At 47.5% G+C, this 230,686-nt stretch carries 201 protein-coding genes and 3 pseudogenes (2 of these 204 cut by a window edge); 48 read left to right on the top strand and 156 right to left on the bottom strand.

Annotated features, from left to right (window positions below):
• Positions 1-808 carry the 3' portion of a LysR family transcriptional regulator gene (locus HI950_RS03315; protein ID WP_169081606.1) on the top strand. Its footprint begins 134 nt before the window's first position, so the window shows 808 of its 942 coding nt (coding positions 135-942); its start codon lies beyond the left edge, outside the window; it ends in the stop codon at positions 806-808.
• A gap of 86 nt (positions 809-894) precedes the next feature.
• Here HI950_RS03315 and glnA read toward each other — a convergent pair whose 3' ends face one another.
• The 15 genes from glnA to HI950_RS03240 form a co-directional block, all read right to left on the bottom strand.
• On the bottom strand, positions 895-2,223 hold the full coding sequence (gene glnA / locus HI950_RS03310) for a type I glutamate--ammonia ligase (RefSeq protein WP_169081607.1): 1,329 nt from the start codon (positions 2,221-2,223) through the stop codon (positions 895-897).
• A gap of 45 nt (positions 2,224-2,268) precedes the next feature.
• Positions 2,269-2,679, bottom strand: coding sequence for a MerR family transcriptional regulator (locus HI950_RS03305; protein WP_053376247.1), 411 nt, complete (start codon positions 2,677-2,679; stop codon positions 2,269-2,271).
• Positions 2,680-2,741: 62 nt separating this feature from the next.
• Positions 2,742-4,034 (bottom strand): methionine gamma-lyase family protein, encoded by a 1,293-nt coding sequence (locus tag HI950_RS03300; RefSeq protein WP_169081608.1) that lies wholly within the window; start codon positions 4,032-4,034, stop codon positions 2,742-2,744.
• A 121-nt stretch (positions 4,035-4,155) separates the two neighbouring features.
• Positions 4,156-5,445 carry a GTPase HflX gene (gene hflX / locus HI950_RS03295; RefSeq protein ID WP_169081609.1) on the bottom strand — a complete coding sequence of 430 codons (1,290 nt, stop codon included), beginning with the start codon at positions 5,443-5,445 and terminating at the stop codon, positions 4,156-4,158.
• A 28-nt stretch (positions 5,446-5,473) separates the two neighbouring features.
• Positions 5,474-6,460 carry an AAA family ATPase gene (locus HI950_RS03290; protein ID WP_169081610.1) on the bottom strand — a complete coding sequence of 329 codons (987 nt, stop codon included), beginning with the start codon at positions 6,458-6,460 and terminating at the stop codon, positions 5,474-5,476.
• Positions 6,461-6,550: 90 nt separating this feature from the next.
• Complete coding sequence (locus tag HI950_RS03285; protein WP_169081611.1) at positions 6,551-7,228, bottom strand: YdcF family protein; 678 nt, start codon at positions 7,226-7,228, stop codon at positions 6,551-6,553.
• Positions 7,225-7,782: a ribonuclease FAU-1 family protein gene (locus tag HI950_RS03280; RefSeq protein ID WP_110770330.1), complete on the bottom strand. Its 558-nt coding sequence runs from the start codon at positions 7,780-7,782 to the stop codon at positions 7,225-7,227. The genes HI950_RS03285 and HI950_RS03280 overlap by 4 nt, the downstream gene beginning before the upstream one ends.
• Before the next feature lie 224 nt (positions 7,783-8,006).
• Positions 8,007-8,654 (bottom strand): peptidylprolyl isomerase, encoded by a 648-nt coding sequence (locus HI950_RS03275; RefSeq protein ID WP_169081612.1) that lies wholly within the window; start codon positions 8,652-8,654, stop codon positions 8,007-8,009.
• A 2-nt stretch (positions 8,655-8,656) separates the two neighbouring features.
• Positions 8,657-11,158 (bottom strand): transglycosylase domain-containing protein, encoded by a 2,502-nt coding sequence (locus HI950_RS03270; protein ID WP_169081613.1) that lies wholly within the window; start codon positions 11,156-11,158, stop codon positions 8,657-8,659.
• A 149-nt stretch (positions 11,159-11,307) separates the two neighbouring features.
• Positions 11,308-11,553, bottom strand: a complete 246-nt coding sequence (hfq, locus tag HI950_RS03265) for an RNA chaperone Hfq (RefSeq protein ID WP_169081614.1) — start codon at positions 11,551-11,553, stop codon at positions 11,308-11,310.
• 17 nt (positions 11,554-11,570) lie between these two features.
• The gene (gene miaA, locus HI950_RS03260) at positions 11,571-12,584 is read right to left on the bottom strand and encodes a tRNA (adenosine(37)-N6)-dimethylallyltransferase MiaA (RefSeq protein ID WP_191296601.1); all 1,014 of its coding nucleotides are present in this window, start codon (positions 12,582-12,584) and stop codon (positions 11,571-11,573) included.
• Positions 12,581-13,357, bottom strand: a complete 777-nt coding sequence (locus HI950_RS03255; protein WP_169081615.1) for a class I SAM-dependent methyltransferase — start codon at positions 13,355-13,357, stop codon at positions 12,581-12,583. Before HI950_RS03255 ends, miaA begins: the two co-directional genes overlap by 4 nt.
• A complete protein-coding gene (mutL, locus tag HI950_RS03250) occupies positions 13,354-15,399 on the bottom strand; it encodes a DNA mismatch repair endonuclease MutL (protein WP_169081616.1) in 2,046 nt (681 codons plus the stop codon). Before mutL ends, HI950_RS03255 begins: the two co-directional genes overlap by 4 nt.
• 27 nt (positions 15,400-15,426) lie before the next feature.
• Entirely contained in the window at positions 15,427-18,126 is a 2,700-nt protein-coding gene (mutS, locus tag HI950_RS03245; protein WP_169081617.1) for a DNA mismatch repair protein MutS, read from the bottom strand.
• A gap of 257 nt (positions 18,127-18,383) precedes the next feature.
• Positions 18,384-19,169 (bottom strand): putative amidoligase domain-containing protein, encoded by a 786-nt coding sequence (locus HI950_RS03240; RefSeq protein WP_317618301.1) that lies wholly within the window; start codon positions 19,167-19,169, stop codon positions 18,384-18,386.
• Between the two features lie 100 nt (positions 19,170-19,269).
• Here HI950_RS03240 and HI950_RS36610 point away from each other — a divergent pair, with 100 nt between their 5' ends.
• Complete coding sequence (locus HI950_RS36610; RefSeq protein WP_317618304.1) at positions 19,270-19,470, top strand: hypothetical protein; 201 nt, start codon at positions 19,270-19,272, stop codon at positions 19,468-19,470.
• Between the two features lie 468 nt (positions 19,471-19,938).
• On the opposite strand, the gene HI950_RS03235 is transcribed toward HI950_RS36610, so the two are convergent.
• The 6 genes from HI950_RS03235 to HI950_RS03210 all read right to left on the bottom strand — a co-directional run bounded on the left by HI950_RS03235 (position 19,939) and on the right by HI950_RS03210 (position 26,316).
• The gene (locus HI950_RS03235; protein ID WP_053376259.1) at positions 19,939-20,502 is read right to left on the bottom strand and encodes an outer spore coat protein CotE; all 564 of its coding nucleotides are present in this window, start codon (positions 20,500-20,502) and stop codon (positions 19,939-19,941) included.
• A gap of 406 nt (positions 20,503-20,908) precedes the next feature.
• The gene (locus HI950_RS03230) at positions 20,909-21,877 is read right to left on the bottom strand and encodes an aromatic acid exporter family protein (protein ID WP_169081619.1); all 969 of its coding nucleotides are present in this window, start codon (positions 21,875-21,877) and stop codon (positions 20,909-20,911) included.
• Positions 21,878-21,915: 38 nt separating this feature from the next.
• Positions 21,916-22,803 (bottom strand): ABC transporter permease, encoded by an 888-nt coding sequence (locus HI950_RS03225; RefSeq protein ID WP_411268056.1) that lies wholly within the window; start codon positions 22,801-22,803, stop codon positions 21,916-21,918.
• The gene (locus tag HI950_RS03220) at positions 22,796-23,593 is read right to left on the bottom strand and encodes an ABC transporter ATP-binding protein (RefSeq protein ID WP_169081620.1); all 798 of its coding nucleotides are present in this window, start codon (positions 23,591-23,593) and stop codon (positions 22,796-22,798) included. Before HI950_RS03220 ends, HI950_RS03225 begins: the two co-directional genes overlap by 8 nt.
• A 29-nt stretch (positions 23,594-23,622) precedes the next feature.
• The gene (locus HI950_RS03215; RefSeq protein ID WP_169081621.1) at positions 23,623-24,633 is read right to left on the bottom strand and encodes an ABC transporter substrate-binding protein; all 1,011 of its coding nucleotides are present in this window, start codon (positions 24,631-24,633) and stop codon (positions 23,623-23,625) included.
• A 168-nt stretch (positions 24,634-24,801) separates the two neighbouring features.
• Positions 24,802-26,316, bottom strand: a complete 1,515-nt coding sequence (locus HI950_RS03210; RefSeq protein WP_169081622.1) for a carboxypeptidase M32 — start codon at positions 26,314-26,316, stop codon at positions 24,802-24,804.
• 138 nt (positions 26,317-26,454) lie between these two features.
• Here HI950_RS03210 and HI950_RS03205 point away from each other — a divergent pair, with 138 nt between their 5' ends.
• Both HI950_RS03205 and HI950_RS03200 read left to right on the top strand, forming a co-directional pair.
• On the top strand, positions 26,455-26,787 hold the full coding sequence (locus tag HI950_RS03205) for an iron-sulfur cluster biosynthesis family protein (protein ID WP_169081623.1): 333 nt from the start codon (positions 26,455-26,457) through the stop codon (positions 26,785-26,787).
• Positions 26,784-27,350: a beta-class carbonic anhydrase gene (locus HI950_RS03200; protein ID WP_169081624.1), complete on the top strand. Its 567-nt coding sequence runs from the start codon at positions 26,784-26,786 to the stop codon at positions 27,348-27,350. Before HI950_RS03205 ends, HI950_RS03200 begins: the two co-directional genes overlap by 4 nt.
• A 23-nt stretch (positions 27,351-27,373) precedes the next feature.
• Here the strand turns inward: HI950_RS03200 and HI950_RS03195 are convergent, their stop codons facing one another.
• A complete protein-coding gene (locus tag HI950_RS03195) occupies positions 27,374-27,913 on the bottom strand; it encodes a DUF309 domain-containing protein (protein WP_169081625.1) in 540 nt (179 codons plus the stop codon).
• Between the two features lie 192 nt (positions 27,914-28,105).
• On the opposite strand from HI950_RS03195, the gene HI950_RS03190 reads away from it, so the two are divergent.
• The 3 genes from HI950_RS03190 (at position 28,106) to HI950_RS03180 (ending at position 30,914) form a co-directional block, all read left to right on the top strand.
• Entirely contained in the window at positions 28,106-28,522 is a 417-nt protein-coding gene (locus HI950_RS03190; protein WP_223285082.1) for a hypothetical protein, read from the top strand.
• Positions 28,522-28,803 carry a YxcD family protein gene (locus HI950_RS03185; protein WP_411268067.1) on the top strand — a complete coding sequence of 94 codons (282 nt, stop codon included), beginning with the start codon at positions 28,522-28,524 and terminating at the stop codon, positions 28,801-28,803. Before HI950_RS03190 ends, HI950_RS03185 begins: the two co-directional genes overlap by 1 nt.
• 191 nt (positions 28,804-28,994) lie before the next feature.
• Positions 28,995-30,914 carry a glycosyl hydrolase family 18 protein gene (locus HI950_RS03180; RefSeq protein ID WP_169081627.1) on the top strand — a complete coding sequence of 640 codons (1,920 nt, stop codon included), beginning with the start codon at positions 28,995-28,997 and terminating at the stop codon, positions 30,912-30,914.
• A 76-nt stretch (positions 30,915-30,990) separates the two neighbouring features.
• Here the strand turns inward: HI950_RS03180 and HI950_RS03175 are convergent, their stop codons facing one another.
• Positions 30,991-32,268: an ATP-binding protein gene (locus tag HI950_RS03175; RefSeq protein ID WP_169081628.1), complete on the bottom strand. Its 1,278-nt coding sequence runs from the start codon at positions 32,266-32,268 to the stop codon at positions 30,991-30,993.
• A gap of 302 nt (positions 32,269-32,570) precedes the next feature.
• Between HI950_RS03175 and HI950_RS03170 the strand changes: the two genes are divergently transcribed.
• The 3 genes from HI950_RS03170 to HI950_RS03160 all read left to right on the top strand — a co-directional run bounded on the left by HI950_RS03170 (position 32,571) and on the right by HI950_RS03160 (position 34,266).
• Positions 32,571-33,245: a Crp/Fnr family transcriptional regulator gene (locus tag HI950_RS03170; protein ID WP_169081629.1), complete on the top strand. Its 675-nt coding sequence runs from the start codon at positions 32,571-32,573 to the stop codon at positions 33,243-33,245.
• A 116-nt stretch (positions 33,246-33,361) separates the two neighbouring features.
• Complete coding sequence (locus HI950_RS03165; RefSeq protein ID WP_169081630.1) at positions 33,362-33,553, top strand: YgaP family membrane protein; 192 nt, start codon at positions 33,362-33,364, stop codon at positions 33,551-33,553.
• Positions 33,554-33,846: 293 nt separating this feature from the next.
• Positions 33,847-34,266, top strand: a complete 420-nt coding sequence (locus HI950_RS03160) for a nuclear transport factor 2 family protein (RefSeq protein ID WP_187768019.1) — start codon at positions 33,847-33,849, stop codon at positions 34,264-34,266.
• 78 nt (positions 34,267-34,344) lie between these two features.
• Here HI950_RS03160 and HI950_RS03155 read toward each other — a convergent pair whose 3' ends face one another.
• Together HI950_RS03155 and HI950_RS03150 are read right to left on the bottom strand one after the other, a co-directional pair.
• Entirely contained in the window at positions 34,345-34,704 is a 360-nt protein-coding gene (locus HI950_RS03155) for an RrF2 family transcriptional regulator (RefSeq protein WP_262985661.1), read from the bottom strand.
• A gap of 181 nt (positions 34,705-34,885) precedes the next feature.
• Positions 34,886-35,758 carry an AraC family transcriptional regulator gene (locus HI950_RS03150; protein WP_169081632.1) on the bottom strand — a complete coding sequence of 291 codons (873 nt, stop codon included), beginning with the start codon at positions 35,756-35,758 and terminating at the stop codon, positions 34,886-34,888.
• 222 nt (positions 35,759-35,980) lie between these two features.
• Here HI950_RS03150 and HI950_RS03145 point away from each other — a divergent pair, with 222 nt between their 5' ends.
• Positions 35,981-36,409 carry a VOC family protein gene (locus HI950_RS03145; protein WP_169081633.1) on the top strand — a complete coding sequence of 143 codons (429 nt, stop codon included), beginning with the start codon at positions 35,981-35,983 and terminating at the stop codon, positions 36,407-36,409.
• Positions 36,410-36,504: 95 nt separating this feature from the next.
• Here HI950_RS03145 and HI950_RS03140 read toward each other — a convergent pair whose 3' ends face one another.
• The gene (locus HI950_RS03140) at positions 36,505-37,203 is read right to left on the bottom strand and encodes a DUF7002 family protein (protein ID WP_169081634.1); all 699 of its coding nucleotides are present in this window, start codon (positions 37,201-37,203) and stop codon (positions 36,505-36,507) included.
• A 168-nt stretch (positions 37,204-37,371) separates the two neighbouring features.
• Positions 37,372-37,869, bottom strand: a complete 498-nt coding sequence (locus HI950_RS03135; protein WP_169082213.1) for a DinB family protein — start codon at positions 37,867-37,869, stop codon at positions 37,372-37,374.
• Between the two features lie 351 nt (positions 37,870-38,220).
• Between HI950_RS03135 and HI950_RS03130 the strand changes: the two genes are divergently transcribed.
• On the top strand, positions 38,221-38,502 hold the full coding sequence (locus HI950_RS03130) for a hypothetical protein (RefSeq protein WP_169081283.1): 282 nt from the start codon (positions 38,221-38,223) through the stop codon (positions 38,500-38,502).
• 48 nt (positions 38,503-38,550) lie between these two features.
• On the opposite strand, the gene HI950_RS03125 is transcribed toward HI950_RS03130, so the two are convergent.
• A complete protein-coding gene (locus HI950_RS03125; protein WP_169081635.1) occupies positions 38,551-39,093 on the bottom strand; it encodes a DUF1697 domain-containing protein in 543 nt (180 codons plus the stop codon).
• 220 nt (positions 39,094-39,313) lie between these two features.
• Here HI950_RS03125 and HI950_RS03120 point away from each other — a divergent pair, with 220 nt between their 5' ends.
• Positions 39,314-39,610 (top strand): hypothetical protein, encoded by a 297-nt coding sequence (locus HI950_RS03120; RefSeq protein ID WP_187768018.1) that lies wholly within the window; start codon positions 39,314-39,316, stop codon positions 39,608-39,610.
• A gap of 76 nt (positions 39,611-39,686) precedes the next feature.
• On the opposite strand, the gene HI950_RS03115 is transcribed toward HI950_RS03120, so the two are convergent.
• From HI950_RS03115 to HI950_RS03105, 3 genes are all read right to left on the bottom strand, one after another.
• Positions 39,687-40,598, bottom strand: coding sequence for a hypothetical protein (locus HI950_RS03115; protein WP_169081637.1), 912 nt, complete (start codon positions 40,596-40,598; stop codon positions 39,687-39,689).
• 76 nt (positions 40,599-40,674) lie between these two features.
• A complete protein-coding gene (locus HI950_RS03110; protein ID WP_169081638.1) occupies positions 40,675-41,124 on the bottom strand; it encodes a hypothetical protein in 450 nt (149 codons plus the stop codon).
• A gap of 169 nt (positions 41,125-41,293) precedes the next feature.
• Positions 41,294-41,902, bottom strand: coding sequence for an acyl-CoA thioesterase (locus HI950_RS03105; protein WP_187768017.1), 609 nt, complete (start codon positions 41,900-41,902; stop codon positions 41,294-41,296).
• A 168-nt stretch (positions 41,903-42,070) separates the two neighbouring features.
• Here HI950_RS03105 and HI950_RS03100 point away from each other — a divergent pair, with 168 nt between their 5' ends.
• Positions 42,071-42,979 (top strand): LysR family transcriptional regulator, encoded by a 909-nt coding sequence (locus HI950_RS03100; protein ID WP_223285081.1) that lies wholly within the window; start codon positions 42,071-42,073, stop codon positions 42,977-42,979.
• Positions 42,980-42,991: 12 nt separating this feature from the next.
• Here HI950_RS03100 and HI950_RS03095 read toward each other — a convergent pair whose 3' ends face one another.
• The 6 genes and pseudogenes from HI950_RS03095 to HI950_RS03075 form a co-directional block, all read right to left on the bottom strand.
• On the bottom strand, positions 42,992-43,810 hold the full coding sequence (locus HI950_RS03095) for an AraC family transcriptional regulator (protein ID WP_169081640.1): 819 nt from the start codon (positions 43,808-43,810) through the stop codon (positions 42,992-42,994).
• Positions 43,811-43,883: 73 nt separating this feature from the next.
• Entirely contained in the window at positions 43,884-44,633 is a 750-nt protein-coding gene (locus tag HI950_RS03090; RefSeq protein WP_187768016.1) for a phytanoyl-CoA dioxygenase family protein, read from the bottom strand.
• 233 nt (positions 44,634-44,866) lie between these two features.
• A complete protein-coding gene (locus HI950_RS35560) occupies positions 44,867-45,589 on the bottom strand; it encodes a vWA domain-containing protein (RefSeq protein ID WP_317618300.1) in 723 nt (240 codons plus the stop codon).
• Positions 45,590-45,610: 21 nt separating this feature from the next.
• Positions 45,611-46,129 (bottom strand): annotated as a pseudogene (locus HI950_RS35555) (TerD family protein); the annotation flags it as partial.
• A 178-nt stretch (positions 46,130-46,307) separates the two neighbouring features.
• Entirely contained in the window at positions 46,308-46,988 is a 681-nt protein-coding gene (locus tag HI950_RS03080) for an LrgB family protein (protein ID WP_169081642.1), read from the bottom strand.
• Positions 46,985-47,356: a CidA/LrgA family protein gene (locus HI950_RS03075; RefSeq protein ID WP_169081643.1), complete on the bottom strand. Its 372-nt coding sequence runs from the start codon at positions 47,354-47,356 to the stop codon at positions 46,985-46,987. Before HI950_RS03075 ends, HI950_RS03080 begins: the two co-directional genes overlap by 4 nt.
• Before the next feature lie 109 nt (positions 47,357-47,465).
• On the opposite strand from HI950_RS03075, the gene HI950_RS03070 reads away from it, so the two are divergent.
• Both HI950_RS03070 and HI950_RS03065 read left to right on the top strand, forming a co-directional pair.
• A complete protein-coding gene (locus HI950_RS03070) occupies positions 47,466-48,353 on the top strand; it encodes a LysR family transcriptional regulator (protein ID WP_169081644.1) in 888 nt (295 codons plus the stop codon).
• Positions 48,354-48,507: 154 nt separating this feature from the next.
• Positions 48,508-48,867: a hypothetical protein gene (locus HI950_RS03065; RefSeq protein ID WP_169081645.1), complete on the top strand. Its 360-nt coding sequence runs from the start codon at positions 48,508-48,510 to the stop codon at positions 48,865-48,867.
• 138 nt (positions 48,868-49,005) lie between these two features.
• Here the strand turns inward: HI950_RS03065 and HI950_RS03060 are convergent, their stop codons facing one another.
• The 5 genes from HI950_RS03060 to HI950_RS03040 form a co-directional block, all read right to left on the bottom strand.
• Entirely contained in the window at positions 49,006-49,344 is a 339-nt protein-coding gene (locus HI950_RS03060) for an antibiotic biosynthesis monooxygenase (RefSeq protein WP_169081646.1), read from the bottom strand.
• 78 nt (positions 49,345-49,422) lie between these two features.
• Positions 49,423-49,914 (bottom strand): hypothetical protein, encoded by a 492-nt coding sequence (locus HI950_RS03055; RefSeq protein ID WP_169081647.1) that lies wholly within the window; start codon positions 49,912-49,914, stop codon positions 49,423-49,425.
• Positions 49,915-50,071: 157 nt separating this feature from the next.
• Positions 50,072-51,064, bottom strand: coding sequence for an ABC transporter permease (locus HI950_RS03050; RefSeq protein ID WP_169081648.1), 993 nt, complete (start codon positions 51,062-51,064; stop codon positions 50,072-50,074).
• Positions 51,061-52,551, bottom strand: coding sequence for a sugar ABC transporter ATP-binding protein (locus HI950_RS03045; RefSeq protein WP_169082216.1), 1,491 nt, complete (start codon positions 52,549-52,551; stop codon positions 51,061-51,063). Before HI950_RS03045 ends, HI950_RS03050 begins: the two co-directional genes overlap by 4 nt.
• A 123-nt stretch (positions 52,552-52,674) precedes the next feature.
• Positions 52,675-53,811 carry a sugar ABC transporter substrate-binding protein gene (locus tag HI950_RS03040; protein ID WP_169081649.1) on the bottom strand — a complete coding sequence of 379 codons (1,137 nt, stop codon included), beginning with the start codon at positions 53,809-53,811 and terminating at the stop codon, positions 52,675-52,677.
• Between the two features lie 144 nt (positions 53,812-53,955).
• Here HI950_RS03040 and HI950_RS03035 point away from each other — a divergent pair, with 144 nt between their 5' ends.
• Positions 53,956-54,747, top strand: coding sequence for a hypothetical protein (locus HI950_RS03035; RefSeq protein WP_169081650.1), 792 nt, complete (start codon positions 53,956-53,958; stop codon positions 54,745-54,747).
• A gap of 85 nt (positions 54,748-54,832) precedes the next feature.
• Here the strand turns inward: HI950_RS03035 and araA are convergent, their stop codons facing one another.
• From araA to HI950_RS03020, 3 genes are all read right to left on the bottom strand, one after another.
• Positions 54,833-56,323, bottom strand: a complete 1,491-nt coding sequence (araA, locus tag HI950_RS03030; protein ID WP_169081651.1) for an L-arabinose isomerase — start codon at positions 56,321-56,323, stop codon at positions 54,833-54,835.
• 184 nt (positions 56,324-56,507) lie between these two features.
• Positions 56,508-56,693: a hypothetical protein gene (locus HI950_RS03025; RefSeq protein ID WP_169081652.1), complete on the bottom strand. Its 186-nt coding sequence runs from the start codon at positions 56,691-56,693 to the stop codon at positions 56,508-56,510.
• Positions 56,690-57,295 (bottom strand): phosphatase PAP2 family protein, encoded by a 606-nt coding sequence (locus tag HI950_RS03020; RefSeq protein WP_169081653.1) that lies wholly within the window; start codon positions 57,293-57,295, stop codon positions 56,690-56,692. Before HI950_RS03020 ends, HI950_RS03025 begins: the two co-directional genes overlap by 4 nt.
• 153 nt (positions 57,296-57,448) lie before the next feature.
• Here HI950_RS03020 and HI950_RS03015 point away from each other — a divergent pair, with 153 nt between their 5' ends.
• From HI950_RS03015 to HI950_RS03005, 3 genes are read left to right on the top strand one after another with little or no spacing between them, the layout of a single operon-like run.
• Positions 57,449-58,315 (top strand): class I SAM-dependent methyltransferase, encoded by an 867-nt coding sequence (locus tag HI950_RS03015; protein ID WP_169081654.1) that lies wholly within the window; start codon positions 57,449-57,451, stop codon positions 58,313-58,315.
• Complete coding sequence (locus HI950_RS03010) at positions 58,315-59,028, top strand: RluA family pseudouridine synthase (protein ID WP_169081655.1); 714 nt, start codon at positions 58,315-58,317, stop codon at positions 59,026-59,028. The genes HI950_RS03015 and HI950_RS03010 overlap by 1 nt, the downstream gene beginning before the upstream one ends.
• A 19-nt stretch (positions 59,029-59,047) precedes the next feature.
• Positions 59,048-60,322 (top strand): CapA family protein, encoded by a 1,275-nt coding sequence (locus HI950_RS03005; RefSeq protein ID WP_223285080.1) that lies wholly within the window; start codon positions 59,048-59,050, stop codon positions 60,320-60,322.
• Positions 60,323-60,334: 12 nt separating this feature from the next.
• Here HI950_RS03005 and HI950_RS03000 read toward each other — a convergent pair whose 3' ends face one another.
• Positions 60,335-60,739 carry a MarR family winged helix-turn-helix transcriptional regulator gene (locus HI950_RS03000; protein WP_053376323.1) on the bottom strand — a complete coding sequence of 135 codons (405 nt, stop codon included), beginning with the start codon at positions 60,737-60,739 and terminating at the stop codon, positions 60,335-60,337.
• 204 nt (positions 60,740-60,943) lie between these two features.
• On the opposite strand from HI950_RS03000, the gene HI950_RS02995 reads away from it, so the two are divergent.
• Positions 60,944-61,111 carry a hypothetical protein gene (locus HI950_RS02995; protein WP_169081656.1) on the top strand — a complete coding sequence of 56 codons (168 nt, stop codon included), beginning with the start codon at positions 60,944-60,946 and terminating at the stop codon, positions 61,109-61,111.
• Here the strand turns inward: HI950_RS02995 and gyrA are convergent.
• The 17 genes from gyrA to leuC all read right to left on the bottom strand — a co-directional run bounded on the left by gyrA (position 61,092) and on the right by leuC (position 86,303).
• Positions 61,092-63,554, bottom strand: coding sequence for a DNA gyrase subunit A (gene gyrA, locus HI950_RS02990; protein WP_169081657.1), 2,463 nt, complete (start codon positions 63,552-63,554; stop codon positions 61,092-61,094). The genes HI950_RS02995 and gyrA overlap by 20 nt on opposite strands.
• Before the next feature lie 12 nt (positions 63,555-63,566).
• Positions 63,567-65,537: a DNA topoisomerase IV subunit B gene (gene parE, locus HI950_RS02985; RefSeq protein ID WP_169081658.1), complete on the bottom strand. Its 1,971-nt coding sequence runs from the start codon at positions 65,535-65,537 to the stop codon at positions 63,567-63,569.
• 46 nt (positions 65,538-65,583) lie between these two features.
• Positions 65,584-66,570, bottom strand: a complete 987-nt coding sequence (locus HI950_RS02980) for an ABC transporter permease (RefSeq protein WP_169082218.1) — start codon at positions 66,568-66,570, stop codon at positions 65,584-65,586.
• Positions 66,563-67,516: an ABC transporter ATP-binding protein gene (locus HI950_RS02975; protein ID WP_169081659.1), complete on the bottom strand. Its 954-nt coding sequence runs from the start codon at positions 67,514-67,516 to the stop codon at positions 66,563-66,565. The genes HI950_RS02980 and HI950_RS02975 overlap by 8 nt, the downstream gene beginning before the upstream one ends.
• Positions 67,517-67,578: 62 nt before the next feature.
• A complete protein-coding gene (locus HI950_RS02970; RefSeq protein ID WP_223285079.1) occupies positions 67,579-68,406 on the bottom strand; it encodes a GDSL-type esterase/lipase family protein in 828 nt (275 codons plus the stop codon).
• 572 nt (positions 68,407-68,978) lie between these two features.
• The gene (locus HI950_RS02965; RefSeq protein ID WP_169081660.1) at positions 68,979-69,254 is read right to left on the bottom strand and encodes a YqkE family protein; all 276 of its coding nucleotides are present in this window, start codon (positions 69,252-69,254) and stop codon (positions 68,979-68,981) included.
• 201 nt (positions 69,255-69,455) lie between these two features.
• On the bottom strand, positions 69,456-70,640 hold the full coding sequence (gene purT, locus HI950_RS02960; RefSeq protein WP_169081661.1) for a formate-dependent phosphoribosylglycinamide formyltransferase: 1,185 nt from the start codon (positions 70,638-70,640) through the stop codon (positions 69,456-69,458).
• 135 nt (positions 70,641-70,775) lie between these two features.
• Positions 70,776-72,599 carry an ABC transporter ATP-binding protein gene (locus HI950_RS02955; protein WP_169081662.1) on the bottom strand — a complete coding sequence of 608 codons (1,824 nt, stop codon included), beginning with the start codon at positions 72,597-72,599 and terminating at the stop codon, positions 70,776-70,778.
• Positions 72,599-74,386, bottom strand: coding sequence for an ABC transporter ATP-binding protein (locus HI950_RS02950; protein WP_169081663.1), 1,788 nt, complete (start codon positions 74,384-74,386; stop codon positions 72,599-72,601). The genes HI950_RS02955 and HI950_RS02950 overlap by 1 nt, the downstream gene beginning before the upstream one ends.
• A 295-nt stretch (positions 74,387-74,681) precedes the next feature.
• Positions 74,682-78,341 carry a dynamin family protein gene (locus tag HI950_RS02945; protein ID WP_169081664.1) on the bottom strand — a complete coding sequence of 1,220 codons (3,660 nt, stop codon included), beginning with the start codon at positions 78,339-78,341 and terminating at the stop codon, positions 74,682-74,684.
• 10 nt (positions 78,342-78,351) lie between these two features.
• Positions 78,352-78,624: a hypothetical protein gene (locus HI950_RS02940; RefSeq protein ID WP_053376335.1), complete on the bottom strand. Its 273-nt coding sequence runs from the start codon at positions 78,622-78,624 to the stop codon at positions 78,352-78,354.
• A 5-nt stretch (positions 78,625-78,629) separates the two neighbouring features.
• Positions 78,630-79,325: an endonuclease III gene (gene nth, locus HI950_RS02935; RefSeq protein ID WP_169081665.1), complete on the bottom strand. Its 696-nt coding sequence runs from the start codon at positions 79,323-79,325 to the stop codon at positions 78,630-78,632.
• A 163-nt stretch (positions 79,326-79,488) separates the two neighbouring features.
• Positions 79,489-81,972: an S-layer homology domain-containing protein gene (locus HI950_RS02930; RefSeq protein ID WP_169081666.1), complete on the bottom strand. Its 2,484-nt coding sequence runs from the start codon at positions 81,970-81,972 to the stop codon at positions 79,489-79,491.
• Between the two features lie 131 nt (positions 81,973-82,103).
• The gene (locus HI950_RS02925) at positions 82,104-82,661 is read right to left on the bottom strand and encodes a GerMN domain-containing protein (RefSeq protein WP_169081667.1); all 558 of its coding nucleotides are present in this window, start codon (positions 82,659-82,661) and stop codon (positions 82,104-82,106) included.
• 19 nt (positions 82,662-82,680) lie between these two features.
• Entirely contained in the window at positions 82,681-84,102 is a 1,422-nt protein-coding gene (locus tag HI950_RS02920; RefSeq protein ID WP_169081668.1) for an N-acetylmuramoyl-L-alanine amidase, read from the bottom strand.
• Positions 84,103-84,259: 157 nt separating this feature from the next.
• Positions 84,260-84,859 (bottom strand): 3-isopropylmalate dehydratase small subunit, encoded by a 600-nt coding sequence (gene leuD, locus HI950_RS02915; protein ID WP_169081669.1) that lies wholly within the window; start codon positions 84,857-84,859, stop codon positions 84,260-84,262.
• A gap of 28 nt (positions 84,860-84,887) precedes the next feature.
• Positions 84,888-86,303, bottom strand: a complete 1,416-nt coding sequence (leuC, locus tag HI950_RS02910; protein WP_169081670.1) for a 3-isopropylmalate dehydratase large subunit — start codon at positions 86,301-86,303, stop codon at positions 84,888-84,890.
• 164 nt (positions 86,304-86,467) lie between these two features.
• Here leuC and HI950_RS02905 point away from each other — a divergent pair, with 164 nt between their 5' ends.
• Positions 86,468-87,364 carry a LysR family transcriptional regulator gene (locus HI950_RS02905; RefSeq protein WP_169081671.1) on the top strand — a complete coding sequence of 299 codons (897 nt, stop codon included), beginning with the start codon at positions 86,468-86,470 and terminating at the stop codon, positions 87,362-87,364.
• Here the strand turns inward: HI950_RS02905 and HI950_RS02900 are convergent.
• Positions 87,361-88,161 carry a carbon-nitrogen family hydrolase gene (locus HI950_RS02900; protein ID WP_169081672.1) on the bottom strand — a complete coding sequence of 267 codons (801 nt, stop codon included), beginning with the start codon at positions 88,159-88,161 and terminating at the stop codon, positions 87,361-87,363. The two genes, HI950_RS02905 and HI950_RS02900, sit on opposite strands and share 4 nt — an antisense overlap.
• A 146-nt stretch (positions 88,162-88,307) precedes the next feature.
• Here HI950_RS02900 and HI950_RS02895 point away from each other — a divergent pair, with 146 nt between their 5' ends.
• From HI950_RS02895 to mtnB, 8 genes are all read left to right on the top strand, one after another.
• Positions 88,308-88,760 carry a hypothetical protein gene (locus tag HI950_RS02895; RefSeq protein ID WP_169081673.1) on the top strand — a complete coding sequence of 151 codons (453 nt, stop codon included), beginning with the start codon at positions 88,308-88,310 and terminating at the stop codon, positions 88,758-88,760.
• Between the two features lie 87 nt (positions 88,761-88,847).
• A complete protein-coding gene (locus HI950_RS02890; RefSeq protein ID WP_169081674.1) occupies positions 88,848-90,038 on the top strand; it encodes a pyridoxal phosphate-dependent aminotransferase in 1,191 nt (396 codons plus the stop codon).
• A gap of 338 nt (positions 90,039-90,376) precedes the next feature.
• Positions 90,377-91,483 (top strand): glutamate 5-kinase, encoded by a 1,107-nt coding sequence (proB, locus tag HI950_RS02885; protein ID WP_223285077.1) that lies wholly within the window; start codon positions 90,377-90,379, stop codon positions 91,481-91,483.
• A gap of 17 nt (positions 91,484-91,500) precedes the next feature.
• Positions 91,501-92,751 (top strand): glutamate-5-semialdehyde dehydrogenase, encoded by a 1,251-nt coding sequence (locus HI950_RS02880; RefSeq protein ID WP_169081676.1) that lies wholly within the window; start codon positions 91,501-91,503, stop codon positions 92,749-92,751.
• Positions 92,752-92,812: 61 nt separating this feature from the next.
• On the top strand, positions 92,813-93,682 hold the full coding sequence (proC, locus tag HI950_RS02875; RefSeq protein WP_169081677.1) for a pyrroline-5-carboxylate reductase: 870 nt from the start codon (positions 92,813-92,815) through the stop codon (positions 93,680-93,682).
• On the top strand, positions 93,679-94,908 hold the full coding sequence (locus HI950_RS02870) for a 2,3-diketo-5-methylthiopentyl-1-phosphate enolase (protein ID WP_169081678.1): 1,230 nt from the start codon (positions 93,679-93,681) through the stop codon (positions 94,906-94,908). The genes proC and HI950_RS02870 overlap by 4 nt, the downstream gene beginning before the upstream one ends.
• Positions 94,908-95,591 carry a 2-hydroxy-3-keto-5-methylthiopentenyl-1-phosphate phosphatase gene (locus tag HI950_RS02865; protein WP_169081679.1) on the top strand — a complete coding sequence of 228 codons (684 nt, stop codon included), beginning with the start codon at positions 94,908-94,910 and terminating at the stop codon, positions 95,589-95,591. The genes HI950_RS02870 and HI950_RS02865 overlap by 1 nt, the downstream gene beginning before the upstream one ends.
• The gene (gene mtnB, locus HI950_RS02860; protein WP_169081680.1) at positions 95,588-96,241 is read left to right on the top strand and encodes a methylthioribulose 1-phosphate dehydratase; all 654 of its coding nucleotides are present in this window, start codon (positions 95,588-95,590) and stop codon (positions 96,239-96,241) included. Before HI950_RS02865 ends, mtnB begins: the two co-directional genes overlap by 4 nt.
• Positions 96,242-96,509: 268 nt before the next feature.
• Here the strand turns inward: mtnB and HI950_RS02855 are convergent, their stop codons facing one another.
• On the bottom strand, positions 96,510-96,896 hold the full coding sequence (locus tag HI950_RS02855; protein ID WP_169081681.1) for a hypothetical protein: 387 nt from the start codon (positions 96,894-96,896) through the stop codon (positions 96,510-96,512).
• A gap of 337 nt (positions 96,897-97,233) precedes the next feature.
• On the opposite strand from HI950_RS02855, the gene HI950_RS02850 reads away from it, so the two are divergent.
• Entirely contained in the window at positions 97,234-98,253 is a 1,020-nt protein-coding gene (locus HI950_RS02850) for a MerR family transcriptional regulator (RefSeq protein ID WP_317618299.1), read from the top strand.
• 48 nt (positions 98,254-98,301) lie between these two features.
• On the opposite strand, the gene HI950_RS02845 is transcribed toward HI950_RS02850, so the two are convergent.
• From HI950_RS02845 to HI950_RS02745, 21 genes are all read right to left on the bottom strand, one after another.
• A complete protein-coding gene (locus tag HI950_RS02845; protein WP_317618282.1) occupies positions 98,302-98,982 on the bottom strand; it encodes a DnaD domain protein in 681 nt (226 codons plus the stop codon).
• Positions 98,983-99,007: 25 nt separating this feature from the next.
• Positions 99,008-100,219, bottom strand: coding sequence for an acetate/propionate family kinase (locus HI950_RS02840; RefSeq protein WP_169081683.1), 1,212 nt, complete (start codon positions 100,217-100,219; stop codon positions 99,008-99,010).
• Entirely contained in the window at positions 100,219-101,091 is an 873-nt protein-coding gene (locus HI950_RS02835) for a 3-hydroxyacyl-CoA dehydrogenase family protein (RefSeq protein ID WP_169081684.1), read from the bottom strand. Before HI950_RS02835 ends, HI950_RS02840 begins: the two co-directional genes overlap by 1 nt.
• Positions 101,092-101,241: 150 nt before the next feature.
• Entirely contained in the window at positions 101,242-102,735 is a 1,494-nt protein-coding gene (locus HI950_RS02830; protein ID WP_169081685.1) for an AAA family ATPase, read from the bottom strand.
• A 1-nt stretch (position 102,736) separates the two neighbouring features.
• Positions 102,737-103,267: a hypothetical protein gene (locus HI950_RS02825; protein WP_169081686.1), complete on the bottom strand. Its 531-nt coding sequence runs from the start codon at positions 103,265-103,267 to the stop codon at positions 102,737-102,739.
• A 114-nt stretch (positions 103,268-103,381) separates the two neighbouring features.
• Positions 103,382-103,912, bottom strand: a complete 531-nt coding sequence (locus HI950_RS02820; RefSeq protein ID WP_169081687.1) for a cell wall elongation regulator TseB-like domain-containing protein — start codon at positions 103,910-103,912, stop codon at positions 103,382-103,384.
• On the bottom strand, positions 103,912-105,213 hold the full coding sequence (locus tag HI950_RS02815) for an amidohydrolase (RefSeq protein WP_169081688.1): 1,302 nt from the start codon (positions 105,211-105,213) through the stop codon (positions 103,912-103,914). The genes HI950_RS02820 and HI950_RS02815 overlap by 1 nt, the downstream gene beginning before the upstream one ends.
• Positions 105,194-105,850, bottom strand: a complete 657-nt coding sequence (locus HI950_RS02810) for a redox-sensing transcriptional repressor Rex (protein WP_169081689.1) — start codon at positions 105,848-105,850, stop codon at positions 105,194-105,196. Before HI950_RS02810 ends, HI950_RS02815 begins: the two co-directional genes overlap by 20 nt.
• Positions 105,847-108,753: an ATP-dependent DNA helicase DinG gene (dinG, locus tag HI950_RS02805; RefSeq protein ID WP_169081690.1), complete on the bottom strand. Its 2,907-nt coding sequence runs from the start codon at positions 108,751-108,753 to the stop codon at positions 105,847-105,849. The genes HI950_RS02810 and dinG overlap by 4 nt, the downstream gene beginning before the upstream one ends.
• A 16-nt stretch (positions 108,754-108,769) precedes the next feature.
• A complete protein-coding gene (locus tag HI950_RS02800) occupies positions 108,770-109,471 on the bottom strand; it encodes a hypothetical protein (protein ID WP_169081691.1) in 702 nt (233 codons plus the stop codon).
• A 122-nt stretch (positions 109,472-109,593) separates the two neighbouring features.
• Positions 109,594-109,977, bottom strand: coding sequence for an aspartate 1-decarboxylase (gene panD / locus HI950_RS02795; protein WP_169081692.1), 384 nt, complete (start codon positions 109,975-109,977; stop codon positions 109,594-109,596).
• Positions 109,904-110,854: a pantoate--beta-alanine ligase gene (panC, locus tag HI950_RS02790; protein ID WP_169081693.1), complete on the bottom strand. Its 951-nt coding sequence runs from the start codon at positions 110,852-110,854 to the stop codon at positions 109,904-109,906. Before panC ends, panD begins: the two co-directional genes overlap by 74 nt.
• Entirely contained in the window at positions 110,851-111,765 is a 915-nt protein-coding gene (gene panB, locus HI950_RS02785) for a 3-methyl-2-oxobutanoate hydroxymethyltransferase (RefSeq protein ID WP_169081694.1), read from the bottom strand. The genes panC and panB overlap by 4 nt, the downstream gene beginning before the upstream one ends.
• 255 nt (positions 111,766-112,020) lie before the next feature.
• The gene (locus HI950_RS02780; protein WP_169081695.1) at positions 112,021-112,995 is read right to left on the bottom strand and encodes a biotin--[acetyl-CoA-carboxylase] ligase; all 975 of its coding nucleotides are present in this window, start codon (positions 112,993-112,995) and stop codon (positions 112,021-112,023) included.
• Between the two features lie 40 nt (positions 112,996-113,035).
• The gene (locus HI950_RS02775; RefSeq protein WP_169081696.1) at positions 113,036-114,325 is read right to left on the bottom strand and encodes a CCA tRNA nucleotidyltransferase; all 1,290 of its coding nucleotides are present in this window, start codon (positions 114,323-114,325) and stop codon (positions 113,036-113,038) included.
• A gap of 32 nt (positions 114,326-114,357) precedes the next feature.
• A complete protein-coding gene (gene bshA / locus HI950_RS02770; protein WP_169081697.1) occupies positions 114,358-115,521 on the bottom strand; it encodes an N-acetyl-alpha-D-glucosaminyl L-malate synthase BshA in 1,164 nt (387 codons plus the stop codon).
• Positions 115,522-115,585: 64 nt separating this feature from the next.
• A complete protein-coding gene (gene bshB1 / locus HI950_RS02765; RefSeq protein WP_169081698.1) occupies positions 115,586-116,284 on the bottom strand; it encodes a bacillithiol biosynthesis deacetylase BshB1 in 699 nt (232 codons plus the stop codon).
• Complete coding sequence (gene mgsA, locus HI950_RS02760; RefSeq protein ID WP_169081699.1) at positions 116,281-116,703, bottom strand: methylglyoxal synthase; 423 nt, start codon at positions 116,701-116,703, stop codon at positions 116,281-116,283. The genes bshB1 and mgsA overlap by 4 nt, the downstream gene beginning before the upstream one ends.
• A 30-nt stretch (positions 116,704-116,733) precedes the next feature.
• Positions 116,734-117,540 carry a 4-hydroxy-tetrahydrodipicolinate reductase gene (gene dapB, locus HI950_RS02755; protein ID WP_169081700.1) on the bottom strand — a complete coding sequence of 269 codons (807 nt, stop codon included), beginning with the start codon at positions 117,538-117,540 and terminating at the stop codon, positions 116,734-116,736.
• 5 nt (positions 117,541-117,545) lie between these two features.
• Entirely contained in the window at positions 117,546-118,091 is a 546-nt protein-coding gene (locus tag HI950_RS02750; protein WP_169082221.1) for a tetratricopeptide repeat protein, read from the bottom strand.
• 54 nt (positions 118,092-118,145) lie between these two features.
• On the bottom strand, positions 118,146-118,481 hold the full coding sequence (locus HI950_RS02745; RefSeq protein ID WP_169081701.1) for a nucleotide pyrophosphohydrolase: 336 nt from the start codon (positions 118,479-118,481) through the stop codon (positions 118,146-118,148).
• A gap of 184 nt (positions 118,482-118,665) precedes the next feature.
• On the opposite strand from HI950_RS02745, the gene HI950_RS02740 reads away from it, so the two are divergent.
• Positions 118,666-119,529, top strand: coding sequence for a YitT family protein (locus HI950_RS02740; protein ID WP_169081702.1), 864 nt, complete (start codon positions 118,666-118,668; stop codon positions 119,527-119,529).
• 5 nt (positions 119,530-119,534) lie between these two features.
• On the opposite strand, the gene HI950_RS02735 is transcribed toward HI950_RS02740, so the two are convergent.
• From HI950_RS02735 to HI950_RS02675, 13 genes are all read right to left on the bottom strand, one after another.
• Positions 119,535-120,407 carry a sporulation protein YpjB gene (locus HI950_RS02735; RefSeq protein ID WP_169081703.1) on the bottom strand — a complete coding sequence of 291 codons (873 nt, stop codon included), beginning with the start codon at positions 120,405-120,407 and terminating at the stop codon, positions 119,535-119,537.
• A gap of 42 nt (positions 120,408-120,449) precedes the next feature.
• Entirely contained in the window at positions 120,450-121,082 is a 633-nt protein-coding gene (locus tag HI950_RS02730) for a DUF1405 domain-containing protein (RefSeq protein WP_169082222.1), read from the bottom strand.
• Positions 121,083-121,170: 88 nt separating this feature from the next.
• Positions 121,171-122,040, bottom strand: a complete 870-nt coding sequence (locus HI950_RS02725; protein WP_169081704.1) for a menaquinol-cytochrome c reductase cytochrome b/c subunit — start codon at positions 122,038-122,040, stop codon at positions 121,171-121,173.
• Between the two features lie 18 nt (positions 122,041-122,058).
• Positions 122,059-122,730 carry a menaquinol-cytochrome c reductase cytochrome b subunit gene (gene qcrB / locus HI950_RS02720; RefSeq protein ID WP_053376377.1) on the bottom strand — a complete coding sequence of 224 codons (672 nt, stop codon included), beginning with the start codon at positions 122,728-122,730 and terminating at the stop codon, positions 122,059-122,061.
• Positions 122,731-122,746: 16 nt separating this feature from the next.
• Complete coding sequence (locus HI950_RS02715) at positions 122,747-123,277, bottom strand: Rieske (2Fe-2S) protein (protein WP_169081705.1); 531 nt, start codon at positions 123,275-123,277, stop codon at positions 122,747-122,749.
• Between the two features lie 241 nt (positions 123,278-123,518).
• Positions 123,519-123,941, bottom strand: a complete 423-nt coding sequence (locus HI950_RS02710; RefSeq protein ID WP_169081706.1) for a DUF2487 family protein — start codon at positions 123,939-123,941, stop codon at positions 123,519-123,521.
• Between the two features lie 197 nt (positions 123,942-124,138).
• The gene (locus HI950_RS02705; RefSeq protein WP_169081707.1) at positions 124,139-124,321 is read right to left on the bottom strand and encodes an IDEAL domain-containing protein; all 183 of its coding nucleotides are present in this window, start codon (positions 124,319-124,321) and stop codon (positions 124,139-124,141) included.
• Positions 124,322-124,343: 22 nt separating this feature from the next.
• A complete protein-coding gene (locus tag HI950_RS02700; RefSeq protein WP_169081708.1) occupies positions 124,344-124,850 on the bottom strand; it encodes a gamma carbonic anhydrase family protein in 507 nt (168 codons plus the stop codon).
• A 102-nt stretch (positions 124,851-124,952) separates the two neighbouring features.
• Positions 124,953-126,128 (bottom strand): hypothetical protein, encoded by a 1,176-nt coding sequence (locus HI950_RS02695; RefSeq protein WP_169081709.1) that lies wholly within the window; start codon positions 126,126-126,128, stop codon positions 124,953-124,955.
• Between the two features lie 198 nt (positions 126,129-126,326).
• Positions 126,327-126,905 (bottom strand): histidine phosphatase family protein, encoded by a 579-nt coding sequence (locus HI950_RS02690; RefSeq protein ID WP_187768015.1) that lies wholly within the window; start codon positions 126,903-126,905, stop codon positions 126,327-126,329.
• A gap of 71 nt (positions 126,906-126,976) precedes the next feature.
• Positions 126,977-127,579 carry an anti-sigma factor family protein gene (locus HI950_RS02685; RefSeq protein ID WP_169081710.1) on the bottom strand — a complete coding sequence of 201 codons (603 nt, stop codon included), beginning with the start codon at positions 127,577-127,579 and terminating at the stop codon, positions 126,977-126,979.
• A complete protein-coding gene (locus HI950_RS02680; protein WP_169081711.1) occupies positions 127,576-128,172 on the bottom strand; it encodes an RNA polymerase sigma factor in 597 nt (198 codons plus the stop codon). Before HI950_RS02680 ends, HI950_RS02685 begins: the two co-directional genes overlap by 4 nt.
• Before the next feature lie 438 nt (positions 128,173-128,610).
• Positions 128,611-130,062 carry a HEAT repeat domain-containing protein gene (locus tag HI950_RS02675; protein ID WP_169081712.1) on the bottom strand — a complete coding sequence of 484 codons (1,452 nt, stop codon included), beginning with the start codon at positions 130,060-130,062 and terminating at the stop codon, positions 128,611-128,613.
• Between the two features lie 136 nt (positions 130,063-130,198).
• On the opposite strand from HI950_RS02675, the gene HI950_RS02670 reads away from it, so the two are divergent.
• From HI950_RS02670 to HI950_RS02650, 5 genes are all read left to right on the top strand, one after another.
• Positions 130,199-131,071 carry an AraC family transcriptional regulator gene (locus HI950_RS02670; RefSeq protein WP_169081713.1) on the top strand — a complete coding sequence of 291 codons (873 nt, stop codon included), beginning with the start codon at positions 130,199-130,201 and terminating at the stop codon, positions 131,069-131,071.
• Between the two features lie 121 nt (positions 131,072-131,192).
• Positions 131,193-132,764, top strand: a complete 1,572-nt coding sequence (locus HI950_RS02665; RefSeq protein WP_411268066.1) for a spore germination protein — start codon at positions 131,193-131,195, stop codon at positions 132,762-132,764.
• Positions 132,765-132,804: 40 nt separating this feature from the next.
• Positions 132,805-133,899 (top strand): GerAB/ArcD/ProY family transporter, encoded by a 1,095-nt coding sequence (locus HI950_RS02660; protein ID WP_223285114.1) that lies wholly within the window; start codon positions 132,805-132,807, stop codon positions 133,897-133,899.
• A 5-nt stretch (positions 133,900-133,904) separates the two neighbouring features.
• A complete protein-coding gene (locus HI950_RS02655) occupies positions 133,905-135,092 on the top strand; it encodes a Ger(x)C family spore germination protein (protein ID WP_169081716.1) in 1,188 nt (395 codons plus the stop codon).
• 435 nt (positions 135,093-135,527) lie between these two features.
• Positions 135,528-136,859, top strand: a complete 1,332-nt coding sequence (locus HI950_RS02650; RefSeq protein ID WP_169081717.1) for an ArsB/NhaD family transporter — start codon at positions 135,528-135,530, stop codon at positions 136,857-136,859.
• Positions 136,860-137,163: 304 nt separating this feature from the next.
• On the opposite strand, the gene HI950_RS02645 is transcribed toward HI950_RS02650, so the two are convergent.
• From HI950_RS02645 to HI950_RS02550, 22 genes and pseudogenes are all read right to left on the bottom strand, one after another.
• The gene (locus HI950_RS02645; RefSeq protein ID WP_169081718.1) at positions 137,164-138,438 is read right to left on the bottom strand and encodes a family 8 glycosyl hydrolase; all 1,275 of its coding nucleotides are present in this window, start codon (positions 138,436-138,438) and stop codon (positions 137,164-137,166) included.
• A 179-nt stretch (positions 138,439-138,617) separates the two neighbouring features.
• Positions 138,618-139,067, bottom strand: a complete 450-nt coding sequence (locus tag HI950_RS02640) for a MarR family winged helix-turn-helix transcriptional regulator (protein WP_169081719.1) — start codon at positions 139,065-139,067, stop codon at positions 138,618-138,620.
• Positions 139,068-139,130: 63 nt separating this feature from the next.
• A complete protein-coding gene (locus HI950_RS02635) occupies positions 139,131-139,487 on the bottom strand; it encodes a DoxX family protein (RefSeq protein WP_223285075.1) in 357 nt (118 codons plus the stop codon).
• Positions 139,488-139,703: 216 nt separating this feature from the next.
• Positions 139,704-140,888, bottom strand: a complete 1,185-nt coding sequence (locus tag HI950_RS02630; RefSeq protein WP_169081720.1) for a M20 metallopeptidase family protein — start codon at positions 140,886-140,888, stop codon at positions 139,704-139,706.
• Positions 140,881-141,798: an L-serine ammonia-lyase, iron-sulfur-dependent, subunit alpha gene (sdaAA, locus tag HI950_RS02625; RefSeq protein WP_169081721.1), complete on the bottom strand. Its 918-nt coding sequence runs from the start codon at positions 141,796-141,798 to the stop codon at positions 140,881-140,883. The genes HI950_RS02630 and sdaAA overlap by 8 nt, the downstream gene beginning before the upstream one ends.
• Positions 141,795-142,475, bottom strand: coding sequence for an L-serine ammonia-lyase, iron-sulfur-dependent subunit beta (gene sdaAB / locus HI950_RS02620; protein WP_169081722.1), 681 nt, complete (start codon positions 142,473-142,475; stop codon positions 141,795-141,797). The genes sdaAA and sdaAB overlap by 4 nt, the downstream gene beginning before the upstream one ends.
• Positions 142,476-142,492: 17 nt before the next feature.
• Positions 142,493-143,560 (bottom strand): dihydrodipicolinate synthase family protein, encoded by a 1,068-nt coding sequence (locus HI950_RS02615; protein WP_169081723.1) that lies wholly within the window; start codon positions 143,558-143,560, stop codon positions 142,493-142,495.
• A gap of 3 nt (positions 143,561-143,563) precedes the next feature.
• Complete coding sequence (locus HI950_RS02610; protein ID WP_169081724.1) at positions 143,564-144,580, bottom strand: NAD-dependent epimerase/dehydratase family protein; 1,017 nt, start codon at positions 144,578-144,580, stop codon at positions 143,564-143,566.
• Between the two features lie 125 nt (positions 144,581-144,705).
• A complete protein-coding gene (locus tag HI950_RS02605) occupies positions 144,706-146,061 on the bottom strand; it encodes a GGDEF domain-containing protein (protein WP_169081725.1) in 1,356 nt (451 codons plus the stop codon).
• A gap of 375 nt (positions 146,062-146,436) precedes the next feature.
• Positions 146,437-146,742, bottom strand: coding sequence for a hypothetical protein (locus tag HI950_RS02600; protein WP_169081726.1), 306 nt, complete (start codon positions 146,740-146,742; stop codon positions 146,437-146,439).
• 214 nt (positions 146,743-146,956) lie between these two features.
• Positions 146,957-147,949, bottom strand: coding sequence for a Gfo/Idh/MocA family protein (locus HI950_RS02595; RefSeq protein WP_169081727.1), 993 nt, complete (start codon positions 147,947-147,949; stop codon positions 146,957-146,959).
• A gap of 41 nt (positions 147,950-147,990) precedes the next feature.
• A complete protein-coding gene (locus tag HI950_RS02590; RefSeq protein ID WP_169081728.1) occupies positions 147,991-148,950 on the bottom strand; it encodes an acetylxylan esterase in 960 nt (319 codons plus the stop codon).
• A gap of 20 nt (positions 148,951-148,970) precedes the next feature.
• Entirely contained in the window at positions 148,971-149,879 is a 909-nt protein-coding gene (locus tag HI950_RS02585; RefSeq protein WP_169081729.1) for a Gfo/Idh/MocA family protein, read from the bottom strand.
• A gap of 51 nt (positions 149,880-149,930) precedes the next feature.
• A pseudogene (locus tag HI950_RS02580) lies at positions 149,931-150,251 on the bottom strand (discoidin domain-containing protein); the annotation flags it as partial.
• Entirely contained in the window at positions 150,181-150,534 is a 354-nt protein-coding gene (locus tag HI950_RS36340; protein WP_262985651.1) for a hypothetical protein, read from the bottom strand. The pseudogene HI950_RS02580 and the gene HI950_RS36340, both read right to left, overlap by 71 nt.
• On the bottom strand, positions 150,531-150,695 hold the full coding sequence (locus HI950_RS02575) for a hypothetical protein (RefSeq protein WP_262985650.1): 165 nt from the start codon (positions 150,693-150,695) through the stop codon (positions 150,531-150,533). The genes HI950_RS36340 and HI950_RS02575 overlap by 4 nt, the downstream gene beginning before the upstream one ends.
• A gap of 37 nt (positions 150,696-150,732) precedes the next feature.
• Positions 150,733-150,867: a hypothetical protein gene (locus tag HI950_RS36335; RefSeq protein ID WP_262985649.1), complete on the bottom strand. Its 135-nt coding sequence runs from the start codon at positions 150,865-150,867 to the stop codon at positions 150,733-150,735.
• Positions 150,868-151,080: 213 nt separating this feature from the next.
• Positions 151,081-152,691 carry a response regulator transcription factor gene (locus HI950_RS02570; RefSeq protein ID WP_169081730.1) on the bottom strand — a complete coding sequence of 537 codons (1,611 nt, stop codon included), beginning with the start codon at positions 152,689-152,691 and terminating at the stop codon, positions 151,081-151,083.
• Between the two features lie 28 nt (positions 152,692-152,719).
• The gene (locus HI950_RS02565) at positions 152,720-154,444 is read right to left on the bottom strand and encodes a cache domain-containing sensor histidine kinase (protein WP_169081731.1); all 1,725 of its coding nucleotides are present in this window, start codon (positions 154,442-154,444) and stop codon (positions 152,720-152,722) included.
• 156 nt (positions 154,445-154,600) lie between these two features.
• A complete protein-coding gene (locus HI950_RS02560; protein ID WP_169081732.1) occupies positions 154,601-155,488 on the bottom strand; it encodes a carbohydrate ABC transporter permease in 888 nt (295 codons plus the stop codon).
• 30 nt (positions 155,489-155,518) lie between these two features.
• A complete protein-coding gene (locus HI950_RS02555) occupies positions 155,519-156,478 on the bottom strand; it encodes an ABC transporter permease (RefSeq protein WP_223285074.1) in 960 nt (319 codons plus the stop codon).
• A gap of 87 nt (positions 156,479-156,565) precedes the next feature.
• Entirely contained in the window at positions 156,566-158,182 is a 1,617-nt protein-coding gene (locus HI950_RS02550) for a type 2 periplasmic-binding domain-containing protein (protein ID WP_169081733.1), read from the bottom strand.
• Between the two features lie 365 nt (positions 158,183-158,547).
• On the opposite strand from HI950_RS02550, the gene HI950_RS02545 reads away from it, so the two are divergent.
• Both HI950_RS02545 and HI950_RS02540 read left to right on the top strand, forming a co-directional pair.
• Entirely contained in the window at positions 158,548-158,661 is a 114-nt protein-coding gene (locus HI950_RS02545; protein ID WP_169083124.1) for a sporulation protein YjcZ, read from the top strand.
• Between the two features lie 131 nt (positions 158,662-158,792).
• On the top strand, positions 158,793-158,960 hold the full coding sequence (locus tag HI950_RS02540) for a hypothetical protein (protein WP_169081734.1): 168 nt from the start codon (positions 158,793-158,795) through the stop codon (positions 158,958-158,960).
• A gap of 162 nt (positions 158,961-159,122) precedes the next feature.
• On the opposite strand, the gene HI950_RS02535 is transcribed toward HI950_RS02540, so the two are convergent.
• A complete protein-coding gene (locus tag HI950_RS02535) occupies positions 159,123-160,286 on the bottom strand; it encodes an MFS transporter (protein ID WP_169081735.1) in 1,164 nt (387 codons plus the stop codon).
• A gap of 172 nt (positions 160,287-160,458) precedes the next feature.
• Between HI950_RS02535 and HI950_RS02530 the strand changes: the two genes are divergently transcribed.
• Both HI950_RS02530 and HI950_RS02525 read left to right on the top strand, forming a co-directional pair.
• Entirely contained in the window at positions 160,459-161,274 is an 816-nt protein-coding gene (locus HI950_RS02530; protein WP_169081736.1) for an SDR family oxidoreductase, read from the top strand.
• A 384-nt stretch (positions 161,275-161,658) separates the two neighbouring features.
• A complete protein-coding gene (locus HI950_RS02525) occupies positions 161,659-163,428 on the top strand; it encodes a glycoside hydrolase family 2 protein (protein WP_169082227.1) in 1,770 nt (589 codons plus the stop codon).
• 90 nt (positions 163,429-163,518) lie between these two features.
• On the opposite strand, the gene HI950_RS02520 is transcribed toward HI950_RS02525, so the two are convergent.
• From HI950_RS02520 to HI950_RS02485, 8 genes are all read right to left on the bottom strand, one after another.
• Positions 163,519-165,054, bottom strand: coding sequence for a M20/M25/M40 family metallo-hydrolase (locus HI950_RS02520; protein ID WP_223285073.1), 1,536 nt, complete (start codon positions 165,052-165,054; stop codon positions 163,519-163,521).
• Between the two features lie 372 nt (positions 165,055-165,426).
• Entirely contained in the window at positions 165,427-166,902 is a 1,476-nt protein-coding gene (locus tag HI950_RS02515) for a protein adenylyltransferase SelO (RefSeq protein ID WP_169081738.1), read from the bottom strand.
• A gap of 201 nt (positions 166,903-167,103) precedes the next feature.
• Positions 167,104-167,271: a hypothetical protein gene (locus tag HI950_RS02510; protein WP_169081739.1), complete on the bottom strand. Its 168-nt coding sequence runs from the start codon at positions 167,269-167,271 to the stop codon at positions 167,104-167,106.
• 171 nt (positions 167,272-167,442) lie between these two features.
• Positions 167,443-167,727: a DUF4183 domain-containing protein gene (locus HI950_RS02505; RefSeq protein WP_169081740.1), complete on the bottom strand. Its 285-nt coding sequence runs from the start codon at positions 167,725-167,727 to the stop codon at positions 167,443-167,445.
• 76 nt (positions 167,728-167,803) lie between these two features.
• Positions 167,804-168,499, bottom strand: coding sequence for a DUF4183 domain-containing protein (locus HI950_RS02500; RefSeq protein WP_169081741.1), 696 nt, complete (start codon positions 168,497-168,499; stop codon positions 167,804-167,806).
• Positions 168,500-168,685: 186 nt separating this feature from the next.
• On the bottom strand, positions 168,686-169,609 hold the full coding sequence (locus tag HI950_RS02495) for a helix-turn-helix transcriptional regulator (RefSeq protein ID WP_169081742.1): 924 nt from the start codon (positions 169,607-169,609) through the stop codon (positions 168,686-168,688).
• Between the two features lie 77 nt (positions 169,610-169,686).
• Positions 169,687-170,859 (bottom strand): epoxide hydrolase family protein, encoded by a 1,173-nt coding sequence (locus HI950_RS02490; protein ID WP_169081743.1) that lies wholly within the window; start codon positions 170,857-170,859, stop codon positions 169,687-169,689.
• 281 nt (positions 170,860-171,140) lie between these two features.
• Positions 171,141-172,949: a PAS domain-containing sensor histidine kinase gene (locus HI950_RS02485; RefSeq protein ID WP_169081744.1), complete on the bottom strand. Its 1,809-nt coding sequence runs from the start codon at positions 172,947-172,949 to the stop codon at positions 171,141-171,143.
• Between the two features lie 275 nt (positions 172,950-173,224).
• Between HI950_RS02485 and ligD the strand changes: the two genes are divergently transcribed.
• Positions 173,225-174,490: a DNA ligase D gene (ligD, locus tag HI950_RS02480; RefSeq protein WP_223285072.1), complete on the top strand. Its 1,266-nt coding sequence runs from the start codon at positions 173,225-173,227 to the stop codon at positions 174,488-174,490.
• Between the two features lie 452 nt (positions 174,491-174,942).
• Here ligD and HI950_RS02475 read toward each other — a convergent pair whose 3' ends face one another.
• The 5 genes from HI950_RS02475 to HI950_RS02455 form a co-directional block, all read right to left on the bottom strand.
• Complete coding sequence (locus HI950_RS02475) at positions 174,943-175,980, bottom strand: ABC transporter substrate-binding protein (protein WP_169081745.1); 1,038 nt, start codon at positions 175,978-175,980, stop codon at positions 174,943-174,945.
• A gap of 84 nt (positions 175,981-176,064) precedes the next feature.
• Positions 176,065-177,030, bottom strand: coding sequence for a galactofuranose ABC transporter, permease protein YjfF (gene yjfF, locus HI950_RS02470; RefSeq protein WP_169081746.1), 966 nt, complete (start codon positions 177,028-177,030; stop codon positions 176,065-176,067).
• The gene (locus tag HI950_RS02465) at positions 177,023-178,051 is read right to left on the bottom strand and encodes an ABC transporter permease (RefSeq protein ID WP_169081747.1); all 1,029 of its coding nucleotides are present in this window, start codon (positions 178,049-178,051) and stop codon (positions 177,023-177,025) included. Before HI950_RS02465 ends, yjfF begins: the two co-directional genes overlap by 8 nt.
• Positions 178,048-179,589, bottom strand: coding sequence for a sugar ABC transporter ATP-binding protein (locus HI950_RS02460; protein ID WP_223285071.1), 1,542 nt, complete (start codon positions 179,587-179,589; stop codon positions 178,048-178,050). The genes HI950_RS02465 and HI950_RS02460 overlap by 4 nt, the downstream gene beginning before the upstream one ends.
• 77 nt (positions 179,590-179,666) lie before the next feature.
• Positions 179,667-180,665 (bottom strand): ABC transporter substrate-binding protein, encoded by a 999-nt coding sequence (locus HI950_RS02455; RefSeq protein WP_169081748.1) that lies wholly within the window; start codon positions 180,663-180,665, stop codon positions 179,667-179,669.
• A gap of 306 nt (positions 180,666-180,971) precedes the next feature.
• On the opposite strand from HI950_RS02455, the gene HI950_RS02450 reads away from it, so the two are divergent.
• From HI950_RS02450 to HI950_RS02440, 3 genes are read left to right on the top strand one after another with little or no spacing between them, the layout of a single operon-like run.
• Positions 180,972-182,744 carry a sensor histidine kinase gene (locus tag HI950_RS02450; protein WP_223285070.1) on the top strand — a complete coding sequence of 591 codons (1,773 nt, stop codon included), beginning with the start codon at positions 180,972-180,974 and terminating at the stop codon, positions 182,742-182,744.
• Between the two features lie 5 nt (positions 182,745-182,749).
• Positions 182,750-184,405 carry a response regulator gene (locus tag HI950_RS02445; RefSeq protein ID WP_169081750.1) on the top strand — a complete coding sequence of 552 codons (1,656 nt, stop codon included), beginning with the start codon at positions 182,750-182,752 and terminating at the stop codon, positions 184,403-184,405.
• Positions 184,377-185,354: a sugar ABC transporter substrate-binding protein gene (locus tag HI950_RS02440; protein WP_169081751.1), complete on the top strand. Its 978-nt coding sequence runs from the start codon at positions 184,377-184,379 to the stop codon at positions 185,352-185,354. The genes HI950_RS02445 and HI950_RS02440 overlap by 29 nt, the downstream gene beginning before the upstream one ends.
• A 101-nt stretch (positions 185,355-185,455) precedes the next feature.
• Here the strand turns inward: HI950_RS02440 and HI950_RS02435 are convergent, their stop codons facing one another.
• The 4 genes from HI950_RS02435 to HI950_RS02420 all read right to left on the bottom strand — a co-directional run bounded on the left by HI950_RS02435 (position 185,456) and on the right by HI950_RS02420 (position 193,862).
• Complete coding sequence (locus HI950_RS02435; protein ID WP_169081752.1) at positions 185,456-187,420, bottom strand: glycoside hydrolase family 127 protein; 1,965 nt, start codon at positions 187,418-187,420, stop codon at positions 185,456-185,458.
• Between the two features lie 27 nt (positions 187,421-187,447).
• The gene (locus HI950_RS02430) at positions 187,448-188,569 is read right to left on the bottom strand and encodes a response regulator transcription factor (RefSeq protein WP_169081753.1); all 1,122 of its coding nucleotides are present in this window, start codon (positions 188,567-188,569) and stop codon (positions 187,448-187,450) included.
• 233 nt (positions 188,570-188,802) lie between these two features.
• A complete protein-coding gene (locus HI950_RS35545; protein WP_223285068.1) occupies positions 188,803-190,008 on the bottom strand; it encodes a cohesin domain-containing protein in 1,206 nt (401 codons plus the stop codon).
• Positions 190,009-190,025: 17 nt separating this feature from the next.
• The gene (locus HI950_RS02420; protein WP_169081754.1) at positions 190,026-193,862 is read right to left on the bottom strand and encodes a beta-L-arabinofuranosidase domain-containing protein; all 3,837 of its coding nucleotides are present in this window, start codon (positions 193,860-193,862) and stop codon (positions 190,026-190,028) included.
• A gap of 291 nt (positions 193,863-194,153) precedes the next feature.
• Here HI950_RS02420 and HI950_RS02415 point away from each other — a divergent pair, with 291 nt between their 5' ends.
• A complete protein-coding gene (locus tag HI950_RS02415; RefSeq protein ID WP_169081755.1) occupies positions 194,154-195,080 on the top strand; it encodes a peptidylprolyl isomerase in 927 nt (308 codons plus the stop codon).
• 39 nt (positions 195,081-195,119) lie between these two features.
• Positions 195,120-195,572 (top strand): OB-fold nucleic acid binding domain-containing protein, encoded by a 453-nt coding sequence (locus HI950_RS02410; RefSeq protein ID WP_169081756.1) that lies wholly within the window; start codon positions 195,120-195,122, stop codon positions 195,570-195,572.
• Here HI950_RS02410 and HI950_RS02405 read toward each other — a convergent pair.
• The 12 genes from HI950_RS02405 to HI950_RS02350 all read right to left on the bottom strand — a co-directional run bounded on the left by HI950_RS02405 (position 195,550) and on the right by HI950_RS02350 (position 218,431).
• Positions 195,550-197,352, bottom strand: a complete 1,803-nt coding sequence (locus HI950_RS02405; RefSeq protein WP_169081757.1) for a sensor histidine kinase — start codon at positions 197,350-197,352, stop codon at positions 195,550-195,552. The genes HI950_RS02410 and HI950_RS02405 overlap by 23 nt on opposite strands.
• 71 nt (positions 197,353-197,423) lie before the next feature.
• Positions 197,424-199,022 carry a response regulator transcription factor gene (locus HI950_RS02400; RefSeq protein ID WP_169081758.1) on the bottom strand — a complete coding sequence of 533 codons (1,599 nt, stop codon included), beginning with the start codon at positions 199,020-199,022 and terminating at the stop codon, positions 197,424-197,426.
• A gap of 165 nt (positions 199,023-199,187) precedes the next feature.
• Entirely contained in the window at positions 199,188-204,425 is a 5,238-nt protein-coding gene (locus HI950_RS02395; protein WP_169081759.1) for a LamG-like jellyroll fold domain-containing protein, read from the bottom strand.
• 88 nt (positions 204,426-204,513) lie between these two features.
• A complete protein-coding gene (locus HI950_RS02390; protein WP_169081760.1) occupies positions 204,514-205,557 on the bottom strand; it encodes an S-layer homology domain-containing protein in 1,044 nt (347 codons plus the stop codon).
• 75 nt (positions 205,558-205,632) lie between these two features.
• Complete coding sequence (locus HI950_RS02385) at positions 205,633-210,828, bottom strand: Ig-like domain-containing protein (protein ID WP_169081761.1); 5,196 nt, start codon at positions 210,826-210,828, stop codon at positions 205,633-205,635.
• Between the two features lie 136 nt (positions 210,829-210,964).
• Positions 210,965-211,798 (bottom strand): carbohydrate ABC transporter permease, encoded by an 834-nt coding sequence (locus tag HI950_RS02380; protein ID WP_169081762.1) that lies wholly within the window; start codon positions 211,796-211,798, stop codon positions 210,965-210,967.
• The gene (locus tag HI950_RS02375) at positions 211,795-212,712 is read right to left on the bottom strand and encodes a carbohydrate ABC transporter permease (protein WP_169082231.1); all 918 of its coding nucleotides are present in this window, start codon (positions 212,710-212,712) and stop codon (positions 211,795-211,797) included. Before HI950_RS02375 ends, HI950_RS02380 begins: the two co-directional genes overlap by 4 nt.
• 122 nt (positions 212,713-212,834) lie before the next feature.
• A complete protein-coding gene (locus HI950_RS02370) occupies positions 212,835-214,286 on the bottom strand; it encodes an ABC transporter substrate-binding protein (RefSeq protein WP_169081763.1) in 1,452 nt (483 codons plus the stop codon).
• Positions 214,287-214,765: 479 nt separating this feature from the next.
• On the bottom strand, positions 214,766-215,224 hold the full coding sequence (locus HI950_RS02365) for an enoyl-CoA hydratase/isomerase family protein (protein WP_169081764.1): 459 nt from the start codon (positions 215,222-215,224) through the stop codon (positions 214,766-214,768).
• Complete coding sequence (locus HI950_RS02360) at positions 215,206-215,970, bottom strand: alpha/beta fold hydrolase (RefSeq protein ID WP_169081765.1); 765 nt, start codon at positions 215,968-215,970, stop codon at positions 215,206-215,208. The genes HI950_RS02365 and HI950_RS02360 overlap by 19 nt, the downstream gene beginning before the upstream one ends.
• 124 nt (positions 215,971-216,094) lie before the next feature.
• A complete protein-coding gene (locus HI950_RS02355; RefSeq protein WP_169081766.1) occupies positions 216,095-217,174 on the bottom strand; it encodes an NAD(P)H-dependent flavin oxidoreductase in 1,080 nt (359 codons plus the stop codon).
• Positions 217,175-217,216: 42 nt separating this feature from the next.
• Positions 217,217-218,431 carry a YbfB/YjiJ family MFS transporter gene (locus tag HI950_RS02350; RefSeq protein WP_223285067.1) on the bottom strand — a complete coding sequence of 405 codons (1,215 nt, stop codon included), beginning with the start codon at positions 218,429-218,431 and terminating at the stop codon, positions 217,217-217,219.
• 112 nt (positions 218,432-218,543) lie between these two features.
• Between HI950_RS02350 and HI950_RS02345 the strand changes: the two genes are divergently transcribed.
• Entirely contained in the window at positions 218,544-219,413 is an 870-nt protein-coding gene (locus tag HI950_RS02345; protein ID WP_169081768.1) for a LysR family transcriptional regulator, read from the top strand.
• A gap of 133 nt (positions 219,414-219,546) precedes the next feature.
• On the opposite strand, the gene HI950_RS02340 is transcribed toward HI950_RS02345, so the two are convergent.
• The 5 genes and pseudogenes from HI950_RS02340 to HI950_RS02320 all read right to left on the bottom strand — a co-directional run.
• On the bottom strand, positions 219,547-219,888 hold the full coding sequence (locus HI950_RS02340; protein ID WP_169081769.1) for a hypothetical protein: 342 nt from the start codon (positions 219,886-219,888) through the stop codon (positions 219,547-219,549).
• A 53-nt stretch (positions 219,889-219,941) separates the two neighbouring features.
• Complete coding sequence (locus HI950_RS02335) at positions 219,942-223,280, bottom strand: NPCBM/NEW2 domain-containing protein (protein ID WP_169081770.1); 3,339 nt, start codon at positions 223,278-223,280, stop codon at positions 219,942-219,944.
• 2 nt (positions 223,281-223,282) lie between these two features.
• Complete coding sequence (locus tag HI950_RS02330; RefSeq protein WP_169081771.1) at positions 223,283-228,559, bottom strand: S-layer homology domain-containing protein; 5,277 nt, start codon at positions 228,557-228,559, stop codon at positions 223,283-223,285.
• Between the two features lie 723 nt (positions 228,560-229,282).
• Positions 229,283-229,918 (bottom strand): annotated as a pseudogene (locus HI950_RS02325) (LLM class flavin-dependent oxidoreductase); the annotation flags it as partial.
• On the bottom strand, positions 229,908-230,686 hold the 3' portion of the coding sequence (locus HI950_RS02320; RefSeq protein WP_169081772.1) for a phytanoyl-CoA dioxygenase family protein. Its footprint extends 220 nt past the window's final position; 779 of the gene's 999 nt are visible here — the last part of the coding sequence; the start codon falls outside the window, past its right edge; the stop codon is at positions 229,908-229,910. The pseudogene HI950_RS02325 and the gene HI950_RS02320, both read right to left, overlap by 11 nt.

Here is a 230,686-nt window from a genome sequence, read left to right as displayed (position 1 = left end):
GCCGCTCTTCGATCGAATCGGCAAAAAAATAGTATTAACGGAAGCTGGCGAGCTGCTGCGCCTTCATGGCGGCAGAATGATTCAAGCGGAGCAGGATGCTAAAAATGCGATCATCGAGCTGTTTGCAGGCGAGCGTGGAAGTATCCGCTTAGGTGTTCTACCTTCGGATTTGGATTTTCAGCTCGTACCGTTGTTTATTTATTTTCACGAAAAATATCCCGCCATCCAGCTCCAAGCTTTTTCTACGATCCGTGTTCAGGAAGAGGTTATTAGCAATAAAGTGGATATTGGTATTGGCCTGAAAAGCACACCCGACCCTAGGCTCGTACAATTGCCGCTCGGATCGGAGCCCTACCAGTTGTTAGTTAGCCGAACGAGCCCTCTTGCTAACAAGCTGGAAATTGAGCTTCAGGAGTTAGAACATATTCCACTTGTCATGTACCCGCTTGGTTATCTAGGCCGAGATCTTGTGGAGGCTGCATGCAGAGAGCTTGGTTTCTCCCTGACTACAGTCATGGAGACAAGCTCTGCTACATCGCTGCTGCAGCTCGTTCGTGCTGGAATTGGAGCAACCGTTCAACCCGAGCATTTGCTTAGAGGAGTACCACAGCAGCCCGACCTCGTGCCAATTCCCATTACCCGTCACACTCCTTTTCGTCATATGGAGCTTGTATACCGTTCTGATCGGTTTATTAGCCAAGCACAAAAGCAGCTCGGTGCGTGGCTTGCAGCTTTTTTTCAAAATAAAGATGACCAGAAATTGAAGGACATCTCCCAGCTTGCGATGATACATCCTAAACAAGAGTAAATCAAAAATGACCCGCAGGAGAGACACTTCTGGTAAAGTGTCCTCTTGCGGGTCATTGTTAGTTCATTAAACGTAAGGATTAAATTTTAGTAAAGAGTCAAATATTGATCTCTTTCCCATTGGTGAACTTGCGTACGGTACATATCCCACTCGATTTCTTTCAGCTCATAGAAATGGGCAAGGGCATGGTCGCCAAGTGCATCGCAGACGATGTCGCTTCTTAGCATTTCGTCAAGCGCTTCCTTCAGATCAAGCGGCAAGCTTGGAATTCCTGCATCCTGACGCTCTTCTTCCGTCATGATGTAGATGTTGCGGTCTGTAGGAGCCGGCAATGGAAGCTTGTTCTGAATGCCATCAAGACCTGCTCTTAGCATAACGGCTAGTGCCAAATAAGGGTTAGCAGCCGGATCTGGATTACGTACCTCAACGCGCGTGCTAAGACCGCGTGATGCTGGAATCCGGATCATTGGCGAGCGATTGCTTGCCGACCAAGCGACATAACAAGGCGCTTCATACCCAGGCACAAGACGCTTATAGGAATTGATAGTTGGATTTGTAATGGCAGCCATAGCACGAGCGTGAAGCAAGATACCAGCCATGTATTGACGTGCTACCGTACTTAGGCCAAGCTTGTCCTTCTCATCGTAGAACACATTTGTGTCGCCTTGGAACAACGATTGGTGGCAGTGCATACCGGAACCATTTACGCCGAACAATGGTTTTGGCATAAACGATGCATGCAAGCCATGCTCGCGGGCAACTGTCTTAACTACCAGTTTAAACGTTTGGATTTGGTCCGCAGCTTTAATGGCATCTGCGTATTTAAAGTCGATTTCATGCTGTCCAGGAGCTACCTCATGGTGAGAAGCTTCAATCTCGAAGCCCATCTCTTCAAGCGTAAGTACGATTTCACGACGACAGTTTTCACCCATATCCATCGGTGCTAAGTCGAAGTAGCCGCCTTGGTCATTTAGCTCAGTAGTCGGCTCACCGCGCTCATCGGTTTTGAACAAGAAAAATTCCGGTTCAGGACCTACGTTCATTGCTGTGTAGCCAAGCTCTTCTGCTTCCTTCAGAGCACGCTTCAAAATACCGCGCGGATCACCAGCAAACGGCGTACCGTCTGGCATATAAATATCACAAATCAAACGGGCAACGCGATCTTGTGTTACCCATGGGAATACGACCCAAGTATCTAAATCAGGGTATAAGTACATGTCTGATTCTTCAATACGCACATAACCTTCGATAGAAGAGCCGTCAAACATCATTTTGTTGTCAAGCGCCTTCTCAAGCTGGCTGACTGGAATTTCAACGTTTTTAATCGTTCCTAGTAGATCCGTAAACTGCAAGCGAATAAACCGAACATTTTGTTCCTGTGCAATACGTCTAATATCCTCTTTAGTGTAACTCACAGAATCATCTCCTTAGTTTGCGAATCAATTGTTATAATAGTCAAACTATCGCTTATTTAAGAAACGAGTCAATTGACCTTGAATAAGCGATGCTTGACCCGGTCTCTTCTCAAGCAGCTGCTGCTTCAGCAATCGGTGCAGCTGCTGATCGGATAGCTCGCGACGCTTCACTTCCGATTGCTCACTGACAATCGTAGCATCATCCGATTCCTTCGATACCGGATTCATCACTTGCTTAATGCCAGCGATGTTAACGCCCTTCTCAATCAATGATTTTATTTCCAAAAGCCGTTCTACGTCATTAAATGAAAATAACCGTTGGTTTCCTGCAGTCCTTGCGGGTACGATCAGTTCATGCTGTTCGTAATACCGGATTTGCCTTGCCGTTAAATCCGTCAGCTTCATTACGATGCCGATAGGGAATAAGGCCATATTTCTGCGAATATCATCAGCCATGCCGCATCAACCTTCCACTCGCTCATTTATACTTACATTCTAAACGTTACAACGCAAATGTGTCAAGTTATGTAAGGTTTAATCACAATTAAACCGCTATCCACGAGGCGATATAACGCGGTTAGAACACCATATTTTGCATGAGCGTATGTAAGGCCGCCTTGCATATAAGCAATGTAAGGTTCACGTATAGGCGCGTCAGCCGAAAGCTCCAAACTGCCTCCTTGAATGAACGTACCTGCCGCCATAATTACAGCATTCTCATAGCCCGGCATGTCCCAAGGCTCGGGCACGACATGTGAATCTACGGCTGCTGCTTGCTGAATGCCCTGGACGAAGGCGATCAGATGCTCAGCTTGTCCAAAGCGAACAGCTTGAATAAGATCGGTTCTCGGCTCATTCCATCTTGGCTTAGTTACAAATCCAAGCTCTTCAAACAAAGCCGCAGCAAGAACGCTGCCTTTAATGGCTTGGCCCACTAAGTGCGGAGCCAAAAACAAGCCTTGGAACATTGGGCGAAGTGTTCCTAACATCGCACCAACCTCGCCTCCAATCCCTGGCGCAGTCAGGCGATAGGCAGCCGCTTCTACTGCTGCCGCTGTACCCGCGATGTAACCCCCGGTTTCGGCTAAGCCACCGCCCGGATTTTTGATGAGCGATCCCGCCATTAAGTCCACACCTACTTGAGTGGGCTCAAGCAGCTCTGTAAACTCCCCATAGCAGTTGTCAACAAAAACAATCACATCAGATTTCAGTGCTTTTACCCGTTTAACGATATCCGCAATCTCGGCTACGTTGAATGAAGCTCTCCAGTCATACCCGCGAGAGCGTTGAATTCCGATTACCTTCGTTGCTGCTGTTATCGACTGCTTAATAAGGTTCCAATCCAAGCCTCCGTCATCTAGCAGCGGAACCTCAGAATATTTAACACCCCAGTCCTGCAACGAGCCGGTTCCATCACCTGGCTTGCCGATCACTTTATGAAGGGTGTCATAGGGTCTTCCCGTTACATATAGAAGCTCGTCCCCTGGCCGAAGCACCCCGAACAACGCACAGCTGATCGTATGCGTGCCTGAAACAAAATGAGGCCTAACGATCGCAGCTTCTGCCCCCATCACGTCTGCATAGACGAGATCGAGAATTTCACGGCCGCGATCATTATAGCCATAGCCCGTAGAGCCGGTAAAATGAAAATCACTTACTTTATGCCGCTGGAACGCTTCTATAACTTTCCACTGATTGCGCTCCGCTATCCGTTCAACGCTGCGAAAGGCATCTGCTGCAAGCAGCTCCGATTGCTCTGCCAGCTGCTCAAGATGCTCCCATAGCTTTTGGTTCTCATGTTGCAAATTCATTCCGGTATCTTCTCCCTTAAAGTTTTGCGAATGCAAAACTTACATCGTAAGCATAAGCTTAGTTTTGCAAAACAAAACTACTTCGTAAGCATAAGCTTAGTTTTGCGAATGCAAAACTTTACTATTCAATAAATTGTTTCAATCGATGTCCATGCTGCTCGTATTCTTGTTTACTGACATGAACGGTAAGCCGCAGCGACTGCTCATCGACCTCTTGGTTGATAACCTCGCCGCTTCGGTAGGCGAGCGCAATGAGGTCGCCGCGCTCAGCTGGAACGATGAAGGTTAATGTATCGCCACTGAGCTTATCTTGAATGATCTGCTTTAGAAGCTCAAGATCTTCCGATTCATAGGCGCTGATGACAAGATTATCTCCGCCTGTAATGGGCAAATCGGCTAATGTGCCGTTGTTGATGCACATATCCTTCTTATTATAGACCATCACAGAAGGTTTATCTGCTGCGCCAAGCTCGCCTAATATTTTATTAACGACCTTAATTTGCTCATCGCGCATCGGTGAGCTGCTGTCAATGACATGAAGCACAAGATCAGCCTCGCACACTTCCTCTAAGGTTGCCCGGAAAGCAGCAACGAGATCATGCGGCAGATTTTGAATAAAGCCTACCGTATCCGTAAGTACAATTTCTCGTCCATTTGGCAGCTCAAGTGTCCTTGATGTCGGATCAAGTGTCGCAAATAATTGGTTCTCTACATATACGTCTGCATGCGTCAGTTCGCGCAGCAAAGTTGATTTCCCGGCGTTAGTATAGCCGACTAAGGCGACTTGGATCGCACCTGATTTTTTGCGGCGCTCGCGATGAAGCTTCCGGTGGCGAACAACCTCCTCAAGCAATGTTTTGAGATCAAAAATCCGATCACGAATATGACGGCGATCGGTCTCAAGCTTCGTTTCACCCGGTCCGCGCGTACCGATACCGCCGCCTAGACGCGATAGGTTTTTGCTCTGGCCAGATAGCCGCGGCAGCAGGTAGCTGAGCTGCGCGAGCTCAACCTGAATAATGCCTTCACGCGTTTTGGCGCGGCCAGCGAAAATATCTAGAATCAGCTGCGTCCGATCCACGATTTTCAAGTCAAGCGACTCTTCAAGGTTGCGAACCTGAGCGCCAGAGAGCTCTTGATCAAAAATGGCCGTTGTTGCGCCAAGCTCATCCGCTAACGCTTTAACCTCCTGTACCTTGCCTTTGCCAATAAACCATTTGGAATCAACCGATTCCTTATTTTGCGTAATCGTCGTAAGTACCTCGACTCCAGCCGTTTCGGTTAGCTGCACCAATTCTTGAAGCGACATTTCAGGGTCTCCGCCATTACGCTTATCCTTCGAAGTAACTAAGCTTATCAGTATTGCTTTTTCGACCATATCCGGATTGGTATCGTATGTTTTCTCGCTCATCTCATACTCCTTCTAAACTACGCTGTCATTATGACTTCGCGTCCCACTTCAAATCCTCAGGCCTAATCGTCATAAGCTCCTGCTTGGCAGGAACGGAGCTGGCATATTGCGTAAGCAGACGAACGGCCTGAAACCTAATCGCCTTCTCAATGGCGTTTCTAACGTATCTGGCATTGCTGAACGAGAATATCGTGCTTAGCTTCTCCTGCATCAAATGCTGCCTTAATTTAAATATGGTCTGCGGCTGCAAAATATAGTCACGATCCTTAGCCATAAGCTCGCTAATTTGAATCAATTGATCGACCGAATAATCCGGGAACTCAATCTGGATCGGAAAACGGGACGGCAAACCAGGATTCGTCAAGAGGAAATCATCAATCTCTGCCGGATAGCCGGCGAGGATAAGCACAAATTGATTTTTATGGTCCTCCATCGCTTTAACCAGCGTATCAATGGCTTCCTTTCCGAAATCCTTCTCTCCGCCGCGGGCCAGGCTATAAGCTTCATCCACGAACAATACGCCGCCAATCGCTTTGCGAACAAGATCACGCGTCTTCTGTGCCGTATGGCCAATGTATTCGCCAACCAAATCAGCTCGTTCGACCTCGATTAAATGCCCCTTTGCAAGGACGCCCATTTTCTGAAAAAGCTTCGCTACAATGCGGGCAATCGTCGTCTTCCCCGTTCCCGGGTTTCCCTTGAAGATCATATGATACACGTGAGAGCCGCCAAATAACCCCGCTTCAGAACGCATACGGCTAATATAGAGCAACGCATATATTTCGTATACAAGTGATTTCACGTTTTCCATGCCGATCATCGGCTCAAGCTCTTTTTGAATATCGGCATAATGATCAACGCTAGGAAGCGGCTTAACCGCTGGGAGCGGGTCTGCTTCTAATGCATGAGCAGATGCACCTGTCTGAAACGTTTCTTGACTTCTTAGGACCACATTAATTTGACGGGAAGGCCTTGCGGTGCCATTTCCGGGTCCCGATATGACGTGTCCACTCATTTGTCGCATCACCTATCCTTTGCATCAAAAGCTGTAGCGGCTAAACCGCACTACAAGTTTATTCTACCTTGCAGCAGCATATTAGCAGATTTACAGCGCCGGATCTGATGAGGATATACCGAAAATGATTAGCAGGGAATCGAGCTTCCATTTCGTAAAAGCAAGTACTTCACGGGACTCATTATATACGGGATTGAGCACCTTAGATTTTGTTGCTGCGACTTGAAACGGCTTGAAATCAAGCTTTTTTGCAATTTCCTTTGATCTGGCTGCATGATAATCATGCGTAATGACCATTAGGTTAGTCAGCTTATGCTGCTCGGCAATCCTTTTGCTGAACGACAGGTTCTCATAGGTGCTGGTCGCCTTATTTTCTAGCAACAGCTTGTCAGCTGAAATACCTTTTTCAATCAGATAGTCGCGCATCCCTTCGGCTTCCGTCTTCAGCGAGCCGTTTCCGTCAAGACCTCCGGACAAAATAAGCTTGTCCACCAATCCCGTTTTGTATAATCGGTACGCGAAGTCCAGCCTTTCCTTAAGCGCTGGACTCGGTACGTCATTCCATAAAGCAGCCCCCAGCACGATGCCGGCATCCGCCTTGACTAGCTGCTTATCCATAGGAAAACCATTAATTAACCATAGCAGGTATCCGCACCAAAAGACGCCTGCACATATGGTCCAGGCAACAACACGAAACAGGAGCAGCCACGGACGATGCTTTTTCGTTCGTTTCCGCGGTCTGCTCCTCCGACCTGTTGCCGTATTCATGATTCGCTTAACTCCCCGGTTCTCTCAAGCAGGCTCTTCCGATGCTTAAGACTAAGCGTAAAATAACGGAATCGGCCATTGCGGATGCTCGAGAGCAATTTGCCGGCTGTTTTGCGCGCTAGTGCCACATCCTTGCCATTTACGTCTCCTTGCCGAAGCGCATCCTCCAGCTCATCTTCATCCATGAGGAATACTTCACCGCTTGGCAGCACGACAACGTCCAAATAAAGATCATCAAACCAAGGCACTTGCTGATCCGTTAAGCCTTGTGTTTTGCATACATCGATATACCATTGCACGACGCGTCCCTTATCATCAAACATCGTCGTTACGACAAAATGCTCGCCTCGCGGAAAATGCTGCATCCATAAGTAGCCCCGATCGGCCAAACAAAGTCTCCGTCCGTTATATTCCTTCCATAACGGCTCACGCAATTCATGAATCCGATAAAACGTCACGAGCCCTTTGAACTCATCGCCGTCAAGCGCAAGGCACGAATAGCTTTTGCGCAAAATACGCCGCCAGTTTGCCCGGTCTGAAAATTTTCTCTTCATACGGAACGTACCTTTCCGTTCATTTGGGAACAGCATGCCAGCACATGCACAGCTCTTCCTGGGTTTGATTGAGCAATGAACCAATCACGACGAACGACAGTTGAAATTTACCTATAAAAAAAGATTACCATATCTTAACGTCCATCTCCAGCCGACAGACAAAATAAACCAAGCTCTTCGTCCTAAAACAAAAAAATACCGCCCCGATAAGGCGGTATTTTCCATTATTGCTCGATAATATCGATTGCTTGGATACTGATTTTTTCGGCAGGCTGATTGTTTTTCAATGGTGTTTTCGAAATGGCTTGGACGATGTCCATGCCGCTCTTTACTTTGCCAAAAATCGTGTAATTAGGCTCTCGGTTTAAATTTGCCGCATCAGGCCCCGTGCAAATAAAAAACTGACTGCCTCCTGAATTAGGCTTGCTCGCGTTAGCCATTGCGACAATGCCTTCCTCATACTTGATTTCCGTGCTTAGCTCATCAGGAATGGAATAGCCTGGCGTACCCGTTCCGTTGCCCTTTGGATCACCGCTTTGGATCATGAAGGATTCAATAATACTGTGAAACGACAACCCTTCATAAAAGCCTTCTCGCGCCAAAAACACAAAATTATTTACGGTTACGGGCGCTACATCCGCGAACAGCTCGACGGTAAAGTCGCCTTTCGTCGTTTGAAACTTCGCTAAGTACGATTTATCAAGATCAATCTGCATTTCCGGCATCTTATCCCAGCTCATCGTCTTAGCAGAAGCTGCTTCGCTCTTCCCGCCTGTTTGGCCTGAACCGCTATTGCCGCAGCCTGCCATAAGCATGACGACTGCGACAATAGCGATCAAAAAAAGGAATCGCGTTCTCTTTCTATTCACCATTACTAACCACCCGTTCCTTGCGAATTGCCGCCGGTTTCAGAGTTTCCTAAAGCATTGGTGCTGTTTCCGTTGCCTTCTCCATTGCCTTGACCGTTGCCTTCTCCATTGCCTGGGGTAGGTGTGGGACTTGGCTCAACCGTTCCAGGATTCTCCGTTACCTCTGGAAGCTCGGTACCGTCACCTGGATCAGGCGTTGCCTCACCCTCTCCCTCGTCGATTGGTGGTGTTATCTCACCGCCATCAGGGTTGTTTGGATCCGGCTCCATCGGAATTTCAGGAATCATTTCCGTCTCCGGAATGACAACCTTGACTTTCTGGGATGGCGGGCTTGATTGGTCATTCTCAGCATCATAAGCAACAACATAATATTCATAGGTCATTCCCGGGAATGCGCTCATATCATCAACCCCGGTTGATTCAAGCGAATCTACGAATTGAATGAATTCACTCTCCGAAGCTTCCTTTCGGAATACTTGATAAGTGACCTTTCCATCCGGATAAGGATCCCAAGTTAGTTGGACTCTCATCTCTTCAGGAATATATGTCGCGTTAAAATTCGTTATAGTTGCCGGCGGCTTATCTTCTTTAATGCCTTGCGGTTTAATAAAGCTAGACTTCGGTACATCTTTCATTGCGGATCTCATAACCTTCGAGAACATGGATGCGGCTTGACTGCTTCCAGTCTTTAGGATGTGGTCCTTATTTGTCTTATCGTATCCCATCCATACCGCTGCTGTCCACTCCGGCGTGTAACCGACAAACCAAGCGTCACGGATACCCGAGCCTGTATAACCCGGAATACCATGCTGAGTTGTGCCTGTTTTGCCCGCCAAAGGACGATCGATTGCCGCACGCGTACCCGTACCGCCCTTCTGAACGACCGTTTGCATCATTTCAGTCAAATAATAGGCGGTATCGGCAGACATCAGCTGCTTCGGTGCTGGGGCTTTATAAATATACGGCGTGATCTGTTTCCCTTCGATCTTAGTGATCGTATGCGTATCTACCGATTTGCCGCCATTAGCGAAGACGCTAAACGCTGTTGCCATTTGGATAGGTGTTGCGCCTTTTGTTAAACCTCCAAGCGCTGCCGTTAGATTACGGTCATCCTTCTCCAAGGCAAAGCCAAGCTTGCTCGCAAAAGCAAATCCGCTTTTGAGCCCTACTTGGTTCAGCATCCAGACAGCCGCCAGATTACGTGAATCCTTGATCGCTTGGGTCATCGAGACCGGCGTCGCTCCCCATCTGTCGGTCGGGCAATAATTGCCGTAGCATTTCTTGTCATTAGCAAGCACAGTCCATGGGTAGTAATCGCCTGATTCAAGCGCTGGACCGTATGAAATGATGGGCTTGAAGGCTGAACCTGGCTGACGGGCAACCTCAACGCGATTAAGCCCCTTCTTCACATAATCCCGACCGCCTGATAAAGCTTGGATTGTGCCGTCGCGGTGATCGATAATAATCATCGCGCCTTCCACCTGCTGATCATCCTTGCTCTCCTCAAAGTTTTCATCGTTGGCAAACTGTGTATCCAGCGCGATTTGCGCTTGCTGGTTAAGAGAGGTGTAAATGCGGTACCCGCCGATCCGAAGCTCTTCCTCGGACTTATTCGTTTTCAGCATTGCCTCTTCAACGACGTAGTCCACAAAAGCCGGATACTTGTCCGTATTTCGCTCTTCAAAGTTTTTTGGAACCTCGTATACGACCGCCTTCGCTTCCTCCATCTCAGCTGCCGTAATATATCCTTGATCATACATAAGCTTCAATACGACTGCTCTCCGGTTCATCGAATCCTCTGGATGATTTATCGGATTATAGCGGTTAGGCGCCTTCGGCATAGCGGCAATCGTAGCGATCTGCCACAGCTCGAGCTTATCCAGGTCGCTGTCAAAATAATATCTCGCAGCTTCCTTAACGCCATGAACCCTTTTCCCGAAAAAGATCCGGTTCAAGTACATGCCTAATATTTCTTCCTTGGACATTTTATTCTCAAGCGCTACAGCGATTGAGGCTTCAGTCGCTTTACGGAAGAACGTTTTGTCTGCCGTCAGAAACACGTTTTTGGCAAGCTGCTGGGTAATTGTGCTTGCACCCTCAACAGCACTGCGGGCTATAACGTCCTTCACCACTGCTCGCCCGATGGCGAAGAAATCAATTCCAGAATGCTCATAGAAGCGCTGATCTTCCGTTGCGACAATCGCATTAAGCAATTGCTTCGGAATTTCCGAGAACTCTGCAAGCTCGCGATTTTCATTCGGATCTGACAATCTCGCAATCTCTTCGCCCTTCGCATCATAAATAATTGACGCTTCGCCTAAATCCAGCTTATTGGCATTCTCGGTCAACACACGCTCACCGTTCAACACAATAAGCAAGTAGCCGATAATGCCGCATACGATAGCGATTACCGCCGTAAAAAACAAACCATAAAACCATTTTTTCCCCGATATTTTCTTTTTCTTCTTCTGTTTCGGTGCAGTCTGTCTGCGTGGTCGTTCAGCCATTGCCGACTCCCCTCCTGTTGATCCAAAGTTCGTCTATCTATTTTTGCCACAAAATGACAAGAGCAACCCAGCTTGGAGCGGGTTGCTCTTGCATGCCGCTATCTAGTTAAACGATACACGTTGTTAGAAAGTTTCACTACTGCTCTTCCCTATGAGTCGGATCCGTTATGATCCTGCTGCATAAGAGAAACGTTGCGCTGCGGGGTAAACGTCGAAATAGCGTGTTTATATACCATTTGTTGACGACCTTCGCTGTCAATGATAATAGTGAAGTTATCGAACGCTTTAATAACGCCCCGAATTTGAAAGCCATTCATTAAAAAAACCGTAACCGGTATGTTGTCTTTGCGAAGCTGATTTAGGAACGTATCTTGAATATTGATCGATTTGTTCATTGGACGTTACCCCCGTCTTAAAAAGATTGATTAGAAGTATATTCAAGATAAACTTGAAACTTTCCTGCTATTATACCATGAACGACTTCCAAATTGTTGTGAAAATTTTCCCCCATGTCGATCCAATGAATGTCATTCATATGGCGGAACCACGAAAGCTGGCGTTTGGCAAATCTGCGCGTATCTCTTTTCAACCTCTCGATAGCTGCTTCCAGCGTGCAATTACCGCGCAAATAATCTGCGATTTCCTTATAGCCTAGACCTTGCATCGCAACTGCGGCAGGCGGCAAATCTCGTTCAAGCAGATGCCTCACTTCATCTACCAGTCCTTGCTCCATCATCAAATCTATCCGCTGCTCTATTCTACGATACAACGCTGCACGGTCCATAGTCAAACCGATGAGGCAAAGCTCGTAGGGAGATTCCTTCGTTTGCCCCGCTTGCTGCTCCGAAAAGGTCTGCCCTGTCAAATGGTACACCTCAAGCGCGCGAATCACACGCCTCAGATCGTTAGGGTGCAGCCGCTCCCCCGCAGGGGGGTCAATCGCAGCCAGCTTCCCATGCAGCGCCTCCGCACCGAATTCAGCTGCATAACGCTCTTGCTCCAAACGAAAAGCTTCATCGGAGCCTATGTCGGCGAACTGGAATTGATAACAAACCGATTCGACATAAAGGCCCGTTCCGCCAACGATAAAAGGCAGCTTTCCCCGAGCAGCAATTTGAGCAATCGCATCCGTTGCGCCCGCTTGAAAATCGGCAGCCGAATACGACTCGTCCGGCTCGCAAATATCGATAAGATGATGCGGAATCCCTTCGCGCTCATCTAGAGCGATTTTGGCCGTTCCGATATCCATGCCCCGGTAGACCTGCATCGAATCACCGGATATAATTTCGGCATTCCAAGCTTTTGCTATGTCCAGGCTCATGCGCGTCTTACCGACCGCTGTTGGGCCGATGAGGACGAGCAGCGGCTGCTTGCGAAGCGGGCTCTCATCTTTATTTGCCTGCGCGATGTTTTGTTGTTCACTCAAAGCTGTATCACTCCATATGCGATTTTCGAAGTATTTACATGCCGGCGCTCGAAGCCGAGCCTTGCAAACTCTTCACTTGCTTGATGCTCCTTGAGCACAACGCTTTTGCGGGCAACCCGCTTCGCCTGCTCAATCGCTTCATTTGATAAGGCATCCATGTTGGCAACGGCGCGAAGCGGCTCCATGGAGCTTGATTCATTTATCGGCTGTCTGAACATCGGATCGAAATATACGATGTCAACGCAGTTGTCAGGCAATCCTGACAAATATTCTAAATGATTCACACATTTCATCGCAATGCGTCTCATTGCCTCATTCACATCGGGAAGGCTTGTCTGATAACCAGCCAATCCTTCTCGAACGAGTGCACAAAGAACAGGCTCGCTTTCGATAGCAGTAACCGAGCCGCTAGGTCCAGCGGCATATGAAAATACAAGCGAATCCGAAGCAAGTCCTGCTGTGCAATCGATGACTTGATCCCCTTTTTCGCAGCCAGAGAGCTGTATAAGGGGATCTGTCTCCCCTCTCCGCAAACGTTTGACCCGCACGAAAGCCATGCTGGGATGAAAATAAAGCGGCGTTTCCGATTGCCCGTCATAATAGCGAACTTCTTCCTCAGTGACGACAATCAACCGCTTGTCATGGCTTAGCGATAGAAGCTTATTGACCGTCAAATTGCCGCGTGCTTTGAGCGGTGAAGCAAGCTCGGCAGACAGCCTTCCAGCTTGTTCAAGCGCGCGGGCAGACGGCTTAGCTGTCGTAGTGACGATCACGACATCACCCGCTTGAACATTTTCTCCAGCTGATAGGTCGAAAGATGCACGATGATAGGACGTCCATGCGGGCAAGTATATGGCTGCTTGCAATTTGCAAGCCTTGCCAATAGGGTCTCGCCTTCCTCCCGGTTCATCCGGTCATTCGCTTTGATCGATGCTTTGCAGGCGCACATAATGGCCGCTTTCTCTCGCAGCTTGCCGATGTCAATGGACTTTCGCTCAGCTATAAGCAGCTCCGCCATTTCCTCAAGCAAGGACTGCTCCTCGCCCTGCGGCATCCATTCCGGATAAGATCGAACGAGAAACGTTTGCGCGCCGAAGGGCTCCAGCTCTACTCCCGCTTGTGCAAACATAGGAATAAGGTCTCTTAGCTGAGAAGCCTCGCCCGTCGTAAATTCAAGCGTAAGCGGAACGAGCAGCTGCTGGCTGGCTGCTTCGGGATGGCCAAATTTTTGGAAATAATATTCATAGTTAATCCGTTCATGAGCCGCGTGCTGATCGATCAAATAGAGCCCGTCCTGTGACTGGGCAACGATGTAAGTGCCGTGATGCTGCCCGATCCAGTACAGCTCAGGGAACGATGGCTCGCCACTCGGAGCATCATCATCGGATGGCAGTTGAGCGACGGGCGCTTCTGCCGGCGGCAAATCATGTGCAGGAATTGCTTCGTTAACGGAAGCGTCAAGATCTGGCGGTTCTGATTTTATCGAATCGCTCATTAAATCCTGTTGGGCTGTCTCTGCAATCGGTTGCTCGGCAACGGATGCTGCCGCTTGTTCCCAAGGCGCTGAAGCCTCCCGAACGGCAAGCGCCTCCGTATTCGTGACAGGCGGCGCATACAGCTTCTCAGCCGCATTCCGCGGCACGTATTCTCGCTCAATGACCGGCGGCTTATACGGGGCAGTATTCGCTTTATTCGTCGATGGAGCAGGCTGAAACGGCTTAAAGGAATCCGCGGCCGGCTCAGGACGGTGAAACGATATCGCGTCCTGCACGAACAACGGCTTGGATCGCTCCTGCTTGCTGCTCGATTCCGGTCCCGGAATATGCCGCTGGCGTCCGAGCACCGCTTTGATGGCATCCTCAATCAGCACGCGAAGCTCAGGCTCCTTGCTAAATCTGACTTCCATCTTGGAGGGATGTACGTTGACATCAAGCAAGCTTGGGTGCATCCCAAGCTCCAGTATCGCCAGCGGAAAACGATTGATAGGCAAAAGTGTATGGTACGCTTGCAGCAGGGATTGGTTAATCGTATGGCTGCGTATATAACGCCCGTTAACGATCGCGGTAATGCCATTGCGATTCGCTCGCGTCAGCTCCGGCTTCGATATGTAGCCGCGAAGCTCGTAATCGGAGGTTTCCGCTTCAATGGGAAGCATCACCTTCGCTGTATTGGAGCCGTACACTGCTGCGATGACTTGCAATCTATCGCCTGTTCCAAGCGTTCGCAGCAGCACGTTTCCGTTATGCTTAAACGTGAAGGCGATGCCAGGGTGAGCAAGCGCGATCCGGTTAATATAATCGGAAATATGGCCAAGCTCGGTTTGTATGGCCTTCATATATTTGAGCCGCGCAGGCGTGTTGTAAAATAAGTCCCGCACAGTCATTTCCGTTCCTTGCGGCGCATTCGCAGGCTCATCGATCGTCACCTTGCCGCCCTCAATGACGATGCGGCGCGCAAGACCCGTTGACGTTTCCGAAGAGATGCATTGCAGCCGCGAAACGGCGGCAATACTCGGCAGCGCCTCGCCTCGAAAGCCCAAGCTCGCAATGCGAAAAAGATCGCTGCTCGTCGAAATTTTACTCGTGGCATGCCGTTGAAAGGCTGTTACGATATCTGAGGCTTCTATGCCATAGCCATTATCGATAACCTTTATGAGCGTCAGGCCGCCTTCTTCAATCATAATATCGACTGTTGTGCTGCCAGCATCAACTGCGTTCTCAACCAGCTCCTTAACGACTGAAGCCGGTCGTTCAACAACTTCACCCGCTGCAATCTGGTTGGCAAGCTGCTCGTCCAGCACTTTGATTTTTCCCATGACGTTATCTCTCCCCCTCTCGCATGGCTAGTCGTTCAATTTACTTTTCATATCATTCAGCCATTGCATCGCTTGCATTGGCGTTAAATTAAATAGATCAAGCTTCCTCAATTGCTCGGCAAGCTGCTCGGCCTTCGGACTGGCTTTCCGCTTTGCGGGCTCTGCTTCCTTAGCAGCCGCCGGCTCGTCAAAGATCGAGAGCTGTACGATCCCGCGGGACTCCATCGCTGCGTCGGTCTGCTTCTTGCCTTCCGTATGCAAGGATGGAAGCTGCTCATACGAATACGAAGATTCAATACGATGTGAAGCTGCTTTCGCGATCGGTGCTGCCTTTTCCGCATCAAAGACTTCCGTCTCATCAAGCAGCTCGTACGCTCTGCCAATGATCGACTGCGGCAGGCCAGCCAATTGCGCGCAATAAATGCCGTAGCTTGTGCTTGCTGCGCCCGGTATTAGCTTACGTAGAAACGTTACATTATCGCCGCTTTCCTCAACAGCCATACGTGCATTCGTAAGCGACGGCAAAGATTCCTCCAGATGCGCCAATTCATGAAAATGCGTGGATACGAGCGCTTTGCAGCCGATATGATGATGCACGTACTCGATGACCGCCTGCGCGATAGCCATTCCTTCTCCGGTTGAGGTACCGCGGCCCAGCTCGTCGATAATGACGAGGCTGTTCGAGGTTGCCTTCTCTGTCATCAGCTGAATATCCTTCATTTCCACCATAAACGTACTCTGGCCGCCAATGAGATCATCGGCTGCGCCAATTCGGGTGAAAATGCGATCGATTAGCGGAATGACCGCCGACTTGGCCGGAACGAAGCAGCCCATTTGCGCCATGATGCAAATGAGCGCCACTTGGCGCATGTAAGTGCTTTTACCAGCCATGTTCGGACCCGTAATAAGCAGCATCCACTGCTTGTCCTTGTGAAGCCCCGTGCCATTCGAAATAAAAGGCGTGCCATCCATCATCGCTTCAACGACTGGATGCTTGCCATCCTCGATATGCAAGTCATAGCTTTCCGTCACCTGCGGACGGGAGAAACGACGCTCCGCGCTGACCGTTGCCAGCGATTGATACACATCAAGCTCGGCGATGATCGCAGCAGCTTTTTGGAGCCGGTGCAAATGCTGCGATAGATGGTCTCTAAGCTCGATGAAGCGCTCATGCTCCAAATCGACCATTTTGTCCTCCGCTTCAAGAATCAGCCTTTCCTTCTCTTTCAGCTCGGGCGTTACGAACCGCTCTGCGTTGGCTAGCGTCTGCTTGCGCTCGTATCTGCCTTCCGGCAGGCTCGACAAGTTCGCTTTGGATACCTCTAAATAATAGCCGAAAATGCGGTTGTAGCCGATTTTGAGCGTCTTGATGCCGGTTGCCTCGCGCTCCTGCCTCTCGAGCTCAGCCAGCCACTTCTTGCCGTTCGTGCTCGCTTCGCGCAGCTGATCCAAGTAAGCATCATAGCCCGGCCGGATAAGACCGCCCTCTCTTATCGTAACAGGCGGCTCGTCAACCAGCACCGTCTCGATGAGATCAGCCAGATCAGAGCAGTTATCTGTGCCGTCAACAAGTGCTTGCAGCACTTTCGAGCCGGATTGCTCGCATAATGCTGTCAGCTGCGGGATACGGCGCAAGGAGCTGCGAAGCGCATTCAGATCGCGTCCGTTTGCGCTGCCGAAGGCTACTCTGCCAACCAGCCTCTCAAGATCGTAAATCGGCTGAAGCTCCGAACGGATATCGTCTCTCAATATCAAATCAAGGTATAAAGTCTCAACCGCATCAAGGCGTGCCTCTACAGCAGCGCTGCTGAGCAGCGGCTTATCGATCCAGCGGCGCAGCAAGCGTGCGCCCATCGACGTCTGCGTACGATCAAGCAGCCATAGCAGCGAGCCCTTCTTGTTGCGGTCGCGAACGGTTTCGGTGAGCTCTAGATTTCTTCTTGTATAATGATCCAAAATCATATATTGGTTCGGCTCATAGCTCGTTATCGTACGCACATGACCGAGCGAGCGTTTTTGTGTTTCCTCCAAGTATCCCGTCAGGACGCTGACCGCCTGCAGGCGGGCTCCCCCTATTTTGCCAAGCTCTTGCTCGCCGAACTGCTCGATCAGCTTGTCCGCAGCCATCGGCTCGCGTGCAGTCAGCAGCAGCTGCTTATTCCAAACGGCTGCCGCTTGGACAACGCTTAGAAGCTCACTATCTCCTACGAGCTCGGAGGGTTGATAGACATTTATTTCATCGATCAACGCTTCGATATGCTCAGGAAACGATGTGACATATAGCTCGCCAGTCGATAAATCGCATGCGGACAGGCCAAGAATGCCGCCAAGCCGAACGATGGCAGCAATGAAATTATTGGTTTTGCCTTCGAGCGCCTTCGATTCCATGACCGTGCCCGGCGTAATGATGCGTACAATTTCCCGGCGAACAACGCCCTTAGCGGCCGCCGGGTCCTCTACCTGCTCGCAAATCGCAACCTTGTAGCCTTTATCAACAAGTCTGCTAATATAGTTTTCGGCGGAATGATAAGGCACGCCGCACATTGGAATTTTTTGCTCGCCGCCGCCCTCTCTTCCAGTAAGCGTAATTTCCAGCTCGCGGGATGCCGCTATCGCATCCTCAAAAAACATTTCATAAAAATCGCCTAATCGAAAGAACAAAAAAGCGTCCTTCGCCTCTTCTTTAATTGCAAGATATTGCAAAATCATTGGAGTATATCCAGCCATTCCGATCCTCCTCAATAACGTATCTATCCTGACGCATCGTTCGTTTTCCTATAGTTAATATCATTAATTACATACGCAAGCTAACTAAAGCTTTGCTTCCCACGCAGTAAACATTAGATATTCATTATAACAAGCGGAACAGATGTGCGCCATAACCGAAACGGTATAGCCAGGAAAGAACAAAAAGCACTCGCATGGAAGGAAGAAAGGTATACGTTTTCAATTGAGCAAAGCCATAAACGAATGAACGGAAAGAATTACAGCGGAAGCCGCCATTTGATGCGAATATCCGAGTTCTCATCCCACGTCGTTCCGCGCCTTGCCGCCTCGAATAGCGGCTCAATGTAGGGGGCAAGCGCGGGATAGCTTGAAGTATTAGCAATGGATTTGGCGAGGCCGTCTAGGCAGCCAGCGAGCTCGGAGCGGTCGCCCGCGTAATAAGCTTCAACATACCGCTCCTCCAGAGCTGGCATGTAAGTGAGGTTTAGCGCTTCGCGGGCGCATAGCAGCACTAACGCGAAGCAGGCTTTGGCCGCTGCCGGCGAGACGAGCCAGCTTGGCAGCGTCCGGTATTCGAACCCGCCATGCGGCTGCTGGCGGAAGTCCCCGAGCGTACCGTAGCGGGGACGGCGGGCCCGCCCGGCGGGGTCCTCTACGAGAGCGAGCGGGAATGCCGCGTAGCTGTCCAGCAAGCGGAGCAAGCGGCTCGTTAGCGGCGCTCCGCTGAGGTGAATGTGCCCTCCGAGCGCGAGCCCCGGCACGGGCATGGCTCCTGCGGCCCAGCGTAGAGCGGGCTCGCTGATGCGATCGGCGGCGCGCAGCAGGAGCCGCCGCACGTTCGCGGCGAGCGCGGCCGGGTCCTCGGCCGGCTCGGGCCGCAGCTCGGCGACGGGATACAGCAGCCGTCGCCCCACAAGCACGGCGTCGGCCCCGGCTGCCCCGCCGACGCCAGCGCCAAAAAAACGCGACGCCGCCGCAACCTTGCCGGCCGGCGTCACAAGCACAAACTCCGGATCGGCGCCTATTAGCAGCTGCCGATCCACTGCCCCAGCTCCCGCCGCCGCATGCCATGCGGCGAATCGCTTCAATGCCGCCGCCTCCAGCCTCGTATCCCTCAGCTTCGGCCAGGCAGCGCGGACGGCTGTGCGCCCGTCCCCGCCAAGGGCAACCTCGGCCTCACCGATATCGAGGCCTAGCGTGTACAGCGCATATATCGCTGTACGCACCACCCGCCGCAGCGCCGGGTCCTCCGGCCAGCCGCCGGTTCCAGCTGCCAGCAGCGGCTTGCTTGGCATCGTTTTGCCTGCGGCGTCGATGCGCTGCATCTCCACCGGCTCCAAATGAACGATGCCAACGCGGAACAAACGCTCGCTCTCTATGGGTGGGCCGCCGCAAAGACCCGCCCTTCTCCAAATATGCTGCTTCTCTGCGTCCGTCATCTTAACAGCGTTGTAGCCATTGACGTTCAGCACCCAAGCGCCCGGAAACCGGCTGCAATCGATCGATCGGGAATCCGACCACGCGATTACCGCATCACCGGCGAGCACGTCTGTCCATGGCCTCGAACGAAGCGGCTTACCGTTCCGCTCGCCTGAGACATCCGGAGCATTTCCGCTAAACGCAACACTCTCCAGCCGATCGTAGCTGCCTCGCCATATCCACGTCGAAGCCATCTGCTTCCCGCCTTTAATCATTTTTTACATGAATGGTAGCCATGCCTCAAAAGATTTCAAAAAAAAAGAGGGCTTTCGCCCTCGAATTTGCTGCAACCGCAGCATATGATACCTTAGACAGCAAAGCTTCCCGGCTTGCTTACAGCTCGTCGTCCAGCAAATCTGGATCCAAATCCTCATAATCGTTATCGCCGAGGCTGAACTCCAAATCCTTGCCGTCCAGGTCGCCGCAACCGCCTGGAAGTACTGCTACGCAAACCTTAGTCTCGGCGACTAGCTCCACCGAAAACTCACGCTCTACACGAATCACTACGCCAGAGCCGTTCGAAGAAATATTCGCTTCGATACAGTTTGGCTCCTGAATCACGTCGGCTGACACTTCCACTGTAGAAGGCCGATGCTTCGGATCTACATAGGAGAGGTTGACATGCTCGACGTAATGCACGGATTCCTTAGCTACGTCTGTCTGCGAGTTTTTGCTGTACGAATACCAAATGTTGATATCGTAAGTACCAATTACCTCAATGCCGTCGCCCGAACGAACCGCTTCATACTGATGGTTGATTATCCATGCGCCCAGAATACTGGTCGGATGATGAGGCGGCGTTACGGTATGGGTTACAGTGGAAAACTTACGACCTTTGCCGCAGACAGCTTTCGTAATTATTTCTCTGTACTGGAGCTGCTTATCTGCAATAGTCATTGATTTAACCTCCTCCATACAATCATTCATTTAAAGTGTATGCAGGACATTCGTCTAGGGTGACTGTTTATTTTCTCGAAATATAAGATTATATAAGTTTCATACTTATAGCGATCCATATAGATCTTTGCGGAACGTATACTAGACCGCCCAAGGCCTTCATATCGCCGTTACGCTTGGAAATATAAGAATACATAAGTCTCACACTTATACCGATGCTTATATTTCTCAGCTATACGTATGCTGCGCCGCCTTAGTAGACGTCAGCCGTATACGCTTGAAATACAAGATATTACAGTTTGAAACTATAATTTCGCTTGTATTTCTACGCGATACGATAGCTGCGTCTCCCTTGCCGCCACAGCCGTATACGCTTGCCTTCGCAACGAATTTTTCCCTTTACATTCTATGGCTGAAGTTCGGACGACATGACTTTTCTTTTTTTTAATCGCTTCGCAATGGCTAAATACCGCTCCAGCTCTCGCAGCAGCATGAGAAGCGAAGCGCGCACCTCGAACTCATCGCGTGTTTTTGGCAGCTCCATCGCTTGGAAATCTTGCGCCAGCTTCGCAAGCCGGTCTTCAACATTTCCTTTGTACACATCGGATTTCACATCGCTCGAGAGCTGCTCCAGCAAATCGGCAATCATGACCGCTTGCGGAAATTTCTGATAGACGAAAGCCAGCTCAACTAGCATCTGCTGCACCGATTCAAGCTGCTGCCTTCGCATCTCAAAATAGGTAGACCAGTACTCCTCTTGACCCCATAGCCGATTTTCCCGATTTCGAACGGATTGGACAGCGCCTTCGTCAATGGCTCTGAAAGCTTCCAATATTTCGCCGCCATTCCACACATGCGCTGGATTACGCAGCGTGTACGCCATTTCTTGAAAAATAATGCCGAAGTTTTGCTCAATCGCTGAACGATAAGAGCTAAGACGATGCTCATCCTTCGGCATATAGATGATATTCAAGATCGTTGCCCATCCAAGTCCGGCGAACAGCAGCATGATTTCATTGCCGATAACCCACGTGGTTACCTCAGCGTGGTTAAATAGATGAAAGACAATAACAGAGCTTGTGACGATACCATCCTTCAATTGAAATCGCGACAAAATAGGAAAGGTGATCAGAATAAATACGGCAACCGCCCAAATGTGAAAACCGAACAGCGTAAAGATAAGCGATGCAAAAAAAAGTCCAAGCACCGAGGCGATAAATCGCACAAATGCGCTCTTCAGTCCTTTCATCCGCGTCACTTCAACGCCGAGTATAGCAAGTATACCGGCGCCAAGCGGCGGCTCCAGCCCAAAATATACAGCAGTATAAATGGCTGCGATGGCGGCTAGCGCCGTTTTGATAATACGAATGCCCATGAATCAACCTCGCGTACAGTAGGATTTATTTCTACATCCTACCGCTCGCGCCAGCCAGCCGTCAACCGCCGCTCTAGCGCAGCAACGAGCTGATACATAACCGTTGCGACTACCGCGATAACAATTAGGCTGGATAATACGAGTGTAAAGTTGAAAACCTGAAAGCCATAAATAATTAAATAGCCAAGTCCGAGCTTCGCAACGAGAAACTCGCCAACGATCACACCAATCCACGCCAAACCGACATTTACCTTCAAGGTGGATATAATAACGGGGAAGGAGCCAGGCAAAATAACAAGCTTAAACAATTGCATGCGGGAGGCTCCGAACAGTCTGACTACCTTGATATAACCTGTGTCAATCTCTCGAAAACGATTGTATATATTTAATGTCGTTATAATAACGGTAACCGACAAGGTGATCGCCACGATCGACATAAAGCCCGGACCAAGCCCTACGATGAAGATCGGGCCAAGCGCCACCTTCGGCATACTGTTAAGCACGACCAAATAAGGATCAAACACTCTCGACAAAAACGGGAACCACCACAGCGCCGCAGCAATTGCGGTCCCAAGCAGCGTTCCAAGCACAAAACCGACAATCGTTTCCGTAACCGTCATGCCGACATGCGGCCAGATCGTACCGTCCATCATCGTTTTCCAAAGCTGTAAAAACATTTTGGACGGATAACTGAACAGCAAAGGATCAATCCAATCATTGCGCCCTGCCGCTTCCCACAGACTTACAAATAAAAGGAGAAGGACAGTCTGGGTTGCCACTACTGCTGCCGTAATGCGCCGCTTCCTCTCCTTGAAGCGGGTATGAAGATCGCTCATCCAGTTGCTCCGATCCTCCTGAATGCCGGATATAGCCGCGGCTTCCGGCTCTTCCGCCTTCATAAGCTCCGGCTTCTTGCGATCATCCATGCTGTCCACCTCCTTCCAATTCGTCCTTATCCAATTCCGCCCATAAGCGCTCGAACAGCTCTTGGAAGCCCGGCAGCTTGCGTGCCGCCATCGGCGCTGCCCGGCGAATATCCTCGGGTATTTCGACCTCGCGTCTAATATGGCCCGGGTTGCGGCCAAGCACGATCACGCGATCGCTCATCGCAGCTGCTTCCGCCAAATCATGCGTCACGAGAACGGCCGTTTTGCCAAGACGCTTCAGCGTCTGATGGACCAAATCCTCAAGCTGTAGCTTTATATGAAGGTCAAGCGCCGAGAACGGCTCATCGAGCAGAAGCACCTCCGGCTCTGTCGCAAGCGTTCTTGCCAGCGCTACCCGCTGCCGCATGCCCCCTGACAGCTCATGCGGATATCTTCGGCCTGAATCAGGCAAGCCAAGCTCGACTAGCAGCTTATCTACGGCTTGCAGCGCCTTCTCTGTCTTGTGGCCGCTAATTTCTAGTCCGACTGCGGCGTTTTCTCTTATCGAACGCCATGGAAACAAATAATCTTGCTGCAGCATATAGCCTACTTTAGGCGAGGGGCCGACGACCCGCTCGCCATTAAGCAGTACTTGACCCTTTGTCGGAGGAAACAAGCCTGCGAGCAAGCTGAGCACGGTCGTCTTTCCGCAGCCGCTTGGTCCGACCAGGCTAATGAACTCCCCGCGATCAACCGTCAGCTCTATTTGCTCAACCGCGAGCGAGGCTCCCTTCTCATTCACATAAACATGTGATAATTGCTGCAGCTCAAGCACCGGTACATGAGTCATGCCTAAGCCTCCATTTCCTGCCCTCGCGGTCATTTCACCGCTTCGATCGCTTTTTCAGCAAAGCTTGTATCTACCAGCTCGCTATGCTCCGTGCGTTTTTCCAGCTCACCCGCTGTCGTAATGACGTCGAGGAGGTTATTCCATTCCGCTTCGTCAATGATCGGATCAGCTGCGAACGAGCCCTGCTGCTTGTAACGATCGATCGAGCTTTTTAAAATATCGCGATCTACATTTTCAAAATAAGGAAGCACGACTTCCGTAATCGCTTCAGCATCGTTGTTCTGAACCCATAGCTGTGCTTTGTGGATCGCATTCGTGAACGATTGAACGGCTTTTTTATTTTTCTTGATGTAGCTTTGCTTCGCCATGAAGACCGTGTAAGGCAGATGCCCGCTTTCAGCGCCAAATGATGCGACAACTTGACCTTTGCCTTCCTTCTCAAAAATCGAAGCCGTCGGCTCGAATAACTGGACATAATCGCCTGTTCCTGACGCAAATGCTGCCGGAATGTTCGCAAAATCAACATTTTGGATCAGCTCCAAATCAGCCTTCGGATCGATGCCCAGCTTCTTCAGCGCAAATTCGCCAGCCATCTGCGGCATGCCGCCTTTTCTCTGTCCTAGAAAAACACTTCCCTTTAACGAATTCCAATCAAAATTGGCGTCCGCCTCTCTGGCTACAAGAAATGTCCCGTCGGTTTGCGTAAGCTGAGCAAAGTTGATGATCGGGTCGTCCGTCCCTTGCTGATAAACGTAAATGGACGTTTCTGAGCCGACTAGCGCAACGTCAATGGCATTCGAGAGCAATGCCGTCATCGTTTTATCGCCGCCCGGCGTCGTCGTCAATTCCACATCCAGCCCTTCCTCTTCAAAGTATCCCTTCGCAACCGCAACATACTCCGGCGCATAAAACAGTGATCGCGTTACTTCTCCGATTCGGATTTTCACTTTACCCGAATCGCCATTGCCGCAACCTGCCAAAATAGCAGTCATGACGAGTGCTAAACAAAGCAGCAGCGACAATACCATACGTCTTTTCATTTTGGGTCCCTCCTGCGCATTTGCGTTTAAATAGATGTACTCCAGCCTATGCGGTAGTGCCATAGGCGGTGAATGCGCGCAAAAAAAGAAGGCTGCCCGCGTGTCGTCTTTTTGACGATCGGGCAGCCTTCTATTCGTACTTCGATCATGGCTCTATTGAATGACAGCTTACAGCTTATAAATATCTGAATATTTGTTCGTTAAATACGTAACCAGATGCTGTGGGTCCAGCGGCTTGCCTGTTACGCTCTGAATAAGCTCAGAAGGCGTTCTCAGCTTGCCGTATTTGTAAATGCGCTCGGTGAGCCATTTTTTGATCGGCAGCAAATCGCCGTTGCCTACGTTCGTCCAGAAGCCCTGCAGCTCACGCTCCATCGTGTCTGCAATCTGTGCCGCGTACATATTGCCAAGCGAATAGGATGGGAAGTAGCCGAATGCTCCGCCTGACCAGTGCACGTCCTGAAGCACGCCTTCCGCATCATTAGGCGGCGTCACGCCCAAATACTCTTTATATTTCTCATTCCAAATCGCGGGCAAATCAGCTGCCTTCACGCCTTCATTGAAGATGAGCTTCTCCATTTCGTAACGAATAATAATATGCAGGTTGTATGTCAGCTCATCGGCTTCAATACGGATAAGCGATGGCTGAACGACGTTGTTTCCGCGATAAAACTGATCGACGCTAACATCTAGCTGACCAGGAAAGCGCTTCTGCAGCTCACCGAAATAGCGATTCCAGAAAGGCCGGCTGCGGCCGATCACATTTTCCCAGAAGCGGGATTGCGACTCATGGATACCCATGGAAGTGCCAGTGCAGAGCGTCGTCCCGATCAGCTCTTCCATAATATTTTGCTCATAGAGAGCGTGGCCGCCTTCATGAATTGTTCCAAATAGAGCGCTCGTGACATCGTCTTCCAGATAACGTGTCGTTATGCGCACATCTCCTGGGCTTAGTCCAGTTGCAAATGGATGCACGCTTTCATCCAGACGTCCCGCTTCGAAGTTATAGCCCATTTGCTCCAGTATGTACAAGCTGAATGCTTTTTGTGCTGATTTATCGTAATTTTGCTTTAAGAAAGAGGCATCCGGCTGGTGCGGTGAACTTGCGATCGCTGCTGCTAGCGGCACTAGCTGTGCACGCAAGCCGCCGAATACGCGGTCGAGTTCAGCTACCGTCATGCCTGGCTCGTATTGATCAAGAAGCGTATCATAGCGAGTCGCTTTTGGGCCCCAAAGATCTATAAATTGGTTCGTATATGAAATGACCTTCTCTAAATACGGCTGGAAGCTTGCATAATCATTATTTTCCTTCGCTTCCTCCCACTTCGATTCGGATTGTGAGGATAGAACGACGTATTCTTGATAAAGCTTAGGAGGGATTTTGACACTGCGGTCATATTCCTTGCGAGTCTCTGCGACAAGTCTCTGATCGATTTCCGTAAGCTCCGAATAGACCGAGCTTTCTTCAAGCGTTGACAGCCATTCTCCGAGCTCAGGTGAAGTAGAAAGCTTAAATTGGTCGGCGGATAAGGCTCCTATAACCTCGGAACGATTATTCATCCCCTTGCGAGGTGCGCCCGTGCGCAAATCCCAGTAGAGAACCCCGAGCGCTTCTCCATAGCTGGATATTTTGCGAATCGTTTCTTTAAAGCTTTGCAGCGCTTCGTTATGATTTGTCGACATCAGTTATTCCGCCTTTCCATATTGGTATCGGATTAGTCCCATTCATCTGAACTTCACTTGATCTTCATTATTCCAATCCTTATAATCATCTTAAACCTGCTAGACATACTGTGCAATAGAGAGAAAGAGAGGGACCATATGCATATCCTATTTTCGAAAGCAGCTGTTGATCGGTTATCTCCCTATTTAGAAGACGGAAAAAATCAACTAAAGCTGCTTCATGATACGGAGGGCTGCGGCTGTGTCGTTAGCGGCGTTCCGGCGCTTCAGCTCATTAGCGAGCCATCGGTCGACGACAAGCTTGCGCAAGGCGAACCATTCCCCTTCTATTACGAACCTCGGCATGAGATTTTTTATGAGCCACAGCTCCGGATCGATTACAACGCGGTAAATGACAGCTTTAGCCTAAAGAGCAACAGCCAAATCTATACGGTTAACCTTCGATTCCTAACTAAAGGAAGTGCAGCATGAACAAAATCGACGAAATTTTATCCTATAACCAACGATTTGTAGAAGACCGCGAATACGAAAAATATGCAACGAGCAAATATCCGAACAAACGTATGGTTATTGTCACCTGCATGGATACGCGTCTAACCGAAATGCTTCCCAAAGCGATGAATCTCAAAAATGGCGACGCCAAAATTATTAAAAACGCCGGCGCGATTGTCACTCAACCCTTCGGCAACATCATGCGGAGTGTCCTCGTTGCATTATATGAGCTGCAAGCTGATGAAGTTTTTGTCGTGGGCCACACGAACTGCGGCATGACCGGACTAAATCCCGAGCTCATTATCCAGCATATGGAAGAACGCGGCGTTTCAACCGATACCATTACTACGCTCAAGCACTCCGGGCTAAATCTAATGCGCTGGCTGACTGGCTTCGACAACGTGCGGGACAGCGTTATAAATAGCGTAAGCATCATACGCAACCATCCATTGCTGCCGGCCAACATCCTCGTTCACGGATTAATCATTGATTCGGAAACAGGCGGACTTGAGCTGGTTGATGCAGCATATCAACAGGCTTAATAGAAACGGGAGCATAACGGCTGTTAAGACAGACCGTTGCGCTCCCGATTTTTTGCTGTATAGGCTTCCTTTCTTGCAGCGATAACATCAGAGCGGTCTCTTCTCGTATGCCGATGAATAATCGAATCATCGTCCAACGGACTTGGCGCACCCCATATTAAGCCTCGGCTTTCGCATGCTTCTTGACATAAAGAAGAGACCTTCAAGTTCACGATTTGTAAATTCAAATCCGTATACATCCTATCTTTCTCCGCCTGAAGCGCGGCAATTCTCGGAATCAATTGCTTTTGCAAGCTGTCCTTATCGATGCCAAGCTCCTCAAGCGGCGAAGCAGATAATTTACGCTGTGCTTGCGTTAGCATTTTTAAAGCTCCCCGCAAATTGCCTCTCCGTTCATGATAAAGTCCTACCGCCAGCTGGATAAGCCCTACCCAAGTATCCGCTAACGGATCTTCAGGGTGCTCCTTCCAATACTCCTCAAGCAGCTCATGACATTCAAAATAATCGCGAGATGCATGGAATTCAACCAAATAAGAGATATAAGCATTGGGAAAATTATTCATTTCATCCTCCATGCAAGCCGAAATTGCAATTACGCAATGTCATTATTTTATAAAAATATTAGCATATGTCGCTTATACTTTCATACATTTAAACCAATCCTATATTAATAAATGAAACCCGCACCCCCTATTAACCGTATTTTAGTTGGTAAACAATTGACTTATCAAGCATATCAGGAGGAGAAAAGACAGATGAAAAAGGGATTCATGGTCATGCTGGCATTCGCGCTATTCTTCACGTTAGGGTTCGGTCAATATGCCGATGCAAAACCACGCGGCGGCATTAAATCTCCAAAGCAAGGCGTTACGCAAAACCCAAAGAAATCAGAAAATGTAAGCCAAACTAATCCCGGCAAAAATGCGGGCACGACTGCAGGAACAACAAAACCAGGATTTTTTAGCGGCGGCAGCCTAATGAAAGGCTTAATGATCGGCGGCTTGGCTGGTCTGATGTTCGGCAGCTTGTTCGCCGGAATGGGCGCATTCGGCAATATTCTTGGTCTAATGATTAACTTGCTCGCTATATTCGCGATCATTATGCTAATCCGCGTAGCGTTCGTATATCTGCGCAGCAAGCGTAACCCGCCAGATCAACGGAGACCTTACTAATCGTGCGTATTTATACGGATGAAATTATAAACGCCATCTGCCTGAACATGGCCGATCGAAGAGGCGTAAGCCCTACGGACGTGGAAGTGCAGCTCTCATGGGAAGAGGAGTACGGATTTACGGCCGAGGTATGGGTAAAGGGCCGCAGCCAGTTCATCTTAGAGGCTAATATACTCGAGGCTATCGAGCAATATATGTATAAGCAATATAATCTCCGCGCCTTCCGCTCTAACATTACGCTGGACGCGGACGAAGAGTTTTGGGCAGACATTGCTGAGTAAGAACAAATAAGCATCCAGAAGCTTGCCTTTATCGTCTTGATAAAGCGGCTCGAGGATGCTTTTTTTGTGCTTTACCGAGTTCCATTCGTATGTTAATTATTACTAGTGAAATAATGATAGATTATAAGCAACCTCCCTACTCTTCTTGCGTCTAACTATAGAATTGCGAGAGGAGTGTGTGGAGACAGCTAATGAGAAAAAAAATGAGCGCAGCCTTGCTGCTGCTGCTGCTTTGCCAAACGGTAATGACAGGCACTGTCGGCATTGTAGAAGCAGCAGCGACGCAAATGACTAAGTTTCGAGTCTTTCAGAATGACCAAGCGCTGCGTGAATTCGCAACACAGGCACAGGCGATCGCTTATGCCAAAAACTTTGGTTACAGCCATGTCGAGAAAATTGCTGACCGCGGCTGGGTATGGGATAACTTTCCGCGTTACGTGATTTATCAAAATGGCCAGACCAATCCCAAATGGGCGTTTAGCACTTATGATCAAGCTTTGTCTGCCGCTAAGATGCTAACCAATGTACATATTCGCGATCTAGAAAACATCGGCTGGGCTTATCAAGCCTATGCGAAATTCAAGCTATACCAAGGCGACAATACTAAGGAGGGCTGGTCCTTCCTTACGCTTGCAGCAGCTAAACAAGAAGCCAAAAAATGGGGCAATGCGCATATTATCGATATGTCGACGAACAAATGGGTTTGGGGCAACCTAACGGACGCTCAAGTAAAAGCGCAGCGAGAGGCAAGGCCTATCTATCAAATGACGGTGGATGGGTTACCTGTCGAAGGGCAGCCTCTCTATTCCTTCCTCTTGGATGCAATCAATGCTTCGCTAACCATAGCAGGCAGTGAGGTGCTTAACACGGCAACAAACAAGGTGGTTCATTCGAACGTTCCGGACTATGTTGTTAAGCAAAATGGTACAATTGTCAGCGCCTCCATCAGCTTAAACGCCGCTGTAGAGTTCGCAAAAAAAATACCGAATGCCGAGGTTTATTTTAAAGACTATGTCTATTGGTCTGGCATTCCCTATCTCGCCGTTTATCAAGGAGAAAAAAAACTAAAAGCGTTTAATGCGCGAAGCAGCGCTATTGCTTTTGCAAAGGCTTACGCTAACAGCAGCGTAAGAACGAGCGAAGGCCGCAAAGTGTGGAGCAACTCCAAAGCCCTCGTCTATCTGGGATGGAATGGCAGCGCGACAAGCCAAACCGTTTTAAGTCAAGTGGCGAATACGCAAGGATTAACGATTGATTCTCCAACCTGGTTCGAGCTTGCCGCAGCCGATGGCTCTATTACGGACACATCCGACCAAGTCACTGCAAGCACACTCAAGAAGCAAGGCATTAAAGTGATGCCTCTTGTTCATAATCAATTTAATAGAAAGCTAACGGCAGCGTTTCTTGCTAACGCCTCAGCTCAGCAGAAATTTATTGGCAATCTTGCAGCTAAACTCTCAAAGCTTGGAGCAGCAGGCGTCAATCTCGACTTTGAGGAAGTGGCGGGCAGCGACCGCAAGGCATACACGACCTTCGTTACCTCACTTGCGAAAGCGGTGCATGCCAAAGGCATGCAGCTATCTATCGACCTGCCAAGAGGAAGCTTAAGCTGGAATCACCAAACTGCTTACGATCATGTTTCACTCTCAGCGGTAGTGGATACCGTTATCATTATGGCATATGACGAGCATTGGAGCGGGAGCAGCACGCCAGGCTCCGTCGCGGGCTTGAAATGGGCGGAGGACGGCGTAAAGCAATTTTTAAGCTATGGCATTCCACGGAGCAAACTCATGCTTGGCATTCCGTTCTATGTCAGAGAGTGGAAGCTCGATAGCAATAACAAGCTGGTCGGGAACCGTGCGATTTTTATGAAGGAAGTTCCTAAGCTAATCGCTGAAACAAACGCGCATGGCGTTTTGGACAAAGAATCAGGACAAATGAAATATAAATATGTCAAGGATGGCTATACCTACCTATTTTGGGCGGAAACCGAAGCCACGGTCAAAGCACGCATCAATATGGCAAAAGCTTACGATCTTGCCGGCGTGGCAGCATGGCGGCTTGGCTACGAGAGCTCTGGCCTATGGACGATGATGCTTCGAATGAAATAGCTAAAAATGCCCCCATTCTCTGCAAAAGGAGAATGGGGGCATCTCTATCATTGAACATGAAAAGATGTAAGCGGGTTTAGATCACAGGCTCTGCAGACGGAAAACGTATGACAACTTTTGTACCTAAGCCCGGCTTGCTCTCAAACGCGATTTTACCGTTTAAAGCCTCGACTATTCGAATCGTAACCATAATGCCAAGCCCTGTTCCCGTCTCCTTGGTCGTAAAAAAGGCCGTGCCTAAATTGTCCAAATCCTCCTTGGACATTCCTTTTCCCGTATCGATAATCTCAATGAAAATTTCCTCATGACGGTAATAGGCGTTGACGATTACTTCACCCGTATCTGGGATCGCCTCTACGCCATTTTTGATCAAATTCAATATCACTTGAGACAGCTTAGGTTTATCGGCCCATACAAAGAGATCGGTTTGGTTGCAGTTCAAATGCATTTGGACGTTTTGAATCAAGCCGTAGGAGTTCATAATCTCAAGCGTGCTGCTTAAAAAGCTGGAAACCTCGATGAGTTCAAGCTGGTCTGCCTGCGGTTTAGCCAGATTCAAATAATCGGTGATGATATATTCAGCCCGCTCCAATTCGGATAATGCGATTTTCAAATAATCTTTTTTCTTGTCATCTACCGACTCTTTGAGCAGTTGCAGAAAACCCTTTACTACCGTTAACGGATTACGCACCTCATGGGCAACCGACGCTGCGATTTGACTTACGATTTTCAGCTTTTCACTCCGCTCCAGCTCCAGCTTCAGCAGGTTGGACTCGATAATATGTTCATTCAAGAAGGAAGAAATACCCATCCCGATAAACGAAGCAGCAACGAGTAGTGAGATGTTTAGAAAGCTTGGTGAAACGAACTCCAGCGATTCTTGATGGGTCAGTATATAAATAAAAAAGGCAATAATGACGACAAAAGCGGAAATAAGCGATAAGAGCAAGGAAATAATGATCCTTTTGACCGCTTCATAATTTTGAAATGATTTTACAAAAAAGAAGTTTGGGCCTACGGTAACAAAAGAAATGAGTATCGAAAGGAATACAGCGTCTCCTGATAAATAAATTCGATACAACATGGCTACGGCTAAAGCTACAATTCCCGGAACATACTTTCCTGAGCTGTATATTATCGAAATAATTATCGGGATATTTCTCAAATCAGCTTGAAAGTCCCCCACCATTTGCACCGGCATAGCCATACAAAGTATGGCAGATAATCCAAACATTAAACCATTGACTACTTGATAGCTAACGCTTTCAACTTTCTTTTTGCGATTAAAAAAGAACTGTTGAATAAAGATCGGAAACAATATGATAATGAGATGAATGAGCAATTGATTTAACATATCTATTTATTCATTCCCTCTCCTTTTACATAATTTTCCTAGTGCTTTTGAACTAACTATTTACAATTTATAATAGCACATATAATTGATACAGATCAGTAATAATCCCTAAATTCTACATATAATTTAATCTTTTTTATAATGTTTGATCCTATCTTATTTTCTTTGTTTATCCGTATGAACGTTAATTAAAATAACTCTATCCTGTGACAGAGACTTTGTAACAAAGTCACAGAGGGCGTCCATCATGTATGATAAAATACATCTGCCAGATAGCCCGATTTTGCAAGGAGATGAAAAAGATGAGTTCAACTGTACTTGCGTACATCCCTCAAATTATTTCATTGTTTCCAAGCTTATCCGATATTAGTGAACAAGATTGGAACACGAAAGGAATTGAAGTTTTGGAAATTATGCCGAACTTCATCATTCAAGAAGGACATTTTTTAGAACATGCGGTAATGCTCCTGGAAGGTACAGTAAGAATGTACAAAATCAGTTCCAGCGGCAGAGAAATAACTCTATATCGGATTAATGGCGGGGAATGTTGTCCTCTAATGATCTCCAGCATTTTAGGAGAAAGTGAGTATGAAGCTTCTGCTTGTATTGAAAAACCTTGCCTTGCACTATTGATTCCGATATTTACTTTCCGGGATTGGATGGACCAGCATCGAAACTTTCGCCTGTTTATGTTCAAGTCATTAGCCAATAGAATAATCATAATGTCCAACCTTCTGGACAGCATTAATTTCAAATCAATCCGTGGGCGGATTTCTGAATATTTAATTCAAATGACCATGGGCAGCAGCGGAACTCTCTCGATAACTCACGATGCGATGTCTATTGAACTTGGAACAGCCCGGGAAGTCATCAGCAGGACGTTGAAATTGCTTGAGAAAGAACAGCTTATTGCACTCTCGAGAGGAAAAATTTCGATTATCAATCGTGACGGGCTGGAAAACTATGTTGAATCATAAGGATCAGTAAGAAAGCCAATTGATCTATTCTATGTGACAAAGTTACGGTTCCTTTTATCCGGCGTTGTTATGATCAAACCTGTAGAGTACAACAAAACGAAACGGAGGAACAAACAATGAAAAACGTGGGTGGATCTGATCGAGTTATACGTATCCTATTAGGCATCGCACTTTTGTCTCTTTTTTACTTCTTAAGCGGGTACTGGAAACTGTTTGGTCTCACAGCTCTTCCATTCCTTGTCACTGGTTTGATGCAAAGATGCGGTATTAATAAATTACTTGGCCGCAACACATGCAGCATTCGCTAAACGATCGGAAAAGTTAATTCTATAGAGTTGCTAAAGTATATAAAATAACCCTCTGGGAACGCTGCTCACTTGTGCATCTGTTTCAAGAGGGATTTTTCGCTTAGTAAAAACAAATAATTGCTCAATAGGAAGACCTAAGACTCTGGACAAAGTAAATACTAATTGTAAACTAGGATCATAGTTGTTATTTCAGTGGAAATAATGGTTTTTCTTGACACCTTGCATTTCAAATCACTATTTACATAAATAACCTCGTTCAAGAAAAATACTACCAAGGCTTAGGAGAGCGAATGATGTCCAATATGCAACTCAAAAACGAAGAGCTAAAAGTGATATGCGCTGAAGATTGCGGAAACGCCCCAAAGAAAAAGCTGATCAAGGAATTCAACATCGCTTTTGCAAATTACGATATCGGGTTTATTAGTGAAAATATTTCAGGTGAAATTTGCTGGAATTTAGTCGGTGAGCAGCTGGTTATCCAAGGGAAAGATGTTCTAGCCGCAACGCTGGAACAAATGAAAAACAAAAAAATCATTGAATTGCAAATTACAAGCATCATCACGCACGGCAATACCGGAGCAGCAAACGGAGTAATAAAATATGAAAATGCCAAAACCTTCGCTTTTTGTAATGTATATATTTTCAGCAGTGCAGCTAAAAATGCCAAAATAAAAGACATCACCTCATACGTCATTGAAGTCCCATCATCTTAAGCTTCCCACATTAAAGAAAGACGTTAGGCAGCTGCCTAACGTCTAATCTACGGTTGTATGAGCTTCTCTTAATCACCATTATAATAAGGGGTCACTCGCAAAAAAATCGACTCTCTTCATCACATCAACAATGGAATACTGCTGCAAATATTCAATCGTTTTCTTCTCAGCTTCATAAAGAATCTTCTCAAGCTCCGTATCCAATTGTTGTCCAGCTTCTCCACAATCCACATCGTCCTCGGGCTCTGCGGAGCATGAATTTACAGCCGAGTATATATCGCCTAATGTAATCCGATCTGCGGGTTTCCTTAATGTATATCCTCCTTCTCTGCCTCCCTTGGACTCCACAATACCTGCTGTCGCTAATGCCTGCATCACTCTGCGCATAAAAGTGGCATGCGAATTGACTTGGTTAGCAATCATCGCGCTAGATAACAGGTTGCCGCTTTGCGCCAGCCAAACGATCGAATGAACGGCTATTTTAAAACGACCCTATGTTAATACCACGGTTTGCAGTACAAATTCACCTTTTCAGGAAAATCATCCGCCCTCACTGTCCCAATCGTCCTATTCTGCAAATAAATGACTTGAAATAAATCACAACAATTGTCCATTTACATTACTTTTTTATAACCGGTATCCATATTTCGCTTTTAAAAGCTGGTGAGCTTACATCTTTATGCTCGTTCCACAATAGCTCTGGTCCATTTGTTAGTTCGTAATTTGAAGATGGGAACCATTCGGAATAAATACGTCCCCACACCTCTTGAAGCGCAGCAGGAAACGGTCCAACTGCTTCGAATACGGCCCATGACAAAGCAGGCACCTCTAGCTGGGACAAGTTAGCAGGACACTCGCTCGTCGTTGCCACGCCGATATAATGATCAAGCTCGCCCTTTTCCTCCATTCTGCCTTCAGAAAAGTTGGTGGATGCGCTAAGTAAACCGAGCGGAACGACATTAGACAAACTTTTAAGCTTATTAATCAACTCTTCATTCAGGCTTTCCCACATCGAAGCTATTTCCTGGTTAACGCCATGGAATACAATCGGAACCCTTTTCTTAAGACCAATGATACGAAATGGTTCTTTTTCTTCAATACGATAGTTCATTTCACTGCCTCCTTTTATCGATAATTGAAAGCTCATTCGCGGAAAAGCTTTTAATGGCTGACCATTGTTTTTAGCCTCCGTGGGATTTACCCCATGCAAGCTTTGAAAAGCTCGCGTAAACGAGTCTGGTGAGCTGTAACCGTATTTAATAGCAAGATCAATAATCCTTATGCTGCTATTTGTCAGCTCAAGTGCTGCTAGAGTAAGGCGTCTCCGGCGAATATACTCCGATAGCGGGACGCCCGCAAGGAATGAGAACATTCTCTTAAAATGGTATTCCGAGCAATAGGCTCGCCTTGCCACTTCTTTAAAGTCAATCTCAGAAGTAAGATTTGCTTCAATATAATTTAATGCTTCATTCATGTTCGCAAGCGAATTCATCTAAAGCCTCCTTTCTCACACCATTAGATTAGCAGATTCTGCATCCCTCAATCCGACATTTCGTGCACGATAACAAAGGGTCATAAAGCGGCAAAACTTAAGCCTCGCTTAACGGCTTTATTTACAAAAAATATGAAATCGCATATTTGAATTGTTTCTTGTAAATGATACAATATGAAAGCGATATACCTATCGATATTAAACGATTGAGGAGTGAAACAAATGGCTGTCGATCCTTATCTTAACTTTAACGGAAATTGTCGTGAAGCAGTTGAATTTTACGCAGAGGTTTTTGGAACAGAAGAACCAAAATTTATGACCTTTGGTGACACTCCCCCTAGCCCAGAATATCCACTGCCAGAGGAAGCGAAAAGTTTGATTATGCATACGCGCCTTAACATCGTAGGAACGAATGTAATGTTTTCTGATGTATTTCCTGGCATGCCTTTTGTAGAAGGAAATAACATTAGCCTAGCAATTGTCCATAAGGACGTAGAAGAACTCAAATCTTTATTTCACAAATTGAAAGAAGGCGGCACGGTTGGCATGGAGCTTCAAGAAACGTTCTGGAGCAAATGCTACGGCAGCTTAAAAGATAAATTCGGAATTGAATGGCAATTTAACTATGACAATGGTGAAATGAACTTCTAATTGCAACCATACGACTATTATCAGCGATAGGGTATGGTGCTTTTCTTTTTTTGAAAAGCGCTGTATCCTTTTTTATTTAAACGAGCTCACGCCCTTCATTCCTCATTATACTTGACTTGCAAATCCGCCAAAGGCTCCACCAGCATTCTCCAGCGCTCAGGTATAACGATACCTTCCATTATGTATATAGCCCGTAAATACTCCGTTACATGGACAACCTGTTCTTCTATAAGAACCTCCTTTATTTCCGAAGCTTTTGTAGGCACTGTGTTGTTTATTCGTCTCTTGAAATCTTGAATCGGCAAAAACATATCCGGACTCTTCCTGTAGGAGCAACGGGCTGGAAACCGAGGCGCGCTCCCCGAGTCGTATTTAGATAACTTCACCGCTTGAAAATGCGCCAATAATAAAGAATAGGCATCAAATGCAAGTATGGCAAACTCTTCATCCGGTTCCCTTCGCGTGTAAGTCTCCAACATTTTCTGGCAATCCTTTAACGTAGGCCAAAAAAATACATGCTTGTCCAAGCATGCCCGAAATTGTTCCTGTGTAGTGGCAGCATCTATCATCTTTTCGGGAATTTTTAGATGCGCATTTATCGTTATCGTAAAATCATCATATTCCACTTGCTTGGCACTTGGCCGGCGCTCGCCTGCATTATGAGAATAGAGATTATAACTTGACAACAGCGCATCAAAATGTGCGATTGCCGGCAAATTCCTTCCTCTTGTAAAATGATAAAGCGTCGTTCTACTTTTCGCTTTCGTAATCGCAGATATTGTTGCTTCTCTCATACTCCCGCTCCATCAGTTCTATTTTGATATACGTAGGATTCCAAAAAAGCTACATTTCAAACCATTTTTAAGGATCGGTGTTTATGTCCCTTAGTTCATAAGTAAAGGAGCTGCTCAGCGGCAGCTCCTTTATGGTTGGATCTTCATGTTTTAAAATTGGAGTACCTTTTATGCAGGGTAACCTCCGCCAGGTGGCGGCCAAGCTCCATTTATTCGGCGAAGCAGTACGATTTCACCCAAATGATAGGAATTATGTGAAGCAATATTGCGTAAAATCCCTGCCTTCGTTTCTGTCGGAAAATGTTCAATCTTTTCGTCCAGCTGCGCCGACCGAGCAATCTGACAGGCTTTATCTATTCCATTCAGAAAATGCTCCACATTTGCCGTCCACTGTTCGTCATTCTCCGGACGTTCTTCGCTTGGCCAACTCTCCATGGCATGCGATGGCAATTCGGGCTTGCCCCCCTCAAGATAGGTTAACAAAAAGTTTTGCCAGTAGCTCATATGCTTTAATAGCTGATAGATGGTATATGGGGCTTCGCCGGTTCGTTTGCCTGCTAGCTCAGCGGTAATATCCGGCAATGCTTTAGCGATTGGAATATGACCGCGCTCTCCTATTAATGATTTCACGAGCGCTTCACCGAATGCTTGATTGGATTCATTCATACTCATCGTTGGTTCCTCACCTTCCGATAGGATTTATTTTTGACTGCGACGATCATGCGAACAAAGTAAAAGATTGCATTGAATTTTATGAAATTTAATTTTACAAAATCATAATACATCGCATTAATTCTAAATGTCAAGCTAATTGCAATCATGGCTCTTTTCCCGCAGGCAAAAAAAGAAGCAGTCCTTCAAGGTTAATAACCTTGCTTGACAGCCCCAGCTTTTCTTCCATAATAAAACAGCAGTATTACCGATAAGCCCATTTCATAGAACCAGTACAAAAGTACAAGCACGAATCTATCATTCTCCGTATGATGTTATTAATTCTAATTAAGGGAGATGATTGACTTGCCTAAGAACAATAGCGGCGGTAACAGAAGTGGTGGCAACCGAACTGGCGGTAACCGTACAGGCGGCAACCGGACTGGCGGTAACAGAAGCGGTGGAAATGTTCAACGAATCTTGTCTCAAATTGGAGTCGGTACTCCTGGTATTCGCATTCATTTTGACGGCACTTCCCACACAGGCACTTTCTTAGGATTTAGCAACGGCTCCGTCGTTGTTCTTGACAACGGTATTCCGCGCTATATCAAGGTTTCAGCTGTAACTGGCGTCGATGTTGGCGTATAAGTCATCTCTAAAGGAGTGCCTGCGTAAGGCGCTCTCTACATATGCTTCTTAGCGTGCGTTTGCTGCATCTGCCATAGCGCCTAACTTTAGGACCGTTTTCCAGTTGCGTGCTGTTGCAGGCAATAGCTTCTGAAATTTTTTAGGAAGATTGGAGTCGAGCATGCTTCTGCTGTAAAAGAAATAAATGTCTCTTCCATCCATGCGATATTCGTCATCATTAAGCTCCACATCGGGAAGCTTATCGATCACTTCTTGGTCAGGAGCTTTCTTTAAAAATGTTAGATGAATGCTCTGTCCTTCTTTCAAGTCTTCAAAATCGAATGGGCATTTGTTGATAATGTTCGAAAGCTCTGAGGACGTGCGAAGAATAACAGCGATATTGAATCCGAAGCATTTGCTGATCTCGCTCTCAATTCTCTCCTCCAACAAGCTCTCACCCTCCTCCGATTCGAACATCACATTTCCGCTATTTATGTAGGTTTGCACACGACCGAACCCCATCGCTTCGAACATTTTTTTAAGCTCAGCCATCTTAATCATATTATGGCCGCTCACATTGATCCCCCGCAATAATGCAAAATAAATCGTCATGGCTTTGCTCCCTCTCGTCCTTCAAGGTGATATATTGGAAATCATCCTTATTATAACCTGTACACAAACGAATGTCCTGCGGCGTTATTCGTCAAATCCTCCTATAAAAAGCCACGATCGTTTGACAGCCTTTTTCTCCGAAATGCTATATTCTTGTTTTGTTCCTATGCAAGGCGTCACGGAAATATTCCAATTATTTTTAGAAAGAAAGAGGAGATGGATGATGCTAATTAAAAAGAAAACAGACATTACTTTTATTTTAGAAAACTTTAACTCCTTGGCACAATGGGATGCTTCTGGCGAAAAGTTTTACTTCGTGTTTGCCGATCGCAAACGTGGAGGCCAATGGACGCTCATGAGCTACCCGGAGGATCGTTTCAGTATACATGGGCTTGGGCAGGACTATATGGACGCAGCTGAATATTTTTTTGAGGAGCAAAATCAAATCCATTCTTTTCTATGGGAAAATCGAGCTGCTTTCAATGCTGCTTTAAAACCATCAACGATGTGCAGCTAATTTCTATATGCTCCATTGAAACAGAAAAACACACATCAACGACGTGTGTTTTTGCTGTTTTTTTGCTGTTCTATTCTCACATAGCAGCTGTCCCTCTATAGCTTAGTCTTTGCTGCAGCATGGAAGCCAATTCCTCCGTCGTATCCCATACAAAAGGACGAATCGGATGAGCTTGGACGAGCTGATCATCGACGCCGCTGCGACTCACTGTCCATATGATAGGGATATTTTTGCCAAGCGCATAGCCGGCTGCAAAATAAACCTCTGCAGATTGGTTTGTTAAATCAGCAATAATAAGCTTGCTATCCGATATGTTCGAAATCGAATGATGTTCACGATTATCCTGATCGGATTGAACAAATAAACGCGGCAAATACCCGCATTGCTCGACTCTGGGGAAGATGTTCTCCAGCCATTCGCTGCGCAGCGCACTATCCTCTGGCAGAAGAACGAAGCAGGACTTTAATCTTCGCCCTCCAGCTCTAGCTGCTGCCTCGCTCCACCCTTTCTCCGTCAGCTTAAAGGTCATCCCTTCCCTTACGACGAGCTGTTCCTCTCTCAGCGTCTCAATGATGTAAACGAGCTCCTGCAAATTCGGCGAATAGGTCAAGTTATAGTTTTGCGACAGCGGATGGATGACAACCGGCTCTAACGGCCCATCCGAGCGCCTATATAAATATTGCAGCAGTCGACCCGCCTTTTCTTCGACGGTCACTGGTATTTTCGGAGAATTAACGATCGATTCGATATCATCGCCCGACAGTCTAACCAGCTCGCCGCAATCGCTCTGTTCACGAATATAAGCAGATAAGACCGGGAATTGTTTGCTTTTCTTCTGATACGAAATCGAATTAATGGCATTATAGTTTTCTCTTAACAGACTGTAACCGCCGTCCGGCGCACAGTAACAGCCTAAGTAATGATCATGCTCACCCTTTGCCTCAATTGGCACGATCTCAGAGCAGAACAAGCATCGTTTCTTTTCCATAATCGTAATTCACCCCTATACATGTATCTTTCGCACATCTTAACGGATATGAGGGGCAATGTGCGATTAATATTCTTTAATAAGGGGTGGTAATATTTTCATTGCATGTGCATCGGCTCTCCAAGCGATCACATTTGCTGCAAAAATAAGGGTAAAGCTCTGCATCATGATTAGGCTTAGCATCCACAATCATTTTGAAAAGCACATCGATTTCCCCATGCTGAAGCTGCATATCACGATAAATGTCGCTAAGCGGAGGTGGATTTTGATTGTGAAAAGCGGATAAAGTTATTGGGCCCATCTCCCAGCTGTCTACTTTTTTAGTTCGGCGAGATGCAGGCTGGCTTTCGCTATTTATACGCACAATAATGATAAGAATTAACGATGATACGAGCATAACGGTTCCTGATTTCCAGGAATCTGTTAGTCCGAGTACAAGAACGGAGAAAATAAGAGCTGGAAAAACAAACAGGAGCGAAAAAAGAGCGACAGCAAGCTTCACTAATATTCTCCCTATTTCGTCCATGGCTTACTCCTTTTTCATAAAAATAATCGCTTCAAATCATAATATGCGTCTACAGGTTATCCCTATTTTTAATTTATGCTCATCTGTTTAACGGTGCTGAAACAAAGCAAAGCAGGCCATAGCGTTAACCCGCTGCAGCCTGCTTAATTCCAGAAAATGATAACGCATTTTACCAATCCACGCCCCAAGCCGATTCATAGCCTTTATTGGCGGAAGTCTGCGGCCTGGTTTGTACGCTTGATTCTTTTACTGCTCGATCCGTACCCATAAAGCTTGCAAAATGTTTGCTTTCCTGTCTGCGGATGCGTCTTGCTTCCTTACGCTCTGGGGCCGTTTCATACAATAAACGCTCCTCATCCGATTCCGCAATTACTCCCGGCACTTCCGTCGGCTTGTCGTCTTCGCCTAAAGCGACGAACGTCAAGAAAGAGGTTGCGCAAACTTTGCGTCCGCCTGTCAACAAATCCTCAGTTACGACGCGGACAAATACTTCCATGGACGTTTTATGCGACCAAGTGACGAATGCGTTCAAGCTTACGGCATCGCCTTTTCTGACAGGATAAAGGAAGTCAACCGAGTCGGTTGAAGCCGTAACGACAGGCCGACGAGCGTGCTTCGTTGCGGCAATCGTAGCTACATCATCTATATAAGCCATTAGCTTGCCTCCAAAAATCGTACCGTGATGGTTCGTATCCGGAGGAAGCACGATAGCTTCTTTTATGGTAAGCGAAGCTGAAGCAGGTCTTGTTTGCAAAGGTAAAGCTAATTTTTCCAACATATTCATGGTAACACCTTTTTTCTTTATTAAATTTTTCGATAACGCTAAGTTTACACCCGAATCACATATAGGTAAAATACATATATCGAATAGTTTTCATTCCTTTTCATTATACTTGGTCATTCATTTGCATATAAACGTTTGCTGCCCACACCGAAGGAGGCCCTGATGGATCTTAAACATTTGAATTACTTTGTCGCCGTTGCTGAGGCCGGCAGCTTCACGCAAGCGGCACGCAAGCTGCATGTCACCCAGCCTTCTTTATCCAAGATGGTACGTCTACTCGAGGAAGATCTCGGCGTTCAGCTGATCGACCGTTCCACCAAACAGATCGAATTGACCGATGCCGGCTTGACCATTCTTCGTTCGGCGAAGCACATTATTCAATCATTCGAGCATATGTCCAGCGAGCTCGATGAGGTCGTCAAACTAAAAAAAGGAATGCTCCGACTCGGCATTCCTCCAATGGTAGGCGGTTATTTTTTACCGTCCATTATAGAAAAATTTTTGACCCACTATCCGCAAATTCGCCTGCAGGTCATTGAACAAGGCGGAAAAAGCCTTGAGCAGGATATTTTGCAAGGTGAGCTCGACTTCAGCATGGTCATCCTCCCCGTCAAAGATGTGGAGAAGTATCATGTTCTCCCCTGCATCAATGAAAATCTGCGGCTTGTCGTACATGCCGGGCATAAGCTGGCTTCTCAACCTTCCATCCGAATGGGTCAGCTGGAGCAAGAGCCTTTTATTATGTTTCGCGAGGACTTTACGATCCATCATTTGATTAAGGAGCAATGCGCTGCTGCAGGCTTTGAACCAAAAGTCGTATTCGAAAGCTCCCAGTGGGACTTTATGACGGAAATGGTCGCTGCAAAATACGGCATAACGCTGCTGCCTGAACGAATTTGCCTACAGCTTGATCCAAAACGCTTCGCATCCGTAGCTGTTGTCCAGCCTGCCATTCCATGGCAATTATCGATGATCTGGCGGAAAGACAAGTACTTGAGCTTTGCGTCAAAGGAATGGATTCGTTTCATGGAAACGGAGCTGCTGGAAACAAATCATGATCAGCCAGAATAAAGCTTCTCCAGACTACTTCAACTGACTGCCTTTCCATGAATACAACCTTGCATCTCTGGGTGTCTTGCCCGTTTGAACCTTAACCATTCGTGCAAAGTGATACGTTGATTTGAACCCGCATCTGAACGTAATTTCAGTGATGGATAAACCCGTATGCGTCAATAGCTCAAGCGCCCTGAGCACCCGGTGCTGCCAAAGATATTTAATCGGAGTCGTATGCTCATAGGTGCGAAACAAGCGCACAAGATGCTCTGGAGACACTCCCGCGTGTTTAGCAAGCAAGGTTAAGCTAAGCTCCTCATGATAGGCGGAATGAATGAGGCTCTTCGCCAATAAAACAGACGGATGAACCTCCTCCTGCGCTCTGGCTCGGGATATTCCCGAGATATATAGGAGAATGGCAGACATGCCCAAGCTGCGCAGCACGTCACTATCTGAAGGAAGCTCGTGCTGCAAGGAAAGCATCATGTCCGTCAATCGATTTAGCTCCTCCGAGATAGGCTGAAATAACGGCATTTCCTCGAAGCATGCCTTCTCCTTCTGGGACAGATCATTTACATGAACGGAAATCCAGCGATGCCAAGTCTCGCCCCGGCTGGAGAAAATGAATTGTTCATGATGTTCCGGCTTCAAGAACACGACGGAGCCCGGTGTTATTTGATGGGCTATGCCGTCAATCTCAACGAGCATCTCGCCCGAGTGCAGCAGCACGAGCTGGAGATCATCCTGCACACGCGGGCCATAACGACCCCCAGGCGGATAAATAATCGTACCTGCCCAAGCCGACATGATGCCGTTGAACGAAACTGCACTAGGCGAGCTGCTCATCATTTCATCCTTCCTTTTCCGCAATCATCAATTGCTTTCAGTATATCAGCATTCCAGCGATTTAGCCGGAGCCCTTCTAGATTAATGCGTATTTTTCGCGCAGGTCCTCACGTAGAGTAACAGCGGAATCCTCTCTTATATAATGACAAACATACGAACGGCGCCAGCGCTTTTGGCTGCGGTTTCGATTAGAGGAGTGAATCAACAGCTCATGGAAAAATAGGATATCCCCCTGCTCCATAATGACTGGAATTTGCGCACGAAGATCAATGCCCTCCGTCTCGTCCGTCCATTCCTCATGCTCGTCTAGATTTTTCACTTTGCCATGCGGCAGAAGACCCAGCTTATGCGTACCTGGGATCACCCACAAACAGCCGTTTTCTACGTCTACCTGCTCCTCCATTGCTATCCATGCCGCAACCATCGTCATGGGATCATTTTTAATATAATAATAATCCTGATGTGCGGCTTGGCCGGGCGAGCCAGGCTCCTTATAGAAATACATGCTTTGCACGCATACTGCCTCCTTTCCCATAAGCTGTGCGAGCGTACCGCGAACGAGTGGCAGCTTCATTACTTGCCTGGAGAAGCTGTCATGGTGATGCGGGTTGAACAGCCGTGTCGAGAAACGTGCCTTTTCTGTCGTTCTAGCCCAGTCAGGCGTCTCCTCGAGCGGAGTTGATCTCAGCTCATAAATGTGTCTGTTAAAGGCATCTATCAAATCGTCGCTGCACCCTTTTTTTATTAATATATAGCCGTCTCTTTTGAATTGCTCGAGTTGTTCAATAGATAATGGCCTTAAAAGCTCGCGTTGAACAGTTATCATTATTACAATCCCCTCTTCTGTAAGTGAGTGTGACAGACGTTTAAATAGGACACTGCCATACTTAAATCTTACGTAGGAGAGCCCCTGACGGCAATGACTCTGATTATCAACCTTGTGTCTAAAATTGATATACGATCAGCTATTTTAATTATTATTTTTTTCTTTCTATACCTATAGAAACAAGTGACGGCCAGCAAGTCTTCCTTGCTGGCCGTACTTTGTTGTTGAAATCATTAGCTTGATCGAATAATCCGCTTCTCTTTCGCAGCCTTCAACCAGCTTGGAAACTCATTTAACAGCTGATCATACAAGATTTCATCGGATACTTCGGCAATATCGTCCAAATGAATGAAATTAGCATTATCTACGATTCGCCCTTCCATTTTATCAAGCTGCCTCAGAACCTCAAAATCAGAATGGCCGATGCCAACGAATTGCCAGAAGATAGGTTGAACCGCAGCGTTGAAAATCACCTTCTTGATTGGCTTCACTACGCCGCCGTCATTAATGAAAATAATAAATACGGGAGTTTCACTATCCTCTTCCACCGTATATTTACGGATGACATCCTCCATAACCGGCGGTTCGTTGTTGCGGCTGAACTTATGTATGGCATCGTTGTTCATAATCTGATTTTGGACGTAGTTCCCAAAATCCTGCTCCGTTACCGATGGCAGCCGGCTAAAATGCGTATCGTACACCCATACGTCGAGCGTTCCATTATCATCAAATTTGCTGGCAACAGCCAAAATCCGCTCGACCACTTCCTGAACGGTACCATTTTTGTATAACGGCAGCATGGAGCCCGTTATATCAAGCACGATCCCGACTCTCGCTGTGACATTCGTTAGCTTCTTCTTCTCCAACGTAATTTGAACGAGCTTCTTCCGCAAATCGATTGGAGTTAGGACAGCCTCTTCCACAGCAGCGGCAGCCTCCGACGGATCTGCCTCTATTTCAAGCCCGAAGCTTGTACATAACGCTTCAAGACCGCCAAAAAAGCCGCCGCCGATCGCATTAAACTTCCAATCATCGTTATAGCGATACAGCTCGCCGACCACAACAGCCGTTTCCTTCGTAAATTCAGCACCATAATCGAATCGGAACAATTCATCTCCCGTGCTGTCATTGATAAGCCGAACATATAAGCCAGACACGTCCTGCATAAAAAATCCGTTGCGCTCGCCTTCATGAATCGTGACGGTAAAAGCGATTTTTGAAGTATGCTGCGGCAAACGGTTCAAAGAGATCGTAACTGCTTCCTTATCCAGAGAATTGGCATTCCCTGCATGCGACACAGATCCATCTCGCGCCATCGGATTGCCATAAAAAATAAAATCCTCATCTCTCTCGCAGCGATTTTGATCCGATAATAGAAAGGCAGCCGCATCAATGCTCATTGAGGACTGACTCGTGGTCCAGCCAAAGCGCAGACTAATTGTAGTCAGCGCTCGTCCTTTTGTAACGTCAATCTTTTGTCCTTTTAACAGCAGCATATAGCCAGCCCCATTCATAAGCTCTATTATTGTTATTTGATAGTCTCAGCCCAGATGATTATGAATCTATGTATCTACGAATAGATACCAAAAAAGACTCGCTTCCTACTCCGATATTAATTCAATCCGCATTAGATATCAATGTTGTGCCCAAGACTTGGCTTGACGATCACCAGAGCTACCCAAACAACCCTATCAGCCAAGGGGTCGCGATCAGCGTAACGAAGGCTGTGACCATCATCGCGATGCCAGCAACGGAGCCGGTAACCGCATCATATTCGAGCGCTTTGCTGATGCCGGCAGAATGAGCGCTTGTTCCAAAAAGGACGCCTCGCGCGACTGCGCTTCTAATTCCAAACCATTTGACAATAAGCGGCCCTGCAATCAAGCCAATTAAACCTGTTATTAGCGTCGCGATAGCTGTGATCGTCGGAACACCGCCTATGGAGCCGGATATGGAGATCGCAATCGGTGTTGTAGCCGAACGTGGCGCCAAGCTTTCCCTAATGCTTGCATCTAATCCAAATAAATAAGCTAGACCAGTCGAAGTCACAATGGCGATAATCGCACCAGCGGTGACGCTGACCGCAATTGCCCAACCATTTTTTCTCATAATGTCCATGTGCCGGTATAACGTCATACCGAGCGCTATCGTTGCCGGCTCAACCAGCTTCGTCAGCCATCCTGCTCCTTCCTCATACCTATCAAACGAAACGCCGCTGAGCTGCGTTGCCAGGATGACGACGATAGGCGCAACAAGGAGCGGCGTCAAATACACCTTCGGATAAGCGCGGTACAATTTTTTGGCAGCCATATAAACGGCAACCGTGCCTATTAACCAACATAACGCCTGGCTCATTGGGCCTCTCCGCCCCATTTCCCGGCTATCCGTTCACCGATTAGCCCCGCAAATACCATAACTGCGATGGTGCTAATAAATATCGATAGAAATATGAATATGCCGCTATGCATGACTAAGCTTTTGTAATTTGTAATGCCCACCGCTGCAGGTATAAAAAATAGCAGCATCTCTGCAAGCAGCCATTTTGATCCCAATTCAATCCACTCCATTCGAATTACTTTTAATTGAAGCAAAGTGAATAGAATAATAATGCCCACGATACTGCCCGAAACCGGCAAATGCAGCCATTTTACAATCGCATCCGATAGTCTGGCAAGTAGAATAAATATAACAACCTGTGCTGCTGTTTTTAGCAACGTCTTCATGATGACTCCACCTCTTCCACTACAAAAAGTATACAGAGCGCGACCTCATAGGTAAAATGAATATATCTTATGATTTGCATTCCATTTATCTATGTAAAGGAGTGTCCGAATGGAAATCCGCCATTTGCAATACATTGCTGAAATTGTACGCTGCAGCAGCTTCACCAAAGCGGCCGAAGCGCTGCATATCACACAGCCTACGATTAGTAAAATGATCAAAAATCTAGAAATCGAGCTCAACTTTGAGGTGTTTGATCGCGACGGGAAAACGATTAAGCTGACGGATGCCGGGAAAGCCATATACGATTATGCGGTCCCGATTTTAGCGCTGTTCGATAATTTGCAGGCTGAAATCAATGACCTGACTTATTTGAAGAAAGGCAGTATCCGAATCGGACTGCCTCCGATGGCCGGCTCAAGCTTTTTTCCAAGCGTAATCAAGAGCTTTCAGGTTCGTTATCCAGGCATAGCGATTAAGCTCGTGGAGGACGGTGCTAAGAAGGTAGAAGAGCATGTCGCAGACGGTTCGCTTGATGTAGGCGTTGTGTTGTCGCCGATTGATGAGGAGGTCTTTGACTCGTTCCAGCTTGTGCAGGATCGGTTAAAAGTCGTTCTGCATCCCTCGCATCCGCTTGCTGCAAACAAGCAAATTAAGCTAAACGAGCTGACGCATGAACGATTTATTTTGTTCAACAGCGATTTTGCCCTGCATGACCGCATTATTCATGAGTGCCAAGCGATTGGCTTTGATCCGCATATCGTCTACGAGAGCTCGCAATGGGATTTTATCGGAGAAATGGTCGGAGAAAATTTAGGCATTGCCATGCTGCCGGATCGCATATGCCAGCAGCTTGATGCTGCAAAGGTGAGAACCGTTTCGCTTGTTGATCCCGAGATACCTTGGCACCTTGCCATGGTTTGGAAACGGACGGGCTATCTCTCGCTGGCCACAAGAGAATGGATTTCGTTTAATAAGGAGCGCTTCGCCAAACACTAGCATCCTATTAATATCTTTAATATGGCTAAAGACCCCCTCCTATATATCTAATTCTTTTAAAGAATTCTTTTACAAAAGGACTATTTTATTATAAAATTCTTAATAACGAACGTCCGGTTCGTAATTGGTTTATTGTCGGGGAGGTATTGATGTCATGCCCAAATTCCAAAAAATCTTATGTCTGACTCTGCTGATAGGCGTATGTATGTTCCCGGCTTCCGCATTTGCTTCATCGAATAATGCAGCTTCAGAAAATAAAAAAAGCTTTCTATCCAATATTTTATCCGTGTTTTCAGTGTCAAAGAGCAATAGCAGCAACAATTATAATAACAATCATGTTAATCAGAACAACAATCATTCCAATCAATCGAACAAGCATAAGGTCGATAAAGATTGGGACTCCAAAGGTTGGTTTGACTGGTGGGATGATGATGACTGGTGGGATGACATCTGTTGGTGGGATAAGAACAAGGACGATTCCTATAAGCTTTGGGAACGCTTCTATTGTTATTAATCTGCCATTGGAGAAGCCGTTGGCTAATGCCAGCGGCTTTTTTTATTCTCTTATTTTCGAAAGTAAGAAACGATGAATGAATCGACAACAAAGAAAGCGGCATGCCCATTTAGGCTATACCGCTTTCTTTGCTCGGTACTAAATGACTCGTTCCTTGCCGAATGTACCTTGTTTAATTTTTTTCACGTCATACATATTGACCGATGAATCAAGAATGTATTCTGGGCGCTTCTCGTCCTTTTTGTTCCGGTGACCTGCGAGGTGGACAGGGTCTTTCTCCCAATTTTTCCATGCTTCTTCGGATTCCCAGCGAATCATAATAACGACTTCCTCGGAATCCTTCGCTTTCCGATTGACCATAATGTTTATATCGATTAGTCCTTCCATGCCGTCGATATGGCCCTCTTGCCCAAAATTTTCGACTACCTGCTGAGAATTACCCTTTTCCACTACGATTGATCGCAATTGAATGAACACAGTAATGCCTCCTATTATTGTTACTTATTTCCTCCTCACTATAACGATAACGATTATCATTGTCAAGAAAGACTAATACTAGTCTAGTCGATAGGCTTTGCATTGCAATCTTACACCTAAGACAGCCACCCAATCGTCAAAGGCACGCATCATTCGTCCCGTGCGTTTCTCATTCTTATAGCCGCGGTAATCCTTTAATAATGGAACAAGCCAGCTGCTGAGCGGCGATGCTGCATTTCCAATGGAATAACGGACCAAGCAGCCTTTAGCATGCGGACTAAGCTCATAATCATTGCGGTACCACCAGCCTCCAAAGACGGTAAAATGCCCGTTTGCAGCATCGATATCCATATATGCGATTCGAATGGCTGCTGACTCATCGCCTGTATAAATCGTAAATAGCTGAGGGCCTCCTTTTACCTGCAAAGCCCCTTCGCTTCCGCTAGCACCAGTCAAGAGAAGCGGCAAATGACTTGCCGTTATCCGACCTGTAGGCATCGTAGATAAATAGCTGACAACCTCGTCATATGGTTTTTCAATTATTCCTGTGTAACCTATTATTTCTTTCAATACGGTAGCCCCCCATGCATATATGTATCTTCATTCTGACAGATATGCTTAAGCTTACACTCGCACCTCAGCTCGATTTTCTCTCCGTCTAGAGACTGAGCTATTCAATAATGAAAGAACCGCCCGAGCAATAGCTCTGACGGTTCATCCTAAACGATTAATGTTTTCTCTTGTAGTAGGTAATGGCGAGCGCAAGCGCAAGTACAGAACCCTTCACGATATCCATCGCGTAATAGGGAACGGACAGCATAATAAGGCCATTTGATAAAATGCCGATCAATACAGCCCCTGCAAAAGTACCGAATGCATTTGGCTTGCCTGCGCCGAGAACAGAATAGCCGATAAATGCAGCCGCTACCGCATCCATTAAATAAGGTCCGCCGGCATTTACTTCAGCGTTCATGACTCGCGCGCCAAGGATGATACCGCCAATTGCGGCAAATAAAGCGGAAATTAAATAGGCGAACAGCCGATATCTGCTAACCGCGATGCCCGACAGCTTAGCTGCTTCCTGATTGCCGCCTATCATGTACATATAACGCCCATGCTTCGTGTAAGTGAGAAAGAGATGAACGGCAGCTACGATGACCAGCATGATGATGATAATCCAAGGAACTTGTCCAAGCTTGCTGAACAGCTTTGGAATCTGGCCAGTGGCGAAATCGCCGCTTGGCAGCACCATATTTTGCGAGATGGTTGCGCCTCTTGTGTAGGTGAGCGCAACTCCTTGAAACACGAACATCGTAGCAAGCGTCATTAGCATATCTTGAATTTTAAAATTAATGACAAGAAAGGCGTTTATAACCCCGACAATGAGGCAAAACACTATAGTGACTGCGATACCTAGACCAAAGCTTTGCCCATGCCATACGTACATAGAAATTACTAGAGCATTCGCTAGCGAAGCAACAGAGCCTACCGAAAGGTCGAAGCCGCCAACCGATAAGGAAACGGTAAGTCCTATGGCAATAATCGTAACGATCGATATCGAACGCAAAATGTTAATGATATTTGCGGTACTTAGAAAATTGTCCGTTGCCGTGCCAAAATACACGACCAACAGCAGTATGGTAATCAATGTGCCATACTTGTACAAAAAATCAACAAATTGAAACGTTTTTTTGTTCCGAATTGAATCGGCAGCATTCATGTTAACAAGCCTCCAGTGCTATAAAGCAAAATCTCTTCTTCATCGGTGCTGCGCGTCTCAAGCTCCTTGATAACGACGCCGTCATACATGACATAAATGCGATCCGTAATGCCGATCATCTCGGTCATCTCGCTGGATGCATACAAAATACATTTCCCGCGACTCGCAAGCTCAGCGACAAGCTCATAGATGTCCCGCTTTGCGCCTACATCGACACCCTTTGTAGGCTCGTCAAATAAATACACATCCGCATCAGCAAGCAGCCATTTACCGATAGCAACCTTTTGCTGGTTCCCGCCGGACAAATTTTTTACTTTCGCTTGCTCGCTAGGTGTTTTGATGCCAAGGCTTTTAATGATTTCGCCTGCAGCTTTCTTTTCCTTCGCCTTGCTCAGCCATGAGCCCCATCTTGTAAAGCGCGATAATACGGCGGCAGTCAAGTTGTCACTTACAGACTCCTCGACAAAGACGCCTTCCCGTCTCCTCTCTTCCGGAACGAGGGCGATACCGTTCTTCACGGCTTGGTAAGGTGAGTTTACCCTCACTAATCTCTTATTGAAGTAAAGTTCCCCTGAGGAGTCAGGAGCTGCTCCAAACAAAGCGCGGCAAAGCTCTGTTTTGCCGGCGCCAACCAAACCGGCGAGTCCGACTATTTCCCCCTTGCGGATATGTATATCTACACCGTTTACTTTATCGCGATCACGAATGCCCTTCGCTTCAAACCACTTCTCGCCAATCGTGATGGATGATTTAGGGAATTGTCCTTCCATCTTCTCCCCGAGCATATATTCGACTACTTTATGCTGACCGACATTAGCCAGCTGCTCCCGTATGACGAGCTGTCCATCCCTCATTATCGTAATATCGTCACAAATCTCGTAAAGCTCCGGCAAACGATGAGAGATAAAGATGATGCCAACGCCCTCCGACTTTAATAGCCGAATCAGATTGAATAGCTGCTCCGTCTCGCTATGACTTAGAGGAGCCGTCGGCTCGTCAAGCACGAGAAAGCGGCATTGCTTCGAAACAGAACGGGCGATCAGCACCATTTGCTTCTCGGCAAGCGTAAGGTCTTGAACGAGCTTCCTCGTAGGTACCTTCACATTCATCCGCTCTAAAATGCGCTGCGCTGATTGATGCAGCTGCTTCCAATGAATAAGCTGCCTGCTTCCCATGTCATGCACCGTATGCTCCAGCATAATATTTTCGCCAACGGACAGGTTCGGGATTAGTGCCGTATCTACCTCTTGATAAACGACCTGAATGCCGTTATCCTTGGCGTCCTTCGGCGTACGGATTCGAACCTCCTTGCCATCGATCGAGATGCTTCCCGTATAATGATCATGCGCGCCGGCAAGCACCTTCATGAGCGTGGACTTCCCAGCGCCGTTTGCCCCGATCAACGCATGCGCCCTGCCGGCTGCAGTATGAAAATCAACATGGGCCAATGCCTTTACGCCTGGAAAGGAGATCGATATCCGTTTCATTTCCAGCAAGCTTGCTTTCGAGTCTATCAACAGACCCACCTTCCTCTCCAAACAGGATAGAGCGCCCTTATCCGGATGGATAAGGGCGCTATTATTAAAATCTATTATACCATTATTTATGAATTATTTGCCGTTTGCGCTTTTTAAAGATTTCATCCAATCCTCTTCAAACGCATCCGTAGTGCCCCAGCCAGGAATAATGTCTGCCAAGCTAACCATGTTGACCGACTCGCTCGATTTTTTCAAATCCTCTTGACCGATGAGTGCAGCTTCCAAGTTGTAGGTGGCAGGCGTTTCTTCGCCAGCGATTTTTTTGGCAAGCAGCCTTACGTTTACCGCGCCAATCATTTTTGGATCAACAGCCGCTGTAGCTGCCCATGGGCTGTTCTCTTCTTGCATAACTTGCAAATCAGCATTCGAAACGTCAATGCCGTAAATTTTAATTTCCGTGCGTCCCGCTTCAATCAGCGCTCTAGCAGCACCGATTGCAAATGCGTCCCAAGTTGCAAAAATCGCATCAATTTCGCCTTTTGGATGCTTGGTCAGCATGGCAGCAACCGCATTTTGCGTTTCAACCGACGTATTCTCATTCGCTACGCCAAAGCGTTCGATTTCCTTGATGCCTGGGTATTTCGAAAGCGTATCTTGGTAAACCTTATTGCGACGAACCATCGGCGGGAAACCGTCTACCCACAGATATACGATTTTTGCTTCTTCGCCCTTCTCTTTCACCAGCTGATCGAGCGAAAATTGCGCAAGCGCCTCATCGTCTTGCGACGTCAACGTCACGCCAGGAATAGTGGATAATTCGGCTACGGAGTCGAAAGCGACAACGGGAATGCCTTTGTCCGCCAGCTTCTGAACGGCCTCAACCGTTGCCGGATCGTCACCGTGAGAGATGACGACGCCGTCATAATCGCTGTCTGTCGCTTGTGCGATCGCATCATGGAATTTCGCGGTATCGCCGCCCGCGGAGAACGTATCGACTTTAAAGCCAAGCGATTCGCCCTCTTGCTTCGCGCCGGCTATAAATTGCGCCGTATGGTCATCTCCGCCAATTTTACGGATAACCATCAATTTAATTTCATCCTTGGCCGCAATAGCAGCTGGAAGATTTTCGATGTTTTTGGAACCTGCATTGCTGCTTACGTTATTTGAGCTTCCGCCCGAGTTTCCATTTTTCGCTTGTCCGCATCCTGTCGCAATCATCGCAATTGCAAGTAACACGCCGAAAACGATGCGTAATTTCTTCTGGTACATTTCCAATTCTCCCCTTATGTAAAATGATGACTGTTATCTTAAGTAATCCTATAGGATATTCGTACTAACGTCAATATAAAGATACCGACTTACATCCAAAAAAATGATAATATATAAAGGGACAAACAGAAAGGCGGGGATTATATGGTACATAGCTTCATTATTGAGCCAATAACGTACATTGCCTTCGAAAACGAAGCAGAGCAAATAGAAAAGTGCAAGGAATGGAGCTTGCTGTCGGACAAGGCATCGAAGACCAAAGCTTTTTTCTACAAGGGGAACGGCATGAACCTGCCCTGCAGCATTATAGGTTATGTCGATAAGATGACTGCCGTTATCGCATTCGACAACGAGCAAAAGCATTGCATCCATCCTTCCTATCTTAAGGAAATGCAGGCATCGAACTATGGTCAGAAGAACGCGGCAACGGCAGCAGAGGAGACTCCGGGTACAGAGCTTGTAGAGCAAGCAGCAATTGAGAGCAGCAATGCAGAGCCCCATTTGCCGGAAACAGAATTAGAGCCTCAGCCGGAAACGGCTTCACCTGGGGAAGAAGCAGAGCACCAAGCCCCTGAACCAGAGCCAGCTGCTCCTCCAAAAGGGAAAGCAAAGAAAGAAAAGACGCCAAAGCTGCAGCTTCCGGAGGAAAAGGTCAAAATGTCTGCTACGGTCAAAGAATTTACGACTGTGCCGAACAATTTCTCTGATACCGAGGATGAAGTGGTCATCTATGAAGCGGTTTCCATCGTCGATCCGGCCATCGAAGTCGGGGAAGCTTGGTCCAGCCATAGCGCCACGCTCAAAAAATTCGAGCTTGAAATTGGGGATACGATCCATTTTGAAGGTAAAATTGTAACGAAGAAGCTCACGAAGCATCCCATTCCTTACAAAATTAACAATCCAGCAAAAATACAAAAAGAAACATCCGAATCGTAAACAGAAAGAGGCTGCTGCATTAAACCTTTCCATTGGTTTAATGCAGCAGCCTCTTATTTTATCGTTGGATCAGACTTGATGCATATTAACGAATTCGGTAGCTAAGATCGTTCCAACGAAGCTCATTGCGTATGCCGCGAACCGTCGATTGCTTATCGATGACAACGGTTTCGATGCCAACTTGATCAGCCCAGTCCACTAGCTGCTCAGTCGTTACAACGTATGAGAATACGGTGTGGTGAGCGCCGCCGGCATAGATCCAGCTTTCAGCAGCATCGCGAAGCGACGGCTCCGGCTTCCATAATACACGAGCAACGGGAAGCTTCGGCATATCGTGAGTTGGTTTAACGGCATCTACTTGGTTAATAATCAAGCGGAAGCGGTTGCCTAGATCAATAAGCGAAGCGTTAAGCGCTGAACCGGAGCGTCCGTCGAAAACGATACGCGCTGGATCGGCCTTGCCGCCAATGCCAAGCGGGTGAACTTCGATTTTTGGACGGCTGTCCGCTATCGTAGGACATACCTCAAGCATGTGCGAGCCAAGAACCAGCTCATTGCCTTCCTCTAGGTGATACGTGTAGTCCTCCATGAAGGAAGTGCCTTTGTTGTTCGCAATCAGCTTCATTAGACGGGTAAGCGCGGATGTTTTCCAATCGCCTTCGCCGCCGAAGCCATAGCCTTGCTCCATCAAGCGTTGGACCGCAAGACCTGGAAGCTGCTTCATGCCGTGCAGATCTTCAAAGGAAGTTGTAAATGCGGAGAATCCGCCCTCTTGCAGAAATCCTTTAAGGCCAAGCTCAATACGAGCTTGTTCGCCGATTGATGCCCAAGACGCTGCATTGCCGCGCGTCTCCGATGAAATGTCGTACTGATCACTGTACTCTTCCAGAAGCTGCTTCACTTCTGCATCCGAAACCTCGTTCATGCGGGCAACGAGATCGCCAATGCCGTAGCCGTTGATCGACCAGCCGAATTTAATTTGCGCTTCAACCTTATCGCCTTCGGTTACGGAAACTTGACGCATGTTATCGCCGAAGCGAGCTACTTTCAAATGGCGCCCTTCGTTTACGGCAATAGCCGTACCCATCCAGCTTGCTATACGCGAGCGGGTAACGCCGTCTTCCCAGTGGCCCGTTACTACTTTGCGTTCAAGGCCAAGGCGGGAGAAAATATGGCCATACTCACGGTCGCCATGCGCCGATTGATTCGTGTTCATGAAGTCCATATCAATCGTATCCCACGGAATATCGCGATTAAATTGCGTATGAAGGTGAAGCAGCGGCTTGCGAAGCTCCGATAAGCCATGAATCCACATTTTTGCCGGCGAAAAGGTATGCATCCATGTAATAAGACCTGCACAGCTCTCGTCCGCTTTTGCTTCTATACAAAGCTTGTAAATTTCTTCAGGAGTTGTTACTACAGGTTTAAATACAATCTCGGAGGTGAAAATAGAATCTTCATTCAACGCCGCCGTAATGATACGTGAATGCTGTGCGACTTCCTCTAGTGTTTCTGGCCCGTACAAGTGTTGACTGCCGGTAACAAACCAAAATTGATAAGGCTTAACTTGTAACATTGGATTGGTTCCTCCTTATGATTCCTCATAAATGCATGAAGCTCACGCATTAACTTGTACGGACATTAGTGCTAGTTATCACTGGTATGACGGAGCACTTGTACATACAACTTGACGTACCCTTATCATACTCCGAAAGGTAAAGGTTTTCAATAACATTCCACAATAAAATTAAAATCGGTCCTTATATTTGTTCCAAGCGATAGGTGTAGCCGCAGAAGGAACAGCGAAATAGAACGCTTTTGTCGCCAATCGTAAAGGTTAGCCGCTCATCGTCCTCAATCTCGATATACTCTCTTCCCTGCTCGTCCCGATCTCCGGTAGCAAACATTTGCGTCTTATTTCCGCATTCGCATTCAAAGCTCATCATGATAAGGCTGCTCCTCTTTTTTTATGGATTGTATTCAAAATAATCATAATCAGGCTGATCACGGCCATTCCTGCCGTATAGCCGCCGAAAATATCGGTTATGTAATGAACATGAAAATAAACGCGGCTCAAACCCATCATCAGAATCAGGATGACAGAAACGACCGAACAAGCTGCTTTCATCATACGCGATGCGCCGCTGAATTGTATAATGGCACATACGAGCAGGCCGAACATTGCCGTCGCCAACATGGCGTTCCCGCTCGGAAAGCTTGCGCCATCCGCCTCGATTCCCCATGCTGCGGCTGGTCTTTGCCGATCCAGCCACAATTTTAGACCTACATTGACAACGTAAGCTAGAGCTGTGCCAGCAAGGATTGCTGCTCCTCGTATCCACCCTCTCGCCCAACCAATAATGAAGCTCGCTACTAGCGTGATTCCGATAATCGCAATTGTCGAACCCAAATAAGAAAAAAGCTTAAAAACAGCAGTTGCACCATCGCTCTTCATGCTTGCCATAAGCGCTTCCGCTGAACGATCCAATGCATTGCCATCCTGCTCTGGGATGCTTGCCGCTAACGCTGCAAGCAGCAGCAAGCTCACAATTAACGTAAACAGCCAACCTTTCCATTGCTTAAGAATAAATACCAGCCTCCATTTGCTGCGGTTTCATTGCTTCATCGAGTTAGCTTCGATATAATTAGCGATGACATTATTATATTACAAAAACAACGTCAAGGAAGGGTTACGAAAAACATGTACATAGCAGATAAATGGGTCGATTACGAAGTAATAGATACTGGAGACGGAGATAAGCTTGAACGCTGGGGCAACTATACCCTTAGACGTCCTGATCCGCAAATTATTTGGCCAATTACAAATGAAACGGGTCTTTGGAAAAAAGCAGACGGTCATTACCACCGCAGCAACTCCGGCGGCGGTCAATGGTCGATGAGTCCCACGCTTCCTGAACGTTGGACGATTTCGTACGGTGAGCTCAACTTTCACATTAAGCCGACAAACTTTAAGCATACCGGCTTATTTCCAGAGCAGGCAGTGAACTGGAGCTGGATGATGGACAAAATCAGATCGGCAGGCCGCCCTATCCGTGTGCTGAATCTTTTTGCATACTCAGGCGGCGCAACCGTTGCTGCTGCCGCAGCAGGCGCTGAAGTTTGCCACGTAGACGCAGCAAAGGGCATGGTCCAATGGGCCAAGGATAACGCTCAGCTGTCAGGGCTGGAATCCGCTCCTATCCGCTACATTACAGATGATGTATTTAAATTCGTTCAACGCGAGCAGCGTCGGGGCAAGCAATATGACGCGATTATTATGGACCCTCCTTCCTATGGTCGCGGTCCGAACGGCGAGACGTGGAAGCTTGAGGAAAACCTTTTTCCGTTTTTGCAGTCGTGTACATCAATTCTATCCGACAATCCGCTGTTTCTATTAATTAACTCCTATACGACTGGCCTTTCCCCTTCTGTGCTGCACAACCTGCTGCATATGACGATGAACGCCAAATACGGCGGAGAAATTAATTGCGGCGAGATCGGGTTGCCGATTACTAAGTCCGGCTTAAACCTGCCTTGCGGCATATTGGGACGTTGGGAGTCTAAGTAATGGCCATCACCGTTTTATATGAAGATAATCATTTGCTAGCTGTCGTGAAGCCTCCTGGCATTCTCTCGCAAGAGGATGACACAGGCGATGCTGACATGCTGACGCTGCTCAAGCAGGATTTAAAGGAAAGGCACAACAAGCCGGGAAACGTATTTCTCGGCCTCGTTCACCGTCTTGACCGCATGGTTGGCGGCGTAATGGTTTTTGCCAAAACCTCGAAAGCAGCCTCCAGATTATCCGAATCCGTTCGCAGCCGCCAATTTGGCAAAACGTATGTCTGTGTGGTGCAGGGTGTGCCAAGCAAGCCTCAAGCCCGTCTGACGCATTATATCCGCAAGGACAATAAGCATAATCAGGTTACGGTCTTCAACAAACCGGCAGATGAGGCGAAGGAAGCTGTTTTAGAATATGAGATCGCTGCCGTTAACGGTCGTTATTCCTTAATCGCAGTCAAGCTGCATACAGGAAGACCGCATCAAATTCGAGCACAGATGGCGCATATCGGCTGTCCGCTCGTCGGCGATCTGAAATATGGCGCGAAGCCTGCCGGCGGAATGAGTGATATTGCGCTGTGGTCGACCTCGGTTTCAGCTCCTCATCCGGTTACAAAGGAATGGATCAGCTTCCGCTCTATCCCTAGCGGATCGGAAACATGGAGCTGGTGGTCTTCTGAGCAGCTGGAGACTGCCTCCAGAATGCTAAGCGATACATAAAAGGAAGGACGAACACCAGATGCGCCGTAAAAGGCACCGAAAAATACAAGCCGGTTTGTTAGTTTTAAGCCTAATCGGCTTGCTTATTATTTTTTTTATGCCCTTCGTTACCGATAGGGCTTCACCACCTGCTGTTCCGGCAGCGACATCTGATACCGCGCAGGATGAGCAAGCCGCTAGTACGCCATCGCCATCGCCTTTGCCTTCTCCATCCCCTTCCCCCATACCGACAGAGCCGCCAAAGCCTGTATTTGCCGATGCGGTCTGGATGGCGGTAGGCGATGTCATGATGCATACGCCGCAGCTGCCGGGCGCTTATGACAAAGCGGCAAATCGCTACAACTTTGATCCTTTTTTTGCAGAGGTTAAGCCTATTTTGGAGCAAGGAGACTGGGTCATCGCCAATCTAGAGACGCCGATTGCCGGAGTAGCGTTCGGCTATACCGGTTATCCGTCCTTCAACGCACCGATTGAGCTGGCCGAAGCGCTTAAGAACGCGGGGTTCAACTTAATTACCAACGCTAACAATCATTCTCTGGACAAAGGCGAATCAGGCGTGCTGCGTACGCTAGATAACCTGAAGGCGCTCGGCATTCCGTCCAAGGGAACGGCATCATCGCAAAAAGAAGCGGACAGACTTTTTTTATCAGAGAAAAACGGCATTGTCATGGGATTGCTAGCTTACACCTATGGAACGAACGGCATTCCTATTCCTGAAGGCAAGCCCTATCTGGTCTCGCTCATTGACGAGCAAAAAATAAAAGCCGACATCACAAAGCTTCGGGAAGCTGGAGCCGATCTCATTACGGTTTCCCTTCACTTTGGCACCGAGTATCAGACTGCACCCAATGACGAGCAAAAACGTTTGGCAAGAGCGCTAGTCGCTGCGGGGGCCGATATTATTGCAGGCTCTCATCCCCATGTCGTTCAGCCGTATGAGGTCTTTGAAGCAACAGAAGCGAATGGCCATGTAAGAAAAGGACTAATTATTTATTCTATGGGTAATTTCATTTCCAATCAGCGGGGCGAAACGAAGGATTACGGGGTTATATTCAAAGTAAATGTTCGTAAAAATATGACGGATGGTACCGTTGACCTTACCGAAATCGAATCGATTCCGACATGGGTGCATCGCTACAAGCCGGATCGTTCATTCCGCTATCGCATTTTGCCAATCGAAGAAACGATAGCCGCTGCAACTGACACCCTGCTATCACAAGCCGACTACGATATGCTTCAAAAAAATTATAAATTGCTGCGCAATCGGCTTGATTCCATGAAAAAAACAGAATAGTTTAAAGCAGGCTTACAAATTCGCAACCTTGCCAAGCAAGTATACGAGCAGCTGCTGATTATGTGAGGAAATGCGGTCCAACGATTGTTCGATCATTTCGGTCCGAATCGTTGTACCGCGCTCCGCTTCCGCTTTGCCCTTCTCCGATACCGAAACCCAAACGATTCTTCGATCATTATCATCTCTTGTGCGTTCAATAAGCCCATTTTTCTCCATCCGGTCAAGCAGTGTCGTTATTGCAGCAGGCGTGGTCGCTAAATACTGAAGCAAATCCGATGGTTTCATAGGCTGATGCTGCAGCAGCAAATCGAGCACATTCAGCTGCCCTTCCGTCAACGGAGCTAGCGACTGCTCCAAGTTGTTTTTCCATTCACGCGAAAGCTTCGTCCATAATCGAGTAAATTCTCCAGATACCATAGCTTCACACCCGCTCCCTGTCAATTTACATCTATTTGTTTTTCATTATATCAGTCTTTAATGTCGAATAAAAGATTAACCCAATTAATAATTTGCGATATTAATCGATACAATAACGAACATTATGACAGCGTTAGACATACAATGTGGCGAAGGCCCAGAGCTATGTCTATTTTTGCTTAAACAGTAAGGAGCGTGAACCCAGTGGACGAAAGAAAAGCGTTAATCATGCAAAAAATTAAAAGCTACGGCATCATAAAAGACCCACAATGGCTGGACCGCCCGGATGAGCTGGTACCATTGTGGGTCATGCTTGAAGCTCTATTGGAAGTGATCGAGCGTTTTGACCCGCCTAATCGCCCTTTTGATTAGAATCTATCAGAGAGCGTGCTAGCGTATTCGTGATCACATCATTTTTCTCTACTGGGAATACGAGCTTACCTATCGCTTTACGCTCTTCGATTGGCGCTTTCTCTGAGGTTGCAACAAGTCTCGCACCAGATGACGTAATGGCCACGATTTCCTTGTCTTCTTTGCAGTAATAAGCTCCGACTAGCGATGCGCCGTTTGGACGCACGCGCTTGCCTTCTTTGAATTCGAACGTTTGAACGCCCTTGCCGCCTCTTCCCTGAATTGGATAATCCAGCAGAAGCGACCGTTTGGCATATCCGATATCGGTGATGACGAGCACTTCGCCCTCATCCTCAGCAACTCGTTCTGCGGCAATAATCTCGTCGCCATCTTTAAGCTGGATGCCTCTGACGCCTGTTGCTACCCTGCCCATCGGATTAACCTCGGTTTCCGCAAAGCGAATACTCATGCCTTGCTTCGTGATCAGCATTATCTGCATCGTACTATCGCTAATCACGACTCGGATGACCTCGTCGCCCTCAGAAACCTTGCATGCTGCAACTGCAGTTGATCTCGTTGTCGCATATTCCTTAAGCTCCGTTCGCTTCACTTGGCCCCGCTTCGTAACGAAGACCAATGACGCGCTTGAAGATGCGATATCTTTGATCGGAATGACACTTACAATCGAATCGTCCTTCGGCATCGGAACGACGTTTACGATTGCCGTCCCCGTGTCCTTCCACTTGAATTCCGGAATTTGATGGACAGGCAATAAATAATATTGGCCCTTCTTCGTAAACAGCAGCAAATTGTCAATCGTATTGACTTCAAGCAGCTCCCGTACGAAGTCGCCTTCCTTCACTCCCGCGTTTTGCCGCTCTCCGCCTGACCTTGTGAAGGATAACATGCTTGTCCGCTTCACATAACCGTCATGGCTTAGCGTAACGAGAACATCCTCAGCCGTAACAAGCACTTCCAGGTTGACCTTCAGCTCCTCGATCTCTCCGCGTAGGTCGGAACGGCGGTCAATGCCATATTTCGTTTGAATTTCAAGCAGCTCGTCCTTAATAACGCCAATCAGCTTCTTATCGCTCGCCAAAATCGATTTCAAGTAAGCGATCTTCTTCATCGCTTCCTTCAGCTCTTTCTCAAGCGTCGTAATTTCCAAATTCGTTAAACGGTACAGCTGCAAGGTAAGAATCGCATCCGCCTGGCGTGCGGTAAAGCCGAACTTCGCTATGAGGTTGTCCTGCGCATCCGCACGATTTTTGGAAGCTTTGATCGCTGCAATGACCTCATCCAAAATATTGAGCGCTTTAACGAGACCTTCGACCACATGGGCCCGGTCCTCAGCCTTTTCAAGATCATATTTTGTCCGGAAGGTTACGACTTCCTTCTGATGCTCGATATAGGCAGACAATATTTGCTTCAGGCCCAGCTGCATTGGCGTTTTGTTCACGATTGCGACCATATTGAAGCTGTAAGCGACCTGCAGATCGGTTTTCTTGAACAAATATGCAAGTATGCCCTGCGCATCGGCATCCTTCTTGAATTCCACTACGATGCGAAGACCGTTGCGCCCGCTCTCGTCGCGTACTTCAGCGATGCCTTCGACCTTTTTCTCCAGACGAATGTTTTCCATCGCGGTAACAAGTCTGGATTTTACGACCTGATACGGGATATCAGTGATGACAAGCTGCTGCTTGCCTCCGCGCATTTCCTCGATCGAGGTTTTGGCACGTATATAAATACGTCCTTTCCCGGTAGCGTAAGCGTCTCGGATGCCCTCTTCGCCCATGATGATGCCGCCGGTAGGAAAATCCGGACCCTTCACGTAGGTCATAAGCTCCTCAAGCGTAAGCTCAGGGCTTCCCATAAGCGCGATACACGCGTCTATAACCTCTCGCAGGTTATGGGGCGGTATTTCCGTGGCAAAGCCGGCAGAGATACCGCTGGTCCCGTTAACGAGCAGGTTAGGGTACCGCGACGGCAGCACAACCGGCTCCTTCGTCGTATTATCGAAATTATCCTTGAATTGAACCGTTCTTTTCTCGATATCACGAAGCAGCTCCATCGCGATTGGCGATAAGCGCGCTTCCGTATAACGCATAGCCGCTGCCGGATCATCATCCTGCGAGCCCCAGTTGCCGTGGCCGTCAACGAGCGGATGCCCCATCTTCCAAGGCTGCGCCATCCGAACCATACCCTCGTAGATGGATGAATCACCGTGCGGGTGATAGTTGCCCATGACATCGCCGACCGTTTTAGCCGATTTCCGGTACTGCTTATCCGGCGTGTTGCCTGAATCATACATCGCATATAGAATACGCCGCTGCACAGGCTTCAGACCATCGCGAACGTCAGGAATGGCACGATCCTGAATAATATACTTTGAATAGCGTCCGAAGCGGTCTCCTACAACCTCCTCCAAAAACGCCGGTAAAAACTGTTCCAGCATACTCATGCAGAATCCCCCCTATTCCTCATACTCCATAAAGTCGACATTCTCTACGATCCAGCGCTTGCGCGGATCAACCTTATCTCCCATAAGCGTAGACACCCTGCGCTCCGCTTTGGCAGCATCCTCGATTTGAACTTGCAAAAGAGTCCGTTTCTCCGGGTCCATCGTCGTCTCCCACAGCTGATCGGGATTCATCTCCCCAAGTCCTTTGTAACGCTGAAGCTCATAATTTTTGCCGTATTCCTTCAAGTAGTTTTGCAGCTGCTCGTCTGTCCAAGCGTAACGAATCGTTTCCAGCTTTCCTGATTTACGAGTAATTTTGTACAATGGCGGCTGAGCGATGTATACGCGTCCCAAATCGATTAACGGCTTCATATAACGATAGAAAAAAGTGAGGAGCAGCACTTGAATATGGGCACCGTCTGTATCCGCATCCGTCATAATAATAATTTTATTATAGTTGCATTCCTCGGCCGCAAACTCCGAGCCTACGCCCGCACCGATAGCCGAAATAATCGCTTTATACTCGTCGTTTTTCAAAATATCGATTAGCTTGGCTTTTTCCGGATTCATCGGCTTGCCTTTAAGCGGCAGCAGCGCCTGATATTTAGAATCGCGCCCCTGCTTGGCTGAACCGCCGGCCGAATCTCCTTCCACAATAAACAGCTCCGTGCGCGTGTAGTCTTTAGACTGCGCAGGAGTCAGCTTGCCATTGAGATTCGAGCTCTCGCTTTTTTTCTTGCCGCTGCGAATTTCCTCGCGCGCTTTGCGTGCCGCTTCACGAGCTTTCGACGCTTGAAGCGATTTCTTCAGCAGCATTTGCGCAATTTGCGGGTTCTCCTCGAGAAAAACCTGCATCTTCTCGGAAACAATCGCATCTACTGCGCTCCGCGCCGATGAGCTTCCAAGCTGATCCTTCGTCTGCCCGACAAATTCCACCTCGGACATTTTGATATTGATAACGACCATCATGCCTTCACGCAAATCATTGCCCTCAAGGTTTTTATCCTTTTCCTTGAGCATTGCCGCTTTGCGGGCATAATCGTTCATAACGCGCGTATATGCTGTTTTAAAACCGGTTTCATGCGTACCGCCGCCGCGTGTCGGAATCGAGTTAACGAATGAAGCGATCGTCTCGGTATAACCATCGTTATACTGAAGAGCAACCTCCACTTCGATCTCATCCCGCTCGCTCGCAAAATGAATCACGTCATGCAGCACCGTTTTGTCCTCGTTCAAAAACTGAACGAATTGACGTGCTCCGCCTTCGTAATGAAAAACATCCTGCTTGCCGTTGCGGTCGTCTTTGATCGATACCTTTAAGCCTGAATTCAAAAACGCGATTTCCTGCAAGCGTTCGGCAAGCGTATCGTAGCTTAGCGAAGTGCCGTTCTGGAAGACGCGTCCGTCGGGCTTGAAGGTAACCTTCGTGCCCGTCCGATTCGTCGTCCCAATTACCTCTAGACCGCGAACCGGCTCCCCGACATGCTCCCGGCCAACCTCATCTACCCAATATTCAAAACGCTGCCTATGGATCTTGCCGTCGCGATAAATATCAACCTCGAGCCATTCCGATAAGGCATTCGTAACCGACGCGCCTACACCGTGCAAGCCGCCGGATTTTTTGTATCCCCCGCCGCCAAACTTTCCGCCCGCATGCAAAATCGTAAATACGACCTGGGGCGTCGGTATACCGGTCTTATGCATGCCGGTCGGTATTCCCCGTCCATTATCATGAACGGTTACTGCACCATTCTTGTGCAGCGTTACTTCTATCGCCGAACAAAATTTAGCTAAATGCTCATCGACCGCATTGTCGACAATTTCCCATACAAGGTGATGCAGTCCTGAACTGCTTGTACTGCCTATGTACATACCTGGTCTTTTGCGTACAGCGGTTAATCCTTCAAGCACCTGTATATCATCGGCCTCGTAGTTCCTGTCTGCGGCCGCTGTATTTGCAAAGAGATCTGTTTGCTCTGACATGAGCGTCCCCCAATCTGTAATCACGTTTCCGTATCTTCAAGCTATTTTAATTCAAGATGTCCTGTTTCGTAAAGACGCCAAAGGACAAGACTACTGCAACAATCCCCCAAATCGCAAGCACCGCAAGGGAAAACGGCAATGACATTCCTTCTATGGGCGGCGGTGATCCATCCAGATAAGCGGTAAGCTTCAGATTCACGGCGAACAAATATTTGGCGCTTGTCCAAGATGAGGTCATTCCTGATAAAATCGTACCTGTAATGACAGCTGCCATCATCGTCACTATGCTGGCAGTCGTGCTGCGAATGAGCACGGATGCCATAAAAGCCAGCAGCGCAACGGTCATGGCTGAAAACCACGCTAATCCCGATTGCATCCATATATAAATCCACTGGGGAACTGCATGCGCATGAGACGGATCAATCGTTGATCCTATCATTTGGAATCCAGTAAACACGGGCATCGTCCAGCCCGAGTAGCCAAAGAACAGGCCGGAGAGCAAATAACATAATAAGGCGGTCATGACGATCGTAAGCGATACATACAAGGTTAACACAATTAGCTTGCTTAGCAACACCTTCCACCGTTTAACCGGTCTGGTGAGAAGCATTTTAATCGTACCCGACGTCCGTTCGCTTGATACAATGTCTGCTCCCAGCGCCAAGACGAGCATCGGAATAAACAACGTAACCGCGTTGTCGAGAAAGCTTCTTGTAAAGGTTGCACCGTTTGGAGCGCTTGGATTAACATCATGATCCAAATAATATTGCAGCTGCTGCACGGCTGCGCGTCTGCTCCGTTTCCACTCTTCCGGTATGCGGTCGCTTGAGAGCGTATTCTCAAAATCCGTTATTTGCTGCAGCACTTGATTGCGCCAATCAGCAAATTTGGCCTCGTTATTTTGCACAACCTTCAGCTCAGCGTAAGTAAAAATCGGAATAAGCGCAAGCAAAATAAGTACGATTACGAAAAATCTTTTTTTCTTCCATACTTTCAGCATCTCGTTTTGGATGAGCGGCATGAGGCTAACCACTTGCTTCACCCTCCGTCAACGTTAAAAAAAGCTCCTCCAGCGTAGGCGCTATTTGATGAACGGACATCACCCCAATATGCCGCTCAACAAGCTGCTCTACACTTCCTGGTATTTGATCCGCAGCCATAACTGTAATAAAGGCATTCTGCATATTGGCAAGAATACTCTCATCTATCAGGCGGGATTCACGCTTTATAAATGCAATTTCACGATTGCTCGCTAGCACCTGCTTACCGAGCTCCGGCTCATCAAGCTGCCAGACCACATAACCGTTAGCCTGCTCAACAAGATCGGCTACCTTGCCCTCGGCAAGCACGCGACCGCCATTGATAATCGCCACCCGATCGCATAGAAGCTGTATTTCGCTAAGCAGATGGCTGGAAATAAATACGCTCATTCCTTGATCCGCAAGCATTCGGACAAATTCACGCAGCTCCTTAATTCCTTTTGGATCAAGCCCATTCGTCGGTTCATCCAAAATAAGCAGCTTTGGCCAGCCCAGCAGCGCTTGCGCGATCCCAAGCCTTTGCCGCATGCCGAGTGAATAGGTTTTTACCTTTTCATGAATTCGCCCCTCCAGTCTAACGATACGAACGACCTCCCAAATGCGGGCCTCATCCACTCCTTTCAACATTCGGGCAAAATACGCAAGATTTTCGAAGCCGGTCAAATACGTATACACCTCAGGATTCTCAACGATACAGCCAACAAGCGCCAAAGCCTTCTCCGGCTCCGTTTGCACGTGATAGCCGCCAATATGCACCTCTCCTGCGGTTGGTTTAATGAGATCAACCAGCATGCGGATGGTAGTCGTTTTGCCGGAGCCGTTCGGCCCGAGAAAGCCGAATATTTCCCCTTCATTTACTTCGAAGCTTACGTCATGAATAATCGTTTGACCGCGAATTTTTTTGTGCAGCCGATTGACGGATAGAACCGGTTTCATCATGATCTCCTCCTGATGGGGCGTTTCGTAACAGCTATGTCCACTCTTGAGCGCAATAAAACCTTCTAATTTAAGGAATCCAATATTCGTGAAGCTATTTTCCCATAGCCTTGATGATTAGGGTGAAAATGATCATTGGACAGAAAGTCACCGATTTTTCCTTCAAACAAATCATACGTTGGAATCATGATCATATTCGGATAGCTGTGAAGCAGAGAATACGCCTCTGCATTCCACTGCTGTACCTGCAGGCTTCCGATGCGCAGCTCTTCAATATCATAGAACGGATTGTACAAACCGACATAAACGATTTTTGCAGTGCTATTGATCCTGTTAAGCTCCTGAGTAACAAGGTCGAACTGATTCATTACGGCTGGAAGCTCTTTCGATCGTTCCAGCATACGGATGACCGATAGCTTGCTTTTTGCATTCCGGGCACGCGCATGTTGAAATAAATCGTTGCCTCCAATCGTTAAAAGGATCAAATTGGCACTTTTCAGTGCGTAAGCAAAGCCGCTATCACTTTCTAGGCGTTCTGCGAGCTCATCGGCACGCAGCCCGTTAATCGCGAGATTGTTAACGATTGTAACCGGTTTATTCCATCGGCTGCGAAGTCCTTCGGCTACCTGCTTCACATACCCTTCGCCCGTATGATCGCCGGTTCCCTTCGTAAGCGAATCGCCAAGAGCGACAATTCGAATTTCCGTTGCATTTTTATAGGAATTAACTTCTGGACGCACGGCAGCCTCTTGCTTCCATTCCTTCGTATTCGTCTCTTGTTTCAAGTTAGGATAGAGGGTATCCTTGACTGCCCATCCAAAGCCAAAGATTAGCAACGCTGTAGCGCATATCGACGATACGCCTAATAAGCGCCATAACATAGCCGCTTTCAAGTTGAAACGCGCCTCCTCCCATTAGCCGTGCAAGCATGCATGGCTCTAATTATTGTTGTTAGCATGTTTTGCAGATAAATGGGATTTATGTATGCGGCACTAAAATATATTTTTAAAGCTGATGAAAAAGCAGTGTCACCTTTCTCGGTCATTGTTAGTGTTTGACATTTCTCGACAACCTTTTGTAATATGTATTACGATTAATAAACATTAAATTTTATTATTGAGGTAGCCGAATGAACGCAACTGAACGCATAGATTGTATGAAATGCAAGCATTTCTACGTCACCTGGGATCCTAGCTCGCCTAAAGGCTGCAAGGCATTTGGCTTTAAGACGAAAATGCTTCCAAGCACAATCGTCCTACAGTCCTCCGGCAAGCCTTGCTTGCATTTTGAGACTAAGCAAAAGCAGCAATCTTAATAAATGTTTATAGCGACTTTAAACCAGCCATTCTTCCCAAATTCCAATCAAGTTTTTCCATTAAAAAGAATTAAACATGGTAAAAAACAAAAAAGCACCCTAGGGTGCTTTAGAAAGCTTTACGCTCGAATAGGCATTGCCTATCGGCTGCTATTTGTGTTTAGACCAATTCGGATCGCTATTTTCAAGCAAATAGGAGAAATCGTTTTCCAGACGTTTTTGCTCTTGCTTCTTCTTCTCTTCTTCCTGCTTGCGCAGCTCCTCCTTGCGCGATGCTTCCGCTTGCTTCATTTCGTCCGCTTGGGCTTTGAGCTTGCTGAGGACGTCGCTGCCCAGTAAATCTTTAAGCGTCAGACCATTGTCAGCCTCTTTTTTTGGCGCTGCCTTTGGCGGTGCCGACGCTGCTTTCTTCTGTTTCTTGCCCATTACGATTACACCTGCCTTATGATGAGTTCATACTATTCGTCGTACTTGCATTACAGCATTCACGCTAAAAAAATGATCGTTAATTATATTAGCTTCCATCTGCTAGCCTTGCAAGTATTAGCTCGATATTGGATTCAATTCATGCTAGCAAAAAACCGTCTCTAAGCCTTTATGCTTAGAAACGGCCCTGATGGAGACTAATTATTCATTGCCATACTCGATATAGAGCGATTCAGCCGCTTTCCTTGCCATGTCACGCGCCTGCTCGACGTTTGAAGCAGAGCTAAGCGCAACCGCCATGCGGCGTCCAACCTTCGTTTCCGGCTTGCCGAAAACGCGAACCTGCGTGTTAGGAACCGTCAACGCCTCTTCAATGCCGCCTACGCGGAAAACGTTTGCCTCCCGATCTGCTTTGAGCGTGTGCGAAGCACCAGGCGTAAGAAGACGAATGGTCGGGATAGGTAGCCCTAGAATGGCTCTTACATGCAGCGCAAACTCAGATAAATCCTGAGTAGCCATCGTCACCATGCCTGTATCATGCGGACGAGGCGACACTTCGCTGAATAAGACGCCGTCCTTCGTGATGAACAACTCTACGCCGTAGATGCCGTAGCCGCCTAGTTCATCCGTAATTCGCAGAGCTATCGCTTCCGCCTGTGCGATTTGCTGCTCCGTCATTTCATGCGGCTGCCAGGATTCAATATAATCGCCATCCTTCTGAACATGGCCGATCGGCGGGCAATAGCTTGTACCCGAAATGGATCGCACCGTCAGCAGCGTAATTTCGGATTCAAACGTAATGAAGCCCTCAACGATAATGCGCTGCTTCTTTGCACGCCCGCCTTCCATCGCGTAGTTCCAGCATGCTTCAAGCTCCGCTTCTGAGCGGCAAACGCTTTGCCCTTTGCCTGAAGAACTCATGATAGGCTTAATGACGCAAGGGAATCCAAGTGCTTCAGCCGCTTGACGCAGCTCGCCCAGCGTGTCCGCAAAAAGGTAAGGAGCCGTTGGAAGCTCCAACGTTTCAGCAGCAAGGCGGCGAATACCTTCGCGGTCCATCGTCAGCCAGGCAGCCCGAGCGGTTGGAATGACGCGATGCCCTTCCTTCTCCAGCTCCAGCAGTGTTTCCGTTGCAATCGCCTCGATCTCAGGAACGATAAAGTCTGGACGCTCCTTCTCGATAATGCGGCGAAGCGCTGCTCCGTCAAGCATGTCGGCCGTATAGCTGTGATGAGCAACCTGCATCGCCGGCGCATTCTCATAACGGTCTACGGCAATCGTCTCAATACCTAACCGCTGTGCCTCCAGTACAACCTCTTTGCCAAGCTCGCCTGAGCCAAGCAGCATCATTTTACGCGCATTCGATGTTAACGGTGATCCATACATAAAGAAAAAGAACCTCCTGGAAGCAAATCGAAACGTTATCCGCAGCTGCAGCTGGTTTGGACAAGCGTTTCGGTTCGTTTTTTCTTCCATTGTGGAGGTTCCTCGATTAAAAATCAACCATTTTTATGTTGTTTATTATAGAAACCGATACTGCGCTTCGATCAAGCCGTTATAAACACCGCGCTTGGCAATAAGCTTCTCATGATTGCCTTGTTCTACGATTTGGCCATGGTCAAGCACGATAATTTCGTCAGCATGGCGAATTGTCGACAAACGGTGGGCGATCATAAAGGAAGTGCGGCCTGCAAGCAGTGCTTTAAGCGCTTCTTGAATTTTAAGCTCCGTTTCGGTATCGATGCTTGCCGTCGCTTCATCCAAAATCAAAATTTGCGGATCGGCCAGCAGGGCGCGTGCGAACGACAACAGCTGTCGTTGTCCCATCGAGAGCACATTCCCCCGCTCCTCAACCTGCGTGTCATACCCGTCCGGCAGTCCCATAATAAAATCATGGGCATTAACCGCTTGTGCTGCCTTCACAACTTCCGCATCTGTGGCATTCAGACGACCATAGCGGATATTATCACGGATTGTACCAGCAAAAATGAACGTATCCTGAAGCACGATGCCGACCTGTGAGCGTAAGCTCTCAATGGTGACATCACGGATATCGATGCCGTCAATCAGCACGCGTCCTTCAACGGGATCATAGAAGCGGCATAGCAGGTTGATGATCGTGCTTTTGCCAGATCCGGTATGGCCGACGAGCGCGATAGACTGGCCTGCTTTCACGTCAATCGTTACGCCCTTCAACGCCGGTCTGCCCTTCTCATATTCGAACACGATGCGGTCAAACTTCACGTCGCCTTTAATTTTTGGCAGCGGCTTCGCTTCCGTCAATTCGGCAACAGTCGGCTCCTCGTCGATAAATTCGAATATACGCTCTGATGATGCCATCGCAATGAGCAGCTGGGAATACATTTGGCCGAGACGGTTGATCGGGTCCCAGAAGTTACCGATATAGTTCGCATATCCGACTAGCAAACCGACTGTGATCGCTTCCGATTGAATCAAATGAGCACCGTACCAGAACAAAATAAAAGTCCCGATTGCAGAGGTGATTTCGATTACAGGTCCAAAGGCTTGGTTAAGAGCAGAGGCTTTGTTCCAAGACTTCACGTTGACCGTATTCATATGATCAAAAAAGCTCATATTGTCTTTTTCTTGCACATAAGCTTGTGTGACCTTCATCCCTTGAATGCTCTCATTCAAGTGGGAGTTAATGCGGGATTGCTTCATTCGCACATCCTGCCAAGCAAAACGGATTCTTTTGCGCAGCGTCGTTGATACGAGGAACATAAGCGGCACCGTAATCATGACCGCGAGACCCAGCTTAAAGTTCCACACTAGCAAAATGATGACGATACCAAACAGCTGGACACAGTCCATCAACAAGTTGACGACCCCGTTCGTGAATAGGTCCTGCAGCGCATTGACGTCGTTCGTCACACGAACGAGTACGGATCCCGCCGGACGCTTATCGTAGAAACGGAAGCTCAGCTTTTGAATATGCTGGAACAAATGGTTTCTTAGATCATAAATGACGCTTTGACCGATAATGTTCGTATATTTGATCCGGTACGTATTGGATGCCCATTGGATAACATATAAGACTAACATGATACCAGCAATGATAAGCAGCTTAGATACGCTTGTAGCTCCATTCTCAGGAGCAATGGCTTCATCGATAGCCAAGATGACGAGAGCGGGAACGCCAAGTCGTGTCATCGTGCCGAGAATCATCATAAAAATGACAGGCATTAATTGCTTGCTGTATGGCTTCATGTACATGAACAAACGGCGTAATTGTCCCCAGTTAAACGGTTTTTCGATAAGCTCATCGTCTTGATAAATAAAGCGTTCGTTTTTGTTGCTGGCCTTTGCTTTGACACTCGTGCTCATTATACGGTACTCCCTTTCCGATCATGCGCTTGCTCGACCAATGAAGAGTCATCAAGCGGATAGTCAGCATATTGAATGTTGTAAGTGTCGCGGTACGGCCCCTGCTGCTTAATCAGCTGTGCATGCGTACCCCTTTGTACGATATGGCCATTGTCCAGCACGACGATTTCATCGGCATGTCTGAGTGAGGAAATCCGGTGAGCGATAATAAAGGTCGTACGGCCTGCCATCAGCTCCTTGAAGCCTGCTTGAATTTCGTGCTCGGTTTCCATATCTACGGCGCTGGTGGCATCATCCAAAATAAGAATGCGCGGGTTTTTGATCAGCGCTCTCGCAATCGCGATCCGCTGCTTCTGGCCGCCGGATAAGCCCATCCCTCTCTCGCCGACGATCGTATCATAGCCTAGCGGCAGCTCCATAATGAAATCATGCGCTTTGGCAAGCCTTGCTGCATATTCGATTTGTTCCGGCGTAACATCCTTCACACCGTAAGCGATATTGTCACGGATCGATGCCGAGAACAAGAATGTCTCTTGGAATACGGGTGCAATCAAGCGGCGCAGGCTTGCGACATCCAGATTGCGAATATCGATGCCATCAAGCGTAATCGTACCGTTTTTCACGTTATAGGCTCTCATGAGCAATTGAATAATCGTTGATTTTCCGGAGCCTGTCGCACCTAGAAATCCGATAACGGAGCCCGCTGGCGCATCGATTACAATATCCGTTACCGCTGGCGTTTTGTCTGGATAGCTGAAGGTTACATGATCAAAGCGAACATGGCCCTTCACCGACTCGTTGCTTACTTCAATGGCATGCTCCGTGTTTTTAACATGTACATGCTCGTTCAAGAGGCCGAGTACCCTCTCGCCTGATGCTTTGAATTGCGTGTAGTTATTGATATGGAACCCAAGACCCCACATCGGACCGATAATGTACCAAATCAAGCTGAAGAATGCGACGAATTCACCGAGCTTCAGCGAACCGTTAATTACAAGAATACCGCCGCTGACAAGCAGGATGACAGCGCTTAAGTTAGCGACAAGCTCCATAACCGGGAAAAATTTTGCCCAAATCTTTGCGGCCCCGACTTGATTCGTCTGATAAGCTTCGCTGCGCAATGAAAATTTCGATACCTCATGGGATTCGCGCGCAAACGATTTAACCGTACGAACGCCCGTAATGTTCTCTTGCACCGCTGTCGTTAAGTTGCTCATCGCTTGGCGCATTTCACGGAAAGCAGGGTGAATGTTGCGTTCGAAGCGAATGGCCGCAAAGCCGAGAAGCGGAATCGTCACAAGTGTGATAAGCGTAAGCTGCCAATGGATCGACAGCATCATGGCTCCGCCGAACACGATCATAAGCACCATGTTCAAAATTTGCGCAAAGCCAAAGCCGATAAAGTTGCGGATCGCTTCCAGATCCGCTGTGAGGCGAGACATGAGATCTCCCGTCTTCGCTTTGTCATAATACTGATAGGAGAGCGTTTGCAGCTTGTCATACAACGCGTTTCTCATTCGGAACGCCACTTTGTTGCCGAGCCGTCCGCCAAAAAATCCGTGCAAAAACTGCATGCAGCCTTTCAAACTGACGACTCCTACTACCGTAAATGCAAGCGCTGGAACTAATTCGAATTTCTCTGGCATGATAACATCATCAATGAGGTATCGCAGCAAATTCGGATAGACAAGTCCGAGCGCCGTAGCGCACATTAAGCATAATATGGAGGAGAACAAAAACTTTCGCTCCGCCCAATAGAATGCTTTCAACTGCCTTAAAACGTCCAAGTAAATCCATCTCCCCGTATCTATTTTGTAAGTATGAATGAATATTATCAGCATCGTGAAATGCGAGCAAACAGTATAAATATGCATATATGTGATAGAAACCGCTTAAAGACGCATTATGGAAATTGGAAACGGTTAATGCTCCCAATTGGTCCTAAATCATGACAAATATGTGCCTATTACTCACTTTTTGCACGAAAACACACTAAAATAAAAAATGCTTTTGCAGGCGCGATTAGCGCCGGCAAAAGCATTCAGCTATTAATGCGATAGAACGATCGACATTCATTGACTATTAGAGATGAATGAGTTGATTGTAGAGCAGCTTGAGTTCAGCCGTATCCGCGCTTCCAGTCAGCGAGCTGCGCTTGCCGCTTTCGTACGCCAGCATATCCTCCTGCAGCTCGCCACCAGCTTGAACCGCAGCTTGCTGCCAGACCTGCTCGTAAAACGACGTCCATAGCGCCGTTTGCTCGGCCATCCAGCCATTCAGTGAAGGAGCAAGCAGCGTCTCAAGCTCTTTGCGAAGCAAGGACTTGCCCTCGCCTTCAAAAAATTGCCGAGGCGATTTAAATCGGCTCCAAAGAAGCTTTGCATCGATCGTGGATGCTTCCCATGCAGCAGGCTCCTCCGGCGTTGGCAATGCAGCTGCCGAATAAGGGATTGCGCTGTAAGCGGCGATAGACGCCTCCAAACGCTGCGCCGTGCTGACGTAAAGCTTTTGAAGCAGCGAATGAACGCCTCGCTCCATCCGCAATGACGTAGCCAGCATCTCCTGCGAAAGCTCCAGCTGGACAAGCCGCTGCAGCTCAAGCCACGACGTCCAAATCGCTTTGCGCAAATCACGTCCATCATCCTGCAGTGACGCAGGGTTGAAGGCAAGATTGTAAAACTCGCCAAAGCGATATTGAATGCGCTGCACGACATAATACAAGAGCTCGCTAAGCTCCTGCTTAAGCTGCTCTGGCATAGCCCCCGATTGCAGCGTTTCGATCTCGCTCGTTCCTTCATGAACGGCCTGTTTAAGCGTGTTCAGCTCCGCTTCCCTCGCAGCAGCATCGCCCTCAGCGCTTTGAAGCCAGCCAGCAACCGTTGCAGCCGCACGCTTCAAATCCTGCTCAGCAGCATCGATAGCAAGACGACCGAGGTCGTTCTGAATAAAGGAAAGGAATGATTGCTCGAATGCCTCCATGCCTGAGCGGCCAAGCAGCTCGGCATCGCCGCTAAGCTTGCCGTCAAGCGCCTGCAGGCTTGATACAGGGAATAGTCGCGGCGAGCGAATCGCATGCTGCAGCAGATTCGTTTCCACGTGCTTCAATACGCCGTCAAGCTCCTCTTGATCCGCTGCCAAATCGGCTGCGTTCACGAGGAAAAACATTTTGTCGAGCTCGAACTGATCCTTCACCCTGCCAAGCTGCATCAGAAACTGACGGTCGGCTTGGGAGAAGGCATGGTTGTAATAGGTTACGAACAAAACGGCATCGGCGTTTTTGATATAGTTAAAGGCTACGCCCGTATGTCTGGCATTAACCGAATCCGCGCCCGGCGTATCAACGAGCACGATGCCTTGTGCGGTTAGCGCGCAATCGTAGTGAAGCTCGATTTCGCTGACGAAGCAGGAACGCGATTCCTCTGCTACATAGCGCTCATACTCCGCTTGGTCGACCGAAAGCTGCTGGCCAAGCAGCGCTTCATGCTCTGCCCAGCCTGCGCGGGCGGCGCGCAGGAAGCTAAAGTGCGGGCGGCCGCCAGCCCCGATGGAATCGGGGGTCAGCTTGTCAATCGCCCGCATAAGCGCTGCGGCATCCGGCAGATGCTCGGTGCCGGCCTTCTCGCCGAGCAGCGCCAAGGAATAGCGCAGGTCGTCTTCGATTGCTGCGCGCGACTTCATGACGATGCGCGCCGTGCCATGGCCGTGCTCCGCCGTAGGGGGCACGAGCCGGTTGATCGCGGCGGTCGTCGGATTAGGCGAAACCGGCAGCACCGGTTCGCCGATCAGCGCGTTCGCCAGCGATGATTTGCCGGCGCTGAAGGCGCCGAACAAGGCGATGGTGAAGCGGCTGTCCTGCAGACGCTTCGCCTTATCGCGCATCGCGTGCGCTGCAGCTGCCAGCGCCGCGTGCGGCGCAAGCAGCTCCGCCGCGCTCGTTAAGCGCGCAGCAGCGCTGTGCTGCTGCGCCAGCGCGGCTCCGCCAGCTAAGGCGCTCCGCCCTGCTGCCTCGCGCCTAGGCGCTGCTGCGCTGCCGTGTCCGCTATCGCTCGCGAGCGCTTCACGCGCCGCTGCCACAGCGCTTGCCGCGGACACGCCCGCACCGGCACCAGCTGCGCGCGGTGCCGGCAAATCCGGCCTAGCCGGCGCCTCAGGCATCGCTGCCGCAAGCCGCGACTCATGCTCATCAGCGCGCTTAGCAAGCGCAGACAGCGCCTGAATAGCGCCAGCCTGCGCTTGAAGTGCCGCCAGCTGTGCCCGTGCCTCAGCGGCAGATGCTTCGCCTACCGCCGCCGCATGATCCGCCAGCGCATCGATCAGCTCAAGCGCCCGCTGGCGATAAACCGCCTTCACATCCGCGGCGAGGTCGCGGCTATACGTCATCGTATATTCGTTCCCGATGACGGCTCCAGCTTTAACCCGCGCCAGAAGCCATTCCGAATCAGGCAGCCAAGCAAGCGTTCTAGCGAGCTCTGCTTCCAGCCGCTCGCTGTCAAAGCCGATACGCTCTCCCTCTACGCGCAGCAGATGCTTCACATGCCAGTCAATTGAAGCGCTGATTAAGCTGTTCAATTCGTCGCTAAACGCCTGCAGGCGCCTTTCCTGCTCCGCAGCCGTCTTCGCAGCCGCAAACAGCAGCCCCGCCTTAAAGCCGGGCTTGCGGCTCTCCAAAAACGTTTGAGCCAAATCACGCAGTCCAGCAGGCGTAATATTCGCATTATCGAGCAGCGTCTGCAGCTCTTTGCGAAGCTGTCCGCGATAGACTTCTATATCATCAGCAATTTTGCGGATAAGCTTCTGCAAGCGGTCCATTTCACCCGTTACAAGGGCAGCAGCCTCTTCGCCGCCTGCTTCCTCGAGCAGCCGTTCCCGCTCAGGCTCCCGCTGCAGCTCGGTCCATTTCAAATGCCCCGCCGCCACATGGCGCAAGGAGGCATCTACGCTGTATACGCACAGAGGCCCCCGAATCGTTTGAAGCTGATCCAGCAGCTCCAGCAATGACTCCCATTCCTGCTCCGGATGATCCGGCTCGCGCAACGACAAATAAACGATCCCCGCCGGCTCCAAATGCCAAGCGTGAAACGCATCCTGCACGCTTTGACGATAGCTTGCGAAGGAGAGCTCGCGATCGCGATGCTTATCAATCTGATTCACGATAAAGTATAAGGGCTTGCCCCAATCCTTCAGCTGCTTCGCAAACGAAAAATTGATTTCCGATTGCACATGGTTATAGTCCATTACATAAAACACGACATCTGCAAGATGCAGCGCCGATTCCGTAGCCATTCGATGCGCGTCATCGGTGGAGTCGATACCCGGGGTATCAAGCAGCACGGTATGATCGCCTAGCAGCTCGCTAGGGTAAACGATAGATACCGATGTGAACTGCTCTCCGTCCACGCAGTAGCGGTCAAGCTCATCAATTGGAACCTCCGCTTTTGTTGCTACGCCGCCGCGAAGCGTCTCTACAGCCGCGTAAGCCCGATCGCCGCCTCGAATTGATACAACGTTAGCGCTCGTCGGAATAGGGCTTGAGGGCAGCAGCTTCGCTGCGCATAAACGATTGATTAAGGTTGATTTGCCAGCCGAAAAATGTCCACAAAAAGCGACAGTAAGCCGACCGTCGGTCAGCTTACTGTTCAGCTCCTGTGCTTGCTTGGCATGTATGGTATCTCCTGCAGCTTCCATTAAACCTGCTGCCTCGGATATAGCTTTTGCTATGCTTTGCACCGTTAATTCTGTCATTTGCTTCTCCTTAAACGGCTTGCTCTTCTTCAGACGGCAGGCAAATTTCAAAAACGTTGCCATGCTGCAAAATCATAATGTTGCGCTCTTTATCTCTCATCACGACAACCTCTGGCTTTACGCGCATACGCTCGATATATTGCTCAGGTACGTCGCCGGAGCCGCTCACTGTAATTCCTTCCACAACTAGGTCTTCGTTCTCCTCTGGCGGAGACTCAAGCACCTGCTCGTAAATATCGGAAAAAAGCTCAAAATTGTTTGTGTAAACGGAAATACAGTTCATTTTCATCATCCTTCATTGGCTATTTTAGGTTTTATACTCTTATTTTTTGTTTTAAAACCTGGCTTCATACGTTGTTTTCCTTCTTTGCACAAATCAAGCAGCGGACAAACCGGACACTGCGGGCTTTGCGCTTTGCAATGATAGCGGCCAAAGAAGATAAGCCTGTGGTGAGTCAAGGTCCACTCCTCGCGCGGCACGAGCTTCATCAGCTTCTTCTCAACCTCTAACACGTTATCCTCCTGCTTGGCGAACCCCAGCCTCTTCGATACGCGATCCACATGCGTATCAACGGCGATGGCTGGTACGCCAAAGGCGTTGGACATGACGACGTTGGCCGTCTTGCGGCCTACGCCTGGAAGCTCAGTCAAGCCCTCATGGCTCTCAGGCACTTCCCCGCCATACTTATCGATAACGATGCGGCATAGCTTTTGTATATTGGAAGCTTTACTGCGAAACAAGCCGATGCGGCGAATGTCCTGCTCAAGCTCCTCCAGCGGTACGCTCAAATAATCTTCGGGACGCTTATATTTCTCGAATAAAGACACCGTCACTTTATTGACCGTTTCATCCGTACATTGCGCCGACAGCAGAACTGCTATCGTAAGCTCGAACGGATTGCTGTGATTAAGCTCGCAGTGAGCATCAGGAAACATGTCCGCAATGATGTCCAGTACATGACGCATTTTCTGTTTCGCGCTCATCGTCCTCTCCCCTAATCAAACACTATCGTTCAAAGTGTAGCGAAATTTGTCACGCTTCGCAACCGTAATCAAGCATATTCTATAAAAAAACTGCCCCTAAGGGCAGTTTTTTCACAAAAAATAAATATCTCGGGCTGTTATCGCCACATTTTTAAGAATTTCGTTACTTGACGATTGCAATCACATTGTTCCTAAAGCTGTAAATCGTAATCTTATCTCCTGCTTTAAAAGCCGTAATCGCAACTTCATTTCCGTTAGAGAAATATTTGCTATTGCTCATCACATTAAAATAATTCCGGTTATCCGTTGTTGATGTAATTTCCGTTCCAATTTGAGCTGTAGTGGAATTGTAGCTTGTGAATACACGGCTCTCGCCGATCGCAGCTGTAATTTGGGTTTTGACGCCATCCGGCTTCTGAATCTCAACATAATCGCCCACAGCCAGCAGGCTTGTCGCATTGCCTGAAGAAGCTCCTTTGATGATTTGAAAGCCAGCATCGCCATTAAAAGCCAACGTTTGGCCTGCTAGATCCACAATCGTCACACTGTTTGCCGCAATGGACTGTATCTTGCCAAAAGTAACAGGCACTACTCTTGCAGATACAGCTTGTTTTCCGATATAGCTTACCGTGATCATTGAGCCAGGAGCAACCTGATCTACCGTCAGCTTAGCGCCTACCTCGTTCAACAGGTCTGTGCTGAGTACCGACAGATCGAAAGCTGGAGTAGCAGCATTTTTAATGCGAAGCCTTTTGTACACATTATCGATCGATAATACCTCATACTGCGTATTGGCATGAACCTTAATCGTGGATACTCGGTCCTGCGTGCTGCCTAATTCCAGTGTAAGCGTATCTCCCGCTTTTAAATCACTGTAGCCTGCATTACTGATAGCGGAATGCTCTACAGTTGCGGTGTTATAAGGTACAGATATGGCAGCACCGCCATCCAATTTCACGGTCATCAAGTTGGAGCTTGCATTCAATGTAACCAAAGTACCAACATACTTCGTTACGAATTGAAGCGAAACAATCGAGTTGCCGGTGTAACTAATAATAATTTTACGGTTTTGCGTCAATAGGCTGCTAGCAGATGCCAGCGTTAGTGCGCCGCCGTTATATTCAATTTTTGTCTTGTCTGTAAAATACAACGCTTGGGCATTGCTGCCTGCCGCATCAACGACCGTCAATAGTTTTTTATCATAAAGAAAACTTGCTACTTGCGCACCTGCTATCATTTTCACATTGCGCTTCGCAACTTTAACCTTCGTCACTTGATCCTTATCATCAAAGGTAAGCTCAACTTGATCAGCTTCCTTAATCAAGTCTTGAACCGTCGCTGCTACCATTCCATCAATTTCTACGGTCACCGTTTCCGCCATAAACTTGGATACGAGCTCGGAGTCTGTTTTAATCGTGATGAGCTCGCCGTCGGTCCCATAAAACGTGCCGCTTGCTTTTGTCGTTGATGCTTGCGGTGAAGCAACAATTTTAATGGCCTGCGGCGTTTCGCGGAATGTGTCCTGTACGATGCTGATTTGACTATCTCTTTTAATAGCGCTTAATGAAAGTGCATTGCCTTCCGTGTCAACAACGGCAACCGAGTCGTTATAAAAAATTTCAACCGGCTTATTGTCGATCCAAACATATATTTTTTTCTCAGCTGCAATTAGTCGATCAAGCGTTCCTGTAATGGTTTTTGTATATTGCTTGTCGCCTTTCACTTCAACGTATTTCGCTTTGCCGTCTTTAGCAATGACCGTTACATCGCCATACTCTACCAATTGCTGCTTCGTGATCGGCGTTTCTTTATCGGCATGATAGAATAGCGTATCCGAATCAATGGTGTAGCTTGTTTCATTCTTATCGCTATAAATCGAAATAGACGAATCCGTAATAAGAGAAGCGATTCCGGTTATTTGTCCTTCATAAGCTACAGGAAATAGCTTTTCAGCACGGCTGAACATCGTTGCAAGACTTGCCCGGTTCACATTCACTTTTGGTTCGAATTTTGCCGATGTTACGCCTTTGACAAGATCAAGCTTTAAAGCCGCATTCACATACCCTTTATAAATCGAACTAATTTGTGAATTATCCGAGAAGGCAGAATCGGTATCCTGCAATAGCTCGGCTTCCTCATCCTTCTCGATCGCACGAACCAATAGCTTCGTTACCCATTCGCGGGAAGCTGGCTTCGTGCCCCAAGCTACTTTAGAATCCTTCGCAGCGAGCTCGAACTCCTCTTTCTGATCGAGCAAGCCTTCCTCAAAGGCAAGCGTCACATACGCTTTAAAGAAATTGCTGACAGCAAAGGAAGTCGGGAAGCCGATAATCGCACTTTGATCCGCTTTTTTATCCAAGCCGGCAAAGCGCAGCGCCATGAGCACTGCCTCCTGCTGGCTTACATTTTCGCTTGGACGGAAGACGAAAGAGCCGCTAGTTGTAGTGTACCCTTCAATAATTCCCTGCAAGGCAAGCTTTGCGATATGCTTCTCAGCCCAGTGGCCGCTGCTAACGTCTTTAAATGGTGTCGAAAGTGTGGAGGACGCAGCACTAATCTGCGAAGGAATGAGTACACCGCTGCCAGCAACCAGCGAAAAAGCCAGCGCTCCGATTAAGATCTTTTTGCCTGCAAATTGCAATGTCATAGAACAATATTCCCCCTGAAAGTTTTTATGATGATTCATGCAGAAACGACTTCGCTAACCTTGTGCAGGGGCGGAGCCGTTTCCGATAATAAATATAAGCAGCCGAATAATCTGCTCGGTAACACTTAAAGCTATTGGTTGCTTGCCGCTTCTTCTCGCTTCATTGGATGCTCTAACTCGACATGTCCCATTAGCGTTTCGATCTTCTCGCCATCCACTAGCAGCTCAATGGCTTGTACGAAATCGAATTGGAACAATGTTTTTTGGAGCGTCTCCAAAACCAGCTGCTCGCCAGGCGCGCCGAGACGTGCCTCGTCCGGCAAATGAATATCGAGAGTAACAAGTCCATCAGCTAGTTCTACGGATTTAATTTCAATAGGTTTCCATAATACCAGTTCCTTCTCGCCTGCATCCTTTTGTAATTCAGCAAGCGTTGCCTTTACTAAATCAATATTCTCTTCATAAGTCAGCTTAACGGAATGCTCAACTGTTTCACTTAGCTCAACATCGGTTAAGTAAATGATAGCTTCGCGTTCGTTTAATGCCGGTGTAGGCTCTGGAGAAGGCGATGCCGTTGGCGCTGTCGTGCTGCCCGGGTTGTTTTCTGGCTTGTCCTGTACACCACAGCCTACAATCGCAGCAGATAAAATGATGACAGCAAGCAGCCCGCGTGCTTTGAAGTTTTTCATAACACTGAACACCTGCTTTCTATTTTACGTTTAAGTATTCCTTAATTCCCGCTACCAGTTCTGCAGCGATGCGATTCTGAGCTGCATCGTTAAAAAGAATTTTTGCATCAGAGGTGTTCGATAAAAATCCGGCTTCGATTAATACGGCTGGCATAGTGGTTTGCTTAATCACTTTATAGGCTTCTTTCTTGACTCCGCGGTCCTTGATGCCTGTTCCCGCAATCAAATGCTTATGCATGACATCAGCGAACGACTTGCTGTTAGCCCGGTAATAATAGGTTTCGGCGCCGGATGCTGAACTTCCTCCGCTATTGGCATGAATGGACAAAAACAAATCTGCCTTCAGGTTCTCTGCAAACTTAATGCGGTCATCCAAAGAAGGATATGTATCGCCCGTTCTCGTAAAATGCACCTTGATTTTGCTTTCTTTCTCAAGCAGCGCTTTCATTTTCAAACCAACGCTTAAATTAAATTCTTTCTCCCATTTGTTCAGCACGCTTTTTGCGCCTGGGTCGGAGCCGCCATGCCCAGGATCGATAACAACGTCAAATACGTCATTTGAAGCTGGCGGATTTACAATCGGCGGGTCAATTGGAGCATTGGGATCGGTTGGAACATCCGAAAGCGACATAAAGCTCAATTGAATTTTGCCTAAATCCTCAGTCAGTACATAACCTGTATCATTACCGATTTCAATAACCAATCTTGCTGTTTCCGGCGAGTTCGAAAATAAAGAGTAACGGAACTTTTGCAAATAAGTACTGTCCGATACATTAACCTCTATTTGACCGCTCAGAAGCTGTGAAGTCAAATCCGTCGCATATGCGGTATAAGGAAAATCAAATACGACCCGCTTCGGATTATCGAGCAACAGCGGTTTGTTTGCTTTGACGGCTCCGTCATAATGAATCGTCAAGCTGCTGTTGCCTTCGTAAGCTACCTGTGTAATCCAACCCGCAGTGTTAGTTACGGGAGGAACAGTCGGATCTGTAGGCTCCGCCGACTGATCATACATATGTACTTCCTTCTCGGTAGCTTTCCACTCGAAATCAAGGCCGAACTGCTCGCCAATAAATCGTAGTGGAACTAACGTCATGCCTTTAATGATTGATGCTGTGGTATCCATTTGTACCATTTGGTCATTTACCATCGCCACTTTGTCATTCAGCTTTAGCTTTATGACATCCGTGCCATGATTGACCGTCGCTGTTTTGGCCGTATTATCCCAAGTGATCTGAAAGCCTAAGCCTTCTGAAACCGTCCGCACAGGCACAACTGTCGCATTGTTGATGATTTGCGGGTTAACTTCAGATTTTAACAGCTGGCCATTCAAAAAAAGCTTTGGGACGACCTCTGCAGCTGCAGATGCAGCTTGTCCTACAGAAGCGAACATCGTGAAAAAGAACGACATAAACAACAACATGGATACAAATTTCTTCATTTCCCACCTCGATGACTGGAATTGCCCGCATCGAATGAGTGCATTCGACTTTTACAGACTAAAATATAGACGCAGCTTGTCAGAAAAAGTTGCGTTAAAAGGAAAAAAGAGGACGATCCGCCTATAACGGCTGGATCGTCCTCTTTGCTTTAATAAATTAGCCTAAACGAGCGGCATGCTTTTGCTCGTAAGCCGTAATTTTGTCTTCATGTTGAAGAGTCAAGCCGATATCGTCAAGGCCTTGCAGCAAAAATTGACGGCGATGCTCATCAAGGTCAAAGTTGATCGTTAAGCCAAACTCATCGGAAAGCTGTTTGTTTTCCAAATCAACGTTAAGCTTGTAGCCTTCGTGCTTAGCCGTGCGCTGGAAGATCTCTTCCACTTGCTCTTCGCTAAGCTTGATTGGCAGAATGCCGTTTTTGAAGCAATTATTGTAGAAAATGTCCGCATAAGACGGCGCGATAATAACTTTGTAGCCATAGTCAAGAATGGCCCAAGGCGCATGCTCACGGGAAGAGCCGCAGCCGAAGTTTGCACGGGATACGAGTACGGAAGCGCCCTCGTAGCGTGGCTTGTTCGGTTCGAACTCAGCGTTCACATCACCGTTTTCGTGAAAACGCCATTCGAAGAAAAGGAATTGGCCAAAGCCGCTGCGCTCAATGCGCTTCAAAAATTGTTTAGGTATGATTGCATCAGTGTCGACATTGACCCGGTCGACCGGGGCGACGATGCCTGTAAGTTGTTTAAACGGTTCCATATCGGTTATACCCCTCTCTCGCGTTCAATTAGTTCAACACTTCGGTTTTAATTTCCCAATCGCGTACATCTGTGAAATGACCTTTAATCGCTGCAGCAACTGCCATAGCAGGCGATACAAGGTGCGTACGTCCGCCGCGGCCTTGACGGCCTTCAAAGTTACGGTTGGAAGTCGATGCGCAGCGCTCGCCCGGTTTCAGAACGTCAGGGTTCATCGCAAGGCACATGGAGCAGCCAGCGTCACGCCATTCAAAGCCAGCCTCTGTGAAAATTTTGTCCAAGCCCTCTTTCTCGGCTTGAATTTTTACGCGGCCTGAGCCTGGAACGACGATAGCCGTTACACGGTCGCTTACTTTGTAGCCTCTAGCGATTTCAGCGGCTGCGCGCAAATCTTCAATACGGCCGTTCGTGCAAGAGCCGATAAATACATAATCAATTGCGATTTCGCTCATTGGCGTACCTGGCTTCAAATCCATGTACTCAAGAGCGGCTTCCGCTGCTTTACGCTCATTCTCTGTTGGCAGATCCGCAGGGAATGGAACTTTAGCTGTGATGTTAGTTCCCATACCCGGGCTAGTGCCCCAAGTTACTTGCGGGATAAGCGCGTCTACATCGAAATGAACGACAGTGTCGTACTCTGCGCCTTCGTCAGTAGTAAGCTGTTTCCAAGCTTCAACTGCCTCGTCGTAGTTAGCTGGCGCGTATTGACGGCCGCGAAGATATTCAAATGTCGTTTCGTCAGGAGCGATAAGGCCAGCGCGAGCGCCTGCTTCAATGGACATATTGCAAACGGTCATACGCTCTTCCATCGTCAAGCTAGTGATCGCTTCGCCTGTAAACTCAATGACGTAGCCTGTTGCAAAATCCGTGCCATATTGCGCGATAACGCCAAGAATCAAGTCCTTCGCCGTTACGCCCGGCTTGCGAGTGCCGTTGAAGCGAACCTCAAGCGTCTTCGCTTTCGATTGCTGCAAGCATTGCGTAGCCATTACGTGCTCAACCTCGCTCGTACCGATACCGAACGCCAAAGCGCCGAATGCACCGTGAGTGGAAGTATGGCTGTCGCCGCAAACGATCGTTTTGCCTGGGTGCGTAAGTCCGAGCTCAGGGCCCATAACGTGTACGACACCTTGGTCGATGCTGTCAAGATCAAATAGCGTTACGCCAAAATCTTTACAGTTTTGCGTGAGTGTGTCAATTTGCTGCTTCGAGATCGGATCTGTAATATTGAAGCGATCCTTCGTTGGTACGTTATGATCCATCGTTGCGAAAGTAAGGTCCGGACGACGCACTTTGCGTCCCGATAGACGCAAGCCTTCAAACGCTTGCGGCGACGTTACTTCGTGAACGAGCTGCAAATCGATATAAATAACGCTTGGCTTGCCTTCTTCTTGATGAATGACGTGATTATCCCAAATCTTCTCAAACATTGTCTTTTTCGTCATTATATTCACCCCATCGTTTCATTAAATCTTCTGCTTTTCTTAACTGAACCTACTATAGCATTTCTTTCTTCATTGATCCAAGATATAATATCTATAACGACTATAGGTAATAACTATAATGGAAGTTTCATGGATCTCAAGAACTTTATAGAAGGGAAATAACTATGGAATTAAGACAATTAAATTATGTCATCCAAATCGCTTTGGAGAAAAATTTTTCACGAGCTGCAGAAAAGCTTCATATCGCACAGCCCTCACTGAGCCAGCAGCTGTCTAAGCTGGAGCAAGAAATTGGCGTGCTGCTTTTTCGCCGAACGACCAATTCGGTCGAGCTTACGCAGGCCGGTCAAGTATTTGTCGACAAATCGCAGGCCATTCTAGATGCCATCGAGCAGCTTAAGCAAGAAATGGACGATATGGCGCAAATGCGACGGGGCCGCCTTGTCGTAGGCACGCTGCCTATTACAGGCTCGCATATCCTGCCTTTAGTCCTTCCTGTCTTTGGCGCGCAATACCCGCAAATCGAGGTTGTACTCGTCGAGGACACGACAGCCAAGCTGGAGCAGCTTACTGCCAGTGGCGGTACGGATTTAAGCCTGCTCTCCCTTCCGCTCATCGACAGCTCGCTATCCTACGAGCCATTTTTGGAGGAAGAAATTTGCTTGGCCGTCCCTCCCCAGCATCCGCTTGCAAAGCGTGAGGATCCTATCGACATCTCAGAGCTGCAAGAGGAGCCATTCATTGGACTAAAGCGCGGTCAAGGCTTTCGTCAAATTACAGTTGATTTATGCGAGCAATCAGGCTTCTCTCCACGGATCGTGTTCGAGAGCAGCAACATCGAAACGATACAATCCCTTGTAGCCGGCGGTATGGGGATCGCCTTTGTCCCGCAGATGCTGACGCGAATCAAAGGCTCTGAGTTTGCACCCACTTATTTGCCATTAAACCAAAAACCGACTAGGACGCTGGTAGTCGCTAGCCGGAAGGGACGCTATTTATCCAAAGCGGCTGACGCCTTTATCCGCACATTGAATAAGACAATCAGCAGCATCAATAATTAAGCCTCATATATAGAAGGTCTACGATCTTCAAATACGGGAATTTTCGATCGAACCGAATCGACTAATGACAGATCGATATCCGCATAAAGGATCGTTTCCTCTTCGCCGGCTTCCGCAATTGTTTCTCCCCATGGGTCAAGGATGAGCGAATGTCCGAAGAAATGGGCATCGCCGCTTTTGCCCATACGGTTGCAAGCAACAACGAACATTTGATTTTCGATAGCGCGCGCTGTAAGCAGCGTACGCCAGTGATGAAGGCGCGGATGCGGCCATTCTGCGGGTACGAACAGCAGCTTGGCTCCGCCCAGCGCCAGCTTCCTTGCAAGCTCCGGGAAGCGTATATCATAGCAAATCATCATCCCTGCGTCTGCGCCTTCGATTTCCAGCTTGCCCAGCTTATCCCCCGCTGCCAAATATTTCTCTTCATCCATAAGACGGAACAAATGAATTTTGGAATAGTCGGCTATGACATTTCCATCGCGATCGAAGGCATAAATCGTATTGAGCACTTTATCATCTTTCAGCTCTGCGATTGAGCCTCCGATAATATAAACATTATGCTTTTTGCTGAATGCAGATAAAAAGGCTTTCGTTCTTTCTCCTTCATTATCTGCTATAGTATGGATTTCTGTTAATGCATACCCTGTATTCCACATTTCCGGAAACATAATGACATCCGGCTTGGCGTCCGTGCTTACCGCTTCCTCCAGCATGCTCGCGAGCTTCGCGAAGTTCGCTTCCGGATTTCCCGCCTCTATATGCATTTGCAGCAGCGCAAGCCGCAATTGATTACTCATCTGCCATTCCTCCAGTATTCCTTTTTCATCTAATAACGATGATTGCTTTTTTTCCCTAATGATACCCTGTCATGGTTCTGTGTCAAGATGGGAAACGTAACAACAAGCGCTTTACCACTTTACGATAGAGAAGGAGAATGTCTGTTATGCTTCCAAAACGAATAGCCGCGATGCTTCTGGCATGCTGCTCGCTTTTTCTGTTCGCTCAATTTGCTGCCGCCCATGTCGCACCAAGCTCTGAGGTTGGCCTCAAACCTGTACAGGTATTCGACGTAGCTGCCGGCAAAGTGATTAAAACGATTCCGAATGATGCGGAGTATCAATCTTTAGCAGGATCATGGATCGGGTCCATTACGGGACTTGCCCCCCAATTGACAAGCGATGAAAGCTGCAGCTATGTTTACCGGGTGCCGCTTGAGAAAGCAGTAACGATTAAATCGGGCAACATTACGGTTACTTCCGATGATCTGTTTTTATTTTACTGCAAAGACAAGCCGCCGCTGCTGCTCGTATTTGACGAGAAGCGCAGACCGTATTTGTTCTTGTTTAAGGCAGACATCAAACCGTTTATTCAAAAGGTCGGCGTTCCCGCTACTTAAGCCTAAAGCTTCTCTTCTCCCCACATTCGTGCTACATTTATGCTATTGTCTAAATAGATAGCGATTTTTCATGTGGAGTGTGAGGGAATGGAAACACAAATCGGTCAACACCTTATTCAACCTGCAGATCGGATGAATGGTCTTCCGACGCAATTTTTTGCCAAGCTGGTCGCCAAAGCGAATGCCCAAACGGCCAAGGGACGCGATGTCATCAATTTGGGACAAGGCAATCCGGATCAGCCGACCCCTCCTCATATTGTTGCGAAGCTGCAGGAGGCTGCTGCTAATCCGCTTTACCATAAGTATCCGCCGTTTAGCGGCTACCCTTTTCTCAAGGAAGCTGTAGCTAAACGTTACAAAGAAGATTATAACGTAGATGTAGATCCAACGACTGAGGTCGCCATTCTGTTTGGCGGCAAAACAGGACTTGTCGAAATTAGCCAGTGCCTGCTGAATCCCGGTGATGTATGTCTCGTGCCTGATCCCGGCTATCCGGATTATTGGTCGGGCGTAGCGCTTGCGGGGGCCGAAATGGCCTTTATGCCATTAACGGACAAAAACAACTATTTGCCGGATTACGATGCTATAAATCCAGAGCTCGCTAAGCGAGCCAAGCTTATGTTCATGAACTACCCTAACAATCCGACAGGCGCTGTCGCGAATGCTGCATTTTATGCGAAGACGGTAGAGTACGCCAAGAAGCACGGCATAGTCGTAGCAAGCGATTTCGCTTACGGCGCCATCGGCTTCGATGGCAATCAGCCAATAAGCTTTCTTCAAACGCCGGGCGCTAAGGAAGTTGGCGTAGAATTTTATACGCTATCCAAAACCTATAATATGGCTGGCTGGCGCGTAGGCTTTGCGATTGGCAATTCAGAAATCGTCAAGCTCATTAATTTGATACAGGATCATTACTACTGCAGCCTGTTCGGAGGCATTCAAGAGGCTGCCGCACTCGCTTTGACCGGCCCGCAGCAATGCGTAACCGAGCTTAAGGCTATGTATGAGCGCCGTCGCGACGCTTTATTCGCCGCGCTTGATCGCATCGGCTGGAAAGCCGCTCGTCCGGGAGGCTCGTTCTTCTGCTGGCTGCCCGTAGCCGAAGGCTATACCTCTGAATCGTTTGCCGATTTGCTTCTGCAGGAGGCAGACGTTGTGGTAGCGCCGGGCGTAGGGTTCGGAACGCATGGCGAGGGGTTTGTTCGACTAGGCTTGCTTACTAATGAAGCACGCTTAGAGGAAGCGGTTGAACGGATCGGAAAGCTGAATTTATTTTAGTTCAAATCGGTTATTTGCCTTTCTTTACAGCGGCATAGGATCGTGATATGCTTGTAGGAATTGAACATGAAACGTGATGACGGGACAATTAAGCAAGATGGGTCGCGATCAGAGAGTAAATTCCATGGGCTGCGAGAATTTACCGAAGGCCGCTTGCTGAACCTACCTCCGAGCGGCCGGCGATGAGCCGGACAGCGCCTTCTGTTACAGGCTTAAGCTGGATGATCCTACATGTAGAGATCATCAACAAAGGTGGTACCGCGGAAGCTAAGACTTTCGTCCTTTATGGACGAAAGTCTTTTTTGTTGTCACGAAACAAGCATAGGATGGGATTAACAATGACAGAACGAATAGTCGTAAAAATTGGCAGCAGCTCGCTCACGTCTGAGGAAGGCGGCTTAAACCGCGAACGCATTCAGTATTTCGCTTCGGAACTCGCTATGCTTCACCAAAGAGGAAGCAGCGTGATGCTCGTAACATCCGGCGCTGTCGCAGCTGGCTTTCGTCAAATCGGTTATAGCGCAAAGCCCAAGGTTGTGCATGAGAAGCAAGCTGCGGCCGCTGTCGGTCAAGCGCTGCTTATGCAGGCTTATCAGGAGGCCTTCGGCGGATACGGCATCGTAGCCGCACAGATTTTGCTGACGCGGGCGGACTTCTCCAATCGCCGCCGCATCCAAAATGCGCTGATGACGATCGAAGAGCTTTTGCGTCTTGGCATCATCCCGATCATCAACGAAAATGATACGGTAGCAACCGACGAGCTTGTCCCTAAATTCGGAGACAATGACAGCTTGTCCGCGCTAGTCGCGGCCATGACGAAAGCAGCCCAGCTTGTCATCATCACGGATATGGACGGCTTGTACACCGAAGATCCGCGCAAAAACCCGCAAGCTGTCAAAATCGAGCGCGTTGATCAAATTTCCGAGGATATTATGAAGGTTGCAGGCGGCGCAGGCTCCTCTGTCGGCACAGGCGGCATGCGATCCAAAATTGAAGCGGCGCGTATCGCCATGCGAGGCGGCGTGCATGCCTTTATCGGAAAAGTGCAGCAGGAAGGCGATTTGGCCCTCGCCGTTGAAGGCAATGGCCGCGGCACCTATTTCGATACGAAGCTGAACAGCCTGCCGATGAAGAAGCAATGGCTTGGCTTTCACTCGATGCCGCAAGGCAAAGTTGCCGTCGACGATGGCGCAGTGAACGCTCTGCTCGAAGGCGGAAAAAGTCTTTTGCCCGCTGGCGTTACGGAAGTGCAAGGCGAATTCCTGCCTGGCGACGTTGTTGAAGTAACCAATCGCCAAGGAGAAACGCTTGGCCGCGGCGTCGTTAATTATGCTGCTTGGCAAATCCAAGCGGTTGCCGGACTGACCACGGAGGAAGTAAAGCGCAGAGTAGACGTATCCCGTATCGAATTTATTCATCGCGACGAATGGATTACATTGAAATAATAAGGAGGCTTCCTATAATGACCAGCGAAGTTAGACAGAAAGCAACATTAGCACAGGATGCATCAGCCATTATGAATCGATTGACTACTGAACAAAAAAATGCAGCGCTCCTACATATGGCTGACGCCCTGCTCGCCGAGCAAGCTGCCATTATTTCCGCAAATGAGCTTGATTTGCAGCGCGGACGCGAGCAAGGCACAAGCCCTTCCCTGCTCGACCGCCTCGCGCTCAATGGCGACCGTGTAGCAGCAATAGCTGAAGGACTTAGGCAAATCGTAGAGCTGCCAGACCCTGTCGGCGAGCTTCTAGAGCATTTTGACCGTCCAAACGGGCTGAAGGTTGAAAAAGTTAGAGTACCGCTCGGCGTGATAGGCATGATCTATGAGGCGCGTCCGAACGTAACCGTCGATGCGGCAGGCCTTTGCCTGAAAACCGGAAATAGCGTCGTCCTTCGCGGCGGATCGGCAGCAATCGAATCGAACCGCAAAATTGTCGAGGTTCTCAAAAATGCGCTTGCCGATACAGCTATGCCTTCCGATGCCATTCAGCTTATCGAGGATTCAGATCGCGCTTCGGTAAATGAGATGCTGAAGCTTAACGGACTGCTGGACGTTGTTATTCCGCGGGGCGGCGCATCGCTGATTCGCAACGTAGTTGAAAATGCAACGGTCCCTGTCATCGAAACTGGCGCTGGCATTTGCCATACGTTTGTTGATGCAAGCGCCGATTACAGCATGGCTGTCGATATTGCCTTTAACGCAAAGGTACAACGCCCATCTGTCTGCAACTCCATGGAAACGCTGCTAGTAGAGGAATCATTTGCCGATCAGCATCTGTCACAGCTTGCCGATCGTTTCATTGTGGCTGGTGTTGAGCTGCGCGGCTGTGAGAGAACCGTTGCGTTAATCCCTAGCGCCAAGCTTGCTACGGATGAGGATTATAGCACAGAATATAATGACTATATTATGAATATACGTATCGTTCCGCATCTTGACGCTGCGCTTGCTCATATCCGTCGGTTCGGTACGAAGCATTCCGAATGTATCGTAACGGAAAATGCGCAGCATGCTGACCGCTTTATTCAAGAAATTGATGCTGCAGCCGTTTATCATAATGCCTCCACCCGCTTCACCGATGGCTTCGAATTCGGCTTCGGTGCGGAAATCGGCATTAGCACGCAAAAGCTGCATGCACGCGGACCAATGGGCTTGCCTGCCCTAACCTCCACGAAATATCGGATTTATGGGACTGGTCAAATACGAGGTTAATGCTTCCGGTACAACGGTAAGCTAAATAAAATTCAAAATGATATGACGGAGGTAAACAACAATGACCCTACTGACACAAGCCGGCATTGCCAGCCTGCAAATCTGCTTCTACGGCGCCGGATCGATGGCCGAGGCGATCGCTCGTGGCTTAATTAACAAAAAGCTGGTTGAACCAAGCCGCATCTCGATGCTTAATCGGCAAAATGAAGAGCGTCTTAACGAGCTTAATGAGCGTTATGGCGTGCAAACCATCGTTCAAGGCTCAAGCAACGAAGCCTATTTGCGTGAAGCGGATATTATCTTTTTGGCGATGAAGCCGAAGGATGCTGCCGCTGCTATCGCATCCATTCAGCCTTTGGTCTCGCAAAAGCAGCTTATTATTTCGGTTATAGCAGGCTTGTCCATTAACGCGATAGAGAAGCTGCTTGGCGGGAAAGGCACTGTCGTTCGGGCAATGCCGAACACCTCCAGCACGATAGGTCTTGGGGCTACGGGGATCAGCTACTCGAAGAGCGTAACTTCACAGCAGCGAATGATAACGGAGGCGATCTTCAGTTCCGTCGGCATCAATGCCGTAGTGGATGAATCGCTGCAGCAAGCCGTCACTGGCGTATCCGGAAGCGGACCTGCCTATGTTTACTTTTTCATGGAATCCATGATTGCATCTGCTATCGAGCTTGGCATTTCCGAGGCTTCTGCTAAAGAGCTAGTCGTACAGACTGTTCTTGGTGCAGCGGAAATGGTCCGATACACGGGGGAAGAGCCTGCTGAGCTACGCCGCAAAGTAACATCACCTAACGGCACGACGCAAGCTGCTATTGAGCTGATGGCCGAGAACCGCTTTTTAGAAACGATCAATAAGGCGGTTAAGCGCTCTGCAGAGCGCGCCGGTGAGCTCGGAGCAGATATCGAGAGGAGCATAACGGAATGAACGGAGTATGTATCGCAACCTATCGTTCCTATGACGATAAAGCCGATTTCAACAAAAAGGCGCTTTCGATAGCAGTCGGCCTGACGGTTGGCAGCTGGACAGAGCTTCCCGAAGCGCAAAAGGCAGATATGGAGAAGCATCTTGGCAAAGTGCTGTCCGTGACCGTGAATGAGCCGGCAAACGCCTTGCCTGGCGAGCGTTACGCAGACATTCGGATTGCCTATCCGGACATTAACTTTAGCCGCGATTTGCCTGCCCTGCTCGTTACAGTGTTCGGCAAGCTCTCGATGGACGGCAAAATCAAGCTGCTTGACCTTGACGTATCCGAGGATTTTGCTTCTGCTTTTCCTGGGCCGAAATTTGGTCTAAACGGCGTTCGCGACCTGCTTGGCGTTGCCGAGCGTCCGCTTCTGATGAGCATTTTCAAATCGGTTGTCGGATACGATCTCGCTAACCTGCAAGATCAATTCTATAAACAAGCGCTTGGCGGCGTTGATCTGATCAAGGACGATGAGATCCTGTTTGAAAATCCGCTTACTCCGCTTGAGAAGCGTGTTGAGGCATGCATGGATGCAGCACGCCGTGCGGAATCGGAAACCGGTCAGAAGCTGCTTTATGCCGTTAATTTGACCGGTCCTACTTCTCAGCTCGCCGCGAATGCGCGCAAAGCGATTAACGCAGGCGCTAACGCGTTATTGTTCAACGTGCTCGCATATGGCTACGATGTGCTTCACGAGCTTAGCAGCGACAAAACGATAAATGTGCCGATTGCGGCGCATCCCGCTATGGCTGGAGCAATGTACCCATCGCCTCATTATGGAATAAGCGCTTCGCTGCTGCTAGGCAAGCTGATGCGTCTTGCTGGCGCCGATCTCGTGCTCTTCCCTTCCCCTTACGGTTCAGTCGTGATGCCGAAGGAAGAAAATTTGGCGGTTAAGGATGCTTTGCTTGAGCCGCTGCATGGCCTTAGGACAAGCTTCCCCGTACCGTCTGCGGGCATCCATCCTGGACTAGTTCCGCTTATTCTAAAAGATTTCGGCACCGATGTAGTCGTTAATGCTGGCGGCGGCATCCACGGCCACCCTATGGGAACGGCTGCTGGTGGACATGCTTTCCGTCAAGCCATCGCTGCTACATTAAACGACGTGCCGCTTCGCGAAGCTGCAGCACAATCAGGCAATGAAGCGCTGCAAGCCGCTATTAACGCTTGGGGGATCAAAGAATAATGACTGACACCAAAACAGCTAAGAAACGCATCGTGTTCTGTGATTTTGACGGAACGATTACAGTGAATGACAACATTATCGCAATCATCAAACATTTTAACCCAGAGGGCTGGGAGCAAATAGCGGAGAAGACGATTTCGCAGGAGCTGACGATCAAAGATGGAGTCGGACAATTATTCCGTCTTCTCCCTGCCACCATGCAAAAGGAAGTCATTGCCTACAGTATTTCCAATGCACGGATTCGGGAAGGCTTCTCTGATTTTCTTGCTTATTGCAGCGAGCAGGAGATTGAATTTTACGTTACGAGCGGCGGCATCGACTTTTTTATTTACCCGATTCTTGAACCGTTCGGCATACCTAGTGATCATATCTATTGCAATGGCAGCGACTTTAGCGGCGAGCGGATTGAAATATTGTGGCCAAATCCATGCGATGGGCAATGCAACAATGACTGCGGCATGTGCAAAACGACCATTATGCGCCGCTTTCCGGTAGATCAATACGAGCGGATTATTATCGGTGACAGCGTAACCGATTTTGAAGGAGCGAAGCTGGCGGATGTGGTGTTCTCTCGGTCCCATCTAACTGTGAAATGCAAGGAGCTTGGGCTTATGCATCATGAATACGAAAATTTCCACGATATTATCCAATATATGAATGCGGAAAGGACGACTTCGCAATGAGTTTTCAACATATCGCATTAGAAGATAAACAAAAAGCTCTATCCGAGCTGCGTGATGTCAAGGAGCTATTTGCCTCGCGCGGCTGGTTTCCTGGCACAAGCGGAAATCTATCCATTCGGGTTGGCGAATACAAGCCCGATGACTTTCAATTCGCGGTTACGGCAAGCGGCAAGGATAAAACCGTTCATACGCCTGAAGATTATTTGTTCGTAGACCAAGACGGCAAGCCTTGTGAGGCTACTCGCCTCAAGCCATCTGCAGAAACGCTTATTCACTGCGAAATCTACAAGCTGACTGGCGCTGGCGCTATTTTTCACGTACACACCGTCTTCAACAGCGTTATCTCTGAATATTTCTGGGATCGCAAGTCGGTACCTGTTGACGGAGTAGAGCTCATTAAAGGCTTTAACATTTGGGATGAGGAAGCCCATATCGATATTCCGATCGTCTCCAACTTCGCGCACATCCCTTCAATCGTGCCCGAGATTACGGACCGCATCATTCCGAACATACCAGGCATATTGCTCCGCAAACACGGCATTTATGCTTGGGGCGCTAATGCTTTCGAGGCGAAGCGCCACCTTGAAGCGTTCGAGTTTATTTTTGAGTATGTGTACCGTTTGGAGCTGCTGCAGCGCGGCAATCGTTAAATTAATAACGTCCCATGCTTTATAGGCGCATCACCAGCATAGGTTGCTGATGATGCGCCTTTTTTATTTGCCTGTATCTGCTGGGAGAATGAAGCTGATCTATGTGATTCTACTGCAAAAACTGCAGCGTAGAAAAAATGTTGGGTATGGAACGGAGTTTCTATTGTAAAAACTGCAACGTAGAAAAAGGCAGTTTGATCCCGTGAGCCAAATGACTTAAACTCCAACCTCACTCAATTAGGCTAGCGATAATCACACGACGGTCAGCCTATACCCTGTCCAAGAGTTGATCGCCTTCGTATTTTATGTTCACGAATTCCTTCGGGTGTGATCGAATATAGGTGCTGATTCGTTGCAATGAATGAGGAGCAATCAGAAGAAAACGTTCAAATAAATCATTTACAGCGCTTAACAGCTCATCATCGCGATCCAAGTCATGAAGGGCAGCATCGCTCCATTGCAAACCCAGCTTGCCATTCCTCGCTTCGAGAAGCACTCTCGTATCCTCCAGCAATCGGAGCATAGCAGCATCGCCAAAAAAACGCAGACTACCCGTCACGCCTGACCAATAACTCGGCTTATCCAGCAAATACGATATCCAAGCATAATATTCGCTTCTTGACTGTTTGGCATGATCGTACATCACTCTGAACATGCATAACGCCTGCTGACCATTGGTAAGCTGAGAGATGGCAGCTGCTTTGACCGAAGCGTCTTTTCCGCGAATTTATTGAAATGTCGGCTCCATACATACCCAGCCCAATCTTTCATCATCCAATGAATCAAATTCCAGTTTTCCAATTGCTACTAATGTCATTCAATCGCTCCTTTATTATTAAGTTGCTACAGCAATCTCAACCAAAAGAATACGACAGAAAGAATCATTTGTAAATAAAAGGATATCCATAATCAAGCTCGTCAATATCATTTCATATTGACTTTGACGTTACGGAAATGCTCATAATGGCATGAGGGGGTTGATCCATTTGAAAGTGCATGAGGCTGCCAAGCAGCTTGGCGTCACGCCGCGCACGCTGCGGTTTTACGAAGAAAAAGGGCTTATAAGCCCATACAAAGCTGCAGAAAATAATTATCGCTCCTACTCCGATGGGGATCTAATTCGGCTGCGCTGGATCATTTCGCTGAGAGAGCTCGGGATGCCCCTGTCGGCAATACAAGAGGCGCTAAATGTCTTGCATGAACCAGAAGCCTTTATTCGCAAAGTTGACGGAGCACGTGCCTCATTATATGAACAATGGATTACGGCGACAAAATCGCTCCAAGCACTGGACGAAACGATTATCGCATGGCAGCGAAGCGGCGAAGCCATACTTACACAGGCGGAAAGCGCAGCCGAGGAAATGAAGCATAACCGCATTCTCCGAGCGTCCTGGAGCGATCGGTGGAATTATGATGAAATGGCGCTCAGCTACGGCTATAACGCGCCAATCGTGACGCTTGAAGGTGTGCTGTCGGAAGAGCAGTATCATCACACGCTCTTAAAAACAGCCGAATGGCTAGATCCACGAGGTGAAGAGCTTGGCCTTGAATTAGGAGCAGGCAGCGGCAATTTATCCGTTATATTAGCTTCGGCGGGCGCAAGGCTAACCGTCATTGAGCAATCGGCAGAAATGTTGTCGATTCTACGAGAAAGGCTGCCGCAGGTCGATGCCAAGCAAGGCAATTTACTCGCCCTGCCTTTAGCAGCACAAAGCTATGCCTTTATTGGCTGCAGCTTCGCCATGCACCATTTGACTGAATCCCAGCAGCTGCTGGCTATGGAAGAGATGGACCGAGTGCTGCTGAACGGCGGGCGACTAGTCATTAGCGGGCTAATGGCAGAGCATGATGAAAGTCAGCTTGACTCTAGCAATCCGCTTTCCGCTTACCCTGCCAACTGGATGCCACTCTTTGCTCCAGCTCTTGCTCACTGGCTTGAAGGACGAGGATATTCAACGATTTCCAACCGCATAAGTCCGAGTACATGTCTCCTATATGCCAGCAAACCATAATTCAGCGCTTGGAGCATGATTCCAATAAAAAAAGCTAAGCCATATGGCTTAGCCTCTTCCTCCGCGAAACTTTTGTGCATGAGCGCGTGCCTCATCGGCATTTGTCACGCGGTTGCGGCTCCATTCAATCAATATCCGGTCAATGTACCGCAAGCTTAACTTGCCAGCGAAGACCGCTTCTTTGAGCGCAAAACGAATGATTTCATCGGTATAACGATCATGGTCAAGCCAACCGGATATCGTCTCGCATTCGATCGGAGACAGCAGTCTTCCAAATTCTTGCTCGAAAACGCTGAATAAATCCGATGATGACACGGCTTGCGGCTTCAAAGGCTGACGCTCAGCCTTCTTCGTCTCCCGCTTCAGCTCTGCCGTCAAAGCAGCAGCTTTCAGCAGCCAGCCTGTCCAGTTGTAGCGTTCCGACTGCATGCCTGTCCCGATGTCGACATATTCATCAATCGTCAAAAAATCATCCTTCATGAGCCGTCCAAGCATTTGACCAACCTCTCGGCCCGTCAGCCCCATCCGCTCTGCCAGCTCCTCCGGCGTCGGAAAGTCATTCATATCCGCTTCCATATAAACCATGATTTGAAGCAGCAGCATCGCCTCAGAATCCGATAAATCAAGCTGGCGGTATGTGCGCAGGAGCATAGCGGACACATGTACGCCGCCCTCCTGCAATGCAGCGGCCATTCCATGCGAATACGCCTTCCAAATCTCGTTGTTCACTGCCGGCTGCCTCCTATATTAACCTTTATGACAAGTTCGCTTGGCAAACTAGATTGTACGTATCTCTGGCGATTAACAGCTCTTCGTTCGTAGGAACGACGAGCACTTTAACGCGTGAGCTGTCCTTTGTTATTTCACGTGCATCCTTGCGGCGTTCAGCGTTGCGCTCTTCATCAAGCTCGATACCGAGGAATGAAATGCCTTCGCAGATCGCTTTGCGCAAAGCGGCTGAATTCTCTCCGACGCCAGCTGTAAACACGATCGTATCCACGCCGTTCATCGCCGCAGCATAAGCGCCGATATATTTTTTCACCCGATAAGCATACATGTCGAAAGCCAACTTCGCGTTCTTGTCACCGTCAAGCATCGCCTCAGTAACCTCGCGCATGTCGCTGCTAATACCGGAAATAGCCAGCATACCGCTATGTTTGTTAAGCATAGAATTAACTTCATTTAAAGTCAATTCTTCTTTATTCATAACGAACGGCACAATTGCCGGGTCGATATCGCCGCTTCTCGTCCCCATCATAAGCCCTTCTAAGGGGGTCATGCCCATACTCGTATCAAACGATTTTCCGTCTAAAATAGCCGCTAAGCTTGCGCCATTACCGATATGGCAAGTAATCATTTTGAGCGATTCCAGCGGTTTTTTCAAATAATCGGCAGCCTGAGCGCTTACATAAGAATGCGAGGTTCCATGAAAGCCATATCTCCGAATTTTGTGGCGGCGGTACAATACCGTCGGGATCGGATACAAATAGGATGTGTTCGGCATCGTCTGGTGAAATGCCGTATCGAATACGACTGCTTGAGGAACATTGGGCAGGTTCGTTTCTACCGCGGTAATCCCCATCATATGTGCGGGATTATGAAGCGGAGCAAGATCGAACAGCCTGCGAATTTCAAGCTTTACATCCTGCGTAACAAGCACAGAGTTGCTGAACACTTCACCGCCGTGAACGACGCGATGGCCAACGGCATCAATTTCATTCAAATGGCTGATTGCGCCAAACTCTGGATGCGTAAGCATATCCACTACGCGCTTAACCGCGGTAACATGATCCAATATTTCGCTTACATGGCGAACCTCCGGTTTGTCGACCGGTTCATGCGTTACGATGGAGGAATCCATCCCGATGCGTTCTACACGGCCGCTCGCAAGCACCGATTCATCCCGCATGTCGTACAGCTGATATTTTAAAGAGGAGCTTCCTGCATTGATGACTAGTACTTTCATTAGATCCGATCCCCATCCTTGTCGTATTTGAAGAAGCCGACGCCTGACTTGACGCCTAGATGCCCGGCACGGACCATTTTTTTCAGCACGATGGATGGACGGTATTTAAGCTCGCCATATTCGCGGAACATTCGGTCCAGCGCTGCCAGTACAGAATCAAGGCCAAAGCGGTCGCACATTTCAAAAGGTCCATGCTGGAACGAATAGCCGATGCGCATTGCATTGTCTATGTCCTCTGCTGATGCTACGCCTTCCTCAAGCACATGCAGCGCTTCATTAATAAACAAGCAGATGAGGCGCGACGTTACGAAGCCCGGGGATTCAAACACCATGACTCCCTTTTTGTTAATAACCTCTTCAACAAAATGCTTCGTCTGAATGAAGGTTTCCTCTGACGTCTTTAGCCCGCGAACAATTTCAACCAGATCGATTTTGAACACGGGATATATAAAATGCATGCCAATAACACGTTCAGGGTGCTTCGTTACACTAGCTAGCTCTGTCAAGCTCAGCGTAGACGTATTGCTTGCAAGAATAATTTCTGCTCCGCATATATGGTCGATTTGCTCGAAAACGGCCTTTTTCAATTCCAAATCCTCTGTAATCGTTTCAATGACAAGCTCGCACTCAGCTAATCGATCATAGCTGGTTGTTGGCTCAATTCTATTCATGATCAGCTTCTTCTCGGATTTCGTGAGCGCCCACTTTTCGATTTGTTTATCCAGACTTACTTCTATCATTTGTTTCCCATATTCAAGGCGCTCATCCGAGTGCTCGATAATGATAACATCTAATCCTTTCGAAGCAAGCATCTCTGCAATGCCTTGCCCCATAGTTCCTACTCCAACCACGCCTACTGTTTTTATATGCAATGTAATAGCTCCTTTAAAATGGTGAGTATGCTTCGTACAGCATTTGAGAAGCATTCTCTGCAAATATAGTTCAACCTTATTATAACGGTTTTCATCAAAAAAAGAAGGCGGACAGACACTCCGCCTTCAAATTGTAATATTGTAAACGCTTTATGCTGCTGAGTTTGACTTAAAAAGACTTCTAAACTCATCTCCGCTGAGCGTTTCCTCGCGAAGCAGCGTTTCAAGCGATTGTGTAAATATTTCACGCTTCGTCTCAAGCGTCGCTTTCGTTTGCAGCATCAGCTCATCTAAAATCTCACGGTTGATGTTGGCATATGCTTCCTTGGTTATCATCGAGGCATCGATGATGCCAAGATCCGTTAATCCGGATTCGACCAGCGTTTTGACAATGCTCATCGATTGCTCAAAATCGCCACGCGACCCTGTGCTGCGACCGCCGTAGAACATTTCCTCTGCTGCTGCTCCGCCAAGCGCAATCATAATTTGGCCATTTAGGAACGGCTTCGTATAAAGGTATTGATCCTGCTGGGGATTGTGACGTACATAACCAAGCGCCTGTCCGCGCGGCGATAATGCAACCTGCGATACGCTTCCTGGTCGAACGACCTCAGCCATAATGGCATGTCCTAGCTCATGAAGCGCGATGCGCTCACGTTCTTCCTTCGTAGCTTCCCGATCCGTCTTCTCGCCCATCATGACTTTATCTATAGCCATTGACAGATGGTTTTCGCCTATTTTGTCGCTGCTTTCCCGCATGGCATAAATCGCCGCTTCGTTCATCACGCTCTCAAGCTGAGCGCCCGAGAAACCAAATGATTCCTTTGCAATACGATCCAAGACGACATTCTCGTCAATTGGCCTATTTTTTGCATGGATGTTCAAAATATGCAGCCTGCCCTTCTTATCCGGCAGATCGACTCCGATATGGCGGTCGAAGCGGCCTGGACGCAAAAGCGCGCTGTCGAGCATTTCCTTGCGATTGGTAGCCGCTATCAACAGAATACGAGGCGACTCATTCGCATAGATGCCGTCCATTTCGGTCAACAGCTGATTCAAGGTTTGATCATACTCGCGCTGTTGGCCGCCGTCTCTTTTGCCGCCAATCACTTCAATCTCATCGATAAAAATAACCGCACTGCTTTTTTTCGCCTTATTTGCCTTTGTGCGTGCTTCCTTGAACAAATCACGTACGCGTCCCGCACCTACGCCGACATACATTTCTACGAACTCACTGCCGGAGGCAGCCAAATAAATCGAATCCGTATACTGCGCAGCCGCCTTCGCGAGCAAAGTCTTCCCCGTTCCGGGAGGACCTGAAAGCAAGATGCCTTTCAAAGGGCGGATGCCAAGCTTAGCAATCTTCTCTTGATGGACAAGAAAATCAAGCGCCTCCACAAGCTCCTGCTTTGCCCGTTCCTGGCCTCCGATTTGATCGAAGGTCAATGGTGTCGACTTCGCCTCAGCGCTTCGATTTTGGCTTGACATAGCCGTTAGCTTGCCTCTGCCTCGCGCTGCATAGACAACAACAAAGCCCAATACGCCAAGCATCAGTATGGGAACGACATTTTGGCCAATAAAAATTAAAAAAGCAATGAGTACGGGTACAATCCCGATTGCGATTTCCGCTCCGTATTTTCTCATATTACCATGCCTCCAATTGAGCTGGCGTACGTGGAAGCACAACATATTTTACAGCTTCTGTATTTTTAATCGTGATATAAACGTTATTATCATCCATTTCTGTTGCAATTGTGACATCCTTCATCGCTTTTGCCGCTTTGTTCATTGCTTCTGGAATGCTTGAATACGTTTTTGTTTCCATCGCTTCTGCAACCTCAAACATCGAGGAATACCATAGATCATCCAGCTGTTTGCTTGAATTTTCTTTGATTTCCAGCACTAGCTTGCGGTCACCAAACACGTTTTTTCCGTTCGTAGCAATGTTCTCGTATATATCTCGAATGTTAGCATTTGGCGCCAACTCCACCTGAATAGTCACTTGTTCATTATCCATTACCGGTTTGCTAGACGATACTATGCCTTGCACTTCATTAACTACTTGCTCCAATGGCGCTGCTACAGCTACTTGATTATAAATGGCCCAGCCACCAAACAAAACGGAAGCCGAAATTGCAGCGGTAATGATTACCGGCATCACACGTGGTTTTATCATAATGAAATTACCTCCCGCAACTATATATTGATCTTTCCGTATATCAACTCCGCTATACGAAAGTATATCATGTTATGCTGCGAGATTCGTCCATCAATATAAGGAAACGGAGCCTTACGGCTCCGTTTTGGCAGGCAATTTATAGGAATCGATGAAGCTCCCGTTGTCAAAGCTATAGAAGTTGTACCAGGAATGCAGAGGCTTCTGACCATCATCATAATAAACTTCCCAAACCGGTTTTCCACCCAGCAAACCAGGTTGAATTCGTTTAATATTCGCGTCTGGCTTCTCGTTCTTAAACGAATTTTTCATCTCCTGCTCCGAAATGGCATCCTCCGCTTTGATGATGTTGGGCAGATTATCTTCAGTCAACCAGACGAACACCTTTTCTTCCGCCTGATTTACGCCTTCAACGACCCAGCTTTCCTTGCTCCATATATGATGATGGACATCATTAATAGAGTTTAGATCAGCCGCTTTTGTTGCTTGCTCTTTGGCATCCTTTATGGCTGACCATTGCGGTCCTTGTATGTCGCGAAAGTAAATAAAGAAAAAGGTAATCAGCAGCAAAAGACAGGCGACGATTAAAAATATCCATCGATGCAGCGTCATAAACGGCGGCCGTTTTCTAGCGATTACACGCATTAGGCTTGCAGCAAGCGATCGAAGCTCGCTTGCGCCTCGTAACGAATTTTCTCCTCATCGAGCAAGGTGCATTCGCCGTTTTTCAGTACTTGCCGTCCATCGATCCACACATGTGCAACATCGCGTCCCGATCCGGAGTAAACCAGATGCGAGATCATATCCGTCTTCGGATAGAAATGCGGCTGCTCGATGTTAATCGCGATGAAATCAGCCTTCATTCCAGCTTTTAAGCTGCCGATTTGATCCTGCTGCCAAATGGACTTCGCGCCATAGACCGTACCCAGCTTCAATGCCTCATATGCCGGAATGGCAGTTGGATCGCCTGAAACGCCTTTGTGGAGCAGAGCAGAGAAACGAATTTCCTCAAACAAATCTAAATTATTGTTGCTTGCAGCACTGTCAGTTCCAAGCGATACGGTCACGCCTGCACGAAGCAGGTCAGGGACGCGCGCGATGCCGCTCGCCAGCTTAAGGTTGCTGACTGGATTATGCGATACGGCTACTCCTTTGGCAGCTAGGATTTCAATTTCGGCATCGTTTAGGTGTACCGCATGCGCAACGAGCGCTGGTCGTGAGAAGAAGCCAAGGCGATCCAAATGCTCAACGGGACGGACGCCATAATCTTTAACATTTTGCTCAACCTCAGCTAATGTTTCGGACATATGCGTATGAAGCGGCAAATTGTAATCATGTGCAGCCTGGACAAACCGTTCAATATAGTCCGGCGGGCATGTATAAGGCGCATGCGGAGAAATCATCGTTGTAATGCGGCCGTCTGCTTTGCCGTTCCAATCGCGAGCAAATGCGATTGCCTCAGCGAGCTTTGCCTCTTGTACGTCCGGCGGGCATAGTCCAATTACGCCTCGTGTCAATACGCCGCGTATGCCGCTCTGTTCAACCATTTGGGCAACCTGATCCATCCGATCGTACATATCGACAAATGCCGTCGTACCCGAACGTAACATTTCAACGATTGCAAGCGCGCTGCCGGCACGCGTATCCTGATCGATATATTTCCCTTCCATTGGCCACATTTTCTGCTCAAGCCATACTTGCAGATTTTGATCATCGGAGTAGCCCCGAAGCAGGCTCATCGCCGCATGCCCATGCGTATTAATAAGACCTGGCATAAAGGCCAGCTTGCTTCCGTCGATTTTTTGAACGCCTTCTGCAAGCTGCTCGGGCGCTTCAGTACCTATGTAGGTAATCCGGTCGTCAGTAACAACCATATGTCCCTTAAACGTTGGATTTGCATCATCCATCGTAACAAATAAACCATTTTCAATCCAAATCTGACTCATCCTTGGACTCTCCTTCTCTAACTAAATAGTAGGCTAAGCTGAGCAATTCCTTCGTAAAATCTGCGTTATGTATCCGAATCTCATCCGGAACTCGCAGGATGGCAGGCGCAAAATTCAAAATTCCTTCAACGCCTGCCTCCACGAATTGATTGGCGACATTTTGCGCTTCGAAAGCCGGCACCGTTATAATGCCAATTCTAATTTTTTGCTCCGCGACGGTTTTCACCAATTCGCTCATAGGCAGCACGATCAAATTGTTGATGCTCGTTCCGATTTTGCTTGGGTGCACGTCGAATACGGCCGTAATTTGCATGTTGTCCTTCGAGTATTTATTGTAATTGCACAAGGCATGCCCCAAATTGCCGGCTCCTACCAATGCAACCTTAATCGTTTGATCCACCTTCAAAATCTGCCGTATCTTTTCAATTAAATAGACAACATCATAGCCGACACCCTTGCGTCCAAAATCACCGAAATAAGCAAGATCCTTTCGGATTTGAGCGGGGTTCAGATCAAGCTTAACGCCTAATTCTTGTGATGAAACGGTTTGAATTTCGCGATTATGCATCTCGTTCAATACTTGGAGATAAATCGGCAGCCTTCTGACTACGGCCTCCGAAATTTTCGTTTGCTTCATCGCTTCTCCTCCTCAGCACTAGACGCAACTTGACTTAGCTGCGGCACTTCCTGCTTCTCTTCCGACAACCATTCCCGCATCCGAACAATCATTTGATCGGTATGCATCGTTTCGATTTTTGGACCCGGCAAGGAATATAAGAAATGTTTCCCATAGTACGTGTCAATGACCCTCGTATCATATATGATTACAATTCCTTTATCCTGCGACGTTCTTACGAGCCTCCCGAAGCCCTGCTTAAAGCGTATTACTGCTTGCGGAATAGATAGCTTCATAAACGGGTTTTGCTTTTGACGCTGCAGCATTTCAGCCTTAGCCTCCGCTAACGGATGATTCGGCGGCTGGAACGGCAATCGAACGATAGCCAGGCAAATCAAAGCTTCGCCAGGGATATCTACACCTTCCCAGAAGCTGCTCGTGCCAAGCAGCACAGACTCAGGCGTTTGGCGGAATCGTCTTGTCAGCTTCGTACGGTTACCGCTGTCGATGCCCTGACCAAGCACTTGAATGCCCGCTGTGCTTAATTGTTCCTTAAGCGGCTCATAAACCTGCTTTAGCATTCGGTAGGACGTAAATAGCACGAGCATTCTGCCGTTCGTTTCCTTCGCAGCGTCAGCGAGCGATTTTACAAGCATATCCAAATAAGAATCATCTACAGCAGCGCCTCTTAGCACCGGAAAATTACGCGGTATAACCACAAGCGCCTGCTCCCTATAATTGAAGGGCGAAGGAAGCTGAACAGTTTTGAGCCTCCCTTGCTCTTCATAGCCAGTAAGCCCAAGCTGTTCTGCTGCATATTGAAAAGATTTTTGCACCGATAACGTTGCCGACGTCAATACGATGCTCTCTTTTACGTCAAAGAAGTACTTTTGAAGCTGCGCGCTTACATCTACAGGAACGCCATATAATTGAACAGACCGATGCCGGTAAGTGCTGCTCGCCTCGATCCAAAATACCGAATCTGCAAGATCCAGCTTAATAAACGTCCGCAGCTCATCCTTAAGACGCGACAAATCACGAACGGCTCCATTAAGATCGGTAATGATCGCTTGCACGCTTGAATCGTCTACGCGGTCTTTAATATCCGTAACCATCTTGTCGACAGTACGAACGACTCGGTTAAGCTCGGTGTGCAGGTTTCCTTCAACCGTTACGCCATCTTCCCAGCTAGCTGGAAGCTCGTTTTTCTTAAGACGACACACGGACTGCCCATTCTCTGTTGGACTATCTGAAGAGGTAGACGTAAAGCTGTAGAGCATTTCAAACAGCTTATCCCAATGCTCCTTGATCTCTTGAAAAATCGGAATAACCGTATCAATCGTCTCCAGCCAGGAAGCTTGATGAGCGTCATCCTCATACATAAGCTTCTGACGCAGCGCAGGCAACAGTCCTGAACGATTGTCCTTGAACAAGCGAAGCACAGCCTGTGTCAAAGAAAAATAATTGATTTGCATGCCGAGATGCTTGCCAGCAACCTCTTCTACATGATGTGCTTCATCAATAATAAGATGAGTATAGGTTGGAAGCAAACGATGATCTGCTTGAACGTCCGTAAACAGCATCGAATGATTCGTGATTGTAACATCCGCAATATTCGCTTCATGCTTAGCACGGTGATAGAAGCATCTTTTGAACCAAGGACAAGCCCGATTCAAGCAGGAATCCGTATCGCTGGCTACCGTTGACCAAAATTCAGCGCCTTTGTTGCCAAAATTAAGCTCCTCCTGATCGCCTGTCTCCGTTTCGCCAAGCCAGACAACCATCTGTGCGGCAGTGACCGTATCCTCAATCGGCGATACAAGGTCTTTCGTGTTTACTTTTCCTTCGAACTTGCGCAAGCATAAATAGTTGCCTCTTCCCTTAAAGATAGAAGCTCTAAATTCGAATGGCAAAATGTCCTCGAGAAGCGGCAAATCACGCTGCCTTAGCTGCTCCTGCAAATTGATCGTATGCGTACTGACGACAACCTTCTTGCCATTCTGTATGCCATAGTAAAGGGCAGGAATTAGATAACCGAGCGACTTTCCTGTACCTGTTCCAGCTTCGATAAGCAAATGCTGATTTTGATTAAGTGCGCTGTACACCTCTTTAAACATGGCTACCTGCGCTTCACGCTCTTCATAATTTTCGAACTTTTGCTCAAAGCGCTGCCTAACGTCGGCCAAATAATTGTCGAAGGAAACATCCGTTAAAGGCAAGGCATCGCTGCTGCCAGCTCGAGCTGGCTGCTCATCGCTCCATTCGCGCACCTTCATCGCAAATTGATTGAAATAGTCGTATTCATTCGATTCAAAAACGGTACGGTACTCCATTTGCTGCTGCGTATGCTTAATAAACCAGCTTAAATCGCTGCCGTCGTCTACAAGCGCAGATAGCCGCTGCAAAGTGAGCAGCGGCAGTTTGCGAAGCTTTGTAATCATTTCGATGAGCAATAGCGCGGTTGCCCTTGCATCGCTATCGGCACGATGATGCTGATCATGCGGTATTCCGAAGAGCTCAGAAACGGCTCCGAGCTGATACGTATTTATTGTAGGATATAAAATGCGAAGTAATTCAATCGTATCCAGCCTGCGTCCGGCAAAGGCACGCAAGCCGCAGCGGGCTAGCGCTTGATTCAAAAAGCCAGCATCGAAGCCGACATTATGAGCGACTAGCACTGTGTCATCCAATAATGGAACAAGCTTGGCGATGACCTCTTTAAGCGTAGGCGCATCCGCAACAACCGTTTCATCAATGCCTGTTAATTGTGTAATGAAAGTCGGTATTGGGATGTTAGGTCGAACAAAGGAGCTAAACGTATCGATGATCTCAAGCTCATCGGAAACGATGACCAGCCCAACTTGCAAAATGTCATCCTCCGAGCCATGTCCCGTCGTTTCTAAGTCCAATACTGCAAATTTCATTCATTCCCCGATCCTCTCACAAACAGCACAGCTCCGTGCTTCCGAAATATAACGATAATTGCTTGGGTGTTTCTTGGCATGACTTCAAATTGTTTAACGGATCTTTGAAGCTTGGACATACATCGTAAGCCTTCATGAATAATTGCTCCGCTTGCGCCAAATTCATGTGCACGGCTTGAATGCACCCTAGCGCATTATAGCCCATAGCCAGCCATTTGGGGAAGTCCGTTAAAGCAATTAGCAGTTGAAAATGACGCTGAGCTTCATTCCAATTTTGCAGATGCATCTGGGTCATACCCAAAAACAGTCTAGCCAAATTACATTCCGGCGATTGTAAAATAGCCGTTTGAAATTGTACCGCTGCTTGCGAGAACATAAATAACTTATAATAGCCTTGACCTTTGGAAATAATCGCCGCAAGCTCATTTGGAATTTCTAAATCGGCTAAATTACAGGGCACTGCTGAAGGAGCAGGTAAGCTTTTCTCTGCAGCTTCAATCTGTGGCTTCGGAGCTGTGGCAAGATCACATTGCTGCTCCTTGAAGACAGCAAATTTCTCCTCAAATTCAAGCCACTGCTCAATAAACGTATCACTAACTTTTTTCAGCTCTTCCATTTGTTCTTCGTAATGCTGTTTTTCCTTTGCACCTGCACCCTCATACTGTTCAATAATTTGATCAAGCATGTCGTTCATGGATGAAAACATATGCTGGAACATACCGCATCCCGCCTTCGCCAGAGAATTAAGGAGTGTTATGTTCATTTTTTGTTTTAACGTCGCTTTTCATACGGTGTCCCAATCGTTACATAAAGCAGGGATTAACGTCACCTTTTCGCAAGTTAAAGGATAGTCGCATGAAGCTCTTCATTCAAGATCTGCAAAGGACGATTATTGGCATCGAGAATCGTGACGATTGGCTTGTGCTGCTTAGCTTCTTCATCCGTCATCATCGCATAAGAAATAATAATAACCTGATCGCCAGGCTGTACCTGCCTTGCGGCTGCCCCATTCAAGCAAATAACGCCAGAGCCGCGTTCGCCCGTGATGACATAAGTCTCGAAGCGCGCTCCGTTGTTGTTGTTAACGATCTGTACCTTTTCATTTTCCCATAGGTTGGCAGCATCCATCAAATTTTCATCAATCGTAATGCTACCTACATAATTCAGGTTCGCTTCCGTAACGGTTGCCCGATGCAGCTTGGATTTCATCATCGTTCTGAACATGCTCATTCACCTCCGCTGCCTGCAGTAATTGATTATCTATAAGACGAGTTGTGCCAAATTTAACGGCAAGCGCCAAAATTAAAGGCTGTTTGATGGATGCGATATGCGCAGCTGCCTCAGGTGGCTGCAAGGAAGGATAATAAAGCAGCTCCACATAATCGATTACCGCATCGCTTGCTTTGCTCAATTGAACCTTTACCTTTGCTTGCAAACGCTCCACGGTCAACTCCGGCTCCTCCATCCATTCAGAGGCTTCCTGAAGCGTTTTGGATAAAATAACGGCCTGACTGCGCTGCTCGGCGTTTAAATAAACGTTACGAGAGCTAAGCGCAAGACCATCCGGCTCACGCACGATTGGGCAAGGCACGATTTGTACAGGGAAGTTAAGATCATGGACCATTTGTTCAATAACCGCAACTTGCTGTGCATCCTTCATGCCAAAGTATGCCCTATCAGGCGCAACCAAATGAAAGAGCTTGCTGACTACCGTTCCTACTCCATCAAAATGCCCCGGTCTTGACGCGCCGCATAACCGGTCCGTAACTTGATTGACGATGACCGTCGTGAGCGGCTTGTCTGGGTACATTTCCTCGACGGAAGGCATAAATACGATATCAACTCCGCATTCCTCAGCAAGAGCCAGATCCCGCTTCTCATCGCGCGGATAGCGATCCAAATCCTCATGAGGTCCGAATTGCAGCGGATTAACGAAAATGCTTAGAACGGCAACCTCACATTCAGATCGTGCTTGACGCAGCAGCGAGGCATGACCCTCATGCAAAAAACCCATCGTCGGAACAAGCCCGACTAATTTGTTTTCTTTGCGGAGGCTCATCAATTGCTGCTTCAGTTCTGCTTTTGATCGGCAAATGATCATGTCAGCGGCACCTCCTTCTTTGGCTGGCTGATTTCAGGTTGCGCATCGCTCTTCTCATTGGAGTCAGCACCGCCGTATAAAGAAGGAATAGCTGCTGCCGGCTTCGCTGTGAATACATGCTCTTCTGCAGGGAATACACCCGTTTTTACTTCGTCGACATAGGATTGAATGGCCTTTCTAATCGTCGTTCCAATATCTGCATACGTTTTTACGAATCTTTTTTCAAAGTAAGGCGATGAATATTGCAAAATATCATGGTATACGAGCACCTGTCCATCACAGCCGCGTCCAGCGCCAATACCGATAACCGGTATGGTGAGAACATCGCTGATCATTGTTGCCAGCGACTCGGTTACAAGCTCAATCACAATACTGAAAGCACCCGCTTGCTCCAGCGCCTTTGCATCCTTGATAAGCTGCTCGGCTTCCGAATCAAGCTTGCCTTGCACCTTATAGCCGCCCAGCTGATGGACGGATTGAGGCGTAAGGCCGATATGACCCATAACAGGAATTCCCGCTTTCACAAGCGCTGCTACATCAGAAGCGATCTCTTCTCCGCCTTCAAGCTTTACCGCTTGCGAGCCGCCTTCTTGCATAATCTTTGCTGCATTGCGCAGCGTAGATTCGCGGCCGATGCCATAGGTCATAAAAGGCATATCGGCTACGATGAACGTTTGCTGGGCTCCCCTAGCAACCGCTCTTGTATGATAAACGATATCGTCGATCGTTACAGGTATAGTCGTATCATAGCCAAGCACGACATTCCCGAGCGAATCGCCAACCAAAATAACATCGATCCCTGCTTCTTCAGCAAGCTTGGCTGAAGGATAATCATAAGCTGTCAAAACGGAAATCGCATTGCGGTCCTGCTTCATCTTCTTCAAATTCGTAATTGTCAGTCGTTTCCTCATCAGCTTCATCCCCCGTTCAATGATAGGATAAACACAAAAAAACCTTTTAGCCGCTGCTAAAAAGGTCCCCAAACTGAAAAGGAAACGTTTGCTTGTTGTGCTTCCTTCTGTCTCGGTCCCTACGGCTCAGAGCAGAGTGTGCATTCCCAACCATTTACTTATTTTTTGTTCGTCATCAGTGCAGCTTCCAATGAATACCGCCTGATTCATCTAGTTTACCAAACTTTCTGCAATCCGTAAACGGCTTGGAATCCACTATAGAGGTTCGCCCATTTCTGCCGAGAAAACTGGTTTCACCGTACCATCCGACAATTGGATTCGAATTGCGCCGCTTTCATCAAGACCAATAGGAATGCCCATCATATCTCCTTGCGGGGTTATAAGCCGTGCGGGCTTGCCAAGCGATACCGACAACGCTTCCCAAAGCGTGATGATTGGACCGAAGCCCTGCTCCTGATATAGAAAATAAAGCTGCTCCCATTCCTTCAGAAAATCGGCTATCACATCCTCGCGAAGCCACTTACGCCCCGCGCTAATGCGAAGCGACGTCGCTTTCTCCAGCAGTTCCTCAGGATAATCCTGTTCCTCTAAATTCACGCTAATGCCGATGCCAGCGATTACGTATCGAAGCCGCTCGTCCTCAGCCGCTGATTCAAGCAAAATTCCGCTAATCTTCTTTCCTTCAATGAGCAAATCGTTTGGCCATTTAATGCCAATAGGCAGGCTCGTAATCCGCTTAAGGCTTCTGCAAAGCGCAACAGCCGTCATTAATGTAAGCTGCGGCGCAAAATGAATCGGCACGGATGGACGCAGCACCATGCTCATCCAAACCCCTTTGCCGCGCGGCGATACCCAATTGCGTCCCATCCGGCCGCGTCCGTTCAATTGCTGCTCAGCAAGGAACAGCGTTCCCTCTGCAGCTCCCTCTTCAGCCGCTGCACGCGCAAGATTTTGCGTAGACTCAACAGTTTCAAGATAATGAATCGTTTTGCCAAAAGCGCTTGTATCCAAGCGGCTTGTCAACTGATCTATTGCAAGGTTATCTGGAACGCTAACGAGCCGATACCCAAGACGTCTGGACGCTTCAAAATGATACCCCGCCGCTTCTAGCTTGCGAATCTGCTTCCAAATCGCGGTCCTGCTCACGCCGAGCTCCTGGCTCATGCTTTCTCCTGATATGTATTCACCTAGCCTGTCCTTAAACAATCGAAGCAAGGGCTCATAATTCATGTTATTCCACCTCCTATTGAAGTGCAGAGGGACTGACTACTCAGTCCCTCTCCTTATTCCACAGCGCTGCTTGCGCAAGAAGGGCAGCCTTATTATTATCGAGCTGCTCAAGAGCTGCCATCAGCAGCAATCGACCCAAATATTCGCTGACCCAAGGTCCAGCTTCCCTTTGCAATTGATTCGTTAAATCTCTACCGCTTATTTTAAGCTGTTTGAGCGTTGAGACAGGAATATCTTCAAGCCAGCTCATCAAGTCGTTCAGAAGGCCTTCAGAGAAGGTCTGCGGTACTGTTTCGAGCTTGCGCATGATCTCAAGCCAGTCGCTCGCATGATGCTTCCCGAAACGAATTATTACTTCCAGCCAACCTGCACGGAGCTCGCGATCATTTACTTGCTCGGAGATGCCAAGCATAGCCTTGTGAATCTCTATGATCGTTGTAATCACTTTGCTGCGCGTGTTCGAGAATCGAAGCACTTGCAGCGCTTGCCTTGTGGCATCTATTGACAGATGCAGGCCAATGGCTAGCGCAGCCCAGCGCAAATCGACTGACTGGAGCTCGTGCAGCCTGTTAAATAACCTCTTCGCTTCTGCTGTACGGTCAGCTTCCTTCAATGCGAAAGCGGTTTCGGCAAGCAAAGTTTCCTTTATGTGAAAAAGCAGTCCGCTTGCAGCTGCATAATGAAGCGCTCTTTGCGGAGCGGCTCCCGCGAGCATTTTATCTAGCTCAACCTGCACGCGCTCCATTGCAATAAACTTCAACAAATGACGATGCCGTAAAATGGCTCTCCATGTTCGAATAGCAGGCGTTAGCCCATATACGCCGATGAAACGAACTGCTCTAAGCATGCGCAGAGCGTCCTCTTGAAAACGTGCATCCGGATCGCCTACCGAGCGAAGCGTTTTATTTTGCAAATCATAAATTCCGCCATACGGATCGTAAAGCACCCCATCCTCGGCTAGCGCCATAGCGTTCATCGTAAAATCCCGCCTTAATAGATCCCCATCCAGCTCCGTAATATAAAGCACGCTCTCTGGCTTTCGGTGCGACTCATAAGCGGACTCCTGCCTAAACGTCGTGACTTCATACGTAATGTCGGCTTGGATAACCGTAATCGTACCATGCTGCAAGCCCGTCGGTATACAGCGCTCAAAGAGTTCGAGCACCTGCTCCGGACGGGCTGAAGTAGCAATATCGACGTCTTTAATGGGCAAGCCTAATACGGTGTCCCGAACTGCGCCGCCTACAAAGACGGCTTCGAAATGATGCTCTCGAAGCCGCCGGACGATGGGCAATGCGGATATAATCGGTTCTGGAAACGAGAGCCGCATAACACTCACCTTCCTTTGCAGCAGCTTATGAATTAATCGCTGCACACAGCAATCGGCAAGTCTGCCTCGATGCCAAGCACACGATAATAAATTTGCTCATATTGGGTAGTAATGACATCGTTGCAAAACTCATTTCTTGCTCGGAACATGCAGGCTTGTTTAAACTGCTCGTGAAGCTTCTCATCCGTAAGCAGCCGTTCAACATTTTTGGCCATATCCTCCACATCGCCGATCGGCGACAAGAAACCGGTCTCTCCGTGCGTAATGAGCTCAGGGATGCCCCCTGCATTCGATCCGATTGTCGGAACGCCGCAGGCCATCGCTTCAAGCGCAACTAAGCCGAAGCTTTCCTTCTCTGAAGGAAGAAGCAGTACATCCGCCATCGAAATGACCTGAGCAACATCCTCCTGCTTCCCAAGGAAATGAACGCGATCTTCAAGCCCAAGCTGCCTGATCCGGTGCTGAATTTTGGATAGCTCCGGGCCTTCGCCTACGAGCAGCAGCTTTGACGGAACTTTCTCCGAGACGCGAGAAAAAATATCAACAACATCGCCAACACGCTTCACTGGGCGGAAGTTAGAAATATGCATCAAAATTTTCTCGTTCGGCTCTGCGTAATTCGCACGCAGCGAAGCCGCGTCACGCGGATAGTACACGCGCTTATCGACAAAATTGTAAGTTAAATCGATAGGCGTCGTAATATCGAGCAGCTGCCTCGTTTCATTGATGAGATCCTTCGAAACGGCCGTAACCGCATCGCTTTGATGGATGGCAAGACGAATCAGATTTTTTAACGATTCATCCTGCGCCAGCACGGTTATATCGGTACCATGCAGCGTCGTCACCGTCTTAAGCCCATCCCCGTTCATTTGCTTCGCCAAATAGGCACAAACCGCATGGGGTACTGCATAATGTACATGAAGCAGATCAAGCTGCTGCATTTTTGCGACCTGCGCCATTTTGCTAGCCAAGGCTAAATCATAAGGCGGATAACGGAACACATAATAATCATTGACTTCAACTTCATGAAAAAAAATATTTTTATTAAAGTGACCTAAACGAAAAGGAATACTGTGCGTTATAAAATGAATTTCATGGCCGCGTTCCGCCAGAAGCTTACCTAATTCGGTAGCCACGACTCCCGAACCGCCCAAGGTGGGATAACAGGTTATGCCAATCTTTAATTTTTTCGCCACGGTTGTCGCGCCTCCTGTGTTCATCACGTATAACTATTGTATTACACAAGAGCTGTACGAATTGTCAAAAAAATTGTACGGCGTGAGGGCGTTTTAATGCAAAGCCCTCGGCATACGCCCAGCCTCTTGCTTGTCCTAGCAGTGAATCACGCGCTTCCACACGCTCCACATAACGATTCGTGAGCGGCGTCGCTACACGATCTGATCCGGCTGCCGCTGCATCGAATTGCGAACGATAAGCCATAAGCGCGTTACGCTTTGTTTCATGGAAATCACTAATATCAACGATCAAAGATACTTGATCCACATCATTTATATAATAATAAATAAGCTGCGATACTTGCACCGCAGGCAGCTCCGGCATATATCGGCGAAGCTTGGCATTAAAGACCGCCTCCTCAATCAATTGGCTGGCAGCCACATGATCAGGATGACGGTCTACCCAATATGGCGCAAATACAACGCGCGGTTTAAATGTACGAATTTCAGATACAATTAGCTCAATTTGACTTTTGGAAGGCTCTAAGCCTCGATCAGGCAGTCCAAGATTTGAACGCATGTTAAGCCCAAGAATACTGGAGGCTGCAGCTGCTTCTTGCTTGCGCAGCTCCACCGTACCGTTGGAGGACATTTCAGCCTCCGTCAAGTCACAAATGCCAACCTTGAAGCCGGCTTGTACATGCTTTGCGATCGTCCCGCCCATTCCAATCTCAGCATCGTCCGCATGAGCGCCAAAAACGAGAATATCAAGCGCTTCTGTCATTCTGCAATACCCGGTTTATATTTGTGAACAAGCTCGCGCCAACCAAAGTCGCCGCGCTCAAGCGCCTTAACCAGCAATTCCGCTGTCGCAACGTTCGTCGCAACCGGAATGCCCTGCACGTCGCATAGTCGAAGCAAAGCGATAATGTCCGGCTCATGAGGCTGAGCCATGAGCGGATCGCGCAAAAATATAATTAAATCCATCTCATTCTGCGCCACTAGCGCACCGATCTGCTGATCGCCGCCGAGCGGGCCTGACATGAAGCGATGAATAGACAAGCTTGTTTGTTCCATTATACGCGTGCCTGTTGTACCGGTTGAATACAGCTTATGCGGTACGAACACCTTCTCATATGCGATAACAAAATTTACGATTTCCTCTTTTTTGCGATCATGTGCGATAAATGCGATGTTTAACATGCCGTACCCCTCTCCTGCTGCCTGATCAAGCTAATCCATAATATGTTCGAACCCGTAAATTAAACCGCTGTACGTCATAACCTTCTTCACAGCTACATTAACGCCTGGCATATATCCAGCGCGATCATAGGAATCATGGCGGATTTTAAGCGTTTGTCCGTTGCCGCCAAATACAACCTCCTGCTGCGCAAAAACGCCCGGAAGCCTTACGCTATGTATACGGAATCCGTTATAGTAGCCGCCGCGCGCGCCTTCTATTACTTCCTCCTCTTGTGGATTGCCTTGACGCAGCTCTTTGCGTACCTGCGAAATCAGCTCGGCTGTTTTGATGGAAGTGCCTGAAGGCGCATCCAGCTTCTGATCGCCGTGATACTCGATGATTTCGACATGCGGCAAATATTTTGAAGCCTCAGCCGCGAATTTCATCATTAATATTGCCCCGATAGAAAAATTTGGCGCGATTAAGCCGCCGATCCCTTTTTCTTGGCAAAGCTCGTCCAGCTCTTCGATTTGTTCAGGCGTAAATCCGGTTGTCCCAATAATCGGACGAACACCAAATCCAATTGACGTTTTTGTATTGCTATATGCCACCTGAGGCACTGTGAAATCAACCAGCACATCGGCTTTCGCACTGCTGAGCGCTTCTTCAAGCGTAGCGCTTACGGTAACTCCTGTATTGGCCTTACCGGCAAACAGTCCAGCATCAACAGGACCAGCTGAAGGAGCGACGGCCGCCACCAATTGAAGCGTATCGTCCTCCAGCACCATTTTGACAACCTCGCGCCCCATTCTCCCGCTTGCGCCAGCAACTGCCACTCGAATTTTTTGTGTCGTCATGCTTATCACCTGTTCCTTTTTCTTTTTGGTACATTTATGCGCAAATGCAGCATGCGCCGCTTGCGGTTTACGTCGGCAAACAGCCTTCTAGCTGCCGAGTGGCTTGGATCAAGCCGCATCGCTTCTTTTGCGTTGCTTGCCGCCTTATCATATTGATTAAGGGCAGCATATATCACACCAAGCGTATAAAACGCGTCAAAGCTCAATGGGTCAAGCGTGCTTGCACGATCCAAAAGCTCTGCCGCTTCGACAAGCTTAGGCGGTACCTTCGCTAGCAGAAGATCCGCTTCAGCAAGAAGTATTCTCGCTTCAACTGTCTGCAAATGATATTTGTATTCGGCGTGCTCGGGATCCAGCTTTAAAGCAGTCTCCGCGTGCTGCTTGGCTTTTGCCCATTTGCCGCTGCGCGCGCATGATACGGCGCAAGTATGATAATAAAATGCATTGTCCGGTTCAGCTTCTATCGCTTGCTCGAACCAGTATATCGCTTGCTCGAAATCGCTATTAAAGATGAATTCATAAGCCTTCTTGATGCAGCTCTCTCCATCCATCTGCCCATCCTCCTTGTACACAGGTTGATGGTACAGCATATGTTGGGAGCTTGTTTACAGTTCGGTTATTTTCTTCGTCCAACGATTCGCATCGCGAGTCGCAAACTTATGCATGACTTTATTATGTGCTTCCGTTAAATCAATATTGAGCGAATTCGCAAAGCAAGAGAGAATGAACAAAATATCGCCGAGCTCCATTTCGACGGAATTATCCGCCTCGTCGGCTTTTTTGGGCTTCTCCCCATAGAAGTGATTCACTTCGCGGGCAAGCTCTCCTACTTCCTCTGACATTCTAGCCATCAGGGCAAGCGGGCTAAAGTAGCCTTCTTTAAATTGAGAAATGTAATCATCAACTTCTCGCTGAATATCTGACAATGTTTTTTCCGACATCGAAACATTTCCTTTCTGTCGATAGCTATACTTCCTTATGTTAACGTAAAGGCACATTTAAAATCAATGTTTTTCGAATGATGATATTTAGCCATACTACAAGTAAGTCAATGTTGGCCAGTGTAGAGTTGCATATGGTGATCGATAAGGATTCATATTTGTACGGAAGAGGAAGTGAGCGGGGATGGCTAAAATGTTACACCAATTGCGAATGATTATACCCATAATGATCGGCACAGCAATCTATGCTTTTGGATTGCACTATTTTGTAATCCCGAATCAATTAATGGAGGGCGGTGTAACAGGCATTGCCGTTCTGCTCAATTATGCGGCGGGCTTTCCTCTTTCCGTCTCAACCTTGGTCCTCAACATCCCCTTGTTCTTTATTGGCTGGAAGGCGCTTGGACGCGGCCAAATGATGTACACTTTGATCGGGGTCATCTCATTGTCCTGCTTCCTCGCGCTCATGGAACAGCTGATTAACCGCAGGTGGATCGTCCCATTCCACAGTACAAATGATTACATGCTCGTTGCCCTCTATGCAGGCGTATCGCTAGGCATCGGCCTCGGAATCGTATTCCGTTTCGGCGGCACTACAGGCGGCGTAGACATCATCGCAAGGATCGTTTCGCGTTCAAAGGGAATGAGCATGGGTCAGATTATATTGTCATTTGATGCTGTTATCATCGGCATTTCTTTGTTTTATATTACAATTGAGAAGGTGCTTTACACGCTTGTAACCGTGTTTATCGCATCGAAGCTGATTGACTTCATTCAAGACGGCGCATATGCAGCCAAAGCTTTTTCCATCATATCTGAGCATGGAGAGGCGATTTCTCAAAAAATTACGATAGAACTGGATCGAGGCGTCACCCTTATTCCTGCAAAAGGCGCATTCTCCGGCCAACAAAAAGAGGTCGTCTATTGCGTCGTCCAGCGGCAAGAAATTCACCGTCTGAAAACGATTATTCGCAATATCGACCCCAGAGCTTTTATCGTGATTAATGAAGTGCATGATGTGCTTGGCGAAGGCTTTAAAGAAGAATAGCCGCCCTACTTCGGTATCGGTTTAACGCCAAACGGATTCGCTTTATACTTTCTCCAGCCTGAATAGGTAAGAATGGCGGAGATAAGAGCGCCTAAGAAAAGCGTCCAGCTTAGCGGATTGGAAGTTGGGATTGCTGCAACAGCCGGCAATGCATTCTCTCGCCCGCTCTGTTCAAACAAGCGAATGAGCGATTCCTTTAGCGCTGCCAAGGAGCGGTCAATCATCGCTTCGTTCGTAATATTATGCATATTCGCTTCCAGCAGCTTATTTGTATATTGAATTCGTTCCGCCAGCTCTGCCTCCCGCTTGCTGCCATAAAGAATGCTCAACGCAGGTTCAATCCGCTTTGCATGCTCCTGCAAGCTTGTCAACGTTGCGCGAGCCGCAATAGCGCCATCATTCGTTTGGCGTTTCCACGCTTTCTCTACTCGCGATATATCATCTAACATAATACGCTCGTATTGCAGCCATAAGGCATGCTCAGGTCTTAAAAGAGCATCTGCAGCCAATCTTATGCGAGCCGCTTCCATTAACCAGCTTGTGCTGCCAGCGCCGCTTACAAGCGTTTGCTCGATTGCGTTCACATCCTGCGCAACAGCAGACCAGCCTTCTTGATTCCCTGATGCTTGCTTGAGCTCCCCTTCAACAATGCGCTTCAGCTGCTGAACATATTGAAAGCTTGTCTGACGGTTATTCGTGTAAGCTGCTTCATATAATGAGCTTGCTATTTCATCCATTCGCTGTAGCTGTTTGTATGGACTTGACGATAACAGAGGCGCATACAGGCTAATCGATGCGCTGCTGCCCCATACCGAACCGGCATAACCAATCGTCATGACGATACATATGACGAATGGAACTATAAATCGTATCTTCATGGACATCCCCCCATAGATCAATCTATGAGGGGATGTAGAGCGTTATACCTTCTTTCTAAAGCGCCACACAAGCAATGCCGCAACAAAGCTAAAGAGGGATAAACCATATGTAAAAGCACGTACAGCCGATAGATCATCATTTAATTCGTCAGCAAGATACGGGAATATTCCAAACGTGTAGTCCACCGTATCATTTAGAAGCAGCCAGCAAGTTGCCAATATCAGAGCTGCAACCCCCGCTTTCATAAAACGGAAAAAGAGCAGTGCCTCGAATGCCATTCCCAAATGGGAGGCAATGAGCATGTAATGCTGCCAGTGCAGCTCAGAGCCTTGCCATGCTCCTGCAACAATCATGGAAACGGCCCATATCCCGTATTTGACGGAGCATACGACAGCCAATGCTTCTATAATACTGCGGCCGATCCTTACAAGACCATAGGACTTTTGAGGCGGAAACAATAAATAGAGGAGAGCAATCGTGAAAAACAAGCTTGCCGTCGGGGAATCGGGAACAAATATGATTTGCCATAGCGGATGGCTTTCCAGCGTATCGATTAATTGAGCTTCGTACCATATGTACCCGTAAATCGTGCCGCCCAAATTGACAAGAAAAAGCAGCCATAAAAAAGGCCGGCTAAGCAAAAATTCGCGGCTCCAGAAATAAGTGAGCATGATGAACCACTACTCCTTCGACATAAGCTAGAATGATCAATTCGAGAAAAAAACCTGACCGTGTAATACGATCAGGTTTTTCATAAACGGTTTATTCAGCAGCCGCTTTTTGTTTGGATAGCCAAGTCGTGAGCTGGTCGATTTCTTCGGCAGACAACGTTTCAGCAAATGGTGGCATGCCGTTACGGCCGTTTGTCACTACTTCAACGAGCTCTTCCTTCGTCAATCTGTCGCCTACGCCAACCAGGCTTGGCACTGAGCCTTGACCTTTCAGGTCAGCTGCGTGACAGCTAACGCATTGCGCTTGCTTAGCGATATCCATTGCTGGATCATTCGCATCAACAAGGGAAGCTTCGACTGCTGGCTTCGTGTAGTTCGGACGCTCTTTACCTGCTTCCGCAGCTTCACGAGCCTTCTCTTCACGTTCATGATGCTCTGGCACTTGACCGTTGATTTCCAGCTGGTGCTGGTAGTGGTCCCAAGAAACAACTGTCAAGTACACGCATGCGATTAGCGTTAGCCCCATTAATGAGGATGCAATTGGACGACGGTAGAAGCGGCGCTCCTTGCCTGTGTCCAAAAACGGTGCAAGCAGCAATGCGCCGAACATAACAGCCGGTACACCTACTGTACCAAGCAAGATGTAATCTTGCGATACGTATGGGTATTTCAAAAATTGATACAAGAACAAGAAATACCAGTCCGGCATCGGTATGAAAGCCGCATTCGTTGGATCTGCTGGATAGCCAAGCGGTGCCGGCTCAGCGATAACCCATACTAGAAAGCCGACCAACACAACGCAGCCAACCATCCATTCCTTAAGCAGGAAGTTCGGAATAAATGCTTCCGATTTACCTGGGAACGATGTATAGTCCGGAGGAATGTTCGGATGGTTGCTTTTCTTAACACGCGAGTCGCCTACAAAGACAACCTTCTCATTCGAATTATGACCATGTGCCATAAGTAAGCCTCCCTTCGCTTAAAGTGGTCCCGAAATACCTTGTTTCCGAATCATGATAAAGTGCGCTGCCAACATGGCAATCAACGCGCCAGGCAAGAAGAATACATGGATCGCGAAGAAACGAGTCAGCGTTTGCGCGCCTACGATATCGCCCCCGTATAGGAAGGAAGCGAGATATGGTCCGATTACCGGTACGGATTCAGCAATTTGGACACCAACTTTTGTTGCGTAGTAAGCTTTGTTATCCCAAGGTAGCAGGTAGCCTGTGAACCCTAGGCCTAACATGATGAAGAAGATCAGCATTCCGACAACCCAGTTCATTTCGCGCGGTGCCTTGTAAGAACCGGTAAAAAACACTCGAAGGGTATGTAGGAACATCATAACAATAACTAAGCTTGCCCCAAAGTGGTGCATGCCTCGAACGATTTGTCCGAATGCAACCTTATGCTGCAAGTAATCAACGCTCGCATAAGCGTTAATGATGTCCGGAACATAGTACATCGTCAAAAACATGCCGGACAAAATTTGAATAACTGTGATGAAAAACGTCAAGCCACCGAAACAATAAACGAACGCAGAGAAATGATGCGCCGGGTTGACGTGCTCAGGCACTTCATGGTCAGCTACATCTCTCCATAGCGGCGTAATGTCAAGACGTTCGTCGATCCAGTTGTATACACTTTTAAACATCTGCAATACGCCCTCCTTACGTTCTTGTATTCGGCATTACTGGACCCAGGTAAACGAATCCGTCTTCAATCTTCACTTCGTATTCATCCAATGGATTTGGTGCAACCGTAATGTTTTTCCCGTCTTTCGTGTAGCGCGCATCGTGACAAGGACAATCGTATTCATTTTGCCCCTTCGTGTTCCAGCCAATTGTACAGCCCAAGTGCTTACAAACTGGAGAAAGTGCAAAAATTTTACCATTAGCATCCTTTGAAATCCAAGCTGCAAGCTCAGGATCACTTACGTACCAACCATCGATCTGATGAATTTTAAATTTAAATTCTTGCGGTTCGTTCGTAATTTTGCTCTCTTCCACAACTTTTACGTAAGTGCCCTCACCCTTTTTTACAAGGAGTGGGTCCACTGCAAAACGAACCATTGGCAATACCGCGCCACCCATCATAAATGCAGTTGTGCCGCCGAGCGTATATGACAAAAATTGACGCCGGGACATTTCTTTGCGCTGAACCGGTCGATGCGCGGTCTCGTGTTGTTCATGGTTACTCATCTTCTGTTCTAACCCCCTTTGCCAACCATATCTCGCGTCTTGCCGCAGGGCAAAAACACATGACGAACTAGGACATAACTTATAATAGCCTAGGTGCTTGGGAGCGTCAAGAATATGGCTTCATATTTGAACGTTTATCAATTTACCGTTCAATAATTTGTTATCATTTTGTCACATTTGACCTTGTCTGGCATTTGTTTTCCCCAAATTTTGATCATATTATACGGCAAATTCAAGAAGTTCATGTAGCTTGTCCGCTCCATAATGCGCGAATGCGATTCGATACATCCGCTTGAAGCGGCAATTGGCCATCCTCTGTCGGCTGGAAGACTAAATCAACAGACGGACAATCGATGCCGAACTCCTTATTTAACGAAACAACGATGACGTAGCGGAAGCCAGCCTGCTTCACAGAAGCGCACCACTGCTCGATATGAGCTGCAAAGTTTTCGCTATCTTGAATGTAATGCCACGCAGGATAAGTAACTACTCGTCCTTTAAACGGTATTTCAATTAAATCGAGTAAATCCCTTAGCCGCTCAAGCTGCTCAGTCGCCTCGTAAGGCTTCATTGGGTCAACCATCCCGGTTACTGGCAGCAGACAGGTGTCCAAATAGGGACTAAGCTCCTCCCATTGCTCCTTCGCTATTTCACTAAACTTCATCCTTTTACACTCACTCCTTAACATAATGACAGCATTCATCAACACGACTGCTTCTATGTTAACTTTATTTCTTTTGATTGCCAATTGCTATATTCAGAAAAAAAAGCTTTCCGGCATCTGAAGCGAACGCATGCGTCCACTTCGGCTGGAAAGCTTTTTGCGTGGCATCGCCATAGATTAGTCTAAGACGATTAACGCTATTTTTTGAGAGCATTCAACTGTTTCGCAAGACGGTAAAACGTATCCTCGTCACCTGCGGCCAGTGCTTTGTCTATTGCCGTATAGATTTGATTGGTTTGAAATTTCAATACCGCATCGTCCAGCACAAATTCTGCGGCCAAACCTAGCATCGCTTCATACGCTACTTTCATTTTGTCCATAGGATACACCTCCAAACCGGCGTTAAGAGATCCTATATTCTATTCCCTTTGTCACGTAGCTCTCCATCGTCTTTCTCATGCGCTGTAGATCGTCCTCTGTCAATTCTCTTACGACTTTGGCGGGTGAACCGATAGATAGAGTATAGGGTGGTATTTTTTTATTCTCTGTAACAATCGAACCGGCTCCTATTAAAGCATATTCACCAATGTCTGCGCCGTTAAGTACGATTGCCCCCATTCCAATTAATGTGCCTTTGCCTATCGTGCAGCCGTGTATAATAGCGGCGTGTCCGATAGATACCTCATTATCTAGTATTAAAGGCTGATTAGTATTTAAGTGACCGACGACACTATCTTGTATGTTGCAGCTGTGACCAATCTTTATGGGAGCGAGATCTCCCCGCAGCACCGCATTAAACCAAACGGTGCTTTTCTCCCCAATCGTAACATCGCCAATGATTTTGGCGCCTTCTGCTATGTACACATCATCATGAATGTTTGGCATTATGCCTTTGTAAGGAATCAACATCTTTTTATCCGCTCCTCTGATCCTTCAAATATAAATAGAACGCCAAGCTTTATCGTTAACTCTAGCTTATATTTGAGTGTACACCAAGAGCGGATAAAAAAGTCATCGGAGCGTAATAGGTCCAGACTCCTCTATGCTGACGCCAGATACGATGGCTCTGCCCGCTTTCGTCATTTTTACAACTGCCCCATAGACAGGATGCTCGCCAAGCCGCAGCAGACCTAGATGAACCATCATCGTCATCACGCGCTGCTCTAGGATCGTATTTGCATCGTCATAATAGTAAGGCTTAATGAACGGAACGAGCACGCTTCGCAGCGATTCCACGGTCACCCATTCGTCTGCTAGTGCGTGGATCCAATGCACGAGTGAAAGCAGATGCGTAATCGGTCCCTTATATAGTTTCAGCCAAAACCGATAGATTTGCTCTCCTTCGCCAGAAGGCTTGTTTAATATGCGTTCCTCTCCAGCACCGGTGACCGTCAGTATCGATTGATTCTCGCTAATATACTTAGCGTAATAGCAATAATCGTAGATGAACGACAATCGATTCGGATACTGGTTGAAATGTCTGCCATAGCCAAAGCGCCAAGCTCCTTTGGCCGGTAGCTCCTCCTGAACGCCGAACTGATCAAGCAGCTGCATCGTAAACCTTTTGTACATCGAGCCATCTGCCGTCAGCTGAACTTCATTTTGCCGTATGTAATGAAGCAATTGTGTAATGTCTTCTTGAAGCAGCATCTGCTCATCGCGGTACACAGGCGGCTCGTCGGCATATTGCAGGCTTGCAGCGAATCGCTTCGCTAACGTATTGCGAAACCTAGCTTTCATATCGATGGGTACCTGAAACAAATACCTGCTCGGACCGCTAAATCCGTTAAACAACCAGCCTTGGTGCTTAAACTTTGCAATCATTTCCCTTGGGCTAAGCGGTTTATCGACTGCCTCTGCCTGTTTTTTTGCTCGTTTTGATTTTTTGGGAGGCTCTGGCTCCGGTTTAACAGCTTCTTCCCCAAATCTGCTTTGCTGAACTCGAGCGATCAAGTCCTCCAGACTAAAGGAATTTCGCGCTTCGAACAGCAAAGAGTTCAGGAAGCGTAAATCCTCCAGCTTCATGCTGCTTATTTGCGCTTCAAAGACATCATTCCGACTTACGGTAGAGAGAATGGACTGTATCAAATCGTTTTTGGAATTTCCGTTGCACTCGCAACGGTAAACATCAGCAATCCTGCTAAGCTGTTGAATGTCTGCATAACCTAGCATATCCGATAAATTCATAGCTCTCTCCTTTCTGCAAAAGCCGCTTTTTTTGCTGCTAGTGGCCTGATTCGTAAGCGTACTGTGTAATGGATAAGCGTCAATTAATATCATTATGGGAAAATATCTATTTTTTTATAACCTAGCTTGCCTGGAGTTTGAATAAAAAAAAGAGTCTCGCCTTCATAGTGATGAAGACGAAACTCTTTGACGATCCGTTTATGGATTTAAATGTAATGTGCAGTTGTAGAGCTGCGGATGCCATTTCTCATCCCTATGCTCCAAAATCGAGTAAGAAAGGTTGGATAAATGCTGATCCCCAAGCTCAGTGCAAAGCTCTGCCAGCAATTGCGCAAGGAAGCTGCCGTGAGATACAACGAGCAAATTACGGTCAGGATGCTCAACCTGCCACTGTTTAAGCGCGCTTATGCCGCGGGCTCTAACAGCAGCATCCGGCTCAACGCCTTCTGCTGCATCACGCCACCCTTTGCCCCAACGGGCATGGCGCTCCTGCTCCTTCGTTCCTTCAACCTCACCAAAGTAACGCTCCCTCAAACGAGGATCACTCTCCAGCAGAGGCAAATCCAGCTTCTCCGCAATGATCTGTGCAGTCGCATAGGCGCGCTTTAGATCGCTGGAAACGATGGCATCCCAAATTCTTGCTTCACCGCTTATCCGCTCAGCTAATGCGTTCGCTTGCGCTATGCCCTCTTTATTAAGCGGTATATCGGTCTGTCCTTGAATTTTCCCTTCAGCATTCCAATCCGTCTTGCCATGGCGTACTAATCCGATCAACAAGTCTATATCCAGCTCCTTTTCATTATGTATACAACAAAAAGCTCCCGAAGGAGCTTTACGAAAAAGCAGCATTAGCTTCGCGTTCTAGACAGCCAATTTAAAATAAGCAGCGTCATAATGATGCCGAGCAATGACAGTGCCACGTAATATTGCGGAAAGGCAGGCATGACCTTTAGAACAAATGGATCACTGATGCTGGCAACCGGAACCTCTGCATAAAAACCAGCGGTAACTACCCCGTCGCCGGATGCGTTTGCCGTATCCATCAATCCGCTTAGCTCAGCAACTTCCGCTTGAGAGGTTCCCGCCTGATTATCAAAGATGAATACAAAAAAAGCACTCGCAAACATAGCCATGCAGGCTGCAATGATTAACGCAAGATTTCGGCGGAATGATTTGGAGAAATGATAGCTTTTGTGCGCTACTGGCATCAACCAGGATTCCTCCGCATAAATGCGATCCATTACACTGCGATTTACATGCTCGGTCGGACCTAATGTATCCTCCTCCTCGGAAAGGAAGCGGATCATATCCTCGCTCTCTTCCCAAAGGCGGAACTGTTCCGCACATTCCGTGCATTGCTGCAGATGAGTTTCTATCGCTACCCGGTCCTCATCATGCTCAGATAAATCCCAATATTCGCCGAATTTGTCTTGCGCATCGTTGCAATTCATCTCGTATTCATCCCTTCGAATTCTTCCATCATCGGCGTTTGTCCGAAATACGGCTCCAGCTGCGTCTTCACGCTTGCTCTCGCTCGGAAAAGCAGTGATTTAACGGAACTGACCGTTTGCCCCAAAATATTAGCGATTTCTTGATAGTCCAGCTGGTCATATTCCCGAAGAATAAGTGCTGAGCGTTGTTTCTCTGGCAGATTGTTTATCGCTTCGCGTACCATTGCCATTCGTTCATTCCGCAAAACATGCTGCTCCGGCACCGCATCAAGCGCGGCAACAGGCTCGAATCCGGATTCATCGAGCGATACATGAGCCGATTTTTGCTTGCGAAGCTCGCTGAGCACCGTATTTCGGGCTATCGTATATAGCCATGTCGAAAAAGAAGCATCCAGCTCACGAAACGAATGGAGACTGCGATAGGCTTTATAAAAGGTTTCGGAGCACAAATCCTCAGCCAGCAGCTCCAGCTTCGCACTCTTCAGCATATGATATATAAAAGCTAATATTTTACGTTGATAGCGCCGCATAAGCTCGGAGTACAGCTCGACATTGCCATCCTTTATCTCACGTATTAATTGGGAATCAGTCATGACAGGCGAACCTCCTCCACCTGCGGATTATTCCCGAACCGCCATACTACATTGTACCGGCCGGGGAACGAAAAGTTGCGGTCTTTATCATAAAAAATTCAAAAAATACGAGTATACATATTATTCGTGTCTCAAAGGCAAATTCCTGCTTCTTTCGACAAAAGGATAATATACAATATTTTTACAAATGAAACACAAACGATGAGATCGAAAAAGGAAGAAATCAGCTTTACAAATTAACCAAATATTATTTAAGCGGTTAGCTTTTGTTCATTTACGTCCCCCTCAACAGACGCTTTGCCCTTAAAAAGTATAATAGCGCTACGACCTTTGTATGCCTTTAAAAAGATAAAAAAACAGGCTGCCGCGAAGGGAGCCTGTTTCTTTATGCCGATAGGATGCGCTTGATCACTCCGCATTTTTCGTCATGATGAACCCTCAAAATGCACTAGCTTTGTTCGTATCGGGGCACCACCTGGCTGATCGGTAATAACGCAGCAACACGTCCACTGCCTCATTGGTTCTCAGGTGCGTTAACGCTTCGAAGGCATACGCCCTCACATATCTGTCGGTGCTGTCCAGCGCTTTGCTAAGCGCGGAAATTACCTCGTCTGCATCCCCGTATTTGCCGATTCGCAGTAAGGACAATGCTGCCGCGTAGCCGAGCTTATTTTTGATGTAGCTCTGACCATACCCTTGGCTTAGCTGCTCATCCCTAACTTCCCGCTCTTTTGCCACCGCCTCCTCAAGCATTTGTGCCAGCGCGGCAACAACATGCTTTGGAGGCTCAGCGATCATCCCCAAAGCTTCTGCAGCATGGCGACGGACAGATTCATTCTTGTCCGTTAACGATTGAATAAGTCCAAGAAGTATTTCATTTTTAGGAGCGCCATTCATTCCTAGAGCAAAGCAGGCTAGCGTTCGTCTCTCCCCATCAGCATGCTCAAGAAGGTCAATTAATCCGCTTATTGCATTCTCGCCTGCAGCGACGATGGCATAGGCGGCGCGCTTGGCTGCTTCGTACGTGCCCGTGCTAATGACATCATGTAATTTTTGAATGCCTGCATCGCCTGCAGTTGCTAGTGTATAAGCCGAGTCTATCGCGATATTCTCTGTTTGAGATTGTGCTAAGCTTGCCAATTGCTCAATATCCATGGAAATATTCGCATCAGAGATTCCCGGTTCGCCCCTCATCCAATCCCAAATGCTTTGCCATAAAGGCAGGCGAGACTCAGCCTCTCCCTCTGGAATCTGGAAGCACTCCATTTGGTTGTTCCAGCTTGGAGCCGTCGGCGCCTTTAATCTCGCAAATTGGAACTTCAGCATATAACGGTCCCTATTGGACGTATTAAGGGATGCTTTATGCCATAGATCAAAGTGCACAAGCACCATCGTACCCGCCGGTCCGGTTGGCAGCAAATAAGGGTGTTCGTCGCCAGTATATGATTCATTATATTGAGAGCCTGGCATAATCGCTGTTGGACCAAGCTCCTCGGTGACATCCTGCGTATAATAAAAGATCATCGCCCACCATGGGCGATGGCTTCGCAGCGCGCTCCAATATCCATCCTTATGCCATTCCCCTCCGCCTGGGTTCTGATTGGAAGGCTGATTATAATGACAATGGCGGTGAGGGTGCAAATAATAATCCGGTCCAAGAATGCCCGTTAACGCACCCTTCACAACCGGTGTATCAAAAAACTTCTGAATATCCGGCACTCTCGGCAAAATGTTATTTCCGGGATTGCCCTCTTCATGCAGCACTTCATGAATCTGCCTCATTACCTTCTGGTGAAGCTCGTCTGGCAGCTCATTGTTTAAAACTAAATAGCCTTGCGTTATGAATTGAATAATTTGTTCATCAGTCAGCAATTTCAAATGATGTTGCATTTATAACACTCCCTATTTAATCTTATAACTACAGTATTTACTGTATGTGATAAGCCAATAGAAGTATTTAGCATGCCGTCATTTATTTGCACAATCGACGGATGATTTTCACATATGACTAACGGAGGATACGAGCATGCCCTTTTCCGGATTCCACCCTTACGTTTATTACGCGACCCGCTACCCTTTTGCCAAAGAACAGTCCAGCTTTCTTCGGATCTGTTATTCAAGCTCGATCTATTTAATTAGCGAGGGCTTCGGCAAACTGAAAACGAACGGACGATCATATGAGACTGGCCCTGGGACCCTCGTCCATATCCCTGCCGGGCAGCAGCATGAATGGCTCGCGGACAAGCACCAGCCAATGGTACATATATGCTGTTATTTCGATTGGCGTTACGTGGAGAGACAATCGATATCGGATTGGGCAGCACCGATCTGCTATCAACCGAGCCAGCTTCAACACTCGCTCGTAGGACCTGCATTTCCTTACTCGATCCCGGAGATCATTCATGTGGACGCCATCCGACCTTGGATCGATCACTTTCAAAGCTTCTACAAATCTGGGGAATTTACTAACGAGAAAACCTTTATGAGGAGCTTGGCGACCCAGAGAAATTTTCAAACCTTTATCGATTATTTCTTAAACGTCATGCTGAAGGAATCCCATATTCCCGACCCAAGAATCGGACGGGTGCTTGATCAAATGGAACAAAATCTATTGGGCGGAATTAACCATCCCCCTGCATATTATTACGAGGATCTAAATATGAGCCGTGGACATTTTTTTGAGCTTTTCAAAAAAACGACCGGGTATTCACCCATCCAATTTATGAATCGATATCGGATTGGCCGCGCGATGGAGGATTTGCTTCATACGAGTCTCAGTATTACTGAGATTTCTGACAAATATCATTTCAGCTCCGTCCATTACTTTTCACGGCTTTTTCATAAACAAACCGGTCAGTCGCCGCGGGATTATCGATCGTCCGAGCAATTCAAAAGGTAAGGAATGATTATTTTCGCGGCGTACAAATCCTGACAGTGGCGTCAAAGCATTTTGCATAAATTAGACGTTATAAATCAATAATACCAAGGAAAACTAATACATTTCTTTGGAGAGAAGGAAGATTACCATTATTCGTTTATTTAAGAATAAACAAAAGAAAATAATCCCTCCGTCTGCCACAACTTTAGATTTTGATAGCCCTGCTGAGCATATAAGTCAAAATATGGTTGAGAATGAGACGCTCTTTAGAGATGTATTTCGCAATTGCTCCGATATCCAGCTACGGCCTATTCAGATCAATGAACAGATGAAGCTTTTGATCATTTTTGTCGAGGGTCTTATTGACGTTAAGACTCTTGATAGCATCATTCAAAAACCGCATTTATTCCAAGATAAGCTGCAAGGAGATTTAGCTGAGGAAATTAAGAAGGAAGCGGCCGCAATTGCTTCAACCAAAACCTCAGCATCAACATCCGAGATCATCAAAGCCATACTAAAGGGCAATGTCGCCATTCTGATTGACGGTGAAGCAACCGCATTGCTTGCTGATTTAGCAAGCTCCGAGAAGCGCGCTATACAAGAGCCAAGCTCAGAAGTCACTCTCCGAGGGCCAAGGGAGGGATTCACAGAGTCGCTGCGGGTTAACACAAGCCTAGTCCGTAGAAGAATTCAAACGCCTCGCTTGAAATTAGAATCCACCATTATCGGAGAGCTTTCCCAGACGATTGTCACCATCGCTTATATTGAAGGGATTGCCCAGAAATCCATCGTTGATGAGGTGCGGGAAAGGCTCGGCAAAATTAAAATTGATGCCATGCTTGGATCCGGATACATTGAAGAGTTTATTGAGGATGCCCCTTTCTCCCCTTTCCCGCAGGTACAAAATACAGAACGGCCCGATGTGACAGCGGCCGCCCTGCTGGAAGGTAAAGTTGCTATTATGGAGGATGGTTCTCCTTTTACGCTTATCGTTCCAATGACGTTCTGGGTATCGCTGCAATCGGCTGACGATTACTATGAGCGGTTTTTCTATTCGACGGCCATTCGCTGGATCCGCTATGTCCTTTTATTAATCTCGCTGTTATTGCCTTCAACTTATGTAGCGATCATTTCCTACCATCCGCAGTTGATGCCGACAAATCTACTGCTCAGCATCGCCGTAGCTAGGGAGCCAAGCCCATTCCCTGCTGTAATAGAGGCGTTTATTATGGAATTCACGTTTGAAGCCTTGCGCGAGGCAGGGGTTAGGCTGCCAAGAGCAGCCGGCTCAGCTGTCAGCATAGTTGGCGCGCTAGTCATTGGGCAGGCGGCTGTACAAGCAGGCATCGTCTCCGCTCCCATGGTAATCGTTGTAGCCGCTACCGGTATTGCTTCATTTACAATTCCGCGCTATAACTTTGGAACTTCATTCCGTCTGCTCCGTTTTCCGCTTCTAATTTTATCGGGAATGATGGGGTTTTTCGGCATTGCTTTCGGAATACTCTTTGTATTGATTCATCTTGTCAACTTAAATTCTTACGGCGTACCGTATTTCTCTCCAGTTGCTCCTCGGTATAATGGTGACTTGAAGGATGTACTCGTTCGCGCGCCTCGCTGGGCTATGTTTAAACGTCCTGCGTTCACTGGAAAAAACAAAAAACGCCTTTCGCCAAGTCCGATGCCAAATACGAAGCCTGCTCAAGACAACGAATGATGCATCTCACTACAGGAGAGAAGGAATAATTGTGAAAAATATGAGTCTATCTGGAAACCAGCTTTTTTGGATGATCTTTACGATGCAGACAGGCATGTGCCTGCTGCTAAGCATCACACCAACTATCATTCATGCTCATCAAGATGCTTGGATCTCCGTTTTGGTCGCAGGATTAGGCTCATTATTCTTAACCTGGATAATCGTCAAGCTGTGCATGCGCTATCCGAATATGACGCTTATCGAATTTAGCCGCTCCATTCTCGGAAAATGGTTAGGGAGCTTGATTGTTGTTCCTTACTTGATCAAATGGTATTCCATTTTAGGCGCTATTTTACGGCAATGCTCCGATTTCCTGCATTTGATGTTGTTTGACAGGACTCCCTTTTGGGTCTTGATCTTAATGATCGTAATCCTGCTCGTATACGTTACGATCACAAGAGGTGTCGAAACCATAGCGAGATGTGCAGAGGTCATAGGGCCTCTCCTGATCGTAACCGTGTTAATCATTTTTGTTCTTTCCATTAAATACATGGACTGGCACAAGCTGCTCCCTGTCATGGTTGATAGCAAGCCTGTTGATATTTTGAAGGGATCACTGCCTCCGATGAGTTTTTTTGCCGAGTCCACTATTCTGACCATGTTGATTGCGTTTATGACCAAACCAGCTGCTTCTATGTCAAAGGCACTACGTGGTTCAATCGTCGCTTTTATGATGATATGGATCATTACGATAGCTGTTGTCATTTCATTTGCTCAATTGGCTGCCGGAATGCGGTATCCATTTTTTGTAATGACTGGCTTTATTTCCACCATGGAGTTTATTCAAAATATTGACGCTTACGTTGTAATCATCTGGTTTTTCAGTGTGTTTATTAAATTGGCATTGTATGTTTTCGCAGCGAGCTACGGTACGGCGCAATGGCTGGGCATTAAAAATTGGAGAGCGGTAATATGGTTCGTCGTTGCGGTCGGCTTTGTTATTGCGGTCTCTTTCAAAAATGTCGATCAATCGTCCATTGATTATCCGGCAATGTACCGAATCCCCTTTGATTTTCCTATTACTGCAATCGCCATTCCTGTTCTTCTGCTTGTGGTGAGCTTGTTCCGCAAAAAAACAGCAAAAGAAGGAGGTTGACCCGTTTGAGAAAAGTCATGGGATGCACCAAGCTACTCCTCTGCCTTGCTATGATCTCACTAACCGGCTGTTGGGATCGCAAGGAGCTTAACGACCGAGCGATTCTATTGGGATGGGGAATGGACTACAAGGAAGGCAGTTACCATGCTACCGCTCAGCAAGCGACTACCTCTCAATTTAATGCAGAGCAAGGCGGGGCTGGCAAAGGAAGTTCATTTGTCACTTCGGTAGGAAAGGGAAAAAACATTAGATCTGCCGCTGACGATATGGATTTAAGGCTATCTCGCTCTTTGTTTGCGGGACATCGGAGATCGATCTTGATTGGTGAAGACCTGGCTAAACATGGGATAGCTAAAGTTGTCGACGAATATTCGCGTTATATCATCGTTCGCCTGCGTACCGATATATTTATTGTAAAAGGTGGAACCGCCAACGAAATACTTAAACAGCAATATCCATTTGAGAGGATACCTGTTCTAGGCATTTTCAAGATTCATTCCCATCTTGTCGCAGGAGCCGAAACCGCGTTGCGGGATTTTTTGATAGCCGCATCATCAGAAGGAAGTACCCCGGTACTGCCGGTGCTTCAAGTAATGAAAAAGGTAGAACTGGAAAATAAAAAAAATAATGCTAACGAATCAACCATCCAATTTGCCGGGATCGCAGCATTTGATGATCAATTGAAATTAATCGGGTATTTGGACGCAAAAACTAACGCAATGCGGCATTGGATTATGGGGAATATAAAGGATCTCTCTTTGACGCCTGACGTGCCAGAAGAAAACGGCAACATGGCCGTCGACTCGAGGCAATTGAAAAGCGATGTCACAGTTGAACTTAATGGGGAAAACGCCGTAATCAAAATTCGCTTATCTGGCAACGGGAATATTCTCGAGAACAATACGGATCTGGATCTTGCCAAGTCCGAAAATATTTTGCTTATGCAAAAAGCATTAAACAAAGACGTGGAGCAGGAAGCGTTAAAAGCCGTCCAAAAAGCGCAAAAGTTAAATGCTGATGTTTTCGGATTCGGCCAAATCGTACATCGGAAATACCCGCAACGCTGGAAAACGATGCAAAAAAATTGGAAGCCAACATTTGGCCGTGCAAAAATTGAGGTTACCTCGAATATGGTCATCAGGAAAACGGGGCAAATCGGCAAACCTCTTCGTCTGAAACCGGAAAAACAATAATGCAAGCGGAGGCTTTGATCAATATGACGGTTAAAAATAAGGAGCAGAAACGCGAATTTTCAGCCACTGCATGATACGAAGTGAATGACACATCATCGAAAAAAAGGGCAGCACTGCAAAATAAAGCAGTCTGCCCTTTTTGTACTGTATTAGATGTAGGATCCGTTAGGAAATAGTCAACTATCCATTGTAGTTAACTATCACTACGAGACAAATATCTTCAATTGATACTCGCGCATTTTAATAGGAATAGGGATATTGACCAGTACGAATGATATGTCTTGTACGTATACATACATTATATCAATACTATTAAATACATCGATAGAGGAGGTTGTGCCTATTCGCTAGCCAAGCAACTGGGACGGAAGTAAGCGCATATAAACGAAAAACTACCTAGAGAGAGAACTTCTATCCACGAAAAGAGGTTTAAGCATGCACGATTTAATGATTATCATGACACTCTGTTCCTTCTTTTTGACGATTGGTTTCATATTTTGGCGTCCCCATGTAAACGAGGCGATTCCGGCAACAGTTGGCGCTTTCTTTGTTCTTCTCAGCGGCAGTGTTTCTCTAGCAGACCTCGGGCAAATTACAGGAACAATAAGTGGAGCAGCAATTACCATTATGGCAACCATTGTTATGGCAATTGTATTAGAAAGCTTTGGCTTCTTTTATTGGGCTGCAGAGCTTCTTACGAGAAAAGCAAAAGGATCAGGCATTCGTCTGTTTTGGTTAACCAATCTATTTTGTTTTCTCATGACACTCTTCGTTAATAATGACGGAAGCATATTAATTACAACACCTATTTTATTGCTTTTGCTTAAAAACATGGGGCTTAAAAATGACCAAAAAATTCCTTATCTGTTATCTGGCGCTTTAATTGCGACTGCCGCAAGCGCCCCTATCGGCGTAAGTAATATCGTAAATTTGATCGCGTTAAAAATCGTTCATATGGATCTATACATGCACACCGCGATGATGTTTATTCCAGCATCATTAGGTCTTGTCCTTCTAACCACCCTTCTCTTTCTTACCTTTTACCGCATTCTCCCCAAAAAGCTCCCGGATGTTAAGCAATGGAATTTCATTCCCGGCAGCCATCCTTTAAAAGAAGTCGTCCAAAACGATAACCGCAACAAATTTATGCGAAACATTCTCTTGTTCGTTTTTTTTGTACGGATCAGCTTGTTTGCAGCCTCTTATTTTCACTTCCCAATCTCATTCATGGCTGTAATTGGTTCTTCCCTTTTGCTGGCATGGCGCTGGATCTATTTAAAGATTTCACCAGCCGATATGATAAAGAAGACACCTTGGTATATTCTCATCTTTGCTTTTAGCATGTATGTCATCATCTATGGGTTAAATAACATAGGACTAACAAAGTGGCTTGTCGAGCTGCTCCAGCCTCTAATATCAAGCAGCTTGCTAAACGCAAGTGTTTTTATGGGAATTCTTTTAAGCATTCTCTCCAATTTATTTAACAATCACCCTGCTTTAATGGTCGGAACCTTATCGATAATGGATATGGGACTTGATCCCCTAACCTTAAAAATCGCATATTTGGCGAGTGTAATTGGTAGTGATATAGGAGCACTTCTATTGCCAATCGGTACACTTGCAACATTAATGTGGATTCATATCGTTAGGAAAGGCGGAGTGAAAATAAGCTGGGGACAATATTTGAAGGTCACCTCTCTCGTCATCCCCATCACAGTCATTTTCACATTAGTTATTTTGTCATACTGGGTGTCGTGGATATTTTAATGAAAGAACTAACAGTTATTGGATGCGTTATTGCACATGCAAACTCAGCATCAGCTTTTATAGATAAAAAAGACCTCCAAATGAGGAGGTCATCAAAAAGAGGATTTATGCACATCTTATTTTATGCCAAAAGGAAATGAAGAGTATGGGTTTTCTCCGCAGTTCAATAAATCAATTGAATAAATATGATTTTAATGATGATGGTAAACAACAGCCCGCCAAGCGCGCACGCTCTTGACGGGCAAATGATTCTATCTCTCGATTATCCTAAACTAATGAGTTGTTGCTGAGCTAGTTGCGCTCATCATGGCTTCCACCAGTTTCCTGAGATGAAGAGCAGGTTAAGCAGGTTGAAAGAATCGCTAAAATAGCTCGATTTCGAATTTTTAATTGTGTCCCAGCCTGCATTCACCCATGCCTGGTTGTTCTTGTTTGCAGTACCAGAAGCAATCAATGGCGCCGTAAATACCGCTTCACTATAACTGTTGAGAGCAGTGCCGCTTAAGGTGTACCCTGCTTTAATGCCAGATGGCGAGTTGCCCGTCTTGCCTTTAATCCATGTCGTTACTTTATCAGCAATTGCTTTGCCTCTCGTATCGCCGTAGAGCGCGTAATCCATAACGATGCGAAGCGGTACGCGGGAAGCATTATAAAAATACTGATTCGTTTCTTTGAACTCATCCAAATAATATTCCGGTGCTGGCTTAGCAGGATTGCCGACGATAAAATCAGAAATTAAACCTGTAGACGGCGCATAAGTATTGCTAACTTGAGAATAAGCCGTATATAGGCTGTTAATAACATTCAACCAAGTTTGGTCGCCTGTTACACTATGAAAGGCGCGAAGGTGACTTAACATCCAGTCGGACGGTCTTGAATTCAGCGCGCTCTTCGAGTCCCAATCCCCAAGGTTTAGGCGATTGCTTGTCGTCACGTTGCTTGCTTTGATTGCATTAATCATTTTCTTCGCTTCAGACAAATAGTTGACCGACCCGCTTGAGCCCCACTGTTTATTCGCAAGAATTAACGAGTAAGCGATGTCCAAGTCCCCATCTGTTGCAGAGCTGAAATGGCCTTGTGCTTTTTTGCTGTCTGCCACGACCCAGCCCATCAAGCTTGAGTTTACAGAGCTCTTGAAAGCTCTAGCTGTTTTGAACATGCCATCAAAAATAGTTCTTGCATTCGCATCATGTCCTGCCATCAAGGCTGTAATAATCATCCCATAGCCTTGGCCTTCAGACGTACCGAGCGGCTTGAAGCCATCTGCACTTCCAGTAATATCCCCTTTAACGTAGTAGCCTCCTGGAAGAGAGGCCAGATTGTTTTTAACATACTTTCCTTTCCAGTAATCATAATACGATTTCACCGATGCATTCATTGTAGCTTGGCTGACATGGTTAGGTTTGATAATGCCCGGATAACTGACTTGTTGTGGAAAAGGCTTTAATTCCCCTGCTGCCCGAACGGTATCCTCTAACGATGAAGGAACCTGGGACACGCCTGCAATAACGATTGTTGCAAGGCCGATTACTGCTGCTTTCTTAAACTTGCTGGCCAAACGAAAGACACTTTTGTACATTATTTCGCCTCCCTTAAAGTTTAAGCGCTTTAACTTTTGATTAAAAAAAAAGAAAAAGTTTTCTTTTTTATGAAAATTCTTTTTCTTCACATTCAATTATTAAAGCGCTGTCAAAGGAGAGTGTATCACAAAATTTACTGGTTGAAAATGTATTTTTTGAAATTTTATTGTTAAGTCGTTCAATCTTTTTGCTGTGCTCCAAGCCCGATTTTTTTGAGTAGCTGGATCAGCTGAAGCTTTTCATCGTTATTAGCAGCGGAAAGGCTTTTGGATATTATCGCAACATGCTTGGGAAAAATCTCATTAAATAACGCTTCACCCTTCTCCGTAAGGGTAACATTTGATGTTCTTCGATCCGTGGGACTTGGTTGCCGTTTCACAAAATCGTTTTTTTCGAGCTTATCTACCACGTAAGTAATGCTGCCGCTTGGAATCGAGAAAATCTCACTAATTCTTTGGATCGGATGCGGCCCTTTGTTGTAGAGAAGCTCAAGAATCATAAAATGGTCAGGACTGATTCCGTGGCTTGCAATATCCCGCTGTACATTATCCAATATTGCCTTGGATGCTTTAGCCCAAACCCGGAAAAGCCTTAAATCGAGCTCGCTTTGCTCGTCACCTTGGTACATCAGAATACCTCCTTTTACCTATTGATTATCTGTTCGGATAAGGAGAGATTAGTTGCATAAGCCTTATCCAAACAATGCATTCCAATTCATAATTAGGACAATTAAGGATAGTACTATCAAAATGATGGGCATACCCGTTTTAGATGCCGGATCCTTGATTCGTAAATGCGTAACTATTGCTCCAGCCATAATAATGACTAGCAATATTCCAGCGATAGCAGCGAGCATGTCGTTCCAAATTCCTGATATGATGAGTACGGCACCGCCTATTTCGAGCAAGCCTGTTACTATTCTAAACCATTGTGGCAAGCCATAACGCTTAAATTCATCAATCATTTGCTTGGACCCGAGCTTTGAAGCTCCAAACACCAAAAAACCTAAACCCAAAATCACTTGAAGCACAATCGATACCATATTCATTTTATCTCACTCCTTCATATTTTCCTACAAATAGATATACTATTTTTATATATCTTATAATTAGGATATTTTTATCCTAACATTAGAGTAATTCGCTGTCAATCACTTTCGTTTATTCGAGAAAAAAAAAGCCCCCTAACCGCTTGGGTCAGTGGGCATTCGTATTTTCTCGATATGACTTCAATAAGCCATTTCAACTGTAGTTTATTCAAATGCTCATCCTAAACGATTAATCGCTATTCCCGCCAGCAAGGAAGCGCCAAATGGCAGACAATCCTCGTTAATCGAATACTTCGGATGATGCAGTCCATAAGCTTGCTCCGCGCCGGTTGCCGGTCCTGAACCGAGCCAGAAGAAGCATCCTTTCACATGCTGAAGATAAACAGAGAAATCTTCTCCTGCAAGGACAGGAGCGGCTTCAATACGGTTGTCTCGGCCTAAAATCAGATCAATCGTACCCTCGACATGTTGGACCTGATCATCATGATTGGTCAATACCGGAACCTGCTGCGTATAGCGGAGCTCTGCTTTGCAGCGGTATGCCTCAGCCGTTTGATTGATTATCCTTTGCAGCCTTGCAGGCAAGTCCATTTGGACGCTGCGGGAGAACGTTCTAACCGTACCGGTCAATTCAACCTGATTGGGAATGACATTGTAAGAAGCGCCTCCGTGTATGCTTCCTATGCTAAGCACTACCGGATCAAACGGCGAGATTTCTCGGCTGACCGCCGATTGGAGTGACATAATGATTGCCGAAGCGGCAACAATCGGATCGACGCATTGATCGGGAATGGCGCCGTGCCCGCCCTTTCCCCAAATAGTCAGTTCAAACCGATCGACCGAGCCCATTAAAGCGCCGTACCGAGTGGCTGCCTTCCCAGCAGGCAGCGTAGGTAGATTGTGGAGACCATATATTTCGTCGATACCTTCCAGCACGCCTTGTTCAACCATCGCCTTAGCACCCGCGTTTATTTCTTCGGCGGATTGGAAGATAAGCCGGACGCTGCCGGCCAGCTGATTTTTCCTCTCCGATAACAGTTTGGCCGCTCCATACAACATTGCGGTATGTGCATCGTGTCCGCAGGCATGCATCTTCCCTGGAATGAAAGAAGCGTAAGGAAGATCGGTTTCCTCTTGGATCGGCAGCGCATCCATATCCGCCCGGAGAGCAATTCTTGGTCCCGGTCTGTCTCCTGCTAGATCAGCGATGAGACCATGCCCGCCAATGCCTCTTTGCACTTCGAGGCCTAACCCTTGCAGTAACTCAGCAGCAGTGTTTGATGTTTCTTCTTCCTCCAAGCTAAGCTCTGGATTCTGGTGAAGCTTCCTTCGTAATTCGATTAACTCGCGTTCGATTGCTCTGGCCGCAGGAAGGAGATCACGTATGGCCTTATTAGTCATCTTCCTCCTCCTTCACTTCAGCAGAAGAGTTCTTTCTATCTTTGGCCAACTGCTGAATGATTTGTTTGCCAGTCGGCGTCTGCGCCAACCCGCCTCCAGCCGTTTCGCGGTGAATTTCCGGCATCGCGCTCCCGACTTCGAGCATAACTTGTATGACCTCGTCCGAGGGAATGACGCTTCTTACGCCTGCAAGCGCCATATCGGCGGCGGCTAGTGCATTAACTGCCCCAAAACCATTGCGGACAATACACGGAATTTCCACCAAGCCGCCAACCGGATCGCAAATCAGGCCAAGCGTGTTTTTTAACGCCAGACCGACTGCGTGAACCGCCTGTGCTGGCGTCCCTCCTTTCAGTTCAACGAGAGCACCCGCTGCCATGCCGATTGCAGAGCCGATCTCAGCCTGACAGCCGCCTTCTGCTCCGGATATAAAGGAGTTGTTCGCGATGACATAGCCTATTGCTCCGGCACAGAACAATCCGTTTACCATATGATCGTCATCCCAGCCAAACCGCTCCTGGCTGCTGACGAATACGCCGGGAATGACGCCGCAAGATCCGGCAGTCGGCGTAGCGACGATACGCCCCATTGAGGCATTCACTTCAGATACCGCAAGCGCGTATGCCATTGCTGATCCAGCGAACGGCTCCAAAGAAGCATCTGGCAACCGCGTATACGTATACACGCGTTTCGCGTCACCGCCAGTCAAGCCGCTGCGGGACGTTTTTTCCGAAGAGATTCCTTTCACTACGGCATCCTTCATGATGCCGTAATACTTCTTCATTTTGTCCCATTCCTGCTCCTCCGTCCGCCCGGATTCCCTTGCCTGATCCTCCAGCATGATCCGGTAGATCGGCTTGCCTTCATTTACGCATACGACCGCCAATTCCTTTAACGTGCTGAATCTCAAAGCGGGACACCACCATTCAAATCGATGTAATTAAGGCTATTCACATAATCCAGCTGATTGATCTTCGCAAGCAGGTCCTCCCGTAATTCTCCATCCGTCTCGATGACGGTCGCGGCTTGCCCGAGCCTGCCTTTACGGTCCACATCCATATAGCCAATATTGACATTGGCATCGCTCAGCAGCCTCGTGATGTTCGCAAGCACGCCGGAATGGTCGAGATGGTAAACGATTAGAGTCGGATAATTGGCGGTAAATTTGAGATCAAAACCGTTTACTTCCACCACTTCGATATTGCCGCCGCCAATGGAGCAGCCTGTCATCTGAGAACGCCTCGTTCCCGAAAGCAGCTTGATCGTCAAGGTGTTCGGATGAACGGCAGGCCCGCTGCCCGTCTGAAAAGTAACCTTCATCCCAAGCGAATCGGCGAGCTCCAGCGAATCTGGAATCCGCTCGTCATCCGTATCGAACTGTAGCAGTCCCGCAATTACCGCTAAATCTGTTCCGTGGCCGCTGTAAGTAGCTGCCAAAGAGCCATAGAATAATATATCTGCTTGCTCAGGCTGTTCACCGAACAACCCGCGCGCCACTCTTCCTAATCGAACAGCACCCGCCGTATGCGAGCTAGAAGGTCCGATCATGCCAGGCCCAATGATGGAAAACACATCCTTAAAACGCATATCACATTCAATACCTCCTATGAAAGCCAGCTGGACAGATGTTCCTTAACAAATGCGTCGTCGTTCAAATGAGGATAGTCACAGTATATCCGATCGATTTCTTCGCTCTGTCCTTCAGAGAGCGCTTCATGTGGATTCAGGCACCATGTCCCTCTTAGAAGACCTTGCCTGCGAAGCACTTCATGAATGCCTGGAATACAGCCGGCGAAGCTGTGAGCCGGATCGAAGAAAGCGGCATTGGTGTCGGTCACTTCGATATTGCGGGTCAGCCATTCCGGCGAGATGCTCTCCTGAATGCGTGCCCGTTTAATGTCCTCCAGCAATTCCACCGCTTTATTCGTCCAGACCGCCCAGTGTCCAAGGAGTCCTCCAACGATTCTTTTTTCCACAAGCTTGCCCTGAACTTGAAATCGGTAGACCGTTAATAAGTCGTTGATAATGTTATCATCATTGCCCGTATACAATGCGATTTCATCTCTACGTTCCGAGTAACAAACCGCTCGGACGACATCGATCGTCTGGTAACGGTTAAATGGCGCCATCTTGATCGCCACCACACCGGGAATATTTGCGAATGCCCGCCAGAAATCAAAGCTGAACACTTTGCCTCCAACTGAAGGCTGCAAATAAAAGCCGATAACGGGAATGACCTCCGCCACCTTCTCCGTCCGCTTCAAAATAGCTGCTTCCGACAAGTCTTGCAGCCCTCCCATGCTAAGAAGGCCAGCCTCGTACCCTAACCCCGCCGATATTTCAGCTTCTTGAAGCGCTTGTTCTGTAGGCCCGCAAATGCCGGCCACCCGTATGAAAGGTCGCTTAAGCTTCTCCCTGTCTACCTCTTCAGCAGCAAGCTGAAGCACCTTCTCATATAAACCAAACTTCGGGTCGCGGATTTCGAATTGTGTAGAATGTACGCCGACGGCGACCCCGCCCGCGCCAGATGCCATATAATAGCGGGTTAATGCCCTTTGGTGCCCTTCATCTAAGTGGCGATTCTCGTCAAGCGCCAGCGGATGAGCCGGTATGACCAGCCCGTCATGAAGCGCGCGCATTTGCACGTTTGACAATCCTTTAGAGTGGCTCATCGCTTAAAACTTCCCCTTTCTCTCTTGGAAATGAGTAGGTTTGTTTAACGTTGATCCGCCAGCCTCTACCCATTCAGCCACCCAATCGATCATTTGCAGAAGTGACACGCGGGGATACCCGAATAGCTGATGACATTTCGATGCATTGTTGAGCAGTGCATTTTCGGCTTCAATCCCTTCGAATTCAGGCTCAGTGCCGAATCGTTTGCCGAATTCCTCAGCAGCCCAGCGTATCGACATCGTCTCCGGTCCCGTAACGTTCAGGAAGTTTACTGGAGACTCGCAAGCGAGCAAGGAACGGATGGCCATTTCATTGGCATCCCCCTGCCAGATGACATTCGCATGGCCCATCGTCAAATTGATCGCTTTACCGGCTTTGACCGATTTAGCAATTTCCAGCAAAACGCCATAACGCATATCGATAGCATAGTTTAGCCTATAAATAACCATTGGAATCGCATATTGCTTAGAAAAGTGTTCAAATATTCGTTCTCTCCCCAAGCAAGATTGACCATATTCTCCAATCGGCGATGGCGCCACCGATTCGCTTGCGCCTCCGTAACCTACTGGCGTAAACGGATAAACGTTGCCGGAGGAGAATACGACGATACGAGAATTCCGATACTTCTCAGCAACTCTGCCGGGAAGGTAAGCGTTCATTGCCCATGTAAAAGATTCATTGCCGGTCGTTCCGAATTTATTGCCAGCCATATAAATGACGTTTTTAACGTCTGGTAAGCTTTGCAGCTTCTCATCGTCAAACAAATCGCAAGCAATCGTCTCGATCCCTTCTGCCTCCAGCTGCTCCTGCAGACCTTGCTCCGAGAAACGGGACACTCCGATCACTTTTTTATTGACTCCCGCTATTTTGATCGCATTCATTAGCAGTCTTGCCAAACTCGGACCCATTTTTCCGCCTACGCCTAATAGGAGAATATCTCCATCTATTTCCTTCATATCTTTCACGAGTGCTTCGGAGGGCTCAGCCAGCTTGGCCTCCAGTTCTTCTATCGTTCTCATTGTCCAAGATCTCCCTTCTAAATGTGAGGATATCTTCATCATAGTATCCATACTGTTAAAAGACAAATCTTTAAATTGTCCATAAATAAATGGAAAAAGCTCAAGCTTAAGCTTATCCCACCACCTTAACTCCCTACCTTATCCTCCAGAAAAGAAAGCCGAAAAATTTGGCGCGGCCTGCCTTTTGGAACCTTCTCTACTCCCGCTATTCGTACCAAATCATGATCAATCCATTGCAGGACTAACCGATGCGTGCTCCTTACGGTAATATCAAGTATCGCGGCCAGCTCGTGCACCATGTAATCCGTTCTTCCATTCCGAGCCACTTGAGCAAGCAATTTGCTCAAATAAACAGAGGTCATCCCTGCATCCTCAGCCTTCTTGATTAATCCTGCATCGGTCATCGTCAACACATACTCCAGCGGATCAGCCATCGCGAGCGGTCCAATCAACGTTTTATCCTCCCGGACAATAAAGCATGTGTCTCCGCCTGCTTCTTTCGATTTGCGAAGAGCAGCTCTTGCATGCGTGCCCGCTTCATTTGCAGAACGTCCAAAGCCGATGCCGATGCTAAGAGACAAACCGAATTTCTGATAAGCATGCCTGCCAAGCGGAATTGATTTATACCCGCCGGTCTCCCTCTCGAATATGCCCCGTGTCGTAAAAAATAAATATTCATCCCCGCCGAGATGGGTTAAATAACCGTCCAACGATTCGACATAGTCGAGCAGCATCCGGTGGATGTCCAGCTTGAATCTCTGAACCTCATGCTCCGAGGTATGCGTATGGATTCTTTTCTCAAAATGATCGAAGTTAAGGAGACCTACGACAATTTGCGCTTCCTTGCTTTGCCTCGTTTCCGTCGACAACAATGCGCGCTCCAAAGCAACCGTAATATTTTGATCGGTTGGTATAATCCATTCATTCGGAATGCCTAATTTAGTCAGCGCCTCCGAAACCGATCCTTCAGCTGTCATCGCCGCTTCGCAGGCCCCAGACTCGTACAGACGTTGGTGGAATGCGATTAACGCTTCGCGGGTTGGATATGAGGAGCCGTCAAAATGCGTTGTTTTGATACGTGATTCATTGATTTCCTTTAATGACATGGCTACCATTTGTTTCCCCAAAGTGTCGATGGAAACGCGCAGCGACTTTTCTGGCCCTAGCGCATTCTTCATTCGAGACAACGCCCTATATAAGCTGGTATCCGTTAAAGGCACATGATGCAGTGCCACCTTCAAGCTCGTTTCTTCCCTTATTCTATGGTAGGGCATCGGACCGGATACGAGAATCGCTTCTACGTCGCCCGCGATTTCCTCTGCAAGCCTCGGGACATCATCTTCATTCCCGTAAACCTTCGGAATCGGACGGAAAGAAGGAAAAGATTTAAGGACATTTAGCATCCGCTTCACTAAGGCGTTTGGACCTATAATACCGATAGATATACCTTTTTCAACGTTTGAGTCGTTCATATTTTGCATGGAAAACCTCCACCGTTATTTACAGACATCATCTCTAATAAGTCTTTTAAGAAGCATAGCATGAACAATCATTCAGGAGCAACTTAACTAAAAAGTCAGCCCAGCTTGTGTCTGATCACATTCACCTAAACAAAAACTCGAGGACCATGGATTGGCCCTCGAGTTATTAAAGCTTCTACAATCTTATAATTGAAAAACAACTGTAGCGTTTGTGCTGATGTTGTTTACCAATTCTTTGTTGGTTCCCCCATAGGTCATTCCAAACGTATAAGTGCCAGACAGTAACTCCTTGCTGACCTCGCCTGCTGTCGTACTGCCAATCGTCCGCCAGCTGCCTGCATAGTAGCTTGCCGTACCGCTGTCGAGCGGGTTGCCTTATTCCCATCCCGGCGTAACCGGAATCTTCTGGCTGCGCAGCGTAACAGAATTCGTGTTGCTCGGATCTGCCAGCTTTACGCTATAAGTGCCGCTGTGCGCGAGGTACGTGGATGAAGTCACGTCCCCGTTAATGATGGACCACTTGGCCGGCTTTCCTGCAGCAACCTCTTCAAATCCGCTGTTTGGGAGAAGCGCGAGCGGGTTTGCATTTGTTTGGATAGGCGAAATCGTTAATCCTGAAAGCAGCATGGCAAAACTCAAAAAAACGGCGAAGCACTGTGAAGCTCTTAATCTACTCATCATTCATTCCCTCCTCATTCGATTGGGTGAAATCGACAAATAAAGCGCTTACATTAAATGCCTGCTTTCATTATAAAAGCCATAGGATGGCCAAAATAGGCATCCGTTTCAACAAATTGTCCACTATTTCAATACTTTTTCAAAAAAAACGACGAAGAGGCTATCCCCAAGATTCGATAGACCTTAAGGATAACCTCTCTTTATTAGACATTTGCATTTAACGATGAAGAATCTGCAATGTACCCGTTTCTGCGGAACGGTATGCCGCTTCTAGCGCTGCTATAACTTGACGGGCATATTCTGGCGTGCAGCTCGCTTCGCAATCACTCTCTATCGCCGAAAGCAGGTCGGCATATTGCAATTCGAAGGGAGCTGCCGCTTGCGCAGGCTCAAGCTTCTCATAGCTTCCGCCCCTGCTTATCCATAGACTCTCACCCGTTGCTAGCTTCAACATGCCTTCCGTAAAAATAATTTCCGTTTCATTGCGCGCTGCACCCAAATATCCGGATTGAACAATCGTTGCAGGTATCCCGTCGTCCAGCTCCATATAAATCATGACGCTGCCCTCTACGTTTCCCCTGCGACCATGAAAGCTAGCAGATGCGCTTATTTTTTGGACCGTACGATCCGTCAGCCACTGAATTTTATCAATAGAATGTGTACCTAAATTAGCTAGAATGCCGCCGCCTGATTTGTCTTTCTCGAGAAACCACTGCGGACGCGAGTCGTTGAAATAGTCCGTATGTCTGACATCATGTATCATGACAAGCTTGCCTAATTCACCGCTTTGGATAATGTTCTTGGCAAGTATATTTTCAGCTATATAATGCTGGGTATGTCCGACCAAAATCCGAATGCCCGCTTGGCGTCCCGCTTCGATAATCGCATCGCATTCCGCAACGGATATAGCCATCGGCTTCTCCAGCATCAAGTGGCAGCCATGCCCTGCTGCATATACGGCCGACTCTTTATGCAGATCATGAGGCAGCGCAATTACCGCTACATCCGGTTTTTCCTGTGCAATCATTTCCTTGTAATCGCAATAAGGCTGTATTTCGTAGAGGCCGGCGATTTCTCTTGCCTTATCCAAATGGATATCTGCAACGGCGCATGCCGAAAATCCCTCCGTTGCCCGGATCGCGTCAAAATGCTGATTGGCAATCGCGCCCGCTCCAAGCACCGCTACTCGCAATTCTTTCGATACCATCATCGCTTCATCCTTCACCAGCTTTAAAAGATAGACCGCTGCTTTTATAGTCCGAGCATAAAAGTAATGATATTGTCCTGAAGCCCGGGAAGACCCTCATGTCCAAAGTCAGGATAAATCTCCAAACGTTTATTCGAGGTGATCTTGTTATACGCAGCAAACTGAGTGGAAGGCGGACAAATGCTATCCATTAAGCCAACACCCATCAACACCTCGCCTTTAATGCGCGACGCCAAAAACTGATTATCGATATAACCTAGCCTCGTAAAAATTTCTTCCTCTTTTTTGTGCTGCGGATCAAAAGAACGGAAAAAAGTACTAAGCTCTAAATAAGCATCCTTGGCCTGATCCATCTCCCATACCCGTTTGTAGTCGCATAAGAACGGAAAAACAGGAGCTAGCTTTTTGATTCTCGGCTCAAGAGCAGCACATGCGAGTGTAAGTCCGCCGCCTTGAGAGGCTCCGGTAACCCCCACACGATCCGCATCCACCTCGGGCAGCTCCATCACAATTCCCGCCAGCTGCGCCGTATCCAAAAAGATATGCCGAAACAGCAGGTTATCGGGTGTATCGTTCAACCCGCGAATAATGTGGCCGTTAAACGTTGTCCCTTTTATTCCGCCCGTATCCTCCGATGTTCCGCCTTGCCCGCGGCAGTCCATCGCTATGACAGAAAATCCGAGCGAAGCATAAATGAGTTTGTCGTTCCAGTCCCCTGCGTGGCCCTTATAGCCATGAAACTGAATGATTGCCGGATGAGGCTGCGCTATATTTTTTGGCCGCACATATTTTGCATGAATGCGGGCTCCCCGAACGCCTGTAAAATATAAATCGAAACAATCCGCAAACGGCACTTGAAAATCGCTTTCTACCAGCTCAACATTCGCTTCAACCGATTTCATCTCATCCAGCGCGCGACTCCAGTATTCCTCAAAATCTGCTGGCTTCGGATTGCGGCCGGCATACTGCGTTAATTGCTCTAATGGCATATCCAAGAGTGGCATCAGGTTCACTTCTCCTTTTATTATAAAAATACCGTTTGACCGGATTCACGGCTTTCATTGGCTGCTTCCATGAACCGAATGATCTGCAGCGTCTCTTCTAAATCTATGTCAGGCGTTCCTGTCATAAACATTTGCATGATATGTTCCAAAAGACTGGCGTAATACGGTTTCGGATGTTTATAAACATCGATGAACTGAGTTCGAGATTCCCTATGCAGCAAGGCGCCAAATTGATCATTTCCTTTGCGGTTGCCGCGAATCGTGCCGATCTTTCCGTTTTCCCATACGCCGCTAATGAAATCATGCTCCTCATTGGAAACGGCTATAACCTGCTTGCAGCCTTTTCCCAGCGTTTTATAAAGCATTTCAACCGTATGCACGCCATACCAGAATAGACCCGGCTGCGTAGGTTGGAATGCCATCGGACCATAACAATCCATACCGATAACGGCGCTATCCTCGTCTTCCATCAACGCCTCCGTCAATGCTTCTGCATAACGCAGCGCAGAGCAGCTCATAAGCGGGACGTCATATTGCCGTGCCAAATCCGCGATTTCCTTCGCATCCGCATAAGAAACAACCAGCGGCTTATCGATAAAAACCGGCTTGCGGCAGGCGGCAATGCGGCGAAATTGTTCCAGGTGAACCCTTCCATCAACCGATTCTAGCAGCATGGCATCGCAATTCTCTGCTACCTCTTCTGGCGAATCGACGATTTTTACATCAAACTGGCTGCGTATCTGCTCCGTAAACCTCTCTATTCGAGAATAGGACAAATGAAAATCTTTTGAGCCCCCTGGAAAAGCAACCGTTACTTCACCACCAGGCACGTGATATGGATGATTCTTATCATTTATCAATGCCGTAAATACAGGAGCATGGGATGTATCAAGACCAATAATGCCAATGCGAAGCTTATTGCCGGACATTTGATTTGAACCCTCCAATCCTTAGCGCTGCTAATTGACGAACGTACAATTTTACATAACTCTCCCAAAAACCTTCACGACATAGAAGCTCGGCAAACCTTTGGATACATGATTCACAGTAATGCGGACGTACCTGATCCCCTTTTCGTGAAATTCGTCGACTCCCTCATCCTGTCCGGTTTGCTTGCGGGAGGCTACTGTTTTCCAGCTCCTATCATCGGAGGATACGTCAACTTGGTAGTCATACCCCGTGTTATCGCTTTCCCAATAAATTTTACTGCCATCCAATTCGTAAAAGCGTTCAAGATCCACCTTCCACCATTGCGGAAGTTCGTCGTTGCCAGCGCTCCAACGCTCGCTCCAGCGATCGGTTAAGCTGTCGCTCGCAGCATAATTGGCGCTGCAGCCAGAAAGCTCCGAGCTCGCTTCCGCCGGTTATTGATTGCAATATCGCTCCACTTTGCCCAGTGTCTTGAAGGCGGCGGTGAAAATATATCCGCCAAATCTGCAGCATATACCGGTTTTGCGGTAGGCGGGGTTTGTATTTTCCCCGGTACATACACGCCTTCGATATAAATTCTACACTTGCTGACTTCAATCCTTCCGACTCTGCATGCAAGGTGATCATTCCTGGTTCCTCAGTGGCACGAATCACGATTCCGATTGCTCCCGCTTCCGCTTTATCGGGTTTGAGCCTACTCTACTGTCTCCATCGCCAATGATTTCAGCAGGTCCAGTCAGGCGGAACGATATTTTGTTGTAAGCGTTCGGAATGATAGTTCCGCTCGCATCTCTTACAAAGGCGTGCACCATCATTAAATCCGAGCCGTCAGCTATAAGCGCAATGCCGCAATCATCCGCCGTTAACGTTAAATAATCGGCTGCGTCCGGCGTCTTGACGGTTTGCGTCTCGGCAACTTTTCAGCTTTCCGCGATGAACGTCATTTTCTACCCTAGGGGTTGCACCCCAATCTTGAATCGTATTCATTCCATACTCCTCTCACTGATAAGCCTGTATGCTAGCAGCATATCTCTTATCATCTTCCATTTGATAACGTTTACTTGACTACAGTATAGAGGCGTTGAAATGGCAAAACTAGCTGACGATTACAAGAAATAGTGGTCAAAATACAGATACGATATCGTTATCGAGTTAAAAAAAACCGTCGGGATTAGCTCATCCTGACGGTTCATACGGCGGTCATACTTGTTTATTCTTATATTGCGTAGGCGTAAAGCCGGTGTAGCTTTTGAACAATTTGCAAAAATAACGATAGTCGGATATGCCCACAGCGCCCGAAACCTCGTATATTTTCATCGTGGTCCGCTCGAGCAGCTCGCTCGCTTTTTCCATCCGCACCCTGTTCATATATTCCGAGAAGTTCTCGCCAACCTCCTGCTTGAACATCTGTCCCGCATAAGAGGGATGCAATTGAACGAGCTTCGCAAGCTCCGACACCTGAACATCCTCCTTGTAATGCTCATGAATATAGCGGCACATCCACTGGATTTCCTTGCGAACGGCAGCAGGCGGATGAAGCCGTTTGCTTAGCCACTCATGGATGGCTTGATTGGTTTCCGTCCACCAGCTGCAATAATCCGTCCACGTCTCCAGTCGTTCGATTCCGCTTATTCGTGTGATAACCGATTCCGGCAGGTTGACCAGCTCACGATTGAACATCTGTCTCGTTAATCGAAGCAGATCTGCCGGATTAATAAATGGATCGGAGAGCTTCGTCATCATTGACACGCTTTCTTGATACGCTTCCAGATTCTCGCGCTGCAAAGCTTTGACCACAGCAGCAATCCGCTCTCTAGACAGCTCTGGATCGAGACGACGAAAAGCGATCGCATTTTTGCTGACAATAGCTGATTCCGGTTTATAGAAATAAGAGGCCAGACCGTCCAGCCCTTCTATCATACGATCGGCAACCTGCTTAGCGAGCAATGGCTGCTTTCCAACCTCCAGTACGGGTCCTACATGTATAAAGCACCGCAGCGTATCATTAAACGCTTTTAATTCTTCCAAAACCATTATCGCCAGCTGGTTCAAATGCAGTGTATTCAAAGGCTGCTTGGATCCGATCAATATGCATAACCGTCTTTGCTTAATCGGAAGCACCACAAGCGTTGAGCCAGCGCCTATTTTATGCGGGTTCAATCTCTTTTCCAGCAATTCGCCGATATGTCTTTGCAGTTGAGCGAGCTCATCCTCGGATGATGCGGCCTGCTCTAAGCTGCCAGGCATGCTCCAGCCTAGAGTCAATCCCGCCAAATAACCGTCCATGCCTTCAAACCACGCAAGCGGCATCGAATGTCCATTGGCACTTCCATTCTCCTCCAAAAGTCGTTCCGTCCATTGGCGCTTCCGCGCCCATTCCTTTTCCCTTCCAAGCTGAAGCTGAAGCTCGAGCTTCTGATCGACATCCATCTCCTGTTCGATCTCATCCGCTGCCTTGCGGCAAATACCGAGAATGATGTCAGGTGTCTGTGCAAGCTTTATCAAATAATTGTCTACCCCAAGCTCGATCGCTTGCCTGGCATATTCGAATTCGCTGTATGCAGTCAGAATGATTATCCGTATTCGCGGCCATCTCTTGCGTACATATGCGGCTAATTCCAGTCCACTCATGCCCGGCATCGTAATATCCGTGAGCAGCAAATGCGGCGTTTCTCTCTCTATCATTTTGATCGCTTCTTCAGCTCCCGAAGCCGCTCCAATAAACGCAAACCCCGCATCTGACCAAGGAATGCGCTCGGAGAAACGATCACGCACCCATTTCTCATCATCTACCATCAGAAGCTTCAGCATGGAATTCCCCCTATTTGCTATTCCATTATTACTCTCGCAGCTCGCTTGCCGGAAGAGAAACCGTCACCGTCAGGCCCTCATCCGACTCCGCATGAAAATGCAAACCATACTGATAACCAAACGTCATGCTTAGCCTCTCCTGCACATTGCGCAGCCCCAAATTGTTCAAGCCTTTATTAGGATTAGGAGAAACCGATTCCCTCGTCAGCATGGCCAGCTTTTGCGGATCGATGCCTGGTCCCGTATCAGAAACCTCCAGCAAAATCTTATCTGCCTCCCTGCCTTTAGCCGAAACGATAATATGATTCGTCCCTTTTTTGCTGAGTCCGTAAAAAATACTGTTCTCAACCAGCGTAATCAAAGTCAGCTTCGGAATCGGCGCATTATAGTAGATTTCCGGCACAGCGATGTCCATTTCGAACACGTCTCCGTACCTGAGATTCATAATTTGCACATAGTTTTCTAATTGCTGCAGCTCATCCTCTACGGTAACAATATCTCCGACCTTGTCCGTTGAATATTGCAGCAGCCCCATAAGCGAGCGAATCATGTTGCACATTTCCTCAGTCTGTCCGGTCTCTCCCAAGCAATAAATCGCATTAAGCGTGTTGTTCAGAAAATGAGGATGAATCTGCGACTGCAGCACCTTAAGCTCATGATGCCGCTTCTTCTCCTCAGCTTCCCGCAAGTCATCGAACAACGATTGGATGTTGCCCATCATTCGGTTGAATCCATCGCCAATATGCGTAAATTCATCATTTCGTTTCAGCTTAATCCGGGCCTCGAGCTCGCCGCGTGCCGCAGCCTTGAATTGGCGCGTTATGACCTTCACCGGCTTGCGGATATAATTCGTGATCCATACCGATACGATTATGGCAAGGATGATCGCCATCAATAGAACAAGCACCAGCTGCTGCTTCAGCGATTCCAGCAAAGGAAACGCTTGCGATTCCTCGATTACGGAAAATACGACCCAGTCCCAGCGATTTTGATTGCTGCTAAGCACGGTATAGCTTCCGAACGAAGTGTGAACGGTATTGTACGCCGTCCCGCCAGACTTGGCTAACACCTGCAAATCATCCTTCATTTCCAGATGATCCTGAAACGTCTTCGGATAAGAAAGAAACGTGTTCGTCGACAAATACTCGCCTTGGCCTGTAAACAAATAAATCCGCCGCTGCTCGCCTTGAATAATCTGCGGTCCTGTCAGCGCACTCAAATTCAAATCCATCGCTATGACCCTTTTATCGTCAATTTTTTTGGCGAGAGTAATGACGTCGCGTTCGCTGACCGCACGAGGCGGGCTCCACCAGAAGCCTGTCTTGCTAGTTTGATTTATAATTTCCTCAATGCGCTTTGGGGCTACGAAAAACTGATAGCCGTAGGGAGAGCTGATCCGCACCTTGTCATTTTCGATTAAATAGATACTATGAAGCTGATCCTGATGATAGGTCATAATATCGTCAATTAGCTTCGTGTAGTCGGCTTCGTCCATTTTGTTGTAGAGAACCGGATTGGAGAGAAAGATGAGTTGGCTTTGAAAAGCGTTCATCAACGTCTTGATATAATTTTCAACCTGTACCACAGAGCTCTGAAGCTCTTTTTCGTTGTTTTGCCTGATTGGCTCGAACAGCCGCTGGTAACCGAAGAAAGCGATCACCAAAAATAGTGCGATAACGGATAGAAAGGTTAGTATAAATAGCTTGGTGCTGACGCTGGAAGTGAAGCTTGTGCCGGTTAGCCTGCGAATCATGCAAGATCACTCCCCTATCTTAAGCAGACCTTAAATAAGCTCAAATAAACTTGCACTTATTTCTATTAAACGTAATTATAGCATGGTCATTGCCGGATTGTACCAAAATCTACTGCCGCCCCTAGTACATCTAGAGGGGCAGTTTTCGGCTTTCCTTTACCCCTTAACGGAACCTAGCAGCGCTCCTTTGACAAAATATTTTTGCAGGAAAGGATAGACGATCACGATCGGCAAGGTAGCAACGATAACGACGGCCATCTTGATCGTTTCCGGAGGCAGCGTATCCAAAATAAGCGAATTAACAGACAGCTCCGTGCTGACATTTGGTGCTTGAATCATGCTTCTTAGTACAACCTGCATCGGCATTAGCGTCTTGTCGGAAATATAGAAAATGCCTTTGAAGTATTCATTCCAATGGGTAACGCCATAGAACAAGCCAATCGTAGCCATGATGGGCGCCGATAAAGGAAGAACAATACGAAATAAGGTTGAGATATCGCCACAGCCGTCCACCTTGGCCGCTTCCTCAACTTCAGGCGGAAGGTTTTCAAAATAGGTTTTGACGATCAACAAGTTAAAGGTGGAGACCATGCCGGGAATAATGAGCGCCCAGACTGAGTCGTATAATCCGAGGCTCCGTACTACGATGTAAAGTGGAATAATGCCGCCGCTAAAAATCATCGTGAACACAAGCGCCATAAGGATGAATTGGCGGCCTGGCACCGACTTCTTGGAAAGCGGATAAGCAAGCAGCGTAGTAACAGCCAGATTCAAAGCCGTGCCAACAACCGTTATAAACACAGTAATCTTCAACGCCTGCGGTATGCGCGGGCTTCCGAAGATTTCTTTATAAGCTTGGAATGTAAAATGCTCAGGCCAAACGACGAAGCCGCCATTCTTCATCACTTCGATATAGGGGGTTACCGAGACGATAACTACATAATACAGCGGAAATAAAGTGACAAGGGCAAACAAACCTAGAACCGTATATATGATCGCGTCAGCAATCTTATCGCCTTTCGTTTTTTGGAGTACAAATGACATCTTCGTTCGCCTCCCTTTCCCTGTTGTCGCTTACCATATGCCGGAACCTCCGACTTTCTTGGCCAGTTTGTTGGCACCTAATACAAAGATAAGTCCTACCACCGATTTGAAAACGCCCATAGCTGCCGCTACGCCAAACTCGAGCCGCTCAAAGCCATAACGATAAACCCATGTATCTACGATATCCCCGACTTCATATACCCTCGCATTCAAGAAAATGAAAACCTGGTCGAAGCCCGCATCCAATATCCCGCCAATTTTAATAATCAGCATAAGCACAAATACGTCGCGAATGCCCGGCAGCGTAATATGCCAGAGCTGGCGCCAGCGCCCAGCGCCATCTACGACGGCAGCTTCATAAAGATCCTGGTTGATGGAAGCTAGAGCCGCCAAATAAATGATTGCTCCAAATCCGGTGTTTTTCCAAATTTCCGTCAACACGAGCAAAGGTCTAAAAAAATCGCTATTCGTCAATAAATCGATTTGTCCCCAGCCCATATCGCGCACAAAGGTACTGATCAACCCGGATCCCGGTGCGAGAAACGAGAACACCAGCCCATATACGATGACCCATGATAGAAAATAAGGGCCATAAGTGATCGTCTGAACCAGTTTCTTAAACCAACGAACCCTAACCTCGTTGAGCATAAGAGCTAATATGACATCCGGCACCATGCTTCCTACTATTTTGTATAGGCTGATTAACAGCGTGTTTCTTATAATGGGCAAAAATTCGGGGCTTTCGAAAATAACCTTAAAATTGTTTATTCCCGCCCAAGGACTTCCCCAGATCCCCTTCATCAAGTTATAGTCCTGGAAAGCGATCAAGGTCCCTGCCATTGGAGCATAATGAAACAATATATAGTAGACCAATCCAGGTACCATCATGAGATAGAGCCATCTGTTTCGGTAAAAGCTGCGTAGTTTCGTTGATCTGACCGGATTCGGCACTGTCTGTTTCTTATTCATTGAAGCTATGGTTTCCGCCATCTCCATCTCCTCCTAGCTGTATCTGAGTAGGAAGGCAGAAGGAAACCCATGAATAATCCAGGGTTCCCCTCGATGCCTTAACTATATTTATTGAAAATCGTTAAGCTTCTTGTCTTTCAGAACACTGTTCAACTGCTTGGTGTACTCGGTAAAGATTTCTTTGCCTTTGAATTTGGTCATCAGCTCTTCCCGATATTTAGGCCAGTTTTTACCGCTCTTGTCTTCTAAAATCGCTTTGGCATGGAATTTGCTCATTTCTTTGCGGAAATCTCCAATGTTGATGCCTTCTGGCGGTACCAAGCTCACCGGAGGCAGCGCATTGTGTTTCGGGAAGCCTTCTATCGTCTTCAGGATGGCGCTGTCATGCTCGGAAATGCGGGAATCAATCAGTTCAAATCCAAGCACATTCGGCTCATCCGGTGTAAACGCCGCATATACGTTCAACCAGTTCCCCGCCTTGGCGATATCGGATTCGAAAGCTTCAACATTCAACGTAACCTTGTTGCCTTCCTTCGAATAATGCTTGCCTTCCTGTCCATAGTGCGTGAGCAGGAAGCCCTCTTCGCCTGTAAGCCAGTTCAAGATCTCAAGGGAGCGCGTCACTTTCTCCGGATTTTTATCAGCCGTCGTTTTGCTAATTAGGATCGTGTTTTCGGGAATGCTATATTTCCACATGACAGGCTTATCAAGCGGATATATCGGCTGCCAGTTGGCATCTGGGTTAAGAGCTTTTGTACGGCTTTGCACGCTTGTTACAACGCTTTCCAAAGCGATCGTTTTATCGCCAGGAGAGAAGATCATTCCTACTTTTCCTTGAGATGCTTTATCGAAATGGGCAGGCGTCTTGTTGAGAAACCAGTCCGGATCCACGATCCCGGCTTTATTCCACTCCACCACTTGATCGAGGACACCTTCAACATTAAGGTCTGTCCGGTTATCTACATAGCTGTTGTCAACGATCATGAAATCGGCTACGAAGCCGTTGTTCAACCATTGTGGGAAGTCAAATGGCAAGCTTTGTCCGCTTCCCGCTGCTGTGAAGCCGTACGTATCTTGTTTTTTGTTGCCGTCCGGATCGCCGATCGTGAATTGCGTAAGGACATCCGTCAGTTCTTCAAAGTTTTTAGGCGACTTTAGCCCAAGTTTATCGAGCCAGTCCTGACGGATATACCAGGAAGCATAAGTATTGCGTTGGAAAGGCAGGATGGCACGGAAAAATTTCCCTTGCTGAAGCTGGAAAGCATCTACTTCTTCTTGCGTCACCCACTTGAAATAGTTCGGCATCGTTTCTTTCGTTATGAAGGCTCCCAGATCAGAAGCAATTCCATCCGAGATGTACTTTTGTGATTCCGCACCGCCACTGATAAACAGATCCGGAGCGCTTCCGCCTGCCAGAGTTGCATTGAGCTTGTCATGGTACTCTTTGCCGGCCACCATATAATCCAATTTCAAATCCACATTAAACTTTTCTTCAATTGCTTTTTTTACGAAATCTTTGTCCGCGGAAGGAAGTGTAACATTCGCCAAATTCACTCCCGTGATGGACCAATTCAGGGATAACTTAGCCGGCTTGGCGGGTTCCGTCTCGCTAGGCGTTCCGTTTGTCGTTCCCGGTGCATTTGTCTCTTTGTTATTGCCGTTTGCGTTTGAGCATGCTGTAAGCGCAAACATTGTTGCGAGAGCGAGCAGTAGCATTTTTTTCATTTAATAACCCCTTCCTTATGCTTGAAGTACGTAGCCGCTTCCCTTTGTACGAGGCAAAAGATAACGTTTACTTGAATTTATTTTAGAGCGATTAATCATGCAAAACTAGCTGACGATTACAAGAAATAGTGGTCTTAATACAGAAATAACACTTTTTTTTCACAAAAAAATGTTCGATGCATTGAAATACACGAGCTATTATTCTCAAACCTCTGATTCGCTTCATGACTCCATATATCCTTTTATTCATTTTAGCTGCGTGGGCATATGACCTTGATTAAATGTATACGGTACAAACATCCAATCATCCTTACCCCATTCAGCATAATCTACAGGGTACTCAGTATCAGGGAGGTGAATGTTTAATGTCTGGATTCGTTGGTGGTGCAAATAATAGTATTGGTTTTATCCTTGTCCTCTTTATCTTGCTCGTGATTATCGCTTGTAGCTGTGGAATTGGTGGGTTTGGCGGTTGCTAATAGATGAATAAGCAATAATCCCGCTTTGGGCTAATGACAGTAACCAAATATCTCTGTAACAAACACCCAATCCATTCGATATTCTCTTGCATAAGTTACAGAGTACCCAATACGTAAGGAGGTGCAATGAAATGTCCGGTCAAGTAGGTGGTGCTTTTACAAACCTTGGTGTTATTCTGGTGCTTTTCATATTATTGGTGATTATCGCTTGTAGCTGTGGAGTAGTTGGCGGCAGCTGCGGCGGTTATGGCAACAACGTCGGCGGCGCAGGCGTTGGCCCTTACGGCAAAGGCTACTAATTAAACCACTGAATGTCATCCGTGCATTCAGATTGCACAACTTCTTTTAAATAGAATGCAGAAAAAGACCCATTTTATGGGTCTTTTTCGTTTTATAAAGCATCTATGTTTTATTTAAATGCACGCTTAAGTGGGTAACTTATCAGCTATAGGCATCTCTTTCTAAACAGCTTCGTTACGAACGTTATGCGTTTTCCCGTATATCCGATTTAGGATAAAACCAAACAACATGCCAAGGAAGGACAGCACAGATATCGTTAGATAGAGTGTTTTGGCGCCAAAGGACCCGTAAATAAACCCGCCTAAGTAGGAAGCTAGTATCCCTGATATTCCGAAGAACAGAAGCGCTAGCGCCGTCTGGCCAGTAGCCCGCCATTCTACAGGAACGATGCGATAGAGGTACTGGATAGCCGCTGAATAGAAGATGGGGAAAGTCAGCATTTGCATGATTTGCAAATAAGCCAATACATGCGGATCAGTAATCCAGGCAGATAGAAAAAAACGAATGAAAAAGAAGATAGACGCGAATGAAATGAGCATCATTTCCTTGCCTTTGCGCAGCCACCAGAAGCTTAAAGCAAATACAATAATCTCACTGCCAGCCGCCAAGAAAAAGGACTGTCCAATTAGTTCGGGAGTCCCTCCAAGCTCGCGAATATAAATGCCGAGAAAGGTGTCGTTCATCCGTGCTGGTACCGAACAAACAAAAACAAGCAGAAGAAACATTAGCGTCTCTTTATTGCTCATAAAATGTTTGAGGCTGCTTAAAGTAACCGGCTTCCCTGTAACCGGTACATCTGACATTTTCCAGCTAATAACTAAACTGATGAATCCAATGCCTACAAAGAGCAAGGACAAACTATGTGCGCCGAAATAAGACATAACGTAGCCTGTGAGCAGCGAAGTGACAGCATAACCTAATGCTCCATAAGTACGTATAGATCCATAGCTCACACCGGAAGCTTCGGATATGGAGAAATTAAGGCTCTCCAGCAGCGGGTCGATCGGCATGAGAAAAAAGTACAGAAGCATGGCAAATAATATAAGCATAAAAAAAGTACTGGAGTTGTACAAAAAATAGCCTGTTACGCTTGAGATTAAAACCAACAGGAGGAGTATTTTACGAATCGTCCTCGTTTTATCGCTGATCATGCCCCATAAAGGCTGGGTAATAATCGTTATAAAACCGCCCGTTCCAATAATGAAACCAATTTGTGCAGGCTGTAAGCCCTGTTCGGCAAGGTAGACGGGAAGAAACGTAATAAACATGGAGAGTAGCGCAAAATACAAAAAATTAAAGCTTCGTAACAAATTTAATGCATTCATGAAAGTTAAAGCACCTCAGATGATTTATAGTTTGGTTTGACATCTAATTAGTATATCAGATGAAACTCTGAATTTATCCATGATTCATTCGGAATGTGGATAATTAGAATAAATAAACCATACGATGGAACACTAATTCGGAAAATTTCTGTACTTCAGGAGGGATTTAACCATGAACGTTACTGAAGAAAAACAACAACATGCAAGCACGCTTCGTGTAAAAGATAAGGTTGCCATTATCACCGGGGCTGGTTCTGGCATTGGACGTGCAGCTGCACTGCTCTTGGCAAAGCACGGAGCTAAAGTATGCCTCATCGATTTAAACAACAACCGCAGCGAGTCTGTTGAGAAGCAAATCAATGAACTGGGCGGAGAATCGTTATTTATTGATACTGATGTATCAGACCCCGATCGGGTGAATCAGGCGATTCAATCCGCGATTAAACAATGGGGCCGCATTGATATCGTATTTGCAAATGCAGGAATCAATGGCGTCGTCTCTCCTATCGAAGACTTAACGCCGGAAGCTTGGGATCACACGCTGACGACCAATTTAAAAGGAACATTTTTAACCGTTAAATATGCCATTCCGCATATGAAAAAAAACGGGGGAAGCATCATCATTACCAGCTCCATTAACGGCAGCCGTAAATTTTCCGGATTCGGCATGTCAGCATACAGCTCATCAAAAGCAGGCCAAATTGCTTTTGCCAAAATGGCAGCTCTAGAGTTGGCTACCTATAAAATTCGGGTTAACGTCATCTGTCCGGGAGCTATTCAAACCAATATCGGAGAAAGTACAAAAGAGACACCTCAGCTCGATAAAATCAAAATTCCAGTTAAATATCCTGAAGGCAGTCAACCGCTAGAGCATGGGCCGGGACAACCTGAGCAGGTTGCCGATCTAGTTTTATTTCTTGCCTCGCAGGAATCGAGCCATATTTCAGGTACTGAGATATTTATTGACGGTGTAGAAACGCTTCTCTAGATAATGGAATGAAGTTAAGCACATCAGCCAAACCCTATTCATCTGAATGGAATGAAAAAAGGAGCGCGAATTGCGCTCTTTTTTTTCTATTTATTGACCACTCCATCCACTTAAATGATTGCCAGGCCTCAATAGAAAATCCTTCCACATCGAAATTCATATTGCTATTCGAAATCGGCACATTTTGTCGTGTTTTGACCTCGATAATTAAACGCCTTCCAGGATAGTTATTAACTTTTAAGTTACTATTAATATATAATAATGACTGAATACTGCGTATTGACAACTATACAATCGTTTTCATATACTATTTTTGAGGAAAATCGTTTATTTCATTCTTTTTTATTAACATTTAAATTAATTATTGTTCCGAGGAGGATTATGATGACATCAGTAAAAGAGTCCATCCCACGTCCAGAATATCCGCGTCCGCAGATGGTTCGCTCCGAGTGGATGAACCTGAACGGCGAGTGGGAATTTGAAATCGATCATGGTAAAAGCGGAAAGCATCGCAATTTGTTCGAGGCTGCTGCTTTAAAGGAGAAAATACGGGTTCCTTTCTGTCCCGAAAGCAAGCTATCCGGCATTGAGTACAAAGATTTTATGGCTGCCGTCTGGTATCGCAGGGAAATAGAAATTCCTGCCGAATGGAAAGGCAGCCGTATTCTCGTTCATTTTGGCGCTGTTGATTACGAAACAGAGGTATGGGTGAACGGGATTTCGGCAGGCACCCATCGCGGTGGATATGCTTCTTTTTCAATAGAAATTACTCACCTTCTCCAAGCGGGCGTTAACGTGTTGACGGTATGTGCGGAAGATGATCAACGTTCCGGCCTGCAGCCTCGAGGAAAGCAGTCTGGTTTGTACCATTCGCATGGATGCGATTATACGAGAACGACGGGAATCTGGCAAACCGTATGGCTGGAGTCCGTGCCCGAGCAGTATATTCAGTCATTCAAGCTGACACCGGATTGTGAGAACCAAGCCCTGCATGTCGAAGGTGAGTTCAGTGGTGCTGACGGTTTAACGTTCTCTGTAGAAGCACAGTTCGGCGGCAAAATGGTAGGCTTACAGTCTGCAGTAGTGAATGGCAAGCAAGCACGATTGACGGTAAAGCTCTCAGAAAGCCATTTATGGGAAATCGGATCGCCTAAGCTTTACGACCTTACATTATCCATACAAAATAACGGAAAAGTAATCGATTCTGCAGAAAGCTACTTTGGCCTTCGCTCCGTGAAATGGGATAACAATGCGATTCTCATTAACGGTAAACCCGTTTTCCAACGTCTGGTGCTGGATCAAGGCTTTTATCCGGAAGGAATTTATACCGCTCCTACGGACGAGGATTTAAAGCGGGACATTGAATTGTCTATGAGTCTTGGCTTCAATGGCGCACGCCTGCACGAGAAGGTTTTTGAAGCTCGCTTCTTATATTGGGCTGACCAATTGGGATACATCGTTTGGGGCGAGCATGCGAACTGGGGACTCGATATTACGAACGCGCGAGGGCTTCAACAATTTTTGCCGGAGTGGATTGAAATTGTAAAACGAGATTATAATAGTCCCGCTTTAGTAGGCTGGTGCCCGTTCAATGAAACCTGGGACGGGCCACAGGGAGCTCGCCAAAATGACGAAGTGCTGAGGATCACTTATCAGGTGACCAAGTCACTGGACGCTACTCGCCCTGTCATCGATACAAGCGGCAACTTCCACGTCATTACTGATATTTTCGATGTACATGATTATGAGCAAAATCCGGAAAAATTCGCCCAAAACTACGAGGCTATGCGTACAGGCGGTGAACGGTACGTCACTTTCCAAAACCGTCAGAAATACGAAGGCCAGCCCTACTTCGTTAGTGAATACGGCGGCATTTGGTGGAATCCGGGTCAAGCCGATCAGAAGAGCTGGGGCTATGGCGACCGTCCGAAAACAGAGGAAGAATTTCTTTCTCGCTATGAAGGCTTGACATTAGCGCTGCTAGAAAATCCATACATCTGCGCTTTTTGCTACACCCAGCTCTACGATGTCGAACAAGAAGTGAATGGCCTCCTCACCTACGATCGTCAACAAAAATTCGATCCAGAAATCATCCGCCGTATGAATTCGACGATTGCGGCCATCGAGAAGCAGACTGTTGATACAGTGAAATAATTTAGATTCGCACAAATAGCAACAAGCCATTCCAGTTGATGCTTATATAAAAGAGGCCCATGCTCAATAGCATGGGCCTCTTAAAGTCTTCTACTTCGTTATTGAGTGCTGGTGGCTGCTCCTCGCACAGAACACCGGATAAATCAATGTGAACCCAAGCGCAACAACCGATAGTAAAGCAGCTGCTAATTGGAGCGTCATCAATACATAAATCAAATAACAAATAGGAGCAAAAAGCAGCAAACCCGGCATCGCAAAAAATACCGATCCCCATTTTCGTTCGTCTGACCTCATGCGAATAGAAAAATTTAACCCTATAAGGCTAGAAAGCAACGGCCAGAGGGTAAGATAACTACCTCCAGGCAGATATAGCGCCATGAATATACTTAGCAATGTCCAAAGCAGAAGAAGTCCAGCCCACATATTTTCCATGCGTATCTTTTTTGAAATCCACCGTACCAATAGACCGATTATTGCCACCGTAACTACAATGTATCCAAGCAAAACGAGTATACTCACTTTTGGATCGAGCAACATGACCTTTAGCTGCTCGTTGGATAAGGTAGATCTCCATACCGCCCAGATCAGGGTGAATAATCCAAACACGACTATTAAACTGATAAGCGTAATAAAAAAACCACCTGTCATCCCCTTAACCGTTACTCTCCGACGACTGATGCCATGCACCACTGTAGCGATGAAGAACAAGGCACCTGCGATCATCAACCACATGCCCCATGATTGGGGATAGCTGACCATATGGCTGCCAAATAGGTTGAAATATATCCGATCCTCTTGCTTTACCTGTTTCAAATCCAACTGGCCAAAGTGCTTGGACAGGCTTAGCATGTATTCCCCATGATGCTGCAAGCTCGCCATATCGAGGTTTTCCGGAGTATCAATGGGCTGATGATAGGCGTTCAACCCCATGCCAAAAGCAAAATTCAAGCCTGAAAGTCCTTCCTCCCTGAACACCGTCAAATCCGTGTCATTGGGCATCAGTTTGTATAGGTTATAAATGATGGAGTACGCTACTGGATCAGGAGCAGCTTTAATGAATTCTTTGATCAGCCAGCCATTCTGGTCACTTGTCTCAAACATAAAGGATGGCCCTTTATTCCCCCGCGCTTCAAAGTTAAGGACAATTCCCACATCATGGGCCCAGGCATGGTCCTCCATAAAAGCTTTGGCTCCATAGAGCCCCGTCTCTTCGCCGTCTGTCATGAGAAAAATAACATCATTTTTCAGAGGACCTGCTGCTTTTAAAGCACGTATCGTTTCCAGCATCGCCGCAATTCCCGCTCCATCGTCCGCAGCCCCTGGCGTATTCGTTTCACTATCGTAATGCGCTGCAATCATGACTGCTTTGCTATTGGCCGTACCCGGCATACGCGTAATAATATTCTCTATCTCCCCTGTTAGGGATGATTCAACCACTGCTTTTTGTATTTCAGGCTTCAAACCGAGACCTTCTAACTCCAATATAAGATAATCTCGTACTTCATGATGCGCCTGACTACCGACTGGATGAGGCTCCTTTGCGATGACTTCCAGCTTCTTCATGGCCCTTCCAGACGAAAAAAGATCAAGCGATGTATCCGATTGAACGATTCGAGGCGCTTGCATTTGCTGCAATCCTATCAGGATCGGAACCATAATTAGCAAGTACAGTAAAGCAGCCTTTTTCCAAAAAGGTGAACTTGCAGTCTTCGTTTCCGTTGAGCATTCGGTATTCATGGCATTAATATGAGCTCACCCCTTTTCCGACATTGAGCATACAAATTAAGCATACCAAAATAATCCATATGGCGAGATACGACCTTAGACTAGGTTTTTAGCTAGACTAAGGTCGATATAGAATACAGCTGGTTTTGCAGATGCCATCGCTAATCACAAACCATAGGTCATTCCATAACAGCAAAAAAAGGGCAAAAAGTTTTGCCCTTTTCTGTAAACATTATTATCTTTTTTTACAACTAATTTTTTAGCCTAATGAAACTAAGTTCCGCAAAAGGTACGGTAAGAACCATTTGATTGCGCAGGCACTGTGGAATAATCAGCCTGCTCGGAGGTGTGCGCATAGGGGCACGAAAGAACAGCAAGAAGACGCTCCATTACACTGAAGTCTTCTTGTTCCACTGCTGCCTCAAGCGCCTCCTCTACTCTGTGATTGCGAGGAATGATGGCGGGATTGCTGCTTCTCATCAGCTGATGCGAGGAGGCCTTCGCTTCCTGCTGCCTGCTTAACCTCGCCTGCCAGCGCTCATGCCATGGAGACCATTCCGGTGTGCCAAACAAAACCGTAGCCTCCTGCTTATCGAAAGTTAAAGCACGGAATGTGTTAGTGTAATCCGCACTGTACTTCTGCATCATACTAAGCAGCTCTTTAATAAGAGCTTCATCCTCCGCCTCTTCATTAAAGATTCCCAGCTTCCCTCTCATTCCCGAGATCCAGTTATGGTGAAACAATTCGAAGAAATCGGATAACGCATCCTCCGCTAGACTGACCGCCTGTGACTCGTCTTCATGCAGCAGCGGCAATAGGGTTTCAGCAAATCTCGCGAGATTCCACGCAGCAATGTTCGGCTGATTGCCGTAAGCATAGCGCCCATGGACGTCGATTGAACTAAATACCGTAGCCGGATCATAGCTATCCATGAAGGCGCAAGGGCCGTAATCGATCGTTTCTCCGCTGAGGGCCATGTTATCGGTATTCATCACCCCGTGAATAAAACCAACAAGCTGCCATTTGGCAATCAGCTCAGCCTGACGTTTAATCACTTCATGAAGTAGAGAAAGATAACGGTTCCCGCTAACATCAATGTCCGGGAAATGTCTTTGCAAAGTGTAATCAGCCAAAGCTTGAAGATCGTCGGCAGTGCCCCAATTTGAAACATATTGAAAGGTGCCAACTCGTAGATGACTAGCTGCCACGCGTGTCAAAATGGCACCCGGCTGCTCGGTTTCCCGACGGATATTCTCACCGGTTGTCACCACCGCTAAGCTGCGGGTGGAAGCAATGCCAAGCGCATGCATGGCTTCGCTGATGATGTATTCGCGCAGCATCGGCCCAAGTGCCGCCCGGCCATCGCCACCGCGTGAGTACGGCGTTCTGCCTGAACCTTTAAGCTGAACATCCACCCGTTCTCCTCGAGGAGTAATCTGTTCACCAAGCAGCAGTGCACGACCGTCCCCTAACCTGTTAAAATGCCCGAACTGATGTCCTGCGTAAGCTTGTGCAAGCGGCAAAGCTCCTTCAGGAGTCTGATTGCCAGCAAGCACTCCTACGCCATCCTCACTTTGCAGTGCTTGAGCGTTCAACCCCAGCGATGCTGCCAGTGAATCATTAAGTATGATCAGCTTCGGTGAGCGTACTGGGTTTGGAGCCATCCTTGTAAACATGATTTCAGGCAGACAAGCATAGCTATTGTCGAAGTTCCATCCTGCTTCTGTTCGTGGATTTTTCTCAGTCATCTTATCTCCCCTTTACTTTCTGTCTTATCGTTTTTTTTACTTCAAACAACAATAATAGGCATGATGATATTTTAGCTTTCTACTGATATATCAGCTTATGGCAGTCCTTTAGTATTGCTTCTGCCCCTTCATTATATCCTTTCCATTGTGTTATTTTACCTATTTAATAAATTTAAATAAAAATGGTAGATTATTCAACGGTTAGGACACCTGACCTTCTATTTTCATTCCTCTGAACCTGAATAACTGCGCTACGACAGTTGGGGCTACAAGCGCAAAGCGGCGTACCATCAACCACAATTGCAATACGGCCTTCCAATACGTTTCCGACATAACGTCAGGACGTTCCGTGTTATTAATAGGAAGCATTCCTTTATATTCCTTGTTTTATTCACTGTTGTTGCTCCTTAAAGACCACAAAGATCACGAAATGATTTGTCCCATATATGTTTATAAAGCACACTGATAAAGGGAACTTTTTACAAAAAGAAAATGCCGACAACCAAAAGATCAATTGTCGGCATTTCTTCAATTGAATGATTAGTTTACTACAAATTCGATGACAATTGGCGTCCCAGGATCGAGTGTATCACCATCCGGAATGGTAATAGCAGTAGTCGTAACGGTTGACGTGTCAGCTGTCTGAATCTGTCCATTAATAAAAAGATTGTAGTACGCTGGCGCAGTTGGAAATGCTGTGGCAGCAGTTCCAGCGTCATTGGTAGTAGCTGTGGCAAGAATATTAAATGCAGCTCCGACTCCTGTTCCGTCTGCTATTGTAGCACTAAATCTTCTTGCAGCCATAAATGGTTTTGTAATTGGCATTTATATCACCTCTCTTCTCTCAAGTAGCTTATGCAAATGATAGAGAAAGGGAAGGGCTATTTAATACAGGTGCTAGTTAAACGTAACTAACGAATGTTTTAGCAGAAAAGCTTACGATTTCGATAATAATTGGCGTTCCCGAAAATAAAGTCTGATTGTTGAAATGAATGCTCACCGCATTTTCAGTTAACTGATATATACTGCCTTCTTGTAATATCCCATTGATATAAAGATTACTATAGCTATTTTGACCAATGTCAGAAAATTCGGTTACGATCGCTCCCTCATCGTTTGTAAATGCATCAGCCGGGATCGTTACTTGAGACTGTGCATCTGAGGACATCATATAAAAATATCTTTGTGCAGTCGGCAAAATGATAATGTCTGGGATGGTGACAGCTCCCGTTGAGCCTCGTGGTCCTTGCGATCCTTGTATACCTGGAGCCCCTTGAATACCTTGTTCTCCTTGTTCTCCTTGTTCCCCTAGCGGCCCTTGTATGCCTTGCGTACCAAGACCTTGCATTCCTTGCGGCCCTGGAGGTCCCTGGACTCCTTGGTAATTTGTATCCTTAGGTCCCTTTTTGAAAATAATGATCTTTTTATATTTTTTCTTTCTTTTTAACGGACAAGCTGCAATGGTTTTCTTTTTACATTTTTTTCTGCGAACAGGTGCTGAGGAGCTCCTTTTAAGCCTGGGTGTCGCACATAATTTCTCTCTAAGTAGTTGTTTTCTTGTCAGTATTTTCATCTTTGTAGATATTGTTCTCGCCAAGATATATCACCCCCATTACAATAATCTATATATGATATGATTCGTTCGGTCAGCGGTATGGACTAAAAATCAAGTACGGTTAGGTTGGAAACTATTTTTTAACAAAATTAGGTACCGGCTGCTCCTATATATAGCGAAGACCCACAGCACCGTATGCTGTAGGTCTTTTTTTGTCCAATTGGATGATTAATTTATGTTGTAGATTCTAGCCATTTGCCTTATATGCCCGGCAAGCTCCTCGATTAACTCAGAGGGCTCGATAACCATAACATAGCTGCTATAGCTTAAAATACTACGAACCGCCCGCTCCTTAGAGGAATAGTGGGCAATGACAGTAACAGTACCGTCTGGGTGGTCTGAAATCTCATCATAGCTGAATTCATCTCTTACCCTTGTCTTCATTTCAGGCTGAAAGCGAAGTACTGCCCTCACCTTTTGAAAATTCACTTTCCCCATGAATTGCTGTTCAACATCCTGCAGGGTGTAGGGACGACGAATAAAGGTATCCGATAAGCTGCTTAAACCAAGCATGCGGGAGAGCCTGAATACGCGAATATCGGCTCTCGTAAGGCAATACCCGTATACGTACCAGACATACCCTTTGAGAAAAAGCCCCATCGGTTCAATCGTCCGCTTCGTCTCCTGCCCCTTGTTGTCCAAATAATTAAACTGAACCACCTTCAGCTCCTTAATAGCTTTGTGCAGCGGTTCGAATTTTCCCTTGTCATTTGGAGCCGGTTTAAAATCAAGATCAACATGAACGTCGCTCGCTCCGCTTGCCCGAGTCGGCATTAATGCGCCCACACGCTCTAGCAGCTCGTTGATGTCAGAGCTGTCCGTCGCGGATTTTGCTCCCCGAAGCGCGGAGCAAATGGCTGAAAAATCGTCAAAGGACAAAATCTGTTTATCGATGCGGTAACCCGACATAATTTCATACCCTCCATCCGAGCCTGGGAATGATATGATCGGAATGCCTGCTTGATTTATGGATTCCATATCTCGATATATTGTCCGCAAGGAGACCTCGAAGCGCTCGGCCAGCTCGGTCGCGCTCACGCGGGTTTGGTTTAATAACGACATCGTTATGGCGAGTAATCGATCCAGTTTCACTCGAGGTTCCTCCCATCCGGAAATATTGTTGCTTCCAATACTTCTACGCTTGCCTGCCTTTAACCTCTATGCTCATCTTATCTGAAGCGGCGGAAGAAGTCTTGCAGCTCTTTAACCAGAAGATCAGGAGCATCTAATGCGGCAAAATGGGTACCCCGCTCAAACTCCGACCATTGTACAAGGTTTGTGTTGTCTCGCTTTGCGAAACGTTTCATTGATTTAAAATCATGCCCGAACACCGATACACCCGTCGCCGTCGTGTTTGCTTCTTGAGATGTCTCCACCTGCGGATGGACATTCTCATAATACAAGCGGGCAGACGATTCGGCTGTATTGGTCAGCCAATAAATCATGACATTTGTCAGCAGCGCATCACGGTCAATAAAATCGATATGATCGCCAAAGCCGTTGAACAGCTCTGCTATCCAAGCAAGCTGACCTACCGGGGAATCAGCGAGCCCGTAGGACAGTGTCTGCGGACGCGTTTGCTGTATGGCGTTATAGCCTGCGCGCTCATGGAAGTTCGCCAAAAATTGCAGACGGCTTTGATCATCCTCGGATAGGTCAACCATCTCCGCTGGATTGCCGGATGGGAAAGAGAAGAGCTGCAGGACTTGAATAGCGAGCAGCCCTTCCGGCTTTTGAATGCCCATCTCACGGGACACCATTGCACCGCAATCGCTGCCATGAGAGCCATACTTCTCGTATCCTAGACGGTTCATTAGCTCCGCCCATGCCTTCGCAATTCGCGAAATATTCCAGCCTGCATCGAGCTCCCCGCCCGAGAAGCCAAAGCCTGGCACCGAGGGTATTACAAGATGAAAGGCATTTGCCGGATCAGTGCCATAAGCACGAGGATTGGTTAGCGGACCGATTAGGTTCCAAAACTCCACAATGGAGCTTGGCCAGCCATGCGTGAGAATCAGCGGCAACGCATTAGGCTCAGGCGAACGAACATGCATATAATGAATATTAGCGCCATCAATAGTCGTAGTAAACTGCGGAAATTCATTCAAGCGAGCCTCATGCTTGCGCCAGTCATATTCCTTTTTCCAATACTCTGTCACCTCTTTCACATATGCCGACGAAACCCCATATTTCCATCCAGCATCCTGCAAAGCATTTGCCCAGCGCGTATTCGTTAAGCGGTATTGCAGATCATCAAGCTGCGCCTGCGGTATATCAATTTGAAAAGGGCGAATTTCTGTATCTAAAGCGTTAGCTGCCTGGTTTGTTTTAAAAGTTGTCATTGGTATTGCCTCCTCGGATTTGGGTTTGTTCCGTTGTTCTTCTTTACACTTCTTATGATAAGGCATCCACCCTGACAGCATTATGTCAGGGTTAAGAGGAGTTAATGAATTTTTTTACAAATAAATTCGATCTTCAAAATTAGTCCTGATTATGAAGCGATAAAATTCAACAACATCAAACATAGAAAAAGCGGCAGCCTAAGCAGAAATACTGCCTGGGCTACCGCTTTGATATGTTCTACGATGGAATAGAAACCATTTACCGGATGGTGGAATATATCTTATTTATTAGGTAAACTCGGCAAGGTAATGATCATCGTGGTTCCTTTACCAAGTTCACTTTGAATGTCCATGTGTCCACGATGCGCTTCAATGATCTTGAAACAAACCATCAGGCCTAGACCGGTGCCTTTTTCTTTCGTCGTGAAAAATGGTTTTCCAACATTAGCTATCTGGTCGTTAGGGATACCCAAGCCATCGTCACTCAACACAATTTGCAAAAATGAAGCATCCTTGTCCATGACCTTCACGTTTATGGTTCCCCCTGATGGCATTGCTTCGATTGAATTTTTAATCAGATTAATAAAAACTTGCTTAAGCTGATTGGGCTCGCAAAACACGCGTGAGTCCATCGTATCCAGAGTGAAGTCCACTTGAACATTATATAAAATGGCTTGAGGCTGCATCATAAATGTGACGTTCTCAATCAAATCTTTTAGATCCGTTTCAATAAATTTATCAGCATGGGGCTTGGCCATACACATAAATTCATTTACGATCTGATTTATTCGATCAATTTCAACAAGCATAATCTCAACGTAAGCTGTTTCTTTTGATCTTAAAAGCTGTAAAAACCCTTTTAACGCTGTTAATGGGTTGCGTATTTCATGAGCGATTCCAGCAGCTAATTCGCCTACGATGGAAAGCTTTTCCGCTCTCCGTATGAGATCTTCGGATCTTTTGCGATCTGACATATCTCTTATTACAGTTTGGATGACAGGATCTCCAACATATTTATGAATATAGATAGAAGACACCTCTACATCCAACATTGTTCCATCTAATCGTTGCAATTCAATACTAGTAAACTCCATAAAGCCATCCGTTTCCATCACTCGATCTAATCTTTCCTTAAGCGTCGCATGATAGCTGGGACAGGAAAATTCGAAAACAGATCGCCCAACAAGATCTTCAGGCGTTTGGCCGTTAAACAATTTTAACGCCATATCATTGACGAAAGTAATGATGGCGCCCCTGTGCAGCACAATAGGCTCAGGAGACAGCTTCAGCACACGGCTATATTCTCGCTCTCTTTGAGCAAGCTCAAATACTGCTTTTTTTCTTTCAGTAATGTCACGAAATAATAGTTGTACCGATTTATTGCCTTGAATATGAAACGGTACAGCTTTGACTTCGATATGGATCATTTCTCCATCCACCCTGATAAGCCTTTTATCCAGAATCGAAGAGGTCTGACTCGATATACATAATTGATTCATTTCGGCAAGCAGTATGTCTAAATCATCTGGATGAAAGAATCGAGCTACGTTCTCGCCAATCAGTTCCTCCTGATTTGAAACGCCCATAAGGATTACGGCTGCTGGATTTACATATGTAATGATATGGTCTTGAAAAACCACAATAGGCTCTGGGGAGTTTTCGACCAGTATGCGGTAACGCTCCTCGCTTTCTTTTAATTGCTCTTCTGCCATTTTCTTTTCGGTAATATCCCTCTCGACGCCAACGAAAGCAACAACCTCTCCAGAATCATCTCTCATTGCAGAAATGGTTACATTTGCATAAAATGAACTCCCATCTTTTCTTAGCTTTAAAACTTCATGTCCGTTGTATTCTTCCCCTTGAATAATTCGCGCATATAATTCAAATACCTCAGCCTTTTTGTTCTCCGGCGTCATCGGTAAAATTTTTCCAATGATTTCTTTTTCGGACCACCCATGAAGCTCCTCAAATTTCTTGTTAACCCCAAGGACCATTCCTTCTCTATCAACGATTACGACACCATCTGAGGTAATATTTAGGAAAGATAAAATTAGTTTGGATTTATTTAAGGTTGAAAAAAAATCTTTCATCTATATCACCTGTTTCAATAATGTAATATACAAATATTCCTTCTATTTTTGCATCATAGCTCAAATTAAAAACAAAATAAATGGGTGTTCTGTCAATTGTTAAAAAATATATTACACAAGGTTATTTTATTATAAAAATACGATTAAAATATGCACATTCGACAAAATACGTTTCATTTTTAATTTGAAATACTAGAAGCCAACGGTTAGGGAATATATCTCAGCTTGAAGGGAATTATAGACTTCGTACTACTAAATGGTTGAGGAGGAGGAATATGGACGGAAACAAAATGTTGGAGCTTCTGCCTTCTAGAACAGGTCTAACGTATAAAGGGTATTTTTTTGTATTAGGCTATCATACTCTCGATAATCACTTTATTGCAGGGCTGAACATGGAAGGCGAGGCCTATTCAATCGGAGCCTTTATCCACGGAATGAACAAGGAAGAGCAACAATCGTTGATGGAAATCATTCAGGCCAATCCCCTGCGAACCCAGCAGTCAATCGTTTGGGTCACTCCCGGCATTTGTGTTGAACTGACTTTTGATTCCATCGAAAACGGCCGGCTAGTTAAACCCACCTTCCAAACGTTCCGTTTCTCCATGGATTGGAAGGAATGTACGTGGAATAAATTAATTATCGAAAATGCCCCCGTACAAAATCAGGTCAACCTCACGCATCCCGATAAAATCATATGGCATACTCCCAGGATCGATAAAGAGAGCTTCATTTCCTATTTGATACAGATCTCACCGTACATGCTTCCCTTTTTACAGCAAAGGACTTTAACGACGATTCGTTATCCCAAGGGTATAGCTGGAGAATCCTTCTATCAGCGTAATTGTCCGGATTATGCTCCGGATTACATAAAGACTGTGGTAAAGAGTGACATTTCTTATATCCTATGCAATGATCTGTCTGCACTGATCTGGCTAGGCAACCAATTGGCGATCGAATATCATATCCCCTTCCAAAGAGTTGAAACCGACTTGCCCTTGGAAGTTGTAATCGATTTGGACCCGCCAAGCCGAGATTATTTTCCACTTGCTGTGAAAGCAGCTTTAGAATTGAAGGCTGTGTTCGAGAGCTTCGGCATCGTTAGCTTCCCAAAGCTGTCTGGCGGAAAAGGTCTGCAAATCCATATCCCGGTTCCACGGGACGCTTCCCTAACCTATGACGATACAAGAATATTAACGTCCTTCCTGGCCGAATTTTTGGTACAAAAGCATCCGGAAGATTTTACGATTGAAAGATTGAAAAAAAACCGAGGTTCCAGGCTTTACATCGACTACGTCCAGCATGCGGCAGGCAAAACGATCATCTGTCCTTACTCCACAAGAGGCAATGAAGACGCGACGGTTGCTGCCCCTTTGTATTGGCATGAAGTGAATGAGCATTTAACGGTTAAAAAATTCAATATTCCTTTTGTGCTTGATCGACTTTCAAATGGGGATTGTCCGATGCAGCATTTTTTCGATACCGATAACCACTCGCTGCTCCCTGTCCTATCACTTCTGAAAGAGAAGAAACAGTTGACGTGAAATTCGAAGAAGGTATGTCCGGCTTTACGCATACAGCACATGAATCATCAAGACGATGATGCTGGAAGTGGAGGATACAGGGATCGGCATCAACCCGGAAGTTCGGCTTATGGAACACGACCCGTCTTCTTCGTCAGATCTATGGCACCGGACTGGACATTGTGAGCATTCCCGGCCAGGGCACGAAAATCACGTTCCGAGCAAGGAAATACAAAGAATAGCGGTTTCATTCTTGGCTGAGGCAATCCCTGCTGAAGGAAATGGATATAAGCCACTTTCCAAATATTCGACCACCGCGAGGCGGAAAATTGTGGCTGTATCGTAATAATGATCAAATTTACTCTGAGTTAACACTCCTGATCGTTTATAGAAAGCAAAAAGGGCTATCCCTCGGGTCTTGTTAAGACCCTCCGGACAGCCCCTTTCGGCGAGCACGAATCCTGATACGTTTATTAGTATTTCCGTTGATCGACCTCGCGTTCAGCCGTTTGCTGGGTAAACACGCTCTCGGAAGGAAATATCCGCTTTGGAAGCGTCCTTCCTGCGATTAGCTCCTGAACCGCCTGCATAATATTAGGACCAAGCAGCGGGTTGCATTCCACCACGCAGTTGATCTTCCCTTCCGCAAGCTTCTCGAATGCCTTACGCGTTCCGTCAACGGATATGATGAAAATATCGACTCCTGGTTTTAAGCCAAACTCTTCGATCGCTTCGATTGCTCCGAGCGCCATGTCATCGTTATGCGAAAACAATACGCGGATATCGTCGCCATGCTCACGTAAAAAGACGCGCATCGTTTCTTTCCCTTGTTCAAAAGTGAAATTTGCAGATTCGCTCCTCAGCATATGAAAGCGTTCATTATCCTTTAACGTATCTTCAAAGCCCTGCCCCCTTTGAATAGATGGCGAGGAGCCTTCCGTGCCGCGAAGCTCGACGATCTCCACTTTCCCTGCTTCGTTGCTCATTTTATCAAGCAGATATTTGCCAGCTTTGCGCCCTTCTTCATAAAAATCAGAGCCAATATGCGTAACAAACAAGGAGGAATCGGAAACATCAACCGATCGGTCTGAAATAATGACCGGAATTCCCGCATCTTTGGCTTCCTTCAGAACAACCTCCCAGCCGGAGTGGACAACAGGCGCGAGCGCAATGACGTCAACCTGCTTATCAATAAATGAGCGTAGCGCCTCGACTTGCTTCTCTTGCGATTGCTCCGCATTTTCGAATAGAAGCTCGATGCCTGCCTCCTCCGCCGAATCAATAATGGATGCGGTGTTTGCTCTTCGCCAATCGCTTTCAGAGCCAAGCTGCGAGAAGCCCATAAGAATGGGACGAGCAGGAGGATAAATATCATTGGCCTGTTGTGCTTGTTCGATTACGGTTTTATTCGGCAATGGCTGCTGCAACGTGGTCTCAGACGAGCAGCCTTCAAGAAGCAAAGCCATCGCAAATACAACGGCAAAAAGAAGCCTCGATCGATCATATCGCATGAGCTTGCTCCTTCAGTAAAAAATAAAATAAATCTGACTGATTGTATTTTATCCGATTATTGGAAGATTGTCATTCGCATTCCGTTAGGCTTTATGGGCAGATCGCCTGCCGCTGAGCAGTCTCTGTAGTACGATAAACAAAAAGAGCAGCAGACCGATGACAATTTTCGTCCACCAGGAGCTAAGGGTTCCTTCGAAGCTTATAATCGTTTGGATGACTCCTTGGATGAGCACGCCAAAAAATGTGCCTGCTACATAACCGACGCCGCCGGTCAACAGCGTTCCTCCGATAACGACGGCTGCGATCGCATCCAGCTCCAAGCCAACCGCATGCAGCCCATAGCCGGATAACATGTAGAAGGTGAACACTACGCCAGCGAGGGCGGAACAAAAGCCGCTGAACGTATAGACAAGTATTTTAGTCCGCGTAACAGGCAGCCCCATTAGAAGCGCCGATTGCTCACTGCCGCCTAAAGCATACGTATTACGGCCGAAACGGGTATAATGCGCCAAATAGACGGCCGCGATTACGACTAATATCGCGATAATGACACTAATGGAAATAAAATAGCCCCCTGGCAAATACACCTTCGTTTGTGCCGCGCTCGTATAAAACGCGTTGTCAATCGTAATGGTGTTAATACTGATGACGTAACATAGTCCTCTAGCCAGAAACATGCCGGCTAACGTAACGATAAACGGCTGAATTTTAAAATAATGAATAATGGCGCCCATCACCCAGCCAAATCCGGAACCTATGAGCAGAACCGCAGGGATCACAACCGCCGGAGACCAGCCCTGCTGCTGTACCAGACTTGCCGAAATCATCGTAGTCAGAGCAATGATCGACCCGACAGACAGATCAATGCCTCCAGAGACGATAACAAAGGTCATCCCTACTGCAACGATAATTAAAAAAGCATTGTCGATAAGCAAATTCAGAAGCACCTGCGGCGAGAAAAAGCCGGTATAACGAAAGGAGCCAGCCGCGAACATCGCGATTAGAAGGCAAATCGTTACGATTACTGGAAGATGCTGGCGCTTAAGCATGCCGCTTCACCTCCCGCTCTAGCGGATAACGCCTTGTCCGCCAACGATTAACGATAGTTTTACGGAACGCTTCGGACTGAACGAGACATACAAGCAGAACTACAAACGCTTTTACGACAAGCGTTATTTCCGGACGAATGCCGATGACATAAATCGTTGTCGTCAGCGTCTGTATAATTAGGGCGCCAATAACAGTTCCCATCAAATAGAAGCGTCCACCGTTCAGCGATGTTCCCCCAATAACAACAGCCAAAATCGCGTCAAGCTCATACCATAATCCGGCATTGTTTCCGTCCGCGCTCGAAACGTTTGAGCTTAGAATGAGGCCGGCAATACCGGCGCATAATCCGCAAAACATATACACCGCCAGCATAACGATCCGCGATCGAATGCCTGACAGCCAGCTTGCCATAGGATTGCAGCCTACCGATTCAATAAACAGCCCAAGCGCTGTCTTCCGCGTCAGGAGCGAGGCTGCTAGCAGTACAGCTGCAACGATAAAAATAGAAAAAGGCAGCGTTGCAAGCGTTCCTGCCCCGATAAATTTGTAGGCTGAGCTGTTAACGGTAATAATCTGGCCGCCTGTTATTAGCTGGGCGATGCCGCGGCCAGCCACCATTAAGATAAGCGTTGCGATAATCGGCTGAATGCCAAATCCGGAAACCAACAATCCGTTCCATAAGCCGAAAGCGACTGACAACGCGAGTGACGTGATAACGACGAGCAGCACGATCTGCAATGCGCTTTGGTCAGCGCTTTTGCTGATCATAAGACAAGCAATCGCGCCTGAAATAGCTACGATTGAGCCAACAGACAAATCAATTCCTTTCGCAGCGATAACGAGCGTCATTCCAATCGCCACCAATATAAGCGGCGAGCCAAAATTCAAGATATCGATCAAGCTCCCGTACAGCTGCCCGTTCCGGATTTGAATGAAGAAGAAATCAGGAGAATAGATGAAGTTGAAAACTAGCAGCGCCGCGAGCATAACAAGCGGATAAAACAAATGATGTCTGGTCATTCTTCAGCCCCTCCTGCTATCGCCTGCATAACCAGCTTCTGGTTTAATTCCGAATCCCGCATTTCCTTCACTTTCTTGCGGTCTCGCAGCACCGCTATCCGATCGCTCACGCGTAATACCTCCTCCAGCTCCGATGAAATAAACAGCACCGACATCCCTTTCGCCGACAGCGACCGTACGAGCTTTTGTATTTCGGCTTTAGCGCCGATATCGATTCCTCTCGTAGGCTCATCGAGGATAAGCAGCCTAGGCTCAGTCAGCAGCCACCTTGCCAAAATTACTTTTTGCTGATTGCCGCCGCTTAAGTTTTTCACAAGCTGATTTGGATTAGGCGGTATAATGTTGAGCGCTTTTATAAAGGAATCGGCATATTCTTCTTGCTTTTTCCGCGAGATCGTTTTAAACCACCCGCGCGTCGCTTGGAGCGCTAATATGATATTTTCCTTTACGGACAGCTCGTCGATGATGCCCTCGGTCTTCCTGTTTTCCGAGCAGAAAGCCACTCCTTGATTAATCGCCTGCCGCGGGGACGAAATCATGTCCGCAGCATGCCCTTCCATTTGCAGCTGGCCATAATCTGCTCGATCCGCTCCAAAAAACAGCCTTGCAAACTCCGTTCGTCCAGAGCCAAGCAATCCGGCCAATCCTACCACCTCGCCCTTCATAATGCACAGGTTGAAAGGCGAAATTGCACCGCTGCGGCCAAGTCCAGTCGCTTCCGCTGTCACTTTTGATGGCGAAACCATGCGTTCAGGCTCTGCAATCGGCAAGTTTTCAAGCTGCTCAAGTTCCCTACCGATCATCTTGGTTACGAGATCAATGCGTGATAACTCGCTCGCTCTATATTCGCCAACAAATTCCCCGCTCCGGAGAATGGTTATTCGATCGGAAATTTCGTACACTTGATCCAAAAAATGAGTGACGAATAAAATGGCAAGACCTTCCCTCTTCAACTTGTTCATCACTTGAAACAGCTGCCCTACCTCGTTCCGGTCGAGGCTTGAGGTCGGCTCATCCAAGATCAGCACCTTGGCGGAAATATTAAGCGCCCTTGCAATCGCAACCAGCTGCTGGATCGCAACCGAGTAAGCATGGAGCGGCAATTTGACGTCGATTTGCAGCTGCAATCGTTCCAGCAGCAGCCTCTCTGCCCTTAGATGCATCTCTTTCCACTGAATTCTGCCGAAACGCCTCGGCTCTCTGCCAATAAAAATATTTTCGGCCACTGACAGATTAGGACATAAATTCACCTCTTGGTACACCGTACTGATGCCGATTTCTTGAGCTTCCTGCGGGCTGTGAATGGTGATAGACCGGTTCTCCAGCTCCACCTCGCCTTGATCGATCGCGTAAACGCCGGTAAGCAGTTTGATTAATGTTGATTTTCCGGCTCCATTCTCGCCCATCAATGCATGCACTTCGCCCGGGAATAAACGAAAACGAACGTCGGTTAGAGCATTTACGCCTGGAAATCGTTTGTGAATGCCTGTCATTTGAAGGATTGGCTTCTGTATTTGTTCTTGCTCCCTCAGCATCATACTTTCTCCCCTTTATGAAGAAAAGAAGCCACTCGCCAACGATACAAAGCAGCGGAGTAGCTTCCATCTTTAAACGATTAGTATTTTCGGTTTGGCAGCTCGCGCTTGGCGTCCTCGGAAGTAAATACGCCTTCTTCTGTCACGATTCTCTTTTCGATTTCTTTTCCGTCAAGCACGTCGCGAACCGCTTGCATCAGCTGAGGTCCAAGTAATGGATTGCACTCTACGATAAAATTGATTTTTCCTTCGCTTGCAGCTACGAAGCCATCCTTCACGCCGTCAACCGAAATGATGACGATATCTTCTCCAGGCTTCAGCCCTGCCGCTTCGATCGCTTGAATGGCTCCAAGTGCCATATCGTCATTGTGCGCATAGAGCACATCGATGTCCTTATTTGCCTTTAAAAAGGATTGCATGACCTCTTTCCCTTTCGCTCGCGTAAAATCTCCGGTTTGGGAAGCAATGACCTTAAGCTTCGCGTCACTTTTAATGATTTCCTCGAAACCGGCTTTGCGGTCGATTGCAGGCGCAGAGCCGGTCGTCCCCTGCAGCTCTACGATGTTTACGTCACCGTCAGCATCCTTATATTTATCCAAAAGCCATTTTCCGGCGCTGCGCCCTTCTTCAACGAAATCCGAGCCGATGAATGTCTTATACAACGTATCGTCCTTTGAATCAACCGCGCGGTCTGTCAAAATGACCGGAATGCCGGCATCCTTGGCTTCTTTTAGCACCGTATCCCAGCCTGACTCGACGACCGGCGAGAATGCGATCACGTCTACCTTTTGCTGAATATAGGATCGGATCGATTTGATTTGGTTTTCTTGCTTTTGCTGCGCATCAGAAAATTTAAGATCAAATCCGGCCTCTGCGGCCGATTCTTTGATCGAGTTCGTATTTGCCGTACGCCAGCCGCTTTCTGCACCTACCTGAGCAAAGCCAAGCGTAATTTTTTGATCGCCGGATGCCGGTTTGCTGTTTTTGTCCCCTTCGTTCGCGCTGCTCCCGCAAGCCGCCGTCACGATCATCATGGCGGTAAGCATGGCTGCTATTCCTAATCCTGCATGCTTTTTCATATCTATAAAACCTCCCCTGTCATTCACCAGCTTCTGGTGTGATGTCATTATAAAACGCTTGCAGGAAGGGGAGATACGGGTTTCCTTACCCGTTTGTTTTACTATTATTTTGATTTTTGCGAGCGATTTCAAAAAGGTTTGTTTTTTTATTCAAAACTTGTAATTTTTCACGTATCGCTTAATCCTCATAGCCTGTGGCTGCCTGATTTGCTATAGTAGAAAGTAAATGGAAATGAAACCGTATTCATCTATTCAGCGAAAGGTACGGAAACGCCAATGATGCTTATCCGATGGATACTATCAAGTATGAGAGCAAAGCTTCTTCTCATGTTCGTTATTTTAACTTCCGTTCCTCTAATTGCTGTCGGAATCATCTCTTACCAAAAATCATTTCATGCCGTTTCGGGGCACAGCAAAGCAGCTACTATGCTCGTTGCAGACCAGCTTGGGCGAGATTTGGACATTTTGTTCGAGGATACCGGCAAGCTTCTTGAGCTGGAGAAGACCCCCTCGGTTCAGCAGTTTCTCTTCTCCCAAACAGATACGTACGAGGACGCGAAGGAAATTATAAAAACCTTTGGTTTATACCGCGAAACATACAAGTACGAGAACGTTCTAAATATGACCATGATCAACTTATACGGCAGAGGAATCAGCGAGCGCAAGGGCGTCTTTCAGCTATCCGTCAATCCGCTTCGCAATCCGCATTTGCAGCACTTGCTGAACAACCCGGATGACATTCTAAATATTCCTCCATCCGATGCCTCGCCGCTCGATAGACTCGATGGGTTTCACTACGATCAGCAAAACGTCATATCGATCATGGCAACAGTAAAGCAGCGAATTACCCATGAGGTCATTGGGTTTATCGTTATCGATTTGAACGACTCTATCGTCGAACAATTTTGCAATACCGTAACGATCGGCAAGACCGGCCTCTTCTACGTCGTTGATCAATCCGGGAATCCAATCTTTATGCCTACAGATTTGAACGAAGCGAGTCCGGCCTTTAACACGTTAGACTTAACCTCGCGATTGCCCGAGCAAAGGAACAACTACGTAGACCGTTCAGCGGGAAAACCGCGATTTGTTGTATTTACGACATCCCAAATGACGGGCTGGACGATCGTAGGTTCCGTACCTCTGCAGGAAATTGTCGAGGAAGCTACCGCTATTCGCCGGCTTATTATCATCAGTGTCCTTCTGAGCATCATCTTTGCGATTACGCTCCATTTCTTCATTACGGCGCGTCTAACGCGTCCCGTTCGGTTGCTTCAAAGCAAGATGCGGCTGGCTGCCTCGGGCTACCTGGAAGTAAAAGTGAAGCCAAGCGGGAGTGATGAGATCTCTGATTTAGGCGTCAGCTTCAACAGCATGCTCGAAAACATTAAAGGACTTCTGGAGAACAGCATGAAGGAACAAGAGCTCGTGCAAAAGGCAAACCTGCGCGCACTGCAGGCGCAGATTAACCCTCATTTCTTATACAATACGCTTGATTCGATCATTTGGATGGCCGAAGCCGGCAAAAACGAACGGGTAATCCAATTAGTGCAGGCGCTTTCCCGTTTTTTTCGAATCAGCCTGAATAAAGGACGGGATTGGATCGCGCTTAAGGATGAACTAGAGCATGTCCGCAGCTATTTGATCATCCAACAAATGCGTTACCGCGATATTCTCGAATACGAGATCGATATACCAGAGCGTTTATACGGCTTTTCTATTTTAAAAATGTCCTTGCAGCCCATCGTAGAGAATGCGCTCTACCATGGCATTAAGAACAAGCGCGGCAAAGGATTGATTCGCATCAGCTCCTTGGTTGAACAACCCGATACGTTGCATCTTTCCATTGAGGATAACGGCATCGGCATGTCTGAGCCTAAGCTGAAACAGTTGAAGGAACAGCTGAACGCCCAGCTTACGCCCGAGGAAACAGGTTCCGAGGTTTCCGGAGGTTTCGGCTTGCATAACGTGCACCAGCGAATACGGCTTTATTACGGAGAGGCGTATGGTGTAGAAATCAATAGCATCGAAGGGCAAGGTACCCAGGTAACCATTCGCATACCGAGGAAACGAGGGTAAAAAGCATGAAAAAAGTGATGCTCGTAGACGATGAAATATTAGTGCGCGAAAGCATTCGCGACTGCATCGATTGGAAGAAAGAAGGCTTTATTTATTGCGGAGACGCATCTGACGGCGAGGTCGCCCTTCCGATGATTGAACAGCTGCTTCCCGATATCCTCATTACGGACATAAAAATGCCATTTATGAACGGATTGGAGCTCAGCGCCATCGTGCGAGATCGGCTGCCGGATATTAAAATTATTATTTTGAGCGGCCATGACGAATTTGAATATGCCCGGGCAGCGCTTAGGGCTGGCGTAGAGGAATATTGCTTAAAGCCAGTAAGCTCCGCTGACATCATTCGTATGCTGCATGAAATCAGCCGTAAAATCGATGCTGAACGCTTGGAACGCGAGCGCATTCAAAGGCTGCAGCAGGTACAAGGCGAAAACATCTTACTCGCCAGCCAAAAGCTGTTAGGCGATCTTTGCAGCGGGATGATTACGACGGCCGAGGCGATCCTATTTGCGAACAGCCTATCTCTTTCCCTAACCGCAAGCTGTTATGCGGTGGCCATTACCGATGTTCGTTGTCCAAAGGGAACCGCGCAGCTCGAGCGGGACATCCTTTTGCAGGCCGAGAGATATCTTGCCGATGAAATGCTGCTCCTGGGTGAGCACCTTAGCTATAAACGCAGCCATACGGAAATGATTTGGCTATTCAAAGGGAGCAGTGATGAAGAGCTTCGCCTATCTCTGCTTGATTTTCATCAAAAAATGTACGCCGCGGTGGAGACTCTCCTCCCCTGTATGCTGATCGTTGGAATCGGTTCGATACAAGAGCGGCTGCATGGGATTCACACCTCCTACCTAGAGGCTGAGGACGACAAGCATTGGCACCGCATGGCTAGACAAAGCCGCCTTGCCTTAATGGGAGCTGTCTCTTCCCAAGCGGCTTCGTTTCCAGCGCCAGTGTTCGACCGGCAGAAGTTTATCGATTTTTTGAAGCTAGGCATTCCGAAGCATACCGCTGCATTCATCGCTTCTCTCGCCGAGGAACTGCAGGAGATGGATTGGAAAGGCGCTCTGTACGGCTGCTACCTGCTTAACGACATGGCCATCGAAACGCTTCAATTGGCTAGATCCATGTGCAGCGGCCTTCATATTTCCGAGCAATTTGAGCTTGAATTACAACAAAAGCTGAATCATGTCCGGAGCTGGAGCGAAGCTGAAATTTTTTTGAGTCGTTTGTTGGACCAATTCTGGAAATGGCGCAATGAATCTTTGGACAAATATACGGATATGTTGAATCAGGTTAAGGATTATATCCAAAAGCATTATCACGACGATCAGATCTCCTTGCAAGAAGCTGCGGCAGCCGTCTGTGTCAGCGCCAGTCATTTAAGCAAAGTTTTCAGCCAAGAAACGGGTCAAACCTTTATCGAATTTTTGACCCATACACGGATCCGCAAAGCAATGGAGCTATTGAAATCGACAAATGCAAAATCTTACGAGATTGCCCATCTGGTCGGCTACAACGATGCTCATTACTTTTCTAATTTGTTTAAGCGGATTACGGGATTAACGACCACGCAGTTCCGCAAGCACAATGAAGCCGATCTCCTGCTAACCAGCAACGAAGGAGCAAGCTATGCGAACATCAGCATCATTTCCCTTTAAACCGCTCGTAATTGTATTCATAATGGCCGCAATGCTCGCAGCGGGCTGCCAATCGACCGTTCATGAGACCGATCGCAAGCCGGCGTCTAATCCCGTTCATCAAAAGGCAGCCGTTCCCTTGGCCACATTCGGAATCATTTACCCGATGGCCCACCCTTACTACGAAACCATTACGCAAAATGCTAAAGAAGCATCCGAGCGATACGGCGTCCATCTCATTGTCAAAGCGCCGGATGAAGCCGATCTGGAGCAGCAAATCCGCATGCTGGAGACGATGATTGCGCAAGACGTCGACGGGATCGCTATTAGTCCGATTGATTCGGAGGCTCTTGAGCCCGTCATTAATAAAGCCATGAATGCCGGGATACCCGTCATCTGCTTCGAATCCGATGTGCCGGGAAGCAAGCGGCTGTCGTACATTGGCTCGGATAATGCGGCAGCCGGCGCACGCATGGGTAAAATGCTGGATGAGCAGCTGAATGGCAACGGCATGGTCATTGTTGAGAACGGCATATCGGCTGCAGGCAGCTCCAAGGAACGGCTAAGCGGCATGCTTGGCTACTTGCAAGCACATACTCAAATCCAAGTACTGGAGGTAAAGCACAATGAAGGAAGCGATTCAACAGCTTTGAAGCTTTTGGAGAACATGCTTGACGATCATCCGCATTTCGATGCGTTTATAGCGCTTGATTACGTATCTTGCACAGCCTCCATCCTTGCATGGAAAGCACAAGGTTTATCCCGTTACGCGCTTACAATAGGGATGATGCCGGAAACAAAGGAAGCAATCCGTAATGGCCAAATTACGACCGCTCTCTCGCAGAACGAACAAATATGGGGGGAATTAATTGTGGAGAGCCTCTATCAAGCATCAATTGGAAACGTGCTTCCTTTATTTGAGGATAGCGGCATGATTGAAATGAAGCCTGCTGATTTGGCAGCTCTTTGACTGTAAAGGCTTGTGACATAGCAAGGGCCACCTATCAAGGTCTAAGCCTTGACCGGTGGCCTTTTTTGTACTTACGTGAAAACCTTCTGCCGATAGAAGCGTTAGTGTTCTCTCACCCATACCGCCATTTCGCCGCTGGACCGGTTCGCCCAAGCGTAATATGGAATGAACGTAACCAGCTCCTTGTCATGTGTCTCGACTTCCGCTTGCTTATAGAGCTTTCCGTTCCAACCGTCCATCGTGGTTCGCTCTGCTGTCGCTTGAATAACCGTAATACCGCCCAGAAGATCGCTTTGATATACGGCCTTCAATACGCTCTCTCTCGGAAGTACCAGTTCATGCAGCAAATTTCCGTTATCCTCCTCCTCTAAGCAATACACAAACGGGCCTCTCTGCAGTGCCGTCATTCCGATCGTCTCGCGAACGAGCGGATTCGCTTTCATCCGAATGATCGGCATCTCAAGCTCAAACTCGATCATATCGCCGTCCTTCCACAGCCGTTCAATGATGATATAGCCGTTCACGGAGCAGCCCTCCGTCAATACCGGCTCGCCATTGATCTTAATCGGCATGTCCGGACACCAATCCGGCTGGCGCAGGCCAAGCGCAAATACAGCCTCCGCGCCAGGATACACCTTAATAACACCGCTGCTATCGTTTGGAAAACCAGTTTCCTGAACAAGCCGAACAGGCTGATCGCCTAACATTATGTTTGCTTCCCCGCCTATATAAAGATGGACATAGGCTGTATTTTCCCTAACGGCATACACATATTTGCCAAGCGAAGAAATCAGGCGGGCAACATTCGGCGGACAGCAGGCACAGCCGAACCAGCCCTGCCGGGCAGCCTTCACATGGTGTTTATTATGGTGATTGCAGGCTTCAGGCACAACCTCGAGCGGATTGACATAAAAAAATTTAGTCCCATCAAGGGACATGCCTGCAAGCACTGTATTGTATAAAGCTCTCTCCAATACGTCCGCATACTGACTGTTTGGCTCCAATCGAAGCATCCTTTCCGCGAAAAAAATTAGCCCGATCGAAGCGCAGGTCTCCGCGTAAGCAAGATCGTTTGGCAAATCATAATCGTAGGAGAACCGCTCGCCGAAGGCTTGCGAGCCGATCGCCCCTGTAATATACATCCTCTTCGAAGCCAAGCTGTTCCATAAGCGCCGGCATGCTTCGTAGAGGCTGGCATCTCCAGTTTCTGCGGCTAAATCTGCCATGGCGGCATACATGTAAACCGCCCTTACGGCGTGGCCGGTCGCATGCTGCTGCTGCCTCACCGGCATATGCGCCTGTGCATAGTCTTCGCCAAAATCCTTCATCTCCGGGAAAAACGTCTTGCGTCCTCTGCGCTCCCATTCTTCTGTCAAATAATGAGGCGATTGTCCCCGTTCATCGATAAAAAATTTGCTCAGCTGCAAATAACGGTCATTACCCGTCGACTTGTATAGCTTAATTAACGCCAGCTCAATTTCCTGATGCCCGTCATAGCCTCGAAGCTGATCCGCGCCTTTGCCAAAAACCGTATCCATATAATCGGCAAATTTGCACATCACGTCCAGCAGCTTTCGCTTACCTGTTGCATCAAAATAAGCGACTGCCGCTTCGATCATATGTCCTGCGCAATACAGCTCATGGCATTCGGCTAAATTGGTCCATCGCTTATCCGGCTCCTTAATCGTAAAGTACGTATTCAAGTAACCGTCAGGCTGCTGCGCTGCTGCAACCAAATCGATCACCTCGTCAGCCAGCCGCGAAAGTTCCGGATCGGGGATGGCCTGCAGGCTATAGCCAACAGCCTCCAACCACTTGGCTACGTCGCTGTCTTGAAATACCATGCCTTGAAATTCGCCTTCCTCAAGTCCTGCGGCAATCCGAAAATTTTGAATGGCGAAGCTCTTCTCCGCGTCTGGTATTCGGTCATGAATCGCTTCATATTGATAAGGGATGACCGTGTTTTTTACCAAATGAATATATCTCGACCAAAAAGGGCTATCAATACGTACGTCCCTAAGTGCCGGCGTTCCGCCATTCTGCTGGTTGGCTATATGATTCGTCAACTGAACCCCTCCTGCTATGTTATTCGCTCATCCTCTTATGACAGAAGCCGCTTTGTCCATTTTGCGAAATTCCCTTGTTGTCGTACCTGTAAACTTTTTGAATAGGAAGCTAAAATAATGAGCATCGTTGTATCCGACCTTGTAAGCGATCTCATAAGTTTTGTAATCCGTCGTTTGCATCAGGTCAATCGCATGGTTCATGCGGACCGACGTTAGAAACTCGACAAAGGTTTGCCCTGTTTCTTGGCTGAAAATCGTACTGAGGTAACTAGGGCTCATGCCGACATGCTCCGCGACGATATGAAGTGACAATTCGTACCGTGCCGATTGCGAGCGGATAAAGTCTTTCGCTTTGATGATTTTCCCTGTGTGTTTATTGTTGGACTGCTCGCGGCATCTCGTGACGGTCTCCAGCACCTCTGCTATAAATACGACGGCATCGCTGTAGCTCCTTACCGCCTTTATTTTTTGCTCAAGCACGGTAATATCTTGTTCGTGCAGCCCCTCGCTCGCTGCGGTCTCCCTGCAAAATTGAAGAGCAGCTAACGTAAGCTCCATACATACATAACTTCCAATAAAGGATGAGTGCCAATCGATTCCGTCCAGGCAGCTCATATAGGTTGACGTAAAAGCTAACGCCTCATTGGGATGACCATACTTCATGAAGGCCATTAACTCGGTCCGGTCGATATCAATCAGCTTTTGCATGGACAACGTAGTGCTCTTGCAGCAGTCGTCCATATGCTCAGCAGCCTTTTGATCAAGCTCTCGCTCGTTATCGATTTGCCCCGCGACCTGACGAACAATCTCGCTTAGCTCTGATGAGCTGATCGGCTTCACGCAGTACTCGTTTACCCCAATGCGCAATGCCTCAAGCGCATAATGGAACTCCTCATGTCCGCTTAGCAAAATAATTTTCACGGAAGGCATATGGCGTTTAACGAATCTGCTCAGCTCCAAACCATCCATAAAGGGCATCTTAATATCGGTAACGACGATATCCGGATTAAGCCGTTCGATCATCGGAAGCGCGAGTTCGCCGTCGGCAGCATCACCACAAAATACGCAGCCGAGCGATTGCCAATCGATCAAGTCACGCATCGTTTCTCTAATATCAGGTTCGTCATCAATCAGAAACACTTTTTTCACCAAGCTCGCCTCCTTATTGATGAAGCAGGAGCGATTTCCATCCACCTCCACTCATTCGATTCATGTAAGCATTTACATTCCTCCTTCATCTTAGCAACTATTTGTAGAGGCCACTATACAAACGGAAACAATGCCAAATAATTTCTACGATTACAAATAAAATACAATAAAAATCGGGCGTCAGACACTAAAGCTGTCCGCCGCCCGAATGCTTTGTTTCTTAATTTAATTCGCTACCAGCTAAAAATCAATCTAGCCAATGCCGCTAGATCTTCAATGTCGATTTTGCCATCCTGATTGAGATCGCGCCCTTTCACGGCTTCCCAGTCCGGACTTTGGGAGGTCTTGCCGTATGATTTAGCCAAAATCGCCAAATCCCCAATGCTTATTCGGTCATCATTATTGTTGTCGCCAATTATTTTCGTAATGACAGCCGCCTTAAAGGCTTGAAGCGCCGTGTTCAAGTCATCCACCGCTTTCGTTACCGCTGCTTGCGCCGCATTCGCATCGCTTGCGATAATTTGCGCTTTGTCTATGGCTTGCTGAAGAGCCGCTTTCGAACCGGCAGGATATTGCCCGACTCGGTTGCCTTCAATCGCTGCGTCATGGAATTGCCAGGCTTCAGCGAGCAGCACGTTTAGTGCGGCTTTGTCTACGATGCCGATCTGAATGCCGTGCGAAGCGCCTTGCAGCATCGTTTCAACGCCTAAGCTGTCCGCAGCTATTAATTCGGTAACAGCTACATTGGTAATGCCGACTGCTGCATCATCCTTCGCTTTAAACGTTAATTTCATATAATCGATATTGCGGCTAGCAGCCGTCTCTTTCAGGTGAACGCTAAGAAAACGGATTTTCCCTGCCGTCTGCTTATAATCCGCGATCGTAAACGCCTCGTTGTCCAAGGAATGAGCGGATACGAACGCAAGCTTGCTATCATCGAAGATAAGCGTCATATCTTGGGCCATCACGTCTTCGGCAGCCCCCCTCAAGCCAAAAACGATTTCAACCTGCTGACCGGGCTGGACGGCATCCGTGCCCTTGAGCACAGCGCCTGCAAAACTCCCACTTAATTGGATAGCTTGATGATAAGGGGTAGTAACGTCTTCCCCGCCGGCCCGCAAATGATATTCGCCAGGTCCAAAAACGGAAGGCAAATAAGTGAAAGAGAAGAAGCCACCCTCTCCACTTGTCGTTTGATTCAAGTAATCCAGCTTGCCGCTTGGATCGGTAAACGTTAACGTTACTTGCTTCCCGCTCCCGGATGCGATGTTACCGTGGACGGTAACGAAGCCTGAGGCTTCATCCGCGTTGACGCTATGAATGGACACGCCATCCTGCTGCTCCGCAGCGCCCGCGGTGTTCGCTGCCATGAGCAAGCTCAGCATAACGGAAAGAACAAGCATGAGCGTCCATCTGCTTATCGGCAACCTTAGTCCCATATCTTCTTTCCTCCTTTTTATGAATTGATTTTAAAATAAGCATGGTATCTGAAATTATGCGCTTCATACATAGGCACGAGAGTGACGCCGTTCGTAGTAAAGCTAAGCGGGCCGGTGGAAACAATGGATTGGGACAATTGATTTTCATTCACCAATAGATTCAGCCATGTCGTACTGTTGCTTTTGCCGACCATAACAAGCGGGCCATAATAAATACTGCCCGTTTTCGGATCGTCCGGCGTTTTCTCCAGCCGGAGGCTAAATGGCATGGCGATATCGATTTTATCTCCCGATGTCCAAGTTCTGTCTAAAGTGACGTAAGTTCCGGGAACGGCGTCGACGTTCTGCTGCACGCCATTAATCGATACGTTGTAGCCATTCTCTGCCCATGATGGTACACGAAGCTTAATCGCAAGCGGACCGTTTCCATCCACGGTAATGGAAGTAGCGCCTTCCTCCGGATAGCTTGTCGTCTGCTTGATCGTAAATCCTTTTGCCTGCCAATTCAGGGTAGATGGGATAAAGAGATTAACATAGAGCGTTGATAAGTCTGCGGAATGGAAATAGATCGATTCTTGGTATTTGACGTGATTTTCGAGACCGGTGCCCATACAGCAGGTAAAGGAGTTGTAATCATTTGTATATGATTTCTGGTTGCCTGGCCCAAGCGGAACAAAATACGTCGTATGGCCGTGTTCACTATGCTGCTGTGAGGCAAGGATGTGATTGTAGAGTGCTTTCTCGTAATAATCCATATAGGCAGGATCGGGATTATGGAAGAATAGATTCCGCGTTAGCTTCAGCATATTGTAGGTAGCGCAGGTCTCAGCCGTCTTGTCGTCAAGAATGGCGGCAATTGAATCCGCGCCTCTAAACATCTCTCCTTGTCCGGTGCCACCGATATTGAAGGTTCGTTTATCTACGACCATCTCCCAGAAATGATCGGCGACCTTATAATAATAAGGATCATTCGTTTGATCAAAAATACGCAGTGCCCCGGTAATTTGAGGAATATGCTGGTTCGCGTGCTTGCCGGTCAGCGTATCCGTATTCTCTGCGGTTGGTTTGAATAAAGTCTCGTTATCAAATAGCTTCGCGGTTTCCAGAAAAGTATCGTTACCGGTAATGGCGAACATTTCGGCAAGCACCTCGTTCATGCCGCCGTATTCTCCCGCAATATAGATGGACCACATTCGTTTCAGCTGCTCCTTGGGCAGCACGCTCAAACGACCGTGTGTCCATTCTCCCATCGCTTCCACGATTTCGAGTGCCTGCTCGTTTCCTGCATACTTATAGGCATCTACTAAACCGGCCATAATTTTATGCAGCGTATAATAGGGAGCCCAGATTGTCGGATAGGTTGTGTATTGCTCAAGCTTAATGAATTGATCCTCCGAATACCCGCTTAGAAAACCCGCGCTGTATCCTTTGGCCGGCATGGCGTCCTGAACCTTGCCCAGCTCGACAATCATTTCATCCAGCTTCTCCTTAAAGCGGTCGTCGCCGCTGCTGGCGTAAGCCATTGAAAGGGCAGATAAATAATGTCCGGTAGAGTGTCCACGCAGGTTGGAATTCGGCGCATCCCATCCGCCAAGCGGCTGCGCTCCCTCAGTTGACAGCCCCGCTGCATCGCGGAACGCATACAGCATGCGATCATTGTCCACAAATAGCAGATAAGAGTAAGTACGATCGCGATTTTCGGTGAAGGGGCTGGCTTCCAGCGATACTTGGCTTAATTGAAACGGTTGTACCGACCAGCTTGCCTGGCCTGGAACGCCTTGCACGGTTGCATGTTGCGCCAAGCTCCAAGCGGATGTATGGTCAACGCTTTTAGCGCGTACGGCATAAGTATGCTCGGAATTGTAAATCAAGCCTTTATGCTCGTATGGGCTGCTGACATTGGTCATGATGACGCCATCCACTTCAAGATCGTAGGCAGTTGCAGCAGGTGTGGATTCCCACGTAACCGTAATTTGACTTTTCCCTTCCTCTGCCTTGGCCGTTAGACCTGACGGGGTAAGCGGTGCGCCAGATACATCCGCAAGCTGAGAAACGGCTGAGAGTGGTTTTTGATTGGATGATTTAATTTCATCGCCTTCCCAGACGAACACCTTTACGATATGTCCCGCGACTTCACTTGGAAGAGCCAGAGACGCGGTTAGCGTTTCAGACTGGCCGCCTCCCACCTGCTTGTTGACGTGAACGACATCCTTCAAGCCTCCTTCCTGATTGAATCGCGCGACGGATACGAGGACAGGGATAGCGGAGCCGCTCTTATTTATCGCTTTTACGGAAGCAACCAGATCTTCCCCAGGCTGAAGGCGGTCAAGGCTAAAGCTCGTTTGAAACAGGATTTCCGTCACTTTAACCTCTGCTTGTGCTTTAAGGGATGATCCGCGTACAGTGCCCTCCACTTGAAACGTACCTGGCTTCTCATAGCTCAATGGATCAACATCAGCCCATGTAACTTCCATTTGCCGGCTCGTTTCATCATCGTTATATTCGGCGATCACGATGCCCGGAAGAACAGGCGCAATTCCAATGGCTGTCTCCGCAAGCTCCTTCCTGAAGCTCTTTATGGACAGCTGGAACGGCTGCTCAATCACACGTGCCTCAAAAGTCTTTGTGTCGCTGGCCGAGCCTTTAGCAAGCGTAGCCGTTAACGTCACCGACGCATCTCCCATGCGCGGCCCAGGCCTTGTTACCTTCCCATCCGTACCAATGATGCTGCTGTTGCTTGATTGCCATGTTATGATCGAGCCTGTCTGACCCGTATCCGGCAAGTCCAAATCCGAAGTAACCGCATCTAAATCGCCAAGCTGCAAATGCTCTTTATCCAAAGCAACCATCTCTTGATCGGAAAGCTCGGCCAAGACGGTCGCTTGAAACTCTCTGGTCGCGCTAGCGCTTCCTTTGGCAATCGTGGCTGTCAAAAGCACGTTCTCATTTCCTTTACCCGGCTCTGGACGCTGCACCTTGCCGTCTGTCGAAATCACGTCCTCCTTGCTGGATGCCCATGTAATCGTAGAGCCCATCTGCCCGATAGTCGGCAGCGCGATGTCCGCTTCGACCGTAAATAAATTGCCTAAATTAATCGCATCGCGATCCGACTGCACGATGAATTCATCAGACAAATCAAGCAGCGATGTAATTTCAGCAGCGCTCAGCGCTTTATTGTAAATGCGGAAATCTTCGAATTTCCCTCGGAATGCAGCATCACCGGCAAACTGCGATTTGCCGATAAAATTAGATGTCGTGCTTCCCAAGCTCGATGGATTTAACGTTAAATCATGATTTTCCGCTACCTTTACCCCATCCTCGTACAATATTCCCGTTTTCCCTTCGATCACGAGCGTGACATGCTTCCATGCGCCCGTGCTTAAATCCGTCCCCTTCGTTACATGCTGTTCGCTTCCCCAGCCATTGGTCGTAATGGCAGCGGTTAACCCTTCCGCACCCTCGTTTCTTCCAGTTGAGGTTACGAACATATAACGCGTCGTACCGCTTCCGAAATCGAATAATCGGGCATAATTCTGCGAGCTGTCCATGTATACCCAAGTCGATACCGTAATATCGGTCACACCGTTCAAAATGTTATTGGGCAACTGCACGTATCCGCCCGTCAACTGGATCGCCTTGCCGTTTTTACCGTCGGTAATGGCGGTGCTTCCTACAAGCGTTGCATCGTTTCCTTTGCCTGATTGATCCTTGATTTTGCTTGCTTCCGCTTGATCGAAGGTGTACCAAGCAATCAAATTAGCCGTTGACGCATCGGCGAACACGCTAACCGATTGAATGATGCCTCCTAGCATAGCTGCGATTAGAAAAAGCGATATCCATTTTTTTATCCGCACCCTTTAAACCTCCTCGTTACGATCGTTTTCAGAATCAAATTAAGCGTTTACATAAATACGGCTTCTCCCCCTTCCCAGCTAGGTACAACATGACTATAGAAGGACGCGGAAACGAAAACAATGCAATTTCATACGAAAAAAGTTCAATATTTTCAAAGGGTGTTTTCTTTCTCTCCCATCCGCAGCCGAACGAATATTTTTCACCTTTGCTAACCCCATTCCATTTGCTATAGTGGCTTTGCGGCAACCTGTTCAGGAGTGACTACCTCTCAGAAAAAGGAGAAATAACCAATGAAACGAGCTAAAAAACGTTTATTTCAAAGCCCATTCCTTTGGATGTCATGCTCCTTCGTCCTATTCTTTTTGCTGCTGCTTCTATTGATGACAGGCTTCATGAGCGGGAACGAAAATCAAAAAGCGCCTATAGGGCAAACGATCGCGATTGTGAATGGCAAAGAGATCGATAAAAGCCGGCTCTATGAACTGCTGATAGATTCAGGCGGCAAGCAGGCCTTGGAGAAGCTGATCGTGGATGAGCTTATTAAACAAGAGGCTGACAAACAAAAAGTAGCCATTACGGAGGATGAAATCGATCAGGAGCTCGACATTTTAAAACGGGAATACGATTCGCCGGAGGAATACCGGAACAAGCTGGCCGAGGATGGCTTCACGGATCGCTCCATGCGCTCGCAAATAAGGACGCAGCTGCTGCTGCGTGAGCTGCTAGCAGCCAAAACCGACGTAACGGATGAGGATGTGCGGAGCTACTATGAGCAAAATAAAGCGCTCTGGTCGGAGCCGGATGCGGTTCGGGTATCTCATATTGTCGTGCAAACAAAGGAGAAGGCGGATGAATTAGCGGCAAAGTTAAACAACGGCGCTGATTTTGCCCAGCTTGCCCAACTTTTCTCGCTTGATCCGGGAGCAAAAAGCAATGGAGGCGATTTAGGCTTTATTGAACGCGGCTATTTGGAGCAAAACCTTGAGGAGACCGCCTTTGGGCTTCAGCCTGGCCAAGCAGCGCAAATTGTGGAATCAAGCCAAGGCTTTCATGTCGTTGTCGTAACCGAACGTAAAGAAGGTGCGGCGGTTTCCTTCAGTGAACGTGAAATACAGCTGCGAAATGAGCTGCTCGATGCTGAAATTTACGATTTAATAGGTCCTTGGCTGGAGGAATTGCGAGCCGGAGCCTCTATCGAATTGCTGCAGCTGCAATAGTTGAATAGGAACAGTTATTATGAAGCAAGGAGGTTAGGGATGAGACGAGGCATAACGCTGCTTTTAACCTTCATGATTGCCGCTTCCTTAGCAGGATGCGGAGTGGTGGATTCCGAACCGCTTACGAAGGAACAATTTCGAGCCATGTACGCTAACGCAAATAAATTTAAAGGCAGGAGCGTCGAAATTTACGGTGAGCTCTTCGCGACGCCCCAAAGACTGGATAAAATGGTCTATCTTCAATTGTATGCCGATCCGATTAATCGCGGGCAAAGCGTCATTGTCGCCTTCAAAGAACCCGGACTTGACGTACAAAATGGGGATTATGTTTATGTTACCGGCAAGGTCAAGGACGCTTTCACCGGTGAAAATACGTTTGGCAACAAGCTAAGCGTACCGAGGATAATCGCCGGAAGCGTCACTAAAATCGATCCTGCCACCGCCCTCTCTCCCCCTAAACGTAACCAAGCTACCTCTGAAGCGGGATCGTAACGGCAACGACGGTCCCTCTCCCGATTTCCGAGTGAATGGCAAGCTTAGACTGGGCCCCATAAATGAGCGAAATCCGCTGGGCTATATTTTTTACTCCGATGCCTTTCGCCTCCGGATTCAACAGCGTCTGCACATGCTGCTCCGACATGCCCTTGCCGTTGTCTCTTACCTCGAAGAGCAGCATCTCTCCATCCACCTTCCCGCTAATTCGGATCATACCGCCGCCCTCCAGCGCTTCAAATCCGTGGATTATCGCATTTTCCACAATGGGCTGCAGAAACAGCTTCGGAACTTTGCAGTCGCCTGGTATTTGATCAAGCTCATATTCGACCTTAAAGACGCCTTCAAAGCGATTCTCCATAATATGCGTATAGCTTCTTAACCACTCAAGGTCATCCCTCAGCTTCACGATCTCCTGTTTGTTGTTTACCGTATATTGCAGCATCGTAGATAGGCTTACGATCATTTTGCTGATTGCCCTATCATCACGGTCAATTGCCATCCAGTTAATAATGTTTAACGTGTTGTACAAAAAATGGGGATTCAGCTGTAAATTAAGCGCCATAATTTCCGCTTCCTTCTCGCGCAGCGTGCTTTCATAATTTTCCTTTATTAATTCTTGAATTTTCTCGTTCATTTGATTGAACTTTTTGATCAGAATACGAAATTCGAGCTGCGATTGATCCGGAATTTTTGTCGAAAAATCACCGGAACCGGTTAATTGGATCGCCACCAGCATTTTTTTGATCGGATTCGTCAGCCTGCCCGCAATAAAGGAAGCGATCACGATCGCTACGATGATAAGCGCCAAAGCGATCAGCAAGTCCATATATCGAACGGTAGGCAAATTTCGCAGCAGCTGGTTGTACGGAATGACGGATATAATGATCCAATCGGTTACTTTTGACGTATCGTAAGCGATCAACACATCCTCGCCATCCTCCTTTACGAGCGAAGTGCCCGAGGATTCCTTAAATTCATTAAGATACCATTTATTTTTATCCGTAGTTCCAAGCTTTGAAATATCCGGGTGGGTAACGATTTGGCCGTCGCGAGACACGATATAGAAATAGGAGTTTGGTACGGGCAAGCTTTGCTCGACCGTATTGCGATAAAATTCTTCGTTGAAGTTAATGAGCAGCACGGGCCGCTCTATCGAATCAGGCCAAGCATGGCTGACGCCGTCAATGATGGGAGAGCTATTGATCATGCGCGCGCTGGAGAACACCATCTTGAACTTCTGGTCCATGCCAAACAGTTGGTCCTGATTATACACCTTCGTCAAATCATAGGTAGGCACCCAGACTAGGCTCCCCTGCCGTTCCTTGACTTGATCGTATATGGGCGAGCGCTGGAAGCCCTGCGGCGATACGGAAACGAATGGCGAATTTGTCGTATACGTCAGCGTGCCGGACCCGAAACTGTAATAGCTTGTCATCAGCTGAACGGTGTAAAAATCTTGATTATGCCCAAAATATTTATACAAAATAGCAGTCGCCTGACGATCCATCTTTACAAGCTCATAATCGCTAGAAGGCCGCGGCCTATCGAATAAGCGAAACAAATCCGGGTCAGAAATCAGTGCAACCGTTCTTTCCTCTATGTTTTTGTAGACGATATCGCCAATCTCGTTATTTTTTTTGACGATTTCCAGAATGCTGTCCCTCGCGTTACGGACGATAATATCCGAGCTCGCATTATAATTGATATAACTGTTAATGACGGATGGAAGTGAGATGAGCAGCACAAAAAACAGGATCAGCTTCGTCCTGAATTTCATGTTTAGTAAAATGTCCTTCAATTGTGGAATCGTAGCGCTTCCCTCCCGAATGTATGTCTGCCGGCCTACGATTATCCTCGCTTCATGCTGCGGGCAATCGAGCGGTATTCCTCAGGCGTTAAGCCAAACTCCTTTTTGAACACGCGGTTAAAATATTTCGCGTCCTGATAGCCGAGCCGGCTCGCGACCTGATAGATTTTATCATTGCTTTGCTCCAGCAGCTCCTTCGCTTTGGTCAGCCTGATTTGGGTCAAATATTGACTGAAATTAATGTTCAGCTTGCTCTTGAAATAATGGCAGAAGTAGCTGCTGTTGAAGTGAAAGACGGCCGACACGGACTCCAGCGACAAGTCCTCCATGTAATGCTCTTCCATGTACGCCAGACATTTATAAATAACCATTTCCTTGCTGTCCCGCCTTGCATCGGTGATAGCGGCAGAAATATCGGTAAGCCGGTTTGCAATTATTTCTTGAAGCTGCTCTAGCGCATAGACCCTATCAAGAGATTCGGAAATGCTAGCAAGCAGGCGGTCAATGATTTCCGGCTTCAAATATTCCGTCGCTTCCGTTAGCTTTGTCAGCAGCTTTTTGCAATGGCCGACCAGCTCAGCCGGCGTTGGCAGCCGTTCACCCTCAATCAGCTTAGCAACTACTGCACTCGACGCATCACGAATCGCTTTTTCTCCATGCGCGGCGTGTATGGCATCGCTCATTAGCGCCTCAAGCTTTGCGCTCGCTTTAAGAAACAAACGCGAATCGATAGTGGTGTCGGCGCTGCGGAACACCAGCCTGCCATTCGTATAAAAGCCTTCCATAGCTGCAAGGCAAGCCTCTTTGAACAAGCTTGAAGCATCGCTGGCGACCGATTCTGACCGGCGGCTCATTCCCACGCAAATGCGAACGCTTTCAAACTCAGCTTGCCGAAATTGCTCTTCTAACCTTGCTGGCAGCGAATCCTCTAGCTGTACATGGGCAGCTGAAATAAGCAGGCTCCGGTCCTGCTCCGAGAAGAAGGTGATCGCTGCGCCGTGCTCGCTTAACAGCGTTTGGAGCCTCCCCTTTGCCCGGTTTCTGCATAACTCCTGCTCCTTATCCTCAAGCTTATCCATTCCGTGAATCGCGGTGACGATAATGCTGCCGCCCCCTTGGAACAGCAAGGACTGCTCTAGCTCCCTTTGCTCATCGCTGGATAAAGGCATGCCATGAATCCACTCGCTTAAAATCCGGTTATGATACAGCGGCATGATCGTATCGAGCTTCGCCGCGAGCGATTCCTTCTCCTGAAGGCTGGACATCTCTTCCTCCAAGCTTCGTTCCGTTTTTTCAAGAATGGTAGTAAATTTATCGATATCGACCGGCTTCAAGACGTATTCAAAGGAGCCAAGCCCGATCGCTTTCTGCGCGTATTCAAAGTAATCGTAGCCGCTCAAAAAAATGACCTTCTGCGGCTTTCGGCTGCTTGGCAATCTTTCGTAAAAATCAAGGCCGTCCATAATCGGCATTTGAATATCCGTTATTATAATTTCGAAGCTTTCCGCATCGCATAGGTTTAAAGCTTCTTCCCCGTTTTTGGCCGTGCGGACGGCGTATTCCGGACGAAGCCGGCGCAATATTTTGGATAGGCCAGTCAAATGTCCCGGCTCATCGTCAACGAGTAAAATATTGTACAAATGGATCGCCCCTCTCTCTTGTCGTATCTTCATCCTATTCTACGTAAAATCGGTTTGCAATCGGAGCTTTTGTTGAAATGTATCGTATTTTGACGGCTCCTGTCAGCTCGAAAAAAGAGATGTCTGCTCGACATCCCTTTCTCCGCTTCCAAAGCTGCTCTTCCGCTATCCGCTAATCATCATTCTGGCCAATGCCGCAAGATCCTCGATATCAATTTTACCGTCGTTGTTGAAATCTCCTTTTTTAATGCTGCTCCATTGTGGATCGGAGGAGGTTTTTCCATAGCTTGCCGCAACGATGGCTAGATCTCCGATGCTAATGCGCTCATCCCCGTTTACGTCTCCGGCATTCGTCTTAATGACGGATGCCATAAACGCATCCAGAGCCGAGCGCAGGTCAGAAACAGCCTGCTCAACGGTTTGTGCATTCGCCGTGCTGCTTGCTGCAACGATGGCTGCACGGTCAATAGCAGCTTGCAGCTGGGCTTTTGCCCCAACCGGGTATTGCCCCGCTTTCGTTCCTTCGACGGCAGAATCATGCACAGCCTGCGCTTCATCGATAAGCGCAACCAGTGCCGCTTTGTCGATAGCATGAATCGTAACACTCATCGAAGCTGGAGGAAGTGCTGTTTCCACTCCTTCTCCATCCGCGATTGCAAGCTTTGCTACCGCAATGCTTGCAGCTGCCTGGCCGTTCAACAGCTTGGCTTTGAATTTCAGCTTAAGCAGCGCTCCGTTTGCGCCCGTCTCCGTTGCTCCGATATTGGCAAGCATAATGCGGGCCGAGCCTGGCTGAATATCCTCGCCAACCTTTGCAAAATGGCTGTTAAGCAGCGGCTCTTCAACTCCGATCCATTCCAGCTTATCCGCATCGTAAGCGATGGTCATATCTTGCGCGAGCACAGGTTGATCAACGCCCTGCAACGATACCGTTACGCCAAACTCCTCCGCGGCATTAACCCCGCTTGGTCCCGCAAGCCGTACCGCCAGATCGGATTGCGGCTCTCCCTCATACAATGCTTTAATGGCTTGTTCAGACATCGCCACATCATAGATGCGCATATCGTCTAACGCTGCATTCAGATGGGAGTTCACGTATTCCGACATGCCAATCATTTTATTTTTTGCCGACGGCGTTATGGATGCTGGCGTCCCATTCACCGTAATGGTCTGGCTGATTCCGTTCTTATAAATAGCCCCTTGCTTCGTTGCCGAATCAAACGTGACGGCAATATGGGTCCATTCGCCGAGCGGCAAAAATTCATCCGGACTTTCATTTACGTAAAAACCGTTAAAGCCGTCCACGATCATGTAGCTGGAGCTTAAGTCAGCCGGATTCGAGCCATCAAAGGTCATGTAGAAGCCGTTTCCATTCCAGCCATCCTTGAACCATAAAATATTGCTGTTGCGCCCATTCATGGTCTCCGAGCGCTTAATCCAATAAGCAACCGTAATATCTTTTGGCTGCAGCAGCTCGCTGGTGCCCAAGTCCACATAATGGCTGGTGCCGTTAAATTTCAAGGCGCCGCCTTCGTGTCCTTCATTGATCCATTCGCTTTCATCGCCTTCAACCGAGCCGTGATAGCCATTGCCGGAAGCATCCGTTACCTCTTTCCCGGTCTGGCTGTCAAATGTATAGCGGGCAACCAAATGCGGAATTTTGACAGGCGGCGCAGCTACCGTTACGAGAGCGACCGCTTTCAGCGCCGTTCCTTTCACCGCGCCATTAACGGTAAAGCTGCCAGGCATGGCATATTGCGACGGATCCACCGCATCCCACGCTACCAGCGCAGAGGCAGTGCTGCCGTTCTCATACTCGATCGTCACAGACGCCGGAAGCTTAGGCGCTGTGCCTGCAACCGTAGCAGCGGCAATCGGCTGGACGTTTTGAATGGTTTTCCCGTCATAAAGCGCCTTCACCTGCTTGTCGCTCATTGCACCGCTGTACATCCGGAAATCATCCAGCGTTGCTTGCAGCTGAGCGCCGTTGCTGTAGCCGGATACTCCGATTTTTTTGACATCGCCTGTTGCGGTGATGGAATCAGGCGTACCCGTGATCGAAATTTCCTGTTTGACTCCATTTTTATAAATGGCGCCCTCGTTCGTATCCGAATCAAACGTTACGCTGACATTCGTCCATTCGTTTAGCTGTAAAAAATCATTCGGTTTCTGCTTTACGTAAAACCCGTTAAAGCCGTCCACAACGACAAAGCTTGAGCTTGGGTCTTCCGCATTCGTACCGTTGTACGTAATAAACAGTCCCTTTTGATCATATCCGTTCGCCGGCTTGAACCAAAGCAGGACATTTTCCGAACGGTCCATATCGGATGTTCGCTTTATCCAATACGAAATGGTCACGTCGCCAGGCTGCAAGGCTTCGCCCGTTCCGGCATCGATATAATTCCCGCTGGTGCCGGCAAAGGTCAAAGCGCCGCCTTTTTTGCCATTAGGGTCCCGATCAATCTCACCGACTATCATGCCGTCATGGCCATTATAAGTGGAGTCGGTCACCGACTTGCCAGACGCTTCATCGAAGCCGTATTGCAAAATAAGCGAAGGAATGGCTTCTTCCGGCGGCTCAGCGCCTTCCGTAACGGTTACTTGAGCGTACGCATTGAAGGTCGCTTTTTCAATCGTGCCTTGAACCGTAAAGGAGCCAGGCTTTTCATATTTAAATGCGCGTACAGGACGCCATTCCACGCTAGCTTGCGCAGTCGTTCCGTCACTGTTTGTAACCTCGATGGCAGCCGGAAGCTCCGGCGCTTTGCCAGCTTCCGTCGTGACAGCAGCCGTGGATGCCGCTACGATTCCCGTTTTTGTTTTAAGCCGAAGGATAGAAACGGAATTCGGGGCACTGTCGTACAGGAAAGAGTCCGAAACGCCAGGAAGCACGCTTGTGACAGGAGCAACGTGATAGGGATCGGCAAACGAGTTCTGCGAGCTGGTATTGCCGCTAGCCAAAACGATCTCCGTTCCCTGCGGCTCTAGCGCTGCCGCTTCCTCAAGGTTCACGTTTACTTTCTGCACGTCAGGCGAGTTGTTCACAAGCTTCACCACAATATCACCGCTGCCATTGTCCTTGCTCACGACAGAATACAAGGAAGACATAGCGCCTCCTGAATCGGTGAACTCATGAATGAGCTCATTATCGATGTAGCATCGAACCTTCGAGCCTTCGAGCTCGATTTTCAGCTGATAGGTTTTGTTCGTTTCGACCCGGAAGGTTGTATTGACCGAGCTGGCTTCGGATTTGCTTCCGCCGACCGCCTTTTCCACCAATGTCCGGGTGTTGCCCCAGCCGCCAATATTCCACCAGTAATAATTATCCGTGTCCTTCACGCCGAAGCCGATGAGCATGCCCTCATTTCCCGACTTCTTCGTCGCTTTCAAGGTCATCGTATAATTGCTCCAGCTTGCGTCGCCTGCGACGTTGCGGGCCGGTGTCGCCGTACCGGATTGTCTCATGACACCGCCCGTAACCTGCCAATTTCCGCCGCTTGTGATCCAATTGCTGTTCGCGGCGCTGAAATCATCGCTGAGCAGCGTGTCTCCGCTCGCTGAGGTAACCAATACGTCATCGTAATCAACCGCCGTGCTCCAAGAGGCCAACATAACTTTACCCGAGACCGGCTGCTGCTCCTGCTCCTCGTTTTGCAGCAGCTCGCTAGGAATGACTTGATCGCCTACGTTTGCGCTGAACATTTGCTGCACGTAATAGCTTGGCGCGCCGAACACGTCCGTATTGTTGAACCATATCAAGTCAGGAGTCCACTGCACGAATTTGTCCTTCGCGAACGTCGGCGCATAGGAGGCGAATCGTATGACATCGCCGTTGCGCTCGAGTCCCGTCATGAAGGCCGCTTCCGCAAGCGCGCCCTGCAGGTTGCTCAGCCTTCCCTTATCCCCCGATCCGATATGCGCGGCATATTCGCCAACGAATACGGGCGGGTCATTTCGGTTATAGCTGTCGTATCGCTTCGTATTGCTTAGAAACCATGCTGGCGGCTGATACATATGCTCATCAACCACCTGCGCTTTCCCGCTCTGGCGGGCCCAGTTCCACGCCGTGCTGAATTCCGTGCCAGAAGCATATGCCCCGGATGACAGCATCAATTGAATCGATGGGTATTCCGCTTTAATCGCATCGTAGAAACGTTGGTAGCGATCGAAGTACGCACTCGTCCAATGCTCGTTGCCCAAGCTTAAATATTTCAGGTTAAAGGGCTCCGGGTGTCCCGCGGCTGCGCGTTTGGCGCCCCATTCGCTCGTTGCTGGCCCGTTCGCGTATTCAATCAAGTCAAGCGCATCCTGAATATAGGGCTGCAGCTCGCCGAGCGGCACTACGACCCCCGGCGCAAGAAACTGCTCCGCCATTCCAACGTTAATAACGGGTAGCGGCTCAGCACCCAGGTCCTCCGACAGCAGGAAGTATTCATAAAAACCAAGACCTCCCGTTTGGTAATAATAAGGATCGTTGCCGCGTGCAGGGTCTGACCAGAAGTTTTTGTTGATCGGGCGCTCCGCGACGTCGCCGATCGTGTTTTTCCAGCGGTAAAAGTTGTCGACGGTCCTTCCTCCGACGATCGAACCGCCAGGAAAACGGATAAATTTCGGCTTCATATCCGCCATCGCCTGCACAAGATCGGCGCGAAGGCCGCCTGGACGGTTTTTCCACGTATTTTGCGGGAAGAGAGACACCATATCTAAATCGACAGTACCTGCGCCGATCGCGGTAACGGTCAGCTTGGCTGCAGCGGCTGTTTCGGCTGCGGTAAGCGTCACCGTCAGCTTTTGCCATTCATTCGTAATCCCCGTTATCGTCGCTTCGCCAATCGTTTCATTGCTCGCATTTTGCAATCGAACGATTAGCGGGGAATGATAGCTTTCCACGCTGCGAGCATAGAGAGAGAAATCATAACCCAATCCGCGCTCGACTGCGATGCCGCCAAATCCCGCATTAGCAATGCCGACGCCCTCTCCTGGCGTTTGTACGGCCAGTCTAGCATAGTGCAGGTTTTTGGCATTTAACGGCTGCTCCGATTCGATGGTCAGATTCGCCTCTCCTCCGCCTTGCGAAACTTTCGACCACGCTCTTAGCGACTCTTCGAATTCAAAGGATCGATTTTGGACAAGCTCCGCATAAAGGCCGCCATCTCCCGCATAATTAATGTCCTCTAGGAAGACGCCATTTAAGGTCGGGCTTATCGCCGCTCCCTCCTGAGCGCTGTCAATATTCAATTTATAATCATAGTCTGCAGCTTCCGCCAGCTCCGCCTGAAGCGCTGGACCTTGCTCGCTTATCGTGCTTTCGGAAGCCCATGCTGCTGCCGGCGGGAATGCCAACGATGCTGCAAGCATAACAACGAGTGCGCTCGAAACCCATTTTCCGAAGTGTCGGTTCATGAGATTACATCCCTCTCTTCTCGTCCATGACATAATCAGCCTCTCTTATCCATCGTCTTTCGTTTCCTACATGCAAAATGAATGCCGCTTATGAAGCATCTGCCTCCACAACCCGCTTATCCAGCATGTTCAGCATTAAAGTGACAGCTTCTGCGCGAGTAGCCTGAGCATTTGGGGCAAATCGGTTTCCGCCTCGTCCTTGAACGAGCGAAATCTCTACGCCAGCCGCAATGGCAGGCTCCGCCCACGCCGGAATTTGATCGCGATCCGCGAATGTGGTGCGCTGATTCGTATCGATCGTCAAGCCTAACACTCTCGTCAGAATGACGGTCATTTCGGCGCGCGTAATCGGAAGCTCCGCTCTGAACGAGCCGTCTTCGTAACCCTTAACATAGCCATGAACAGCCGCTGTATGGGCATAAGGCCGTGCCCATGAAGGGATTTTCGCGGAGTCCGTGAACGCCGCTGCCCCGGATTCTGATGCCTGAATGCCAAGCGATCTGACCAGCATTGCCGTAAATTCAGCACGCGTAATGCTGCGTCCGGGCTTGAATGTTCCATCTGTATAGCCGTTCACGATACCAAGATCGATTGCTCTCTCCACATTCGCCTTTGCCCAATGATTATCCATATCGATAAAATGAGGCCTTTCCGCTTGCTTGCCAATGCTGCTCGTTAATTGAAAAGCAGCCGCAGGCATGGTCGCCTTGAGCTTGCTGTCCACAAGCTTGGCTGCTGTCAGTTCGATGCTCGCTTCTCCCTCGGCCAATGCTTCGAACGTGAGCGTGCACAGAGTCAATTCCCCATTCTCTCCAGCGATCGCTCCGGTCTTTGTGTGGGCAAATACGATTTCATTTTTACCCGTAATCGGCTTGATCGAGAAGCCTTTAATATCAGACTTTGCGCCTAGCAGCTTCAACCGTGTTGAATCATAGTTAAATGTCAGCTCGAAGGCGTACATATCGGTCAAGCCGGACCCTTCAACGGTAACCGTGAACATTTGTCCGACGGACTGCTTCTGCTTGGTCAGGTTCATCGTAAAAGAAGGAGCGCTCGCAGCACCGGCTACTGCCGGGAAAAGCGAGAAACAAAGCAGCAGCGCTATTATTGCGGTTAGCCGTTTCAATTTCATTGGACGTTTCATCCTTTCCATAAGTAGGTGGGGAAGACAAGCCTGCCTTCCCCGTGTTTGCTTCACCTTTTGCTATTATCCAAGAATGAGTCTGGCAAGGGCGGCTAGATCCTCAATATCAATTCTGCCATCTGCGTTAATATCCGCTTTCTTAATTTGCTCCCATTGCGGATCTGCTGACGTTTTGCCATAAGATACGGCTACGATGGCAAGATCGCCTACGCTTACCTTATCATCGCCGCTTACATCTCCAGGAAGCGCTTTATTGATCGATGCTTTAAACAATTGCAGCGCGTCGTTCAATTGCTGAACGGCCTGCTCGACTTGAGCCGAAGTAACGCCGGACTTATTGGCAATGGCCTCGGCTGCTTGAATCGCCGCTTGAAGCAGCGCTTTGGAGCCGATAGGATACTGGCCAATCTTCGTTCCTTCAACCGCAGCATCATGGGCTTGCTGCGCTTCTTCAATTAAGCTGCGAAGCACCGCTTTATTCACTCCGTTAATCTGGACGCTGTAGCCGGCTCTTGTCAGCTCTATCTCCTGCCCCGCCGCATCAGCTGCAGTCGCTCTTGCAATGGCAATGTTAGCCATTGCCCCGGCGTCCGTATCCTTGGCTTTGAATAAGAGCTTAACGAGCGGACCATTCGCATCTGCGCCGTCTGAATTGATTTTTGCGGTAATAAGGCGAATTTCACCATCCTTCTGTCCTTCTCCGACGAGCGCGAAACTATCGTTCAGCAGTTCATCGTCTGCCCCAAGCCACTCAAGCTTATCCGTATCGAACGTAACAGCGATGTCCTCCGCGAAAATCGCTTGATCCGCTCCGCTAATGCCGAGTACGACTTCAAAAGATTCGCCGCCCTCCACTTTTTCCGGACCGCTGAGTGTCGTTGTAGCTGTACCTTGCGCTTCCGTAACGGTAACGGTTGCTTCGGCTTTCATCGTCGTACCCGCTACGGTTCCATTCACTTTAAAGGAGCCCGGCTGCGCATAAGCTGTGGGAGCTATTGCGTCCCAAGCAACGGCAACCAATACGCTTTCCCCGTCTTCATAAATCACACTTACTTGCTCTGGAAGTATCGGAGATACTCCCGCAGATGTTGTGACCTGCACCGGCGTAATTGCAGTTACCGTTTCTCCAGTAACCGAAACATATGCCTTAACCTTCGTAGTGGAAGCTGCGATCGTTCCCTCTACGGTAAACTGGCCAATCTTCGCATAGGATTCAGGCGCGATGTCATCCCATGCAATAACGTTACTCACGTTATCCCATGAGCCGTCGTTGTATAATACATCAGCTGTCTTAGGCAGCACCGGAGCTTTTCCTATGGATGTGACGGCGTTAATATCGCTAATATTAGTCACTTGAACGGCGTTTGTTACACGGACATATACGGTAGCCTCCGTTTGCAGCGGCGACCCCTCCACGATTCCAGATACCTTGAAGGAGGAACCCGGATTTTGCAAAAGCGCCGGATCTACTGGGAACCAGGTCACCTTGCCCGCTATAACCGAACCGTCAGCGTACGTTTGCTCGATTTTGGCAGGTAAATTCGGCTGCTCGCCAACAAGCGTTGGCACTTTGACCGCATTCACGCTAATAGGTGGCTCGGCAAACACCTTCCACTCCAAAATGCCTGTTGAAGCATTATTGCTGGCCATTACGATCCGCAGCTTAGTCGTTGTCACCGATTTGAACTGCACGTTGTTATATCCGTTTTTAGTTAAGCCGTATCCGGTAGGCTCAGCTACATCCACAAGCTTAGAGCCGTCCCAGTATTGAAGCTTCCAAGAGGCTGGCAGCTTAACCCCGCCGCCGTCATCCATCCAAGAGACGGAGGCTTTTCCGATTTTCACCGGCTCGCTCCACGTGTATTCCACCCATTGCGTCCCTTGCTGACTCCAGTTTCCGTATCTCGGAATGCCTCCTGCGGATACCCCGTTAGGCGGATTGGAATTGGGCCAATCCAACCCGTCGTTGACCGCATTTACAGACTCCCAGTTTGACACGAAAGACGTCGTTGGCGTCGCGAAAGTCGCCACGTTTATTTCCGAAGGCAATGGATCTACGACTACAGTCAGCTCCGTGTCTGATGAAAGCTCGCTGTCGGTTGCTTCAAATTGAAGCGTATAGGTACCTGCGACCGTAAAGGTTGCCGTTGTGCTGCCTTCATTCGGATTAGCGAAAATAACGTCCCCCGGTCCGCTTAGCTTGCTCCAGCGCACGGTGACATTGCCATCCGGCAAGCCGTCATCCACCGCGCTTCCGATAAGCTTTGCTTGCAGAGGGAGCTTCGGACCGCTTTCTACTGCAGCGGTTACCTCCGGCTTCTCATTGACAGGAACTGGCGGAATAATGCCGGTATGATAAACTTGAATCTCTTTGAGCGCCGTTTTGTTGGCACCCTTATGCGTCATCGTTACACGCATTTTATTCGCTGTTACAGCCGGGAACTGCACTTCGTTCAAATTCGCCTGCGGCACTTTAGGAAGCTTATACGACTTCTGCGCAGGCAGCCATTTTGTACCGTCAAAATATTCGACCTTGTACATGGATGGCTCGCTGTATCCACCCGATGCGGAGCGGTCGTTGTAGAAATAAAGCTTCACGTTATCGAACGCCGTCTCCTGCCCGAAGTCGATCTCGTACCAATCCGCCGCGTTTGGCGATCCTTTGCTTCCCCAAATCGGAGGCGTAAAGGCGGCTTCCCGCGGCTTGGACGTACCGGAAATCGTAAACCCGTCCACCGCGTCGCTTACCTTCGTTCCCGCCGCCATAAAGGATGCGGATTGTTGTACTCCTTCACCTTTTGCTAAATTCGGAAATCCTGCCGTTTCCGGATCTAAGTCGACGCCTGCCTTCTGGAACATGTCGACCATTCGGCCGTCTGTCAAAGAAACATCCTTCGCTTCCTTCATTTGGCTCATCGGTTTTTCAAACAAAGCCGTGCCATCATTGCCAGGGAATTGCACTTTGCCGGTTTCGGGGTCCCAAACCAGCTGAACAAGCTTATCCGCGGTAAAAGCACGCTCGCCATCGATAAATACGGAATAACCCTCAGGAGCAGTGCCATAATGCGTCGTGCCGTCACCCGGCTTATCCCACACAATAGTCAAATCCTGATCGTGATAATTCAGATTGTTGACCGTGAAGTGATCCCAGCCGATATCCAGCGGCCAAAGCTCGATTTTTTTGTCGAGCCTAGGGCGCAAGCCCGCTACATCCTCGATTAGCGTATAATTGTAATTGCCGAGAATATTGTGATGAATCCAAGAACGATAATCGATTTTTTGGGTTGCTGGATTCCAGTTTGCCCAGAACTCATTGGCATCCGGATAACGTGTATCACCATCGTAATATTGCGCCCAAGCCACCCAATAAAGCAGCTGTTTATACATGTCTGCCGTAATATACTCTGATGGATAATCCCTTAGCGCTTTGGCGAACAATCGGAACGTTACCGTTGAGTTGATGGTCGAAAAGTTGTTGGAGCCGGCTTCCCCTTGAGCGGCCGCAGCGGCTTTATCCTTCTGATTCGCCGTGAAAAAAGGGAAGATCGGATATTCGGCTGAATCCTGCCAGAGGCGGAAAGCTTCCTTGTACGTATCCTCATTGGGCGGAACGCCTTCGGTGAACGGATAGTAATTGTTAATTTCTTTCCATGGGTTAAGTTCGTCCGTGCTGATATGACGATGCTTGAATACTTGATCTTCTTCATCCCACAGCTCTTCCATTATGCCTTTTTGGATATCCTCGGCGATTGCGCCAAGCTCGGCTTCCTTCGCATCATTGCCTAGATACCCGTACATTTCCGATGCTGCCTTTGCGCCTCCGTAAACATAGGCTCCCTCGGCCCGCTCCTGGTTGCCTGACCTCCAGTGAAACGAGACGGCATCCGCATCGTTGCCAGTTAAAGCGCCCCAGTCGTATGCAATAACGCCGTTGCTGTTTTTATCGAATCGGAAAAGCTGTCCTGCGACGTCCTTCTCGGCATAATGAGCTAAATTACCGATAATTTCGGGTTGCCCGCCATGGATTTTGTAGCTGTTCCAAGCCGCTTCCGATAAATATTGGGTATAGTAATTGTTCCAATTGTCCGGCATCCCCGGATTGTCGGTAAAGGCGCCGCCGTTTGAGGTTTCCCCAACTGAAACCCAGTTACCATACGCGTACATTGGATTCCGCAAGTATTGCAAATCCTGAATATGCATCGGCTGCGTTAGTACGATCGCATTATTGTAGCCAAGCACGCCTTCGATGGAAGTCGGAAATTGAAAGTCATTGCCTGGGATGTTGGCGTCCAAATAGTTGAAACGGTTCAGCCACCAACGGTAATAAGCGATTTTCTTAATGTTTTCGTCCGGCACATCGATATAAGGAACATTATCCGCCCACCATTTGTTATAATCCTGCGTTTGCTTGGCAAGCGAAGAGGCGTTATCTAGTCCCCTGTAGACGTTATACTCCGTAAGCGATTCCGGTATTTCAGCCGTAGTGAAGCCCATTACAACATTAGCTTGCGCGGTAGCTCCGGCAGGGATCGTGATCGTGCGAGTAAGCTTATTATCCGCGGCGCTCATCCCGCTCCCGGATAAACGCGTGGAGATTTTAGTTAAATTGCGTGCGGAATTGATTACTCCCGTAAGCTCGTCGCCTTCCGTGCGGGAGACGAAGGACGGATTAACTGTCATCGTCAGCGATTTATCTTCACTGCCCGTGTTTTTAAGCTCAAGCAGCGTAACCGCGACGTTATTGTCCGTTATGAATTTGTGCTGGACGACGCTTATGCCTTGCGCGTTATGCTCGCTGCGCCAGTGGCTTGGCATTTGAAGCCTTTTGCTTACGTCCTCTGTTAAGGCGAGGCCAGCGAACGTTACCGTGTAGGCATTGCCTCCCAGAACGTCCTGGTATGCCGTCCTTCCGGCAAAGCCGATCGTTCCCGGCGTATGCTCCTTCATATATAAGGCTCTTCCGCGGGTCATTAAATCTACGCCGCGCGCTTCTCTTGCCGGGTCGTTGCCGGGACGAGCCAGCAATCGGTCGATCCAGAAATCAGTACCGTTTTTCTCCATGTCATAAATCGCTTGCATCATGCTTTGTTCAGGCGAATAAGCTGCAGGCTCTTTTGGAATAACGGTACCCGCGCTTTTAAAGACGGGCATGCCGGGATTATTGGCCGCGGATGCAAGCGGCGGAATGCTCCCAAAGACAAGCGCAGCTCCCAAGACGAGAGACGCGGCTTGCTTCATCCGTTTTTTCGATCGTAACATGATAGAATCTCCTCCGATTTAAAATGAATTTCGTAGACCATTCCTTTAATGAAAGCGCTTACTTTACGTTTCGAGTCATGCCTGCCAGTTGCGCGCAACAAGGCAAGCAGTTAACCCATTTGCAATGCTGTTATTTCTACCCTTTAATGCCAGTCATCGCAATGCCTTCGATGAAGTGCTTCTGGGCGATAAAAAAAATAATTAAAGATGGAATGACGATGACGGCCGTAGCTGCCATCATTAGATGCCACTGGGCCGAATAAGAGCCTTGAAACAGCGTGAGTCCTTGCATTAGCGTGTAATTTTTCTCAGAGGTGATAAAGGCTAACGGACCGAGATAATCGTTCCAATTGGCGAGAAACGTGAGCAAACCGACTACGATCATCGCTTGCTTCGCTACCGGCAAAATGATTTGCCAATAAATGCGGAAATGCCCTGCTCCGTCTACCTTAGCCGCTTCATCCAAATCCCTTGGAATGCCGAGAAAAAACTGTCGAAGCAAAAAGATATTGAACACACCACCTCCGAACCAGGATGGCGCAATAAGAGGTACAAACGTATCGGTCAGGTGAAGCGCATTCCAAAACACAAACTGTGGAATCATCACCACGAAGAACGGAATCATCAGCCCTGACAGAATAAATCCGAACACCTTATCTCTGCCCTTCCAATCGATGCGCGAGAAGCTGTACGCACAGATCGAGCTTGAAAGCAATACGCCTATGACAGCAGAACCTGTCACGATCGTACTGTTAACGAAAAATCGTTCGAACGGATAAGCCTCTAAAGCCGTTTTGTAATTTTCCCAGCTCAGCGATTCCGGGAATATAGTTGGCGGGACTTGGTAAAGATCGCCCATCCCGATCAAAGACGTCCGCACCATCCAAAAGATAGGGAACAAACAGAAAACGGTGCCCGCGAGCAGCAAAGCATAAATAATTCCCCGTTGCCATAAAGGAAGCTTCCTCATTTTTTCTCCCCCTTTCCTTCGTAGTAGACAAGAGATTTGGAGAAGAAAAATATGATTGCCGTAAATAGGACGATGACGATAAACAGCAATACCGAAATCGCACTGGCGCTCCCCATACGGGACGATTTGAAGCCTTCGTTAAACAAGAAAAGCACATAAAACAAGCTTGAATTATTTGGTCCGCCTTGCGTCATGACGGCAGGCTGCACAAAAGTCTGAAAGCCATTAATGAAAGCGATGACCGTGTTGAAGAAAATGATAGGAGAACTCATTGGAATCGTAATGTAAATGAGCTTATGAAGGACGTTTCCGCCATCGATTTCAATGGCTTCATACAAATGCGAAGGGATACCCTGCAAGCCTGCCAAAAATATCACAATCGTATTGCCGAGCGTCCAGAAGCTGAACAAAATCAGCGTCGGTACTACAGAGGTCGTATCGCCCAGCCATTTCGAGGTTGGCAAATGAACCGAATCCAGCGCGTAATTGACGATGCCGAAATCGGGCTGCAGCAGCCACATCCATACCATCGAGGATGCCGCGAGCGGAATGATAACCGGCAAATAAAATACGCTTCGGAAAAAACCTCTGGCCATAATTTTCTGGTTGAGCAATATTGCCACGAAGAAGGAAAGAATAATGCCGAGCGGCACGCTTAGCCCCACATAATAAATAGTTGCCTTAACAGCCGGATAGAAAAAAGGGTCGGCTCCCTCAAATAAATGAACATAATTATCAAATCCCAGCCATTTTGGCGTCGTTCCTACGCTGTATGAAGTAAAGCTAAGATACAGCGTTGCCACGATCGGTACGATGACGAAAATAAGATAGCCCAGCAATACAGGTGACGCGAAAAGTATGCCGTAGCCGAACTCCTTGGACGAACGCCTTTTCCTGCCGGCACGCTCCTGCATGATCGAGCGTTCCCGGAAGCTCGCTATTGATTTCATAGTTGCTCTCTCCAAACTATTGATAGGTTAGGGCAACCGGCATGCCGGCCGCCCGATAACGCTTTTCCACTTCCTAACTGATGGGGTTAAGGGCTTACATCATATCTGCCTTGAATTTCAGGTTGGACCTTCGCTTCGATTTCTTTCATCGCTTCCGCGGCCGTTTTCCTGCCCAGCCATACTTCATCCATCCCGGAGAACGTAATGGCATTCACCTTGGAGAAGTTTTTAATATAATAGGAGCCGTTTGGCACGCCATTCTCCAATAAATTGTTCATCATCGCGTCTTTGAAGCCCGCTGGATGCGCCGGATTGTTTTCGGCCCATTTGGCAATGAGTTCCGGTTCGGTGTACCATTTGGTCATCGTCGGCATCCATAACCCGCCGCTGTAAAGATCAAGCGAGCCTTCCGGATTTTCCAAAAACTTCGTCAGCAGCCAAGCTTCATCCTGATGCTTGCTTGATTGATAAATAACGGAGGCGCCGCTGATCCCCATCGGTACGGAACGGCTCATTTTCGGAAGAACACCGATATCGTAGTTGACTTTAGCTGCTCCAAGATCAAGGTTGATCCATTGTCCATGCATGGACATGGCAACCAGCTTGGATTGCAGCGCCACCGCTTGCGACGGAATGGATTTCATTTGAACCGGAGACGGCGCAACATGGTGTACATTAATGAGATCGGCAAGCCTTTGGATCGCTTCCGTCGCTTCTGGTTGGCTAAAGCCGAACTTGCCGTCCTTCGTTATCCATTCGCCCTCATTGTTTATGACGGTGGCGTGAATCGGGCCGTGCCAGGTTTCAAAAGAAACGCCGAACTGCTTGATATTGCCCGGATCAAAGCCTTCTTCCGAAGCGTTCTTCCCGTTTTTGTCCAGCGTTAGCTTCTTCGCCACTTCTACGAATTGATCCCAGTCCCAAGCCTCTCCTGGCTTGGCAGGCGGATAGGCTTGCTTTGCGGTGTCGAAGAGGTCTTTGTTATAGAACAGTCCGAACGTTTCTCCGGCCGTGCTTATACCGTAAGCGAAATCTTCGGAGGACTTGAACCAAATGTAATCCAGGAAGTCTTCGCGCTTAAGCTCATCGTCTTTGTCCAAAAGCTCGAACATATTAACGAATTTGCCTTCCTTCTGCCACGGATCCGCCAGCTCTCCGTGCATATAACCGAGATCAGGGGAGTCATTTCCCGCTACCATGGCGGTTATTTTCGCATCGTAATCCGCTTCGGGGATATGGATGGCATCAACTGTAATCCAAGGATATTTTTCGGTAAACTTTTTTGTCGCCTGCTCGATTGCCGTTTTCTCCTGCGGGCTTCCCCAAAAGGTAAACTTTAGCTTAACTGGCTCTTTCGAATCATCCTTCTGCTCGTTGGCGGGCTCGTTCTTGTCATTGCCTGGAGCCGTCGTTTTTTCGGTTTGCGACGGTTCCGCCGCGTTCTCCTTGTTAGAGCCGCCTGAGCAGCCAGCAAGCAGCGTCGCAAGCATGAGAATGGCTAGCATGAGGATGGATAACGTCTTTCGATTTTGTTTCATGGTATACCTCCCTTTAATGGATGAGCCTCTATAAACGTTTTGTTCCTGTCTTTCATACTAATGAATGCGGTTACAGTTTGATATTCGAAATTTTTTATAATAGTGGACTATCTAAACAACCTTTGCAATCTTAGCCTTTGTACAGCGAGCTAATACAAATGGTTCTCTGCATCAAGTTCCTTCAACATTCGACATTTACCATAATGATCCTGCCCACGTCAAAATAACTCAATCATAAAAAAAACACCCCGAAGGGTGGCCCGCACTCATGATGAGTACTATAGAATTTGGATAGGAGTGGAGAGTCCTAGTCTTAAACTGTAGCTTTTGAATGAATAGTTATATTGTGTATTATGCTCGCACACCTTCGGGGCACCTAGTTTCGAAATCATCCGATAAGAAATCATTATAAGGGTCAACTAAACATGTTGATTATACGGCATATCAGATTAGGATTTTTTGCCGATCGGAAAAGACAACTATTCAATATTGCTTATATGATGACCTAAATTAAGCTCGAAATCGCCTCGTTGACCAAAGCCTCGCGCAATTGCTTTTGACACTTTTTCCTGAGTATTTTTTGACACGGCTCCAGAGATAAAGGCTGTTCGAGATTCCAGCAATTCTGAGGCTTCAGGGATTCCAGTGCGATTAAGGAGCCTCTTGGTCTCACTTAAAGTCTGTTGATCGAATACCGAAATTCTTCGAACCAAGTTTTCCACAAAGCCGTCTAATTCTGCGTCAGGGATCGCTCTGTTAATCCATCCATAGCGTTCAGCCGTTTGGGCATCATAGTCGTCACCGCTAAGGATAATCTCAAGGGCGCGCGCGCGACCCGCCAAACGGGAGAGCATTTCATTACCACCACCTCCTGGTACGACACCGACAGCCACTTCAGGCTGTCCGAAGATGGCCTTCTCTAGGCTGGCGAAACGCATATCACAGGCAAGCGCAAACTCGCACCTTCCGGAATAAAAGAAATATCATTTTTACCCCAAGCTGCTAATAAAGGCGGCTGGTATTCTTGAAGATATTTTTGAAACTCTGGGTACATTTTCACATTAGTTTGGTAGTCAAAAATTAAATCTAGTTGTTTTTCATCATTTCCAGGTCGGGACATATACGCAATATCAAGAGTATATCCGTCTGGGGAAACTTGATTTTCTTTTGTTCCATCAATATATTGGTTTATTATTGTATCAGGATCAAAGGCGGTCCGATAACTGTCTCGTTTCTCTTGTGTTGGATTACGCCAATATTCTTCTCGATCCGCCCATTTTTCACCAAGTCCTTCACGATAAACGTTGCCGTTCTGACTTATTATTGCTGTTACGTTCTCTGGACGGCGCATAGCTAAACGAAAGCCAATCGGCGCTCCATAGTCAAAGACATATAATGCATATTTAGTAATCCTAAGTTGATTAATAAAGGCTTCCATGATTTCAGTAATATTGTCAAATGTATATTGAAAATTGTCTCTGTCAGGCGATGATGAATTACCAAAACCAGGATAGTCAGGGGCAATCAAATAGTAGTCTTTTTCTAATACAGGCATTAGTTCTCTGAACATATGACTTGCGGACGGAAAACCATGAAGTAATAAAATAACTGGTTTATCTGGATTGCCGGCCTTGCGATAAAACACTTGTAATCCTTCTATTTCTAAAAAATGATATGTCGACATGTTATTTCCTCCAATTTAACAGATGCATTTCGTTTCTAGCCTATCTGCTAAAAAAGAATAGAGCTTTTGTTTGTTCTCATTTGACCTCGTCTTGCTAATTATCCCTAACTTCAATCGAATTACTTCAATCACTAACTTTGATCATTTTTTCAAGAAGTATATGAGATTGATACATAGTCTGTTGAATAATTGTACCTGCAGAATGATCGGTTGCTAATCTAAGCCCCTGACCTGCCCAGAGCGACATATACTCCGGGTTATTAGCTTTAGCCGCTGCCTTCCGAATATCTCTTGTCATCGCGTTCTGAATTGGAAAAACAGGAATTACTCCAGGATATTGATCTATCTCTTTTGTAAATTTAGTCTGAATACCACGTGCCGCTCTACCTGAGTATGCACGCGTAACTACAGTGGAGTCTTCGTTTGCTGAAAGAATAGTCTTTTTATAAACATTATGGGCACCACTTTCAATACACGCTAGAAATGCAGTACCCATTTGTACGGCAGATGCTCCTAATGCAAGGCTCGCTACAAGGCCTCTTCCATCCATAATCCCGCCTGATGCAATAACGGGAATGGATACTTGATCCACAATCTGAGGAACTAGAGCCATAGTTCCTATTAAAGAATCCGTAGTGTTTCCCAGAAACGTTCCTCGATGCCCTCCGGCTTCGCTTCCCTGCGCCACAATCGCATCCACCCCTGCCAACTCTAACTGTTTGGCTTCTTCAACAATAGTTGCTGTTCCTATCACAATAGTTCCCTGTTTTTTCATAGCCTGGATCACATCTTTAGAAGGTATACCAAACGTGAAACTAAATACCGGGACTTTTTCTTCAAGTAATACTTGTACTTGTTCTTCAAAAGACTCCGACACGTTCTCAATCGGTGGGTTTTCCTTAATCCCTAACTCAATGCGATATTTATTCAAACATGTTGTCATTTTTTCAATTGTTGCTTGAGATTCGGTTGTTTCCACTGGTACAAATAAATTAACTCCAAAGGGCTGCTCCGTAAGCTGCCTGATCTCTTGAATTGTACTCCGGAGTATTTCTGGTGTTAAATATGCAGCCCCCAGACTGCCAAGCCCCCCAGCATTTGAAACCTCTGCTATTAATTTAGTTGTTGCAGGGCCGCCTGCCATAGGAGCTTGAATGATCGGATATCGAATATTTAATCGACGTGTTAAATCAGTCTCAAACATTTTTAGAGGGTCTCCTTTTTCGATAATATATTAACTGTGTAGTTAAAACTGTACTGCATTTTTTTCTAGATTTTTACCCTTGAACATAACACTACCCGCTATCATTACAATTACAGCAATAACTAGTACCGAGGCTGCAAGAGCCAAGGATATGCTGTAACTATTTGTTGCATCCATAACAAAACCTGCCCCTATGGGACCAAGGATTTGTCCAATCCCAAAAAAACCAGTCATCAACGCAATGGCTTGACTACCACCTGTAGGTTTTAATGCACGTGCCGCGGTAATGGCAAGCATAGAAATCCCCATAAAGGTCCCGCCAAACAGAATTGAACCCAGACCTACACCGACGATATTAGGTACTAATACAGGCAATATAACCCCTATAGCTTGTAGAATAAGCGCAATTATCAATGGCTTTACATAACCCATTTTACCCATACACCAAGACCAGAATATAGTCGATGGCACCGCCGCTACCCCAACGATAATCCAGCTATAATCAGAAAAAAATTCCATATTCGGAACTTGTTTTACATAAGAAACCAAAAATGTCGCGCTAACGATATAACCCAAACCTTCAAGACCATATACAATAAGCAAATAAGGAAATAACTTTGTTTCTTTTTCAGTAGACTCTTTATCGCTACTTTTTAGGGAAATGTGTTGCTTTTTAGGCTCCTGGATATAACTCCAAATAAATGCAACAAGAATAATACTAATAACCAAGAGACCAATCCATGCTCCTCTCCATGAGTGAAGACTGAACAATGGAATGAGTAACCCTGATAGTGCAATACCAAATCCAACCCCACCGTAAAAAATACCGATCCTTTTTTCACGATTCTCAGCAAGAAGTGCATCTAAAACAAAACTCGATGCAAGGACAAAAATAAAACCACTACTCATACCAGCTATGAACCGTAGTATCATCCACCAAGAAAACGAAGATACACCCCCCATTAATCCTGTTGTTAAAATGCATAAACCCATTTGAAATCGCAAATGAGTAGATCTACGCTCTCCAAATGCAATGAAACCCGCGCAAAAAGCTGCAACTAAGTAACCTAAGTTATTACTTGCCGCCAAATAACCAGCTTCTGTTATGGATAAATTAGTTTGTGACTGCATGAATGGGAGTATCGAGGTGTATGAAAAACGAGCGATACCCATTGCAATAGCGAGCATAACAAATCCACCAATTAAGATTTTTGTCGAAGCAGCTTTATCATTTACTTTTATTTTTGAACGTGACAAGATTGATCTTCCCCCCTCCTGTTTTAATTGTAACTTCACCATGATATTGTGTAAAATGAAGTTAAACGATGCCTGACATTAAAAAAAACAATACTTAAAAGGGAGGATGTTTATGGAGATCCGCGACATGCACATTTTTTTGACTGTGGCAAACGAAGGCAGTATTACACGAGCGGCTGAGAAATTGGAATACGTTCAGTCGAGTATAAGCATACGTATTCAACAACTTGAAAATGAACTTAATACCGTTTTATTTTATAGGCAACGTCAAGGAGTTCAGCTTACTACATCAGGACAGATCCTTAAGTCTTATGTAGAGAAAATTTTATCTCTTACGCAAGAGGCCGAGCAAGTTGTATCGGATAGATCAACACCACAAGGACCACTTCGAATAGGATGCCTTGAAACTACAGCGGCAGTTCGTTTACCGAATATTCTCGCCGACTATCATAGTTCCTATCCAGGGGTTGATTTAACATTGAAAACTGGCACGACGGACGAACTCACTAAGTTAGTCCTGAAGTTTGAATTGGACGGTGCATTCGTATCCGCACCAATTGAGCATGAAGAGTTAGAAACAACGGAGATCGGTTATGAAGAGCTTGTGCTCGTAACAGGAGGACAAAACCTATCAATTGAGCGAACTGAAGAGTTACAAAATAAAACTCTACTCGTTTTTAGAATTGGTTGCTCATACCGTCAAAAATATGAAGAGTGGTTAAGTCTTAAAGGAATTAGGCCATCCAAAATTATGGAGTTCGGTACCGTTGAAGGAATCCTTGGATGTATCCATGCGGGGCTTGGCATTTCGCTGTTACCCCGTTCAGTTGTGGAGAGGGCGAGTGAGCACTATAGTCTTCAAATTCAAAAAATATCAGAGAAATTATTCAAAACTGCGACTTTGTTTGTTCGCCGCAAAGACTCTTATTATACTCCGGCCGTATCTGAGTTAATAAGAATATCAAAAGAAAGATTTAATTAACTCGGCTTGTCTAATGACAGCAACTAAGCAGAGCTGCCCGTTCGTTTTATACAACAGGATATGAAATGTACTAATATTTACAAAAAGCAGTCGCCCCAAGCTAAGAACCCGCTTGAGGCGACTGCTTTTTTATTTATTTCAATAAGGTTGGAACCGCCAAGCTAACAGAAGCGGTCAATTCTTGGTCAAGCTGATCCAGAACAAATACTTTCACTGTATAGGATAATTGCGCAGCATCTTCGACATCAAAGAAAGCAGCGAACTCTTTAGCAGTAGAAATAGGATCTGCTTCTATAGCGAAGATGCTTACTGGCGTTGTGTCGTTCATTAACTGGAACACGATTACTTGCTTGCCTTGTCGCGGTTCTGTTCCCGGAGTGGGCGCTACTTCCACCTTGGCTCCAATACCCGAACTACGATCGAGCACGCCGTCCGAAATAAAGGTATATGGCTCAACTTTAGGTCCTGTATTCATAAACCCCGCATGAATCCAATCCCCGTGGTCAAAGTTCTTGTCGCCGGCGTCATTCAGAGATAATCTGATCTGCTTTGCGCCGTCAGGCAGCGGTATTCAAAGTTCCACACCATGCCTTTGCCGACAAGCGGCGAGGATGAAATCAACTTTTCATCCACATAAACCTTGAAGAACATGCTTGCATACCCACCGTTTTCATTAACTTCATCATCTGTTCCCGCCACAGCGACAAACCTTTTTGCGCCTGTCGGGATATTGTAAACAATGTCAGAGTTTGCATGTGTACCCAACCCATGGTCGTATCGTTGGCCTGCGACAGTCAGCTTATTTCCATCGATGGATTTATTTTTTTTGGGTACGTTTGCCCATCCTGATGTCGCGCTCACCCAATCCATTTGATCCAAATAAACATCCGGCAGGGGCGGTACAGGACCATTATGCTCAAAAGTATGCAGCGTTTTGGATACCGTATTCGAATCCCCATATCCTTGCACGAACAGCTTTGCTTTTATGGTTGCGCTGCTCACCGGCAACGTAAACGGTTCCTTATACAACAGCGAATCTCTGGTCGGTTCGCTGCCATCGATAGAATAACGAATTTCGTAGCTGCTTCCCTCTGCATTCGTTTGTATGGCTACTTTACCGCCTATATCCATCCAGCTGCGTTCACCATCATAGACGATCTGCAAGTACGGCGACGTCTTGTTAAAGCGGGCGGAAACAGCGCTTCCTGCTCCTTCTCCATTCATAATCTTTGCGCGAACGACGGAAGAAGAAGTGATTTCAATATAATTCTCATATTTAGGCGAGCTTGCCGTCGGTTCGGATCCGTCAAGCGTGTAGTGTATTTCACTCGAAGCGTCCACGGGCTTGAGGTACACTTTTCGTTTATCCAGAAATCCACCGCCAAATGGCTCCATATCGAGCTTCGTAAACTTAGCCACATAACCTCCGCTACCGCGCATCGACAGATTCAGCACACTGCTTGAGTTTACCGTCTTATTCTCAATTGTATATCCGTCTTGTTTAGTCCTATCATCCATATAAATGTGTCCCGTATAATTCCCACTGCCCAAAAACGATAGCGCCACATCCATCGAGCACTCCTGCAAACCATTCATTACGGCTACATACCAAGTGGTACCCGAACGTCTAGCCATGGCCGATACCTCGCCGATCTCGCTGCCAGGGAGCACGATCGTCTCGTCCCATGCGGTTGGAATGCTCTTAATGAGCTCCACAGCCGGATTCATTAACATATTCTCCGGATGCTCGCCAAATGAAAGACTTGGCGACGTGAAGCTGAGAGCCGTGGCAATCTGATGGCTCCAGGAGCTTTGCCCCATACGATTGCTCATTGACATCGGCGTATAATCGCCATGACCGGCCAAGTAACGAGTAAAGGGCAAGGTTGTGTTATGGTCTGCCGGAGGCGCGCCTTGCTCCAATCCGTGAATGCCTTCCCGGGTTATCTCGTTCGGATATGTACGAGATAAGCCGGTCGGCTTATTGGCGCCGTGAAAGTTGACCATCAATTGATATTTGGCCGCATCCTCCAGCGTATCGCGGTAGAAGTTGATCTTATACAGTTCTTCCCCATCGATAAAATCAAGCTTCACACCGACAACACCAGCGGCTCGCGCCTTCTCGAAAAAGGCCAAACGGTCAGCACGATTGAATATGCCTTTCTCACCCGAACGGTCTGAAGCCGATTTCCACAACCAGCTCTCCACATGTTTGGATTTGCCGTAATCGACAACTTCTTTGACAGCGGCCCAGTAAGCATCGGGCGTAGCAGCCCAGTCAGTCCATCCCTCATCGATCAAGTTGTATGGAATACCGAGTTCAGAAGCATAATCGATATAAAGTTTCATATTCTTCAGCGAAACATCGCCATCGACGACCCAAGACCAAGTCGATGGCCCTGGCTTAATCCAGTCCATGTTGTTATCAAAGATGGCTGCTCTCGGGGGGTTGACGTTCGGAACAATATCGCTGTTCACTAAGCCATTCAAATCGTTTGCAACGGATACGATTCTCCAAGGCGTTGCCACGGAACCGGATAAAGTCCAGCTCCCCCCATTCATAAAGTTAGCCTTGAAGGTGCTGTTCCCTTCGGCGACAAGGGTCATTCCGGCATAATCGACCAAAGCGCCTTCCGTTATCGCCGCATAGCCGCCATTATCAGGCAGCTTTATCGTCATCGGCGGTCCGATTTTGGTGCCGACAGGAACCGATTGGGCGCTTTGTTTCGTAAATCGCCCTTCATAGGAGATCGTATTTTGTTGGTACCAGACTGTGCTGTCAACAGGAATTTTAAAACTGCTGCTTTCGCCGGAAATAGCATAATCCGCAGATCTTTGTGGAAGTACATAACGGAAAGCGATACCGTCATCGAACAGCTTCACTTCCAGCGAATACTTCATTCCAGTAATCGTATTGATCATTGGAATTACCGTCAGCGTATGATGATCGCGAGCCGTGGAATGCTGTCCGATCCATGGATATGAAACGGCATCAGGTGAACTTGCCACCACTTCGGCTTGATCCCAAACCGCATGATCGCCGATGTCGATACCCTCGATAATGACGCCAAGAAACGACTTTTCAACCACTGTTTTTCCATTAAATTTCATAGAATACGCTAGTCTGCCGTTCATGTGCTCTATGGTGCTTGTCACTTTTCCTTGAGGACTCGCGATATTCACTGGTTCTGAAGGCTCCCATTCGTCGGAACCGTCACTCAGCAGGAATTTGGCGTCCAGCCAGTTTGTGTGATCGCACGTAGGATCGCCCAGATTGTCCGTAATCAATGTCAGCGTCTTTGCCCCAGCAGGAATGCTGACGTTGAACATATACGTTTCGTTAATTTTCAACTCGGGCGAGCTCGCAATGACGACATCGTCAGCCTTGACGTAAAATTTCGCTTTGGCCTTCACAAACTCCGGGTTGGACTTCACTTCGTCATCGATACCTGCTAAAGCTGTAAAGCGCTTATACCCGGGATCGAGATTGTATTCGATTTTGGAGCTTGCATGTGTGCCGATCCCTTTGCTGTACACGATGCCGGCGGAGGTAAGCGGATTGCCGTCCAATGATTGATCTCGCTTACTCGGACTCCAGTAAGACTCAGAGCTTACCCAGTCCAGATCGGATACATAAACCGACTGCTGCACGCTTGATTGTGCAGCAGGGTTGGCATCCGGCAGTTTCACGTTGTAGGTCGCTTCGGTTACCGAAGAATTAGATGTAATTGCGTTCGAAGTTTGTACAAGCTCAGCAGCAGTGACTTCTTTGGAGAATCCTGTTACAAAGCTAAAGTTGATGGTCATCAAACAAGTTATCAATAACAAACTTACGACGACGTGGAGCCTATGACGTCTTCTTTTCATATTCACTCCTCCTCGAACAAGAGATTATAGATAGCCTGCGCATTTTGCGCGCGGGTTGCTTGAGACTTTGGATCAAACTCGCCATCCTTTACCCCTTGCATCACCATAACCGCCAATGCTTTATTAACGGCTTCCACTGCCCATTCAGATACGTCAGACCCATCTTCAAAGGATTGCAAAGGTTTTGCTGCCAAGCTAATCTTCCCATGCTTAAATTCATAAGCATTCACAAGCATAATCGCCATCTGTTCACGAGTGATCGCTGCATGAGGAGCAAATTCAGTATCCGTGACTCCTTTAACGATTCCAGCCCCATAAGCGGCTTGGACAGCACCAGCAAACCATGCGTTGTTATCAACGTCTGTAAATGGAGATGCGTTTGCGGTTGTATTTGCCGTCAGTCCTAAAGCTCTTATCAGCATAGCTGTGAACTCTGCGCGTGTGGTCTTATCATCAGGAACAAACAAGTTTTCCGTTTTGCCTGTTATGATATGTCTAGCCGATAACACTTCCAGCGTACGCGCCACCCAGTGGCTTTTGTTAACATCATCAAACGACTTTCTATATTCGGTAACTGCATATTTGCTCAAATGCTTCAGCTGCACGGTGATCGTTGCTGTATCCGGATTCGTATTCCCGCCAACAAACTCCCATTGATCCGTCTGCTCATTGTTATAATAAACACCAAGCAGCAAGGGATCCGTATTATCCTTGTCATAAGGCAAGGAAATTTCGACGCTTCCATGCAATTGTTGAGCTTTAATCTCGCGATTATCCTTAGTTAGCAAGGACACTTTGATTTCATAGATTTGGCCCGAGATTCTTAAAAGCGCTGCCCCTTGCTGAATCTGCCTGACAGTGCCGGTAACCGGTTCCAACTTGACTTGTACGATAGCTTCTTCCATCGTTCCTGCCTTAGAAAGGAGATATTTCAACTCCTTCTGATCAATGGTGACAGAAGCACCTCCAGCCTTCACTTGCAGTGCTCGATCTTGAATGTCATTCATGGATACAAGGGCTGATGTTTGCTTCTCATCGAGCTGTACGAATGCCATACCATCTTTCATAACCGGAATGACCGAAGGCAAGACATGGTTTGTATTGCCCCCATTATTCGAAGATTCGTTATCGCCCCCATCATTTTTCTGAGTGATGGTTACGAGAGAATTACCCGCGATGCCTGATCCATCTTTTGCCGTAGCTTTTACTGTAACAATTCCTGCTTTAATCGCTGTTAATACCCCTTGCTGATCAATCTGAGCTTGACCTGTTTCATTGTATACAGACCAAATCACCGTTTTATTCGTTGTATTAACAGGCAATACAGTTGCTGTAAACTGCGCTTGGCTGCCAACAGCCATGGTGTAAACGGAAGGGTTCAGACTGATCTCATCTGCTAGAACTTCTGATCCGCTGCCTGTTTCTTCGATGACCTCGAAACGCTTCACCGTCCGTACATCCCCGCTTCCGGCAACAATCGTATACGTCCCGATCATAGCGCCATTCGGCAGCGTAAATGAGTCACTGAAATTTCCGCCCTTTAACACATTGACATAGAGGATGCTTTGGTCCGGTCTTAACACTTTAATTGTCAACGTGCTCAGCTCTGTATGCCCGGTTATGGTAACCGTATCTCCTGCTTTCTTATCCGTAATATCTTGCAGCTCTGGCGCCTCAACCGGCGGTTCGGAAGGTTTGAGATAAGGCTGCATTACCTGCGCAAGCCGATTAGCAATCTTGACATGTCCGGCGCTGGAAGGATGCAGACTGTCGTTGAAATCGGATGACGGATATGTATCTAACCATCCGGATGTATCTACATAATGCAGCTTGTCATCGCCTGCAGCGATTCGGCTATTGACTGCGGCTAGCGTAGGCGCAGCTTTGAAGCCGCCAAAGGTGCGAAGAACAAACAACTGCGCAGCTGGGTACTTCGTCCTTATTTGCTGGAGAAATGCCGTATATGTGGTCTGAAAATCGCTATCGGACACATTGAACTTAGCATCATTAGTCCCTAAATTAATAACGATCCCATCTGGCTGGTAAGTGCTGAAATTCCAATCCGGTGAGTCCGGATAATCACCTGGCTGCAGTTTAAAATATTGCTCGCGCATCCCGAGCGAATTAGGCGCATAGCAAGCTATACCTGTCTCCAGGCAAATCCCGGTGTAGGCAATCTGAGTGTGATCGGCATTTAACTGCTCTCCCGCTAGCCATGCGTAGGAACCGATCGATACTTCAGGCGTTGTGTAGCCAACGGTAATGGAATCGCCAATGAACTCAATCAAATGTTCCCTCGGAGCCGCTGGTACAGTGGTCGATCCGCTGTCAAGAAGCAGTCCTTGAAAGGACAGGACATCCAGAATATCTTTTGAAACTACGGTTAATCGATGTGTTCCAGCAGGAAGCGGCGTCGATGTTATGGGGACGGTTCCGTTCGCATTTTCATACAAAACGTAAGGACCATCATCGATCTTGGCATACAGATTCGCTGAAGCACCCATTTTAATTTGGACGTTCTTCCCCGTGAAGCTAACCCGCAGGGATGCGCCTGGCCAGTAGCTTTTATATGTTGTTGATGAGCTCCGGTCCCATCTGCCCATATAGTGAATGTTAGCATCCTCTGGAGCGACAAAATCCAGTACCGGCGCTACCTGCGGCGTGGCATTGACTTCATTGGACGGAGCACTCTCTCCTCCAGGATAGACCGCCTTAATCACAAAGAAATAGGTCGTTCCATTGCTTAGGCCTTCTGCCTTGTAGCTGTTAACAGTGCTGTTCACAGAAGCTAGAGCCTCACCGTAGGAACCCTCGGCAGCACGGCTAAATATTTGATAGCTTGTCGCCGCTTCTACTGCGTCCCAGTTCAAACTCACTTGCCCATCCCCAGCAATAGCGGCATGCAATGAAGGCGTACCGATTCCTGTAACGGTCACCGCTGCCGTCGCCAAAAATTCTCCATTTGACGTTGCAGCTGTAATGGTGGCGGTACCAGGGCCTGTTGCGGTGACGAGACCGCTGTCGTTTACATTTGCGACATTTGGATTACTCGATGTCCAAAATGCTTTTTTGTTCGTTGTATTCTCCGGAAGCAGCGATGCCGCAAGCTGCTCCGTCATGCCTGTCAACATGTCTAGCTTCGTCTTATCAAGCTTAATACTGTCTGCTAATATCTCTGGTCCATACACCTCAAATTCCCAAATGGAGTATCCGTATTGCGTAGCTCTGACCGTTCCGTGCATGCGAACATAACGGGCACTAGCTTCGTTAAATGCAATCGTTTCCAAAGCGCCTTTTCCGCTTGTTGTGCTGAACACATTGGTCCAGTTCTCCGCATCATCGGACACTTGAATATGATAGCTTTTGCCGTACGCCGCTTCCCAATAGAGACGTACTTCGTTGATTCGTTTGCTTTCGCCAAGATCAACATACAACCATCCTGGATCCACGCCTCGCTTGGACCCGAAACGCGTTGTAAAATTACCGTCGAAGGCCAAAGAAGCTGTATCGGTCGAACCGTCGCTTGAAGATCCGACTGCCGGTTGTTTTAGTGCCAAGTTGGTCCGTGGTCTCGGTTCTTGTTCCTGCACCGGTTTAATCGTAACTCCGCTATAAAATTCCCGATCCGTAAAATTCATTTCATGTAAAGTCGTCGCAGGCTTAGAACTCCCCGGCATATAAACATTTTCAAAGGTAATGCCAGTTATCAATGCCCCTTCTTGCCCTTTGATTTTGGCAAAGCTTTCACCGGCGTCACGCACAGTAATATCTTCCACGGTAACCCCAGTGATCGGCCCTACGCCATTGTTATTGTGATTCACCGTAAACAGGGTCATCCACGCACTATTATCCTCATTTTTACCACTAATGTCCTCCACATCAATATTTTTAAACGCCACGTTGCTTACCGTGCCGACCCCATATTTATGATGGATCGCGAAGCCTACAGCTGCCTTATACACAACGCCATCTTTAAATGTGATGTTGTCTTGATTTTGCATGACACCCTGACCTATTTTGTAACCGTAACATAAGGTCCATGTGATACTGTCCTCGATCACAACATTGCTCACTGGTTCTGGGCTCCCAGGCCAAGGAACTTTTCCTGATGCGATATCCGTATCCTCTTTCCATGCTTTCGTCGAATAAGGATCATCTAAAGCAATGCCAATCGAATTGCGTACCACAGCATTTTGCGACTCGACGATATCAATCCCGTCATTCTCGCCCATGCCAAGGCTGTTAAACATCTTTAAATTTGTAAATACCAAATCATTGGAACGAACAGGCATGACAGCCCACCCCGCAGACTCTCGAATGATGACACCGTCCATGGTAAAGTTGGACGTGGCAATTGGGACTACTAGGTTGTTGATCATCCCTTTATTGTTGGTACTCTTATCGTCGTGCAGCATTTTTCCGTTTCCATCGATCGTTCCACGTCCGTAAATCTTAATATTCTGGGAGTTAAACACTGTGGAGATCCACCATGTTGCCGGTCTGCCCATGGAATTTTTAAACCAATGCTCCGTATAATCAGCCGTCTTCCCTGTGCCGACAAAGGTTGCTCCAGGCTGCATGTAGATGGCTGTATTGCTCTTCAGTAATAAGTTACCAATATAGTACGTTCCAGCCGGTACGTAGACAACGCCTTGAGCGTTATTTCCCCGTCCTGTACCGTAGCTGCTGGCATCATCAATTGCCTTCTGGATCGCTGCCGTTCTTTCGGTAACACCCGTCTGAACGCCAGTTGTCGTTACTTGGTAAGGAGCTTCGGTGATATTGTAGATTCCTTCTCCTGATGAGGCGGGAATATCGGTTTCCGCCGGATCAGCTGCAATGACGAGCCTCGTTGTTCGGTTGTTCATTGAAATGATCAAATACTCATCCTTCTGAGTTGTAATCGTTAACGTTCTGCCTACAACACTATCAGCCTTGATTCCAAGTTTCTTAGGACTGATTGCGTACTCATGCACCTTGTCCGTATTCAGAATCGTCACCTCATACGTCACAGGGCCGCCGGACATCGAGAAATGAGCGTAATCATAATCGTTGTATGCTTTAATTACCGGGATTGGCACCCCATTCGCTTTGAGCGTGAAGTTCGCTGAAGCCGAATACCTTGTGGATTGATCGTAAGGAAAAATCTCTGCGGGCGCTGCTCCTGCGTCCATTGTTAATTCTGGTGCAGCTTGAGCGGTTTCTGTCGGAATAATAAGAACCGACGCCATTAGCGCCAACGTCAGAAACGCATTAAACCATCTTTTAACCTTTAACATTTGCAAATGTCCTCCTTCATGATTGTATTCATTAGCCTCGACCCTCGATTGAAAGCCCTTACATTTCCTTCGTGCGTGTTCAGTTTAGCAGACTACCCCCGCTTCCATAATGAGGAAAATCCCACTTCTAGGGCAGATATTTATATATTTAAGAGCTTGCTTGCGAATGAAACAAAAAAAGCAGCCGCTTCGAGTTATGTAATCACTCTTGTCGCGACTGCCTACACTATCATTGCAAATATGGGAGTGGAATATTAAAAGCCGAGGGTGGGCTTGAAAAAAACAATTGTACGAGACACTTTGCTCCATTTCATGGAAGGTTCGGAAGAGGCATTTAGAAGGAGAAGAGAAAAATATTCATTTTAAATTCGAGTAAGTGAGGATGCACTTTAATGAAATCGACGTAAGTATGATGATTAATAGTCGGTATAGAGGTTAGAACTTTATCCTAATTAGGCTGCATTTATATTAGTAGCAGTCTGAGTTGTATGATGAGGCCAGCCAGTTTTTACTGGTTGACCTCTTTTGATTAACAAATCCTTTTTAATCCTATATCAAGTTTGAATCCTACAAGTTATGTCAAAAATTTTGTCACTGAGACTCACGAATATCGGGATTCATCTTTGTTTTCCAAGAAATATTATAAATTATATGAATTTCCATTTATTCACTGAACTTCGAGGACTCTCCGGTCCAGCCATGGGAGCGTTGCGAATATGATCCTCAGAAAGTTCTTTCCTCAGCTTCCCATCTTGCGACCTCTTCCCGAACTCGCGGTGCGACTTCCGTTCCCAATAGTTCAATGGCTTTCATAACATCCTCATGTGGCATGGTGCCGACGGGCAAATGCAGGAAAAATCGTGTGAAACCTAAATGTTTGCGCATGTGAATAATTTTGTTGGCAACCGTTTCGGGATCGCCTACATAGAGTGCGCCTTCTAAGCTGCGTGCGGCATCGAATTGTGAACGGCTATAATGTCCCCAACCGCGCTCTTTACCAAAATAATTAAACGATGCCTGAGTAGGAGGAAAATACTTGTCAACCGCTAGAGAAGTACTCTCCGCGATGAACCCGAGTGAGTGCACGGCTATCTTTAATTTCGATGCATCATGTCCTGCATGAGTAGCAGCATTCTTATAGAGTGGTACGAGCGGAGCAAATTGCAAGGGACTCCCGCCAATGATCGCCAAAACAAGAGGCAGTCCAAGTACCCCTGCTCGTATGACCGACTTTGAATTACCCCCACTGCCAATCCATACGGGCAAAGGATTTTGAACCGGACACGGATACACACCAAGATTCGTAAAGGCGGGTCGATGCCCTCCCTTCCAGGATACCTTCTCCGACTTATTCGCCTTTTTCCATTCCCATTGGCATCACCATACCATTATCCATCCCCATCATTGTAACGCTGCTCGATTCTTCTTCTCCGTCTGCCAAATAAACCTCAGTTCCGAATGCTGGCTCGGCATAAGGAAGGTTTGTGTTTCCGCGGACGAGAATTTGACGGTAATTCCCTGAATGACCTTCGAATCCGTCATGGTCCCATGGCACCCAAGAACGTGCATTGCAATAATGGCAAACGAATGAGCGACGGTACCGGTCCTTGGTTCGATTCTGATAAGAGCGATGAAGTAGATGCGAATGGAAAAATAAAACATCTCCAGGACTTAGCCGAACGGGTATGGCAGGAGGATAGTTTGCGACAACCTTAGATAACGTATTCACATTATCGTCTAAATGGCTCACGTTCTGCACGCCATTCAAATCCTCGAATGCATCCACCGCATGCACATTTCCTCCTCCGACACCATCAGGAGGATATATCGGTTCGTGGTTCGAACCGGGTACAACCCATAAGCAGCCATTTTCTTCATCTGCTTCCTCTAAGGCGATCCACGCTCCGATTAGCGTATCCGGATGCGTCTTAATATAGCATGCATCCTGATGCCAACCTTGACCACCTTTTCCAGGAGGATTTAAGAAAAGCATAGACTGAAGAGCGTATACATCCGGCCCAACCAACGCCTCTGTAACATCGACTATTCGAGGGTTAAGCATGCCCCTCTCCGCTGCTCCGTTTAAACGAGACATCATATGAATTCGTGTCGCCTTTGCAAATTCCT

The organism is Paenibacillus sp. PL91 (assembly GCF_012935325.2).
GTDB lineage: Bacteria > Bacillota > Bacilli > Paenibacillales > Paenibacillaceae > Pristimantibacillus.
This window is presented reverse-complemented; position numbering and strand designations above follow the sequence as displayed.

What these genes read in the sequence shown, in the direction of transcription:
- HI950_RS03160 (WP_187768019.1), top strand. Translation starts at nt 33,847, where the DNA reads ATGTCCAATATGCAACTCAAAAACGAAGAGCTAAAAGTGATATGCGCT.
- HI950_RS03215 (WP_169081621.1), bottom strand. Translation starts at nt 24,633, where the DNA reads ATGAAAAGACGTATGGTATTGTCGCTGCTGCTTTGTTTAGCACTCGTC.
- HI950_RS03230 (WP_169081619.1), bottom strand. Translation starts at nt 21,877, where the DNA reads ATGGGCATTCGTATTATCAAAACGGCGCTAGCCGCCATCGCAGCCATT.
- HI950_RS02380 (WP_169081762.1), bottom strand. Translation starts at nt 211,798, where the DNA reads ATGAGGAAGCTTCCTTTATGGCAACGGGGAATTATTTATGCTTTGCTG.
- HI950_RS02745 (WP_169081701.1), bottom strand. Translation starts at nt 118,481, where the DNA reads ATGTCGGAAAAAACATTGTCAGATATTCAGCGAGAAGTTGATGATTAC.
- leuC (WP_169081670.1), bottom strand. Translation starts at nt 86,303, where the DNA reads ATGACGAAAAAGACAATGTTTGAGAAGATTTGGGATAATCACGTCATT.
- HI950_RS03090 (WP_187768016.1), bottom strand. Translation starts at nt 44,633, where the DNA reads ATGATAACTGTTCAACGCGAGCTTTTAAGGCCATTATCTATTGAACAA.
- HI950_RS02880 (WP_169081676.1), top strand. Translation starts at nt 91,501, where the DNA reads ATGACCAGCGAAGTTAGACAGAAAGCAACATTAGCACAGGATGCATCA.
- HI950_RS02975 (WP_169081659.1), bottom strand. Translation starts at nt 67,516, where the DNA reads ATGATGAAACCGGTTCTATCCGTCAATCGGCTGCACAAAAAAATTCGC.
- HI950_RS02955 (WP_169081662.1), bottom strand. Translation starts at nt 72,599, where the DNA reads ATGAGCACGAGTGTCAAAGCAAAGGCCAGCAACAAAAACGAACGCTTT.
- HI950_RS02445 (WP_169081750.1), top strand. Translation starts at nt 182,750, where the DNA reads ATGAAAAAAGTGATGCTCGTAGACGATGAAATATTAGTGCGCGAAAGC.
- HI950_RS03045 (WP_169082216.1), bottom strand. Translation starts at nt 52,551, where the DNA reads ATGAAACGGATATCGATCTCCTTTCCAGGCGTAAAGGCATTGGCCCAT.
- HI950_RS02810 (WP_169081689.1), bottom strand. Translation starts at nt 105,850, where the DNA reads ATGAAGCAAACGAAAATTTCGGAGGCCGTAGTCAGAAGGCTGCCGATT.
- HI950_RS03280 (WP_110770330.1), bottom strand. Translation starts at nt 7,782, where the DNA reads ATGAAGAGAAAATTTTCAGACCGGGCAAACTGGCGGCGTATTTTGCGC.
- HI950_RS02650 (WP_169081717.1), top strand. Translation starts at nt 135,528, where the DNA reads ATGCACGATTTAATGATTATCATGACACTCTGTTCCTTCTTTTTGACG.
- HI950_RS02900 (WP_169081672.1), bottom strand. Translation starts at nt 88,161, where the DNA reads ATGAGTAATCAATTGCGGCTTGCGCTGCTGCAAATGCATATAGAGGCG.
- dapB (WP_169081700.1), bottom strand. Translation starts at nt 117,540, where the DNA reads ATGACGACACAAAAAATTCGAGTGGCAGTTGCTGGCGCAAGCGGGAGA.
- HI950_RS03105 (WP_187768017.1), bottom strand. Translation starts at nt 41,902, where the DNA reads ATGTTGGAAAAATTAGCTTTACCTTTGCAAACAAGACCTGCTTCAGCT.
- HI950_RS36335 (WP_262985649.1), bottom strand. Translation starts at nt 150,867, where the DNA reads ATGAATACGATTCAAGATTGGGGTGCAACCCCTAGGGTAGAAAATGAC.
- HI950_RS02930 (WP_169081666.1), bottom strand. Translation starts at nt 81,972, where the DNA reads ATGACATTGCAATTTGCAGGCAAAAAGATCTTAATCGGAGCGCTGGCT.
- HI950_RS02945 (WP_169081664.1), bottom strand. Translation starts at nt 78,341, where the DNA reads ATGACAGAATTAACGGTGCAAAGCATAGCAAAAGCTATATCCGAGGCA.
- purT (WP_169081661.1), bottom strand. Translation starts at nt 70,640, where the DNA reads ATGTATGGATCACCGTTAACATCGAATGCGCGTAAAATGATGCTGCTT.
- HI950_RS02455 (WP_169081748.1), bottom strand. Translation starts at nt 180,665, where the DNA reads ATGAAAAAGCATGCAGGATTAGGAATAGCAGCCATGCTTACCGCCATG.
- hfq (WP_169081614.1), bottom strand. Translation starts at nt 11,553, where the DNA reads ATGAACAAATCGATCAATATTCAAGATACGTTCCTAAATCAGCTTCGC.
- HI950_RS02415 (WP_169081755.1), top strand. Translation starts at nt 194,154, where the DNA reads ATGAAACGAGCTAAAAAACGTTTATTTCAAAGCCCATTCCTTTGGATG.
- araA (WP_169081651.1), bottom strand. Translation starts at nt 56,323, where the DNA reads ATGTTACAAGTTAAGCCTTATCAATTTTGGTTTGTTACCGGCAGTCAA.
- HI950_RS02800 (WP_169081691.1), bottom strand. Translation starts at nt 109,471, where the DNA reads ATGTTCCAGCATATGTTTTCATCCATGAACGACATGCTTGATCAAATT.
- HI950_RS03195 (WP_169081625.1), bottom strand. Translation starts at nt 27,913, where the DNA reads ATGAATAATTTTCCCAATGCTTATATCTCTTATTTGGTTGAATTCCAT.
- HI950_RS03175 (WP_169081628.1), bottom strand. Translation starts at nt 32,268, where the DNA reads ATGTTAAATCAATTGCTCATTCATCTCATTATCATATTGTTTCCGATC.
- HI950_RS02390 (WP_169081760.1), bottom strand. Translation starts at nt 205,557, where the DNA reads ATGAAATTGAAACGGCTAACCGCAATAATAGCGCTGCTGCTTTGTTTC.
- HI950_RS02370 (WP_169081763.1), bottom strand. Translation starts at nt 214,286, where the DNA reads ATGAAACAAAATCGAAAGACGTTATCCATCCTCATGCTAGCCATTCTC.
- HI950_RS02585 (WP_169081729.1), bottom strand. Translation starts at nt 149,879, where the DNA reads ATGTCCGGCAATAAGCTTCGCATTGGCATTATTGGTCTTGATACATCC.
- HI950_RS02530 (WP_169081736.1), top strand. Translation starts at nt 160,459, where the DNA reads ATGAACGTTACTGAAGAAAAACAACAACATGCAAGCACGCTTCGTGTA.
- HI950_RS03000 (WP_053376323.1), bottom strand. Translation starts at nt 60,739, where the DNA reads ATGGTATCTGGAGAATTTACTCGATTATGGACGAAGCTTTCGCGTGAA.
- HI950_RS02830 (WP_169081685.1), bottom strand. Translation starts at nt 102,735, where the DNA reads ATGAGAAAATACGGAGCGGAAATCGCAATCGGGATTGTACCCGTACTC.
- HI950_RS02450 (WP_223285070.1), top strand. Translation starts at nt 180,972, where the DNA reads ATGAGAGCAAAGCTTCTTCTCATGTTCGTTATTTTAACTTCCGTTCCT.
- HI950_RS02360 (WP_169081765.1), bottom strand. Translation starts at nt 215,970, where the DNA reads ATGTCGACATATCATTTTTTAGAAATAGAAGGATTACAAGTGTTTTAT.
- HI950_RS03040 (WP_169081649.1), bottom strand. Translation starts at nt 53,811, where the DNA reads ATGTACCAGAAGAAATTACGCATCGTTTTCGGCGTGTTACTTGCAATT.
- gyrA (WP_169081657.1), bottom strand. Translation starts at nt 63,554, where the DNA reads ATGAGTATGCTGGAACAGTTTTTACCGGCGTTTTTGGAGGAGGTTGTA.
- HI950_RS02675 (WP_169081712.1), bottom strand. Translation starts at nt 130,062, where the DNA reads ATGCAACATCATTTGAAATTGCTGACTGATGAACAAATTATTCAATTC.
- parE (WP_169081658.1), bottom strand. Translation starts at nt 65,537, where the DNA reads ATGTCAGAGCAAACAGATCTCTTTGCAAATACAGCGGCCGCAGACAGG.
- HI950_RS02870 (WP_169081678.1), top strand. Translation starts at nt 93,679, where the DNA reads ATGAACGGAGTATGTATCGCAACCTATCGTTCCTATGACGATAAAGCC.
- HI950_RS03200 (WP_169081624.1), top strand. Translation starts at nt 26,784, where the DNA reads ATGAACAAAATCGACGAAATTTTATCCTATAACCAACGATTTGTAGAA.
- HI950_RS02905 (WP_169081671.1), top strand. Translation starts at nt 86,468, where the DNA reads ATGGAATTAAGACAATTAAATTATGTCATCCAAATCGCTTTGGAGAAA.
- HI950_RS02550 (WP_169081733.1), bottom strand. Translation starts at nt 158,182, where the DNA reads ATGAAAAAAATGCTACTGCTCGCTCTCGCAACAATGTTTGCGCTTACA.
- HI950_RS03125 (WP_169081635.1), bottom strand. Translation starts at nt 39,093, where the DNA reads ATGACGATTTATTTTGCATTATTGCGGGGGATCAATGTGAGCGGCCAT.
- HI950_RS03165 (WP_169081630.1), top strand. Translation starts at nt 33,362, where the DNA reads ATGAAAAACGTGGGTGGATCTGATCGAGTTATACGTATCCTATTAGGC.
- panD (WP_169081692.1), bottom strand. Translation starts at nt 109,977, where the DNA reads ATGTTCAGAACGATGATGAAATCCAAGCTGCATCGGGCAACCGTTACG.
- hflX (WP_169081609.1), bottom strand. Translation starts at nt 5,445, where the DNA reads ATGAGCGAGAAAACATACGATACCAATCCGGATATGGTCGAAAAAGCA.
- HI950_RS02685 (WP_169081710.1), bottom strand. Translation starts at nt 127,579, where the DNA reads ATGAATTGCAACGATGCGCAAGACAAATTCGGCGAATATTGGGATTTA.
- HI950_RS02940 (WP_053376335.1), bottom strand. Translation starts at nt 78,624, where the DNA reads ATGAACTGTATTTCCGTTTACACAAACAATTTTGAGCTTTTTTCCGAT.
- nth (WP_169081665.1), bottom strand. Translation starts at nt 79,325, where the DNA reads ATGAGCGCGAAACAGAAAATGCGTCATGTACTGGACATCATTGCGGAC.
- ligD (WP_223285072.1), top strand. Translation starts at nt 173,225, where the DNA reads ATGGACGGAAACAAAATGTTGGAGCTTCTGCCTTCTAGAACAGGTCTA.
- HI950_RS02440 (WP_169081751.1), top strand. Translation starts at nt 184,377, where the DNA reads ATGCGAACATCAGCATCATTTCCCTTTAAACCGCTCGTAATTGTATTC.
- HI950_RS02535 (WP_169081735.1), bottom strand. Translation starts at nt 160,286, where the DNA reads ATGAATGCATTAAATTTGTTACGAAGCTTTAATTTTTTGTATTTTGCG.
- HI950_RS03305 (WP_053376247.1), bottom strand. Translation starts at nt 2,679, where the DNA reads ATGGCTGATGATATTCGCAGAAATATGGCCTTATTCCCTATCGGCATC.
- HI950_RS02965 (WP_169081660.1), bottom strand. Translation starts at nt 69,254, where the DNA reads ATGGGCAAGAAACAGAAGAAAGCAGCGTCGGCACCGCCAAAGGCAGCG.
- panB (WP_169081694.1), bottom strand. Translation starts at nt 111,765, where the DNA reads ATGAGGAAACGACTGACAATTACGAATTTGAAGAAGATGAAGCAGGAC.
- HI950_RS02410 (WP_169081756.1), top strand. Translation starts at nt 195,120, where the DNA reads ATGAGACGAGGCATAACGCTGCTTTTAACCTTCATGATTGCCGCTTCC.
- HI950_RS03220 (WP_169081620.1), bottom strand. Translation starts at nt 23,593, where the DNA reads ATGACTCATGTACCGGTGCTTGAGCTGCAGCAATTATCACATGTTTAT.
- HI950_RS02570 (WP_169081730.1), bottom strand. Translation starts at nt 152,691, where the DNA reads ATGCTGAAGCTTCTGATGGTAGATGATGAGAAATGGGTGCGTGATCGT.
- HI950_RS03050 (WP_169081648.1), bottom strand. Translation starts at nt 51,064, where the DNA reads ATGAATGCTGCCGATTCAATTCGGAACAAAAAAACGTTTCAATTTGTT.
- HI950_RS02695 (WP_169081709.1), bottom strand. Translation starts at nt 126,128, where the DNA reads ATGAATTTATCGGATATGCTAGGTTATGCAGACATTCAACAGCTTAGC.
- HI950_RS02355 (WP_169081766.1), bottom strand. Translation starts at nt 217,174, where the DNA reads ATGTTTGAGACTGATTTAACACGTCGATTAAATATTCGATATCCGATC.
- HI950_RS03015 (WP_169081654.1), top strand. Translation starts at nt 57,449, where the DNA reads ATGTACATAGCAGATAAATGGGTCGATTACGAAGTAATAGATACTGGA.
- HI950_RS03025 (WP_169081652.1), bottom strand. Translation starts at nt 56,693, where the DNA reads ATGATGAGCTTTGAATGCGAATGCGGAAATAAGACGCAAATGTTTGCT.
- dinG (WP_169081690.1), bottom strand. Translation starts at nt 108,753, where the DNA reads ATGAAATTTGCAGTATTGGACTTAGAAACGACGGGACATGGCTCGGAG.
- HI950_RS02700 (WP_169081708.1), bottom strand. Translation starts at nt 124,850, where the DNA reads ATGTTGATTCCTTACAAAGGCATAATGCCAAACATTCATGATGATGTG.
- HI950_RS02510 (WP_169081739.1), bottom strand. Translation starts at nt 167,271, where the DNA reads ATGCTTCCTATTAATAACACGGAACGTCCTGACGTTATGTCGGAAACG.
- HI950_RS02705 (WP_169081707.1), bottom strand. Translation starts at nt 124,321, where the DNA reads ATGGACAAAATGAAAGTAGCGTATGAAGCGATGCTAGGTTTGGCCGCA.
- HI950_RS02610 (WP_169081724.1), bottom strand. Translation starts at nt 144,580, where the DNA reads ATGAGAACGATAGAAGAACTGGAGGCCAAGCTGGCTGAGCCCTCCGAA.
- HI950_RS03120 (WP_187768018.1), top strand. Translation starts at nt 39,314, where the DNA reads ATGATGCTAATTAAAAAGAAAACAGACATTACTTTTATTTTAGAAAAC.
- HI950_RS02645 (WP_169081718.1), bottom strand. Translation starts at nt 138,438, where the DNA reads ATGTACAAAAGTGTCTTTCGTTTGGCCAGCAAGTTTAAGAAAGCAGCA.
- HI950_RS03285 (WP_169081611.1), bottom strand. Translation starts at nt 7,228, where the DNA reads ATGAATACGGCAACAGGTCGGAGGAGCAGACCGCGGAAACGAACGAAA.
- HI950_RS35545 (WP_223285068.1), bottom strand. Translation starts at nt 190,008, where the DNA reads ATGGGACTAAGGTTGCCGATAAGCAGATGGACGCTCATGCTTGTTCTT.
- HI950_RS03235 (WP_053376259.1), bottom strand. Translation starts at nt 20,502, where the DNA reads ATGACTATTGCAGATAAGCAGCTCCAGTACAGAGAAATAATTACGAAA.
- mutS (WP_169081617.1), bottom strand. Translation starts at nt 18,126, where the DNA reads ATGGCTGGATATACTCCAATGATTTTGCAATATCTTGCAATTAAAGAA.
- HI950_RS03080 (WP_169081642.1), bottom strand. Translation starts at nt 46,988, where the DNA reads ATGAGCCAGGCGTTATGTTGGTTAATAGGCACGGTTGCCGTTTATATG.
- HI950_RS02855 (WP_169081681.1), bottom strand. Translation starts at nt 96,896, where the DNA reads ATGTTCAGAGTGATGTACGATCATGCCAAACAGTCAAGAAGCGAATAT.
- HI950_RS02505 (WP_169081740.1), bottom strand. Translation starts at nt 167,727, where the DNA reads ATGCCAATTACAAAACCATTTATGGCTGCAAGAAGATTTAGTGCTACA.
- HI950_RS02630 (WP_169081720.1), bottom strand. Translation starts at nt 140,888, where the DNA reads ATGACTAATAAGGCCATACGTGATCTCCTTCCTGCGGCCAGAGCAATC.
- HI950_RS02635 (WP_223285075.1), bottom strand. Translation starts at nt 139,487, where the DNA reads ATGAATATGGTATCGATTGTGCTTCAAGTGATTTTGGGTTTAGGTTTT.
- HI950_RS02815 (WP_169081688.1), bottom strand. Translation starts at nt 105,213, where the DNA reads ATGAGTCAGATTTGGATTGAAAATGGTTTATTTGTTACGATGGATGAT.
- HI950_RS03035 (WP_169081650.1), top strand. Translation starts at nt 53,956, where the DNA reads ATGGTACATAGCTTCATTATTGAGCCAATAACGTACATTGCCTTCGAA.
- panC (WP_169081693.1), bottom strand. Translation starts at nt 110,854, where the DNA reads ATGATCATTTGCCGATCAAAAGCAGAACTGAAGCAGCAATTGATGAGC.
- HI950_RS02575 (WP_262985650.1), bottom strand. Translation starts at nt 150,695, where the DNA reads ATGATGGTGCACGCCTTTGTAAGAGATGCGAGCGGAACTATCATTCCG.
- HI950_RS02725 (WP_169081704.1), bottom strand. Translation starts at nt 122,040, where the DNA reads ATGGCACATGGTCATAATTCGAATGAGAAGGTTGTCTTTGTAGGCGAC.
- HI950_RS02375 (WP_169082231.1), bottom strand. Translation starts at nt 212,712, where the DNA reads ATGCAGGAGCGTGCCGGCAGGAAAAGGCGTTCGTCCAAGGAGTTCGGC.
- HI950_RS02595 (WP_169081727.1), bottom strand. Translation starts at nt 147,949, where the DNA reads ATGATGGTATCGAAAGAATTGCGAGTAGCGGTGCTTGGAGCGGGCGCG.
- HI950_RS03300 (WP_169081608.1), bottom strand. Translation starts at nt 4,034, where the DNA reads ATGAATTTGCAACATGAGAACCAAAAGCTATGGGAGCATCTTGAGCAG.
- HI950_RS03150 (WP_169081632.1), bottom strand. Translation starts at nt 35,758, where the DNA reads ATGAATTCGCTTGCGAACATGAATGAAGCATTAAATTATATTGAAGCA.
- HI950_RS03140 (WP_169081634.1), bottom strand. Translation starts at nt 37,203, where the DNA reads ATGAGAGAAGCAACAATATCTGCGATTACGAAAGCGAAAAGTAGAACG.
- HI950_RS03145 (WP_169081633.1), top strand. Translation starts at nt 35,981, where the DNA reads ATGGCTGTCGATCCTTATCTTAACTTTAACGGAAATTGTCGTGAAGCA.
- HI950_RS02565 (WP_169081731.1), bottom strand. Translation starts at nt 154,444, where the DNA reads ATGATTCGCAGGCTAACCGGCACAAGCTTCACTTCCAGCGTCAGCACC.
- HI950_RS02820 (WP_169081687.1), bottom strand. Translation starts at nt 103,912, where the DNA reads ATGCGTGTAATCGCTAGAAAACGGCCGCCGTTTATGACGCTGCATCGA.
- HI950_RS02920 (WP_169081668.1), bottom strand. Translation starts at nt 84,102, where the DNA reads ATGAAGAAATTTGTATCCATGTTGTTGTTTATGTCGTTCTTTTTCACG.
- HI950_RS02545 (WP_169083124.1), top strand. Translation starts at nt 158,548, where the DNA reads ATGTCTGGATTCGTTGGTGGTGCAAATAATAGTATTGGTTTTATCCTT.
- HI950_RS03170 (WP_169081629.1), top strand. Translation starts at nt 32,571, where the DNA reads ATGAGTTCAACTGTACTTGCGTACATCCCTCAAATTATTTCATTGTTT.
- HI950_RS02525 (WP_169082227.1), top strand. Translation starts at nt 161,659, where the DNA reads ATGACATCAGTAAAAGAGTCCATCCCACGTCCAGAATATCCGCGTCCG.
- HI950_RS03205 (WP_169081623.1), top strand. Translation starts at nt 26,455, where the DNA reads ATGCATATCCTATTTTCGAAAGCAGCTGTTGATCGGTTATCTCCCTAT.
- HI950_RS02865 (WP_169081679.1), top strand. Translation starts at nt 94,908, where the DNA reads ATGACTGACACCAAAACAGCTAAGAAACGCATCGTGTTCTGTGATTTT.
- HI950_RS02475 (WP_169081745.1), bottom strand. Translation starts at nt 175,980, where the DNA reads ATGCGATATGATCGATCGAGGCTTCTTTTTGCCGTTGTATTTGCGATG.
- HI950_RS03110 (WP_169081638.1), bottom strand. Translation starts at nt 41,124, where the DNA reads ATGGACGAAATAGGGAGAATATTAGTGAAGCTTGCTGTCGCTCTTTTT.
- HI950_RS02715 (WP_169081705.1), bottom strand. Translation starts at nt 123,277, where the DNA reads ATGAGTAACCATGAACAACACGAGACCGCGCATCGACCGGTTCAGCGC.
- HI950_RS02890 (WP_169081674.1), top strand. Translation starts at nt 88,848, where the DNA reads ATGGAAACACAAATCGGTCAACACCTTATTCAACCTGCAGATCGGATG.
- HI950_RS02515 (WP_169081738.1), bottom strand. Translation starts at nt 166,902, where the DNA reads ATGACTGAGAAAAATCCACGAACAGAAGCAGGATGGAACTTCGACAAT.
- HI950_RS03005 (WP_223285080.1), top strand. Translation starts at nt 59,048, where the DNA reads ATGCGCCGTAAAAGGCACCGAAAAATACAAGCCGGTTTGTTAGTTTTA.
- HI950_RS02560 (WP_169081732.1), bottom strand. Translation starts at nt 155,488, where the DNA reads ATGTCATTTGTACTCCAAAAAACGAAAGGCGATAAGATTGCTGACGCG.
- HI950_RS02590 (WP_169081728.1), bottom strand. Translation starts at nt 148,950, where the DNA reads ATGCCACTCTTGGATATGCCATTAGAGCAATTAACGCAGTATGCCGGC.
- mgsA (WP_169081699.1), bottom strand. Translation starts at nt 116,703, where the DNA reads ATGTTAAACATCGCATTTATCGCACATGATCGCAAAAAAGAGGAAATC.
- HI950_RS02840 (WP_169081683.1), bottom strand. Translation starts at nt 100,219, where the DNA reads ATGAAAGTACTAGTCATCAATGCAGGAAGCTCCTCTTTAAAATATCAG.
- HI950_RS02925 (WP_169081667.1), bottom strand. Translation starts at nt 82,661, where the DNA reads ATGAAAAACTTCAAAGCACGCGGGCTGCTTGCTGTCATCATTTTATCT.
- bshB1 (WP_169081698.1), bottom strand. Translation starts at nt 116,284, where the DNA reads ATGACAGAAGCGCTTGATATTCTCGTTTTTGGCGCTCATGCGGACGAT.
- proB (WP_223285077.1), top strand. Translation starts at nt 90,377, where the DNA reads ATGACAGAACGAATAGTCGTAAAAATTGGCAGCAGCTCGCTCACGTCT.
- HI950_RS02485 (WP_169081744.1), bottom strand. Translation starts at nt 172,949, where the DNA reads ATGAAAGATTTTTTTTCAACCTTAAATAAATCCAAACTAATTTTATCT.
- HI950_RS03100 (WP_223285081.1), top strand. Translation starts at nt 42,071, where the DNA reads ATGGATCTTAAACATTTGAATTACTTTGTCGCCGTTGCTGAGGCCGGC.
- HI950_RS03075 (WP_169081643.1), bottom strand. Translation starts at nt 47,356, where the DNA reads ATGAAGACGTTGCTAAAAACAGCAGCACAGGTTGTTATATTTATTCTA.
- HI950_RS02670 (WP_169081713.1), top strand. Translation starts at nt 130,199, where the DNA reads ATGCCCTTTTCCGGATTCCACCCTTACGTTTATTACGCGACCCGCTAC.
- mutL (WP_169081616.1), bottom strand. Translation starts at nt 15,399, where the DNA reads ATGGGAAAAATCAAAGTGCTGGACGAGCAGCTTGCCAACCAGATTGCA.
- mtnB (WP_169081680.1), top strand. Translation starts at nt 95,588, where the DNA reads ATGAGTTTTCAACATATCGCATTAGAAGATAAACAAAAAGCTCTATCC.
- HI950_RS02330 (WP_169081771.1), bottom strand. Translation starts at nt 228,559, where the DNA reads ATGTTAAAGGTTAAAAGATGGTTTAATGCGTTTCTGACGTTGGCGCTA.
- HI950_RS02750 (WP_169082221.1), bottom strand. Translation starts at nt 118,091, where the DNA reads ATGGATGGAGAGAGCTGCATCAAGAAGGCTTATGAATTCATCTTTAAT.
- HI950_RS02640 (WP_169081719.1), bottom strand. Translation starts at nt 139,067, where the DNA reads ATGTACCAAGGTGACGAGCAAAGCGAGCTCGATTTAAGGCTTTTCCGG.
- HI950_RS02895 (WP_169081673.1), top strand. Translation starts at nt 88,308, where the DNA reads ATGCTTCCAAAACGAATAGCCGCGATGCTTCTGGCATGCTGCTCGCTT.
- HI950_RS03190 (WP_223285082.1), top strand. Translation starts at nt 28,106, where the DNA reads ATGAAAAAGGGATTCATGGTCATGCTGGCATTCGCGCTATTCTTCACG.
- HI950_RS02600 (WP_169081726.1), bottom strand. Translation starts at nt 146,742, where the DNA reads ATGATGAGTAGATTAAGAGCTTCACAGTGCTTCGCCGTTTTTTTGAGT.
- HI950_RS02740 (WP_169081702.1), top strand. Translation starts at nt 118,666, where the DNA reads ATGGCTAAAATGTTACACCAATTGCGAATGATTATACCCATAATGATC.
- HI950_RS02395 (WP_169081759.1), bottom strand. Translation starts at nt 204,425, where the DNA reads ATGAACCGACACTTCGGAAAATGGGTTTCGAGCGCACTCGTTGTTATG.
- HI950_RS02405 (WP_169081757.1), bottom strand. Translation starts at nt 197,352, where the DNA reads ATGAAATTCAGGACGAAGCTGATCCTGTTTTTTGTGCTGCTCATCTCA.
- HI950_RS02825 (WP_169081686.1), bottom strand. Translation starts at nt 103,267, where the DNA reads ATGATAAAACCACGTGTGATGCCGGTAATCATTACCGCTGCAATTTCG.
- HI950_RS02345 (WP_169081768.1), top strand. Translation starts at nt 218,544, where the DNA reads ATGGAGATCCGCGACATGCACATTTTTTTGACTGTGGCAAACGAAGGC.
- HI950_RS02780 (WP_169081695.1), bottom strand. Translation starts at nt 112,995, where the DNA reads ATGAATTATGAGCCCTTGCTTCGATTGTTTAAGGACAGGCTAGGTGAA.
- HI950_RS02520 (WP_223285073.1), bottom strand. Translation starts at nt 165,054, where the DNA reads ATGCAAGCGCCTCGAATCGTTCAATCGGATACATCGCTTGATCTTTTT.
- sdaAB (WP_169081722.1), bottom strand. Translation starts at nt 142,475, where the DNA reads ATGCGTTTTAAGGATGTGTTTTCCATCATTGGGCCTGGCATGATCGGA.
- HI950_RS03270 (WP_169081613.1), bottom strand. Translation starts at nt 11,158, where the DNA reads ATGGCTGAACGACCACGCAGACAGACTGCACCGAAACAGAAGAAGAAA.
- HI950_RS03065 (WP_169081645.1), top strand. Translation starts at nt 48,508, where the DNA reads ATGCCCAAATTCCAAAAAATCTTATGTCTGACTCTGCTGATAGGCGTA.
- HI950_RS02490 (WP_169081743.1), bottom strand. Translation starts at nt 170,859, where the DNA reads ATGACAACTTTTAAAACAAACCAGGCAGCTAACGCTTTAGATACAGAA.
- leuD (WP_169081669.1), bottom strand. Translation starts at nt 84,859, where the DNA reads ATGGAACCGTTTAAACAACTTACAGGCATCGTCGCCCCGGTCGACCGG.
- HI950_RS03180 (WP_169081627.1), top strand. Translation starts at nt 28,995, where the DNA reads ATGAGAAAAAAAATGAGCGCAGCCTTGCTGCTGCTGCTGCTTTGCCAA.
- HI950_RS02775 (WP_169081696.1), bottom strand. Translation starts at nt 114,325, where the DNA reads ATGCGGCTCTCGTTTCCAGAACCGATTATATCCGCATTGCCCATCGTC.
- HI950_RS03135 (WP_169082213.1), bottom strand. Translation starts at nt 37,869, where the DNA reads ATGAATGAATCCAATCAAGCATTCGGTGAAGCGCTCGTGAAATCATTA.
- HI950_RS03070 (WP_169081644.1), top strand. Translation starts at nt 47,466, where the DNA reads ATGGAAATCCGCCATTTGCAATACATTGCTGAAATTGTACGCTGCAGC.
- HI950_RS03210 (WP_169081622.1), bottom strand. Translation starts at nt 26,316, where the DNA reads ATGTCGACAAATCATAACGAAGCGCTGCAAAGCTTTAAAGAAACGATT.
- HI950_RS02365 (WP_169081764.1), bottom strand. Translation starts at nt 215,224, where the DNA reads ATGCGTTTCGCCAGCCTAGAGAAGGCCATCTTCGGACAGCCTGAAGTG.
- HI950_RS03115 (WP_169081637.1), bottom strand. Translation starts at nt 40,598, where the DNA reads ATGGAAAAGAAACGATGCTTGTTCTGCTCTGAGATCGTGCCAATTGAG.
- HI950_RS02460 (WP_223285071.1), bottom strand. Translation starts at nt 179,589, where the DNA reads ATGATGCTGAGGGAGCAAGAACAAATACAGAAGCCAATCCTTCAAATG.
- HI950_RS03290 (WP_169081610.1), bottom strand. Translation starts at nt 6,460, where the DNA reads ATGAGTGGACACGTCATATCGGGACCCGGAAATGGCACCGCAAGGCCT.
- HI950_RS02340 (WP_169081769.1), bottom strand. Translation starts at nt 219,888, where the DNA reads ATGAATACAGGACCTAAAGTTGAGCCATATACCTTTATTTCGGACGGC.
- qcrB (WP_053376377.1), bottom strand. Translation starts at nt 122,730, where the DNA reads ATGTTTAAAAGTGTATACAACTGGATCGACGAACGTCTTGACATTACG.
- HI950_RS02385 (WP_169081761.1), bottom strand. Translation starts at nt 210,828, where the DNA reads ATGTTACGATCGAAAAAACGGATGAAGCAAGCCGCGTCTCTCGTCTTG.
- HI950_RS03010 (WP_169081655.1), top strand. Translation starts at nt 58,315, where the DNA reads ATGGCCATCACCGTTTTATATGAAGATAATCATTTGCTAGCTGTCGTG.
- HI950_RS02555 (WP_223285074.1), bottom strand. Translation starts at nt 156,478, where the DNA reads ATGGCGGAAACCATAGCTTCAATGAATAAGAAACAGACAGTGCCGAAT.
- HI950_RS02540 (WP_169081734.1), top strand. Translation starts at nt 158,793, where the DNA reads ATGTCCGGTCAAGTAGGTGGTGCTTTTACAAACCTTGGTGTTATTCTG.
- HI950_RS02335 (WP_169081770.1), bottom strand. Translation starts at nt 223,280, where the DNA reads ATGAAAAGAAGACGTCATAGGCTCCACGTCGTCGTAAGTTTGTTATTG.
- HI950_RS02680 (WP_169081711.1), bottom strand. Translation starts at nt 128,172, where the DNA reads ATGACTGATTCCCAATTAATACGTGAGATAAAGGATGGCAATGTCGAG.
- yjfF (WP_169081746.1), bottom strand. Translation starts at nt 177,030, where the DNA reads ATGCTTAAGCGCCAGCATCTTCCAGTAATCGTAACGATTTGCCTTCTA.
- HI950_RS02605 (WP_169081725.1), bottom strand. Translation starts at nt 146,061, where the DNA reads ATGCAAAATATGAACGACTCAAACGTTGAAAAAGGTATATCTATCGGT.
- HI950_RS03275 (WP_169081612.1), bottom strand. Translation starts at nt 8,654, where the DNA reads ATGGTGAATAGAAAGAGAACGCGATTCCTTTTTTTGATCGCTATTGTC.
- HI950_RS02710 (WP_169081706.1), bottom strand. Translation starts at nt 123,941, where the DNA reads ATGAAGTTTAGTGAAATAGCGAAGGAGCAATGGGAGGAGCTTAGTCCC.
- HI950_RS02735 (WP_169081703.1), bottom strand. Translation starts at nt 120,407, where the DNA reads ATGAAGATACGATTTATAGTTCCATTCGTCATATGTATCGTCATGACG.
- proC (WP_169081677.1), top strand. Translation starts at nt 92,813, where the DNA reads ATGACCCTACTGACACAAGCCGGCATTGCCAGCCTGCAAATCTGCTTC.
- HI950_RS02465 (WP_169081747.1), bottom strand. Translation starts at nt 178,051, where the DNA reads ATGACCAGACATCATTTGTTTTATCCGCTTGTTATGCTCGCGGCGCTG.
- HI950_RS02615 (WP_169081723.1), bottom strand. Translation starts at nt 143,560, where the DNA reads ATGAGCCACTCTAAAGGATTGTCAAACGTGCAAATGCGCGCGCTTCAT.
- HI950_RS03225 (WP_411268056.1), bottom strand. Translation starts at nt 22,803, where the DNA reads ATGGATGATCGCAAGAAGCCGGAGCTTATGAAGGCGGAAGAGCCGGAA.
- HI950_RS03095 (WP_169081640.1), bottom strand. Translation starts at nt 43,810, where the DNA reads ATGATGAGCAGCTCGCCTAGTGCAGTTTCGTTCAACGGCATCATGTCG.
- HI950_RS02660 (WP_223285114.1), top strand. Translation starts at nt 132,805, where the DNA reads ATGAGTCTATCTGGAAACCAGCTTTTTTGGATGATCTTTACGATGCAG.